The 230686-nt window shown below is 66.3% G+C and carries 211 protein-coding genes, 5 tRNA genes and 12 pseudogenes (2 of these 228 cut by a window edge); 114 read left to right on the top strand and 114 right to left on the bottom strand.

The genetic code is table 11. The features are described from left to right. On the bottom strand, nucleotides 1–584 hold the 5' portion of the coding sequence (locus EET10_RS25475; RefSeq protein WP_122502590.1) for a Zn-ribbon domain-containing OB-fold protein. Its footprint begins 430 nt before the window's first position; only the first 584 of its 1014 coding nucleotides appear in the window; it begins with the start codon at nucleotides 582–584; the stop codon falls past the left edge of the window. A 46-nt stretch (nucleotides 585–630) separates the two neighbouring features. Here EET10_RS25475 and EET10_RS25470 point away from each other — a divergent pair, with 46 nt between their 5' ends. Beyond that, the gene (locus EET10_RS25470) at nucleotides 631–1662 is read left to right on the top strand and encodes an LLM class F420-dependent oxidoreductase (RefSeq protein ID WP_063466872.1); all 1032 of its coding nucleotides are present in this window, start codon (nucleotides 631–633) and stop codon (nucleotides 1660–1662) included. Nucleotides 1663–1713: 51 nt separating this feature from the next. On the opposite strand, the gene EET10_RS25465 is transcribed toward EET10_RS25470, so the two are convergent. Beyond that, complete coding sequence (locus EET10_RS25465; RefSeq protein ID WP_063466871.1) at nucleotides 1714–2433, bottom strand: acetoacetate decarboxylase family protein; 720 nt, start codon at nucleotides 2431–2433, stop codon at nucleotides 1714–1716. A gap of 28 nt (nucleotides 2434–2461) precedes the next feature. Between EET10_RS25465 and EET10_RS25460 the strand changes: the two genes are divergently transcribed. After that, a complete protein-coding gene (locus tag EET10_RS25460) occupies nucleotides 2462–3667 on the top strand; it encodes a cytochrome P450 (protein ID WP_081260458.1) in 1206 nt (401 codons plus the stop codon). 59 nt (nucleotides 3668–3726) lie between these two features. Here the strand turns inward: EET10_RS25460 and EET10_RS25455 are convergent. Beyond that, a pseudogene (locus tag EET10_RS25455) lies at nucleotides 3727–4563 on the bottom strand (hypothetical protein); the annotation flags it as partial. 97 nt (nucleotides 4564–4660) lie between these two features. Further along, a complete protein-coding gene (locus tag EET10_RS25450; RefSeq protein WP_122502589.1) occupies nucleotides 4661–5473 on the bottom strand; it encodes a crotonase/enoyl-CoA hydratase family protein in 813 nt (270 codons plus the stop codon). Between the two features lie 22 nt (nucleotides 5474–5495). Between EET10_RS25450 and EET10_RS25445 the strand changes: the two genes are divergently transcribed. Then, on the top strand, nucleotides 5496–7184 hold the full coding sequence (locus EET10_RS25445; RefSeq protein WP_063466867.1) for an acyl-CoA synthetase: 1689 nt from the start codon (nucleotides 5496–5498) through the stop codon (nucleotides 7182–7184). A 290-nt stretch (nucleotides 7185–7474) separates the two neighbouring features. Here the strand turns inward: EET10_RS25445 and EET10_RS29835 are convergent, their stop codons facing one another. Both EET10_RS29835 and EET10_RS30325 read right to left on the bottom strand, forming a co-directional pair. Next, on the bottom strand, nucleotides 7475–7738 hold the full coding sequence (locus tag EET10_RS29835) for a hypothetical protein (RefSeq protein WP_167480224.1): 264 nt from the start codon (nucleotides 7736–7738) through the stop codon (nucleotides 7475–7477). Nucleotides 7739–7774: 36 nt separating this feature from the next. Continuing rightward, on the bottom strand, nucleotides 7775–8161 hold the full coding sequence (locus EET10_RS30325) for a hypothetical protein (protein ID WP_218028490.1): 387 nt from the start codon (nucleotides 8159–8161) through the stop codon (nucleotides 7775–7777). Between the two features lie 84 nt (nucleotides 8162–8245). Here EET10_RS30325 and EET10_RS25435 point away from each other — a divergent pair, with 84 nt between their 5' ends. Together EET10_RS25435 and EET10_RS25430 are read left to right on the top strand one after the other, a co-directional pair. Further along, nucleotides 8246–9094 carry an amidohydrolase family protein gene (locus tag EET10_RS25435; protein ID WP_122502588.1) on the top strand — a complete coding sequence of 283 codons (849 nt, stop codon included), beginning with the start codon at nucleotides 8246–8248 and terminating at the stop codon, nucleotides 9092–9094. After that, entirely contained in the window at nucleotides 9091–10638 is a 1548-nt protein-coding gene (locus EET10_RS25430) for an acetolactate synthase large subunit (RefSeq protein WP_122502587.1), read from the top strand. Before EET10_RS25435 ends, EET10_RS25430 begins: the two co-directional genes overlap by 4 nt. A 24-nt stretch (nucleotides 10639–10662) precedes the next feature. Here EET10_RS25430 and EET10_RS25425 read toward each other — a convergent pair whose 3' ends face one another. The 4 genes from EET10_RS25425 to EET10_RS25410 all read right to left on the bottom strand — a co-directional run bounded on the left by EET10_RS25425 (nucleotide 10663) and on the right by EET10_RS25410 (nucleotide 15353). Then, a complete protein-coding gene (locus EET10_RS25425) occupies nucleotides 10663–11373 on the bottom strand; it encodes a serine hydrolase (protein WP_063466862.1) in 711 nt (236 codons plus the stop codon). Nucleotides 11374–11464: 91 nt separating this feature from the next. Continuing rightward, nucleotides 11465–12970, bottom strand: a complete 1506-nt coding sequence (fadD17, locus tag EET10_RS25420; RefSeq protein ID WP_063466861.1) for a long-chain-fatty-acid--CoA ligase FadD17 — start codon at nucleotides 12968–12970, stop codon at nucleotides 11465–11467. A gap of 78 nt (nucleotides 12971–13048) precedes the next feature. Further along, nucleotides 13049–14146 carry an acyl-CoA dehydrogenase family protein gene (locus EET10_RS25415; protein ID WP_063466860.1) on the bottom strand — a complete coding sequence of 366 codons (1098 nt, stop codon included), beginning with the start codon at nucleotides 14144–14146 and terminating at the stop codon, nucleotides 13049–13051. A 16-nt stretch (nucleotides 14147–14162) separates the two neighbouring features. After that, nucleotides 14163–15353 (bottom strand): acyl-CoA dehydrogenase, encoded by a 1191-nt coding sequence (locus tag EET10_RS25410; RefSeq protein ID WP_063466859.1) that lies wholly within the window; start codon nucleotides 15351–15353, stop codon nucleotides 14163–14165. Nucleotides 15354–15612: 259 nt separating this feature from the next. Here EET10_RS25410 and EET10_RS25405 point away from each other — a divergent pair, with 259 nt between their 5' ends. From EET10_RS25405 to usfY, 13 genes are all read left to right on the top strand, one after another. Next, nucleotides 15613–15804, top strand: a complete 192-nt coding sequence (locus EET10_RS25405; RefSeq protein WP_036395462.1) for a ferredoxin — start codon at nucleotides 15613–15615, stop codon at nucleotides 15802–15804. Between the two features lie 43 nt (nucleotides 15805–15847). Beyond that, on the top strand, nucleotides 15848–16822 hold the full coding sequence (locus EET10_RS25400; RefSeq protein ID WP_122502586.1) for a 3-oxoacyl-ACP reductase: 975 nt from the start codon (nucleotides 15848–15850) through the stop codon (nucleotides 16820–16822). 242 nt (nucleotides 16823–17064) lie between these two features. Further along, nucleotides 17065–17829 (top strand): MlaE family ABC transporter permease, encoded by a 765-nt coding sequence (locus EET10_RS25395; protein WP_036406428.1) that lies wholly within the window; start codon nucleotides 17065–17067, stop codon nucleotides 17827–17829. Nucleotides 17830–17863: 34 nt separating this feature from the next. Further along, nucleotides 17864–18706 carry an MlaE family ABC transporter permease gene (locus EET10_RS25390; protein ID WP_036406431.1) on the top strand — a complete coding sequence of 281 codons (843 nt, stop codon included), beginning with the start codon at nucleotides 17864–17866 and terminating at the stop codon, nucleotides 18704–18706. A gap of 15 nt (nucleotides 18707–18721) precedes the next feature. Then, the gene (locus EET10_RS25385) at nucleotides 18722–19924 is read left to right on the top strand and encodes a virulence factor Mce family protein (RefSeq protein WP_036406433.1); all 1203 of its coding nucleotides are present in this window, start codon (nucleotides 18722–18724) and stop codon (nucleotides 19922–19924) included. Continuing rightward, nucleotides 19924–20976, top strand: a complete 1053-nt coding sequence (locus tag EET10_RS25380; RefSeq protein ID WP_063466856.1) for an MCE family protein — start codon at nucleotides 19924–19926, stop codon at nucleotides 20974–20976. Before EET10_RS25385 ends, EET10_RS25380 begins: the two co-directional genes overlap by 1 nt. Further along, nucleotides 20966–22039: a virulence factor Mce family protein gene (locus EET10_RS25375; RefSeq protein ID WP_036406436.1), complete on the top strand. Its 1074-nt coding sequence runs from the start codon at nucleotides 20966–20968 to the stop codon at nucleotides 22037–22039. Before EET10_RS25380 ends, EET10_RS25375 begins: the two co-directional genes overlap by 11 nt. Further along, entirely contained in the window at nucleotides 22036–23463 is a 1428-nt protein-coding gene (locus EET10_RS25370; protein WP_063466854.1) for a virulence factor Mce family protein, read from the top strand. The genes EET10_RS25375 and EET10_RS25370 overlap by 4 nt, the downstream gene beginning before the upstream one ends. Next, nucleotides 23463–24623 (top strand): MCE family protein, encoded by a 1161-nt coding sequence (locus EET10_RS25365; RefSeq protein WP_036406438.1) that lies wholly within the window; start codon nucleotides 23463–23465, stop codon nucleotides 24621–24623. The genes EET10_RS25370 and EET10_RS25365 overlap by 1 nt, the downstream gene beginning before the upstream one ends. A gap of 12 nt (nucleotides 24624–24635) precedes the next feature. Further along, entirely contained in the window at nucleotides 24636–26306 is a 1671-nt protein-coding gene (locus tag EET10_RS25360) for a virulence factor Mce family protein (protein ID WP_122502585.1), read from the top strand. After that, complete coding sequence (locus EET10_RS25355; protein ID WP_036406440.1) at nucleotides 26306–27022, top strand: hypothetical protein; 717 nt, start codon at nucleotides 26306–26308, stop codon at nucleotides 27020–27022. The genes EET10_RS25360 and EET10_RS25355 overlap by 1 nt, the downstream gene beginning before the upstream one ends. Then, nucleotides 27022–27522, top strand: coding sequence for a mammalian cell entry protein (locus tag EET10_RS25350; protein ID WP_036406443.1), 501 nt, complete (start codon nucleotides 27022–27024; stop codon nucleotides 27520–27522). Before EET10_RS25355 ends, EET10_RS25350 begins: the two co-directional genes overlap by 1 nt. Nucleotides 27523–27642: 120 nt before the next feature. Further along, nucleotides 27643–27957 carry a protein UsfY gene (usfY, locus tag EET10_RS25345; RefSeq protein WP_036406446.1) on the top strand — a complete coding sequence of 105 codons (315 nt, stop codon included), beginning with the start codon at nucleotides 27643–27645 and terminating at the stop codon, nucleotides 27955–27957. A gap of 87 nt (nucleotides 27958–28044) precedes the next feature. Here usfY and EET10_RS25340 read toward each other — a convergent pair whose 3' ends face one another. The 3 genes from EET10_RS25340 to EET10_RS25330 all read right to left on the bottom strand — a co-directional run bounded on the left by EET10_RS25340 (nucleotide 28045) and on the right by EET10_RS25330 (nucleotide 30590). Further along, a complete protein-coding gene (locus EET10_RS25340) occupies nucleotides 28045–28623 on the bottom strand; it encodes a hypothetical protein (protein WP_036406447.1) in 579 nt (192 codons plus the stop codon). Nucleotides 28624–28754: 131 nt separating this feature from the next. Beyond that, entirely contained in the window at nucleotides 28755–29057 is a 303-nt protein-coding gene (locus tag EET10_RS25335; RefSeq protein WP_036406449.1) for an Rv3488 family transcriptional regulator, read from the bottom strand. A 78-nt stretch (nucleotides 29058–29135) separates the two neighbouring features. Continuing rightward, nucleotides 29136–30590 carry a multicopper oxidase family protein gene (locus tag EET10_RS25330; protein WP_036406451.1) on the bottom strand — a complete coding sequence of 485 codons (1455 nt, stop codon included), beginning with the start codon at nucleotides 30588–30590 and terminating at the stop codon, nucleotides 29136–29138. Nucleotides 30591–30735: 145 nt separating this feature from the next. On the opposite strand from EET10_RS25330, the gene EET10_RS25325 reads away from it, so the two are divergent. Next, nucleotides 30736–31443: an ABC transporter ATP-binding protein gene (locus EET10_RS25325; RefSeq protein WP_051490735.1), complete on the top strand. Its 708-nt coding sequence runs from the start codon at nucleotides 30736–30738 to the stop codon at nucleotides 31441–31443. Beyond that, nucleotides 31440–32222, top strand: a complete 783-nt coding sequence (locus EET10_RS25320) for an ABC transporter permease (protein ID WP_036406456.1) — start codon at nucleotides 31440–31442, stop codon at nucleotides 32220–32222. Before EET10_RS25325 ends, EET10_RS25320 begins: the two co-directional genes overlap by 4 nt. Here the strand turns inward: EET10_RS25320 and EET10_RS25315 are convergent. Further along, on the bottom strand, nucleotides 32219–33709 hold the full coding sequence (locus EET10_RS25315) for an alpha,alpha-trehalose-phosphate synthase (UDP-forming) (protein WP_036406458.1): 1491 nt from the start codon (nucleotides 33707–33709) through the stop codon (nucleotides 32219–32221). The genes EET10_RS25320 and EET10_RS25315 overlap by 4 nt on opposite strands. Further along, a complete protein-coding gene (locus EET10_RS25310) occupies nucleotides 33710–33874 on the bottom strand; it encodes a hypothetical protein (RefSeq protein ID WP_023368290.1) in 165 nt (54 codons plus the stop codon). 219 nt (nucleotides 33875–34093) lie between these two features. Here EET10_RS25310 and EET10_RS25305 point away from each other — a divergent pair, with 219 nt between their 5' ends. The 3 genes from EET10_RS25305 to EET10_RS25295 all read left to right on the top strand — a co-directional run bounded on the left by EET10_RS25305 (nucleotide 34094) and on the right by EET10_RS25295 (nucleotide 36780). Further along, nucleotides 34094–35041, top strand: a complete 948-nt coding sequence (locus tag EET10_RS25305; RefSeq protein ID WP_122502862.1) for an enoyl-CoA hydratase — start codon at nucleotides 34094–34096, stop codon at nucleotides 35039–35041. 112 nt (nucleotides 35042–35153) lie between these two features. Next, nucleotides 35154–35987: an SDR family oxidoreductase gene (locus tag EET10_RS25300; protein ID WP_036406461.1), complete on the top strand. Its 834-nt coding sequence runs from the start codon at nucleotides 35154–35156 to the stop codon at nucleotides 35985–35987. 1 nt (nucleotide 35988) lies between these two features. Then, nucleotides 35989–36780 (top strand): SDR family NAD(P)-dependent oxidoreductase, encoded by a 792-nt coding sequence (locus EET10_RS25295; RefSeq protein ID WP_036406462.1) that lies wholly within the window; start codon nucleotides 35989–35991, stop codon nucleotides 36778–36780. Here the strand turns inward: EET10_RS25295 and EET10_RS25290 are convergent, their stop codons facing one another. After that, nucleotides 36781–38340, bottom strand: coding sequence for an LCP family protein (locus tag EET10_RS25290; RefSeq protein ID WP_036406465.1), 1560 nt, complete (start codon nucleotides 38338–38340; stop codon nucleotides 36781–36783). It abuts the gene before it with no gap. A gap of 269 nt (nucleotides 38341–38609) precedes the next feature. Here EET10_RS25290 and EET10_RS25285 point away from each other — a divergent pair, with 269 nt between their 5' ends. Next, entirely contained in the window at nucleotides 38610–39314 is a 705-nt protein-coding gene (locus EET10_RS25285; RefSeq protein WP_063466895.1) for an LppP/LprE family lipoprotein, read from the top strand. A 54-nt stretch (nucleotides 39315–39368) separates the two neighbouring features. Then, entirely contained in the window at nucleotides 39369–40115 is a 747-nt protein-coding gene (locus EET10_RS25280) for a DUF2510 domain-containing protein (protein ID WP_036406629.1), read from the top strand. Nucleotides 40116–40139: 24 nt separating this feature from the next. Here EET10_RS25280 and EET10_RS25275 read toward each other — a convergent pair whose 3' ends face one another. Together EET10_RS25275 and EET10_RS25270 are read right to left on the bottom strand one after the other, a co-directional pair. After that, a complete protein-coding gene (locus EET10_RS25275; RefSeq protein ID WP_174719753.1) occupies nucleotides 40140–40400 on the bottom strand; it encodes a hypothetical protein in 261 nt (86 codons plus the stop codon). 72 nt (nucleotides 40401–40472) lie between these two features. Then, a complete protein-coding gene (locus EET10_RS25270; RefSeq protein ID WP_036406468.1) occupies nucleotides 40473–40865 on the bottom strand; it encodes an NHL repeat-containing protein in 393 nt (130 codons plus the stop codon). A 21-nt stretch (nucleotides 40866–40886) separates the two neighbouring features. Between EET10_RS25270 and EET10_RS29825 the strand changes: the two genes are divergently transcribed. Then, nucleotides 40887–41036, top strand: coding sequence for a hypothetical protein (locus EET10_RS29825; RefSeq protein WP_167480223.1), 150 nt, complete (start codon nucleotides 40887–40889; stop codon nucleotides 41034–41036). A gap of 53 nt (nucleotides 41037–41089) precedes the next feature. On the opposite strand, the gene EET10_RS25265 is transcribed toward EET10_RS29825, so the two are convergent. Beyond that, nucleotides 41090–42319 (bottom strand): multidrug effflux MFS transporter, encoded by a 1230-nt coding sequence (locus EET10_RS25265; RefSeq protein WP_244602092.1) that lies wholly within the window; start codon nucleotides 42317–42319, stop codon nucleotides 41090–41092. A gap of 85 nt (nucleotides 42320–42404) precedes the next feature. On the opposite strand from EET10_RS25265, the gene EET10_RS25260 reads away from it, so the two are divergent. Then, nucleotides 42405–43094 (top strand): GAP family protein, encoded by a 690-nt coding sequence (locus tag EET10_RS25260; RefSeq protein WP_036406471.1) that lies wholly within the window; start codon nucleotides 42405–42407, stop codon nucleotides 43092–43094. A 7-nt stretch (nucleotides 43095–43101) separates the two neighbouring features. Here EET10_RS25260 and EET10_RS25255 read toward each other — a convergent pair whose 3' ends face one another. Then, nucleotides 43102–46236, bottom strand: a complete 3135-nt coding sequence (locus tag EET10_RS25255) for a patatin-like protein (protein ID WP_099187754.1) — start codon at nucleotides 46234–46236, stop codon at nucleotides 43102–43104. A gap of 97 nt (nucleotides 46237–46333) precedes the next feature. Here EET10_RS25255 and EET10_RS25250 point away from each other — a divergent pair, with 97 nt between their 5' ends. Continuing rightward, nucleotides 46334–47209 (top strand): alpha/beta fold hydrolase, encoded by an 876-nt coding sequence (locus tag EET10_RS25250; protein ID WP_174719718.1) that lies wholly within the window; start codon nucleotides 46334–46336, stop codon nucleotides 47207–47209. A 43-nt stretch (nucleotides 47210–47252) separates the two neighbouring features. On the opposite strand, the gene EET10_RS25245 is transcribed toward EET10_RS25250, so the two are convergent. Together EET10_RS25245 and EET10_RS25240 are read right to left on the bottom strand one after the other, a co-directional pair. Further along, nucleotides 47253–47516: a hypothetical protein gene (locus tag EET10_RS25245; RefSeq protein WP_023368262.1), complete on the bottom strand. Its 264-nt coding sequence runs from the start codon at nucleotides 47514–47516 to the stop codon at nucleotides 47253–47255. A gap of 92 nt (nucleotides 47517–47608) precedes the next feature. After that, nucleotides 47609–47992, bottom strand: a complete 384-nt coding sequence (locus tag EET10_RS25240) for a hypothetical protein (protein WP_036406474.1) — start codon at nucleotides 47990–47992, stop codon at nucleotides 47609–47611. Nucleotides 47993–48200: 208 nt separating this feature from the next. Between EET10_RS25240 and EET10_RS25235 the strand changes: the two genes are divergently transcribed. Then, nucleotides 48201–48617 carry a hypothetical protein gene (locus tag EET10_RS25235; protein ID WP_244602091.1) on the top strand — a complete coding sequence of 139 codons (417 nt, stop codon included), beginning with the start codon at nucleotides 48201–48203 and terminating at the stop codon, nucleotides 48615–48617. 20 nt (nucleotides 48618–48637) lie between these two features. Here EET10_RS25235 and EET10_RS25230 read toward each other — a convergent pair whose 3' ends face one another. Continuing rightward, nucleotides 48638–50299, bottom strand: a complete 1662-nt coding sequence (locus EET10_RS25230) for a DHA2 family efflux MFS transporter permease subunit (RefSeq protein WP_122502860.1) — start codon at nucleotides 50297–50299, stop codon at nucleotides 48638–48640. Nucleotides 50300–50440: 141 nt separating this feature from the next. Here EET10_RS25230 and EET10_RS25225 point away from each other — a divergent pair, with 141 nt between their 5' ends. Further along, nucleotides 50441–51919 (top strand): glutamate-cysteine ligase family protein, encoded by a 1479-nt coding sequence (locus EET10_RS25225; RefSeq protein ID WP_036406477.1) that lies wholly within the window; start codon nucleotides 50441–50443, stop codon nucleotides 51917–51919. A gap of 8 nt (nucleotides 51920–51927) precedes the next feature. Here EET10_RS25225 and EET10_RS25220 read toward each other — a convergent pair whose 3' ends face one another. Further along, on the bottom strand, nucleotides 51928–53424 hold the full coding sequence (locus EET10_RS25220; RefSeq protein WP_036406480.1) for an amidase: 1497 nt from the start codon (nucleotides 53422–53424) through the stop codon (nucleotides 51928–51930). Between the two features lie 248 nt (nucleotides 53425–53672). Between EET10_RS25220 and EET10_RS25215 the strand changes: the two genes are divergently transcribed. Then, nucleotides 53673–55070 (top strand): WS/DGAT/MGAT family O-acyltransferase, encoded by a 1398-nt coding sequence (locus tag EET10_RS25215; RefSeq protein WP_036406483.1) that lies wholly within the window; start codon nucleotides 53673–53675, stop codon nucleotides 55068–55070. Here EET10_RS25215 and EET10_RS25210 read toward each other — a convergent pair. The 3 genes from EET10_RS25210 to EET10_RS25200 are packed head-to-tail and all read right to left on the bottom strand — an operon-like array spanning nucleotide 55021 to nucleotide 58624. Beyond that, nucleotides 55021–56163 carry a glycerate kinase gene (locus EET10_RS25210; protein ID WP_063466849.1) on the bottom strand — a complete coding sequence of 381 codons (1143 nt, stop codon included), beginning with the start codon at nucleotides 56161–56163 and terminating at the stop codon, nucleotides 55021–55023. The two genes, EET10_RS25215 and EET10_RS25210, sit on opposite strands and share 50 nt — an antisense overlap. Then, entirely contained in the window at nucleotides 56141–57490 is a 1350-nt protein-coding gene (locus tag EET10_RS25205) for a cation:dicarboxylate symporter family transporter (RefSeq protein WP_081260450.1), read from the bottom strand. Before EET10_RS25205 ends, EET10_RS25210 begins: the two co-directional genes overlap by 23 nt. A gap of 33 nt (nucleotides 57491–57523) precedes the next feature. Then, the gene (locus tag EET10_RS25200; protein ID WP_036406486.1) at nucleotides 57524–58624 is read right to left on the bottom strand and encodes a tartrate dehydrogenase; all 1101 of its coding nucleotides are present in this window, start codon (nucleotides 58622–58624) and stop codon (nucleotides 57524–57526) included. Between the two features lie 131 nt (nucleotides 58625–58755). Between EET10_RS25200 and EET10_RS25195 the strand changes: the two genes are divergently transcribed. The 5 genes and pseudogenes from EET10_RS25195 to EET10_RS31830 all read left to right on the top strand — a co-directional run bounded on the left by EET10_RS25195 (nucleotide 58756) and on the right by EET10_RS31830 (nucleotide 64681). Beyond that, a complete protein-coding gene (locus EET10_RS25195; protein WP_036406489.1) occupies nucleotides 58756–59661 on the top strand; it encodes a LysR family transcriptional regulator in 906 nt (301 codons plus the stop codon). A 305-nt stretch (nucleotides 59662–59966) separates the two neighbouring features. Next, entirely contained in the window at nucleotides 59967–61115 is a 1149-nt protein-coding gene (locus EET10_RS31840) for a PE family protein (RefSeq protein ID WP_099187751.1), read from the top strand. Between the two features lie 135 nt (nucleotides 61116–61250). Next, a complete protein-coding gene (locus EET10_RS25185; RefSeq protein WP_099187749.1) occupies nucleotides 61251–62945 on the top strand; it encodes a histidine phosphatase family protein in 1695 nt (564 codons plus the stop codon). 378 nt (nucleotides 62946–63323) lie between these two features. Then, nucleotides 63324–63452, top strand: a pseudogene (locus EET10_RS31835) (PE family protein); the annotation flags it as partial. 476 nt (nucleotides 63453–63928) lie between these two features. Further along, nucleotides 63929–64681: a hypothetical protein gene (locus EET10_RS31830; protein ID WP_281280114.1), complete on the top strand. Its 753-nt coding sequence runs from the start codon at nucleotides 63929–63931 to the stop codon at nucleotides 64679–64681. Nucleotides 64682–64959: 278 nt separating this feature from the next. On the opposite strand, the gene EET10_RS25175 is transcribed toward EET10_RS31830, so the two are convergent. Further along, the gene (locus EET10_RS25175) at nucleotides 64960–65799 is read right to left on the bottom strand and encodes a sulfotransferase family protein (RefSeq protein ID WP_051490751.1); all 840 of its coding nucleotides are present in this window, start codon (nucleotides 65797–65799) and stop codon (nucleotides 64960–64962) included. Between the two features lie 660 nt (nucleotides 65800–66459). On the opposite strand from EET10_RS25175, the pseudogene EET10_RS31310 reads away from it, so the two are divergent. Further along, a pseudogene (locus EET10_RS31310) lies at nucleotides 66460–66990 on the top strand (PE family protein); the annotation flags it as partial. 722 nt (nucleotides 66991–67712) lie between these two features. Here the strand turns inward: EET10_RS31310 and EET10_RS25160 are convergent. From EET10_RS25160 to EET10_RS25150, 3 genes and pseudogenes are all read right to left on the bottom strand, one after another. Continuing rightward, nucleotides 67713–68013: pseudogene (locus tag EET10_RS25160) on the bottom strand (helix-turn-helix domain-containing protein); the annotation flags it as partial. A gap of 85 nt (nucleotides 68014–68098) precedes the next feature. Then, nucleotides 68099–68170, bottom strand: a tRNA-Thr gene (locus tag EET10_RS25155). Nucleotides 68171–68197: 27 nt separating this feature from the next. Then, nucleotides 68198–68920, bottom strand: a complete 723-nt coding sequence (locus EET10_RS25150; protein ID WP_036406495.1) for a hypothetical protein — start codon at nucleotides 68918–68920, stop codon at nucleotides 68198–68200. A gap of 161 nt (nucleotides 68921–69081) precedes the next feature. Here EET10_RS25150 and phoP point away from each other — a divergent pair, with 161 nt between their 5' ends. Both phoP and EET10_RS25140 read left to right on the top strand, forming a co-directional pair. Beyond that, nucleotides 69082–69804: a two-component system response regulator PhoP gene (phoP, locus tag EET10_RS25145; RefSeq protein WP_063466390.1), complete on the top strand. Its 723-nt coding sequence runs from the start codon at nucleotides 69082–69084 to the stop codon at nucleotides 69802–69804. A 31-nt stretch (nucleotides 69805–69835) separates the two neighbouring features. Next, nucleotides 69836–71269, top strand: a complete 1434-nt coding sequence (locus EET10_RS25140; RefSeq protein ID WP_063466384.1) for a sensor histidine kinase — start codon at nucleotides 69836–69838, stop codon at nucleotides 71267–71269. Here the strand turns inward: EET10_RS25140 and EET10_RS25135 are convergent. Together EET10_RS25135 and EET10_RS25130 are read right to left on the bottom strand one after the other, a co-directional pair. Continuing rightward, on the bottom strand, nucleotides 71257–71661 hold the full coding sequence (locus tag EET10_RS25135; RefSeq protein ID WP_036406500.1) for an HIT family protein: 405 nt from the start codon (nucleotides 71659–71661) through the stop codon (nucleotides 71257–71259). The two genes, EET10_RS25140 and EET10_RS25135, sit on opposite strands and share 13 nt — an antisense overlap. Before the next feature lie 36 nt (nucleotides 71662–71697). Further along, the gene (locus tag EET10_RS25130; RefSeq protein WP_051490739.1) at nucleotides 71698–73086 is read right to left on the bottom strand and encodes a PE-PPE domain-containing protein; all 1389 of its coding nucleotides are present in this window, start codon (nucleotides 73084–73086) and stop codon (nucleotides 71698–71700) included. A gap of 355 nt (nucleotides 73087–73441) precedes the next feature. Between EET10_RS25130 and EET10_RS25125 the strand changes: the two genes are divergently transcribed. After that, nucleotides 73442–74896 (top strand): hypothetical protein, encoded by a 1455-nt coding sequence (locus tag EET10_RS25125; RefSeq protein WP_036406503.1) that lies wholly within the window; start codon nucleotides 73442–73444, stop codon nucleotides 74894–74896. Between the two features lie 5 nt (nucleotides 74897–74901). On the opposite strand, the gene EET10_RS25120 is transcribed toward EET10_RS25125, so the two are convergent. From EET10_RS25120 to EET10_RS25085, 8 genes are all read right to left on the bottom strand, one after another. Further along, nucleotides 74902–75321, bottom strand: coding sequence for a ketosteroid isomerase family protein (locus EET10_RS25120; RefSeq protein WP_036406506.1), 420 nt, complete (start codon nucleotides 75319–75321; stop codon nucleotides 74902–74904). Continuing rightward, nucleotides 75318–76445 (bottom strand): NDMA-dependent alcohol dehydrogenase, encoded by a 1128-nt coding sequence (locus EET10_RS25115; RefSeq protein ID WP_036406508.1) that lies wholly within the window; start codon nucleotides 76443–76445, stop codon nucleotides 75318–75320. Before EET10_RS25115 ends, EET10_RS25120 begins: the two co-directional genes overlap by 4 nt. Before the next feature lie 150 nt (nucleotides 76446–76595). Then, complete coding sequence (locus EET10_RS25110; protein WP_036406643.1) at nucleotides 76596–77141, bottom strand: nuclear transport factor 2-like protein; 546 nt, start codon at nucleotides 77139–77141, stop codon at nucleotides 76596–76598. Nucleotides 77142–77157: 16 nt separating this feature from the next. After that, nucleotides 77158–77361 carry a ferredoxin gene (locus tag EET10_RS25105; protein ID WP_036406511.1) on the bottom strand — a complete coding sequence of 68 codons (204 nt, stop codon included), beginning with the start codon at nucleotides 77359–77361 and terminating at the stop codon, nucleotides 77158–77160. A 2-nt stretch (nucleotides 77362–77363) separates the two neighbouring features. Then, nucleotides 77364–78716 carry a cytochrome P450 gene (locus EET10_RS25100; protein ID WP_082276585.1) on the bottom strand — a complete coding sequence of 451 codons (1353 nt, stop codon included), beginning with the start codon at nucleotides 78714–78716 and terminating at the stop codon, nucleotides 77364–77366. Then, complete coding sequence (locus EET10_RS25095) at nucleotides 78713–79555, bottom strand: SDR family oxidoreductase (protein WP_063466387.1); 843 nt, start codon at nucleotides 79553–79555, stop codon at nucleotides 78713–78715. The genes EET10_RS25100 and EET10_RS25095 overlap by 4 nt, the downstream gene beginning before the upstream one ends. After that, complete coding sequence (locus tag EET10_RS25090; RefSeq protein ID WP_063466388.1) at nucleotides 79556–80773, bottom strand: cytochrome P450; 1218 nt, start codon at nucleotides 80771–80773, stop codon at nucleotides 79556–79558. After that, on the bottom strand, nucleotides 80770–81396 hold the full coding sequence (locus EET10_RS25085) for a TetR/AcrR family transcriptional regulator (RefSeq protein WP_036406519.1): 627 nt from the start codon (nucleotides 81394–81396) through the stop codon (nucleotides 80770–80772). The genes EET10_RS25090 and EET10_RS25085 overlap by 4 nt, the downstream gene beginning before the upstream one ends. A 219-nt stretch (nucleotides 81397–81615) precedes the next feature. Here EET10_RS25085 and EET10_RS25080 point away from each other — a divergent pair, with 219 nt between their 5' ends. From EET10_RS25080 to EET10_RS25060, 5 genes are all read left to right on the top strand, one after another. After that, nucleotides 81616–83085 (top strand): aldehyde dehydrogenase, encoded by a 1470-nt coding sequence (locus EET10_RS25080; RefSeq protein ID WP_036406522.1) that lies wholly within the window; start codon nucleotides 81616–81618, stop codon nucleotides 83083–83085. Nucleotides 83086–83093: 8 nt separating this feature from the next. Then, entirely contained in the window at nucleotides 83094–83846 is a 753-nt protein-coding gene (locus EET10_RS25075) for an SDR family oxidoreductase (RefSeq protein ID WP_036406524.1), read from the top strand. After that, nucleotides 83843–84715, top strand: a complete 873-nt coding sequence (locus tag EET10_RS25070) for an NAD(P)-dependent oxidoreductase (RefSeq protein WP_036406526.1) — start codon at nucleotides 83843–83845, stop codon at nucleotides 84713–84715. Before EET10_RS25075 ends, EET10_RS25070 begins: the two co-directional genes overlap by 4 nt. Continuing rightward, nucleotides 84715–85152: a carboxymuconolactone decarboxylase family protein gene (locus EET10_RS25065; RefSeq protein WP_036406529.1), complete on the top strand. Its 438-nt coding sequence runs from the start codon at nucleotides 84715–84717 to the stop codon at nucleotides 85150–85152. Before EET10_RS25070 ends, EET10_RS25065 begins: the two co-directional genes overlap by 1 nt. A gap of 114 nt (nucleotides 85153–85266) precedes the next feature. Continuing rightward, complete coding sequence (locus EET10_RS25060; RefSeq protein ID WP_122502583.1) at nucleotides 85267–86631, top strand: HNH endonuclease signature motif containing protein; 1365 nt, start codon at nucleotides 85267–85269, stop codon at nucleotides 86629–86631. A 136-nt stretch (nucleotides 86632–86767) separates the two neighbouring features. Here EET10_RS25060 and EET10_RS25055 read toward each other — a convergent pair whose 3' ends face one another. Next, complete coding sequence (locus EET10_RS25055; RefSeq protein WP_167480221.1) at nucleotides 86768–87784, bottom strand: helix-turn-helix transcriptional regulator; 1017 nt, start codon at nucleotides 87782–87784, stop codon at nucleotides 86768–86770. A 359-nt stretch (nucleotides 87785–88143) separates the two neighbouring features. Between EET10_RS25055 and EET10_RS25050 the strand changes: the two genes are divergently transcribed. Next, nucleotides 88144–89940: an IS1634 family transposase gene (locus EET10_RS25050; RefSeq protein WP_425461697.1), complete on the top strand. Its 1797-nt coding sequence runs from the start codon at nucleotides 88144–88146 to the stop codon at nucleotides 89938–89940. Between the two features lie 79 nt (nucleotides 89941–90019). Here the strand turns inward: EET10_RS25050 and EET10_RS31300 are convergent. Then, nucleotides 90020–90896: pseudogene (locus tag EET10_RS31300) on the bottom strand (ATP-binding protein); the annotation flags it as partial. Between EET10_RS31300 and EET10_RS25040 the strand changes: the two are divergent. Both EET10_RS25040 and purD read left to right on the top strand, forming a co-directional pair. Then, a complete protein-coding gene (locus EET10_RS25040) occupies nucleotides 90880–91185 on the top strand; it encodes a serine hydrolase family protein (protein WP_342774172.1) in 306 nt (101 codons plus the stop codon). The pseudogene EET10_RS31300 and the gene EET10_RS25040 sit on opposite strands and share 17 nt — an antisense overlap. Before the next feature lie 87 nt (nucleotides 91186–91272). After that, the gene (purD, locus tag EET10_RS25035; protein ID WP_036406534.1) at nucleotides 91273–92541 is read left to right on the top strand and encodes a phosphoribosylamine--glycine ligase; all 1269 of its coding nucleotides are present in this window, start codon (nucleotides 91273–91275) and stop codon (nucleotides 92539–92541) included. Nucleotides 92542–92635: 94 nt separating this feature from the next. On the opposite strand, the gene EET10_RS25030 is transcribed toward purD, so the two are convergent. The 3 genes from EET10_RS25030 to EET10_RS25020 form a co-directional block, all read right to left on the bottom strand. Continuing rightward, on the bottom strand, nucleotides 92636–94210 hold the full coding sequence (locus EET10_RS25030) for a serine/threonine-protein kinase (RefSeq protein ID WP_218028488.1): 1575 nt from the start codon (nucleotides 94208–94210) through the stop codon (nucleotides 92636–92638). 172 nt (nucleotides 94211–94382) lie between these two features. Beyond that, nucleotides 94383–95921, bottom strand: a complete 1539-nt coding sequence (locus EET10_RS25025; protein WP_051490743.1) for a gamma-glutamyltransferase family protein — start codon at nucleotides 95919–95921, stop codon at nucleotides 94383–94385. A gap of 80 nt (nucleotides 95922–96001) precedes the next feature. Next, nucleotides 96002–96913, bottom strand: a complete 912-nt coding sequence (locus EET10_RS25020; RefSeq protein ID WP_036406538.1) for an alpha/beta hydrolase-fold protein — start codon at nucleotides 96911–96913, stop codon at nucleotides 96002–96004. A gap of 55 nt (nucleotides 96914–96968) precedes the next feature. On the opposite strand from EET10_RS25020, the gene EET10_RS25015 reads away from it, so the two are divergent. After that, a complete protein-coding gene (locus EET10_RS25015; RefSeq protein WP_099187747.1) occupies nucleotides 96969–97592 on the top strand; it encodes a TetR/AcrR family transcriptional regulator in 624 nt (207 codons plus the stop codon). 3 nt (nucleotides 97593–97595) lie between these two features. Here the strand turns inward: EET10_RS25015 and EET10_RS25010 are convergent. Beyond that, nucleotides 97596–98324, bottom strand: a pseudogene (locus tag EET10_RS25010) (DUF429 domain-containing protein); the annotation flags it as partial. A gap of 145 nt (nucleotides 98325–98469) precedes the next feature. Between EET10_RS25010 and purB the strand changes: the two are divergent. Genes purB through EET10_RS24995 form a run of 3 tightly spaced genes read left to right on the top strand, consistent with a single transcriptional unit; the run spans nucleotide 98470 to nucleotide 102136 of the window. Beyond that, nucleotides 98470–99885, top strand: coding sequence for an adenylosuccinate lyase (gene purB / locus EET10_RS25005; RefSeq protein WP_036406646.1), 1416 nt, complete (start codon nucleotides 98470–98472; stop codon nucleotides 99883–99885). Further along, complete coding sequence (locus tag EET10_RS25000; RefSeq protein ID WP_036406543.1) at nucleotides 99882–101150, top strand: cytochrome P450; 1269 nt, start codon at nucleotides 99882–99884, stop codon at nucleotides 101148–101150. The genes purB and EET10_RS25000 overlap by 4 nt, the downstream gene beginning before the upstream one ends. Beyond that, complete coding sequence (locus EET10_RS24995; protein ID WP_036406546.1) at nucleotides 101147–102136, top strand: tellurite resistance/C4-dicarboxylate transporter family protein; 990 nt, start codon at nucleotides 101147–101149, stop codon at nucleotides 102134–102136. The genes EET10_RS25000 and EET10_RS24995 overlap by 4 nt, the downstream gene beginning before the upstream one ends. Here EET10_RS24995 and EET10_RS24990 read toward each other — a convergent pair. Next, nucleotides 102133–102753 (bottom strand): hypothetical protein, encoded by a 621-nt coding sequence (locus tag EET10_RS24990; RefSeq protein ID WP_036406548.1) that lies wholly within the window; start codon nucleotides 102751–102753, stop codon nucleotides 102133–102135. The genes EET10_RS24995 and EET10_RS24990 overlap by 4 nt on opposite strands. 55 nt (nucleotides 102754–102808) lie before the next feature. On the opposite strand from EET10_RS24990, the gene EET10_RS24985 reads away from it, so the two are divergent. From EET10_RS24985 to EET10_RS24970, 4 genes are all read left to right on the top strand, one after another. Next, entirely contained in the window at nucleotides 102809–103702 is an 894-nt protein-coding gene (locus tag EET10_RS24985) for a phosphoribosylaminoimidazolesuccinocarboxamide synthase (protein ID WP_036406648.1), read from the top strand. Further along, nucleotides 103699–105810, top strand: coding sequence for a S9 family peptidase (locus EET10_RS24980; RefSeq protein ID WP_036406650.1), 2112 nt, complete (start codon nucleotides 103699–103701; stop codon nucleotides 105808–105810). Before EET10_RS24985 ends, EET10_RS24980 begins: the two co-directional genes overlap by 4 nt. Before the next feature lie 311 nt (nucleotides 105811–106121). After that, nucleotides 106122–107015, top strand: a complete 894-nt coding sequence (locus EET10_RS24975; RefSeq protein ID WP_063468631.1) for an FkbM family methyltransferase — start codon at nucleotides 106122–106124, stop codon at nucleotides 107013–107015. 501 nt (nucleotides 107016–107516) lie between these two features. Further along, complete coding sequence (locus tag EET10_RS24970) at nucleotides 107517–108680, top strand: SagB/ThcOx family dehydrogenase (protein WP_036406553.1); 1164 nt, start codon at nucleotides 107517–107519, stop codon at nucleotides 108678–108680. A 91-nt stretch (nucleotides 108681–108771) separates the two neighbouring features. Here the strand turns inward: EET10_RS24970 and EET10_RS24965 are convergent, their stop codons facing one another. Continuing rightward, the gene (locus EET10_RS24965; RefSeq protein ID WP_099187745.1) at nucleotides 108772–110400 is read right to left on the bottom strand and encodes a DHA2 family efflux MFS transporter permease subunit; all 1629 of its coding nucleotides are present in this window, start codon (nucleotides 110398–110400) and stop codon (nucleotides 108772–108774) included. A 158-nt stretch (nucleotides 110401–110558) separates the two neighbouring features. On the opposite strand from EET10_RS24965, the gene EET10_RS24960 reads away from it, so the two are divergent. Continuing rightward, a complete protein-coding gene (locus tag EET10_RS24960) occupies nucleotides 110559–111263 on the top strand; it encodes a DUF2334 domain-containing protein (RefSeq protein ID WP_036406556.1) in 705 nt (234 codons plus the stop codon). A 35-nt stretch (nucleotides 111264–111298) separates the two neighbouring features. Beyond that, nucleotides 111299–113005 carry an FAD-binding dehydrogenase gene (locus EET10_RS24955; RefSeq protein WP_099187743.1) on the top strand — a complete coding sequence of 569 codons (1707 nt, stop codon included), beginning with the start codon at nucleotides 111299–111301 and terminating at the stop codon, nucleotides 113003–113005. A gap of 64 nt (nucleotides 113006–113069) precedes the next feature. Here the strand turns inward: EET10_RS24955 and EET10_RS24950 are convergent, their stop codons facing one another. Then, nucleotides 113070–113708: an MBL fold metallo-hydrolase gene (locus EET10_RS24950; RefSeq protein WP_036406653.1), complete on the bottom strand. Its 639-nt coding sequence runs from the start codon at nucleotides 113706–113708 to the stop codon at nucleotides 113070–113072. 265 nt (nucleotides 113709–113973) lie between these two features. Here EET10_RS24950 and EET10_RS24945 point away from each other — a divergent pair, with 265 nt between their 5' ends. Both EET10_RS24945 and EET10_RS24940 read left to right on the top strand, forming a co-directional pair. Beyond that, nucleotides 113974–114726, top strand: coding sequence for an LLM class flavin-dependent oxidoreductase (locus tag EET10_RS24945; RefSeq protein WP_063466392.1), 753 nt, complete (start codon nucleotides 113974–113976; stop codon nucleotides 114724–114726). Between the two features lie 293 nt (nucleotides 114727–115019). Beyond that, the gene (locus EET10_RS24940; protein ID WP_167480220.1) at nucleotides 115020–115517 is read left to right on the top strand and encodes a 6-pyruvoyl trahydropterin synthase family protein; all 498 of its coding nucleotides are present in this window, start codon (nucleotides 115020–115022) and stop codon (nucleotides 115515–115517) included. A gap of 226 nt (nucleotides 115518–115743) precedes the next feature. On the opposite strand, the gene EET10_RS24935 is transcribed toward EET10_RS24940, so the two are convergent. Further along, nucleotides 115744–116085 (bottom strand): hypothetical protein, encoded by a 342-nt coding sequence (locus tag EET10_RS24935; protein WP_051490745.1) that lies wholly within the window; start codon nucleotides 116083–116085, stop codon nucleotides 115744–115746. 131 nt (nucleotides 116086–116216) lie between these two features. On the opposite strand from EET10_RS24935, the gene EET10_RS31290 reads away from it, so the two are divergent. The 5 genes from EET10_RS31290 (at nucleotide 116217) to purQ (ending at nucleotide 119154) form a co-directional block, all read left to right on the top strand. Continuing rightward, a complete protein-coding gene (locus EET10_RS31290; RefSeq protein WP_036406568.1) occupies nucleotides 116217–116579 on the top strand; it encodes a hypothetical protein in 363 nt (120 codons plus the stop codon). Nucleotides 116580–117193: 614 nt separating this feature from the next. Next, nucleotides 117194–117634 (top strand): 6-pyruvoyl trahydropterin synthase family protein, encoded by a 441-nt coding sequence (locus EET10_RS24925; RefSeq protein ID WP_036406570.1) that lies wholly within the window; start codon nucleotides 117194–117196, stop codon nucleotides 117632–117634. 36 nt (nucleotides 117635–117670) lie between these two features. Beyond that, nucleotides 117671–118162 (top strand): 6-pyruvoyl trahydropterin synthase family protein, encoded by a 492-nt coding sequence (locus tag EET10_RS24920; RefSeq protein WP_036406573.1) that lies wholly within the window; start codon nucleotides 117671–117673, stop codon nucleotides 118160–118162. Nucleotides 118163–118243: 81 nt separating this feature from the next. Continuing rightward, a complete protein-coding gene (purS, locus tag EET10_RS24915; RefSeq protein ID WP_036406575.1) occupies nucleotides 118244–118483 on the top strand; it encodes a phosphoribosylformylglycinamidine synthase subunit PurS in 240 nt (79 codons plus the stop codon). Further along, on the top strand, nucleotides 118480–119154 hold the full coding sequence (gene purQ / locus EET10_RS24910; protein ID WP_036406578.1) for a phosphoribosylformylglycinamidine synthase subunit PurQ: 675 nt from the start codon (nucleotides 118480–118482) through the stop codon (nucleotides 119152–119154). The genes purS and purQ overlap by 4 nt, the downstream gene beginning before the upstream one ends. Before the next feature lie 346 nt (nucleotides 119155–119500). On the opposite strand, the pseudogene EET10_RS31285 reads toward purQ, so the two are convergent. The 4 genes and pseudogenes from EET10_RS31285 to EET10_RS24885 form a co-directional block, all read right to left on the bottom strand. After that, nucleotides 119501–119751, bottom strand: a pseudogene (locus EET10_RS31285) (HNH endonuclease); the annotation flags it as partial. Between the two features lie 463 nt (nucleotides 119752–120214). Then, a complete protein-coding gene (locus EET10_RS24900) occupies nucleotides 120215–121009 on the bottom strand; it encodes an ABC transporter substrate-binding protein (protein ID WP_082273327.1) in 795 nt (264 codons plus the stop codon). Between the two features lie 373 nt (nucleotides 121010–121382). Continuing rightward, entirely contained in the window at nucleotides 121383–121592 is a 210-nt protein-coding gene (locus EET10_RS24890) for a hypothetical protein (RefSeq protein WP_036406583.1), read from the bottom strand. A gap of 224 nt (nucleotides 121593–121816) precedes the next feature. After that, complete coding sequence (locus EET10_RS24885) at nucleotides 121817–122299, bottom strand: hypothetical protein (protein ID WP_122502858.1); 483 nt, start codon at nucleotides 122297–122299, stop codon at nucleotides 121817–121819. A gap of 135 nt (nucleotides 122300–122434) precedes the next feature. On the opposite strand from EET10_RS24885, the pseudogene EET10_RS32065 reads away from it, so the two are divergent. Next, nucleotides 122435–123713: pseudogene (locus tag EET10_RS32065) on the top strand (TfuA-like protein); the annotation flags it as partial. A 198-nt stretch (nucleotides 123714–123911) separates the two neighbouring features. Continuing rightward, complete coding sequence (locus EET10_RS31825; RefSeq protein WP_276861913.1) at nucleotides 123912–124040, top strand: hypothetical protein; 129 nt, start codon at nucleotides 123912–123914, stop codon at nucleotides 124038–124040. A 52-nt stretch (nucleotides 124041–124092) separates the two neighbouring features. Here EET10_RS31825 and EET10_RS24870 read toward each other — a convergent pair whose 3' ends face one another. From EET10_RS24870 to EET10_RS24860, 3 genes are read right to left on the bottom strand one after another with little or no spacing between them, the layout of a single operon-like run. Beyond that, nucleotides 124093–124818, bottom strand: a complete 726-nt coding sequence (locus tag EET10_RS24870; RefSeq protein ID WP_036406588.1) for a transglutaminase-like domain-containing protein — start codon at nucleotides 124816–124818, stop codon at nucleotides 124093–124095. After that, complete coding sequence (locus EET10_RS24865) at nucleotides 124815–125840, bottom strand: TIGR03560 family F420-dependent LLM class oxidoreductase (RefSeq protein ID WP_423793610.1); 1026 nt, start codon at nucleotides 125838–125840, stop codon at nucleotides 124815–124817. Before EET10_RS24865 ends, EET10_RS24870 begins: the two co-directional genes overlap by 4 nt. Then, a complete protein-coding gene (locus EET10_RS24860; protein WP_036406593.1) occupies nucleotides 125837–126646 on the bottom strand; it encodes an Rv0792c family HTH-type transcriptional regulator in 810 nt (269 codons plus the stop codon). Before EET10_RS24860 ends, EET10_RS24865 begins: the two co-directional genes overlap by 4 nt. A gap of 71 nt (nucleotides 126647–126717) precedes the next feature. Here EET10_RS24860 and EET10_RS24855 point away from each other — a divergent pair, with 71 nt between their 5' ends. Further along, nucleotides 126718–127044, top strand: coding sequence for a putative quinol monooxygenase (locus EET10_RS24855; protein ID WP_036406596.1), 327 nt, complete (start codon nucleotides 126718–126720; stop codon nucleotides 127042–127044). Here EET10_RS24855 and EET10_RS24850 read toward each other — a convergent pair. Then, complete coding sequence (locus tag EET10_RS24850) at nucleotides 127021–127482, bottom strand: cupin domain-containing protein (protein ID WP_036406599.1); 462 nt, start codon at nucleotides 127480–127482, stop codon at nucleotides 127021–127023. The two genes, EET10_RS24855 and EET10_RS24850, sit on opposite strands and share 24 nt — an antisense overlap. Further along, entirely contained in the window at nucleotides 127476–127610 is a 135-nt protein-coding gene (locus tag EET10_RS31820; RefSeq protein WP_276861910.1) for a hypothetical protein, read from the bottom strand. Before EET10_RS31820 ends, EET10_RS24850 begins: the two co-directional genes overlap by 7 nt. 171 nt (nucleotides 127611–127781) lie before the next feature. Between EET10_RS31820 and EET10_RS24845 the strand changes: the two genes are divergently transcribed. Further along, entirely contained in the window at nucleotides 127782–129653 is a 1872-nt protein-coding gene (locus tag EET10_RS24845) for a PPE family protein (protein WP_099188545.1), read from the top strand. Between the two features lie 40 nt (nucleotides 129654–129693). On the opposite strand, the gene EET10_RS24840 is transcribed toward EET10_RS24845, so the two are convergent. Then, nucleotides 129694–130197 (bottom strand): MarR family winged helix-turn-helix transcriptional regulator, encoded by a 504-nt coding sequence (locus EET10_RS24840; RefSeq protein ID WP_244187704.1) that lies wholly within the window; start codon nucleotides 130195–130197, stop codon nucleotides 129694–129696. Between the two features lie 380 nt (nucleotides 130198–130577). On the opposite strand from EET10_RS24840, the gene EET10_RS24835 reads away from it, so the two are divergent. From EET10_RS24835 to EET10_RS24825, 3 genes are read left to right on the top strand one after another with little or no spacing between them, the layout of a single operon-like run. Then, nucleotides 130578–131099 (top strand): nuclear transport factor 2 family protein, encoded by a 522-nt coding sequence (locus tag EET10_RS24835; protein WP_082273328.1) that lies wholly within the window; start codon nucleotides 130578–130580, stop codon nucleotides 131097–131099. Between the two features lie 45 nt (nucleotides 131100–131144). Then, nucleotides 131145–132041, top strand: a complete 897-nt coding sequence (locus tag EET10_RS24830) for an enoyl-CoA hydratase/isomerase family protein (protein WP_036406658.1) — start codon at nucleotides 131145–131147, stop codon at nucleotides 132039–132041. Beyond that, on the top strand, nucleotides 132022–133446 hold the full coding sequence (locus tag EET10_RS24825) for an amidase (RefSeq protein WP_036406605.1): 1425 nt from the start codon (nucleotides 132022–132024) through the stop codon (nucleotides 133444–133446). The genes EET10_RS24830 and EET10_RS24825 overlap by 20 nt, the downstream gene beginning before the upstream one ends. Before the next feature lie 17 nt (nucleotides 133447–133463). Here EET10_RS24825 and EET10_RS24820 read toward each other — a convergent pair whose 3' ends face one another. Further along, nucleotides 133464–134270 carry a family 1 encapsulin nanocompartment shell protein gene (locus tag EET10_RS24820; RefSeq protein WP_063466284.1) on the bottom strand — a complete coding sequence of 269 codons (807 nt, stop codon included), beginning with the start codon at nucleotides 134268–134270 and terminating at the stop codon, nucleotides 133464–133466. Next, a complete protein-coding gene (locus tag EET10_RS24815; RefSeq protein WP_174719715.1) occupies nucleotides 134267–135328 on the bottom strand; it encodes a Dyp-type peroxidase in 1062 nt (353 codons plus the stop codon). The genes EET10_RS24820 and EET10_RS24815 overlap by 4 nt, the downstream gene beginning before the upstream one ends. 10 nt (nucleotides 135329–135338) lie before the next feature. Here EET10_RS24815 and EET10_RS24810 point away from each other — a divergent pair, with 10 nt between their 5' ends. The 5 genes and pseudogenes from EET10_RS24810 (at nucleotide 135339) to cpdA (ending at nucleotide 141035) form a co-directional block, all read left to right on the top strand. Then, nucleotides 135339–136625 (top strand): M18 family aminopeptidase, encoded by a 1287-nt coding sequence (locus EET10_RS24810; protein ID WP_122502856.1) that lies wholly within the window; start codon nucleotides 135339–135341, stop codon nucleotides 136623–136625. Nucleotides 136626–136636: 11 nt separating this feature from the next. Beyond that, nucleotides 136637–136984, top strand: coding sequence for a VOC family protein (locus tag EET10_RS24805; protein ID WP_036406610.1), 348 nt, complete (start codon nucleotides 136637–136639; stop codon nucleotides 136982–136984). A gap of 124 nt (nucleotides 136985–137108) precedes the next feature. Next, complete coding sequence (gene purL, locus EET10_RS24800; RefSeq protein WP_099188541.1) at nucleotides 137109–139385, top strand: phosphoribosylformylglycinamidine synthase subunit PurL; 2277 nt, start codon at nucleotides 137109–137111, stop codon at nucleotides 139383–139385. Beyond that, nucleotides 139373–140008: pseudogene (locus EET10_RS24795) on the top strand (Rv0804 family intramembrane glutamic endopeptidase); the annotation flags it as partial. The gene purL and the pseudogene EET10_RS24795, both read left to right, overlap by 13 nt. A gap of 70 nt (nucleotides 140009–140078) precedes the next feature. Continuing rightward, complete coding sequence (cpdA, locus tag EET10_RS24790) at nucleotides 140079–141035, top strand: 3',5'-cyclic adenosine monophosphate phosphodiesterase CpdA (protein ID WP_036406614.1); 957 nt, start codon at nucleotides 140079–140081, stop codon at nucleotides 141033–141035. Here the strand turns inward: cpdA and EET10_RS24785 are convergent. The 3 genes from EET10_RS24785 to EET10_RS24775 all read right to left on the bottom strand — a co-directional run bounded on the left by EET10_RS24785 (nucleotide 140980) and on the right by EET10_RS24775 (nucleotide 145274). After that, entirely contained in the window at nucleotides 140980–142578 is a 1599-nt protein-coding gene (locus EET10_RS24785) for a stealth family protein (RefSeq protein WP_036406616.1), read from the bottom strand. The genes cpdA and EET10_RS24785 overlap by 56 nt on opposite strands. Nucleotides 142579–142788: 210 nt before the next feature. Next, complete coding sequence (locus EET10_RS24780) at nucleotides 142789–144051, bottom strand: haloacid dehalogenase-like hydrolase (RefSeq protein ID WP_243410757.1); 1263 nt, start codon at nucleotides 144049–144051, stop codon at nucleotides 142789–142791. Between the two features lie 20 nt (nucleotides 144052–144071). Beyond that, nucleotides 144072–145274, bottom strand: coding sequence for an MCE family protein (locus EET10_RS24775; RefSeq protein ID WP_063466281.1), 1203 nt, complete (start codon nucleotides 145272–145274; stop codon nucleotides 144072–144074). A 19-nt stretch (nucleotides 145275–145293) separates the two neighbouring features. On the opposite strand from EET10_RS24775, the gene EET10_RS24770 reads away from it, so the two are divergent. The 3 genes from EET10_RS24770 (at nucleotide 145294) to purM (ending at nucleotide 148558) form a co-directional block, all read left to right on the top strand. Next, entirely contained in the window at nucleotides 145294–145686 is a 393-nt protein-coding gene (locus tag EET10_RS24770) for a sterol carrier family protein (RefSeq protein WP_122502580.1), read from the top strand. 142 nt (nucleotides 145687–145828) lie between these two features. Next, nucleotides 145829–147358 (top strand): amidophosphoribosyltransferase, encoded by a 1530-nt coding sequence (purF, locus tag EET10_RS24765; protein ID WP_063466279.1) that lies wholly within the window; start codon nucleotides 145829–145831, stop codon nucleotides 147356–147358. A 96-nt stretch (nucleotides 147359–147454) separates the two neighbouring features. After that, the gene (gene purM, locus EET10_RS24760; RefSeq protein ID WP_051490825.1) at nucleotides 147455–148558 is read left to right on the top strand and encodes a phosphoribosylformylglycinamidine cyclo-ligase; all 1104 of its coding nucleotides are present in this window, start codon (nucleotides 147455–147457) and stop codon (nucleotides 148556–148558) included. Nucleotides 148559–148672: 114 nt separating this feature from the next. Here purM and EET10_RS24755 read toward each other — a convergent pair whose 3' ends face one another. From EET10_RS24755 to ygfZ, 3 genes are all read right to left on the bottom strand, one after another. Then, on the bottom strand, nucleotides 148673–150493 hold the full coding sequence (locus tag EET10_RS24755) for a PE family protein (protein ID WP_122502579.1): 1821 nt from the start codon (nucleotides 150491–150493) through the stop codon (nucleotides 148673–148675). A gap of 412 nt (nucleotides 150494–150905) precedes the next feature. Further along, the gene (locus EET10_RS24750; protein ID WP_036407722.1) at nucleotides 150906–151088 is read right to left on the bottom strand and encodes a DUF3073 domain-containing protein; all 183 of its coding nucleotides are present in this window, start codon (nucleotides 151086–151088) and stop codon (nucleotides 150906–150908) included. Between the two features lie 156 nt (nucleotides 151089–151244). After that, nucleotides 151245–152336, bottom strand: coding sequence for a CAF17-like 4Fe-4S cluster assembly/insertion protein YgfZ (gene ygfZ, locus EET10_RS24745; protein WP_063467787.1), 1092 nt, complete (start codon nucleotides 152334–152336; stop codon nucleotides 151245–151247). A 100-nt stretch (nucleotides 152337–152436) separates the two neighbouring features. On the opposite strand from ygfZ, the gene EET10_RS24740 reads away from it, so the two are divergent. Beyond that, the gene (locus tag EET10_RS24740) at nucleotides 152437–153351 is read left to right on the top strand and encodes an aminodeoxychorismate lyase (protein WP_063467786.1); all 915 of its coding nucleotides are present in this window, start codon (nucleotides 152437–152439) and stop codon (nucleotides 153349–153351) included. A gap of 242 nt (nucleotides 153352–153593) precedes the next feature. Here the strand turns inward: EET10_RS24740 and EET10_RS24735 are convergent, their stop codons facing one another. The 8 genes from EET10_RS24735 to lmeA all read right to left on the bottom strand — a co-directional run bounded on the left by EET10_RS24735 (nucleotide 153594) and on the right by lmeA (nucleotide 161298). After that, a complete protein-coding gene (locus EET10_RS24735; protein ID WP_036407708.1) occupies nucleotides 153594–155099 on the bottom strand; it encodes a sensor domain-containing protein in 1506 nt (501 codons plus the stop codon). Between the two features lie 140 nt (nucleotides 155100–155239). After that, nucleotides 155240–157618 (bottom strand): hypothetical protein, encoded by a 2379-nt coding sequence (locus EET10_RS24730; protein WP_051490824.1) that lies wholly within the window; start codon nucleotides 157616–157618, stop codon nucleotides 155240–155242. A 120-nt stretch (nucleotides 157619–157738) separates the two neighbouring features. Next, the gene (locus EET10_RS24725) at nucleotides 157739–158416 is read right to left on the bottom strand and encodes a heme-binding beta-barrel domain-containing protein (protein ID WP_036407705.1); all 678 of its coding nucleotides are present in this window, start codon (nucleotides 158414–158416) and stop codon (nucleotides 157739–157741) included. Between the two features lie 131 nt (nucleotides 158417–158547). Beyond that, a complete protein-coding gene (locus EET10_RS24720; RefSeq protein ID WP_023367979.1) occupies nucleotides 158548–158850 on the bottom strand; it encodes a DUF1416 domain-containing protein in 303 nt (100 codons plus the stop codon). 1 nt (nucleotide 158851) lies between these two features. Next, nucleotides 158852–159694 (bottom strand): sulfurtransferase, encoded by an 843-nt coding sequence (locus EET10_RS24715; protein WP_036407699.1) that lies wholly within the window; start codon nucleotides 159692–159694, stop codon nucleotides 158852–158854. A 37-nt stretch (nucleotides 159695–159731) separates the two neighbouring features. Beyond that, complete coding sequence (locus tag EET10_RS24710; RefSeq protein WP_036407696.1) at nucleotides 159732–160199, bottom strand: DUF4395 domain-containing protein; 468 nt, start codon at nucleotides 160197–160199, stop codon at nucleotides 159732–159734. Nucleotides 160200–160304: 105 nt separating this feature from the next. Then, nucleotides 160305–160400, bottom strand: coding sequence for a putative leader peptide (locus EET10_RS32520; protein ID WP_368027683.1), 96 nt, complete (start codon nucleotides 160398–160400; stop codon nucleotides 160305–160307). Between the two features lie 97 nt (nucleotides 160401–160497). Then, nucleotides 160498–161298, bottom strand: coding sequence for a mannan chain length control protein LmeA (gene lmeA, locus EET10_RS24700; protein WP_036407694.1), 801 nt, complete (start codon nucleotides 161296–161298; stop codon nucleotides 160498–160500). 1058 nt (nucleotides 161299–162356) lie between these two features. On the opposite strand from lmeA, the gene EET10_RS24695 reads away from it, so the two are divergent. The 6 genes from EET10_RS24695 (at nucleotide 162357) to pstB (ending at nucleotide 168100) form a co-directional block, all read left to right on the top strand. Beyond that, complete coding sequence (locus EET10_RS24695) at nucleotides 162357–163121, top strand: winged helix-turn-helix transcriptional regulator (protein WP_036407691.1); 765 nt, start codon at nucleotides 162357–162359, stop codon at nucleotides 163119–163121. Beyond that, complete coding sequence (gene mshD, locus EET10_RS24690; RefSeq protein ID WP_036407689.1) at nucleotides 163118–164062, top strand: mycothiol synthase; 945 nt, start codon at nucleotides 163118–163120, stop codon at nucleotides 164060–164062. The genes EET10_RS24695 and mshD overlap by 4 nt, the downstream gene beginning before the upstream one ends. Before the next feature lie 113 nt (nucleotides 164063–164175). Next, the gene (gene pstS / locus EET10_RS24685) at nucleotides 164176–165300 is read left to right on the top strand and encodes a phosphate ABC transporter substrate-binding protein PstS (protein ID WP_036407687.1); all 1125 of its coding nucleotides are present in this window, start codon (nucleotides 164176–164178) and stop codon (nucleotides 165298–165300) included. A gap of 73 nt (nucleotides 165301–165373) precedes the next feature. Next, the gene (gene pstC / locus EET10_RS24680) at nucleotides 165374–166399 is read left to right on the top strand and encodes a phosphate ABC transporter permease subunit PstC (protein WP_122502578.1); all 1026 of its coding nucleotides are present in this window, start codon (nucleotides 165374–165376) and stop codon (nucleotides 166397–166399) included. Continuing rightward, nucleotides 166396–167310: a phosphate ABC transporter permease PstA gene (gene pstA / locus EET10_RS24675; RefSeq protein WP_036407680.1), complete on the top strand. Its 915-nt coding sequence runs from the start codon at nucleotides 166396–166398 to the stop codon at nucleotides 167308–167310. Before pstC ends, pstA begins: the two co-directional genes overlap by 4 nt. 13 nt (nucleotides 167311–167323) lie before the next feature. Further along, nucleotides 167324–168100 carry a phosphate ABC transporter ATP-binding protein PstB gene (pstB, locus tag EET10_RS24670; RefSeq protein ID WP_036407678.1) on the top strand — a complete coding sequence of 259 codons (777 nt, stop codon included), beginning with the start codon at nucleotides 167324–167326 and terminating at the stop codon, nucleotides 168098–168100. 10 nt (nucleotides 168101–168110) lie between these two features. Here the strand turns inward: pstB and phoU are convergent, their stop codons facing one another. The 5 genes from phoU to EET10_RS24645 all read right to left on the bottom strand — a co-directional run bounded on the left by phoU (nucleotide 168111) and on the right by EET10_RS24645 (nucleotide 174131). Continuing rightward, nucleotides 168111–168779 (bottom strand): phosphate signaling complex protein PhoU, encoded by a 669-nt coding sequence (gene phoU, locus EET10_RS24665; RefSeq protein WP_023367957.1) that lies wholly within the window; start codon nucleotides 168777–168779, stop codon nucleotides 168111–168113. A 44-nt stretch (nucleotides 168780–168823) separates the two neighbouring features. Further along, the gene (locus EET10_RS24660; RefSeq protein ID WP_425461715.1) at nucleotides 168824–170893 is read right to left on the bottom strand and encodes an LCP family protein; all 2070 of its coding nucleotides are present in this window, start codon (nucleotides 170891–170893) and stop codon (nucleotides 168824–168826) included. A 273-nt stretch (nucleotides 170894–171166) separates the two neighbouring features. Beyond that, nucleotides 171167–172357 carry a tRNA dihydrouridine synthase DusB gene (dusB, locus tag EET10_RS24655; protein ID WP_036407677.1) on the bottom strand — a complete coding sequence of 397 codons (1191 nt, stop codon included), beginning with the start codon at nucleotides 172355–172357 and terminating at the stop codon, nucleotides 171167–171169. Between the two features lie 6 nt (nucleotides 172358–172363). Beyond that, nucleotides 172364–173380: an acyl-ACP desaturase gene (locus EET10_RS24650; protein ID WP_036407675.1), complete on the bottom strand. Its 1017-nt coding sequence runs from the start codon at nucleotides 173378–173380 to the stop codon at nucleotides 172364–172366. Between the two features lie 109 nt (nucleotides 173381–173489). Continuing rightward, nucleotides 173490–174131 carry a TetR/AcrR family transcriptional regulator gene (locus EET10_RS24645; protein WP_036407670.1) on the bottom strand — a complete coding sequence of 214 codons (642 nt, stop codon included), beginning with the start codon at nucleotides 174129–174131 and terminating at the stop codon, nucleotides 173490–173492. A gap of 75 nt (nucleotides 174132–174206) precedes the next feature. Here EET10_RS24645 and EET10_RS24640 point away from each other — a divergent pair, with 75 nt between their 5' ends. Continuing rightward, entirely contained in the window at nucleotides 174207–175265 is a 1059-nt protein-coding gene (locus tag EET10_RS24640) for an oxygenase MpaB family protein (protein WP_122502576.1), read from the top strand. Nucleotides 175266–175274: 9 nt separating this feature from the next. Here the strand turns inward: EET10_RS24640 and EET10_RS24635 are convergent, their stop codons facing one another. Genes EET10_RS24635 through EET10_RS24625 form a run of 3 tightly spaced genes read right to left on the bottom strand, consistent with a single transcriptional unit; the run spans nucleotide 175275 to nucleotide 176494 of the window. Then, on the bottom strand, nucleotides 175275–175496 hold the full coding sequence (locus tag EET10_RS24635; RefSeq protein ID WP_036407668.1) for a hypothetical protein: 222 nt from the start codon (nucleotides 175494–175496) through the stop codon (nucleotides 175275–175277). A gap of 59 nt (nucleotides 175497–175555) precedes the next feature. After that, the gene (locus EET10_RS24630; RefSeq protein ID WP_081260694.1) at nucleotides 175556–175936 is read right to left on the bottom strand and encodes an ArsR/SmtB family transcription factor; all 381 of its coding nucleotides are present in this window, start codon (nucleotides 175934–175936) and stop codon (nucleotides 175556–175558) included. A 30-nt stretch (nucleotides 175937–175966) separates the two neighbouring features. Beyond that, nucleotides 175967–176494 carry a nucleoside deaminase gene (locus EET10_RS24625; RefSeq protein ID WP_167480219.1) on the bottom strand — a complete coding sequence of 176 codons (528 nt, stop codon included), beginning with the start codon at nucleotides 176492–176494 and terminating at the stop codon, nucleotides 175967–175969. A gap of 89 nt (nucleotides 176495–176583) precedes the next feature. Here EET10_RS24625 and EET10_RS24620 point away from each other — a divergent pair, with 89 nt between their 5' ends. Further along, nucleotides 176584–177489, top strand: coding sequence for a class I SAM-dependent methyltransferase (locus EET10_RS24620; protein ID WP_036407667.1), 906 nt, complete (start codon nucleotides 176584–176586; stop codon nucleotides 177487–177489). Nucleotides 177490–177524: 35 nt separating this feature from the next. On the opposite strand, the gene EET10_RS24615 is transcribed toward EET10_RS24620, so the two are convergent. Continuing rightward, entirely contained in the window at nucleotides 177525–178340 is an 816-nt protein-coding gene (locus EET10_RS24615; protein ID WP_036407666.1) for a TIGR04255 family protein, read from the bottom strand. A gap of 208 nt (nucleotides 178341–178548) precedes the next feature. Further along, a tRNA-Lys gene (locus tag EET10_RS24610) sits at nucleotides 178549–178621 on the bottom strand. 123 nt (nucleotides 178622–178744) lie between these two features. Here EET10_RS24610 and EET10_RS24605 point away from each other — a divergent pair. From EET10_RS24605 to EET10_RS24595, 3 genes are all read left to right on the top strand, one after another. Continuing rightward, a tRNA-Glu gene (locus EET10_RS24605) sits at nucleotides 178745–178818 on the top strand. A gap of 38 nt (nucleotides 178819–178856) precedes the next feature. Further along, nucleotides 178857–178930 (top strand) — tRNA-Asp (locus tag EET10_RS24600). A 29-nt stretch (nucleotides 178931–178959) separates the two neighbouring features. Further along, nucleotides 178960–179036 (top strand) — tRNA-Phe (locus EET10_RS24595). A 473-nt stretch (nucleotides 179037–179509) separates the two neighbouring features. On the opposite strand, the gene EET10_RS24585 is transcribed toward EET10_RS24595, so the two are convergent. Next, entirely contained in the window at nucleotides 179510–180403 is an 894-nt protein-coding gene (locus EET10_RS24585) for an NHL repeat-containing protein (protein ID WP_246013691.1), read from the bottom strand. Between the two features lie 776 nt (nucleotides 180404–181179). Beyond that, nucleotides 181180–182431 (bottom strand): annotated as a pseudogene (locus tag EET10_RS32515) (ISL3 family transposase). Between EET10_RS32515 and EET10_RS24570 the strand changes: the two are divergent. Further along, nucleotides 182424–183539 carry a YncE family protein gene (locus EET10_RS24570; protein WP_136624763.1) on the top strand — a complete coding sequence of 372 codons (1116 nt, stop codon included), beginning with the start codon at nucleotides 182424–182426 and terminating at the stop codon, nucleotides 183537–183539. The pseudogene EET10_RS32515 and the gene EET10_RS24570 overlap by 8 nt on opposite strands. Before the next feature lie 157 nt (nucleotides 183540–183696). Here the strand turns inward: EET10_RS24570 and EET10_RS24565 are convergent, their stop codons facing one another. Genes EET10_RS24565 through EET10_RS24550 form a run of 4 tightly spaced genes read right to left on the bottom strand, consistent with a single transcriptional unit; the run spans nucleotide 183697 to nucleotide 187940 of the window. Next, on the bottom strand, nucleotides 183697–184974 hold the full coding sequence (locus tag EET10_RS24565) for an amidohydrolase family protein (protein ID WP_174719714.1): 1278 nt from the start codon (nucleotides 184972–184974) through the stop codon (nucleotides 183697–183699). A 13-nt stretch (nucleotides 184975–184987) separates the two neighbouring features. Beyond that, the gene (locus tag EET10_RS24560) at nucleotides 184988–186202 is read right to left on the bottom strand and encodes an amidohydrolase family protein (protein ID WP_036407360.1); all 1215 of its coding nucleotides are present in this window, start codon (nucleotides 186200–186202) and stop codon (nucleotides 184988–184990) included. A gap of 2 nt (nucleotides 186203–186204) precedes the next feature. Then, nucleotides 186205–187005, bottom strand: a complete 801-nt coding sequence (locus EET10_RS24555; protein WP_036407362.1) for an acetoacetate decarboxylase family protein — start codon at nucleotides 187003–187005, stop codon at nucleotides 186205–186207. Continuing rightward, entirely contained in the window at nucleotides 187002–187940 is a 939-nt protein-coding gene (locus EET10_RS24550; protein ID WP_122502855.1) for an SDR family NAD(P)-dependent oxidoreductase, read from the bottom strand. Before EET10_RS24550 ends, EET10_RS24555 begins: the two co-directional genes overlap by 4 nt. Nucleotides 187941–188273: 333 nt before the next feature. Between EET10_RS24550 and EET10_RS24545 the strand changes: the two genes are divergently transcribed. From EET10_RS24545 to fni, 8 genes and pseudogenes are all read left to right on the top strand, one after another. Further along, nucleotides 188274–188531 (top strand): molybdenum cofactor biosynthesis protein MoaE, encoded by a 258-nt coding sequence (locus EET10_RS24545; RefSeq protein WP_081260692.1) that lies wholly within the window; start codon nucleotides 188274–188276, stop codon nucleotides 188529–188531. Between the two features lie 173 nt (nucleotides 188532–188704). After that, nucleotides 188705–188938, top strand: coding sequence for a hypothetical protein (locus tag EET10_RS24540; RefSeq protein ID WP_036407363.1), 234 nt, complete (start codon nucleotides 188705–188707; stop codon nucleotides 188936–188938). Nucleotides 188939–189500: 562 nt separating this feature from the next. After that, nucleotides 189501–190874: a class-II fumarase/aspartase family protein gene (locus EET10_RS24535; RefSeq protein ID WP_136623020.1), complete on the top strand. Its 1374-nt coding sequence runs from the start codon at nucleotides 189501–189503 to the stop codon at nucleotides 190872–190874. Nucleotides 190875–191466: 592 nt separating this feature from the next. Further along, nucleotides 191467–193341 (top strand): PE family protein, encoded by a 1875-nt coding sequence (locus EET10_RS24530; protein WP_122502573.1) that lies wholly within the window; start codon nucleotides 191467–191469, stop codon nucleotides 193339–193341. A 395-nt stretch (nucleotides 193342–193736) separates the two neighbouring features. Next, nucleotides 193737–193874 (top strand): annotated as a pseudogene (locus tag EET10_RS32510) (PE domain-containing protein); the annotation flags it as partial. Between the two features lie 239 nt (nucleotides 193875–194113). Continuing rightward, nucleotides 194114–195031: a hypothetical protein gene (locus tag EET10_RS31260; RefSeq protein WP_246013758.1), complete on the top strand. Its 918-nt coding sequence runs from the start codon at nucleotides 194114–194116 to the stop codon at nucleotides 195029–195031. A gap of 200 nt (nucleotides 195032–195231) precedes the next feature. Beyond that, a complete protein-coding gene (locus EET10_RS24515; protein WP_036407367.1) occupies nucleotides 195232–196203 on the top strand; it encodes a hypothetical protein in 972 nt (323 codons plus the stop codon). 339 nt (nucleotides 196204–196542) lie between these two features. Continuing rightward, nucleotides 196543–197568 carry a type 2 isopentenyl-diphosphate Delta-isomerase gene (gene fni, locus EET10_RS24505; RefSeq protein ID WP_167480271.1) on the top strand — a complete coding sequence of 342 codons (1026 nt, stop codon included), beginning with the start codon at nucleotides 196543–196545 and terminating at the stop codon, nucleotides 197566–197568. Here the strand turns inward: fni and EET10_RS24500 are convergent. From EET10_RS24500 to EET10_RS24460, 10 genes and pseudogenes are all read right to left on the bottom strand, one after another. After that, a complete protein-coding gene (locus tag EET10_RS24500; RefSeq protein ID WP_081260367.1) occupies nucleotides 197528–198160 on the bottom strand; it encodes a MarR family winged helix-turn-helix transcriptional regulator in 633 nt (210 codons plus the stop codon). The genes fni and EET10_RS24500 overlap by 41 nt on opposite strands. A 111-nt stretch (nucleotides 198161–198271) precedes the next feature. After that, entirely contained in the window at nucleotides 198272–200545 is a 2274-nt protein-coding gene (locus EET10_RS24495) for an MMPL family transporter (protein ID WP_122502571.1), read from the bottom strand. Between the two features lie 44 nt (nucleotides 200546–200589). Further along, a complete protein-coding gene (locus tag EET10_RS24490) occupies nucleotides 200590–200901 on the bottom strand; it encodes a lycopene cyclase domain-containing protein (RefSeq protein ID WP_036407373.1) in 312 nt (103 codons plus the stop codon). Next, entirely contained in the window at nucleotides 200898–201221 is a 324-nt protein-coding gene (locus tag EET10_RS24485; protein ID WP_036407375.1) for a lycopene cyclase domain-containing protein, read from the bottom strand. The genes EET10_RS24490 and EET10_RS24485 overlap by 4 nt, the downstream gene beginning before the upstream one ends. Continuing rightward, a complete protein-coding gene (locus tag EET10_RS24480) occupies nucleotides 201218–202180 on the bottom strand; it encodes a phytoene/squalene synthase family protein (RefSeq protein WP_122502570.1) in 963 nt (320 codons plus the stop codon). Before EET10_RS24480 ends, EET10_RS24485 begins: the two co-directional genes overlap by 4 nt. After that, complete coding sequence (crtI, locus tag EET10_RS24475; RefSeq protein ID WP_036407381.1) at nucleotides 202177–203718, bottom strand: phytoene desaturase family protein; 1542 nt, start codon at nucleotides 203716–203718, stop codon at nucleotides 202177–202179. The genes EET10_RS24480 and crtI overlap by 4 nt, the downstream gene beginning before the upstream one ends. Before the next feature lie 13 nt (nucleotides 203719–203731). Further along, nucleotides 203732–204835, bottom strand: coding sequence for a polyprenyl synthetase family protein (locus tag EET10_RS24470; RefSeq protein ID WP_063466599.1), 1104 nt, complete (start codon nucleotides 204833–204835; stop codon nucleotides 203732–203734). Between the two features lie 332 nt (nucleotides 204836–205167). Further along, nucleotides 205168–206187, bottom strand: coding sequence for a glycoside hydrolase family 12 protein (locus EET10_RS32505; RefSeq protein ID WP_276862784.1), 1020 nt, complete (start codon nucleotides 206185–206187; stop codon nucleotides 205168–205170). Nucleotides 206188–206313: 126 nt separating this feature from the next. Further along, nucleotides 206314–206736, bottom strand: a pseudogene (locus EET10_RS31250) (cellulose-binding domain-containing protein); the annotation flags it as partial. A gap of 172 nt (nucleotides 206737–206908) precedes the next feature. Then, nucleotides 206909–208621, bottom strand: coding sequence for a CocE/NonD family hydrolase (locus EET10_RS24460; protein WP_036407383.1), 1713 nt, complete (start codon nucleotides 208619–208621; stop codon nucleotides 206909–206911). Nucleotides 208622–208657: 36 nt separating this feature from the next. Here EET10_RS24460 and EET10_RS24455 point away from each other — a divergent pair, with 36 nt between their 5' ends. After that, complete coding sequence (locus tag EET10_RS24455) at nucleotides 208658–209284, top strand: TetR/AcrR family transcriptional regulator (protein WP_051490800.1); 627 nt, start codon at nucleotides 208658–208660, stop codon at nucleotides 209282–209284. Nucleotides 209285–209290: 6 nt separating this feature from the next. Here the strand turns inward: EET10_RS24455 and EET10_RS24450 are convergent, their stop codons facing one another. Continuing rightward, complete coding sequence (locus EET10_RS24450; protein WP_218028485.1) at nucleotides 209291–213610, bottom strand: AMP-binding protein; 4320 nt, start codon at nucleotides 213608–213610, stop codon at nucleotides 209291–209293. Nucleotides 213611–213825: 215 nt separating this feature from the next. On the opposite strand from EET10_RS24450, the gene EET10_RS29810 reads away from it, so the two are divergent. Further along, nucleotides 213826–214242 carry a hypothetical protein gene (locus EET10_RS29810; protein ID WP_167480099.1) on the top strand — a complete coding sequence of 139 codons (417 nt, stop codon included), beginning with the start codon at nucleotides 213826–213828 and terminating at the stop codon, nucleotides 214240–214242. A gap of 442 nt (nucleotides 214243–214684) precedes the next feature. Here EET10_RS29810 and EET10_RS24445 read toward each other — a convergent pair whose 3' ends face one another. Both EET10_RS24445 and EET10_RS24440 read right to left on the bottom strand, forming a co-directional pair. After that, nucleotides 214685–214888: a hypothetical protein gene (locus EET10_RS24445; protein ID WP_036407388.1), complete on the bottom strand. Its 204-nt coding sequence runs from the start codon at nucleotides 214886–214888 to the stop codon at nucleotides 214685–214687. A gap of 69 nt (nucleotides 214889–214957) precedes the next feature. Beyond that, nucleotides 214958–215494 carry a hypothetical protein gene (locus tag EET10_RS24440; RefSeq protein WP_122502568.1) on the bottom strand — a complete coding sequence of 179 codons (537 nt, stop codon included), beginning with the start codon at nucleotides 215492–215494 and terminating at the stop codon, nucleotides 214958–214960. A 108-nt stretch (nucleotides 215495–215602) separates the two neighbouring features. Between EET10_RS24440 and EET10_RS24435 the strand changes: the two genes are divergently transcribed. Beyond that, on the top strand, nucleotides 215603–215818 hold the full coding sequence (locus EET10_RS24435) for a hypothetical protein (protein WP_036407463.1): 216 nt from the start codon (nucleotides 215603–215605) through the stop codon (nucleotides 215816–215818). A gap of 55 nt (nucleotides 215819–215873) precedes the next feature. After that, nucleotides 215874–216188, top strand: a complete 315-nt coding sequence (locus tag EET10_RS24430; RefSeq protein ID WP_051490802.1) for a hypothetical protein — start codon at nucleotides 215874–215876, stop codon at nucleotides 216186–216188. 135 nt (nucleotides 216189–216323) lie between these two features. Here EET10_RS24430 and EET10_RS24425 read toward each other — a convergent pair whose 3' ends face one another. The 4 genes from EET10_RS24425 to EET10_RS24410 form a co-directional block, all read right to left on the bottom strand. Further along, entirely contained in the window at nucleotides 216324–216857 is a 534-nt protein-coding gene (locus EET10_RS24425; protein ID WP_036407393.1) for a hypothetical protein, read from the bottom strand. A 177-nt stretch (nucleotides 216858–217034) separates the two neighbouring features. Continuing rightward, entirely contained in the window at nucleotides 217035–217229 is a 195-nt protein-coding gene (locus EET10_RS24420; RefSeq protein ID WP_036407395.1) for a hypothetical protein, read from the bottom strand. Between the two features lie 195 nt (nucleotides 217230–217424). Beyond that, a complete protein-coding gene (locus EET10_RS24415) occupies nucleotides 217425–217823 on the bottom strand; it encodes a hypothetical protein (RefSeq protein ID WP_036407398.1) in 399 nt (132 codons plus the stop codon). Beyond that, entirely contained in the window at nucleotides 217820–218626 is an 807-nt protein-coding gene (locus EET10_RS24410; RefSeq protein WP_036407401.1) for a ParA family protein, read from the bottom strand. The genes EET10_RS24415 and EET10_RS24410 overlap by 4 nt, the downstream gene beginning before the upstream one ends. 287 nt (nucleotides 218627–218913) lie before the next feature. Between EET10_RS24410 and EET10_RS24405 the strand changes: the two genes are divergently transcribed. The 9 genes from EET10_RS24405 (at nucleotide 218914) to EET10_RS24360 (ending at nucleotide 226920) form a co-directional block, all read left to right on the top strand. Continuing rightward, nucleotides 218914–219357, top strand: a complete 444-nt coding sequence (locus EET10_RS24405; protein ID WP_036407404.1) for a hypothetical protein — start codon at nucleotides 218914–218916, stop codon at nucleotides 219355–219357. A 188-nt stretch (nucleotides 219358–219545) separates the two neighbouring features. Further along, nucleotides 219546–219956 (top strand): hypothetical protein, encoded by a 411-nt coding sequence (locus EET10_RS24400; RefSeq protein ID WP_136624762.1) that lies wholly within the window; start codon nucleotides 219546–219548, stop codon nucleotides 219954–219956. 232 nt (nucleotides 219957–220188) lie between these two features. Further along, nucleotides 220189–221046 carry an RNA polymerase sigma factor gene (locus tag EET10_RS24395; protein ID WP_036407410.1) on the top strand — a complete coding sequence of 286 codons (858 nt, stop codon included), beginning with the start codon at nucleotides 220189–220191 and terminating at the stop codon, nucleotides 221044–221046. Nucleotides 221047–221294: 248 nt separating this feature from the next. Further along, nucleotides 221295–221504 (top strand): hypothetical protein, encoded by a 210-nt coding sequence (locus EET10_RS24390; RefSeq protein WP_036407412.1) that lies wholly within the window; start codon nucleotides 221295–221297, stop codon nucleotides 221502–221504. A 379-nt stretch (nucleotides 221505–221883) separates the two neighbouring features. Next, complete coding sequence (locus tag EET10_RS24385; protein ID WP_036407469.1) at nucleotides 221884–222459, top strand: recombinase family protein; 576 nt, start codon at nucleotides 221884–221886, stop codon at nucleotides 222457–222459. A gap of 91 nt (nucleotides 222460–222550) precedes the next feature. After that, nucleotides 222551–222841 (top strand): hypothetical protein, encoded by a 291-nt coding sequence (locus EET10_RS24380; RefSeq protein WP_036407413.1) that lies wholly within the window; start codon nucleotides 222551–222553, stop codon nucleotides 222839–222841. A gap of 1684 nt (nucleotides 222842–224525) precedes the next feature. Continuing rightward, nucleotides 224526–225791, top strand: a complete 1266-nt coding sequence (locus EET10_RS29335; RefSeq protein ID WP_136624761.1) for a hypothetical protein — start codon at nucleotides 224526–224528, stop codon at nucleotides 225789–225791. Beyond that, on the top strand, nucleotides 225788–226615 hold the full coding sequence (locus EET10_RS24365) for a hypothetical protein (protein ID WP_023371622.1): 828 nt from the start codon (nucleotides 225788–225790) through the stop codon (nucleotides 226613–226615). The genes EET10_RS29335 and EET10_RS24365 overlap by 4 nt, the downstream gene beginning before the upstream one ends. Before the next feature lie 101 nt (nucleotides 226616–226716). Further along, nucleotides 226717–226920 (top strand): hypothetical protein, encoded by a 204-nt coding sequence (locus EET10_RS24360; RefSeq protein WP_036407423.1) that lies wholly within the window; start codon nucleotides 226717–226719, stop codon nucleotides 226918–226920. Between the two features lie 34 nt (nucleotides 226921–226954). Here EET10_RS24360 and EET10_RS24355 read toward each other — a convergent pair whose 3' ends face one another. From EET10_RS24355 to EET10_RS24340, 4 genes are all read right to left on the bottom strand, one after another. Further along, nucleotides 226955–227374, bottom strand: coding sequence for a hypothetical protein (locus tag EET10_RS24355; protein WP_122502565.1), 420 nt, complete (start codon nucleotides 227372–227374; stop codon nucleotides 226955–226957). A 107-nt stretch (nucleotides 227375–227481) separates the two neighbouring features. Beyond that, nucleotides 227482–229266: an IS1634 family transposase gene (locus tag EET10_RS24350; protein ID WP_425461696.1), complete on the bottom strand. Its 1785-nt coding sequence runs from the start codon at nucleotides 229264–229266 to the stop codon at nucleotides 227482–227484. A gap of 295 nt (nucleotides 229267–229561) precedes the next feature. Continuing rightward, a complete protein-coding gene (locus tag EET10_RS24345; RefSeq protein WP_023371616.1) occupies nucleotides 229562–229828 on the bottom strand; it encodes a hypothetical protein in 267 nt (88 codons plus the stop codon). Continuing rightward, nucleotides 229825–230686 carry the 3' portion of a hypothetical protein gene (locus EET10_RS24340; RefSeq protein WP_246013690.1) on the bottom strand. The gene runs 179 nt beyond the window's last position, so the window shows 862 of its 1041 coding nt (coding positions 180–1041); its start codon lies off the right edge, out of view; it ends in the stop codon at nucleotides 229825–229827. Before EET10_RS24340 ends, EET10_RS24345 begins: the two co-directional genes overlap by 4 nt.

The raw sequence follows: 230686 nt of genomic DNA, 5'->3' as shown, positions 1-230686 counted from the left end.
TCCTCGTGAGATGCGGTGTGCTGAATGGTCATCTCGATCGGGGTGACGATCATGGTGACCGGGTCTTTGTCTTCTTTGTCGGCTTGTGCTTCCGGGACAGGTTCGGGTTCGCCGCCCAGCGCGAAGTAGGCGATATCGGTGATGGCGCCCACGGTCTCGTCGGCCCAGTGCACATGCACCCGGACGCCGGTGCGAATATTGTCGACTTCGACGGCGTCGACGGCGTGCATCAGCAGGGTGTCGGCGCCGTCCAGCTTGATCAGCGCCCAGGCAAATGGGCGGTCCAGCGGCTGGCCCGGCAACGGCTCCGGCTGCCAGGTCCAGGATGCGACGGTGCCGACATCCGACACCGGTACCATCTCGGTCAGCGGTTTGTAGGTCACCGGGTCGTATTCCGCGGGTGGTACGTGCACCCGGCCATCGGATCCGCGAACGCCCAGAATGCGGCGCTCACGCAGTGCGGTGAAGAACTGGCCGAGGGTGGGACCCACCGAACGGGTGTAGTCGAACGACAACGTCAACGGCGCGGAGAGAGGCGGCTCACGATGATCGATCAAGGTCGGGCCGCTCGAGGTGGCTGTCACGCCTTCGAGTAGAACAGGTTCTAACTATGGTCGCAAGGAGGCAGGGATGAAGCTGGGCCTACAGCTAGGGTACTGGGGCGCTCAGCCTCCGGAGAATGCCGCGGAACTCGTCGCCGCGGCCGAGGACGCCGCGTTCGACGCCGTGTTCACCGCCGAGGCGTGGGGCTCCGATGCTTACACCCCGCTGGCCTGGTGGGGTTCGGCCACGCGGCGGCTGCGCCTGGGTACCTCGGTGGTCCAGCTGTCCGCGCGCACTCCGACGGCTTGTGCGATGGCGGCCTTGACGTTGGATCATCTGTCCGGTGGGCGGCACATTCTGGGGCTCGGCGTGTCCGGCCCACAGGTGGTCGAGGGCTGGTACGGCCAGCCGTTCCCCAAGCCGCTGGCGCGCACCCGCGAGTACATCGACATCGTGCGCCAGGTCTGGGCCCGCGAGAAACCGGTGACCAGCGACGGCCCGCACTATCCGCTGCCGCTGACCGGCGCGGGGACCACCGGGTTGGGTAAGGCGTTGAAGCCCATTACCCATCCGCTGCGTGCCGGCATCCCGATCATGCTGGGTGCGGAGGGGCCGAAGAATGTGGCGTTGGCCGCCGAGATCTGCGACGGCTGGCTACCGATTTTCTATTCGCCCCGGATGGCCGGCATGTACAACGAATGGCTCGACGAGGGATTCGCCCAGGCCGGCGCCCGCCGCAGCCGTACGGATTTCGAGATCTGCGCGACGGCGCAGATCGTCGTCACCGAAGACCGCGCGGCGGCGTTCACCGGAATCAAGCCGTTCCTGGCGCTGTACATGGGCGGCATGGGCGCGGAGGACACCAACTTCCACGCCGACGTCTATCGCCGGATGGGTTACGCCGAGATCGTCGACGACGTGACCAAGCTGTTCCGGTCCGGACGCAAGGATGAGGCCGCTGCGGTGATCCCCGACGAGCTCGTCGACGACGCGATGATCGTCGGGAACCTCGACTACGTGCGTAAGCAGATCGCGGCCTGGGAGGCCGCCGGCGTGACCATGATGGTGGTCAGCGCCCGCAGTGTTGAGCAGGTCCGCGACCTCGCCGCGCTGGTTTGACGGCGGTCCTTGCGGGGCGATTAGAACGCGTTCTAGATTGACCGGATGAGTTCAGATGGCGTGCGCGTCGCCGAAGGTCATCTCCACGTTGGCCGCCGACTGCGACAGCAGCGCCCGCTTGGGCAGGCCCAGCGAAGCCAGCTCCTTGGCGTAGGGGTGGTCGCCCAGGTGGAGGCGGGCGCCGCCAAGCCTGGCCCGCAGGCCGGTCATGCGCATCTCCCACGGAATCTCCCGGGTCACCCCGTCGAGGTGCGAATAGGTTTTCAGCGTTTGCGCGCCTCTGGTGGGGAGCGGAAGTCCGTTGCTGAACTCGATACCGGCGATGAGCTGCCCGTCGGCGCTGACGTCGAAGCCGAATCCGGCGCCCTCGCGAACGGTGAAGTCCGCCATGATCTTCGGGAAGCCCCAGATGGTGCGGCCGGCCTCGAGCGTGAACGACTGGTCGACCGGCAGGTGGTGGATGAACGCCGCGGCTCTGCTGAGGGCGCGCGGACCCCTGGCTCGTCGGGCGTGGGAGCCGGGCGGATTGACCATGACCGCGGTGCCGTATTCGTGGTACTGGCCGAGGTCGCCGTCGACGTAGCGCACCAGCATCTGCATCACGATCGCCTTGCCGGGCAGGTACTCGCACACCGTCAGGCCGCTGTAGTCGATGAGGCGCTGTGTCGGCGCGACGGGCACCGAGAACATCGCGGAGTGCATGTCCGCTTTGCGGATTCGGACCGGCATGGTGAGCACCGTGCCGGCGATGGTGTGTTGCGAGACGGCCATGACGCTCACTGTAATGCGGAGGACTGGCATGACTGAAGCCGTTGGTAGGCCTGACGTCGATTTGACCGACGGCACCTTCTACGCCGGCCGTGAGGCACGCGCGGCGTACCGGTGGATGCGGACGCATCAGCCGGTCTTTCGGGACCGCAACGGGCTGGCCGCGGCGTCCACCTACCAGGCGGTGATCGACGCCGAACGACAGCCCGAGCTGTTCTCCAGCGCCGGCGGTATCCGTCCCGACCAGCCGGCCATGCCGATGATGATCGACATGGACGACCCCGCACATCTGCTGCGGCGCAAGCTGGTTAACGCCGGCTTTACCCGCAAGCGGGTGCGCGACCGCGAGGAATCGATTGCGGCGCTGTGCGACACGTTGATCGACGCGGTGTGCGAACGCGGTGAATGCGACTTCGTGCGGGATCTTGCCGCGCCGTTGCCGATGGCGGTGATCGGCGACATGCTCGGGGTGCGCCCGGAGCAGCGCGACATGTTCCTGAAGTGGTCCGACGACCTGGTGACGTTTCTGAGTTCACATGTGTCGCAAGAGGATTTCCAGATCAGCATGGATGCCTTCGCGGCCTACAACGACTTCACCCGCGAGACGATTGCGGCGCGTCGTGCGGAGCCGACCGAGGATCTGGTCGGGGTGCTGGTGCGTTCCGAAGTCGACGGGGAGCGGCTCAGCGACGACGAGCTCGTCATGGAGACGCTGCTGATTCTGATCGGCGGCGACGAAACCACGCGGCACACGTTGAGCGGGGGAACCGAGCAGCTGCTGCGTAACCGGGACCAATGGGACCTGTTGCAGCATGACCCGTCGTTGCTGCCTTCGGCGGTGGAAGAAATGCTGCGCTGGACCTCGCCGGTGAAGAACATGTGCCGAATGCTCACGGCGGATACTGACTTTCATGGCACGGCGTTGCGGGCCGGCGAGAAGATGATGCTGTTGTTTGAGTCGGCGAATTTCGACGAGGCGGTGTTCTCTGAGCCGGAGAAGTTCGACGTCTGCCGAAACCCGAACAGCCACTTGGCATTCGGGTTCGGCACGCATTTCTGTCTGGGCAATCAACTGGCACGCTTGGAGTTATCGTTGATGACGGAGCGGGTGCTGCGGCGGCTGCCCGACCTTCGGCTGGCGTCTTCGGATGCGTTGCCGCTGCGACCGGCGAACTTCGTCAGCGGCTTGGAGTCGATGCCGGTGGTGTTCACGCCTAGTGCGCCGGTTCGGGGCTGATCCCGTTCGCCGAACGTGCAGTCGCTGCGAGATTCTGAGTCATTTTCGCGCTGAGTGCACGTTCGGCGATCCCACGCGGCGGACAGTCGCCAGATGACGCTGCCTTCGGTGTCCTCAGCGGTGACGCGGACGTTGATCCAGCCCAACTCAGCGATGGTCTCGGCGCGTCTGATGTCCTTACTGAACTGCCTTCGGTCGGTGCGATGGTGGTCGCCGTCGTACTCCACCGCGACCTTGATGTGCTGCCAGCCCATGTCGAGAACCGCGACCAGCTGTCCGTATCGGTCGTAAACCGGGATCTGCGTCTGTGGCTTTGGAAAACCGGCCCGGATCAGTATGAGACGCAGCCACGTCTCGCGGGGAGACTCCGCGCCCGGGTCGACCAGATTCAGTGTGGTACGGGCATGTCTGATGCCGCGACGTCCCCGATAACGCTCGGCGAGCAACTCGGCGTCGGGGATCTTGAGTTCGGTTGCGCGACAAAGGGCATCGATGGCAGCGACTGCTTTTCCGACCGGATACCGGCATGAGAGGTCGAGTGCGGTACGGGCTGCTGTGGTGACGGGCATGCCGGCGATGCGTTGGATCTCGTCCTCGGCAACTGCATCCGACCACGTATGTACCCCGGTTGGCGGACGGCGATAGTCGTAGAGCAGTTCGGCTGGGCTCCGATTGTCGATCCACTTGGCGCCGTGCAGCGCCGCCGCGGAATGCCCGGCCACGATCCCGCGGCGCCGCGACCATAGCCAAGCGGCGCGAGCGCGTGTGATGGCATCGAGTTCGGTGCCGGTCGTGACGTAGATGTCCGGATGGATTGCGGTGAATCGGCTGCGCAGGCGGTATGGCGTCAGGATGTGAGCCGCGAGGGCTTCACTGCCAACGAAGGGTTCTTGCATGGCCGCAGTGTGCCGCGGCCTGCCGACACCTTCGCCGAGCGTGTAGTCCTTGCGAGATTCTGGCCGGCTTTTCGCGCTGAGTGCACGTTCGCGAAAACTAGCGGTTCTGGAAGTTGGGTTTGCGTTTCTCGGCGAATGCCTTCGGGCCTTCCTTGGCGTCGTCGGACAGAAAGACCTTGATACCGATCTGGGTGTCGATCTTGAACGCGTCGTTTTCGGCCATGCCTTCGGTCTCGCGGATGGTCCGCAGGATTGCCTGCACGGCGAGCGGGCCGTTGTTCTCGATGGTTTGCGCGAGTTCGAGGGCTTTGGTCAGGGCCTGCCCGTCGGGCACCAGGTGCCCGATCAGGCCCATCTCCTTGGCCTCGGCGGCGGTGATGTGCCGTCCGGTCAGCAGCAGGTCGCAGGCCACGGTGTAGGGGATCTGGCGGGGTAGGCGCACCGCGGAACCGCCCATCGGGTACAGGCTCCACTTGGCCTCGGAGATGCCGAACTTCGCGCTTTGCCCGGCGACCCGGATATCGGTGCCCTGCAAGATCTCGGTGCCACCGGCGATCGCGGGGCCTTCGACGGCGGCGATCAACGGTTTGGTCAGCCTGCGACCTTTCAGCAGGGCGTCGATGCGTGACGGGTCGTAGCTGCCGTCCTTGAACGACTCACCCGGCGGCTTCTTGGTTGCCGCCTTGAGGTCCATCCCGGCGCAGAAGTAGCCACCTGCCCCGGTGAGGATGGCGCATCGGATGTCGGGGTCGTTGTCGACGCGGTCCCAGGCTTCGACCATGATCTGCATCATTTCGCTGCTCAGCGCGTTGCGGGCGTGCGGCCGGTTCATGGTCACGACCAGCGTGTGACCGCGCTGCTCCACCAGCGCGTCAGGACCCGTTTGTTCGTTTGCTGAAGCCTGGGGCACGGTTACCGCCTCTCCGTCGACAATGGGTCCGAGCTTGTCAAGAAATGTAACACGTTCTAGTTTGGGGTCCGTGGCCCTGAATATTGCCGATCTCGCTGAGCACGCCATCGACGCGGTGCCTGACCGGGTAGCGCTCATCTGCGGAGATGAGCAGCTGACCTACGCCCAACTCGAGGAGAAAGCCAACCGCCTGGCGCACTACCTGCTCGATCAGGGAGTGCAGAAGGGCGACAAGGTCGGACTCTACTGCCGCAACCGCAATGAGATCGTCATCGCGATGCTCGGCATCGTGAAGGCCGGCGCCATTCTGGTCAACGTCAACTACCGCTATGTCGAGGGCGAGCTGGGGTACCTCTTCGACAATTCCGACATGGTTGCACTGGTTCACGAACGCCAGTACTCCGACCGGGTCGCCAATGTGCTGCCGGACACCCCCAATGTCAAGACCGTCCTCGTTGTGGAGGACGGTAGCGAGGCTGACTTTGACCGCTACGGGGGAGTGGAGTTCTACGCCGCGTTGGAGCAGGGCTCGCCGCAGCGTGACTTCGGTGAGCGAAGTGCTGACGACATCTACCTGCTGTATACGGGTGGCACCACGGGCTTTCCGAAGGGTGTGATGTGGCGCCACGAAGACATCTACCGCGTGCTGTTCGGCGGAACCGATTTTGCGACAGGAGAATTCGTCAAGGACGAGTACGACCTGGCCAAGGCCGCCGCCGCGAACTCGCCGATGATCCGCTATCCGATTCCGCCGATGATCCACGGCGCCACCCAATCTGCCACTTGGATGTCCATCTTTTCCGGCCAAACTACTGTTCTGGAACCGGAATTCAACGCCGAGGAGGTATGGCGCACGGTCGAGAAGCATAGGGTGAACCTATTGTTCTTCACCGGTGACGCGATGGCCAGGCCGTTGCTGGATGCGCTTGACAGAGAACATGATTACGATCTGTCGTCGCTGTTCCTGCTGGCCAGCACCGCCGCTCTGTTCTCGCCCAGCATCAAGCAGAAACTGCTTGAGCTGCTTCCGAATCGGGTTATCACCGACTCAATTGGGTCGTCGGAGACCGGGTTTGGTGGTACCAGTATTGTCGCTGCCGGCGCTTCGCAGAACGGGGGTCCGCGAGTCACCATCGACCACCGGACGGTGGTCCTCGACGAGGACGGCAACGAAGTGCAGCCCGGCTCCGGGGTGCGTGGCATGATCGCGAAGAAGGGCAACATTCCGGTCGGCTATTACAAGGACGAGAAGAAGACCGCCGAGACGTTCAAGACGATTAACGGTGTGCGGTATGCGATTCCGGGTGACTACGCCATGGTTGAGGCGGACGGAACGGTCACCATGCTGGGCCGCGGCTCAGTGTCGATCAACAGCGGCGGTGAGAAGATCTATCCCGAAGAGGTCGAGGCCGCGTTAAAGGGGCATCCCGACGTCTTCGATGCTCTGGTGGTCGGGGTGCCCGATCCCCGGTACGGCCAGCAGGTGGCGACCGTGGTGCAGGCCCGGCCCGGGTGCCGTCCGTCACTGGCCGAGCTGGACGGCTTCGTCCGCGGTCTTATCGCGGGATACAAAGTGCCGCGCAGCCTTTGGTTCGTCGACGAGGTGAAGCGGTCACCGGCCGGTAAGCCGGATTACCGGTGGGCCAAGGAGCAGACCGAAGCGCGACCCGCCGATGAGGTGCGTGCCAGTCAGGTTGCTACTGGGGCCTGATTTTGGGCTTGGTCGGCGGCGGCTGTGCATAGGCGCTGGGGCGGCTTGCGTCGCGGTAGGTCCGTTTGGCCATGGGCGAAGCCACGTTTCGGCATGGCTGCAGGCGAGGGCCGAACCGCGGGCCGGCCGCTTGGTGGCGCAACCGTGGTCGGGGGTCGACTGCACCGCACGCGCAGGCGATGATGTGACCGACGTTGGGCGGCGGCGCGGCTAACGGTTCACAGCCATGAGGTTGCGGGCCCGCCGCCCGGTTGGCGGTACTCTCACCACGGGCCGCTGATATAGCCGGGTCAGGCAGGGCCTCCGGTGCCACCGGTGCCACCGGTGCCGCCTTTGCCGCCCTTCCTGCCGGTGGTACCGATCGGAGGTAGGCCGGGACCGCCAGCGGTACCTCCGGTGCCGCTGAGGCCGCCGCTGCCGCCGTTGCCCGCGTTGCCGCCGTTGCCGCCGCCGATCCCGAGAGCGCCGGCGCCGCCGGCGCCACCCTTGCCGCCGTGGCCACCCAGGCCACCGGCCGTGGCGCCGGGAACTGTCGCGTTGGCGGCCGTTGCCAATCAGCGGTCTTCCCAAGAACAGCTGGGTTGGCGCATTCACCAGGTTGAGCACGTCCTGCTCGAGGGAACCGCGGGTTCTTGTGGGGTGGCGGCGGGGCCGGTGGCGCCGGCGGAGACGGTGGCGGGTCCGGCGGGTCCGGCGGCCGCGGCGAATGGCTGATCGGCCCGGGCGGCGCGGGTGGCACCGGTGGGGCGGGCGGCAACGGCGGGTTCTTGTGGGGCGGCGGCGGGGCCGGTGGCGCCGGCGGAGACGGTGGCGGCAACGGTGGCGCCGGCGGTGACGGCGCCTGGTTGTGGGGTCGCGGGGGCGCCGGCGGCGTTGGTGGCCACGGTGGCGGTGACGGCGGTGCGGGAGGTCGCGCCGCGCTGCTGTTTGGCGCTGCTGGTGCATTTAGTGCGTGCACGAGGCCGCGAACCGGCCAAGACAGCTCGGTCGGATCGCTGTCGGCGTCAGAATCCACAGGTCCGCACGAAAGAGCCGGCACGGCGTCTACAGTTCGAAGCGCGATGACGATCGATGTGTGGATGCAGCACCCGACGCAGCGGTTCCTGCGCAGCGACATGTTGGCGTCGCTTCGGCGCTGGACCGGTGGGTCCATACCCGATACCGAGATCCCGATCGAGGCAACGCTCGCGGCGATGGACGCCGCCGGCGTTGACGTCGGGCTGCTCAGTGCGTGGCACGGCCCCGGCGGCCAGGATCTGATCTCCAACGACGAGGTCGCCGCATGGGTCGCTGCGCATCCCCACAGGTTTGCCGCTTTGGCGACGGTCGACCTGGACCGTCCCATGGCGGCGGTTCGGGAACTGCGGCGCCGCGTGCGCGACGGGTTCGTCGGCCTGCGGGTGGTGCCCTGGCTTTGGAACGCCCCACCCACCGACCGCCGCTACTACCCGTTGTTCGCCGAATGCGTCGAGTCCGCGGTGCCGTTCTGTACCCAGGTCGGACATACCGGGCCGCTGCGGCCGTCGGAAACCGGACGTCCGATTCCCTACATTGATCAGGTGGCACTGGACTTTCCGGAACTGGTGATCGTGTGCGGGCACGTCGGCTATCCGTGGACCGAGGAAATGGTCGCGGTGGCCCGCAAGCACGAAAACGTCTACATCGACACCTCCGCCTACACCATCAAGCGGCTACCGCCGGAGCTGGTGCGCTTCATGAAAACCGGTACCGGACAACGCAAAGTCTTATTCGGCACCAATTATCCGATGATCGCCCACCAGCACGCCCTGGCGGGTCTCGACGAACTCGGTCTCACCGATGAGGCCCGACGAGACTTCTTGCACCGCAACGCTATACGTGTATTCGGGAAGTTGGTAGGCGGACCGGCAGCAGGAAGGGCAATTCCATGAACGGTGCTCAGGCCCTCATCAGCACTCTGGTCGACGGCGGTGTCGAAGTGTGCTTCGCCAACCCCGGTACGTCGGAGATGCACTTCGTGGCAGCACTCGACTATGTTCCCCAAATGCGCGGTATATTAACGCTTTTCGAAGGCGTGGCCACCGGTGCGGCCGACGGCTACGCCCGCATCGCCGACCGGCCCGCGGCGGTGCTGTTGCACCTTGGTCCCGGGCTGGGCAACGGTCTGGCCAACCTGCACAACGCGCGCCGTGCGTGGGTGCCGATGGTGGTCGTCGTCGGTGACCATGCGACCTATCACAAAAAGTACGACGCTCCACTGGAATCCGACATCGATGCGCTGGCCGGCACGGTATCGGGATGGGTGCGACGGACGCAGACGGCTGGTGACGTGGGAACCGATACCGCCGACGCCGTCGCGGCAAGCCGGCTGGGTCCGCAGATCGCGACGCTGATCCTGCCCGCTGACGCCTCGTGGTCGGAAGGCGCCGCGCCGGCCGCCACCGCGCACGAGCCGCCGGTGCCGGCGGGTGCGGACCTGGAGTCGGTGGCCGGCGTGTTGCGCTCCGGAGAACCCGTGATGTTGCTGATTGGTGGGGACGCCACCCGCGGCCCGGGGTTGGCCGCGGCCGCGCGGATCGCCGACGCCACGGGGGCCCGCTGGCTATGTGAGACGTTTCCGACCCGGCTGGAGCGCGGCGCCGGCGTGCCCGCGGTGGAGCGCCTGGCGTACTTCGCAGAAGCAGCCGCGGCGCAACTGGATGGGGCCAAGCACCTGGTGCTGGCCGGCGCCAAATCACCGGTGTCGTTTTTCGCCTACCCCGGCATGCCAAGCGATCTGGTGCCGGCCGGATGTGCGGTGCACGTGCTCGCCGAGCCAAGCGGAGCGGCGGAGGCGTTGACCGCGCTGGCCGACGAGCTGGCACCCGGCACCAGCGCGCCGGTGGCGGCAGCGTCACGTCCGCAACTTCCCGAGGGGGCGTTGACGTCGGCGACGGCGGCCGACGTGATCGGTGCGCTGATGCCCGATCGGGCGATCGTCGTCGACGAATCCACCACCTCGGGTCTGCTGCTGCCAGCAGCTACCGCCGGGTGCCCGGCCCACGACTGGCTGACGCTGACCGGCGGAGCGATCGGCTACGGCATCCCGGCGGCGGTGGGGGCTGCCGTCGCGGCACCGGACCGTCCGGTGCTGTGCCTGCAAGCCGACGGCTCGGCGATGTACACGATTTCGGGGTTGTGGACCCAGGCGCGGGAAAACCTGGACGTCACCACCGTCATCTACAACAACGGCGCCTACGACATCCTGCGGATCGAGTTGCAGCGCGTCGGCGCCGGGTCCGCTCCCGGTCCCAAGGCGCTGAACCTTCTCGACATCTCGCCTCCCAGAATGGATTTCGTGAAGATGGCTGAGGGAATGGGTGTTTCAGCACGTCGCGTCACCACCTGTGAGGAGCTCGCCGACGCCTTGCGCGCCGCCTTCGCCGAACCCGGACCGCACCTGATCGACGCGGTCGTGCCGTCGCTGCTGGGATAACGCGGCCCCAGCACCGGCGGCTCGTCAGCGCCGGATCAGCTCGGGGACCCGGCCGACGAGCCAGGCCGTCATCTGGTTGAGCGCATCCACCCCGGCCTCGAAAGCCTTCGCCTGGGCCGCCAACGCCACACCGGCATGGCCGGATGCGGTGGGAAAGATTCCGAATTGCCTTACCAGATAATCGCCCTCGCTGCCCGGACCCCAACCACCTTTCGCGGCAGCACCTTTGGCGGCCAACCCCCAACGATGGTCGTCGACGAGACGATGCATCAAGTCGATGACACGGTCGGCGTCGGAAATCCCCGGCAGGGACGCCGCGAATTGTGCTTGCCGGTCCAGCGGCCACTGCGTTTGCCCGAATGCCGTGAAACCCTCTCGCAGCCGACGGGATTCGACTACGGTGCACGTATCGCCGGCTTCTCGGAGTACGTCTTGCACCTGCCGCGCCGCGTCAGCGGGATCTCCCAGTTGCGACCATAGCGCTTCCGCGGCGATATTGTCCGATTCGGTGATCGCCTTGACCGTCAAGTCTTTTGCGCGGCCACGGTCACGACGCAGCGCAGCGATCGCCAACGGCACCTTGATCGTTGACCAAGCAACACCGGACGACCACCGGCCCACCACAGATGCCCCGGGTTGTCCCGGTGCGGCGACGGCCAGGCCAATGACCGCCGGCACTGCGGCAGCGAGCTCTGCAAAGCTCTCTTCGAGTGACGTATGCGGTTCGCCAGTCATCTGCACCTTGGTCGACGGGCATAATCGCCTGACACGAGTACCGATCCTGGCCGGCCGGTACCAACACCAAGCGGTGCCTCGGCGAAATCCGCTATCGCGGTATCGGCCACACCGGATCACCGCAGTCGACACCGTCGGCCGAAAGTTGGCGCTTGAGCACCTTGAAGGTCATGGTGCGGGGCAGCGTCGCGCTCACCCGGACGTATGACGGCCACTGCTTGGGCCCCAGGTCGGGCTGTCCGGCCAGAAAAGCCCGGAACGAGTCGACGTCGAAGTCGACCCCGGACGCCATCACCACCGCCGCCATCACCTGGTCACCCACCACCGGATCGGGTACCGGATAAACCGCTACCTCGGCAACTCCGGGGTAGCGCTGCAGCACCCGTTCGATCGGTGCCGTACCGAGATTCTCTCCGTCGACGCGCATCCAATCACCCAGCCGCCCCGCGAAATAGGCATAGCCGGCCGCGTCGCGGTAAGCCAGGTCGCCGCTGTGATAGACGCCGCCGGCCATGCGCTCGGCGGAGGCGGCGTCGTCGTTGTAGTAGCCCTCGAAGCGACCGGGCCCGGCGATGTTGACCAACTCGCCCATGACGCCCGGTGGGCACTGTTCGCCGGTCTCGGGGTCGACGATCTGAATACCCTCCGGCAGCGGTCCGAGCGCACCGGCCGGAGTGTCGGGCGTGCGACTGATCGCCACGCCGCCCTCGGTCGAACCGAACCCGTCGATGACCACACAGCCGAACCGGCGCCCGAACCGCTCGACGTCACCGGGCACACCTTCGTTGCCGTACACCGCCCGCAGCGGGTTGTCGGCGTCGTCGGGCTGCTCGGGTGTCGCAAGCACGTACGACAACGGTTTGCCGACGTAGTTGGCGTAGGTGGCGCCGTAGCGGCGCACGTCTGCCAGGAACCCGGAGGCAGAAAACTTACGACGCAACGCCATTGACCCTTGGCATGCCAGCGCCACCGCCCATCCGACCAGGACCGCGTTGGAATGGAACAACGGCATCGACACGTAGCAGACGTCATCGCGGCCCAGGCCGAAGCGCTGGGTCATGGTCACGCCGGCGATCGCCACCTTGCTGTGACTGCACTTCACCGCCTTCGGGTCACCGCTGGTGCCCGAGGTGTAGATCAACATGAAAGTGTCTGCGGGTGAGGAGGATTGGAAACACACGCCGGCGTCGTGTTGAGCCGCGACCTCGTCGGCCCATCCGGCGGAATCCACGTTGACATGGTCCAGATCCCCCAGCGACGCAGCAGATTCCGAGTCGGCAAGCACCAGCTGACAGTCGGCGTGCCGGATGTCGCGGGCCAGTGCCGCGCCGCGGCGCACCGGATTGAGACCCACTGGAACGATGCCCGACATCCCGGCCGCCACCAACATCGCCGAGAAGAATGGGGTGTTCTGCAGCAGCACCCCGACATGCGGCGGACTCCCGGGATCCAGACGATCACGCAACGCCGCCGCGATAGCGGCTCCGTGCCGTAGGTGATCACGCCAACTGGTGAAAGAGTCCTCGAAATACACGCCCCGGTCCGCGATTTCGGCCAACGGCACTAGCAGTTGGGTGACGGTCGGATCAGTGCTCAATGCTTCGGACTTCTCGTCTCGAGCGTGACGCCGCAGTCACGTTCGCATCCCACCGCGACGCTACAGTCACGCAAGCCACTAGGCCGGGGTCTCTGCCAGCTCACGCCCGATCTGGCGCAGCTGCCTGGTGGCACCGCCCAGGGCGAACTCGGTCTCCTTGGCTGCCAGAAAGTATCGATGCACCGGGTGATCGGTGTCGACGCCGACACCGCCATGCACGTGCACGATCGTGTGCGCCACCCGATGCCCGGCGTCGGCGGCCCAGAACGCGGCCGAGGCCACCTCGAGCTCGGCCGGCAGATCTTCGGCGACCTTCCAGGCCGCCTGGGTCAGCGTCAGCCGCAGCCCCTTGACGTCGATGTAACCGTCGGCCAGCCGTTGCCCCACCGCCTGGAAGCTGCCGATCGGGCGGTCGAATTGCTCTCGGGTACGGGCGTACTCGGCCGTCATCCGCAATCCGCGCTCCAAGACGCCGAGCTGGAATGCGCTGCGGCCCAAGGAATATATCGTGCGCAGCCAGGCGACCACGGTACTGCCGCCAACCCGGCGCGAGCCGTCCACCGCAACACCATCCAGGGTCAGATGCCCGATGCTGCCCAGGCCGGTGGTGTGCAGAGCTGTCACGCGCACCCCCGGGTCATCGGCGGCGACAAGGAAAACCTCGGTGCCGGAATCGGTTTCGGTGGGAACCAGAAAGGCGTCCGCGACCGGGCCGTAGCCCACCTGGGTGCGCGTGCCGCTAAGCCGATAGCCCTCGGCGGCGCCAACGGCCTGCACCGGGCCCTCGCCCATTTCACCGTCTAGCGCGACGGTCAAGATCTTCGATCCGCTGACCGCCGGCACCCCCCAGCCCTGCTGCAGTTCCTCGGGGCCGAACCGGGCCAGCGCACCGGCGGCCAGCACCACCGACTCGAGATAGGGCACCGCGGCCAGCTGGTGACCCAGCGCGACCAGCACCGCAATCTGCTCGAGCACCCCGAATCCGTCGCCACCCAGCGACGTCGCCGCCGCGCTGGTCAGGATGTCGGCGCCGGCCAGCTTGTCCCAAAGCTCGCGGTCGAACCGTTGCTCCAGTGCGTCCAGCTGCCGCTGATGCTGTGGGGTGCACACCGCGTCGACGATGGTGTCCACTAGACCGCCAAGATCGGCCGCGGCCTCGGTTGTCGAGAAATCCATTGCTGCTCCAGTCCTTTCAGCGGCTGGCCCGGGGCAGGCCCAGCGCCACCATGCCGATGATGTCGCGCTGCACTTCGTTGGTACCGCCACCGAAGGTCAGAATCAGGCACGCCCGGTGCATCCGCTCCACCCGGCCGCGCAGCAATACGCCCGGCGAATCCTGGCGCAGCGTGGCCGCGGTACCCAGCACCTCCATCAGCAGCCGGTAGGCCTCGGTGGCCAGCTCGGTCCCGAACACCTTGGCGGCCGAGGCATCGGCCGGAGACGGCGCCTCGTCCTGCGATGACGCGAGCTCCCAGTTGATCAACTTCAGCACCTCGGCTTTGGCGTGCACCCGGGCCAGGTTGAGCTGCACCCATTCCGAGTCGATGAGCCGCGCTCCGCTGGAATCCTTGGTGTTCTGCGCCCATTCACGAACCTCGCGCAGGCACAGGAAGATCGGCGCCGGCGACACCAGCGCGACCCGCTCGTGATTGAGCTGGTTGGTCACCAGCTTCCAGCCGCCGTTCTCCTCGCCGACTCGGTTGGTCACCGGCACCCGCACATCGGAGTAATAGGTGGCGCTGGTGTCGGGGCCGGCCATGGTGTGCACCGGCGTCCAGGAGAACCCGTCGGCGGTTGTCGGCACGATCAGCACCGAGATGCCCCGGTGCTTCTTGGTCCCCAAAGAATCGGTGTTGGTGCGCACCGCCAGCCAGACGTAGTCGGCGTACTGGATCAGGCTGGTCCACATCTTCTGTCCGTTGATCACGTAGTCGTCGCCGTCGCGGACGGCGGTGGTGCGCAGGTTCGCCAGGTCGGTGCCGGCGCCCGGCTCGGAGTAGCCGATCGAGAAATGCAGATCCCCCGCAGCAATTCGCGGCAGGAAGAACTTCTTCTGCTCGTCGGTGCCGTAGGCCATGATGGTCGGCGCGACGCTGTTGATCGTCAGGAACGGCACCGGTGCACCTGCCAGCGCCGCCTCGTCGGCGAAAATCAGCGAGTCCATCGGCGAGCGGTCCTGGCCGCCGTACTCCTTGGGCCAGTTCAGGGTGAGCCAGCCGTCCTTGCCCATCTGCGCGACCGTCTCCCGGTACACATTGCCGAGGCCGATTTCGCCCCCGATCGAGCTCAGCGCCTCGCGCCGCTCCGGCGTCATCAAGGTGGTGAAGTACGACCGCAGTTCGCGGCGCAGGTCTTCCTGCTCAGGTGTGTAACTGATGCGCATTCCTGCCGCCTCCGGTCAAACGTCGTGCACATAGTGCCGTCACTGGCCGCCGAAACGGCCGCCGAAACGGCCGCCGAAACGGCCGCCTGAACGAGCGCCTGAACGAGCGCCTGAACGAAGGCGAACGGCTACCCATCCGTTCTCCCGGTTGTAACACGTTCTAGTCTGGGAATCCAGCGACCGTTTCGTCAGAGGCGCCACAGCCCTATGGTGGTGCTACGGAGTGATCAGGTAAAGCGCCAGCTTCAGGGAGGATGCCGTGCGGGTAAAGGTGGACCGTGACCGGTGCGAAGGTAACGCGGTGTGCTTGGGAATTGCACCGGATATCTTCGACCTGGACGACGAGGACTATGCCGTCGTGAAGCTTGACCCCATTCCGCCGGACCGAGAGGCCCTGGCCGAGCAGGCGATCGCCGAATGTCCGCGGGCGGCCCTGCTCCGCGAGGACTAGGCCCCAGAACAACCCGAACAACCCGAACTAGAGGTATTCATAATTGACTAGGGCCAATGGCCCGGCTTCTGCTGCGACCCCCGCAAGGTCCGCATCGTCGCCGGGCAGCAGCACGAACGCGACCGATCTGTCCGGGAAGGTCGCGGTGGTCACCGGCGCGGCCGCGGGACTGGGCCGCGCCGAGGCGGTGGGGCTGGCCAGGCTCGGCGGTGTCGTCGTCGTCAACGACATCGGCGCCGCCCTGCACAACTCGGATGTCATCGACGAGATCAACGCAATCGGCGCCAAAGCGGTCGCGGTCGCCGGCGACATCAGCCAACGCGCAACGGCCGACGAACTCGTCGCAACCGCCGACGGGCTGGGCGGGCTGGACATCGTGGTCAACAACGCCGGTATCACCCGCGACCGGATGTTGTTCAACATGTCCGACGAGGACTGGGACCAGGTCATCGCGGTACACCTACGCGGCCATTTCCTGCTCACCCGTAACGCGGCCACCTACTGGCGCGCGAAAGCCAAAGACACCGCGGACGGCTCGGTGTATGCCCGGCTGGTCAACACCTCCTCGGAGGCGGGGCTGGTCGGTCCCGCAGGGCAGGCCAACTACGGAGCGGCCAAGGCGGGCATCACCGCGCTCACCCTGTCGGCGGCGCGGGCGCTGGGACGCTACGGCGTGCGCGCCAACGCAATCTGCCCGCGGGCCCGCACCGCGATGACCGCCGAGGTCTTCGGCGCCGAGCCCGAAATCGCAGAAGGTGAAATCGACCCGTTGTCACCGGAACACGTGGTCAGCCTGGTCCAGTTTCTGGCGTCGCCGGCGGCCGCGGAGGTCAACGGGCAACTGTTCATCGTCTACGGCCCGCAGGTGACGCTGGTGGCCGCGCCGACGGTCGAGCAGCGCTTCAGCGCGGACGGCCAGGCGTGGGAGCCCGCGCAGCTGAGTGACACACTGCGGGATTACTTTGCTGGCCGGGCTCCGGACCGCAATTTTTCGGCTACCGGTCTGATGGCACAGTAGGGACCCGACGACGACCGGGGGGCTTGTCGGGCCCTGCTTCAGCAGTTAGAACCTGTGTCAGAACGACCGCACGAGAAAGGGTTTAACCAGCCAAATTAACGCAGGTTATGCAAAGTACTGTTCATTGACACGGCGAAGTCGTTCTGGGTTAATATGAGCCGGCTCGCCAGGAGCCGCATCTGGCCCCCGCTCGGGCTCAGGGGACACATCGGCTTCGCCGCCTAGCAGACGGGGGAACCAAGTTGATTCAACAGCTTGCGGTTCCGGCCCGGGCCGTCGGCGGGTTCTTCGAAATGTCGATCGATACCGCACGTGCTGCTTTCCGGCGTCCGTTTCAGTTGCGCGAGTTCCTCGATCAGACCTGGATGGTTGCCCGGGTATCACTGGTCCCCACCCTGCTGGTCTCCATCCCGTTCACGGTCCTGGTCGCCTTTACCCTCAACATCCTGCTGCGTGAAATCGGTGCGGCCGACCTCTCCGGCGCCGGAACGGCATTCGGCACCATCACCCAGCTGGGCCCGGTGGTGACCGTGCTGGTGGTGGCCGGCGCCGGCGCCACCGCAATCTGCGCCGACCTGGGCGCCCGCACCATCCGCGAAGAGATCGACGCGATGCGGGTACTGGGTATCGACCCGATCCAACGCCTGGTCGTGCCAAGGGTTTTGGCGTCGACGCTGGTCGCGTTGCTGCTCAACGGATTGGTGTGCGCCATCGGTTTGTCCGGTGGCTATGTGTTCTCCGTCTTCCTGCAGGGGGTCAACCCCGGTGCCTTCATCAACGGGCTGACCGTGCTGACCGGCCTTCGGGAGTTGATCCTGGCCGAAGTCAAAGCGCTGCTGTTCGGCGTGATGGCCGGGCTGGTCGGCTGTTACCGTGGCCTGACCGTCAAGGGCGGGCCCAAGGGCGTCGGCAACGCGGTCAACGAAACCGTCGTCTACGCGTTCATCTGCCTGTTCGTGATCAACGTGGTGATGACGGCCATCGGCGTACGAATCTCGGCGAAGTAACACATGAAGGAAAGCAAGCGATGGTGATGAAGCGATGAGCTATGACGTCACTATCCGCTTCCGCCGATTCATGTCCCGACTGCAGGAGCCGGTGGACAGTTTCGGCGAGCAGGCGCTGTTCTACGGCGAAACCGTGCGCTACGTCCCCAACGCCATCACCCGCTATCGCAAAGAGACCATCCGGCTGGTCGCCGAGATGACCCTGGGCGCGGGCGCGCTGGTCATGATCGGCGGCACGGTCGGCGTGGCGGCCTTCCTGACCCTGGCCTCCGGTGGCGTCATCGCGGTGCAGGGCTACTCGTCGCTGGGCAACATCGGGATCGAGGCGCTCACCGGATTCCTCTCGGCGTTTTTGAACGTGCGCGTCGTCGCACCGGTGATCGCCGGCATCGCCCTGGCGGCCACCATCGGCGCCGGCGCCACCGCCCAGCTGGGCGCGATGCGGGTGTCGGAGGAGATCGACGCGGTCGAATGCATGGCCGTCCACTCGGTCTCGTACCTGGTGTCGACCCGGTTGATCGCCGGTCTGGTCGCCATCATTCCGCTGTATTCGCTGTCGGTGCTGGCCGCGTTCTTCGCCGCCCGCTTCACCACGGTGTTCATCAACGGGCAGTCCAAAGGCCTTTACGACCACTACTTCAACACCTTCCTGATCCCGTCCGACCTGCTGTGGTCGTTCCTGCAGGCGATCGTGATGTCGATCGCGGTGATGCTGGTGCATACCTATTACGGCTACAACGCCAGCGGCGGTTCGGTCGGCGTCGGCATCGCCGTAGGTCAGGCCGTTCGGACTTCGCTGATCGTGGTGGTGGTCATCACGTTGTTCATCTCGCTCGCCGTCTACGGCGCGTCCGGCAACTTCAACCTCTCTGGATAAGGACTCGATAGGACCATGGCGGGCGGATCGCGACGCACCAGCGTGCGGGTGGCGGCAGCGCTGCTGGCCGGCCTGATGGTGGGGTCGGCCGTCCTGACCTACCTGTCCTATACCGCGGCCTTCACCTCGACCGACACCGTCATCGTGTCCGCGCCGCGGGCCGGGCTGGTGATGGAGAAGGGCGCCAAGGTCAAGTTCCGCGGTGTCCAGGTCGGCACCGTCGAGGACATCACCTATAGCGGTGACCAGGCACGGCTGCGGCTGGCCATCAGAAGCGGCGAGATGCATTTCATCCCGTCCAACGCGACGGTCCGCATCGCCGGCAATACCATCTTCGGGGCCAAGTCAGTGGAGTTCGAACCGCCCAAGACGGCGCCGTCGCCCACGTCGCTGCGCCCCAACGCGCATGTCGAGGCACCCCAGGTGCAGCTGGAGGTCAACACGCTGTTCCAGTCGCTCATCGACCTGCTGCACAAAATCGACCCGGTCGAATTGAACGGAACGCTCAGCGCGCTGTCCGAAGGCCTGCGCGGCCACGGCGACGATCTCGGCGCGCTGTTGTCGGGGCTGAATACGCTGACGCGCCAAGCGAATCCGAAGCTGCCCACCCTGCAGGAGGATTTCCGCAAGGCGGGCATCGTGACCAACGTCTACGCCGACGCCGCGCCCGACCTCAACACCGTGTTCGACAGCCTGCCCACCATCAACAAGACACTGGTGGACAAGCAGAAGGACCTGAACACCACGCTGCTGGCCACCATCGGCCTGGCCAACAACGCCTACGAGACGCTGGAGCCCGCCGAGCAGAACTTCATCGATGCCATCAACCGGTTGCGGGCCCCGCTGAAGGTGGCCGCCGACTACTCGCCGGAATTCGGCTGCCTGTTCAAAGGAATCGGTCGCGGTATCAAGGAATTCGCGCCGTTGATCGGGGTCCGCAAGGCGGGCCTGTTCACCTCGTCGAACTTCGTGCTGGGCGCGCCGGCCTACACCTACCCGGAGAGCCTGCCGATCGTCAACGCCTCCGGCGGGCCGAACTGCCGCGGTTTGCCCGACATCCCGACCAAACAGAACGGCGGGTCGTTCTACCGCGCGCCGTTCCTGGTCACCGACAACGCCAACATTCCATACGAGCCGTTCACCGAGGTGCAGGTTGACGCGCCGTCGACCTTGCAGTTCTTGTTCCACGGCGCCTTCGCCGAACGGGACGACTTCTGATGGCCGGCGGGGGCGTGCCGTCGCATCGCTCGATGGTGATCAAGGTCAGCATCTTCGCACTGGCGATGTTGCTGGTGGCCGCGGCGCTGGTGGTGGTGTTCGGCGACTTCCGGTTCGGCCCCGAAGCCAGCTACCACGCCACCTTCACCAACGCGTCCCGGTTGAAGGCTGGCCAGAAGGTGCGCATCGCCGGCATACCGGTCGGGGCGGTCTCGGGGGTCGCGCTGAACCCGGACAACACCGTCGACGTGACGTTCGGAGTCGACAAGCGCTACACGCTGTACTCGTCCACGCGTGCGATGGTCCGGTACGAAAACCTGGTCGGCGACCGGTACCTGGAGATCACCTCCGGGCCCGGGGAGCTGCGCAAGCTGCCGCCGGGCGGCACCATCAACGCCCAGCACACTCAGCCGGCGCTGGACCTCGATGCGCTGCTGGGGGGACTGAAGCCGGTGCTCAAGGGCCTCGACGCGGACAAGGTCAACACGATCACCAGCGCGGTCATCGAGTTGCTGCAAGGCCAGGGCGGCGCATTGTCGGACGTGCTCGCCGAAACCAGCGCCTTTTCGACGGCCCTGGGCCAACGCGACCAGCTGATCGGTGACGCGATCACCAACCTCAACGCGGTGCTGGCCACCGTCGACCAGAAGAGCGCGCAATTCTCCGCCAGTGTCGACCAGCTGCAACAGCTGATCACCGGGCTGGCCGACAACAAGGACGCGGTTGCCGGCGCGATCCCGCCGCTGGCCTCGACGACAACCGATCTCACCGACCTGCTGAGAAATTCGCGTCGGCCGTTGCAGGGCATCCTGGAAAACACCCGGCCGTTGGCCACCGAGCTCGACGAACGCAAGGCCGAGATCAACAACGACATCGAACAGCTGGGCGAGGACTACCTGCGGTTGGCGGCACTCGGCTCCTACGGGGCGTTCTTCAACATCTACTTCTGCACCGTGACGATCAAGATCAACGGTCCGGCCGGCAGCGACATCCTGATCCCGATGGGCGGTCAGCCGGATCCCAGCAAGGGAAGGTGCGCCTTTGCCAAGTAAGAAGCCAGGCAGTAAACGCGATCGCGACCCGCTGCGCACCGGCATCTTCGGCGTGGTGCTGGTGGTCTGCGTCGTGCTGATCGCATTCGGCTACGCCGGGCTGCCCTTCATTCCTCAGGGCAAGACCTACGACGCCTACTTCACCGATGCGGGCGGCATCACGCCCGGTAACGCCGTCTACGTCTCGGGCTTCAAGGTGGGCAAGGTCTCGGAGGTGAGCCTGGCCGGTGACAGCGCCAAGATCACCTTCAGCGTGGACCGCAAAGTCGTCGTCGGCGACCAGTCGCTGGCCGCGATCCGGACCGACACCATCCTCGGCGAGCGGTCCATCGCAGTCACCCCTGCCGGCAGCGGGCATGCCACCACGATTCCGTTGAACCGCACCACCACGCCCTACACACTCAACGGCGCCCTCGAGGAGCTGGGCCGCAACGCCAACGACCTGAACAAGCCGCAGTTCGAGCAGGCCTTGAAGGTGCTCACCGAGACGCTGCATGACGCCACACCGCAGCTGCGCGGTGCGCTGGACGGCGTGACGTCGCTGTCGCGCACCCTGAACAGTCGCGACGAAGCGCTGCAGGGTCTGCTGGCGCACGCCAAGACGGTAACCGGGGTGTTGTCGCAGCGCGCCGCGCAGGTCAACAAGCTGATCGAGGACGGCAACCAGTTGTTCGCCGCGCTCGACGAGCGCCGTGCCGCGCTGGGCGCGCTCATCTCCGGCATCGACGACGTCTCGGCGCAGATTTCCGGCTTCGTCGCCGACAACCGCCGAGAGTTCGGCCCGGCCCTCTCCAAGCTCAACCAGGTGCTGAGCAACCTCAACGAGCGCCGCGACTACATCACCGAAGCCCTCAAGCGGCTGCCGGCCTACGCGACCACGCTGGGCGAGGTCGTCGGATCCGGACCGGGATTCAACGTCAACGTCTTCAGCGCGATTCCGGCGCCGCTGATGGCCATGGTGTTCGACATGGTCTACCAGCCCGGCAAACTGCCGGACAGCTTCGCCGACTATCTGCGCGGGCTCATCCAGGAACGCTGGATCATCAGGCCGAAGTCACCATGACGACCGCCATACAACGACGTTTCGGCCGCCGGGGCGTGCGCACCGTCACCATCATCGCGTTGGTCGCGGTGCTGGTGGGCGGTGTCTACGTGCTGGCTTCGGTGGGCGGCAACGGCCGCAAGATCGTCGCGTACTTCACCTCCGCCGTCGGGCTCTACCCCGGCGACGAGGTCCGCATCCTCGGGGTTCCGGTCGGTACCGTGGACGCGATCGAGCCGCGGCCGTCCGACGTCAAGATCACCATGTCGGTGTCCGAGGACGTCAAGGTTCCCCGCGACGCCCAGGCCGTCATCATGTCGCCAAACCTGGTGGCGGCGAGGTTCATTCAGCTCACTCCCGCCTACACCGGCGGCGCGGTGCTGCCCGACGGCGCCAGCATCGAGCTGTCCCGCACCGCGGTCCCGGTGGAGTGGGACGAGGTCAAGGAGGCGCTGACGCAACTGTCGGTCACGCTCAGTCCGGCCGCGGGGGAACTGCAGGGCCCACTGGGAGCAGCGATCAACCAGGCCGCCGACACCCTCGACGGCAACGGCGACTCGTTCCACAAGGCGCTGCAGGAACTCTCGCAAGTCGCCGGGCGCCTGGGGGATTCGCGCAGCGACATTTTCAGCACCGTCAAGAACCTGCAGGTACTGGTCGACGCGCTGTCGCAGAGCAACGAGCAGATCGTTCAGTTCGCCGGGCACGTGGCCTCGGTGTCGCAGGTGCTCGCCGACAGCTCACGCAACCTGGACCACACCCTGGGCACGCTCAACCAGGCGCTCTCCGATATCCGGGGCTTTCTGCACGAGAACAACTCGACGCTGATCGAAACGGTCAGCCAGCTGGGCGACCTTACCCAGACCTTGAGCAACCAGAGCGACAACCTCGAACAGGTGTTGCACGTGGCGGGTCCCGGTATCGCCAACTTCTACAACATCTACGACCCCGCGCAGGGCACCCTGAACGGTCTGCTGTCGATACCCAACTTCGCCAACCCCGTGCAATTCATCTGCGGCGGCTCGTTCGACACCCCTGCGGGAACGTCGGGACCCGACTACTACCGGCGCGCCGAACTGTGCCGTGAGCGCTTGGGACCGGTGCTGCGCCGGCTCACGGCGAACTACCCGCCGATCATGTTCCACCCGCTCAACACGATCACGGCCTACAAGGGCCAGGTCATCTACGACACCCCGGCCACCCAGGCCAAGGCCGAGACGCCGGTTCCGGAGTTGACCTGGATTCCGGCCAAGCCGACGACTCAGCCTGCGCCGGGCAACAGCACCGACCTGCAGAGCCTGCTGGTTCCCCAAGCGCCGGGCCCCCCGCCCGGTTTCGGCCCGCTGCCGGGGCCGCCGCCCAGCGCCGCTGCCGGTCCGCAGCCTGCTCCGGCGGGCTCCCCGGCGCCGACGGCACCGCTGCCTGCCGAGCAGGGGGCCGGCTGATGAAGCGAATCATGTTGCGGGCCAGCGCTTTTGCTGCGGGCAGCACGCTGCTTGCGGGTTGTCAGTTCGGCGGGCTGAACTCGCTGCCGTTGCCCGGGACCGCCGGCCACGGCGACGGCGCATTCACGATCACCGCCGAGATGCCCGACGTGGCGACGCTGCCGCAGAACTCGCCGGTGATGGTCGACGACGTCACTGTGGGCAGTGTCGCCGGCATCGACGCCATGCAGCGGCCCGACGGATCCTTTTATGCCGCGGTGACATTGGCCATGGACAAGCAAGTGGTGCTGCCGTGCAACTCGACCGCCACGGTCGCCCAGACGTCGCTGCTGGGCTCGATGCACGTCGACCTGGTGCGTCCGGCAGACAATCCGACCGGCAGGCTGGGCGACCGGAACTGCCGGTCCATCCCGGAGTCCCGCACGGGCCGCGCGCCTACCACTGAGGAGGTGTTCGCCGCACTCGGGGTGGTGGTCAACAAGGGCAATGTCGGTGCGCTGGAGGAGATCACCGACGAGACCTATCAAGCCGTGGCGGGCCGGCAGGGTCAGTTCAAAGACCTGATCCCCAGGCTCGCGGAGTTGACGGCCGGACTCAACAAGCAGGTCAACGACATCATCAACGCGGTCGACGGGCTGAACAGATTCGCCGGCATCCTGGCCCGGGACAAGGACAACCTGGGTCGGGCGCTGGACACCTTGCCCGACGCGCTTCGGGTGCTCAACAAGAACCGCGCCAGCATCGTCGAGGCGTTCGCCGCGCTGAAAAAGCTGGCCATGGTCACCTCGCACGTGCTGTCCAAGACCAAGACCGACTTCGCCGCAGACTTGAAAGACCTGTACTCGGTCGTGAAGGCGATCAACGACAACCGTAAGGAATTCGTCACCTCGCAGCAGCTGCTGCTGACCTTCCCGTTCCCCAACTTCGGCATCAAACAGGCGGTGCGCGGGGACTATCTCAACGTGTTCACCACGTTCGACCTGACCCTGCGGCGTATCGGCGAGACGTTCTTCACCACGTCGTATGCACTCGACCCGAACATGGCGCACATGGACGAGGTCGTCAACCCGCCCGACTTCCTGACCGGGGAATTGGCCAACCTGTCCGGACAGGCGGCCGACCCGTTCAAGATTCCGCCCGGTACGGCTTCGGGTCAGTAAGGGTATGCGGAGATGATCGACAGACTCACCAGGATCCAGCTGGCCATCTTCGGGGTGATCACCGTCATCACCCTGGTGGTGATGGCGGTCTTCTACCTGCGGTTGCCGGCCACGTTCGGCCTCGGTACCTACGGTGTCAGCGCCGATTTCGTCGCCGGCGGCGGTTTGTACAAGAACGCCAACGTCACCTACCGCGGCGTGGAAGTGGGGCGGGTGGAGTCGGTCGAGCTGAATCCATCCGGCGTCACCGCCGAAATGCGGCTGAACAGCGGCACTCCGATTCCGTCGAACGTCACCGCCACCGTGAAGAGCGTGTCGGCCATCGGCGAGCAGTACGTCGACCTGGTGCCGCCCGCCAATCCGTCGCCGGCCAAGCTGCGCAACGGATCCAAGATCGAGCGCAAGAACACCCGGATCGGCCAGGACGTCGCCGATCTGCTGCACAAGGCCGAGGTGCTGGTCAACAGTCTCGGCGATACGCGGCTGCGGGAATTGCTGCACGAGGCGTTCACCGCCACCAACGGCACCGGTCCGGAGCTGGCCCGGCTGGTGGAATCGGCGCGGTTGCTGGTGGATGAGGCCAATACCAACTACCCGCAGGTCTCGCAGCTGATCGATCAGGCCGGTCCGTTCCTGCAGGCTCAAGTCCGTGCCGGCGCTGACATCAAGTCCCTGGCTGACGGGCTGGCGCGGTTCACCGCCGAGCTCCGTGCGGCCGATCCGCGGCTGCGCGACACCCTGGCCACCGCTCCGGACGCGATCGACGAGGCCAACACGGCATTCTCCGGTATCCGGCCCTCCTTCCCGGCGCTGGCGGCCAGCCTGGCCAACCTCGGCCGGGTGGGCGTGATCTATCACAAGTCGATCGAGCAGCTGCTGGTGGTGCTGCCGGCGCTGTTCGCCGCGCTCACCACCGCGGCCGGCGGGGTGCCCCAGGACGAGGGCGCCAAGCTGGACTTCAAGATCGACCTCAACGACCCGCCGCCATGCAACGTCGGCTTCATTCCGCCGCCGCTGATCCGCTCGCCCGCCGACGAGGGACTGCGGGAAATCCCGACGGACATGTACTGCAAGACCGCCCAGAACGACCCCAGCACGGTTCGCGGTGCCCGGAACTACCCGTGCCAGGAGTTTCCCGGCAAGCGGGCACCGACGATCCAGTTGTGCCGGGATCCGAAGGGCTACGTGCCGCTGGGCCGCAACCCGTGGCGCGGTCCGCCGGTGCCGTACGACACACCGGTAACCAACGGACTGAACGTCTTGCCGCCCAACAAGTTTCCCTACATTCCGCCGGACGCCGATCCGGACCCGGGCACGCCGATCGCCGGGCCGCCACCACCGGGTGTGGTCCCCGGTCCCGGACCGGCGCCGCACCAGCCGGCGCAGCCGGCGCCGCCGCCCAACGACAACGGCCCGCCGCCGCCCTTCACGTCGTGGATGCCGCCGGATTACCCGCCGCAGCCGCCGCTGCTCCCGTACCCGAAGACGCTGCCGCCGCCGCCCCCGCCGGTGGGCACCGGACCGGAACCGCAAGCCAGCGGCCAGGCTTACACCACCTACGACCAGACGACCGGCGTCTTCAAAGACCCGGCCGGCGGCACTGGTATCTTCGCGCCTGGCGTCAACGGCGCGTCCAGCGCAGAGAATTGGGTGGACCTCATGCTTGCTCCGAAGGCCATGTAGTGGCACCACAGCAGCCGGGTGCGCAACGGGTGCGCCGGCGGGCGTCTCGGGCGGCGGGTCCGGCCAAAGCCGTATCGAGCCAGCGGGACACCGCCGAAGCCACCGTCACCGTGGCGTCCACGCCCGAGCCGAAGCCACCGGCCAAACCGGCCACGCCGGCCAAGGCCCGGTCGGCCCTCCGGCCGCCGCCCCGGCGGCGGGCGCGGGGCAGGCTGGTGGCCTGGATCTCGCTGGTCGCCGCCGTAGTGGTCATCGCCGCGCTGAGCTGGGGGGTGCTGGCCCTCGTTGGCCAGCACCGGGACGCCGACGCCGAGCAGGCCCGCGAACGACGCTTCGTCGACACCGCCACGCAGCTGGTGGTCAATATGTTCAGCTATACGCCGAACACTATCGACGAGGCCGTCAACCGATTCGTCAACAGCACCAGCGGTCCGCTGCGCGGGATGCTCAGCGCCAACAACAACGTCGACAACCTCAAAGGCCTGTTCCGCGCCACCAACGCCACGTCCGAGGCCGTTATCAACGGTGCCGCCCTGGAAGGCATCGACACCGTCAGCGACAACGCCTCGGTGCTGGTTTCGGTACGGGTGACCGTTGCCGACATCGACGGCGTCAACAAGCCGTCGATGCCCTACCGGTTACGGGTCATCGTGCACGAGGACGAGACCGGACGGATGACCGGCTACGACCTGAAGTATCCCGACGGGGGCAACTGATGCGACTGCGGCGCGTGTGGCCTGCGCTGGGTGCCGTTGCCGGCGTCCTGCTGGTCGCCGCGATCGTGGGGCTGGCCGCGGCCGGCGGGTGGTTCTACTGGGACCGGGTGGAGACCAGCGGCGCGCGGACCGCGCGGGCGGAGTTGCCGAAGGTGGCCGCCGACCAGATACCGAAAGTGTTCGCCTACGACTACCAGACGGTCGAACGCAGCCTCAACGACGCTTATCCGTTGTTGACGCCCGACTATCGCCAGGAGTTCAAGCGCAGCGCCAACGCCCAGATCATCCCGGAGGCCAAAAAGCGCGAGGTGGTGGTGCAGGCCAATGTCGTCGGCGTGGGAGTCATGTCGGCGCAACGAAATTCGGCGTCGGTGATGGTGTATATGAACCGCACCGTGACCGACAAGTCGCGCCAGCCGCTCTACGACGGCAGCCGGCTGCGGGTGGACTACAAACGGATCGACGGCAAGTGGCTGATCGCCTACATCACGCCGATCTGAGCCCAGTCCCGAGCGATCGAGGCCGGAGCCGACGCAGCTGCGCGACCCGGAAAATTAACTGTGACCCGGCACACAATCTGGGCGTACTCTAGAGGCGTCTCTTGGAGAAGGGAGACGTCAATGAAGGGTGCATATCGCGATCCGGTGGAACACTCCCGGACCACCCAACCGCATGCCGGTGAATCGTTTATCGACACGCTGTGGCTTCCGGGGTTGTTTCTCATCGTGCTCGGCGTGATCGGCCTGGCCGGGATTGTGGCGTCCCTGGCCTACAACCATCGCGAGCTGCTACTGACGCTGGGCTCAGCCGCGGCGGGTCTGCTGATCGCCGGTGGGTTGTTGATCATGGCCGAACATCACCGGGTGCAACGCGTGGAACGTCGGTGGCTGGCTGAACACCCGGACTACTGGCGTCAGCAACACCACCCCGTTTAGCTCCGGGTAGTGCGCTCGGGCGCCCGTCGAAAGTCGACGCGCGCATTGTCGATGGCACGCGCCCGCAGCTCAGGTGCTCCGTCGCCGTCAGTAGCAGATGGCAATTTGGTTGCAGCGCAACGGGTACCGTTCGATCGGGCTGGGCGGCGGCCCCACCAGCTGGAGAGAGAACGGTTCCTTTTTCATGTCCGGCGCCAGACCACAGACCGCGCCATGCAAGGTGGTGTGCGTGCCGCTCATGTTCTCGTCGCTGAACGCATAGGTTTCGGTCGACGGCGCGGTGCTGCCGTCGGGGCACAACACACCCTCTGCCTGATTCACCTGGAAGGTCCACAGAACACTGGTCAGCCGAGCCCTGGCGCTGAAGTTCTGCAGCTTGTCGGCGCGGGTGATCTGCTGGGGCGTCGTGCTCGCGATATTGAGCGCACACTGGAACGCCCACGTGACCGGGTCGGAGTAGTCGTTCATATTGCGCGTTCCGGACGGCTGGTCGCACAGCGCGGTGATGGTCCAGGTAACCCCGGAAACGCCGGCCTCGCTGAAGGAATAGGCGCCGTCCGGCGGTGGCGCGACGGCATGGGCCGGTTCGCCTGATTCCAGCGCGGTCGCCAGTGCGACGGCCGAGACGATGCCCGCGCCGGCGGCCAGTCCGTGACGGATCTTCACGTCGGTACTCCTTGATCTTCTTCGCTGCCTACCGCGCTGCGGCGCTGCATCGAGTATCACAGCGTTTCGGTGGGAACACCATGGCGTCTCGGCGCGGGCCGGACTCCGGCCGGCACGGTAGCTCAGGCCTGTCAAGCCTCCGTGCCGAGGACTTCGCGGGCCAGTTCTCGAAGCGCACGGCGATCGTCGGCCAACGCCGCGCGGCCGGCCGCGGTAGCCCGGTAGACGCGGCGAGCCCGGCCTGCCACCACCTGTTGCTTCGACACCAGCAGACCGGCGGCCTCCAGCCGGTGCAGGGTCGGATACAGCGTGCCGGGGCTCACCTGATATCCGTGGCGACTCAGTTCCCCGGTCAGCCACGCGCCATGGACTTCTCCCTCGACGGCGTGATGCAGGATGTGCAGGCGCAGCGCGGCCCGCTGAAATTCCCGCATGGACAACCCCTTTCGGGACAACCCGTTCCGGATCAGTGACGAAACCGATATCGGGTTCCGATTCTACGGTGTGCAGCTCTAGGAGCAGCGCAGCAGCGTCATGAAACCGAAGTCCATGTGTATTTGTTGGTGGCAGTGCAACAGCGACAGCCCCGGTTGGTCGGCGGTGAAGTCGACCTCCATGATCTGGTAGCCACCCAGCATCGCGACATCCTTGCGCACACCGGCCGTGGGTGTGCCTGCGACATGGGTGATTTCGAAGGTATGCCGATGCAGATGCATCGGGTGAATGTCGTCGGTGGCGTTGCGGAACCGCAGCCGGTAGCGCCGGCCGTTGACGATGTCGAGGACCGGCTGCTTGGTGTCCATGGCGTACGGGGCGCCGTTGACAGTCCAGATGTTGAACCCGTCGCGGGCGGCATTGCGCTTCTCGATGAGCAGGTCGATCACCTGGTCGGGGGCCGGGGCAGTGCCGCCGCTGCCGAATACCCGGTAGTCCCAGGCAAACTCGGGCGGTGGAGCCCACTGCGGGTCGCCGGTGCGCCCGGCGTACTCGATGACGGTGCCCATGCCCGTTTGACGGTCCTCGTCGGAGAGGTCGCCGAGGATCCATACGCCGGGGTGGTTCATCTCCACGATCGCGGAGATGCGTTCGGCGGCGCCCAGCCACAACACCGGAACCGCAACGGGTTTGGGCACCGGGTTGCCGTCCAGGGCCACCACGGTGAAGACGTGTCCGGGCAGGGCCAGGCTGCGGTTCTCGGTGGCGCTGCCGTTGAGGACATGAAGCATGACACGCTCACCGGTCTTGACCCGGATCGGTTCGCCGTGGCCCAGGGTGCGGCCGTTGACGGTGAAGACCTCGTAGCCCACTTCGTAGCCGTGCGGCAGACCGGCTGCCAGTGCGGCGTTCATCGCTTGCTCGCCTAGGCTTTTCATCTCGGCGACCGCGTCGCCGGCCAGGAAGCCGCCGGGCATGTCACCGCCCTGGCTCAGGCTGGGCTCGAACTCCTTGAGCGTCAGGAACACTTCGCGGTCGTAGGCGCCCGGCTCATGCTTGGGCTCGATGTAGACGGCGCCGACCAAGCCACCGTATTGCCCGCCCGTCAGGTCGGCACCCGGGTTGAGGTGGGTGTGGTAGAAGCGGAACCCCGCCGGGCCGGGCACCAACGAGATCCGCCGCATTCCGTGGGCCGCGATGAACGGGGTGCCCTCCTCGGCCGAGCCGTCGACCTCGACCGGCAGGTGCTGGCCGTGCCAGTGCAGCTGCTGTGGGGTGCCGGTGTCGTTGTGGACGTCGACGGTGATCTGCTTGCCTTCGGTAAACCTCAGCAGCGGCCCCGGGAATTGGCCGTTGTAGGTGGTGGTCGACACGATTTTGCCGGGGGCGACTTCCACCTGGCTGTGGCCGATGCGCAGCGTGTAGTCGGCCTTGCCGGGCGGCAGGCTATGCGAGCAGCCGGTCACCAGGCCGGTGGCGGTGAGCATGCCCAGGCCGCTCCACGTGAGAAAGCCGCGTCGATCAACCGGCATTGACCAGCCCTGTGACCAGACAGACGAACCCGCCACTGCCAACTCGGACTCCGATATCGTGTTCCGATAGTCTTCTGGGTGAGCGTACCGCAGCAGTTGTTGGCGACCGACCCCCGGGCAGATCGAGGCTTGGCAGGATTGAGCAGTGGATTCAGCAGTGGATGCCGTTTCGGTGTTCGAATTCGCCGACGTTGTCGTCGAACGTGACCGGGTGCGAGCGTTGAACCTGTTCACCGCCGCCATTCCTCGGCGCGGGGTGACGGCGGTGTTCGGCCCGTCGGGATCGGGCAAGTCGACCATGCTGCGGTTGTGCAATCGACTGGAGGTGCCGACGAGCGGACGAGTGTTGTTCTGCGACAAGGATATTGCCGAGACCGACCCATTGTGGCTGCGGCGCCGGGTGGGCATGTGCTTCCAGCGTCCGACGCCGTTTCCGGGCACCGTGGCCGACAACCTGCGGGCCGCCGAGCCGACTGCGTCGAAGGCGCAGATGACCGACACGCTGGCCCGCGTGGCGCTCACCGGGTCATGGTTGGACCGCGACGCGACCGCGCTGTCGGGCGGGGAAGCGCAGCGCATGTGCCTGGCCCGCACCCTGATGGCCCGCCCGCAGGTGCTGCTGCTCGACGAACCGACCTCGGCCGTCGACGCCGACGCGGCAGGCGTGATCGAGCGCGCGGTGCGCCGGCTGGCCGACGACGGGATTCCCGCCCTGTGGGTCACCCACGACCCGGCGCAGGCCGAGCGGGCCGCCGACCGGATACTGCACATCGAACGGGGACGCTGCGTGGGACTCGTCGAGGTCGCGTCCAAACCGGGCAACGAACAGGCCAACGATCGGGTCCAGCCGTGAGCAGCCAGGTGGGCTGGATCGGGCTGGCGACGTCGCTGGCCCTGGTGGTGTTCGCCGCGGCGATCTCGCTGTGGCAGCGGCTGGGCCTGGAAAGACAGGTACTGTGGGCGGCCACCCGCGCGCTGGTCCAGTTGCTGCTCGTCGGGGGCGCGCTGACGCTGCTCTTCGCGCCCGGCCGGGCGTTGTGGTGGTCATGCGCATGGACCGCGGGCATGATCGCCTACGCCGGCGATGTCGCCCGCCGGCGGGCTCCCGAGGTGCCGCGGCTGGCGCCGCTGGCCATCACGGCGTTCGCCGCGGCGGCCGCGATCACCCTGGGCGTGATATTCGGAATGCGGGTGTTCCCACTGCAGGCCCGGACCCTGGTGCCGATTGCCGGAATGATGATCGGCAACTCGATGACGGCCATGGTGCTGGTGGCCCGGCGCCTGGTCGACGAGCTGCGCGACAAACGTGACGAGGTCGAAGCCCGGCTCGCCCTGGGGCAGCCGTCGCGCCAGGCCGCGGCCCCCTATCTGCGGATCGCGCTGCGCTCGGCGATATCGCCGCAGATCGAGACCACCAAAGCCACCGGACTGGTGTTCCTGCCGGGCGCCATGACCGGACTGATCCTCGCCGGCGTGCCGCCGGTGCAGGCGGTGCTGGTGCAGGCGGTCGTGATGTTCCTCATCCTCGGCTCGGTCGCGACCACCACCGTCGTCGTCGCGCTGGGGCTGGTCCGCCTGGTGTTCACCCGGGACCACCGGCTACTGCCGCTGCGTTCGCGGCCCCAGCGCTAGCTCGCGTCCCTCGGGCGCGCCTCGGCGAGTGCGTCGAGGAACGAGCGGGCCCAGCGATCCACGTCATGGGCCAGCACCTGGCGTCGCAGCGCGCGCATCCGGCGCCGGCCCTCCTCGTCGGGCTGGTTGAGCGCGGCCTCGATCGCGTCCTTGAGCCCTTCGAGGTCATGGGGATTGACCAGGTATGCCTGTCGCAGTTCGGCGGCGGCTCCGGTGAACTCACTGAGCACCAAGGCGCCGCCGAGATCACTGCGGCACGCGACATACTCCTTGGCCACCAGGTTCATCCCGTCCCGCAGCGGGGTGACCAGCATGACGTCGCTGGCCACGAAATAGGCGATGAGCTCGTCGCGCGGAACCGGACGGTGCAGGTAATGGACGACCGGATGACCGACCTCCGCGTACTCGCCGTTGATGTGGCCGACCTGACGCTCGATGTCGTTGCGCAGTATCTGGTAACTCTCCACCCGCTCCCGGCTGGGGGTCGCCAGCTGGATCAACACGGTGTCGTCGCGCTTGGCGCGGCCCTCGGCCAGCAGCTCGTAGAACGCCTTGAGCCGTACGTCGATGCCCTTGGTGTAGTCCAGCCGGTCGACGCCGAGCAGGATCTTGCGGGGATTGCCAAGCTCGGCGCGGATCTCGCGGGCGCGGCGCTTGATGTTGCGATCGCGCGCCTTGTGGTCGAGCGCGCCGGAATCGATGGAGATGGGGAAGGCGCCCACGCGAATAGTGCGCGACCCGAGCTGGACCGCGCCGAACCGCGACCGCACCCCGACGGCTCCCCGCGACGTTTCGGCGTCGAGCAGCTGCCTGGCCAGAAAGAGGAAATTCTGGGCGTCGCCGACCAGGTGGAACCCCACCAGGTCGGCACCCAGCAGGCCCTCGATGATCTCGGTGCGCCAGGGCAGCTGCATGAACAGCTCCACCGGCGGGAAGGGGATATGCAAGAAGAAGCCGATGGTCAGGTCGGGACGCATGGTGCGCAGCATCTTCGGGACCAGTTGCAGCTGGTAGTCCTGAACCCACACGGTTCCGCCGCGGGCCGCCGCGCGTGCGGTGGCTTCGGCGAACCGGCGGTTGACGTCGACATAGCGCTCCCACCACTGGCGGTGGTAGCGCGGCTTGACGATGACGTCGTGGTAGAGGGGCCACAGCGTGGCGTTGGAAAACCCCTCATAATACTCCGCGACGTCGTCGGTGGACAGCCGTACCGGATGAAGCCGCAGTTCGTCCTGGACGATGGGCTCGTCTACCACGTCGACATCGGCTTCAGCAACGCCGGGCCAGCCGACCCAGGCGCCGCGCCGGCGCCGCAGTAGCGGCTCGAGGGCGGTGACCAGCCCTCCGGGGCTGCGCTTCCAGGCGGTGGAGCCGTCGGGAAGCCGCTCCTGGTCGACGGGCAGTCGGTTGGCGACGACTACGAAGTCCGAGTCGCCGAAGACTTCCGTGGTTGTGGGCTCCGTGGACCGCGGTCGCCTGGAAGCCATTTAGCTCTCGAGCTTCGCCGGCCCAATACCGAGCATGGACAAGAAAATGCGGCACTCATCGGCGTCGTTGGCGTACGCGGCGACGACCCTCCTGGCCTGGCTCGCGGTGCTGTCGGCCACCGGTTCCACGTCGCCGATATCGCCATGGTCAGTTTTGGTTGGCATTACACCACTGTAAGCGAAGCTAAATCCGGCACGCAGCCGCGGCGGCGCGTCCGGCGCCGGTTCTGCGGCAAGACCTCGAGGGACCGCTGCCGCAGCAAACTTTTCCCAGCGCCGGTCAGCGCGTCGGCGGCCCGGCCCGCGACCCTCTTACAGAGTCACCGTAATCTGTAAAGTCGATACCAGCCCCGGACGACCCGCGAGACAAGGTAGGTGGGCGCGATGACTCTCTCGGACAACCTAGATAGCCAGGCAGATACCCGCGCCGACGGCGCCAAACCCGCCGAGCTGGTGGCCTACGAAACCCTCGACGACGGGCGGATCGCGCGGATCTGGCTCAACCGGCCGGAGGCCCACAACGCGCAGAATCGCACGCTGCTGGTTCAACTCGACGAGGCGTTCTGCCGGGCCGAGGCCGACGACGACGTGCGGGTGGTGATCCTTGCCGCGCGGGGAAAGAACTTTTCCGCCGGGCACGACCTCGGGTCGGAGGAGGCGATGCTGGAGCGCAAGCCCGGGCCGGCGCAGCATCCGACTTTCCGCTCGCACGGCGCCACCCGCGACGCCGTCATGGAAAAGTTGTACCTGCAGGAGTGGCACTTCTACTTCCAGAACACCTGCCGCTGGCGCGATTTGCGCAAGATCACCATCGCCCAGGTTCAGGGCAACGCGATCTCGGCTGGGCTGATGCTGATCTGGGCATGCGATCTGATCGTCGCCGCCGACAATGCCAAGTTCAGCGATGTGGTGGCGGTGCGGCTGGGCATGCCGGGTGTCGAATACTACGCGCACCCTTGGGAATTCGGGCCGCGCAAGGCCAAAGAGCTGCTGTTGACCGGTGATTCGCTGGATGCCGACGAGGCCTACCGCCTCGGCATGGTGTCGAAGGTCTTTCCGGCCGCCGAACTCGAGGACAAGACGCTGGAGTTCGCGCGGCGCATCGCCGAGCGTCCCACCATGGCGGCGTTGCTGGTCAAGGACTCGGTCAACGCCGCCTCCGACGCCATGGGCTTCACCGAGGCGCTGCGGCACGCGTTTCACGTCCACGAGTTGGGGCATGCGCACTGGGCCGCCCACAACCAGAACAGGTACCCGGTTGGCCTGCCGCCCGACGTCGAAGACTGGCGTACGGCCAAGCCGACCCGGGTGGCGCGCCGCGATACGCCGTAGCGCCGGGCTGAGCCGACGGAACCGGTTGTCCACACCGGGGACCGATTCCCGCGCCGGCAGCCGCATGGTTCGATGACGAGAACCTGTTTCAGCTTCACCGTGAGGGGCTCGGATGCAGCTTTCCTTTCACGACCGGACCTACCTGGTCACCGGCGGCGGCAGTGGAATCGGCAAGGGGGTGGCCGCCGGTCTGGTGGCCGCGGGGGCGTCGGTCATGATCGTCGGCCGCAACCCCGACCGGCTGGCGGGCACCGTCAACGAACTCGAAGCGCTGAAGGCCCGTGGCGGTGCCATCCGCTACGAGCCCGCAGACGTCACCAACGAGGAGGAGACCGCCCGTGCGGTCCACGCGGTAACGGCCTGGCACGGTCAGCTGCACGGTGTGGTGCATTGCGCGGGCGGGTCGGAGACCATCGGACCGATCACCCAGATCGACTCGGCGGCGTGGCGTCGGACCGTCGACCTCAACGTCAACGGCACCATGTACGTCCTCAAGCACGCCGCGCGCGAGATGGTGCGCGGCGGCGGCGGGTCCTTCGTCGGCATCTCGTCGATCGCGGCCAGCAACACCCATCGCTGGTTTGGCGCCTACGGGGTGACCAAGTCGGCCGTCGACCACCTGATGCAGTTGGCGGCCGACGAGCTCGGCCCGTCGTGGGTACGGGTCAACAGCATCCGCCCGGGCCTGATCCGCACCGAACTCGTCGCGCCGGTCACCGAATCGCCGGAATTGAGCCGCGACTACGCGATCTGCACGCCGCTGCCGCGGGTCGGCGAGGTCGAGGACGTCGCCAACCTGGCGATGTTTCTGCTCAGCGACGCCGCCGGCTTCATCACCGGGCAGGTCATCAACGTCGACGGCGGCCACATGTTGCGACGAGGCCCCGACTTCTCGGCGATGCTGGAACCGGTGTTCGGCCGCGACGGGCTACGCGGAGTGGTCTGACATGAAGCGCCTCCACGGTCAGCGGATCCTGGTCACCGGCGCCGCGTCGGGCATCGGCCAGGCCACCGCACTGCGGCTGCTGGACGAGGACGCCGTGGTGGTTGGCGCCGACATCGCGGCCGACGGCTTGGCCACGACGGCGGCCCGCGCCGCCGAGGCCGGGACCGGTGGCAGGTTCACCACATGCGAAATGAACGTCGCCGACGAGCGGTCGGTGATCGAAGGGGTACGCCGCGCCGTCGACACTCTGGGCGGCCTGGACTCACTGGTCAACGCCGCCGGCATGCTGCGCGCCGCGCACACCCACCAGACCGGCATCGCGCAGTGGAATCAGATCATCGCGGTCAACCTGACCGGCACCTTCCTGGTGGTCCGGGAAGCCCTTCCGGCGCTGCTGGCCAACCAGCGCAGCACGATAGTGAATTTCAGCTCGACCTCGGCGTCGTTTGCCCACCCGTACATGGCCGCCTACGCCGCGAGTAAAGGCGGCGTGCAGGCCTTCACGCATTCCCTGGCACTCGAGTATGCGAAGCGCGGTCTGCGTGCGGTGTGCGTGGCGCCGGGCAGCATCAAGTCGGGCATCACCGATGCCACCGGCGGTTACATTCCGCCAGACGCCGACTGGTCGCTGTTCACCCGGCTGCTGCCGGTTCTGCCCACCACCGAGACATCCAGTGGCACCGGAATGGCCGATCCGTCGGCGGTCGCCGGCGTCATCGCCATGCTGGTGTCGAGGGACGGTGCGTTCATCACCGGCACCGAAATCCGCATCGACGGGGGAACGCACGCCTAACTAGTTCACGCAGGGAACTCCGCCGCCGTCGATCGGCTTTCCATGATCGGGCGTCGGATATGTGCTGGTAGTACCGCCGCTGTAATACGTGTTGTACTTGTTCCCGGTCGATGTCCCGGTCGATGTGGTGGTCGTGCTCATTTCTTGAGATTCGTCGAGGGCCGGCATCGCGAAGTCGGTATCCACGGTCAGCTGGATGTGTCCGGGCGCCAGGCTGGGGTCCGCTTTCAACGTGTCGACGCCGAGCAGGCTGGCCAGATTCTGCGCGTCGGTTTGGGCGCCGGTGCCATATTTGATGGTGCTGGTCGAGGGATCGCCGGCCTGGCGGTCCCGGACCTGGCCGGCGGTGTAGCCGCGCTTTCGCAGCGCGCTGGACACCTGGCTGGCCATGCCGCCGATGCTGCCGGCATTGACCACGTCGACGACGGTGGACGGGTCCGGCTTCGCGGCGGGGGTCGTGGTTGTCGCCGCCGCGGAACCGGTGCCGATCGCCGCGGCTACCTCGGCCTTGATCGCGGCCGGGTCGATGATGTTGACGTCCTGGCCGTCGATGTTGTCATAACGCACCACGGGCAGGGTCCGAAACTCGACGTTCCCGCCCGCCAGTTCGCCCATACGGCGGAACAGGTCCTCATCCCAGCCGGCCGACAACACGACGTCTTTACGGGCTACGGCCATCAGGCTGTCGAGGCGGTCCAGATTGGTGAAGGTGCCAGAATCCTGCAGATCGTGCATCACCGACGACAGGAACGCCTGCTGCCGGTGGGTCCGGTCCAGGTCCCCGTTGTCCAGACCGTGACGCTGCCGCACGAACGCCAGCGCCTGGGTCGCGTCGAGTCGCTGGCGTCCGGCCGGAAAGTCGGCGCCCGAATATGAGTCGTACACGGCGTGGTTCAGACACACCTCGACGCCGCCCAGTGTCTCGGCCAGATCGTAGAAACCGGCCAGATTGACCTCGGCGAAGTAGTCGATCGGAACGCCGGTCAGACTGCGCACCGCCCGCAGGGTCGCGGCGCGGCCGGCCTCGCGGCCCCGGGTCTCCAGCTCTCGCTGGGAGCTCACCCCTTGGTTGGCCAACTGCTGAGCGACGTACTGCTTGGTGAGCCCGTACGCTTCCTTGATCTTGATGTGGTTGTAGCCCGGAACGCCGGTGAAGGGCACCCAGTCGTCACGGGGGATCGAGAAGGCGACGACCTTTCCGTCGGCGCCGACGTGCACGAGGATCAGGGTGTTGGTGTTGTAGCCCCCCTGGTCGGAATCACCGGCGTGCAGGTGTTTGAGGATCGACCACGGCAGGTCGTTGCCCTCCTGGTCTTTACGGGAGTCCAGCCCGATCAGCAGGATGTTCATGTTGTTGCCGGTGGACCGCGGGTCCTCGGCGGTCAGGGCCTGGGAAATCGTGATGCCGCTCAGTGCGCCGTGAGCCACCCAATATCCGGCCCCGGTCATGCCCAGGGCCACCACGGAGACCAGGGTCATGAAACTTCGCGACAGCCGTCGGCGCAACGGCGACGGCTTACGGACAGCGCGACGGCGGTGGCGTCCGCCCGAACGACCCATCACCAGCCTCGACCCGTCACCGGTTCACCGGCCGGCACCGGGCCGGCGGTTTGCGGGGACGTCGCTTGCTGCATGCCGTCTAGTATGCGGCAGATTGCTGCGCAGCCCCCACTCCAGATGCGCGGATGTGGGCAGATTCACCCGCTGAGCAGCAGGTACTCCGCGGCCGGTTCATTTCCCCTACCTGCACCTTCTGGCTACAATTCGCCAAGCTCGGAAGTACCGGGGTGGCGTCTGTCGCCCAACAGGGAGGGATGTCGGGCACGAACATGGCATCGGGCGATATCGACCCAAACTGGCCCCCGCCGGCCTACGAGCCGTCCGACGATGTCGATACGACTCCACCGACCGCACCGTCGGGGCCGTCCCGGTCCGCGCGTACCAGTTGGCTGGTGGCGGCGCTGCTGGCTGTCCTCGCTGTCGTAGCGCTCGTCGTCGTGGCTGTCGTGGTGTTCTCGGGCAAGCAGCGGCCCGCCGGTTCACCGGCGGCGCCCACGACCGTCCCATCGAACCCGCCGTCTACGGCGTCTACGGCGTCTACGGCGTCTACGGCGCCCGCGGGCCCGTGCGGGCCGGATGAGGCAACCGCGGTGTCCGCGGCTCTTGCCCAGCTCCCCGCGGACAAGAAGACCGGCAAAGCGTGGAATCCCACCCCGCAGTTCAGCGACTACGATCCATGCGCGGACCTGTCGGCGGTGGTGGTGACGGTGGTGGATGCCACCCGCAGCTCACCGGACCAGGCGCTGATGTTTCACCGCGGGGCGTTCGTCGGCACTGCCACACCGGTGGCGTATCCGTTCACCGAATTGGAGGTTCCGGCCTCCACCGACGACCTGGTCGTCCTCACGTATCGGAGCAGACAAAGCTGTGACGCCTGTGATGACGGCACGCTGACCACCGTCGGGTTTCAGTGGCAAGGCGACCACGTCCAAATGCTCGATCCGCCCCCGGAGTCGTTGGACTCGCCGCCGTGATCCGGCGCGCCCGGCCGAGCCCTCACCGACCCCGACGTTGAATGGAGCGTGACCGTGCCGACTTCACCGCCGGCAGGATGGTATTTCAACCCCGACGGTTCGGGCGGACAGCGATTTTGGGACGGTCAGCACTGGACCAAGCATTGCCGAGCGGACCGCTCGAGGGCACGCTCACCGTTTCGTTCCGTTGCCAACGGGGTGCGCCGGGGCTGGTCGGGGATGCCGGCGGCACTGCGGCTGCTACTTCCCATCGCCTTGGTGCTGATGTCGGTCGGAATCGGATTTGCCTTCTGGGTGAAATCACCCCGCGACGACTGGGCGCGCCTTCCGAAGCGGCTCAACTGCCAGCTGCAAGACGGACCGAAGCCGCCCGACAACCTCACCGTGGTGTCGGTGGATGTCGGCCATCCCCGAAGCGGCGTGTTGCAGCTGGTGGTTCGATTCGCGCAGCCGTTGCCGCAGTCGCCGGCGGGTAACCACTCGTCGGGCTTTGTGGGTTACGTCCTGACGTACAGTGTCGCCAACAACGGCAAGAAGTTCGTCGAACTCGGCCCGGAACAGGACACCGACGACCTAGCCATCGTCCGCACGCAGGGCCCCGCCAGCACTGATGCGTCGATGCGGCCGGACCGGGACACCAATGCCCGCAGGATCACCCCCGACACCATGCAGATCAATCTCGAACTGAAGCGGCTCGGGGTCGAAAATCAGCCGGTGATTCCCGAGCTCACCGTCGACTCTCAGTTCAACACGCCGTCTACCACAACCGTGCAGTATGCGCCGCAAGTCTGCCGGGGCTAGCGAAACTCTTTATGCGCCTTGCGCTTACGAGATTTCCTCGCCCGACGTGTAATACCAGCGGATGTTGGTGCCGGTGATCATTTCCAGGAGAAATACCCCCAGTGGTTCGACCTCGTAGTAGTAGTGAACGTTGCCGTTCGCGTCCATTGTGCTGGCGCAGCTGCGGCTCGGTGTCCCGCACCGTTGCTTGATCGGCATGGCTAGCGCGGCGATCAGCAGCACGACCGAAAACCACACCCCAAGCGGGACTCTTCTCAATGCGAACCTCGTCTGCGAAGAAAGCATCACTGCAGGCAGTGTATGCGGCTCGCGGAACGTGTTGGCCCGCATCGGGCAACCGAAATCCGGACCAATCGGTTAGCGCGCGGGTAGTTTGAGCACCCGGTTGTTATTGCTGTCGACGACGTAGACGTTGCCGCCGGTATCGACCGCCAGACCCGCGGGATCCTCCGCGCCGGTGTCGGCCAGCTTCGACTGGCTGGTGGCGCCGGCGGGCAGGGTGAGCACCTCGCCACGGGCGTCGGAGACATACACGGTGCCGGTGCTGTCGACCGCCAGGGATTGGGGACGGTTGAGTCCGGCGAACGGCAGCTCGGTCTCGGCGAACGAACTGGACGCCAGCTGCACCACCCGATTGTTGTAGTAGTCGCCGACGTAAACGGCGCCACCGGGGCCGACCGCGACCGGGGTGGGGCCGTTGAGCCCGGTGAACGGCAGCACCACCGGTGCTGGCGCCAGCGGCTCGGACATCAGCCCGGCTTGCGAGACGGTGTGGGCAGTCGGGTTGCGCGCGATCGCGCCGACCCCCAGGACGGCGATGACCAGGGCGGCGGCCGCACCGCCGAGGGCAGCCTTCGCGGCAATCTGCTGCTGCCGCCGAGTTCGGCGCCGGTCGCGGTCGGCAAGAAGCCGCAGTCCTGACCAGGATCAGGACGGTCAGGCGCCCCGGACGGATGGCCGGTCACCGGCGGTCGTCAATGTGCCGGTTGCCGGACTCGTTCGTACCTGGCCATGGCCCAGGCGAGCAACACGAATGCTGTTGCGCCGCATGCCGCGAACAACAGCCCCAGCGGTGTCTGGGTGCGCTCGTGGAATGCGCCGACAGCTGCCATGGCGGCGCTGACCACGAGATAACCGATACCGCTCACCAGACCGCCGATCAATCCGAGATTCCGGACGAACAGGCCCATCGCCAGGCCGTACATCTGCGGGCAGAGCACCCCGCACCCGGACAATGCCAGACAGGAGCCGATCGTGAGTGCCCACGCGTCGTTTCCGATCAGCAGGCCCGACCCGACCAGCACCGCGGTGCCGATGCCGAAGACCGCCAGTGCGCCCATCGCCAGCCGACGCGCCGAGAGGCGAACGGCCAGTATCCCGCAAGCCAGTTCGCCGCACAGATTCGCCACCCCGACGATCAGCGCCATCAAGCCGTATGCCGCCGGGGAGAAACCCAGGTTCCCCTGGTACAGGAAGGGCCCGGCCACTCCGAAGGCGAGCTGCGCCGAGGCCATCAATCCGAAAACCAGCACGAAGCTGCAAAACACCCGATGCCGCAGCGCGGTAGCCAGAACCCGCGCGGTCGCCCGCGGGTGGATCGGTGAACGTTTCTGCCGCGCAAGCGTTTCGGGCAATAGCGGCACGACGACCACCGCGGCGAGTGCGGCCAACACCGCGATCGAGGCGAACACCAGCCGCCAGTCGAGAAACTGGACCAGCACCCCGCCAGCCGCGGGCGCCAGCACCGGCGCCAGCCCCCATGCGACGCCGAGCAGCCCCGACACCGACGTCAATCGCCGGCCGCGGAAGCAATCAGCGGCGATGGCGTAGGGCACCACCATGCAGGCCGACGCGGCCGCGCCCTCGACGAAGCGCGCCGCGAGAAGCACCGGCACGCTGCCGGCCACCGCGCACAGCGCACTGGTCGCGACCATGATGCCCAGGCAGGTCAGCAGGACCGGTTTGCGGCCCCGGGCGTCCGCGACGACTCCGACGGGCACGAACGCCAAACTCATCCCGAGGAGGTAGGCCGCCACGGTGTGTTGCATCGCCGTCGGCGACGCATGCAGATCGACGACCATCTGTGGCAGCGCGGGGGTGTACAGGTCCAGCGGGATCTGGCTCAGCGGCACGACGAACATCAGGATCGCAACGAGATACCGTGGCGGCGACGCGGGCCCACGTTCGGGATACGCGTCCCACACAACGCCGGATCATAGACCGGATCATCGCTCGTCATGGCGAATCGCTTGGAGATCGAACCCCGGGGCGCATTGGGGTGGCCGGTCGATGCGAAGATTTCAGCCCGTGACAGCAAATTGGGGTGCGGTGCTAGCCAGTCTGGTTCCGCTCGCGCTCGTGATCGCGGTTTCGCCGTTGACGGTCATCCCGGCGGTCCTGGTCCTACACGCGCCGCGGCCGCGGCCGACGGGCCTGGCATTCCTGAGTGGCTGGCTGCTGGGGCTGGCCGCGGTGACCGCCATCTTCGTAGCGGGGTCGGGCCTGCTCGGCGGCCTGCACCGGACGCCGCCGGCCTGGGCCTCCTGGTTGCGGGTGGTCCTTGGTTCGGCGCTGATCTTGTTCGGCGGCTACCGTTGGCTGACCCGCCATGGACACGCGGAATCGCCGCGCTGGATGCGGTCGTTCTCGACGATTACTCCGCGGCGCGCCGGCATTACCGCGGCGGTGCTGGTGGTGCTACGACCCGAGGTTCTGATCATTTGCCTGGCCGGCGGATTGGCTATCGGCACCAGTGCGCTCGGCGTCGCCGGTAAGTGGATATGCGCCGCGATCTTCGTCACCCTCGCCGGGAGTACGGTCGCCTTGCCGATAGTGGGTTATCTGAGTGCCGCTGATCGCCTCGACGAGCCGCTGACCCGGCTCAAAGAATGGATGGCCAAGAACCACGCCGCGATGCTCGCGGTGGTCTTGGTCTTGATCGGAGTGATGGTGCTCTACAACGGGATCCGTGCGCTATAAGGTGGTTTCACCGGCGTCCGGGCTTGGCGGCCGCGATGACCGTGATGCCCAGCGCGACCGCGCCCACGGCGATCAGCGGCCGCCACCACTGTTCGCCGAGCCAGTAGATGTTGGCGCCCAGCAGCCCGGGATGGTCCGCGTCGCCGAACAGCCAGCTACGTGCGACGGGCGTTGCCAGCGAAAGGACCGCGCCGGCCAGAGTGACCGATAGCAGCGCAAAGAGCGACCTGCTGGAGAACTGCCAGGTCCCCAGGACGATCAGGTAACTGCCGGTTCCGGCCATGATCAGGCCGGTAACGCCGAGCACCGTTGCCGACTGAATGGCGGTGGCAACACCCAGGATCAGCAGCATTACGCCGACCAGGATCGTGGTCCGGGCAATGCCTTTGGTCAACGACACGACCCGGTATCCACCGAGCGCCAGCGTTCGCAGTGTGACCACGGACGGTTTGAAAGCACTGGGTAGCAACCGAATTGAGCCCGCCGCCGCGGATGCGGTCGCGACGGCCTTCGCAAGGGTTTGCGCCATCAGCGGCGAGCGCTTGTCGCTGGCGAACGTTTCGCCCGCGACGGGGTTCTCGTTCAGCAGAGCATATTTGGCGTCCCCCGGGGTCGCGGCCAACACCTTCTTGGCCCAGCTGCGCGACGTTGTCGGGCTCCAATCCGGCCGCTGTCCCGGTTGCGGGTCGATCACCGTGTTGGCCAGTGTGTCCAGCTCCTCATCGAGGATTCGTTGGTGCCACGCCTGCGCCAGCCACAGCGCGGTCAGCGGAATGCTCGTCGGCAACGGCATCGTCGGGTCGTCCAGAAATGCCAGCTCGTCGAGCACCATGGTTTCGGTCAGTAGCTGCTCGGGGCCGCCACCAAAGGTTGGCAGCCGGTAGCCCGAACGCGGAAACTCAGGTGCGCCTAGGGCTTTGAGTTGGCGCAGAAACCACTGCGCCCGGCTCTCTGGTCCGGGTGTGCCAACTCGGGTCTGCGCAATCCAATGCACACGTCGTGGGTTCAGCAGGACATGGACGAGCCAGCCGGCTGCGTCCAGCCGTCCCCACATCCAGTCATTGATTCGCCAGGACCGCTTGTAGAAGGCGCCGAACTGATGGAACTGCATACCGGTGAGTTTCTGCTGGGCACTCCGGCAGTCGGGCGCAAGCAGACTGCGGGTATCGGCACTCACCTGTACGAGCTCCACCGGCTGCTCGATGCCCGAATCTGCCGGCAGCATGGCCCGCTGCGTCGCGGCCAGATCGAACAATTTCGTCGCGATCGCCGCGGGGTCGTCGCCGGCCCCCAGGTAGTCCAGGTAGGTATCGAGCGCACTGGGACCAACGCGATCATGTGACGGCAACCCGCCTCGCTCGGCGCCGGCGGCCGCTGCGGCGTTGGCGCACAACCGCTTTAGCGTGTCATAGCCGTTGACCAACGCGTCGCCGAGCCGGTCCCAGGCGTCCTGTCGCACCGCTAACTGTTGGAGATAGCCGTCGGCGATCAAGGCGGCGGCATCCTTGAGCGACCCTTCGCGGATGGACGTGTTCTCGCATACCGCGCGCACAAGATCACCCAGGTCGACCGCGGTGGGCGACGGGCCGGCGGCATGGACGGCGGCCGTGAGCGCCGCCAATTCGGCGATATCGGCGTCCGACTTCGCCAGGTGGTATGCCGCCTGGGCGACGGCGAGCGCACTGCCTTTGGCAAGCTCGTATGCCGGCTGGCCATACCGGGCGAGCTCGGCGGTGCTCTCGGGCAGCGGCTGGTGGGGCGGTTGCGACCAACAACTCAGTAGCGCCTCGGTGATGTGTTGGCGACACGCCTTCTCGGTGTCGACTGCCGCCAGTTCGGGTTCCCAGTTCTTGGGAACCCGTTCGGCGTCAGTGCTCGACGCCGGTAGCCAGCTGCCGAGCTGGCGGAACAGCGCATCGGTCAGCTCGCGCGCATGTTGTTGTGCCTCACGTGACTGGTAGTCGGTCAGCAGCGGCGGTGTCAGTAGCCGAGAACCGTGCGGCAGCGTCGCGGCCAGCTCGGCCAGGCGCAGTTTCGCGTCGATCCGCGCTGCCGTGCGGTCCTGATGGCCGCGTATCGCTCGCAGGTCGGTCGCGATGGACTGAGTGGTGATCGCCCCCAGATCCCGCAGCAGGCTGGCGAGCAGCCCGAGCCGCTCGTCGGCGCTGTCCGGTGCCGCCTGTTGCATCAGGTTCGGTGGGGGTCCGGACGACGGCACGACGAACAGAAGCACCCGGCGCACCGGACGCCGGGCGGGGCGGTCGCAGATGCGCTTGAGTAACACGTCGATGGGCCGATTGTCGAGCAGGCTGCCGTCGGCGACCCAGTGCGGACGGGTGATATTGGCGTACGGCGCCATCGGTGGTCGAGCCGGGACAGCGCCCTGCGCGGGGGTCCCCTTCATGAAGGGCACGAACGAGGGCTCGAACGCGAGGGGAAACGAGGCCGAGCTGCGCGCAGCCAGCGCCAGAGCCGAGGCGATCCCCTTGTCCGTCAGGTCTGCCTCGGTGAAGGTGAACAGGCCACGCCGGTTGACGTATTGGACGCGAGTGCCGAACGAGTCGGTGAAGCTACTCGCCTCTCCGGACAGCAGGGTTGTCGTGATGTACAAGGTGGTGGACGGGATCCGGATACCGCCGGGAAACTCCGCAGGCGGGAACGGACCGATCTCGAGTCTGGGCAGCTGGGTCGCCAGCGTGGCGAACAGCTTCTCGTCGCCGTACAGCAGGGACGGTGTGAATTCGTCTCGCGGGTCTCGTAACAGGTCGGTCAGGGACCCGAGATCGAGCCACAGGTCGCGCAGCCCGCCGAGATCAGCCCCCGAGATGCGCGACGACGCAAGCAAAGCCGCGTTGATGCCGCCCCCGCTTGTCCCGGACAGGATGTCGATGTCGACGATCATGTCGAGCAGGTCGATGAGTTGGGCATAAAGCCGCAGGGATGCCGTCGACTCGGTGGTGAGCCGGCTGTTCGTCGGGAAGGTCCCGCCCGCCCTGCGCCATTGTGAGGCTTGCGCGAGCAGGTTGAGCTCACGTGCGACGCCGGCGATCCAGACCGCGAGACTGACCCCGCCCGTCATCATCGTGGCGAGTCGGAGTTCCAGCGTCAGCTGGGTCACCGGTGTCGGCTTTTCGAATGCCATCGCGCACCCTTCGATGTCGGGGGCCGGCTGACCGAGCCGAGTCCCGGGGCCTAGATTAGCCAGCCGGGGCCGCGTCAGAGCGTCTTAACATCAGCTGATGACGACTGCACCGGAATCGTTTTCGATCCAGGGGCCGGGCGGTGTGCGCATCGTCGCCGACCGATTGGGTGATCCGCGGGCGCGCGCCGTGGTGTTCCTGCACGGCGGCGGGCAGACCCGTCGCTCCTGGGCCCGGGCGGCTGCCGCCGTGGCCGACCGGGGCTGGCAAGCCGTCACCGTCGACTTGCGGGGCCACGGCGAATCGGACTGGTCCAGCGACGGCGACTATCGCGTGGTGAGCTTCGCCGGCGATGTCCGGGAGCTACTGCGCGGCCTGCCCCCGCGCCCGGTGCTGGTGGGTGCCTCGCTGGGCGGGTTCACCGCGATGCTGCTGGCCGGCGAGCTCGCGCCGGGCATCGCCGGCGCGGTGGTGCTGGTGGACATCGTGCCGAACATGGACCCGTCCGGGGCGAATCGGGTGCACGCGTTCATGGCCAACCGGGTGGAATCGGGGTTCGGCTCACTCGACGAAGTCGCTGACATGATCGCCGAGTACAACCCGCATCGCCCGCGACCGTCCGATCTGGAAGGTCTGACCAGCAACCTCCGCCGCCGCGGCGATCGCTGGTATTGGCACTGGGACCCGCAATTCATCAGCGGCACCGCGGCGTTTCCCCCGATCGAGGTCACCGAGGCCGACCGCCTGTACGCCGCGGTCGAGGCGATCCTGGATGGCGGCGTACCCATGCTGCTCATCCGCGGCCAGATGAGCGACCTGGTCAGTCAGGAGTGCGCTGACGAATTTCTGGCACGCTTTCCGCAGGTGGAATTCACCGACGTCCGTGGTGCGGGGCACATGGTGGCCGGAGACCGCAACGACGTCTTCGCCGACGCTGTTCTGGACTTCCTGGCCCGCCGGGTCGACGACGCGTGACCCCGGTTGCGGCGCGGCCACGCGTCGGCGTACGGCCGACCGGTCAGCGCTCGAGCGCCCGGGTGAGCAGATTCTTGATCTCGGCGGTGGACGTTTCCAGCGAACGGATGCGTTGGTTGGAGTCGTCGGCGGTGGCTCTCATCTCACCGGCGTAACCCCGAAGCACGTCGGCAAGCAGTTGCTGCGTTTCGCCGAAGGCCTTGATGGCCTCGACCATCGAACGGTAATCGGCCTGCGATCTCTCTACCGCCGCGACGCGCGCTTTCAGATTTGCCAGGACGCCGTCGAGATCCTCTGGTGTGGCCACGTCGGCATCGTAAGGGTTGTGCCGATTGATCGTCGGAATTTCCTCGTCGGCCGGGTCGGCGGTGCCGAGATCCGCGGCCGGCGGCGCGGGCGTCAGGAGGCCATTCCGGCATCGACCAGGCTTTGCACACCGCTGGCGCAGCCACGCAGGAAGTCGGCGCCATTGACCCCAGCGACGGCCTGCACCGAGGCCAGTTCCCTGGCGCAGACCTTGTGCACCTGGCTCGAGATGACGATCGCGTCGTCCGGAAAGCCCATGGCGCGCATCCTGCTGACCGTGAAGTGGCCATCCTCGACCGCCTTGGTGTAGCCCAGCTGGTAGGACGGGCCGGTTTCGGCGACATCGGCGAAGGCAGGCGCGGAGGCCAGCAGGGCTGCTCCGGCGATGACGACAATGGCCAGCCGAGACAGCCGCCCGGCGGTGCGGCGCCGCGGTGCCGGCAGGGGGTGGTTCTTGATAGCTGCGTCGTTCGCCATGGCGTTACCCCGATCTGGTCAGTGAGGATCTCGTTTCGTGTGACGGGCCTCCGTGCCGTCTCAGTACCTCACAAGGGGTACAGTACGTCATGCGTTTCAAAAATGGAATAGTCTCCCGAAAAAAGAATCGTTAGGGTCGTCTAGCTGGGGTAGGTTCCAATACCGCGTCAGGATTGACGCTTCCCGGAACCGGCACTACGTTGGTGGGATGCCAAGACTTAACCGAGCGGGTAAGGACCTTGGCCGCGTGCTGGAGTGGCTGCTCAACCGCGACGTTCCGGACAGCGAAATCGGTTCCGCGCTCAAACTGCCCAAAGCCACCTACTCCCGGCGCAAGGAGGCCGACGACTTCCCCGACTTTGCCGAGCTCATCGCGGTCGGCGAGTACTTCGATCTGTCGCCGCGGGTGCTGCAGATCGCGTTCGGCTGGCGCGGCGAGGACGAGCTGATCCTGCTCGACATCGACGAGATGCGCCAGTACATGGAGCAGGCCGGTGTCGCGCTGTTCGGCAACGAGCGGGTTCGCCGCTATATCGAGCAACGCGAGGGCGCCGACTACCCGTTGGCCGCGGCAATCCTGAAGATGGGCGCCAAGGATGCGAGTCCGGCCACCGATGGCAACTGACCCGATACCGCCGGCGGGTGCTACGAATCCGCCTCGATCAACTGCACCCGGGGCGTGGCCCGTGTCGGCAGAAACGACGCCGGAATAGCGATCATCGCGGTCAAGACCATGGCGACTCCGAACACCCCGGTGTAGGAGAGCGCCAGGTCGTCAGCGAGGTGTTCGGCGAAGTCGGGGGCGCGCACCTGTGACGGCAGCCCGGTCAGGTCGGTGGAAAAGCCTCGCCTGGCCGCCCGTTCCCGGATCGAATCGGCTTGTCTGGCCGCAGCGATGGCGGCGCTGCCATTGAAGCTGCTGGTGAGGATTACCGACATCAAGGCCGTGCCGACGGACGCGGCGACGTTGTGGTTGACGTTGAACAGCGTCGAACCGTGGGCTACTTCGCTGGAATCGAGCGTGTGCACGGCTGCCCAAGTCACCGGAACCATCAAACAGGCGGTGCCCAGGCCGAACAGGCCGAGCCCCCCCAGCAGCACGGTGAGGTCGATGCCCTGGTGGCGGATGGCGTAAACAAACATGCCCATGCCGACGACGGTCACCGCTATGCCGACCAACACCACGTTGCGCGGTCCCCGGGTTTCCATCAGCCGTCCGACGATCGGCATCACCGTGGCAGCGGCCACGGTCTGCGGGATGAGCAGCAGTCCCGACTGCATCGGGGTCTTGCCGAGGACCTGCTGGAAGTACGCCGGAAACAGTAGGCAGCTGCCGAAAAACGTGATGGCGAACAGGAACCGGGTCGCGTTGGCGGCCGCGACCGACCGATTCTTGAGCAGCCGCAGATCGATCAGCGCGTAGTCGCTCCGGCGCAGCGCGTGGTTGGCGAAAGCGCCGATCAGCAGCACACCGATGGTGGCCGGTGCCCAGACATACGGGTCGGCGAAGGTTCCGCGCCCGGGCAGCTGTGACACCCCGTAGAGCAGCAGCACCAGCCCCGGTGACAGCAGCGCCATGCCGACCACGTCCAGGGACTCCGCGGGCAGCGAATCATCTTGGGGCAGCGTCAATCCCGCCAGCAGCAGGGTCAGCACTCCGATCGGGAGATTGATCAGGAAGATCCACTGCCAGCCGAATGAGTCGATCAGCCAGCCGCCGAGAATGGGTCCGACGATAGGGGCCAACAAGACGGTGATCATGCTGATCGTCATCACCCGGCCCAACCGCGCCGGACCCGCCGCGCGCGCCAGGATGATCAGCTGCAGCGGTAACAGCATCCCGCCGCCAAAACCCTGCACCGCCCGAAAGGCCACCAGCAGCGCGATATTCGACGCCAGCGCGCACAGCAATGATCCCGCGGTGAACATCAGCACCGAGGCCATCAGGAGCCGCTTGGTGCCCAGCCGATTGGCCAACCACCCGGTCAGCGGGATCACCGCGGCCAGTGCCAAGGTATAGCCGGTCGATGCCCAGGCCACCACGGCCTGGGTCGACGAGAACTCCTCGATGAACGTCCGCTGCGCCACATTGACGACCGTGGTGTCCAGCGTGACCATCAGCGGAAGCATCATGCACGTCACGGTGATCAGCAAAAGCTTGGAATCCAGCCGGCAGTCCGCTCTGGGATCCGGCGCGGCGGGGCCGTCGGCTGTCCGGGCATCATCGTCCAGACGCTGTTGGCTTCTGGCATGAGTGCTGGCTACGGTCGTCGGCGCGCGCGGTGGCCGACCCGCCTGGCGGCGCATCGTGTCACTGTATCTCCTGAAATGGCTGCGTAAGGCCATCTTTCCAAGGATCTGCCACGGATTGACCAGCACGCGCGCCATGCCCGGAGAAGGCATGCTGTAGTTGCGGTGGCATCCAGCCGTGCCGCGAGGAGGTGTGCCGTGGGTGACCGCGTCGATGCTTCCGGCCTCGTCGTCGGCCGCGAACGCGAGGTGCGGCACCGGCTGGGGCGATGCGTTGCCGCGTTACACCGCATGGTCGACGACGGCTGGTTCACCGGCCACCAGGATTCCATCGGTATGGAAGTGGAACTGGATCTGGTGGACCCGTTGGGCCGGCCGCGGCTGGTCAACGACGCGGTCCTGGCCCGCCTCGGCCGCGCGGACATGCAGCACGAGCTCGGCCAGTTCAACGTCGAGCTGAACCTGGCGCCCCGCCGGCTACACGGCAGCGTGCTGCGCGACAGCGAACGCGACCTCGCCGAGGTCCTCGACGGGTGCCGGGCACGCATCGAGCGGCTGGGTGCCCGGCTGCTCGCGGTCGGCATGTTGCCGACACTGAGCGCCGAGCAGCTCACCGTCGAGCGCATCTCGCACAACCCGCGCTACGAGTTGCTGACCAGCCGGATGTCCGCCGCTCGCCGCCGACCATTCCTGGTGCGCATCGTCGACGGCTGCGAGGCGGTGGAGTTCACCACCGATTCGGTGGCACCTGATGCGGCCACCACCAGCCTGCAACTGCACCTGCGGGTAGCGCCGGACCGGTTCGCCGCTTACTACAACGCCGCCCAGGCTATCGCGGGGGCGCAGGTGGCGGTGGCGGCCAACTCGCCGTACCTGCTCGGTCGCCAGGCATGGCAGGAGACCCGTATCACGCTGCTCGAACAGCTGCTCGACACCCGTCGCCGCGACGAGGTACGCGCCGGCGCACCGGCGCGGGTCCGGCTCGGTGACCGCTGGATCGAGGACCCCGTCGAGCTGTTCGACGACCTCGTCCGGTTGTTTCCGCCGCTGTTTCCGATGCTGGAGGCCCAGGACCCCGATGCCGCCCTGCAGGCCGGTGACGCGCCCACCCTGCGGGAGCTTCGGCTGCACAACGGCACGGTGTGGCGCTGGAACCGTCCGGTCTACGACGTCCAGGCCGGGCAACCGCAATTGCGCATCGAAAACCGGGTGCTGCCAAGCGGTCCGACCGCCGTGGACATGGTCGCTAACGCCGCCTTCTATTACGGCCTGGTCCGGTCGATCGCCGACAGCACCGACAGCGATGCCGCGCCGTGGCGGCAGCTGCCGTTCGCGGCCGCCGAGCAGAACCTGCATCGCGGGGCCCGTGACGGGCTGGCGGCGCGGCTGCATTGGCAGGGGGCCGAGCAGCCGGTCGAGCGGCTCGTCGGTGAGTGGCTGCTACCGGCCGCCGCAGCCGGGCTGGATGCCTGGGGCGTCGATGCGGCTGACCGCGACCGCTACCTGGGTGTCGTCGAGGCGCGGGTGCGGACCGGGCAGACCGGAGCGGCCTGGCAGACCGGGGTGGTGCGCCGCCTCGAGGACCGCGGGATGCCGCGCATCCCGGCGCTGCACGAGATGACCCGGCGTTATGCCGAGAACGCGCACACCGGCGCTCCGGTGCACGAATGGCCTTGAGCGGGAACCTAACTCGCTGCCACCGCGGTCGCCGGATGCCGCTGCGCCCAGGGGCGGGCTTCTTCGAGTTGTGCGGCCAGCTGCAACAGGTCACCGTCGGCGCCCAGCCGTCCGACAAACTGCACCCCCAGGGGCAGCCCGTCGTCGGTCCAGTGCAACGGCACACTGATCGCCGGACGCCCGGTCAGATTGGCCAGTTGCGTGTAAGGCACCCAGCCCAGGCTCTCCTGAATCAGCTGATCCAGAATTCCGCTGAGCGCCAACACTTTTCCGGCATGCAGCTTGCTCAGCACCCGGGCCACCGTCTGCAGGCGGGGTGACGTCGCCGTCGCGCCGACCGCAAGGGGTGGCGTGGCAAGGGTCGGGGTCAGAAAGTAGTCGTAGCTCTCGTGGAACGTGGTCAGGGATTGGATGTAGTTGTTGATGTTCTCCAGCGCCTGCATCGGCGCCAGCACACCGGCGGATCGCGCGAGCTCACACATGCCCAGCGTGTCGGCCTCGAAGTCGCTGTCTCGGGCGCCGATTCGCGCTTTGATATCGGCGACATGGCGGTAGAGCTGAGCGAACCAGATGGTGAGAAAATCACGCGCCAGGGCGGCGTCGTCGTAGGGCGGCTTGACTTCCTCGACCCGGTGACCGAGGTCCTGCAGCAGCTGGGCCGCGCCGTCGACCGCGGCGACGGCCTCCCGGTGAGGGCTGGGGTTGATCGCCGACGACGTCGAGAAGCCGATCATAAGGACGCCCGGACGGTTCTTGATGTGCTCGGTGAACGGGACGTCGGGGAGCCGGACCTGGTAGCCGGCGCGGGGATTGGGTCCGACGATCGCGTCGTAGAGTCCGGCGCTGTCCCGCACGGTGCGTGACACGACGCCCTGGACGGCCATGCCGAACATCGGCTCGCCGGTCTGCGGACCGTAGGGGGACAGCCCGCGGCTCGGTTTGAGGCCGACGAGCCCGTTGCAGGCGGCCGGGATGCGGATCGACCCGCCGCCGTCGTTGGCCCCGGCTGCCGGCACGATCCCGGCGGCGACCGCAGCTCCCGATCCGCCCGACGAGCCGCCCGGCGTGTGCTGCAGGTTCCACGGGTTGCGAGCCGGACCCCAGTACTCGGGCTCGGTCACGCCCTTGGCCCCGAACTCCGGGGTGTTGGTCTTGCCGAAGATCACCAGGCCGGCGTCCAGGAACCGCTGAGTGATCAAGGCGTGCCGGTCGGCCACGTCGTTGGCCAGCGACCGGGATCCGGACGAGGTGGGAAAGCCCCGATATTCCTGGTCGAGGTCCTTGATCAGAAACGGCACACCGGCGAATCTGCCGTGCAACCGTGGGTCGGCCGCTTGCCGGTCGGCGACCTCGTCGAGGCGACAAACGATCGCGTTCAACCGCGGATTGACCGCATCGGCACGCTGGCGCGCCAGGGCGAGAAGTTCGGCCGGGGTGACCTGTTTGCGTTCGACAAGCTCGGCCAGAGCCGTCGCATCCAGGGATAGGTACTCGTCAAGCTGCATTGGCCGATCCTACGAGCCGGGCCGGACCGCTGCCGCGCCGTGCGGCTCGAAGCCCATGCCCGCCGCAAGACAACCATCGACGGTCTGCCGAGGTGTCACGGCATGTTCGGCGCGTCAGGTTTACGCGCCGCCAAAACGGGTACCCCCGTCGGGCGCACTATGCCCGGAATCGGTAGCCGGCGGTGGATCGGGCGGTGGATAGCTCTGATACCCGAAACGAGTCAGGGGAGACCTCAGGGGAGACCATTGTGGAAAGACTGAGCGGGCTGGACGCCAGTTTCCTGTACCTGGAAACCTTCACGCAGCCGTTGCATGTGTGTTCTCTGCTGGAACTGGACACTTCGACCATGCCGGGCGGTTACACGTTCGACCGGCTGCGCGACGCGTTGGGGATGCGGATCAAGGCGATACCGCAATTCCGTGAGAAGTTGGCCGACAGCCGGCTGAATCTGGACCACCCGGTATGGGTGGAGGACAGCGCCTTCGATCTCGACCACCATCTGCACTGCATCGGCGTGCCGGCCCCGGGCGGGCGGCCGGAGGTGGCCGAGATCTGCGCACAAATCGCCGCGGTGCCCTTGGACCGCGACCACCCGTTGTGGGAGATGTGGGTCATTGAGGGCCTCGCCGGCATGCCCGCATCCGCCGGTGGCCCAGTGGCGGTGCTGACCAAGGTGCATCACGCCGCGGTGGACGGTGTCATGGGCGCCGACCTGCTGTCACAGCTGTGCAGTACCGAACCGGACGCGCCACCGCCAGATGCGGTGGCCGGCCCCGGTGGTGCCCATTGGCTGCAGATTGCCGCGAGCGGGCTGGTGGGCTTTGCCGCCCGGTCGTGGCGGCTTGTCAACGTGGTGTCGCTGACGGGTGCCTCGCTCGTCGAGACGGCCCGCCGAGCACGCAGCGGCCGAAGCATGGCACGTCCGTTCGCCGCGCCGCCGACGGCGTTCAATGCCGCCGTTACCGCCCAGCGCAACATCGCGTATACGCAGCTGGAGCTCTCCGACATCAAGAAGGTCAAAGACCGGTTCGGCGTCAAGGTCAACGACGTGGTCATGGCGCTGTGCGCGGGGGTGCTACGGCGCTGGTTGTCCGACCGCGGCGAACTGCCGAGCAAACCGCTGGTGGCGATGGTTCCGGTGTCGGTGCGCGACACCTCCGGTCGGCCCGGTCACAACCAGGTCTCGGGGATGTTCTCGCGGTTGGAGACCCATATCTCCGATCCGGGCAGACGGTTACAGGCCATCGCGCAGGCGAATTCGCGTGCCAAGGACCATAGTTCGGCGATCGGAGCCACCCTGCTGCAGGACTGGGCGCAGTTTGCCGACTCGACACTGTTCGGTACCGCGATGCGGCTTTTCGCCAAGACCCCGCTGACGCATACACCGGTGCACAACGTGATCGTCTCCAATGTCGCCGGTCCTCAGGTCACGTTGTATTTCCTGGGCGCAAGGCTGACCGCGATCTATCCGCTTGGACCCATCTTTCACGGCTGCGGGCTCAACATCACCGTCATGTCGCTCAACGGCAAACTCGATCTCGGCATCATTTCCTGCCCGAAGCTGCTGCCCGATCTGGCGGTCCTCGCCGACGACTTCACTGTCGAGTTGCAAGAACTGCTCGCCGCTTCACCGCCCGGCACGTGAGGTGAACTCCGATGTCGACGCCGATGTGGTAGAGCAATTCGGCGGTGAGTACAGGGTCGTGTCTGGTGTCGGCGGCGGTCCGCTCAGCGACGGTAAAGATGTCGGTGAAAATTCCAGAGCTGGAATCTATTTCGGTTCGGCCCGCCACGGCGATGACCGGCGTGGGAGCGGCGCGCTGCGCGACGACGGCAGGTAGCTTTCCCTGCAGGGTTTGGCGATCCAGGCACCCCTCACCGGTGATGACGACCTCGACGTCGGGCAGGCGCTGCTGAAAACCCAGCAGGTCGAGAAAGTAGTCGGCGCCGGAAACGATTCGGGCACCCAGGCACAGCGCCGCAAAGCCGCATCCACCGGCTGCACCAGCACCGGGTAGTTGAGCCAAGGCCGTGGCGTCGGGGCAGGCCGATCGTTGCAGCGCGGAAACGAGGCCCGTCAGACCCGCTTCCAGGCGATCGACGTCGGTGACGGCGGCCCCCTTCTGCGGAGCGAAAAGTGCTGCGGCACCGTCGGGCCCGGTCAGCGGACTGGTCACATCGCTGGCCACGATCAGTTCGACCCCGCTCAGGTCGACGGCGCGTGAGGCGTCCACCCGACGGATTCGGTTGAGCGCGTGGGCCTCCGGTCTAATTGGTTGGCCACCGCTGTCGTGGAAGGTGTAGCCCAGCGCGGCGAGCAAACCGGCGCCTCCGTCGGTGCTGGCGCTGCCGCCGAGCGCGAGGACAATGCGGCGCACACCCAGGCCCACGGCGTGCCGGATCGCTTCGCCAAATCCGTAGCTCGAGGCGGTCATCGGGGCCAGTACATTGCACGGCAGCGTGGATAATCCGCAGGTGTTGGCCACTTCCACGACGGCGGTTTCGGCGTCGACGGCGATGGTGGCGGTATGCGGCCTACCCAGTGCGTCGGCGACGGTGCACGGGTGTGGCCGCATCCCGGCGGCCACTGCGGCGGCGACGCTGCCGTCGCCGCCATCGGCCAACGGCAGGGTCACGGTGTGCACGCCGGTTGCGGCCAGGCCGTGGGCGAGGTTGTCGGCGACCTCGGTGGCCGACAGGCTGCCCTTGAACTTGTCAGGTGCGACGAGTGCCCGCATGGTGCGCTCCAGTTGCGACCAGTGCCGGTGTGGCGGCCTCGGCGCCAATCTCTGGCAGACGAATGCGCCTGCCGGCAAGCACCTTTCGGGCGTGATCCAGATCGAGTTCGCCGTTCCACCGGGCCACGAACAGGGTGGCCACCGCGTTACCGATGAAGTTGACCAGAGCTCGGCATTCGGCCATGAACTTGTCGATCCCGAAGATCAGCATGATCCCGGCGGCCGGAATGTGACCGACGGTGCTCAGCGTCGCGGTCAGCGCGATGAACCCGCCCCCGGACGTTCCGGCCGCACCCTTGGACGTCAGCAACATGACTGCGAGCAACCCGATTTGAGCACCGACGCTCAGGTGGGTGTTGGTCGCCTGGGCGATGTAGACCGCGGCCAGGGACAGATAGATCGCCGCGCCGTCGAGGTTGAACGCGTAACCGGTCGGCACGATCAGCCGCACGGTGGCCGTGCTGACCCCGGCGTGTTCGAGCTTGCGCATCAACCCCGGCAGCGCGGGCTCCGGGCTGGAGGTACCCAGGACCAGCAGCAACTCCGCACGCAGGTAGCCCAGCAGGTGAAAGATGTTGAGCCGCAGGTACGCCATCACCGAACCGAGCACGACCACCACGAACAGCGCCGACGTGACGTAGAACAGCAGGATCAGGCCGGCGAGGCTGGTGAGCATGTGGACGCCGTATCCGCCGGTCGCAACGGCCATTGCCCCGAATGCCCCGAGCGGCGCCAGCTTCATGAGGTAGGACAACACCTTGAAGACGACTGCGGTCAGGCGGTTGACCGCGTCGAGCACCGGGCCGCCGATCTGGCCGACCGCGTTGAGCGCCACCCCGAAAAGCACGGCGAGAAAGATGATTTGCAGGACGTCACCGTCGACGAACGGGCCCAGCACGCTGCTGGGAACGAGGTGGGTCAGCAACTCCCACCCGTGCTTGCCTCCGGTGGTAGGTTTCGGCCCCGAGTAGACGGCGGGAATCTTGCCCGGGTCGGCGTTGACGCCGTCGCCGAGCCGGAACACGTTGATCGCCACCAGCCCGGTGACCATCGCGACGATCGTCCCGGCCTGGAAGTAGGTCAGCGCTTTCACACCGGTCAGGCCGACCTTACGAAGGTCCGCGACGCTGGCGATGCCTCCGACGATGGTGAGGAACACGATGGGCCCGATCAGCATTTTCATCGCGGTGACGAACGTGGCGCCGAGCGGTTCCATCGCCACCCCGGCGGCCGGCGCGATCCAGCCCACCATGATGCCCGCCGCGATGGCGACCAGCACCCAGAAATACAGCTGCCGGTACCACCGCGTGTTCCCGGGTGCGGGCATGACATGACTTCCCGTGTCCATCGGCGGTGCGGGTCAGGCCGCGCTGCGGAGAGAAGTCAGTGCCGCGATCACCGCGTCGGTCATCTCGTCGGTGGTGGCCGTGCCGCCGATGTCGCGGGTCAATACGCGGCTGCCGGTGGCGATTTCGATCGCTGATTCGACGCGCCGAGCCACGTGGTGCAGCCCGAAGTGATCGAGCATCAGCGCGGCGCTGGCGATCGCGCCGATGGGGTTGCTGATCCCGTGCCCGGCGATGTCGGGTGCCGAACCGTGGACGGGTTCGAACATGCTGGGAAAGCGCCGTTCGGGGTTGAGGTTGGCGCTGGCGGCCACGCCCAGGCTGCCCGCCAGCGCCGAGCCAAGATCCGACAGGATGTCGGCGTTGAGGTTGGACGCCACGACCACCGACAGGTCTTCGGGGTGCAGAACGAACTTGGCGCTCATCGCGTCCACCAGCACGCTCTCGTGCGCCACGTCGGGATAGTCCTGGGCGACCCGGGCAAAGACCTCGTCCCACAACACCATTCCGTACTGCTGGGCGTTGGACTTGGTGACGCTGGAGACCTTTTTCACGCGCCGGGTGCGGGCCAGATCGAACGCGAACCGGATGATGCGCTCGCAGCCCTTGTCGGTGAACAAGGCGGTTTGCAAGGCCACCTCGTTGCCGGGCCCACGACCGCTGAGATTGCGTCCACCCAGTCCCGCATACTCGCCTTCGCTGTTTTCCCGGACGACCACCCAGTCCAGCTCGTGGTCGTCGGCGTTACGCAGCGGTGAGACCACGCCGGGCAGGAACTTGACCGGCCGGACGTTGGCCCACTGGTCGAAATTCTGGGTGATGTTCAGCCGCAGTCCCCACAGGCTGATGTGGTCGGGCACGCTGGGCCAGCCGACCGCACCGAAGTAGATGGCGTCGAACGCCCGCAGGGTCTCCAGCCCGTCGGCGGCCATCATCCGCCCGGTCCACTCGTAATGCTCGCAGCCCCAGGGAAACTCGGTCCACTCGAACGCGAACCGCCCCGACTGGGCTGCCACTGTGTCCAGAACCCGCCGGCCCGCGGCGACGACTTCCTGGCCGACGCCGTCGCCGGGAATCGCTGCGATTTTGAAAACCTGCCGTGTCTGCCCTGTCATGGGACGCCTCCATTGCTGACTCTGTAGTTCCTGCACAGTCCATTAGCGGGGCGCACCCGGGCCGGCGTCCAAGACCAAGATGCGATCCGCGGTATAGGCTTCGCCTATCGAAGCTGATCAGAGGAATAGCCATGGATGTCAGGCAGCTCAAGTTCTTCCTGGCGGTCGTCGACTATGGCGGCTTTGGCAAGGCGGCCGAACAGTTGATGATCGCCCAGCCGTCGCTGTCGCAGGCGATCGCCGGCTTCGAACGTGAGCTGGGCATGCCGCTGTTTCACCGGGTCGGGCGCGGGGTGGTGCTCTCCGACGCCGGTAAGGCGTTGGTGGGTCCGGCCCGGGTGGTACTCCGCGATATCGACGAGGCAACAGCCGTCATGCGGGAGCTGAAGGGCCTGCGTGGTGGTCGGGTCGATCTGATCACCATGCCGTCGCCGGGAATGGAACCGCTGACAACGATTTTGGCCGTTTTTGCCGGCGCCCATCCGGAAGTCGCCGTCAACGTCGAGGCCGGCTTTACTCCGCAAGAGATTCTGGACAGCGTGCGCAGCGGCGCAACCGAGATCGGGGTGCTGGGATCGGCCGAACCCACGCGCGCTTCCGATCTCGACGTCGTCGCGCTGGAACGTCAAGCGCTGGTGCTGATTTCGCGTCTCGATGATGACGGGCCGACGGGCCCGACCGTGCGGCGCGAAGACTTGGCTGGGTGCCGGCTGATCGTGTCCCAGCGTGGCTCGTTGATGCGTGCGCTCGTCGACGACGTCCTGGCCGAAGGCATCCCGGCCACCATCGTCGCCGAGGTTGCCCACCGCACTTCCATGCTGCCGATGGTGCTCAACGGGATAGGCCGGGCGGTCATGCCATCGTCGTGGACACGAGTGGCGCAGCGCGCCGGCGCGCGGGTGCAGCGCATCGTTCCGGAGACCTACCTTTACGTGGCAGCCGTCAGCCGTCGCAGCCACCTGACCGCCGGCGCCACCGCGCTGATGGTCACGGCGCGCCGCTACAGCGAGCTGGCGCCGGAGCCGACGAAGTTCTAGACGGTGAACCTTGACGCCGCGCCGGATCGGCCGGCGATCTATCTGACCGGACGTCGCTCCGCTACCCCTCCAACGACATCAAATGCTTTGACGCCCTGAGGTTTTCGATCCTCGCCCGGATGACCGGCGGTCACACCGCAGGCACCGCTGGAGCCCAACGATCGGTCCGCGCACTCATGAGCACTACGGCCTGTTCAACAAAGGTACAATTCCCCTATCGGAATGGGCATCGCGCCAACGAAACTGTACGTCGCTCGAGAAACGCAAGACCAGCGTCACCGGCCGCAGGCCAGTGGAGGTGTCAGATGTCGTTTGTGATCACGGCCCCACAGACCATGGCGGCGGCAGCAACAGATCTCGCGGACATCAGCTCGACGATCAGTTCGGCCAACGCAGCGGCGGCGGCGCCCACGACGGGTTTGGTGGCTGCGGGCGCCGACGAGGTGTCGGCGGCGATCTCCGGATTGTTCAACGCGTACGCCCGGGAATTTCAAGCCCTGAGCGCCCAGGCCGCGACGTTCCATGAGCAGTTGGTGAGCTTGTTGAATGGCGGCGCGGCAGCATATCTCGGCGCCGAGATCGCCAACGCCGAGCAGGCGTTGATCAGCGTGGTTAATGTGCCCGCGCAGACCTTGCTGGGACACCCGTTGATCCCCACCGGCGGCCCCTCGGCGTTCGGACAGGGTGCCGGTGCGATCATGGCCGCCGGACGGAGTGCGGTCGATGCGGCTGCCGGGGCAACCGCGGCGCTGGCAGCGGAGGCGACTCCGGGTATTGCCGGCCCGTACCAGGACCTCATTACGACTACATCCGCCAACCTGCAAAGCCTCGGCAGCACCTGGGCTACCAACCCGGCGCCGTTCTTGCGTCAGATCGTGGCCAACCAGATGGCCTACGGTCAGACCATCGCTACGTCGCTGCAGAACGCGGCCCAACACCTCGGTACCGCGCTGTCTGACCCGTCGGCGCTGAATCATGTTGTGACAGACCTATTCCCGATCGCTGCCATTCCCGCGCAGATCCAGCAGAACGTCGTCAATATCGGGACCACACTCACGAAGGTGGCGCCGGCGGCGGCCCTCGCGGCGTTAGGTCCCCCGCTCAGCACCCTCGGGGGATTCGGGACCGCCGTGGCGGCCTTTACCGGCGCGGTGCAGACCGGAGATGTCGCGGGAGCGTTAGGAGCGCTGATCGATGCTCCTGCGTTCGTCGCCAACGGCTTCCTCAACGGCGAACTGACCCTACCCTTGTTCCTACCGCTTGGCTTGGGACTGGTGGTGCTGGATATCCCCTTTGACGGGATTCTTGTCCCGGAACACGCCATGACAGGGACTCTGGTGTGGTTCTTGCCGCCGTTCGTGGACGATATCTCCGGTCCGCCCGTCAGCGGCATTCTTCCCACCCTGATGAACGTTGTGCCGCAGCAACTCGCGCTGGCGATCACCCCGGCGTAGTCGTCCTGACGCGGCCAGCCGCGGCGGGCCCCGCCGGCATGCGAGCAACAGCACCGATGCATTTTGTCGATACCCACCTGTTTTCCGGTGCCGGACTCCATGATGACTAGTACGCGTTAGCACGAGGGGTAGGCAATGTCATTTGTGCTGGTGGGGCCGGAGGCATTAGCGACGGCTGCGGCGGAGGTAGCCCAGATCGGTTCGGCCGTCAGTGTCGGCAACCTGGCGGCAGTCATTCCGACGACCGAAGTCGCGGCAGCGGCCGCCGACGAGGTGTCGGCGGCCATTGCGGCGCTGTTCGGCGCGCACGCCCAGGAATACCAGGCGGTGGCGGCGCAGGCAGCGGCGTTTCACGAGCAGTTCATGGCCACCTTGAGCGCGGCGGCGGCATCGTATGCGAGCGCCGAGGCCACCGTCGCGGCCGCTCTTGCATCCGCTGTTTCCGACGGATTCCAGACGGGGGTCTACGGCCCGATCCGCACGGCCGGCCAAACATGGATCACCAGCCCGTTCGGCCAGGTGCTCGACCCGGTCATCAATGCGCCCACCCAGCTGCTGCTGGGGCGTGACCTGATCGGCAACGGAACTGCCGGAACGGCGGCAAATCCCACCGGCGGCGCCGGCGGGGTGCTATTCGGCGACGGCGGGGCCGGCTATACGCCCACCGGTGGTCCCGGAGCTGTGGCCGGCGGTAGAGGCGGGAACGCCGGATTCATCGGCAACGGCGGCCCCGGGGGCGACGGCTTTGGCGGCGGGCCAGGGGGCATGGGCGGCACCGGCGGAGTGCTGATGGGCAACGGCGGCATCGGCGGCACCGGCGGTGTCGGCGGTGCGGGCGGCCAGGCCTTATTGTTCGGCACCGGCGGCCTCGGCGCGACCGGTGCTCCAACTGGCCGTGGCGGGTTGATCATCGGCGAGCCGGTCAACGTCTTCAACTGGCTCAACCCGCCCAGCGGCAACGAGCAGTCGATCGTCATCGACTTCGTGCGGCACGGGCAGACCACAGCCAATGTGGCCGGCTTGATGGACACGGCGATCCCGGGGGCCAATCTCACCGCGGTGGGCCAGCAACAGGCAGTAGACATTGCCAACATACTTGCGCCGCAGGGCCCCTTCGCCGGGCTGTTCGACTCGCAATTGGTCCGCACGCAGCAGACCGCCGCGCCGTTGGCCACCCTCCTCGGGATGACCCCCCTGGACTTGCCGGGGCTCAACGAGATCAACGCCGGCATTTTCGAAGACTTTCCGCAGATAAGTCCCGCGGGCCTGCTCTATCTCGTCGGCCCGATGGCGTGGACGTTCGGATTCCCCATCGTGCCAATGCTGAACCCGGGCTCCATCGACTTCAACGGCGTGGTCTTCGGCCACACCTTCAACGGCGCGGTGCAAACGATGTACGACACCGCGATGGCGAACCCGGTGCCAGCAGCGGACGGCAAGGTCACCGTGGTCTCCTACTCGAGCGCATTCACCATCGGCGTCGGGACGATGATGGGCGTCAACAACCCGAATCCGCTGCTCATCCTCACCCACCCGCTTCCCAACACCGGCGTCGTCGTGGTGGAGGGCAATCCCACCGGGGGCTGGACGATGGTCAGCTGGGACGGAATACCCGTCGCACCTGCGTCATTGCCGACCGAGCTGTTCGTCGACGTGCGTAACCTCATCACCGCGCCGCAGATTGCCGCTTTCGACATCGGCTGGTCGCTGTTCACCGGCGATCCGGCGACGATCGTGAACGCGGTCCGGACGGGGATCGACGAGGTCGGCACGGCGGTGGTCCAGTTCCCCATCGCGGTGGCCACCGACCTGATCGACGCCGTGTGCTGATCCGGCCCTGCTCCATGGCTGGAGCCATCTGGTCGTCTGGGCTGTGTTGGAGCGCTTGGGATTGGTGAGGGGCTCACTCCGTCGCGATTCTGTTGGGGCGCCTGGCTTCGCGGTGTTTGCCGCGGGTCATTTGTTGGCCTTACGAGGTGTGACTTAAGTCCCCAAATCACGGGCCTTACGTCATAGATCGCAAAGGTGCGGCGATGCTTCGAGCGGGCGGGCGTAGCGTCTCGAAACAGTCTTAAGGGTCCTACTCGGACTTGGGTCACCCGCTCGTGATGTGGTTAGCATGTCATCTTTCTTGTTCGCCGCGCCCGACGAGTTGGTGGCAGCGTCTTCCAGCTTGACCAGTCTGGGTCGTCGATCAGCGAGGCCCGTGTGGCGGCGGCGGGCTCGACGACGTCGATTGCGGCGGCTGAGGATGAAGTGTCGGCGGCGGTCGCGAAGTTGTTTGGTGGTTACGCCCAGCAGTTTCAGGCGCTGAGCGCGCAGGCGTCGCTGTTTCATGACCAGTTCGTGCAGGCGCTGAATGGCGGTGGGTTCTTGTATGCGGCCACTGAGGCCGCCAGCGCGTCGCCGCTGCAAGCGGCCGCGTCTGCGGCCGCGGGGGTGCAAGACGCCATCAATACGCCGGTCCAGCAGCTCACCGGACGCCCGCTGTTTGGGCCGGGCACCAACGGGGCGCCGGGCACTGGGCAGGCCGGTGGGCCCGGTGGATGGTTGTGGGGCAATGGCGGCGACGGCGGGTCGGGCACGCCGGGTACGGCCACCAGCCCCGCCGGTGGCAGTGGTGGGGCCGGTGGATCGGCGTTCCTGTTCGGAACCGGCGGTCACGGCGGGTCCGGCGGGACCGCCTCTGCGGGCAGCGGCGCGGCTGGCGGTACCGGAGGGAACGGTGGTGCCGGTGGGCTGATCTTCGGCGGTGGCGGGGCCGGTGGTGTCGGTGGACTGGTGCGGCCGGTTCAGCCACCGCGGCGGCCGGCATGGGTGGTCGCGGCGGTGCCGGCGGTGGCGGCTACCTCTCTGCCAACGGTGCAGGCAGCTCCGCCAGCGGCACCGCTATCGGCACCGCTATCGGCGGCGTCGGGGGCGCGGGCACCGCCGGCGGCCTCGGCGGCGTCGGAGGCGGCGGGCGGATCGGCGCTTATAGCGGCGGCACCGCCACTGGCACGGTCACCGGCGGCGTCGGGGGGGCTGGCACCACCGGCGGCTACGGCGGCTACGGAAGGTACGCCCTGATCAGAAGTTATAGCGGCGGCACTGTCACTGGCGGCACGGCCACCGCCGGCGTCGGGGGCGCGGGCACCGCCGGCGGCCGCGGCGGCTACGGAGGCAGCGCCAACGTCTTCGCTAACGGCGCGGGCAGCTCCATCACTGCTGGCTCCGCGACCGGCGGGGTCGGTGGGGCCGGCAGCGGCGGCGGCATCGGCGGCGGGGGCAACTCCGCCCGCATCAACGCCATCGCAGGCGGCACCGTCACCAGCAGCGCCACCACCGGCGGGAACGGCGGTGACGGCATCACCGACGGCATTGGCGGCACCGGCGGGGAATCCGTCTTCACCGCAAACACCGGCGGCACCATCACCACCAGCACCGGCACCGGCGGCGATGGCGGTAGCGGCACCGGCGCAGGCAACACCGGCGGCAACGGCGGGGCCGCCGACCTTACAGTTCCCCCTCCCGCTGTCGTGACGGGAGCGGTCGTTATCGGTACGCCCGGCGCGAATGTGCCGTGACAGTTCGCCGCTGATCGAAACGCCAGCCGCGACCCGGTCGAAAGACAATGCCGCGGTTGCCGTCATACCGTGCTGCGACTGCCTGGTCGAGGCACCAGGCTGCCGCTGCATCCGCGCAGTCGCTCGCACCGGCGCACCTGGCGCGACTGGGCATTCCGCATCGCCTAACCAGCCCCACATGGGCTCGGGGACTGTCCCAGTCCGTTCAACGCATGCTCGGTACTCGAATCGCGCGCCACACGCGACGCCGCTGTTCGCTCTTTAAGAGAGAACAAACCTCATACGACCGTCAGCCCGGCGGGAATCCCCTCCGGGTCGCGCCAGAAGGTGTCGTGGATGAAGCGGTTGAACAGATCCGGCGGTAGCAACGTGTCGCGCGGTTCGGCCGTGACCGTGGGGCGCACGGTGTGCAGTCCCGGTGTCCCGGCGCGCTCGTCGAACTCGGTGACGTCGTACTCGACGTGGCTGAAGTCGTGGTCGAACACCGGCTCACCGAGAAACGAGTAGACGGCCTGCATCGCCTTGGCCGGGTCGGTGCTCAGGGTTTCGTACTGCAGCAAGAGAAGTCGATCCCGCTGCGCGCCGTAGCAGGCTTGCTTGAGGGCATCGTAGGGACCGCCGACCATGCCATCGGGCGCCACCACTTGTTGGGCGCGGCTATAGACCGTGCCGCCGGCGCTGTAATTGAAGATCGACGACGGGCTAAAGACGTTGCGCTGAATCAACCGCTCGATGCTGTCCACCACCCACTGCAGTTCACGCACGCAGGCAATCACTTTCGCCTCGGGAAACAGCCGCGCAATCGCCGGCATCCACGCACACCAGCCGCGGTTGGTATCAAAGATCACCTGGGCGGTGGAGTCCGCATAGAAATCATCAAACAACCCGCGCAGGATGCGCTCGCGCTTGGCGTCGTCGATGAACACCGAAAACTCGTTGCGCCCGCTCATTTCGTCGAGCAGGGCGCCGAACAGGCCGGCCAGCGGACCCGACATTCCCGCCTGGAACCGCGGGTTTTGTCGCAGCAACGCGGCTAGCAACGTCGAACCCGAACGCGGCAGACCCGAGATGAAATGAATGGCTACCACGGCACACCCCTGACCTACCTTCCGCACCATGAAATGCCCTGCGGACGTCACCCCCGTGTGGTGCCGTCATGCTAACCGATCGCACATTCCTTTATCGGCTGATCGCGCGCCCCGTGCTTTTGTTCCGATGCCGCAGTACAAGGACGGCCCAGCCGGCCGCTCGGCCAGCGACGCGAGCCGCGAAAAGACTCGGCGGATGTCCTGGCCCCGGTGCGCGTCGGCTCCGACCGGGACATAAGCCATCAGCACGTCAACGAGAAGTAGCGCGGCGTCCGTTATGGAAGCGGGCCAAGTGGCCGTTGCCGGCCACCGCACAAACGCCATCCGATCGCGTGGAGCCCCTGCCAGGATTGAACTGTTGAACCGATCCTGGTCATGATGTCGAACCGGCCGCCAGGCTGCTGAATGACATCGATTGTCATTTCTTGAGATTGCCCCGGTTTGTGCTCAGATGTGCCCACAAGGTGCCCAGCCAGCTCTGGGCTGGACAGCATGATCTGCACGTCCAACCGGGCAAACGGAGACACGTTGAGATCGGACCGCCACGCGGGCATTTTGATGATCCAGGCGAAATCGGGATTCCGCACCCATACGGCGATATGATTCGCTCCTGCCCAAGGGTCGACGATGACCCGGGCATCTCCCGGGTTGTCCTGGCTTATTGGGTCATGACCCAGTGGGAGGTGTCCGATGTCGTTTGTGATCGCGGTGCCGGAGTTGATGGCGGCAGTGGCCACGGATTTGGCGGGTATCGGTTCGACCATCGGGGCGGCCAACGCCGCGGCGGCGGGCAACATCGGGGTGGTGCTGGCCGCGGGCGCTGATGAGGTGTCGGCGGCGGTGGCGGCCGTGTTCGGCGCCCACGCCCAGTCCTATCGGGCGGTGAGTGCGCAGGCTGCGGTGTTTCATGACCAGTTTGTGCAGGCTTTGGCGGCGGGCGCGGGGTCCTATGCCAGCGCCGAAGCCGCCAGCGCCGCGTCGATAACCAGTCCGCTACTCAACGCAATTAACGCGCCCTTCCTGGCGGCTACCGGGCGACCGCTGATCGGCAATGGCGCCAACGCGGCGGCGGGGTCCGGGGCCGCGGGCGGGGCCGGCGGGTGGTTGTACGGCAATGGTGGCGCGGGCGGGTCCGGGGCGGTTGGCGGTGCCGGGGGAGCCGCCGGGCTGTTCGGCAACGGCGGCGCCGGGGGCGCCGCCACCGTCGGAGGCGGGGCCGGCGGTGCGGGCGGGGCCGGCGGGTTGTTGTTCGGCACCGGCGGCGCCGGCGGCACGGGCGCCAGCAACGCTAAGGGCGGGGCTGGCGGGGCTGGCGGGGTCGGCGGGCTGTTCGGCACGGGCGGGCCCGGCGGGGCCGGGGGGCTCAGCATCTTGGCCGGCGGCACCGGCGGGGCCGGCGGGGCCGGTGGCGCCGGCTTGCTGTTGGGCACCGGCGGCACCGGTGGGGCCGGCGGCAGCCAAACTGCGGGCGGCGCAGGCGGGGTCGGCGGTGCCGGTGGCAACGCCGGCATCCTCTTCGGCTCCGGCGGCGCCGGCGGGGCCGGCGGGTTCGGCAGCGGCCTCGGGGCCGTCGGCGGGGCCGGCGGGGCCGGCGGCAGCGCCGGCATGCTCTCCGGCGATGGCGGGGCCGGCGGCACGGGCGGGTTCGGCCCCGCAACCGGCGGGGTCGGGGGCACCGGCGGCAAGGCCGGGCTGTTCGGCGACGGCGGTGGCGGCGGTGCCGGCGGGGAAAGCTTTGGGACCGGCGGTACCGGCGGGGACGGCGGCGACGGCGTGCTGATCGGCAACGGCGGTAACGGCGGTAAGGGCGGGACTGGCTTCATTCCGGGCACCGGTGGCACGGGTGGCGCCGGGGGGCTGCTGTTCGGCCTGGACGGGTTGACCTAGCCGGCAAGCCGCGGCCACTCATTTCTTTCACGACGTCCACCGGGCCTGCGGTGGCGGCGCCACCACTCCATCGGGGCACCGCGTTCCCGGCGTTTCCAGTTCCGCGAACGCCGATCTTGCAGACTGGGGTCGGTCACCCTGCCCGGACCAGAGCGCGATGCGCCGCGGATTCGGACGGCACCGAAACTCCATCTCCAACACCGCCGGCATCTGATGCCTACCCGACACTGGCCGATGTGATCGGTCCACCAAGCCCTCTCGGCCCGCAGCCTCATACCCGGCCAACCCGGCGTGCAGCGTTTGCCGCGACACCCCCGTCTTCTCGGCCGCCTGACCAATCGACAACCCATCGACAATAACGGGAGGGTCAAAGCATCAACCGGAACATCTGTCAGGTATCACCCGAAACACTGTCAGGCATCAGCCGACGTCACAAGAGTTGAGCCCCCTGTCAGGATTGAACTGACGACCGCTCGCTTACAAGGCGAGTGCTCTACCACTGAGCTAAGGAGGCCTGGTTAACCGGTGCCAGCCTAACGGGTCAGTGCTCGCTGTCGATGATGCGTTGCGAGCGCACCGGCCGCGACGACGAGCGGGGCCGGCGGCCCGGCAGTGGGATGCGCTCGGCGATGTTGCTGAGCGGGTTGACGACCATGGTGAGCGCGATGACGGCGTCCTGCAGGGTGGCGATCGCGGGCTCGAGCGCCTCCATCCCGGGCGCCAGCCGCGCCAGGGTGTCGGCCACGTCGGCAAGCTGTTCGAGCGGTCCGTTCTTCGACGTCAGCTTGTCGATCAGGCCGCCCTTGGCGAGTAGCCGGTCGGCCAACCCGTCCTCGGAAAGCACCCGCTCGACCAGGCCGTCTTCGGCGAGTATCTGGTCGGCCAGCCCGCCCGGTTGCAGCGCGCGCTGCATCGCGCCTCCCTCGGCGGTGAGGCGATCCAGCAATCCGCCGGGCGCGGTCAGCAGGTCTACCACCCCACCCGGGCGCAGCATTCGGTCCATGGGCCCGTCGGGTGCGATCGCGCGTCCCAGCGGTGCGTCTTCGTCCAGGAGCTTGGCCAGCCGGTTGGCCCGCACGATCGCCTCTTCGATCCCCAGCACGCTGGCCATGGCGTTGGACCCGGCATCGCCACCGGTCTCACCGAGCGCCTGCTTGGCCAGCCCGACTGCTGCGCCGGCCAGGTTGAGGCTGGTTTCGGCGGCGGCGAGACCAGCACGGGCCGGCAGGGTAGCGATGGCCACCAGGGTGTTGCCGAGATTCATCCTGCGAGTGTATTCGCGACGCGACCAAATAATTGCGCATGGGTTCAAGCCGATCAGCCGATTCCTGGCAGACTATTATCAGTCGACTGCCAACGAGCTCTCAGGAAGTACTCAATGAACGTGAAGCTACTACTCAACTACGCGCTGCAGGAATGGTTGTCATGACCGCAGTGAACCCGGGCGATGCCAGCACACCGGAAGCTCGCATCCTCGTCGTCGACGACGAGGCCAACATTGTCGAACTGCTTTCGGTGAGCCTGAAGTTCCAGGGATTCGAGGTCCATACGGCCAGCAACGGAGTCCAGGCGTTGGACCGGGCCAGGGAAGCCCGCCCGGACGCGGTGATCCTCGACGTGATGATGCCCGGCATGGACGGCTTCGGGGTGCTGCGTCGGCTGCGGGCCGACGGCATCGATGCCCCGGCGTTGTTCCTGACCGCCCGAGACTCCCTGCAGGACAAGATCGCCGGTCTGACTCTGGGCGGCGACGACTATGTGACCAAGCCGTTCAGCCTGGAGGAGGTGGTGGCCCGGCTGCGGGTCATTCTGCGCCGCGCCGGCAAGGGCAGCGCCGAACCGCGCAATTCCCGCCTGACGTTCGCCGATATCGAGCTCGACGAGGAAACACACGAGGTGTGGAAGGCCGGCCAGCCGGTGTCGCTTTCGCCCACCGAGTTCACCTTGCTGCGTTACTTCGTGATCAACGCCGGCACGGTGTTGAGCAAGCCGAAAATCCTCGACCACGTCTGGCGCTACGACTTCGGCGGCGACGTCAACGTTGTCGAGTCCTATGTCTCGTACCTGCGCCGCAAGATCGACACCGGCGAGAAGCGGCTGCTGCACACCTTGCGCGGGGTGGGCTACGTATTGCGGGAGCCGCGATGAGCGCGCTCCGTTGCTCGGCTAGGTAGGGAGTATGGCCACGCACCGTCGACGCGGAATACCGCTGCGGGTCAGCCTGGTTGCGGCCACCCTGGTTCTGGTGCTGTGCGGTCTGCTGGCTTCGGGCGTGGCGGTCACCTCGATCCTGCGGCACAGCCTGATCAGCCGGATCGACTCGACGCTGCTGGACGCCTCGCGCACCTGGGCGCAGTCCCCGTGGAAGCATTCGATGTCCAACGGGGAAGGGCCCGATCCCGCCCGGCCGCCGTCGAAGTTCTACGTGCGCGGCATCAGTCCCGACGGCCACACCGTGACGGCCATCAACGACCGCAATGCCGAGCCGGCGTTGCCGCCCGGCAACGACGTCGGCCCGGATCCGACGACCCTGCATTCGGTGAACGGCTCGGACATCGAATGGCGCGCGGTCTCGGTGCACGGCACCCATGGCGGCCTGACCACGGTGGCCATCGATCTGTCCGACGTCCAGCACACGGTTCGATCACTGGTCTGGTTGCAGATCGGCATCGGGGCTGCCGTACTGGTTGTCGTCGGTATAGCCGGCTATGCGGTGGTGCGCCGTAGCCTGCGGCCGCTGGCCGAAGTGGAACAGACCGCCGCAGCGATCGCCTCCGGACAGCTGGATCGCCGTGTCCCCGAGCGCGATCCCCGCACCGAGGTGGGCCGACTTTCGCTGGCGCTCAACGGGATGCTGTCCCAGATCCAACAGGCGGTAGCGGACTCCGAATCTTCTGCCGAGAAGGCCCGCGGGTCCGAGGATCGGATGCGCCGATTCATCACCGACGCCAGCCACGAACTACGCACGCCGCTGACCACGATTCGCGGCTTCGCCGAGCTGTACCGCCAGGGTGCCGCCCGCGACGTCTCCATGCTGCTGTCTCGGATCGAGAGCGAAGCCAGCAGGATGGGCCTGCTGGTGGACGACCTGCTGATGTTGGCCCGCCTGGACGTCCAGCGGCCGCTGGAACATCACCAGGTGGACTTGCTGGCGCTGGCCAGCGACGCGGTGCACGACGCGCAGGCGATCGACCCCGAGCGCACGATCACCCTGGAATTCCTGGAAGGCCCCGGCACTCCCGAGGTACTCGGCGACGACGCCCGGCTGCGCCAGGTGCTGAGCAACCTCGTCGCGAATGCGTTGCAGCACACCCCGGCAAGCGCCGACATCACCGTACGCGTCGGCACCGAGGGTGCCGATGCGGTGCTCGAGGTTGCCGACCAGGGGCCGGGCATGAGCCAGGAGGACGCGTCGCGGGTGTTCGAACGCTTCTACCGCACCGACTCGTCGCGGGCACGAGCCAGCGGCGGCACCGGCCTGGGACTGTCGATTGTCGACTCCTTGGTCAGAGCTCACGGCGGTGCCGTCGGCGTGACGACCGCGCCGGGGGAGGGGTGCTGTTTTCGCGTCACCCTGCCGCGGGTCAGCAAGGTCGCGGCTCAGGTCAGTTGAGCCAGTGCCGCCTTGATCTTGGCCTGCGCTTGGTCGAGCGATTCCGGCGACGGGTTGCGGTCGACGTTGGCGAAGCCGAAGTCACGCAGGCTGCGGGTGGGGAACACGTGGATGTGCAGATGCGGAACCTCGAGTCCGGCGATGATCACGCCGGCCCGTTCGGCGTGGAACGCCTTGCAGACGGCCTTGCCGATCAGCTGACTGACCCGCATAACGCGGGCGAACACCGCGCTGTCCACGTCCTGCCACTGGTCGATCTCGGCGCGGGGCACCACCAGTGTGTGGCCTTGGGTCATCGGTTCGATCGTCAGGAACGCGACGACGTCGTCGTCCTCGTAGACGAAACGGCCAGGTAGTTCGCGGTTGATGATCTTGGTGAAGATCGACGCCATTCGTCAAGCATAGGTGGGCGCATCGGCGGCCCGGTGTCACCCGAAGAGGTTGGGCGCGAACCCGAAAAGCCCACGCGCTACGGAGCCCACCACATCCGCGGCGGTCGGCAGGCCGACAACTGACCCGTGTGAGAAGTACGGCCCGGCGTTAGGTGTCAGAGACGAGTAGCCGTCGTTGACAATCGGCTGCAGAACCGAGTTGAGGTTGTCGACGATTGGTTGTGGAACACCGATCTCCGTGAGCGGCAACAACATTGGCAGCGTCGACGAGGGGATCATGTACGTGGTAACGGTGCCTCCCAAGGAGGTGGTCGCACTGGACACCTGCACCGCGTCCGACAGCGAGGCCAGTGATGCCGTGTTGTGGAAGTAGGCCGCCCCGAACAGCGAATTCAGCGCTGCCGGCAGATTCCAGGGTCGGTCCGGCGGATTGCCCCAGAAGTCGTACTGGCCGTACACCACGCTGACGTCGTACTGGGTGTTCGGTAGGCCCTGCACCGTGTAGTCGATCAACGGCACGGTCAGTCCATTCGGTAGATAGATGTTCGCCAGGCCGAGCTCGGGGCTGGAGAACATGGCGAACTGCAGAGCATGAGGCGGCGGAGCGCTCGGGTTCGCTGCCAGATAAGCCAATTCGCGGTTGACGACGATGGTTCCCTCCGACAGCCCGGCAATGCGCACCGGTGAGCCGTTACCGTTGCCAAACGCATTCATGATCTGGTCATTGAGCGCTCGCTGTCCCATGGCGACGGCGTCGTTGGTGCCGGGAGCGGCCAGGCTACCGCTGAGGATGCCAATGCTGGCCGGGTAGTTGACAAGTTGAGCGGTAGTGCCGGGGAACCAGTTCTGCCCGATGGCATGGTTGAGTAAGTCGTACCCCTGCAGGATCGATACCGAACTTGGCCCCGGGACACCGCCCTGAAGCAGTACCTGCCCGAGATAGGGCAGCGTGGTGATGAAGTTCGGGTAGTACAGCGGCCCTGCGCCGGGGATCGTGATCCTCGTGCCGGCCGCCGGGGTGGCAATCGGGGCAAGACCGGCAGCGCCACCCACAGCCAGCGCGGTACCGGCGTTGCCGAGCGGCTGGCGACCCAACAGTGCCTGGGCCGACGCGTTGACCGCGTTCCGCAGAGTTCCCTCGGCGTTGGCGATCTCGGTGGTCGCATACGAGCTCGCGGTTGCGGCCATGGTGCGCACGAACCGCTCATGCAGCTGCGCCGCTTGTGCGATGGCCGCCTGGCATTCCAGGCCGTGTGCGCCGAACAACGCCGCAATGCGGGTAGAGACCTCGTCGGCGGCCGCGGCCAGCAACGACGTGGTGGAGTTGGCTGCTGCCGCGTTCGCCGCGTTGACCGCCGACCCGATGTCGGCCACATCGCCGGCAGCAGTGACCAGCAATTCAGGAGTCGCCACGACATACGACACTGCTGCCTCCTGGCGGGGCGCACACGGGGCGGACATCAACGCCGTGTTTGCCTCCAGCGCGATCGGTGGCTGTGAGGGTACTCGCCGCTCGCCCCCTAGGCGGGGCTTTTCGTGGGCCTGGGGTGTCGACGGCTTTCTGTCAGGCGACCTGGTTACGGTTCGTCTTCGTCGTGGTGGAGCAGTTCTTCGGGGCGGTGCGTGGTGGTGGTGCGTGGTGGTGGTGCGGAGTTGGCCGCGGTCGAGGTGGGCCCCGAGGGGATCCAATCTCGAATCGAAATCGTTAGCGGACTGTTGCCGTGTCGTCGTCCGCGATCGCCAGAATCCTCGGTAACCCAATGCACGGGAGGGGACCTTGGTGCGGTTTCCCGCGGCAATGTTGGCCGTTCCTACGGCATTCCTGGCCGCGTGCGTTATTTCCGTTGTGCCCGCGGTTATTTCGTCAACGTTTCCCGGTGCGGCGCGGGCGGCCGCCGTGTTCGGCCCGCTGGCGCCGCCGAATCCGTTCATGGCGCCGAACGGGTTGGCGTCCATGCACAACGACGCCGCGTCGGCCGACGCGGGACCGCTACCCGGACCCGGCGCCCGGCCGGCGGCGATCTTGGCGTACCCGCTGGTGGCCGCGTGCCCGACCATCACCCAGGGAACCGACGGCCTGGTGCTGGCCCTGTGCACGTCCGATATCACCCAGGCCCCGGTAGTTCACCTGATCGATCCCAACGGGATTGTGCCGCGGGTCATTCCGCTGGCCAGCCTGGACGTCGCCAAGGGCGGCCTGCTCGGTGGCGTCTATGCGTACCTGGACAACAACAACCAGCTGGTGATGATCGACGGCACCAACCACCTACTACGCATCGCACATGTCAAGGACGCCAGGGGCTGCTGGCAGCTAACTGTCACCGAGTCCACCGACGTGTCCAGCGCAATTCCGCCAGGAGACCAATCCGTCGGTCTAGTCCCCGATTACCTCGGCAACGTCTGGTTTGCCACCGGCACCGGCGTGGTGGGGGTCGCAAAAACAGGCGGGGGCGTCGCCAGCGTGCAATTACCCGCCGGCGAGCAAGTAGCGAACAGCATCTCCGCGGCCCCGACCAACCGCGTCGCGGTCGCCACCACGTTCGCTCTCTATGAACTCAACCTGGACGGGATGGGCAACCCGCAGATCCTGTGGCGCCAAGCGTACGACCGCGGAGCGGCCCGCAAACCCGGACAGCTGAGCTGGGGAACCGGTTCCACCCCAACGTATTTCGGCCCAACCGGCGCCGACTACCTGACCATCGTCGACAACGCCGATCCGCTGGTCCATGCGCTGGTCTACCAATCCGGAACCGGCACGCTGTTGTGCGAGCAACCGGTGCTGACTCAAGGAGGCCCGGGCAGCGAGAACTCTCCCATCGGTGTCGGGAATTCGATGTTCATCGCCAGCACCTACGGCTACCCCTATCCGGCGGTTCCGGCGGGCGCCGGTCCGGCAGTCCCGCCGACAGCGCCGTTCGTCGGCGGGATGACCAGGGTGGACGTCGAGCCCACCGGATGTCGGACGGTGTGGGACAGCCGAACTCGCAGCGCCGCATTGCCGCATCTATCCACCGCCGACAGCCTGATCTACACCATCACCCGGATCGGATTCGACAACACCACACCACTGGATGTTTTCGCGTTCGCCGTCATCGACCCTGACAACGGGAGAGTGCTTCTGCAGCAACCGAAGTCGGCTACAATCCTCAGCGACCCGATTCAAACCGCCTCCATGGTGTTGATGGGTAACAAGATCATGCAAGGCAACATCACCGGAATCGGCCGGATCGGCTGATACGCCTATTCCTCTTTGCCGAACGTCATCATGTCGAGGTTCCAGTAGCCGCGCATGTTGGTGATCAGCCCTTCGTCGTTGACACGATAGGTGAAAACACCACGGACCTCGCTGGTGAAGCCGCCCGGAAACCTGCTGCGCAACACCAGGATATGGGCGATCTCGTTGGGCGAACTCGACGGGAACGTCTCCTCGCAGGTGACCGTCAACTGATTGGCCGCGATGTTGGTGTCGTAGAAAGCGGCTATGCCGTCTTTGCCGCGCACCCCGGTGCCGTCCGGATTCGTGACGGACTTGCCGATCGGGTCTTCGATCACCGCGTCATCGGCCATCAAGGCGAGCCAACCCTGCCGATCGTGGGCTTGCACGCAGCGCCACGACGACTGTGACGCCGTCAGCGCCGGAGATTGGGCCGTCTGGGTCATCGATCGGCGTCCGTGAATCGGATGACACCGCGAATGTTCTTGCCGTCCAACATGTCCTGGTAGCCGTCGTTGATCTGCTCCAGCCGGTACTGACGGGTGATCATGTCGTCCAGGTTCAGCTTCCCGGCCCGATACATCGACAACAGCTGCGGGATGTCGTACTGCGGGTTGCCGCCGCCGAAGATGGTGCCCTGCAGGTTCTTCTGCATCAAGGTCAACATCGCCAGGTTCAGCGTCACATTGGTGTCCAGCAGGCTGCCGATCGCGGTGAGGACGCAGGTGCCGCCCTTGGCGGTGATGGTCAGGTAGCTGTCGATGTCTGCGCCTTGCAGTTCGCCGACGGTGATGATCGCCTTCTTGGCCATCAGACCGTAGGTGACCTCGGCGATGCCCAGCAGCGCGGCATTCATGTCGGGATAGACGTGGGTGGCGCCGAACTTCAGCGCCTGGTCGCGCTTCCACTCCACCGGCTCGACGGCGAAGATGTAGCGCGCGCCGGCGGCCACCGCGCCCTGCAGCGCGGCCATCCCGACGCCGCCGAGACCGACGATGGCGACGTCGTCACCGGGGCGGATGTCGGCGGTGCGCACCGCCGACCCGTAGCCGGTGGTGACGCCGCAGCCGACCAGACAGGCGACCTCGAACGGGATCGACGGGTCGATCTTCACCACCGAACTGCGATGCACCACCATGTACGGCGAGAACGTCCCCAGCAGCGTCATCGGGTAGACGTTTTGGCCGCGGGCCTGGATGCGGAAGGTGCCGTCGCTCACCGCTGCGCCGGCCAGCAGCCCGGCTCCCAGATCGCAAAGATTGCGCAGGCCGGCCTGACAGGTGGGGCATTTTCCGCACGATGGGATGAACGACAGCACCACGTGGTCACCCGGGGCGATGTCGTCCACGCCCGGTCCGACTTCGGTGACGATTCCGGCGCCCTCGTGTCCGCCCAGCACCGGGAAACCCGCCATCGGAATACCACCGGTGACCAGGTGGTTGTCGGAGCGGCACATGCCCGCCGCTTCCATCTGGATCTTGACCTCGTCCTTGACGGGGTCACCGATTTCGATCTCCTCGACCGACCATGGTTGGTTGAACTCCCAGATCAGAGCGCCTTTTGTCTTCACGGTAGACATGACCCCATTTCGCCATTGAATTGAGACTGCCCGGCCCATCGTGCCGAGCAAGGGTGGTGACGAGTACCACAGGGCACCCCCTGCGGCGCCAGCATAGCGCGCGTAACAAAACAAATGCTTGGTTGGGTCACGGCGGGCGGCTCACCACAGCGGTACCGGGGCTTGGCCCAGCGGGTAATAGCCAGGCAACTTCTCGCCCGAGATGCCCCGTTCGATCCGTTTGCGCATACCCTCCGACAGCTTCCCGTTCTTCATCAACTGCAGATAGAGCGCGGAGACGTGCCCGAAGTCGAAGAAATCGCGCTGCCACTCGATGAGCTTGTCCGCGTTGAGCCGAAACCAGCTGCCGCCGATGCCGTAGATCTCCTGCCGGCCGCCGTCGGCGTCGACGACGACCTGCTTCCAGAAGCCGACGATCTCCCCCTGGCGGTCGTCGATGACGACCTTCTGGTAGGGATACTGCCAATCCTGCAGTCCCTGCATCTCCAGGCCGAGCGCGATATCGCGGATCTCGTCGATCCCGACGCACATCACGTCTTCCTTGGGTCCGATATTCCAGCCGTAGGTGGCATCGGCAGCGTAGAAGTCGGCCAGCGGTGTCCAGTCGCCCGCCTGTTCGCAGTCCTTGTTGGCCTGCAGCCAGGACTGCACCCACTCGTCGAGTTCGGCACGTTCGAAAGACACCATCGTCATCAGCCTTCTCTTAGTCCTGTTCTTTGATGAAAAGTGCTTGGGTGGGGCATGATCGAACCGCGCGCTCGATTTCCGGGCGCGCCTCCTCGGGCGGCTCGGCGTCGACGATCTCGACCCTGCCCCGCTTGGGCACCCGGAAATAATCGGGCGCCTCCAGTTCGCACATCGCGTGGCCCTGACACAAGTCTAGGTCCGCCTCGATCCGGTAGCCCATCGTCAACCCCTGCGGCAGCGGTAGCGCACGGTGGCCGGCCGAGCCAACTGCACCACCATCTTGGAGTGGTCGTTGCGGTAGCTGTCGGGCGGCTGCGCCATCTCGAACTCGTACTCGCGCAACAACACCGAGAAAATCGCCTTGATCTGCATGGTGGCGAACGCCGCGCCCACACATCGATGCCGGCCGGCGCCGAACGGAATCCACGTCCAGCGGTTGATCAAATCCTCTTGGCGTGGCTCGTCGTAACGCTGCGGCACGAATGCGTCGGGATCGGGGAAGTCTTCGGGTATCCGGTTGGAGATCGCCGGCGAGGCCGCCACCAGTTCGCCTTCGTGAATCGGGTAGCCCTCGACCTCGAACTCGCCCTTGGCCACCCGCATCAGAATGATCAGCGGCGGGTGTAGCCGCAGCGTCTCCTTGAGTACGTTCTCCAGATGCGGAATCTGGCGCAGCGCATGAAAACTCACCGGCTGCCCGTCGGCATAGAGTTCGTCGAGCTCGGCGATCACCTCGGCGTACACGTCGGGGTGGCGCAGCAGTTCGATCAGCGTCCACGCCGAGGTACCCGAACTGGTGTGGTGCCCGGCGAACATCAACGAGATGAACATGCCGGTGATCTCGTCGGCGGAGAACCGCGGGTGGCCGGCCTCGTCGCGGATCGACACCAGCACATCGAGCATGTCGCGGTCGCGTTTGTCGGTGGGCGGGATGGCGATTCGTTGATGCATGATCTCCTGAACCAACGCCACCAATCCTTGTCGGGCTTCGTCGCGTCTGCGGAAGCTGTCGATCGGCAGATACGGGTCGACGTAGCACAGCGGGTCGGTGCCGCGCTCGAGTTCGTGGTAGAAGTGTGCGAATCTTGAGTCGAGCTGGTTGCGGAACTTGGTGCCGATCAGGCACGAGGTGGAGGTGTAGATGGTCAGCTCGGCGAAGAAGTCCAGCAGGTCGATTTCGCCTTGCTCGCCCCAGTTTTCGATCATCCGGTGCACTTCGCGTTCGATTGTCGTGGCGTGGCCCTTCATGTGCTCACCGCGCAGCGCCGAATTGTGCAGCATCTCCTTGCGGCGCTCGGGGCTGGCGTCGAACACCACACCCTTGCCGAAGATCGGCGTCATGAACGGATAGGCCTGGGCCTGGTCCAGCTCTTCGTCGGAGGACCGGAAGAAGAACTCGTTGGCCTTGGCGCCGGAGAGCAGGACGACGTGCTTGTCCGCCAGCTGGAACCACCCCACGTCGCCGCACTCGTCGCGCACCCGCTGCATCAGGCCGATCGGGTCGGTGCGGAACTCTTCGAGATGTCCGTGTTCGTCCTGTCCGCCGGACACTCGCGGCACGATGGCTGTGATCATGAATCGAGCTTTCCCTCGTCGACGAACGCTTTTTCATCGACCCTGAGCTGGTGCCGGTCTGTGGCGTCGGCCAGCGGCGCTTCGGGCTGCAGCTCCATGTTCACCACAAAGCCGCCCCGGGGTGTCTCCGCGACGAACGTGATGGCCCGGGCGATATCGGATGCCCGCAGGAAGTAGTTGTGCCGCGCCTGACCCCATTTGGCCCAGTCCTGCAGGGCCGGTCCGATCGACTCGACGGGCAGGCTCCAGCCCATCCCGGTCTTCGTCGGGCCCGGGTGCACGATCGACGCGCGCACCCCGGTGCCCTCGAGCTCCATCTGCAGGTTGGTCACCATCGCCACCAGCCCGGCCTTGGCCGCCCCGTAGGCGCCCATGTGCGGACGCTGGCGCAACGCCACATCGGAGCCGACGAAGATCAAGTCACCGCGCTGGCGTTCCAGCATGCCCGGCAGCACCGCCGTGGCCAGCCGGTTGGCCCCGATCAGGTGAATCTGGACCTGCGACTCGAAGGTCTCGGTGTCGGTTTCGTGGAGTCTGCCGAAGTAGGTGTCGCCGGCACCGGCGACCAGAACCTCGATGTCGCCGAGTTGTTCGGTCGCGTGGCACACGAAGCCCGTGACCGAGTCGGGATCGGTGACGTCGAGGGGCAGCGCCACCGCCTCGCCCCCGTCGGCTTGGATCTTCTCGGCGATCTCCTGGCATTTGTCCACGCGCCGCGCACCCAGCGCAACCGGAAACCCATGGGCGGCAAGCTCTATCGCGGTGGCCGCGCCGATGCCCGAGGACGCGCCGGCAACAATCGCCGGCCTGCGGTCCGGGTGTGGTGGAAAGCGTGGCATTCAGCGGACCTCCACGGCTATGGGCAGCGCGGCGAACCCGCGGACATTGCTGGAGTGGACGCGCACGGCATTGGCCTCGTCGACTTCGTATCCGCGGATCCGTTTGAACAGCTCGGTGAGTGCCACCCGGGCCTCCATCCTGGCCAGATGTGCCCCCAGACAGAAGTGCGCTCCGCTGCCGAAACTCAGTAGCCTGGACCCGATTTCCCGGCCGATCAGATACTCGTCGGGCCGGTCGAACACCCGTTCGTCGCGATGCGCCGACCCGGGCAGCAGTAACACGACGTCGCCCTCGGGAATCCTGGTGTCGTAGAGCGTGAGCTCGCCCACGACGGTGCGGGCCAGGATCTGGCTGGACGTGTCGTAGCGCAGGGTTTCCTCGACCCACAGCGGCACGCGCGACAGGTCCGCGTAGACCGGCGCCAGCTGGTCGGGGTTCCTGTGGCCCCAATATGCGGCATTGGCAAGGAGTTTGGTGGTCGTCTCGTTGCCGGCGATCACCATCAGGAACATGAACCCGAGGATTTCCTCGTCGGTGAGCCGGTCGCCGTCGATCTCGGCGGCGAGCAGCGCCGAGGTCAGGTCGTCGGCCGGTGTCGCGCGACGCTCGGCGATCATCTGCTGGTAATAAAGGATCAAGTTGATCGACGCCTCGATCGCCGAAGCCGGCACGTCGGTCACGCCGTCCTCGCGGTGCATGACGCCGTCGGCCATGGCCCTGATTCGGTCGCGATCGGCGACCGGCACCCCCATCAGCTCGGAGATCACATCCATCGGCAGCTTGCCGGCGAATTCGGCGACGTAGTCGACGGTTCCGGAATCGGCTTTGTCCAGCACGGTGTCCAGATGTTGCACGGCCAACTCGGTCACCCGCGGCTCCAATTCCCGAATCCGCCGCGGCGTGAATCCCTTTGACACCAGCGTGCGCAACCGCAGATGCGCGGGGTCGTCCATCGCCAGAAACGACATCGTCTTGGCGGCATGCGGGCCGCGGGACACCGGATCCAGCGATACGCCGTCGCGGTTGGACAGCGTGGTGCTGTTGCGGAAACCCTGATGCACGTCCCGGTGCCGCGACAACGCCCAGAAGCCGAGTTCTGCGTTGTGGTACAGCGGGGCCTCGTCACGCAGCCGCCGGTAGTACGGGTACGGGTCCTCGTGGAAGTCGTAGTCGTAAGGATCCAGGACCACGCCGGACTTGCCGGTATGAACGGTCATGCGTCACCGGCCTTCTCGGCGCCCGCCAGGATCAGCCGCACCGCATCGGCCAAGCGGTCGGCGATCTCGTGATAGGTGAACTCGCCGCTGCCGGCTTGCACCAGCGCCCCGAAGAACGCCATCTGCAAGGCGGATACGGTGGTGGGCTCGGCGCCGGGTCCGATGGCCGACGCGATACGCCGGTGGATCTCGGCGCCGATTCGCTCGCGGGCCGCGCGCACCGCCGGGTCCGCGCCACCGCCGAGCAGCGCGGCGGTGCACGCGGCACCGACCTCGGGTTCGTCGGCGACTACCAGGGCCAGGTGGCGCAGCGCCTGGTCCACCCGGACGGGCATGGGGACGTTGACGTCGGTGAAGTAGGGGACTTGCCGGACCAGGTCGAGGTAGACCTCGGCGATCAGGTGATTTTTCGACGAGAAGTACGTGTAGGCGGTGGCCGGAGCCACCTTGGCGCGGGCAGCCACCATGCGCACCGTCAGATCGGTGTAGGAGTTCTCCCGCAAGGTCTGCATGCCGGCTGCCAGGACCTTGCGGAAGGTCTCTGCCTGGCGCCGGTTGCGTGGCCGGTCGTCGACTCCCTGCACGGCCCGGTCCGGGACCGCCACCAGTGCATCGCTGGACACCTGTCCAAGCTAGCGGATAGTTGTGGCGCTGGGCAACCATGCTGGCTGAAAATGCAGTTCATGCAGGTATTGAGGCCGACGCCAAGCCGGCCCTCGGTGTCGGCCCTTGCACCGCTACACCAGGCGACGCTATGGTTCGAAGCAAGGATATCGGACAGTTGTCCACCCCAGTTGTCCTCCCGGGTGGATGTCGTCATCAACGAATGGTGGGAGCGCTAGATGGCCTTGTTGGCCGACGGAGTCAGCTCGTTGTTCATCGACGGGAAGCTGTCGGAAGGCAGTGCCGGCACCTTCCCGACGGTCAATCCGGCCACCGAGGAAGTGCTGGGCGTCGCCGCCGCCGCGGACGCGGCAGACATGGGACGTGCCATCGAAGCCGCGCGGCGGGCCTTCGACGACACCGACTGGTCGCGCAACGCCGAGTTGCGGGTGCGGTGCGTGCGTCAGCTGCGCGACGCGATGCGCGAGCACATCGAAGAGTTACGACAACTGACCATCTCCGAAGTCGGTGCGCCGCGGATGCTCACCGCCGCCGCTCAGCTGGAAGGCCCGGTCAACGACCTGGCGTTCGCCGCCGACACCGCCGAGTCCTATTCCTGGCACCAGGATCTCGGTCAGGCGGCACCGCTGGGCATCCCGACCCGGCGCACCTTGGCGCGGGAGGCCGTGGGCGTCGTCGGGGCCATCACACCATGGAACTTCCCTCACCAGATCAACCTGGCCAAGCTGGGGCCGGCGCTGGCCGCGGGCAACACCGTCGTACTCAAACCTGCACCGGACACACCGTGGTGTGGGGCCGTGCTCGGCGAGATCATCGCCAACCACACCGACTTTCCGCCCGGAGTGGTCAACATCGTCACCTCCAGCGACCACGGCCTGGGCGCGCTGCTTGCCAAAGACCCTCGGGTAGACATGATTTCGTTCACCGGCTCCACCGCAACCGGGCGCAGCGTGATGGCCGACGCGGCGGCCACGATCAAGAAGGTATTCCTGGAACTGGGCGGTAAGTCGGCGTTTGTCGTGCTCGACGACGCCGATTTGGCTGGGGCGTGCGCGGTTTCGGCGTTCACCGCCGCCGTGCATGCGGGGCAGGGGTGTGCGATCACCACCAGGCTGGTGGTACCGCGGGCGCACTACGACGACGCCGTCGCCATCGCATCGGGAACCATGTCGTCGATCAAGCCGGGTGACCCCGAGGACCCGGGAACCGTGTGCGGACCCTTGATTTCGGCGCGTCAACGCGATCGGGTGCAGGGCTACCTGGCGTTAGCAATCGCCGAAGGCGGGACGTTCGCCTGCGGCGGAGGACGGCCGGCCTGCCGGGATGTCGGATATTTCATCGAGCCGACCGTCATTGCGGGCCTGACCAATAACGCCCGGCCCGCGCGGGAGGAGATCTTCGGGCCGGTGCTGACGGTGATCGCCCACGATGGCGACGACGACGCCGTACGGATCGCCAACGACTCGCCCTACGGCTTGTCGGGCACGGTGTTCGGCGCCGACCCGGACCGGGCGGCCGGGATTGCCGCGCGGCTGCGGGTAGGCACCGTGAACGTCAACGGCGGCGTGTGGTATTCGGCCGACGCGCCGTTCGGCGGCTACAAGCAGTCCGGCAACGGGCGCGAGATGGGGCTGCTCGGGTTCGAGGAATACTTGGAAGCCAAACTCATTGCCACGGCAACCAATTAGGAGACGGTGTGGCTCAATTCGACGACAAGGTGGCCATTGTCACCGGGGCTGGGCAAGGTATCGGCCGGGCCTACGCCGAAGCGCTGGCACGCGAAGGCACGTCCGTGGTGGTCGCCGACATCAACGCCGGCGCTGCCGAGGCGGTCGCCAAGCAGATCGCTGCCGACGGGGGCACCGCAATCCCCGTGGCCGTTGATGTTTCGGATGAACAATCAGCCAAGGCCATGGCCCAGCGCACCGTCGGCGAATTCGGCGGCATCGATTACCTGGTGAACAACGCCGCGATCTACGGCGGCATGAAGCTCGACCTGCTGCTGACCGTGCCGTGGGATTACTACCGGAAGTTCATGAGCGTCAACCACGACGGTGCCTTGGTGTGCACCCGCGCGGTATACAGGCACATGGTTAAAAGGGGCGGCGGCGCCATCGTCAACCAGTCGTCCACCGCGGCATGGCTGTACTCGAACTTCTACGGCTTGGCCAAGGTCGGGGTCAACGGGCTCACGCAACAGCTTGCTCGGGAGCTGGGCGGAATGAAGATCCGGATCAACGCGATCGCGCCCGGGCCCATCGACACCGAGGCCACCCGAACCGTGACGCCCGGTGAGCTGGTCAAGGACATGGTCAAGCAAATTCCGTTGTCTCGCATGGGAACTCCCGAGGATCTGGTGGGAATGTGCCTGTTCCTGCTCAGCGACCAGGCGTCCTGGATCACCGGACAGATCTTCAATGTCGATGGCGGGCAGGTCATCCGATCATGACTGCGATACCGCGCCTCGGATACATCGGTCTGGGCAACCAGGGTGCACCAATGGCCAAGCGCTACCTCGACTGGCCGGGCGGTCTGACGGTCTTCGATGTACGGGCCGAAGCCATGGAGCCGTTCGTCGAGGGTGGCGCCACAGCGGCGGCGAGCGTCGCCGAGGTTGCCGGCGCCGACATCATCAGCGTCACGGTGCTCGACGACACTCAGGTGCGCAACGTGATCACCGGCAACGACGGGCTGGCAGTGAATGCCAAGCCCGGCACCATCATTGCGATTCATTCCACCATCAGCGACAGCACCGCCGTCGAGTTGGCGAAAGAGCTCGAGCCACGGGGCATCTACGTTGTGGATGCCCCGGTCAGCGGCGGTCCGGGGGCGGCTGCCGAGGGCAAATTGGCCACCATGGTGGGCGCCGACGACGAGACCTTCCGGCGGGTCGAGGAGCCTTTCCGGCGGTGGGCATCGCTGGTGATCCACGCCGGCGAACCGGGGGCAGGGACGCGGATGAAGCTGGCCCGCAACATGCTGACGTTCGTGTCCTACGCGGCGGCTGCCGAGGCCGAGAAGCTTTCCGAAGCAAGCGGTTTGAGCCTGCGGGCGCTTGCCAAAGTGGTGCGCCACAGCGATGCCCTCACCGGCGGCCCCGGCGCCATCATGTTCCGGGAGACGACCGCCCCGATGAAGTCCGACGACCCGCTGCGTCCGCTGTTGGAGCACACCCGGGCACTGGGGGAAAAGGACCTGAGCCTGGCACTGGCGTTGGGGGAGTCGGTATCGGTTGAATTGCCGTTGGCCAAGCTGGCATTGGAACGGTTGGCCGCCGGCCTCGGGGTGCCGCACCCCGATCTAGCTGAGGAGTCGTGATGGACGAGCTGCGCCGCAAGGGCCTGGACAAGATGAACGAGGTCTACGGCTGGGAGATGCCCAACGTCGAGGGTGACGCGTACTTCGACCTCACCGTCGATCACCTGTTCGGCACTATCTGGACCCGGCCAGAATTGTCGATGCGCGACAAGCGGATCATGACGCTGACCGCGGTGACCGCGATCGGGAATCGCGACCTGGCCGAAATCCAGATCAACGCCGCGCTGCTCAACGGAGAGCTCACCGAGACCGAACTGAAGGAGATGGCCGTCTTCCTCACTCACTATCTCGGGTTCCCGCTGGGCTCTGCGCTCAATGGGGCGGTCGACACCGTCGTGGCAAGGCGCAAGAAGGCCGCGGCCAAGGGCGCCGACGAGGACAAGAAGGCCAACGTCGACGCGGCGTTAAGGATGCACTCGGGTAAGGCCGCGGACTAGGGCGTACGCGCTCGATGATGTTGCCGCTGTGGTCCTGTAATCCCTTGTGTCACTGTGGTTTCAGCAGTCACAACGCGGCCGTTCTTGTCGGTGGCTTTTCGTAGAATTTCAGGCATGGGTGCGGGCACGCGTGAAGACATTGTCGAGGTCTTCAACGCGCTGGATTCAGATCTGGATCGTTTGTGCGAGTTGTCTTTTGACGTGCTCACCACCCCGGAACGGTTGCGGGCCTTGGAGCGCTTGGAAGGCGTGGCACGACGGCTGCGGACACCCCAACACGCGCTGATCAATCAGCTCGGCGCGCAGGCCGGCGAGGAAGAACTGGGCGCCAAACTGCTTTCGGCGCTGGCCGATCGGTTGCGTATCACCAAGGCCGAGGCGGGCCGGCGAATCGACGAGGCAGCTGATCTTGGTCAACGGCGGGCGCTGACCGGTGAGCCGTTGGCGCCGCAGTTGACCGCGACCGCGGCCGCTCAACGCGACGGGCTCGTCGGTGACGGGCATGTGCGGGTGATCCGCAGCTTCTTCGCCCACCTGCCCGCCGAGGTGGACCTGGGTACCCGGGAAGCCGCCGAAGCCGACCTGGCCCGCAAAGCCTGCGGGTATCGCCCCGACGAGTTGGCCACATACGCCCAGCGGATCATGGACTGGCTCAACCCCGACGGGGAATTTCGCGACCAGGAGCGGGCCCGCAAGCGCGGGATCATGCTGGGCAAGCAGGAATTCGACGGGATGTCGCGCATCAGCGGCATGCTGACCCCGGAGTTGCGCGCGGCCGTGGAGGCCGTGTTGGCCAAGCTGGCCGCCCCCGGTGCCTGCAACCCCGACGACCAGACCCCCGTCGTGGATGAGACGCCCGATGAGGATGCGGTGCGCCGTGACACGCGCAGTCAGGCGCAACGCAACCATGACGGCTTCCTCGCCGGACTGCGTGCGCTGTTGGCGTCGGGGGAGTTGGGCCAACACAACGGGCTTCCGGTGTCGATCGTGGTGACCACCACCCTCCAAGACCTCGAGGCCGCCGCCGGGAAGGGCCTGACCGGCGGGGGCACCCTGGTACCCATGTCGGATGTGATCCGCTGGGCCGGCCACGCGCACCACTATTTGGCCATTTTTGATCGCGGCAAGGCCCTGGCGCTGTATCACACCAAACGGCTGGCTTCCCCGGGGCAGCGAATCATGTTGTACGCCAGGGATCGTGGATGCACGAAACCGGGCTGTGATGCGCCTGCCTATCACAGCCAAGTCCACCACGTCCAAGGCTGGGCCACGACCCGCCGCACCGACATCGATCAGCTGACCCTGGCCTGCGGAGTCGACAACCGACTCGTCGAAAAAGGCTGGATCACCCGCAAAAACGCCCACGGCGACACCGAGTGGATCCCACCACCACACCTGGACCATGGACAACCGAGAACGAATAGCTTTCATCACCCGGAGAGACTGCTGGCGCCCGATGATGACGAGGAAGCTTATTGACGTCAGCAAAGCAGAGGCGTTGCTACAGAGGGCCACCCGGATAACCACGAGGGCTATCGGACGGATGACCCACTACGGGTGAACTCTCAGGGGCACATGACGCTGATCGGCGGGCATTGCCTGATCGCTTGGATCGTCAGGCGTGCCGTGATGCCTCTTGGGCGAGTTGCACTCTCGAGGTGAGCCCCAGCTTCGCGTAGACGTTATTCAGGTGCGCCTGCACGGTGCGCGCGGAAACGAAGAGACGGCTCGCAATGTCCTTGTTGGGCAACCCTTCACTGACAAGGCGCACCACGTCGAACTCTGCGGGGGTGAGCGAAGCCCAGCCCGTTGATGGGCGTTTGCGTTGGCCGCGGCCGCGTTGAGCATAGGCAATCGCTTCGTCGGTGGAAAGCGCCGACCCTTCGGACCATGCATCTTCAAATGCGTTGTGGTCCTGGGTCTCACGCAGCATAGCCACCGACGTGTCGTGGACGGCGTCGTAGATCTTGAAGTGGACTTGACCGGTGCGGCTGCGAAGTGCATGCGCGGCTCCGAAGAGCCGGGCCGCTTCGGGGTTATTGCCGGCGTCCGCGGCAAGTGCGGCGATGCACTCGAGCGCGTCGGGCACGATGAGGTACCCCTTGAGGTCCGCTGCGCGCGCGAGCGCGTCGTAAGCGTCGCGCTCGGCCTGGTCTCGATCGTTGTGGGCGATCGCAACGCGCGCCCGGGTGACCAGCGCCATCGCCAGATGCTGGCCCGGAGCCACCGAGACCGCGTCGTCGGCCCAGTGTCGAGCCGTCTGCAGATCTCCGCGTGCGAGCGCAACTTGTGCCCATGGGATGACGTTGACGACCGCCAGCTCGGGCTGGGCATTCATGAGTTTCCATGCCGCATCCCCGGCCTGCGCAACTGCCGCCACGTCCCCTGCGGCAAGGCTGGCGGCGGCCAGCGAGGCATAGGCAAAGCCCAGATTGAACTCGCCGAGTTCCGCGTCGGCTGGCACGGCCGCGGTGGCGGCGGCCCTGGCCTCGTTCGCGTCGCCGGCATAGGCCAGCAGGTGGCCCAGATTCAACAGGCTCGACATCCGGCAGAGTTCGTCGTGCGCCGCCTCGGATTCGGCCACCAAATCCCGCAATTGGGCGACAGCTTCGGCAAGATCGGCTTGCCACATCCGCGCCAAAGCCACGCACCAGCGGCACATGCGCGAGTTGAACTCGTCGCCGATCGCATCGGCGACATCGCGCCCTCTTCGCCCGCGACGCGGGTCGCAGTTGGGTCGCCAGCACCGGTGATCGCAGCAAACGCCTGCCAGCCGAGAATTTGGCTCAGCCGCCAGTCATCACCGAGCGCGCGGGCGAGGTCGAGCGCCTCGTCGAAGTACGGGCGGGCTGCCTCGGCGTCATAGACCGAAGTTGCGACGGTTTTGACTGGGGATTAGTGGTTTGAACTGACATTATGGGTGCTGTTGTGTGCTCATATGTAGTCACGAATAGATGCGTGTTGTTGCTATCATTTCAACGGAATCAGGCTATGATTCTTGGTGTGCCACGCAATACTGGCAAAGCTCACGTAGTCAGAGTTAAGAAGACTCACGTGGATAAGCACGGCCACGAGCGCGTCTATGAGTCTGTGCTGTTGCGCCGCACCTACCGGGACGGGGCCAAGGTGCGCAACCAGACCGTGGCCAACCTGTCGATGCTGCCGCCGCAGGCCGTCGATGCGATCGAGGCGACGCTGAAGGGCCACACGCTGGTGCCGGCCGGCTCGGAGTTCAGCAAGTCCCGGTCGCTGCCGCATGGGGACGTGGCGGCGGTGGCCGCGATGGCGCGCAAGCTCGAGCTGGCCGCACTGCTGGGCCCGCCGTGCCGAGCCCGCGATATCGTGCTCGCCTTGATCATCTCGCGGGTGGTGCGGCCCACCTCGAAGCTGTCCACCCTGTCGTGGTGGCCCAACACCACCCTCGGCGTGGATTTCGGGGTGGCCGAGGCCTCCACCGACGAGATCTACGCCGGGATGGACTGGCTGGCCGACCGGCAGGACAAGATCGAAAAGAAGCTGGCGGCAAAGCATTTAAACGAGTCGGTGAACCCGGGCCGGATGGCGTTGTTTGACCTGACTTCCTCGTGGGTGACCGGCCGATGCTGCCAGCTGGCCGCGCGCGGCTACTCCCGCGACGGCAAGAAGGGCTGCCAGCAGATCGAATACGGGGTGCTCACCGACCCTGAGGGCCGCCCGGTCGCGGTGCGCGTGTTGTCCGGTGCCACCGCCGACCCGACCGCGTTCACCCAGATCGTGCAGGTGATCAAAGACAAGCTCGCCATCCAACAGCTGGTGCTGGTCGGCGATCGCGGCATGATCACCACCGCCCGCATCGACGCGCTGCGCGAACTCAACGACAACCCCGACACCCCAACCGCCTTCGATTGGATCACCGCGCTACGTGCACCCGCGATCGCCAAACTCGCCCGCGACGACGGGCCGCTGCAGATGAGCCTGTTCGATACCCAAGACCTCGCCGAGATCACCCACCCCGACTACCCCGGCGAACGGCTGATCGCCTGCCGCAACCCCACCCTGGCCGCCGAACGTGCCCGCAAACGCCACGACCTGCTGGCTGCCACCGAGAAACAACTGGCCCACATCGCCCAACGCGTCACCAAAGCCACCCTGTCCGGCGCCGACAAGATCGGCATCGCAGTCGGCAAGGTCAGCGGAAAATTCAAGGTGGGCAAGCTCTTCCACCTCACGATCACCGACACCGAATTCACCTACCACCGCGACCAGGCCGCCATCGACGCCCAAGCTGCCCTCGACGGCATCTACGTGCTGCGCACCAGCGTCAACACCAAGGTCCTCGACCCCGCCGCCGTGGTGCAGGGTTACAAAAACCTCGCCAACATCGAACGCGACTTTCGCATCATCAAGACCGACGACCTCGACCTACGCCCCATCCACCACCGCCTCGAGGACCGCGTCAAAGCCCACGTGCTGATCTGCATGCTGGCCTGCTACCTCATCTGGCACCTGCGCAAGGCCTGGGCGCCACTGACATTCACCGACGAAACACCACCGCATCGGGACAACCCCGTCGCCCCCGCGCAGCGTTCCCCAGCCGCACACGCCAAAGCCTCCACCAAACACGACGCGGCCGGCAACCCAGTACGAAACTTCCGCGACCTGCTCAATCACCTGGCCACCCTCACCCGCGACCGGATCCGCTACCACCACACCAACATCGAAATCGACAAACTCACCGAGGCCACCCCCACCCAGCGCCGCGCCTTCGACCTCATCGACGCCCCGATCCCAGTCACCATCACCGCGTAGCCAGAACCACCACCCACCCAAACCAGCCAATACCCAGGTCAACCCAGGAATTCAGCCAGTTCAATAGCCTTAACTTCGGATAGACGGCGAGGCCGCCGCAGGCGGTGAGGGCTCGTACCAGCAGGGCCTTGTCGTCGAGTTCACGAGCGATAGCAAGAGCTTGCCGGGCCTCGTCGATGTTCTCGTGGATGCTTTGCGTTGCCTCGAGTGCGGCCTTGTCGGCGAGCGCCCGGGCGCGAACTGCGGGCGACACTTCCACGTCGTGGACCTTGGCATCGCAGAGCGCGGCATCGAGCCAGGCAGTGCCTTCCTGTATGCGCCCCCGCATCAGCCACAACGGCTGCAACGTCGAGGCGAGCCGCAGTGCGGTTGTGATTTCCCCGTTTTCGCGGCAACCACGCGAACGCTGCCCGAAGGTTGTCCATCTCGATTTCGGCCTGCTCGACCAGGCGCTGATGACCGGTGCGCCCGGGGCTGTCGAGCTGGGCGGCCACCGTGGCGTAGTGGTCGCGGCGGCCGTCGCGCACCGCGTCGGCCTCCCCGGACTCGCCGAGTTTTTCCAGTGCGTACTGGCGAACCGTCTCCAGCATTCGGTATCGCGTTCCGAAGTGGCTGTCTTCAGCTACGACAAGTGATTTGTCGATGAGCAACGCGAGCTGATCGAGGGTCTGATAGCGCTCGACGTCGCTGTCGGCACCCACTGCCTGCGCCGCATCCAGGTCAAAGCCCCCCATGAACACGGCCGCCCGGCGGAACAACACCCGTTAGGGCTCGGTCAGCAGCGCATGGGACCAGTCGACCGACGCGCGCAGCGTCTGTTGGCGGCGCACGGCGGTTCGCGCGCCGCCGGTCAGCAATCGGAAACGGATGTGCAGGCTGTCGAGGATCTGCGCCAGTGACAAAGCTCGGACCCGCGCTGCCGCAAGCTCGATCGCCGGGGTGCGCCTGCTGAGCCGAGACACCGTCGACTTGATCTTCTGCGAGCAGGTCAACGGCATCGACCTGGTGCTGGCCATGCCAACGCGGTGGGGTATCGGCTTCGCGCCGCCTCACCCGGAGGCGGCGCCTGACATCCCCGATGAAAGGATCTGTTACTGGGGTGGTTGGGGCGGCTCCACGGTGGTCATGAATCCCCACTGCCGCACCACCTTTGCCTATGTGATGAACAAGATGGGACAGGTCACCTCGGCTGGGACCGACCGCACCCGCCGATACACCCAGCTGATCTACCAGGCCCTCCGCTAAGCCGCACCGGTCTGAGTCCCGGCTGGCGAAGAAGAGCCGACGGGTCGGTGGCCTGGGCCGGGACCTGCGCGGTTACGCTGACCTCTCGTGCGCGTCCTGGTAATCGGCTCCGGTGCCCGTGAACATGCCCTGCTCTTGGCGCTGGCCAGGGATCCGCAGGTCACGCACCTCATCGTGGCCCCCGGCAACGCCGGAACCGCGCGTCTGGCCGAACAGCACAACGTCGACATCACCTCCGGCGAGGACGTCGTCGCCCTGGCCCGTCGGGTCGAGGCCGACCTCGTGGTTATCGGTCCGGAGCTGCCGCTGGTGCTCGGGGTGGCCGACGCCGTGCGCGCCGCCGGCATCGTCTGCTTCGGGCCCGGCAAGGACGCCGCCCGCATCGAAGGGTCCAAGGCATTCGCCAAAGACGTCATGGCCGCGGCCGGTGTGCGCACTGCCGCGAGCGAAATCATCGACAACCCAGCGCATTTGGATGCCGCCCTGGATCGGTTCGGCCCACCCGCAGGCGACCCGGCGTGGGTGGTCAAAGATGACCATCTGGCCGCCGGCAAGGGCGTGGTGGTCACGGCAGAGCGCGCTGTCGCCCGGGCCCATGCCGCGGGACTGCTCGAGGCCGGGCATCCGGTGCTGCTGGAGTCTTATCTCGACGGCCCGGAGGTGTCGCTGTTCTGTGTGGTCGACGGCGAGACCGTGGTGCCGCTGCTGCCCGCGCAGGACTTCAAGCGGGTCGGCGAAGGCGACACCGGACCCAACACCGGCGGTATGGGCGCGTACGCGCCGCTACCGTGGCTGCCCGATGAGACCTACCGGGAGATAGTGGGTCAGATCGTAGAACCCGTTGCGGGTGAACTCGTTCGGCGCGGCAGCCCGTTCTGCGGCTTGCTGTATGCCGGTCTGGCGATCACCGCGAAGGGTCCCGCGGTGGTCGAATTCAACTGTCGTTTCGGCGATCCCGAGACCCAGGCGGTGCTGGCGCTGCTCGTGTCGCCCCTGGGGCAGTTGCTGTACACGGCGGGTACCGGAAAATTGGCGGAGTTCGGCGAATTGCGCTGGCGAGACGGCGCCGCCGTGGCGGTGGTGCTCGCGGCCGAAAACTACCCCGGGCGGCCCCGGGTGGGTGATGTCGTCGTCGGTTCCGAAGCCGAAGGGGTGCTGCACGCCGGGACAACCCGACGCGAGGACGGCACCGTCGTGTCATCCGGCGGCCGGGTGCTGTCGGTGGTGGGCACCGGCGCGGACCTGTCAGCGGCGCGGGCGCACGCATACCACATCCTCGGTTCAATTCGGTTAGCCGGCAGCCATTTCCGGAGCGACATCGGCTTGCGTGCCGCAGAGCGAAAGATCAGCGTCTAGCCACCGGGACCGACACGCAAGACCGGCGCGGTCGTTGACCGGTTCGAAGTACGTCTGGCCCGGTTGTGATGGCAACAAGTGGAGGCGCTTTCCGCTACCCCCGGTGTTGCGGACAGAAGGCGGTGATCGCCGCGTTGACGCCGGCGGCAGCCTGTGCGGGAGAGATTCCGGTGTTGTTCACGGTGGCGGCGGCGGCATCATCGGGGCTTGCCCCGTTTTGAAGGTCGGTGCACACGCCACGGCCGGTGGCGGCGGCAGTCGCGGGGTCGGTAACGATGACACCCGGAATCTGTGACACGAGACCGAGGAAGGTCTGTTCGGGGTCGGGTGTCGGTTGCTGCGGGACCGGTGCCGGCCGTCGGGGCGCCGGCGCGGCCGCGGGGGATGCCGGGGTCGGAATGTCCCTGCGCGTTGGCACCGTTGGCGGCTGCGCCACTGCGGGTGGCGGCACGTACTGCGCCACCTGCCGAGGCGGCGCCACCGCCGGTGGCGGCGGGTACTCCTCCACCACCTGCCGAGGCGGCGCCGCCGAGGGTGACGGCGGGTACTCCGCCGGCTGGCGAGGCGACGCCAAAGTCGGCGATGCGGCCGGCGGGCCCGGTGTCGAATCGGTGTCGAACGAGTAGCCACTGGCCCCGACGGCGGTGACCGCGACAACCGATGATGCGGCGGCGAAGAGCCGCCACCGGCTACGTCGTTGCCGTTTGCCGGCGTCAGCCGCGACGGCCATGTTCTTGAGTGGCCTGCTCGCCAAGGGTCGCGGCATGGTCGAAGCCGACGCTATCGGATGTTCGACGCGACGGGCTGCGTGTGCGAACGCGTCGGCGAAATCAGTGCAGCAGGCGAAGCGATCGGCAGGGTCCTTTGCGAGCGCTACCGCAAGCACCGGGTCGAAGGCCGCGAGCAGCGGGTGGATCTGCGCTAGTGCCGGAGGCGGGGTGGTCAGGTGGCGGCTGATTACCACCGCCGGGTTGGTGTGCGGGAACAGTGGCGATCCGGTCAGCAGATGGTAGGCGGTAGCCGCTAGCGCGTACTGATCGGCACGTCCGTCAATCGGCTCGCCCGTCAGCTGTTCGGGCGCCGCGTAGGGAAACGTGCCGATGGTCATGTTCGTCGCGGTCAGACCGCTGGTCTCACCGATGTTGCGGGCGATTCCGAAGTCGCCCAAAAGGATTCGCTGGGCGGCAGCCTCCGGTTCGGCGAGCAGGATATTCGCGGGACTGACATCACGGTGCATTACCTTATGGTGCTGATGCGCGTAGTCGAGTGCGCTCGCGATCGCCGAGATTATCGTGGCCACTTGATCTGCCGGCATTCCGGCCGGAAAGCGGTTGCGCAACAGGCTCGCTGCATCGGTTCCGTCGACGAAGTCCATCGAGATCCATAGCTTCCCGGCGAACTCGCCTCGGTCGTTGACCCGCACGATGTTCGGATGCCACAGCGCGGAGGCTACGTCAGCCTCTCTGATGAATCGCCGGCGATAGTCGGCGTCCGCGGATACCTCGATGCCCAATATCTTGAGCGCTTCGCGGCGCGGCAGCCGTGGGTGCTGGGCAAGGTAGACCTCACCCATTCCCCCGGAGCCCAGCAAACGTACAATCGTGTATCCGGCAAAAATCTCACCGGCTTTCAACCCGATGCCCGGGCTTTGATGACTTAACCCAATCATCGCACCGTCCATTACCGGAATGCCGAGTACATTCTCAGCGCAGTTTGCGATTAGCTGGGACTGATATTACCCAGTGCTTTACCTGTAAGCCACCTTGGATTTTCTATGAGTTTACCTCTAGTTCATCTTTGGTCTACGAGAAGGGGACCGGCACTCCGGTGCAGATCACGGGTCAGAACGCCACAGCCTGACCGTCGCGGCGCGGGTCACTGGCCGCGACATAACCGTCATCGAGACGCCAGATCGCCTGGCAGCTGCCGAACTGGTTGTAGTCGTCCACCGTGACCAGTTCATGGCCGCGCCTGTGTAGGTCGTCGAGTGTTGCCGGTGGAAAGCCGTTTTCGCAGCAGACCTGCAGTCCCTGCACCCACCGGAATCGGGGGCCGTCGCAGGCCGTCTGGGGGTTCTGACCGTAGTCGGCGATGCGGACCAGCACCTGCACGTGGCCCTGTGGTTGCATCTGGCCACCCATCACGCCGAAGCTCAGCACCGGCGCGCCGTCCTTGGTCACGAACCCCGGAATGATGGTGTGGAAGGGCCGCTTGCCGGGCCCGACCTGGTTCGGGTGACCTTGCGTCGCAACGAAACCCGAGCCGCGATTCTGCAGTGAGATGCCGGTTCCCGGCACCACCACGCCGGATCCGAAGCCCAGGTAGTTCGATTGGATCATCGACACCATCATCCCGGAGGCATCTGCCGCGGTGAGATACACGGTTCCGCCCCTTGGGCTTCCAGCAGACGCGGGCTTGGCGTGTTTGGGATCGATCACCGCGGCGCGCCCCCGCAGGTACTGTTCGTCGAGCAGGTGCTTGGGAAGCAGCGGCATGTGGTCGATATCGGCGACATACGCCTGCGCATCGGCGACTGCGAGCTTGAGCGCCTCGATCTGCAGATGCACGCTGTCCGCGGAATCGACTGGCAGCGCGGCCATGTCGAACTGCTCGAGGATCCCGAGCGCGATCAGGGCGACGATGCCCTGGCCGTTGGGCGGTAGCTCGTGAATGGTGTACCCGCGGTATGTTCCAGTGATGGTGCCCACCCAGTCGCTGCGATGGGCGGCCAGGTCGCTGACTCGCATCGCAGCGCCGTTGGCTGTGGCGTGCGCTTCCAGCTTTTCGGCCAGCTCTCCCCGGTAGAACGCCTCACCATGGCTGGCGGCGATCTTCTCCAGGGTGTCTGCGTGGTCGGGAAACCTGAACAGCTCACCGGGTTTTGGTGCGCGGCCACCGGGCAGGAACGCCTCGGCGAACCCGGGCTGCGACGCGAACAGGGGTACCTGAGCCTCCCATTGCCCGGCGACGATCGGTGACACCGGAAAGCCCTTGCGGCCGTAGGAGATAGCCGGCTCAAAAAGTCGTTCGAACGGCAGCTGGCCGAACTCGTCGTGCAGCTCGGTCCACGCCGACACGGCGCCCGGCACCGTCACCGAATTCCAGCCGAGCGCGGGAACGCCGTTGCCGCCGAAGTATTCCGGCGTCCACGCCGCAGGTGAGCGTCCGGAGGCATTCAATCCGTGTAGCCGCGTGCCGTCCCAGACGATGGCGAACGCATCGGAGCCGATGCCGTTGGACACCGGTTCCACCAGTGTCAGGCTGATGGCGGTGGCGATGGCCGCGTCTACCGCGTTCCCCCCTTCGGCGAGCATCCGCAGGCCGGCCTGGGCGGCGAGCGGCTGTGAGGTGGCGACGACGTTTCGGCCGAGGATCGGCATTCGCGGCCAGGCGTAGGGAAAACTCCAACCGAAAGGCCCTCCAGGCGGATTCACCGGACGATACTCGCATGCCCGGGCGCTCAGGCCGTCAGCAGCGGTGCCATCCAGGTCAACTCGGCGGGCAGCTGCGAGCTCCAAAACCCGCCGTTATGCCCGCCGGGGGAGAACCCGCCCGCGGGCGGGTTCGGCAGTTGAGCGATGAACTGTTTGGTCGCCGAATAAAAGGGGTCGCTGTCGCCGCAATCCACCCGGATCGGAATGGAACCCAGCGCGGGCATGCCGAACACCGAGTTCGCCGCAAAGTCGTCGGCTCCGTCGAACGCGCCTGGTGCGGCCGCGCCGGGCGACAGCCACAGCGCCGGGCTCACCGCGCAGATCGCCGCGGTCCGGGCCGGTCCGAGCCGGCCGCCGAGCAGCAACGCCCCGTAGCCCCCCATCGACCAGCCCAGAAACGCCACCCGCGAGGTATCCAGGTTCTGGGTGTCCAGCAGCGGGATGAGCTCACTGAGCACCATGGCCCCGGAATCCTCGCCGGAAGCCCGTTTGTGCCAGTAACTGCCGCCGCCGTCGACGGCGACCACAGCAAACGGCGGCAGCCCGGCGTTGACGGCTTGAGCCAGGCCCTGTTCGACGCCGCCGGCCATCACGGTGGCCGCGTCGCTGCCCTTGCCGTGCAGCGCGATCACCGGCCGCAGCGGCTTGGTCTGGCCGGGCGGACGGGCGATGGCCCAGTTGGTCGATATTCCCCCCCGCGCCGCCGATACGAACGAGCCGGTGGTCATCGTCGGCGCGGCCTGAGCCGGTGGCGGTGGTTCGAGCGGTCGTGTCGGCGCCAACGGAACGTTTGTGCCAATCGCCGGCGGCGGTGTGGCATGCGAAGTCCGTGGCTGGAGCAGCATGTCGAGTGCGAATACGCCGCCTGCGCCAAGGGTCGCGCTGGCGCCAAGGCCGAGCACGGCGCGGCGACTTAAGTCCGGCATGCGGGCCATCATGCCATGGCCGTTTAGCGAAAATGGCAATGCAGTACCAATTCCACTGGCAGCATGGGTGGGCGTGACGGCAGCTGTTACTCCAAAAGGAGAACGTCGGCGATATGCGTTGGTCAGCGCCGCTGCCGAGCTGCTTGGCGAGGGTGGATTCGAAGCAGTGCGTCACCGGGCCGTCGCCCGGCGTGCCGGACTGCCGTTGGCCTCTACCACTTACTACTTTTCGTCCCTCGATGATCTGATCGCCCGCGCGGTAGAACACATCGGGATGATCGAGGTGGCGCAGTTACGGGCCCGGGTCAACGCGCTGCCGCGGCGGCGCCGGGGACCCGAGACCACCGGTGAAGTGCTGGTCGACCTCCTTGTGGGGGACGTGGACGGCCCGGGGCTCGCCGAACAGCTGATATCGCGATACGAGCGGCATATCGCCTGTACCCGCCTGCCCGCGTTGCGGGAAAGCATGCGCCGCAACCTACGCCAGCGTGCCGAGGCGGTTGCCGAGGCGATCGAGCGATCCGGCCGGTCCGTGCGCATCGAACTGGTGTGCACCCTGATCTGCGCGGTCGACGGTTCGGTGGTCTCCGCGCTGGTCGAGGGGCGCGACGCGCGCGGCGCCGCGCTGGCAACCGTGGTCGATCTCATCGAGGTGCTTGCGCCGGTCGACCAACGGCCGATCCGGGTGTAGCGCCGCGGGCAACGTCGGCGTGACGATGTAGCCGGTCGCGAAGTCTCCGTAGACGGTGATGCCGGACGGGCGGCGTTCGGCGTACAGCGCGACGTATGCGCAGACGACGGCGTCGATCGGGTCTTCGGCGCGGCGCAGATCGCACTTGCGCCCGGCGGCCTGCACCTGCCGGCGCAACGTGAGCCAGTCGCCATGGCCGGTCACGCGCAGCGGCGTTGGCGTCTGTTCCAGTGCCTCGATGCCGTCCATCAACCGCAGCAACTCCGATTTGAGCCCTTCGACACCGCGGCCGGGCTTGGCCTTGTATTTCAGCGTGCGGGACAGCCGGAACAGCGCCACCGTCGCCGCATGGGGGTAGACCTCGATGGCCCGCCGGGCAGCCGCCGAGAAGGGATCCATATTCAGGTCCAGCGCACCGGCCAGCCGCGCCGCGCGCGGGCCGTCGGCGAACTCGGGTTTGCCGGTGTTCGCCGGATGCGCACCCGCCTCGAATGCGCGGAAGTCGCGGTTGAGTGCGGTTTCGGCCGGCCGTTGACCGGACGGGTTGGTCACCACCAGCGGCGCGTCGAACGCGACCCGGCAGGAGCCGGTCGTGAACGGCTGCAACGCCGCCAGCACCGCGGCGTCGTCGCGGACGGCGCCGACGTGCACCAGAACACCGTCGCCGTCGAGTACTGCCACACCGGTCGGATTGCGAGGGCCCCAGGCCAGATCGACGCCGGCGAAGTACATTCGCCAAGGGTACGGCCGACGGGAGTCCGCGATCTGGCCGCGTCCGCCACAGTGCTCCTGCCGGGAAGGGTGCGCGCGGTGCCCACCTAATCGGTTCTGATCGGCGCGACAACTGCCCGGGTTGCAGACCGTAAGCTGTGTCTTCGTGGGCATTCCGAACGTGCTGGCCTCCCGGTACGCCAGCGCCGAGATGGTCGCGATCTGGTCGCCGCAAGCCAAGGTGGTCGCCGAGCGGCGGCTATGGCTGGCGGTGCTGCGGGCGCAAGCCGAACTGGGAGTGGCGGTTCCCGGGGAGGCGATCGCCGACTACGAGCGGGTGCTCGACGACGTGGACCTGGACTCGATCGCGGCCCGGGAGCGGGTGCTGCGCCACGACGTCAAGGCCCGCATCGAGGAATTCAATGACCGCGCCGGTCACCAGCATGTGCACAAGGGGATGACCAGCCGGGATCTGACCGAGAACGTCGAACAGCTGCAGATCCGGCAATCGCTGGAGTTGGTTTTCTCTCACGGCGTGGCAGTGGTGGCCCGGCTGGCCGAACGGGCGGTGGCCTACCGCGACCTGCTGATGACCGGGCGCAGCCACAACGTCGCCGCCCAGGCCACCACCTTGGGCAAGCGTTTCGCCTCGGCGGCGCAGGAAACGCTGATCGCGTTGACCAGGCTGCGAGAACTGATCGACCGCTACCCGCTGCGGGGCATCAAGGGCCCGATGGGCACCGCGCAGGACATGCTCGACCTGCTGGGCGGGGATCCGGCCAAGCTGGCCCGACTGGAACGCCGCATCGCTGACTTCCTGGGTTTCTCAACCGTTTTGACCAGTGTCGGGCAGGTGTATCCGCGCTCGTTGGACCACGACGTGGTGTCCGCGCTGGTGCAGCTCGGTGCGGGTCCGTCGTCGCTGGCGCACACCATCCGGCTGATGGCCGGGCACGAGCTGGTCACCGAGGGTTTCGCGCCGGGACAGGTCGGCTCGTCGGCGATGCCGCACAAGATGAACACCCGCAGTTGCGAACGGGTCAACGGGTTGCAGGTGGTGCTGCGCGGGTACGCGTCGATGGCCGCGGAACTGGCCGGAGCGCAGTGGAACGAAGGCGACGTCTTCTGCTCGGTGGTACGCCGAGTTGCCTTGCCGGACAGCTTTTTTGCCATCGACGGACAACTGGAGACATTTCTGACGGTGCTCGACGAATTCGGCGCCTACCCGCGGGTGATCCAGCGGGAGCTGGATCGCTACCTGCCGTTCCTGGCCACCACCAAGGTCTTGATGGCGGCGGTGCGCGCGGGTGTTGGCCGCGAGAGCGCGCACCACGTGATCCGTGAACACGCGGTGGCCACCGCGCTGGCCATGCGCGAGGGCGCCGAGCCCGACCTGCTGGACCGGTTGGCCGCCGATCCGCGGCTGCCCCTGGACCGGGCGGCGCTGGCCGCCGCCCTGGCCGACCGCAAGGCGTTCACCGGAGCCGCCGCCGACCAGGTCGACGAGGTGGCCGCGATGGTAGCCGAGTTGGTAGGCCGCTACCCGGAAGCCGCTAAGTACACACCAGGAGCAATCCTATGACTCTCGCGGGCGCGCTCTCGAGCATCGACTTCACCGACCTGGACAACTTCGCCAACGGATTCCCGCACGACCTCTTCGCCGTACACCGCCGGGAAGCGCCGGTGTACTGGCACCAGCCGACCGACAACACCCCGGACGGTGAAGGCTTCTGGTCGGTCGCCACGTATCCGGAAACGCTTGCGGTGCTGAAGGATCCGGAGACCTACTCGTCGGTGACCGGTGGGGAGCGACCGTTCGGCGGCACGCTGCTGCAGGACTTGGCCATCGCCGGCCAGGTGCTCAACATGATGGACGATCCGCGGCACGCCCAGATTCGCCGGCTCGTCAGCTCGGGGCTGACGCCGCGGATGATCCGCCGCGTCGAGGACGATCTGCGGGCCCGGGCGCGCCGGCTGCTGGACGCGGTGCAGCCGGGCGAGCCGGTCGATTTCCTGGTCGACATCGCCGCCGAACTGCCGATGCAGATGATCTGCATTCTGCTGGGAGTTCCTGAATCCGAACGACATTGGCTGTTCGAGGCGATCGAGCCGCAGTTCGACTTCGGCGGCTCCCGCAAGGCGTCCCTGTCGCAGCTGTCGCCGCAGTCGGCCGCGGACGAAACCGCGCAGGCGGGGTCTCGGATGTACGCCTACGGCCAGCAGTTGATCGCATCGAAACGCGCCAACCCCACCGACGACATGCTGTCTGTCGTCGCTAACGCGATGCTCGACGAGCAAGATGCGCCGGCTCTTTCGGATCTGGAGCTGTATCTGTTCTTCAGCCTGTTGTTCAGCGCCGGCGCGGAGACGACACGCAACGCGGTGGGCGGTGGGCTGCTGGCGCTGGCCGAGCACCCCGAGCAATTGCGGGCGTTGCGTAACGATCTCGATATGTTGCCGACGGCGGTCGAGGAGATGGTTCGCTGGACGTCGCCGTCGCCGTCCAAGCGGCGCACCGCGACCCGAGATGCCACCCTGGGCGGACAGTCGATCCGGGCGGGGCAGAAGGTGCAGATCTGGGAGGGTTCGGCCAACCGCGACGCCGCCGTGTTCGACCACGCCGACGAATTCGACATCACCCGAAAGCCCAATCCGCACTTAGGGTTCGGCCAAGGTGTGCACTACTGTCTGGGAGCCAATCTGGCTCGGCTGGAGTTACGGGTGCTGTTCGAGGAACTGCTCTCGCGGTTCGCCGACGTGCGCGTGGTGCAGCCGGTCGAGTGGACTCGTAGCAACCGGCACACCGGCATCCGCCACCTGGTCGTGGAACTACGTGAGGGGCGGTGACACTTCGGCTCGCCGATGCCGAGCCGTCACCCGATGTCTTCGCCGCGGTGATGGCGACCGGCATCGTGTCCATCGCCGCTGAGAAGCACCACTATCGTCTGATCAGCGAGACCATGGGCGTTCTGGCGTCGCTTGGTTTGGTGTTCCTGATCGCCCTGGTGATCCTCACCCGCCGGTTTCGCGTCTGGGACCTGCGCGATCCTGACCTCACGCTGCGGCTGTTCACCTTCGTCGCCGCGTGTGCGGTGCTGGACAGCCGGCTGATGGCCAACGTCGCGGTGGTGCTGACCCTCGGTGTGGCCGCGTCGTCGTCGTGGCTGGTGCTGGTCGTCCTCGCGGCCCGCAACATCACGGCGCGGCCGTGGACGCGGCTGCGCGACCGGGCGCACGGTGCCTGGGAGCTGGCCAGCGTCGGCACCTCGGGCCTGGCGATCGTGGCCGCCAAGGTGGCCCGATCAACCGGCGAGCCCGGCTGGCTCGGCATCGCCGTGCCCATCTGGGTGGTGGCGCTGGGCATCTACGGGTTGATGACGTGGCTGATCGTGTGGCGGGCGGTGGCCGAGCGACGAGACCGGGACAACTTCGAGCCCGACAGCTGGATCCTCATGGGCGGCTTGGCCATAGCGACGTTGGCCGGCGACAACATCCACCGGGTGGCGCCGGCCTGGCTGGCCCGGCCGGTGTGCATCGTGACCGTGGTGACCTGGGTGGCCGCCACCCTGTGGATACCTCCGCTGGTGTACTTCGGCCTGCGCCGCATCAGCCAGGGGCCCGAAGCGCTGCGCTTCGCCGGGGTGTGGTGGGCGTTCGTGTTTCCCCTGGGTATGTACTCGGTGGCCACCGAGGCCATGGCGGCCGAGCTGGGCCGGCGATCGCTGAGCACCGTTTCGCTGGTGTTCTGCTGGATCGCCGTGACGGCATGGGTGATCGTGGCCGTCGCGGGCCTGCTGCGACTGCGGCGCGCCGTGGCGAGCAACCGTGATTAGTGTCCCCGGAGTCGCACGCCCGCCGCTCGCAGCTCGAGTGCGGCCAGGCCCCGGATGGTGGCGGGATCCTCACGGCGCCAACCGCCGACCGGATCGGCGCTGACGGCCGCCAGTTTGGCCGGCGACCGGTTGGCCAGCGCCCGCAGCGCCAGCAGCTGCTGACCTGCTGCGGTGGCAGCCAGGGTCGTCACGGTCCACTTGCGGCGGAAGAACCGCAGCCGCAAGAACAGCCACGGCATGGCCACGGCGAGGATCGGCGTCGCGGCGACCGCCAGTGCCAGCAACACGGCCAGCCAGCTCGCGGTGGTGTCCAGGCTGTGGCCGGCGCCGGCGATGTCGAGCGCGGCCTCGCTGGCAGCCGTGATGGGCAAGCTGACCGCATCACCCACCAGCGGGATGTGCTGAGCTCCATGACCCGCCGACGCCAAGTTGCCGGCAATGCCCTGGGAGCCGCTCTCGATTTGGCGGCCCGCCTCGGCGATCGTCGAGATGGCGCTGTGGACGGCCAGACCGACCAGCACCCAGACCGTCGTCCACGCGGCAACGGTGATATCGCTGAACAGCTGAATGGCCAGCCGGACGGGTCCGGTCGAGTAGGGCAAAAACCGTGATCGCATAGCACTGATACCAGCACAGTGCGCGGTCCGACCCCACCGATAGGCTGGCCCGATGGTGCGTCCTGCATTGTCCGACTACCAGCATCTGGCCAGCGGCAAGGTGAGGGAGATCTACCGCGTCGACGACGGCCACCTGCTGCTGGTCGCCACCGACCGGATATCGGCGTACGACTACGTCCTGGACAGCACGATCCCGGACAAGGGCCGCATCTTGACCGCCATGAGCGTGTTCTTCTTCGGCCTGGTCGATACCCCCAACCATCTGGCCGGGCCGCCCGACGATCCGCGCATCCCCGATGAGGTGCTGGGCCGCGCGCTGGTGGTGCGCCGACTGGAGATGCTTCCGGTGGAGTGCGTGGCGCGCGGCTATCTGACCGGCTCGGGCCTGCTCGACTACCAGGCAACCGGAAAGGTCTGCGGGATCGCCCTGCCACCGGGTTTGGTCGAGGCCAGCAAGTTCGGTGCGCCGCTGTTCACCCCGGCGACCAAAGCGGCGCTGGGCGACCACGATGAGAACATCTCATTTGCCCGGGTGATCGAGATGGTAGGCGGGGTGCGCGCCACCCAGCTGCGCGACCGTACTCTGCAGATCTACGTTCAGGCCGCCGACCACGCCCTGAGAAAGGGGATCATCATCGCCGACACCAAGTTCGAGTTCGGTATCGATCCAGACGGCAACCTGTTACTGGCCGACGAGATATTCACCCCCGACTCGTCGCGGTACTGGCCGGCCGACGAATACCGGCCCGGCGTGGTGCAGACCAGCTTCGACAAGCAGTTCGTGCGCAACTGGCTGACCAGCCCGCAGTCCGGCTGGGACCGCGGTGGCGACCGGTCGCCGCCGCCGCTGCCCACCGCCATCATCGAGGCCACGCGGGAACGCTACATCGAAGCCTACGAACGTATTTCGGGTCTGTGGTTCGGCGACTGGATCGGGCCGAGCGCATGACGGACCACGCCGCGCCGCCGTTGGCCAAGCGAGTGGAGACGCGACGGGAGCACCACGGTGACGTCTTCGTCGATCCCTATGAATGGCTGCGCGAAAAGGACGATCCCGAGGTGATCGCCTACCTGGAGGCGGAGAACGCCTATACCGACCAAGCGACCGCTCATCTGGAACCGTTGCGGCGCAAGATCTTCGACGAGATCAAGGCGCGTACCAAGGAAACAGACTTGTCGGTGCCGACCCGGCGCGGCAACTGGTGGTACTACGCTCGTACCTTCGAGGGTAAGCAATACGGCGTCCACTGTCGTTGTCCGGTTACCGATCCCGGCGACTGGGACCCGCCACGGTTCGACGAGAGCACCGAGATACCCGGTGAGCAGGTGCTGCTCGACGAGAACACCGAGGCCGAAGGGCACGACTTCTTCGCGCTGGGCGCGTTGAGCGTGAGCCTGGACGACAATGTCCTTGCCTACTCCGTCGACGTTGTCGGTGACGAGCGATACACGTTGCAGTTCAGGGATTTACGCACTGGCCAGCGATATCCCGACGAGATCGTCGGCATCGGCCCCGGAGCGACCTGGGCTGCTGACCACCGCACCGTCTACTACACCACCGTGGACGACGCGTGGCGCCCGGACACGGTATGGCGCTACCGGCTCGGGCCGGGTGCCGCATCCGAGCAGGTCTACCACGAGGCCGACGAACGGTTTTGGCTCGCGGTGGGACGCACCCGCAGCAACGCCTATATCGTCATCGCGGCGGGCTCGTCGGTCACCTCCGAGATCCGCTACGCGGACTCGGCCGACCCGGCGGCGCAGTTCGCCATCGTGCTGCCGCGCCGCGACGGCGTCGAGTACTCCGTCGAGCACGCGATCATCGGCGGACAAGACCGCTTTCTCATCCTGCACAACGACGGTGCGGTGAACTTCACCTTGGTGGAAGCCCCGGTCGAGGATCCGGGCCGGCAACGCACGCTGATTGGGCACCGCGAGGACGCCCGGCTCGACGGCGTGGATGCCTTCGCCGGCCACGTGGTGGTCAGCTACCGGCGTGACGCGTTGCCCCGGATCCAGTTGTGGCCGTTCGGCCCCGAGGGGGAATACGGCGAACCGGAGGAGATCGCCTTCGATTCCGAGCTGATGGCGGCCGGGCTGGGTCCCAATCCCAACTGGGACTCGCCCAAGCTGCGCGTCGGCGCGGGATCTTTCATCACTCCGGTGCGGATCTACGACATCGATCTGGTCAGCGGCGAGCGCACCCTGCTCAAAGAGCAGCCGGTCCTGGGCGGCTACCGTCGCGAGGACTACGTGGAACGCCGCGATTGGGCTCACAGGGACGACGGCACCCGCATCCCGATTTCGATCGTGTATCGGACCGACATCGAATTCCCTGCGCCCGCAGTCATCTACGGCTACGGTGCGTACGAGATGTGCGAAGATCCGCAGTTTTCCATCGCCCGGCTGTCGCTGCTGGACCGGGGAATGGTGTTCGCCATCGCGCATGTTCGCGGCGGCGGCGAGATGGGCCGCCTGTGGTACGAGCACGGCAAGATGCTTCACAAGAAGAACACCTTTACCGACTTCGTCGCGGCGGCAGAGCATCTGGTGGAGTCGGGGCTGACCCGGCCAGAGCAACTGGTGGCCCTGGGCGGCAGTGCGGGCGGTTTGTTGGTGGGCGCGGTGGCCAATATGGCGCCGGAACTCTTCGCCGGAATCCTGGCGCAGGTGCCCTTCGTCGATCCGCTGACCACCATCCTCGATCCGTCGTTGCCGCTGACCGTCACCGAGTGGGACGAGTGGGGAAACCCGCTCAACGACAGCGATGTGTACGCGTACATGAAGTCGTACTCACCGTATGAAAACGTGGCAGCCAAACGGTACCCGGCCATCCTGGCGATGACATCGCTCAACGACACCCGGGTCTACTACGTGGAGCCGGCCAAATGGGTTGCCGCGCTTCGGCACGCCAACACCGACGGCAAGCCGGTCCTGTTGAAGACGCAGATGAACGCCGGGCACGCCGGGATAAGCGGGCGATACGAACGCTGGAAGGAGACCGCTTTCCAGTACGCCTGGCTGTTGGCTGCCGCCGGGTGTGCCAGCGACCACTGACACGGGCCGCGAGCGTGACGCTGCAGTCACATTCGGACCCGAACGTGACTGCAGCGTCACGGCGGCGAACCCGCGACGGCATCCGGTGGCAGCACTGCGTTGTTCAACCGGAATGCCCGAAGCCGGCTCATACTCGGTCTCGGTGGCTGCCTTAGTCGGAAAGTTCTGGCCGACGTTGTCGCCGGGGTGGTCGATCGTCTGCGTCCCCAGTGCCGTTCAACATCGGTCAGCAGCTGATCCGCTCGGAGTGAGTGTCATGGACTACAAGCATGGCAGCGGTATGATCTGCCGGTGAATCCGACCGGAAAACGATGACCTACCGCCTGCGGCTTCGGCAACTCGTACAACGTCTTTCGCATCGCAAGGTTTGCCACTGGTTCGGCGGTCGCACAGTCATGCGCGACGTGCAGGGTGTGCCGCTCGCGATGCCACGATCGCACCGGCTTCCGGACCACGTTCGCCTGTTCCCCAGTTATGGTCAGAACCTCGTGGATCTGGCGGTCTGCCTCGGCGAGATCGACAAGCCTCTCGGCGTCATCGACGTCGGGGCGAATATCGGTGACTCCGCGGTACAGATCCTTGCGAAAGTTGACGCCCGCGTGCTCTGTGTCGAGGCAGACCACGAGTACCTGCCGTACCTGACGCGCAATGTCGGGTCGGACGACCGCTGCGTGATCGAATTCGGGCTTCTAGTCACCGATACGGGCGAGGCCTCTGGTCTAGGCGCGGTCCGCAAGGGCGGCACGACCCGCTTCGTCCAGGGCGGCGCACCCGTGGCGGCTGCCGCACTGACCGTGGCCGAACTGCCGATCCGTCACCCGGAATTGCCGCCAATCCGGCTTGTCAAATCGGACACAGACGGCCACGACACGACACTGATCCCGGCGCTCGCGCGGACATACTCAAGTTCTCGTCCGGTGCTGTTCTTCGAATATGATCACTACCTCTCCCGCATGGCTGGCGTAGCGGACCCGACCGCTGTTTGGGGGAAGCTCAAGGACGCCGGCTACTTGTTTGTTGGCATATGGGACGATTTCGGCAAGCCGATTCAGGTCGTGTCGATCGATGAGGTGCCAACTATCGCCTCGGTAATGGACAAGCCGGTTTCTGACCGCGGATACCACTACTGGGATGTCGCGGTCGTGCACGCCGACGACAACGCGGGCAGGGCCGCAGTGGACCGGCTCTTCGCTGCGGGCCGCTGAGATGCAGGCGCTGAATGGATCTCGATCAGCGACCCGACCTGCTCGTGATCCGAGCCTGAGCTAGACGACAAGTCAAGGTCACCGAGCCCACGTCCAGATGAAGGTCACCTTCGCCCCGAACAACCAAACCGGCCGACCGCACAGCGTCGTCACCCGACATGTTGACTGCCTTTCCGCGGTTGCGGTGCCGCCGATACCGAGATCAGCGTAACTAGCAGCAGGTCACCAGTATCGTGTCAGGCGGCACACATGAAACCCGGGTATAAAGGCTTTTCAGCTAATGCGGCATTGCCAAGCACGTTCAACAGAAGGAGGTGAAGTCAAGATGCGTAAGTTTACGCTTAAGCCTGTTGCGTTGACCCGGACAGACAGGACCAGCGCGACCCCATTCTGGTACCCCGAGAGATAGGCTCCGGGAGGCTGTTGATGGATCCAGTCGGAGGTCGGTTCATGAGCACTCACCGAAGGTGGATCTGGGTCGAGACCAGGAGCAAATGATCGATGCGGCTGAGGCGGCGGCGATGTCTAGTCTGTTATTGGCATGCCGGCGCCTTTGTCGTGCATGGCTACCCGCGCCTGTCACCTCTTGAGCTGCACCCGGTTGCCGTCGAGATGCTCGCGGCCTTCGACGACTGGATTGAACTCGACAGGGCCATGGAAGACCTCGTGGGCTTCGACCGAGCATCTATCGAAGAAGCTGTGGCGGTATTGCGTGAGAACAGCCTCTTGCTGCAGGAGGGAAGCGATGAGGCCAACGAAGACGAGAAGATCTTCGATCAGTGGGGTCCCTGGGCGCCCGAGGCGTCGCTATTTCACTACGCCACCCAAGACGAGCACTACGTCCGAGTCGATCTGGCCTTCGATTCTTTGGAGTCCACGGCAAACGACGCGAACGAAGTGGTACCTGACGATGGCATCAAACGTCGGGTGCACACCCTGTTCACCACGTACCCCGAGGCAGATCGGTTGTTGCTGCCCCGCGGGTCTACCCGGTTATCGGAGCCATTCGACCAGGTTTTGCACCGCAGGCGGACACACCGCGATTTCACCGACCAGCCAGTGTCCTTGGAAACGTTCTCGGCGCTGTTGGCAATGGTATTCGGGCCGGTCGATTTTATCGATTCCGGCCGCAGCGCATTGCTGCGACGCACCAGCGCATCCGGCGGTAGCCGCCAGGAAATCGATGCCTGTGTCGGTGTTCTCAACGTCGAGGGCGTGCCGCCAGGTACCTACCACTACAACTGTCTCGAGCATTCGCTGGAACTGCTTGGCGAAGGGCTGACCCGCGACCAGGTAGTCGAGCTGTGCGGCAGGCAGGAATGGGCAGGCGCGACCGCGTTTATCGTGGTCCTCTGCGCGACGATCGACCGCATGCTCAGCAAATACCGCACCCCGCGCGCGTATCGGATATGTCTGCTCAATGCCGGACACTTGGGCCAGACGTTCGCGCTTGCCGCCACGGCCCTTGGCTTAGGTCCATTCCAGACCGCGGCCTTCCACGACTCGACCGTCGCCGAATTCTGTGGACTGGACAACATCGGACGCACGCCGTTGTACATTCTCGCGGCGGGCCACCCCAACAACGACCCGATCACGCCCCCGTTGGCGGGCCTGGACACCTTCCGTCGAACGTCCCTTTACACACAACAACGCGGCTCGGCCTAGTTCGACGATCTCCAGGCGGGTGTGGCCGTAAACCCACCTGGACCAGCGCCACCAGTCGGCTGGCCAACTTAGCTGAACGGGTCCGGCGTCCTCAAACGCGCGCCGCGCCGGCCGGCGTCTTGGGCAGGAACGCCGCGGGGATCAGTGTCGACACCACCAGCACGACCGCGATCACGAACACCACCGTGTAGGCGTGCGAAAGGTCGTGCAACACCCGGCTTGCGAAGTCGGGGGCAAGGGCCTGCTGCGGTATCGCCGACGGGTCAACCGCAGTCTGCGGCAGGGGGCCATGTCTGTCCGCCTGCTGCTGCAGGGCAGCGATTTTGTTTGCCGCACCGATGTTTTCGCTGCGATTGAACTGATTGGTGAGGATCATCGACATCAGCGCGGTTCCTATGGACCCGCCGACCTGCTGGGTGACGCTGATCAGGGCCGACCCTCGCGCGATCTCGCGCGGTGCCAGTGCCTGGACCGCGGCGCCCGACAGCGGCATCATCGTGGCGCCCGTCCCCATGCCCAACACCAACAGGCCGGCCAGCAGCGTCGGTAGATAGTCCGCCTGCCTGGCCACGCCGAAAGTGAAGATGCCCAGGCCGGCGGCGATCAGTGTGAGGCCCACGAGCACGCTCTTGCCCGGCCCCCGCCTGTCCATGAAAGCGCCGGCGAACGGCATGGTCAGCATTGCGCCCAGCCCGTTGGGAATCAGGTGCACCCCGGACTGCAGCGGGGTTTGCCGCAGAACCTGCTGAAGATAGCTCGGCAGCAGCAGCGCCGCACCGAAATAGGCGACGGCGAATGTCACGAAGGTCAGATTGGCTTGAGCGAACACCGGGTTCTTGAACAACCGCAGATCCAGCAGCGGGTGATCAGCGCGGTGCCACGCATGCCACCCGAACAGGCCAACCAGCGTCAGGCCGATGATCACCGGCACGGCCACGTAGCGGTCGGTCACGCTGCCGCGTCCCGGGATGGACGACACCCCGAACAGGAACGTCGCCAGGCCGGGCGCCAGCAACAGCACCCCGACAAGGTCGAAGCTCTCCGCCGGTGCGGGCTGGTCTTTGGGGAACATGAGTGCCGCCAGGCTGAACGCGATCAGCCCGATCGGCAGGTTGACCAGGAATATCCATGGCCAGCTGAAGGCACCGATGAGCCAGCCGCCCAGGATCGGCCCGCCGATCGGGCCGAGCAGCATCGGGATGCCCAGCACCGCCATCATGCGTCCCAGTCGCTTGGGGCCGGCCACCCTGGTCAGGATGGTGAATCCCAGCGGCATCAACATGCCACCGCCGATACCCTGAACCGCCCGGAAAGCGATGAGCGCCAGAATGTTTGGCGCCAACGCACACAGCAGTGAGCCGAGCGTGAACGCCAGGATGGAGCCCATCCAGAGTCGCTTGGTGCCGAACCGGTCGGCTGCCCAGCCTGCCAGCGGGATCACCGTCGCCAGCGCCAGCGTGTAGCCGGTCATGGTCCAGCCGACCACGGCCTGGGTGGAGTCGAACTCGGCGATGAAGGTGCGCTGCGCGACGCTGACGATGGTGGCGTCCAGGATCGTCATTACCGAGGCCAGCACGCAGACCCCGGCAACCCGGAAAACCCGCGCATCGAGCCGGTCGGGGTAGACGTGTTCGCCGGGGCTGTGCTGCCCCGTGGCAGTTGTGGGCAGCGCGGCGTCGGCCGGTGCGGAACGCGCCTTGTCCATGGCGCTGCTGAGCATATCGACACGTGTCACCGCTACCGCTGTCGGGACCGGGTCGGCACCCGGTGGGCGGCCCCGCCGCGGGGCGGATATCCGCACGTCAGAGGCACTGGATAGACGCCTGTTGGCTGCGTGTACTTCACCGTCCGGAAACCTGGCCTCGGCAAACTGAACGTGTGTCTGGGAAACTGATCGTCTCGGTCTCGGGGATAGGTGAGCGCACCCTGGCCGGCGTCGAGGCATTCTGCGCGGAGATGGATGCCCGATCGGTGCCGGTGTCGCTGCTGGTTGCTCCGCGGCTCAAGGGTGACTACCGCCTCGACCGGGACCCCCGCACCGTCGAGTGGCTGGCGGCCCGGCGTGCCGGCGGCGACGCCCTGGTACTGCATGGCTACGACGAAGCGGCCACCAAGAAACGGCGCGGCGAATTTGCGACGCTGCTTGCGCACGAGGCCAACCTGCGGGTAATGGCCGCCGACCGGGTGCTCGAGCACCTGGGGCTGCGTAGCCGGCTGTTCGCGGCGCCCGGCTGGGTGGTGTCCCCGGGCGTCGTGAAGGCCTTGCCGGGAAACGGGTTTCGTTTACTTGCGGATTATCACGGGATTACCGACTTGGTGCGCAAGACCACGGTGCGTGCCCGGATACTGGGCATCGGTGAGAGCTTCCTGACTGAGCCGTGGTGGTGCCGGATGGTGGTGTTGTCGGCCGAACGCATCGCGCGGCGCGGCGGCGTGGTGCGCGTCGCCGTTTCGGCCCGGCAATTGTCCAAGTCCGGTCCGCGCCAGGCCATGTTGGATGCCATCGACCTGTCGATGATGCACGGCTGCACACCGACGGTGTACCAATGGCGGCCCACTAGGGCTGTGCTCGACGCCGCCTAGCTGACGCCCGGCCGCATGGTCAGCCGCCGTGAGCGGTGGCACTACCCTGTACCGACATGAGTGAAGCTTCAGTAGGTTCGGGATCCGTGTCGGAGGGGTTTACGGCTGACGCGATCATCGTCGGAGCGGGTTTGGCCGGCCTGGTCGCCGCCTGCGAGCTGGCGGACCGCGGCCTGCATGTGCTGATCGTCGATCAGGAGAACAGCGCCAACCTGGGTGGGCAGGCGTTCTGGTCGTTCGGCGGCCTGTTTTTCGTCGACAGCCCGGAGCAGCGCCGGCTGGGCATCCGCGACAGCCATGAGCTCGCATTACAGGATTGGCTGGGGACGGCCGCTTTCGATCGGCCCGAAGACCATTGGCCGCAACAATGGGCCCATGCCTACGTCGATTTCGCGGCCGGGGAGAAGCGTAGCTGGCTGCGGGCCCGCGGACTGAAGATCTTCCCGCTGGTGGGCTGGGCCGAGCGTGGGGGTTACGACGCGCAGGGTCACGGCAACTCGGTCCCGCGGTTTCACATCACCTGGGGAACCGGACCGGCCCTGGTCGAGATCTTCGCCCGTCAACTGCGGGACCGCCCGAACGTGCGCTTCGCACACCGGCACCAGGTTGACCGGCTGATCGTCGAAGGTGACGCGGTGACGGGCGTCCGGGGCACCGTGTTGGAGCCGTCGGAAGAACCGCGCGGCGCGCCGTCGTCACGAAAAGCGTTGGCTAAGTTCGAAATCCGCGCGCCAGCGGTGATCGTGGCCAGTGGTGGCATCGGCGGCAATCACGATCTGGTGCGCAAGAATTGGCCGAAGCGGATGGGCCGCGTCCCCAAGCAGCTGCTCAGCGGGGTGCCGGCGCACGTCGACGGCCGGATGATCGGCATCGCCCAAAAGGCCGGAGCGCGGGTGATCAACCCGGACCGGATGTGGCACTACACCGAGGGCATCACGAACTACGACCCGATTTGGCCGGACCACGGCATCCGGATCATTCCCGGCCCGTCCTCGCTGTGGCTGGATGCGGCGGGAAATCGGTTGCCGGTGCCGTTGTATCCCGGTTTCGACACGCTCGGCACCCTCGAGCACATCACCCAGTCCGGCTACGACTACACCTGGTTTGTGTTGAACGCCAAGATCATCGAGAAGGAATTTGCCCTGTCCGGTCAGGAGCAGAACCCCGACCTGACCGGGCAAAGCGTACGTCAGCTGCTGCGGTCACGGGTCCGGTCCGGACCGCCGGAACCGGTGCAGGCGTTCATCGACAAGGGCGTGGATTTCGTCAGCGCCGATTCGTTGCCTGAGTTGGTGGCCGCGATGAACGAGTTGCCCGAGGTCGATCCGCTGGACTACGAGACCGTGGAAGCCGCGGTCACGGCACGCGATCGTGAGGTGGCCAACAAGTTCACCAAAGACGGCCAGATCACCGCGATTCGCGCAGCCCGCAGCTACTGGGGCGACCGGTTGGGGCGGGTGGTGGCGCCGCACCGGTTGACCGATCCCAAGGCAGGCCCGTTGATTGCGGTCAAGCTGCACATCCTGACCCGAAAGACCTTGGGCGGCATCGAAACCGACTTGGACGCGCGGGTCCTCAAGTCCGACGGCACCCCACTGACCGGGCTGTATGCGGCCGGCGAGGCCGCGGGATTCGGCGGGGGCGGCGTACACGGTTACCGGGCGCTGGAGGGCACCTTCCTGGGGGGTTGCATTTTCTCCGGCAGGGCCGCCGGTCGCGGAGTTGCCGAGGACATCACGTAGCGGGCGAGCAGACGCAAAAGCCCCCGCACCCCCGGCGTGTCGGCGGCTTTTGTGTCTGCTCGCCCTAGAAGGCGACCGCGCTTTCCTCGGGCAGCACCTGGAAATCGGCGTCGGTCAGCTCGGTGAGGCGGCCGTAGTAGATGCTGCGTGCCTCGGGAGCGATGATCCCTTGGTGGATCGGCACCGCGTGAGCCGGCGCGACCGCGCGCAGATAGTCCACAGCTTCGGAGATCTTCATCCACGGCGCGGCGGCCGGAGTCGCCAAGACGTCCACCGGCTCCTCGGGGACGAACAGCGCGTCACCGGGGTGCATCAGCCTGGCGCGATGCTCGCCGTCGTCGACCAGATACGAAATGTTGTCAACCACGGGAATTTCCGGGTGGATCACCGCGTGCCGTCCGCCAATGGCCCGGATGGTCAGCCCGCCTACCGACAGATGGTCGCCGACGTGCACCGCCCGGCACGGCGCGCCCAGCTGCGCGGCGGTTTGCGGATCGGCGTAGAGCGCCGCATCCGGATTGCCCTCGAGCAGCGCCGGCAGCCGCGCGGCATCGACGTGATCCGGATGCTGATGGGTGATCAGGATTGCCGCCAGGCCGGTGATCCCCTCGAAGCCGTGCGCGAAGGTGCCGGGATCAAAAAGCACACTGGTGCGGCCGAACTCGGCGAGCAGGCAGGAATGCCCGAAATGCGTCAGTTGCATGTCCACGATTGTGCCCCGGTGCGCTCCGTACCGATGCGTGTCCCCCGGGGATGTTCGCATCGCAGCCGGACGGGCACGGCCAGAGGTGCCCAGTCCACACTCGCCTCGGTGCCCACGTGACGAGCTGCAGCTTGGCGGTCGCCGAGGATCACCACGCGGCGGTACTTCCGGGCAGCCGCGAACTCAAAGGTGGGCGCGGCGCCGGAATTCGGCCTGGCGCAATTAGTTTGCTGCATGCGGATCCGGCACACGGTAGGGTCGGCTCATGTTGAGACTCGACGTTGTCTACAGTGCTGCGACGCACACCTGGCCGGAGCTACGAGACAACGTGCTGCGGGCCGAAGCGGAAGGGTATGGCACTGCGTGGGTTTATGACCACATGTCGGGCGCGGTGCTATCGAGTCCCCGAATGCTGGAATGCTTCTCGCTGGCCGGTGCCTTGGCTGCAGCCACTTCCGCGATAGGCATCGGCACCCTGGTGGTGAATGCCGCCAACCGGCCGGCGGGGGTGACGGTCGCTGCGGCAGCCTCACTGCAAGAGATCAGCGGCGGACGGTTCATGTTCGGCCTTGGCGCCGGTGCCGCCCCGGGTAGCCCCTGGGCGGTTGAGCATGAGCTGCTCGACTTCCCGCTGCATCATTCGATGCGGGAGCGGCACGATCGCCTTCGCGACGTGCTGGATCTTTGCGACGTCCTGTGGGACCCGCATCGAGCCGACAAGTGGGCAGGTTTTCCGTTGCCGTCGCCCCCCCCGCCGGTGCTGCTCGGAGTCAATAGCGTCGCCCTGGCCTCGATAGCCGGTGCGCGATGCGACGGCGTAAATGTACGCCTTGATCACCCGCGGATCGGTCAGTTCTTCGACGCGGCGCGTCGGGCCCGGGCGGCGTCCGCCCATGCCGGTGCGCCCTTCGACATCAGCGCCACCACGCCGATGAGCGAAGCCGCCGTCGATCCCGACGGGCAGGCCCAACGCCGGCTGGCAGAGCTGGGGGGCCACCGGCTCATCCTGGTCTCCTGAACGGAATTGGCTCTTGCTTATCGGGGCGCTGCCGCGCCTCGTAACGCTTGGCCCGATTAGGACGGGCCTTGGTCCCGTATCGACGTGCATCTAGTATCACTTCGTTGATTTCGACCGCGCCATCGAAAGAATCGTCCAAGCGTATCGATGATCGGAGGTGACTGGCGTATTAATTCGCTTACTGCACGTTGAGGCATGCCAGACGTTATTCGCATCGACGTACCGGACCCCCTCGATTGAATCAAACTAGTTGCGCCCCTGTGCGTCACATGGAAGGAATCAGTGAGCAAGTCATGCCGTACACCATCAAACAAACATTCCGGGTTGAAATAGGCCACCGCACCTGGAGCCATCACATGCCCACCAGTAGAGGTGGCAGCGAGTTTTACACACCGGATTTGATAGCCAATAAATGTGCAAACCTTCACGGCCACACGATCTTTGTTTCCGTAACTCTGGTCGGGGACAGCCTTGACGAGCAGTATTTCCTCTTGGATACCGACCTGCTGGAACAGGCATTCCGGCCGATCCTGGACGAGTTCGACTTCGCTTTCGTGGTCGACCGGCACGACCCGCTCTATGAGGACATCGCCGCGGTGGTGCGCAAGGGGGGGCTCAAGCTATGCACGGTGGATTTTTCGCCCACATTCGAAGGTCTGGTGCGGCACTTTTACGACCGCCTGCAGGCGGTGATCGCGGAAAAAGGGTTGGCCGACCAGCTCCGAATCAAGGAAATGAAGGTGCTCGGCGAACTGACCGTGGAGGCCACCTACAGCGGCGAAGGCGAATAGGCCTGCGCATCCGGGGCGGCATCGGCGCGGAGGCAAACACGGCCGGGCGCGAACACCCGGCGGTAATCGTCGCTGACGTGAGAGCCCCCGTCGGACAAGAGGTTTCACCAATAGCGTGAAATCAGTCTGGCGGCGGGAATCCCGGCGCGCAGATGTTTATCGGCCGGGTATCCCCGGTGTCGCCGCGGTGTGCGGCAGCATCAGGCCGAATGCGAGTCCATCCGCTCTACGGTGCGCTGCTCTGCAACACGCCGGAGAGTTGGGCACCGAAGTTGCCGATGCGGGAGATCGCGGCCTGCGCGAACAGGTTCAGGTTGCTGGCGTTGTAGAGGCCTGAGATGGAGTTGCCCAGGTTGGCCCGGCCCGATTGCAGATTGCCGCAGTTCTGGAAGCCCGAGTTGCCTTGGCCACCGGCGTTCAATAGACCCGAAGTGTCGGGGCCGAGGTTGCCGATGCCGGACAGGGCGCCGTCGGGCGCCGACATCGGGCGGATAGGCGGCTTGTGGTCTGCAGCCGCGGCTTCGACCACTGCAGTGCTGAGTGCGGCCGGCGACCAGGTTTCGGCCATTGCCGTTCTGTTTTCCCAGCACAGCCAGGGCTATCAGGAATTGGCGAAACAGGTCGCCGCGTTCATCACGAGTTTGCGCAAGCCCTCAGCACCGGTGCCGGCTCACATGCCGCCGCGGGGGCCGCCAACGCGTGCCGCTGCAGACGCTGTTGTCTCGCCCGGATATCGGCAACGGCGCCAACGCCACCACGCCGGGTGGCAACGGCGGCAACGCCAGCGGCGGCGGCCAGCCCGGCTCGCGCGGGGCGCCCGGCGGCGGCACCGGCGGGGCGGACGGTATCGGCGCCGACGGTGTCAACAGCACCATCACACCGAACTCGTTCGCGACGCCGAACCCGGCCCATTCAAGTGCCGGCGGCACCGTTGGGGGCCCCGGCGATCCTGGCAACAGCGGCGTGACCACCACCACCCCAACAGTTAACGTCCTGGGTGGCGCACCCGGCGCGCTGGCGGGACAGGAACCAACAACTCCGGCAACGGCGGCGCCATGGTAGGCGCCGGGGTACCGGGGGCAACAGTGGGACGGGCGGCCCGGGCGGAGTCGGCGGGAGTAATCCCGGCCAATCCGGCGCCGGCGGCGTCGCGTGAGGGTCAGCCACGAGCGCTCGCATCATGGCCGGGGGGCACGGCGGTCCAGGGCTCGACTTGAGGCCGCTGCTGTCGACGGCGGCTGGACCCAAGTTGTGCCCAGTGTTGCGCTGTGCCACGACACAACCGTCGACCAGCACCGTCACGACCGACTCCGACGACCGGGAATCGACAGTAATAGCTTGGCAGACCGGCGGCATAGTTATGCCCCGACCCCAAATCAAGATCAAACATTCAACGGGGCACGCCACTCACGTCTATCGGTGGATTGCAGCTAAACCCAAATCAAGATCAAAAATTTTAACGGTGCATACCCCGTGGATCCACCGTGGATTCAGGCTAAACCACCAAGTCGAGGAATCACACGATGGCCTCCTACGCCACGCCGATGGATGTGACCGAAGGTCTTGGCCTTGCCCGGAAGTGGATCTAATATTCACTCCGTGACGCTGACGGGAGGTCGTTTCACAGCTCGACAATCCTAGCTACGTCTTAGCTTGCCCTCCGGAGGTGTCGAACCATGGGCCATACGATCGAGAAGACTTTTAGGTTCGATGCGGGTCATCGGTCTCTGGGCTTCAACTACAAAAAAGAAGAGACCATCCACGGCCATACCTGGCAGCTAAGACTGATCCTTGAATATGGCGACCAGCTAGATGATATGAAGACCGTTTTCGATACCAATGAGCTGGCCGTCATAGTCGAGCCGATAATAAGCGATCTAGACCATTCCTTCATTATCTGGGACCAAGACCCGATATATGACGAGTTCCTCAAGGTCTGTGAGCTGGCGGACGTTGCGGACAAGGTGTATACGGTCGACTTCAACCCCACCATCGAGGGGCTCGTCGAGCACATCTATGAAAGGGTGAACAGCCAACTCAGGCTTTCGGGCTGCGTCTTGAGGCGGGTGGAACTCCAATGCGCGTCGACTCTCAAAGCCAGCTACGGACTCAATTAGTCAAGTCGTGCGTCGATCACAGCTAGGGAGTAGGCCATGCCGTATACGATCAAACAAACCATCCGTCTGGAAATGGGTCACCGCACCTGGACCCACGACATGCGCACCAGCAGAGGCGGTAGTGAGCTTTACACTCCCGAATTAGTGGCCAACAAATGTGCCAACCTGCACGGACATACGATCTTTGTCTCGGTGACCCTCAGCGGAGACAGTCTTGACGAGCAATACTTCCTCCTGGACACCGATCTACTCGAGAATGCCTTCCGGCCGATCCTCGACGAGGTCGACCACGCGTTCGTGGTGGACAGGAAGGACCCGCTGTACGAGGACATCGCCGCGGTGGCCCGCAAAGGCGGGCTCAAATTATGCACGGTGGACTTTTCGCCCACCTTCGAAGCGCTGGTACGGCACTTCTACGATCGCCTGCAATCAGTCATTCAGGAAAAGGGGTTGGCCGACCAGCTCCGAATCAAAGAAATGAAGGTCCTCGGCGAGCAGACGGTCGAGGCCACGTACTGCGGGGAATAGCCTCAGCGCGCCTGGGACGCGGCGCGGCAGCTGCCGCCGGTAGAGTTGGGCCCGAGCAATCGGATCTGAGGAGGAGCGCCGGTGGCGCGGGTGGTCGTGCATGTCATGCCCAAGGCGGAGATTCTCGATCCGCAGGGTCAGGCAATCGTTGGCGCGTTGGGCCGGCTCGGTCATGCCGGAATCTCGGATGTGCGACAGGGCAAGAGGTTTGAGCTCGAGGTCGACGATTCCGTCGACGACTCCACGCTGGCCGAAATCGCCGAGTCGCTGCTGGCGAACACGGTAATCGAGGACTGGACGATCAGCCGGGACCCGCAGTGACAGCTCGCATCGGGGTTATCACGTTTCCGGGCACGCTCGACGACGTGGACGCTGCGCGCGCGGTACGGCTGGTGGGCGCCGAGGCGGTGAGTCTCTGGCACGCGGACGCCGACCTCCAGGGAGTCGACGCGGTCGTGGTTCCCGGTGGCTTCTCCTACGGCGATTATCTTCGCGCGGGTGCGATCGCCAGTTTCGCACCGGTGATGGGCGAAGTGGTGGCCGCTGCCGCTGGCGGTATGCCGGTTCTGGGTATTTGCAACGGATTTCAGGTGCTTTGTGAGGCCGGGCTGCTGCCCGGCGCCCTCACTCGCAATGTGGGTTTGCATTTCGTCTGTCGTGACGTGTGGCTGCGGGTCGCGTCGACGTCGACGGCCTGGACATCGCGTTTCGAACCGGGCGTCGACGTGCTGGTGCCGCTGAAATCCGGCGAGGGCCGTTATGTGGCACCCGAAGCGGTGCTGGACGAATTGGAAGGCGAGGGACGGGTGGTGTTTCGGTACCACGACAACGTCAACGGCTCACTGCGCGACATTGCCGGCATCAGCTCGGCCAACGGTCGGGTGGTCGGGTTGATGCCCCATCCCGAACACGCGATCGAGGCGTTGACCGGTCCGTCCGACGACGGTCTGGGCCTGTTCTATTCGGTTCTGGACGCGGTGCTGGTGGCCTGACGCTGACGCTGAGATGTTGGCGCGCACATGACACCCGAACCTGTTGTCGTGCATAGTGCTCCGGTCAAGCGACACATGTCGGCCGAAATCGGGCACGCACTGCGGTATTCCCGACTTGGCTCATACTCACGTTGGTGCGCACGTCTGCGGGATGTTGATGAGGGCCTGGTTATCGGGTCGGCGCCGGTGCGGCCTGGTTTAGCCGGCCTTCATTACCAAAGATCCGATAGCGGCGGGTAACACAAGCGAAATTCTCGGTGCGCCAAGCTGTTTAAGCTTCGATACGATGCTGCTGACCAACCTGGTTGGTTGTCGGTGGTGGTGGGGGGTGAAATGATTCGTACCATCACCAGTCGGGGCGCTCGCCGGTGGGCCCGGGGCACGGCGCGACGGCAGGGGGAAGGTTGGGCGCACGCGCGAGCGATCCTGCGCGCAGCGGTCGTCCGGTGTTGTCGGTGACGGTGAGATCGACTGCGGGTCCGGCGATGGTGATGACGCCCCGGTCATGACGCCACGGTGGCGATACGGGTACAGCAGCACCAGGTTGGCCAACTCGGTGGCACCGCTGTCTTTCCAGTGCCGGATGTGGTGTGCGGGCACCGCTGCAAATACCGCAATCCCCGGATCGTCGGCCAAGGCCGGTCATACGACACATGCCGGCCGAAACCGAGCACGCACTGCGGTATTGGGTCGCCCGCGCGGCCGCGACCTCGACGCCAGCGCGGAGAACGCCCGAGTGGACATCGCGCTGAGGTCGGTCTCGGCAACGCGGCCGCAGTTGTAGAAGCCAGGCGGCACCCGTTTGCCCAAATGGTTGCACCCGAAGCGGCGCGTGCGTCAAGCCCCGGGGCAAGAGATAGCGCGCCACCGGATTTGCGTCAGCGCAGGCGTACTACCCGGCTCAGGCGACGATAAGCACTACTCCGGTTCTTGGTCCAGTGGTCTCCAATGGTCGTGGTACGGCCACTGCTATACACGTTGCGTTCGGATAGCCGGCCCTGGTAGCAAATGCAAGGCGGCGCTTCTGATTTGCCCTGGCCGTCCGGTACGGTGGCCATCGCTAAGCTTGGTACGCATTGGGATTGCCGAGCCATCGCTGCCGGAGTCGTGGCAGGGTGCCGTTCGCCTCTAGCGTGGCCTGTGCGGCGGTGATCCGCTCAAGAAGGTCGTGGTCTGTCTTAGGGACCGCGATCGCGATCTTTTCTACCGATATGCCCGTGCGCTGGACGACCTCCACGCCTTGCACCGGCTTGACCAACTCGGTCAGCACCGGCGCCAGCTTCATGAAGGCGTCGCAGCCGCCTGTGGTCAAGTCGGTTATCGCTGAACGGACAGCGCCGTAGTCGTAGACCCGTACGGCGCCGGCTCGGCCTTCGGCGACCAGGCGATTCGCGATTGGCTGGCTGGTGTTGCCCTGCTGGACGCCGATTGTCAGTCCAGACAGGTCGTCAATGGAGTGCACGCTGGGCAGCCGGGCGGTGTCGACGGCCAGTGATTGCCCCGAGATCAGGTATGGCGCAACGAATGCCGCTTGCTTCTCACGTTCGGGTGTCACGGTGGTTCCGGCTGCGACGCAGTCGTAGTCACCGCTGTTGAGCGCGCCGAAGATGCCGTTGAAATCGGCGCCGTCGTAGCGAATGAAGCTGACCTCAGTGCCGAGGGCTCCGGCAATCTCGGTCATCAGGTCGATGTCGAAACCGCCACCTGTAGGCATGCCGTTGAAGGGCGGATCAGGAAAAGCCGCTCCCACTCGTAGGACCCGCTTATCGTCGGGCGGCCTGCCCGAGACGTCGCATGCCGCTAATCCGACGGCAGCCGTGACGGCCACCACCAGCTGTCGCCTTCGTATCGACATCAATGCATCTCCATACCCGTAACGACTTTGACTCGCGACCGTGGCTGCACCGGCAGCTCCGTATCGGTCGACAACCTTGGCTTGCAGGATACGTCGTGTTCATGCCGGAACCCGATCTCTGTGCCTCCACATGGATCGCGGTGCTGCTGACCGGGTGGTCGACCTCATCGCTGTGGTTGGTTGGCGGCGCTAACCACACCATCCACCGTGCGATGGTCACCGGCCGATTGGCAACGCCGTGAGTCGGATATTGAAATCGGCAAGAGCTGCGACCTTTTCGTCGACGCGACCGACGGCAGCGCCAGCGCGCCAAGTCCAGGCGCGTTGGGCGACCGCGATTCCGTGGGTTCTTGGCGCACCGGCGCGTGTCTGTTCACCAGAACCCGGCGCGCTGGCCACCGCATGAGCCATTGCACACCGACTCGCTGCCGAGGTACCCGAATGCCAGGCCGGTATCGGCGTTGCCGCCGGAATAGTCCTGGCCGGCATCGCAGGTGCTTACCTCACACGATTCGAACAAACCGTCATCGGCGAGCCAGTCAACTTCGCTGCTTGCCTGTGGAATTGGCAAAATCGCAGCCACGGCATCCTTGCTTCAGCCCAAACCGCGCGGGCCGGTGACGCCTACGAACAGACAATGTGGGGGGCTGGGCAGGCAAGTAGTGCTGCGCGGCTATGGCAAGCGGACCAGACTGGCCAGTCCAAGACAGGTGCCGCATGGTGTGGATAACAGCGCAACATGGGCGAGGCGACCGAAGATGGACGAATCATCGCCATAATTAACAAGTTCCAGCGACCCGCGAGCCCTCACCCGGCATCGAGCAGCAATGGCGCTGTGGGTTGGGGCAGCCCGGCAACCGGGGTCAACTCGCCGAACAGATCCACCGCGGCGTCCAAGGCGCGGTCGACGGTATCTGCGAACTCGTTGAACCGGACGAGACCTGGAATCCATTGGGAATTGCAGGCGGTGACGCCGACGCGCTGTGGATCGGAAGACCCGTGCATGATTGCGGTCAATGCGTGATTCCGGGTGTTCCACAGGTCTGCGAACCGCACCAGCTGGGCCCGGTCCGCGGCGGGGAAAAAGTATGCGGGAGTGACCCGGATGGTGAACACGTCCGGATGCTCGAGCGAGATCTCCAGGTGGACGTGCAATCTTCGCGGGTAAGCGTTTGCGACGAAGAAGAACTCACCGTCATGCCGGCCGCGGAAGTACCGTTTTCCGCGGCTGCACAGATAGCGTTCGATCAAGTTCGTGGACAGTGGCTCACCCAGCGGCGACGACGTCATGATGCCCATGTTGAGGCGGCTTGCTGCGGAAATCCTTTGAATCAGGGATGGCGGTTGCGAAGAATCAGTTGAGAATTCGCTGAGCGGCGCGGGTACCGCTCGCCTGCGGACCCCACCAGCCGACGGTAAGGCACTTTGACTCTGATCGCCGACGGGATCCGGGTTGTTGGATCTTCCAGCATGGGGGCGTTGCGCGCTGCCGAGCTGCATCCCCTTGGTATGGAGGGCTACGGCTGGGTCTTCGAGAGTTATCGAAATGGCCTGTTGGAGGCAGACGACGAGGTGGCCATGGTGCACGGAGATCCCGAAGACGGTTACCCCGTCTTTGTTGATGCGCTGGTCAATATCCGTCAAACCGTCGCTGTGGCAGTCGAATCCGGTGCGATGGCCAGGTCGGTAGCTACCCAGCTCATCGAAACGGCTCGCGGTACACCATTCACCATGCGCACCTAGGACCACCTGCTCGGCGCCGTCGGAGCCCCAGACTGCCGAAAGTTGGCAAGGCAGCTGAGGTCGATGCGAGTCGACATCAAACATGCTGACGCGGTCCTCGCGCTGAAGAAAATCGCCCGGGGGCCGCAGGATTACGCGGTTCAGTCGGGGGTGCGCCCCACGATCTGATCTAAGCGGTGGCAACGGCGATGGGCACCGCCGGTACCTGTGGCCGTACCGGGCGCAACCGGCGGCAAGTCCGTCGTGGACGTCCTCGACGTGGACGTGCTATCCCTGTTGTGCGTGTGCGCGACAGACCGGTGGGTATACCTGCCCGCATTGGAACAAGTCGCTGCGTGGTACTGGACATTGATGCACCCCGAGGATCTCGGTAGCGTACGTGAGCGCGCTGCGAAGGCTATCGCCGAATTGGAGCCGAAAGTCACGTACGGCACCTACCAACGTGCGCTGGAGTTTGTGGCGCACCGCCATGCTTTGGCCACCGGCGTCGTGGACGAGACCGGCTTTCCCAAATCGGTGAGTGAACATTGGCTCACCGCCGGGGAATATGAAGCCTTGGGCGACGACCAGATTGCAGTCGCGGCACGGATAACCACCCGCACACTGCTTTTCACCCGGTCACCGCCGGCCGTGCAGCATTTCCTCGAGCTGCTGCGCGACGATCCGAGACTGCCCGAGTGGCGGAACGCGGTGGCCTGCTGCATTGGCCAAGCGTGACGAATTAGCCCGCCAAAGACCACATCTGAATCTGAACCGGCCTGATCCCAGCCAACTCAAGCGCCTTTTCGGCAGTCGATGGGGTAGACCGGTGGATCGCATCGAAATGGCCCGGCGCGGCCTCATGACCGAAGACGCTTTCTATTCCGCCGCCTCCCTATTCGCTGTAGCGGCCGCCGACGACCAGTTACCGAACATTGACGTCGGCACGCTCGGTCCACATCCAGTCACCTCAGCTGACTGAGCCAGTCCACGCCGGCGATGCGCGGGTCACCCGGGGGATAAGGGACCAGCCGGCAGATCATTCGGGCTCAGCATGGCTATTTCGCGCGCTGCAACTTCCAGTCCTGCCTCGCGGTAGTCGTCGTAACCGGTGTCGTTGATGTCGCGTACCCTCACGCACTGGATCGAGCACCGAATCGTTTGGACCATAAGGAAATTCGTGCGAACTGTACGACGCTACCGCACCATCACCATCCAAGCCGGACAACACACCATCGCCGCCGCCGACTCCATCCCTGACGACCTCGCCCAAGCCCTAGCCGAAATCCACGCCAGCGGTGCGCACTAGTTCGATAAATACCGGGTTAGACAATCACCCCTTGACGTGTGATGAGTGCGGGTCAGGGACCGGCTCCTTGCCGGCGCGCCACCGCCTCCCGGCGAGGGCCGGCCCACAGTTCGTCGTCGTCGGCGACTCGAGCGTGAATGTCGCTGGACTCCAAGGCATTCAGCACCGCGCGTGCCACCAGTGCGTACCATAGGGCGACGTCGCCCGGGTAGTCGGCGTAGCTGCCGTTTTCCTGCAGGACGGGGCCCTCAACCGTCGGAATGTCGGTGACGCCGTCGAACTCGCGCCGGTAGGGTTTGCCCAGCCGCGCCGCCGTCGTCGCGTCGATGGTGGCGTCTAGCTTGACCCATCGGTTGCCCAGGTAGGCCTCGCCGAGAGAGTGCCACGGCAACGGCCTGCCGGATTTGCCTCCCCACAGGGCACGGACCTCCGGGGAGAGAAACTCCTTGTCCGGGGAGCTCAACGTCTGGAAGGCGACGCGGGCCGGCACGCCCACCGCTCGGCATAGGGCGACGAACATGCTCGCCTTTCCCATGCAGAAGGCGACACCGTGCCGGAGTGCGTCGCTGGCCCGGTGTTCGCCCCGGGCGAGGTAGCGGAATGCGGCAAGGATGTCATAGGGCAGATCACGCACGTAGTGATAGATGCGTCCGACCCGCTCGACATCGGATGTGGCACCGTGCACCAGCGCTGCAGCCGTCGCCCGGACCAGCGGATGGCGGGCGTCGACGTAGTCGGTCGGCGCCAGATACGGGTCCAGATCCCCGGCACGAGTCATGACGCCGTGACCCGGGACTTGAGCAACGGAATGATGTCGCGACCGATGACGTGCAGATGGTCGGACTCCACCACCCGCGGAACCGTGAACAGGAAGTGGGTGACCCCACAATCCTGGTAGTCACGGATGCGCTCCGCGCAGCGATCCGGGTGCCCGACGATGAGGCCGGACTCGGGAATGGAGGAGAACTCCAAGCGAATTCGCGCTTCGTCCGCCGCCGAATCGGTCGGTGCCAGCAGCACGGTCACCGACCGCTGCAGTGTGCCCGGGTCACGGCCGGCCGACTCGCAGGCCCGTGCCAGGAACTCCCGGCGTCGGGCCACCTGCTGTGGCGACCACCACCGCACGTTGAGACCCTGCGCCAGCTTGGCCGCGATGCGGTGCACGCGGTCTCCTTCGCCCCCGATCCAGAGCGGTGGGTGGGGCCGTTGGAGGGGAGGCGGATCGCAGATCGCGCCGTTCAGCGTGTAGAACCTGCCGGCAAAGGTGGGGTTCGGCTCGGTCCAGACCGTCCGGATCACCTCCAGGGCTTCGGCCAATGCGGAGACTCGCTCGCCCACCGGCGGAAACGAAATGCCATAGGCCTCGAACTCGCGCTGAAACCAGCCTGCGCCCAACCCCAGATCGAGGCGTCCCTCGGAGATCACGTCCAGAGTGGCGGCCATTTTGGCCAGCACCGAGGGATGGCGATACGAGTTGCACAGCACACTGGTGCCCAGGCGCAGCCGGGTGGTATCGCGAGCCAGCGCCGTCAACGCCGTCCAGCATTCCAGCAGGGGCAGCGATGTGGGCCGTGCGTCCTGGCGGGTTTTACTGGATTGGCCGGCGATGCCGGCGTCTTTGACGTAGTCGTCCGGGCTGACCGTCAGGAAATGATCGCAGAGCCAGATGGAGTCGAATCCGTAGTGCTCTGCGGCTCGCGAGACGGTAACCATATCGGGGTATCTGCTGACCGCCAGCCCGTTGACCGTCAGCGCAAGGACAAGTCCGAAGTGGGGGTCATCGGATCCGGCGATGTTCATGTGAATTCCGACCTTTCGATAATTCCGGCGCCCGCCTCGGGCAGCGTTCGCGGCAGTGTGACGGAGAACTTGTACCGATCGGGGCGGTAGTGGAACACCACCACCTCGAGCGCTTTGCCGTCTTCGCGGTAGCTGGTGCGGTCGAGCACCAGCACCGGTGCGCCCGCCGGCAGCTCCAACGCCGCGGCGACTTCGGCGGATGCGCCGGCCGCCGATATGTCGTGGGTGGCCTTGGCAATCCGGATGCCCAGTCGTTGCTCCCACATCGTGTACGTGGTTTCGGTATCGAGGGCACCGGATAGCAGTGGTTCCACAGCATCGCCCACACCCGGCGGTAGGTAGGCGGTGACCAGCGCCAAGGGTTCGCCGCCCGCGCTGAAGCGCCGGCGGATACACAAGACCTCCGGCAAGGTCAGTGCCGCGGCGATCGGTTGCGGTGGCGCGCACACGCTGTGGGACAACACCTCCACTCGCGGGGCGACACCGGAGCTCAGCAGCACCTCGGTGATCGTGCGCACCCCCGAACCGAGTTCTTGCCTGACCGGATCGGCGACGAAGGTGCCCAGTCCCTGCCGACGCACCAGCCACCCCTGACGTTCGAGGATCCCCACCGCGGACCGCACCGTCACCCGGCTCAGCCCCGACTTGTCGATCAGCTCCCGCTCGCTGGGCAGCCGCCCACCGCTGGGCAGCCGTTGTTTGACGATCTGCGTCTTGAGTGCCTCGGCAAGCTGAGTGCTCGCCGGCACGCTGCCGCGCGATATCCGGAACTCGGCGGCATCCAGATCAAGCTTGACACTCGTCATAGGACGTATTAAAACGTCTTAGAACGTCGGCCGTCAAGGGCCGGCGGCACACCTGCCCGGAAGGTCGTCACATGTCGTCGTCAATCGCGGTCATCGCCCGGTTCACCCCGCGCCCGGAATCGATGGATGCGCTGCGTGTCCTGCTCGCCGGGATGATCGCGCCGACCCGCGCCGAAGGCGGGTGCCGTACCTATGACCTCTACGAAAGCGCCGACGGCGCCGAGCTGGTGTTGTTCGAGCGTTATCGCGACCGCAGCGCACTCGACGAGCACCGGGGCTCCGCCCATTACCGCAGTTACCGCGAACGGCTGCCCGCCCTGCTGAGCGAGCCGATCGCGGTTACCGTGCTCAGCCCGCTAGACGAGGCAGCCGGATCAGAGCGGATAAAGCCCCGGTAGGTTGACCACGATCGGCTCCTGGGTGCTGCGCGCGATGACCACCTCCGCGGGCGTGGTCGGGTCGGGGTTCTCTTCCCGATGCGGCAGATACGGCGGGATAAAGATGTAGTCACCGGGCTGGGTCGAGATGCGCACTTCCTGGACGCCGTCGTGAAACACGAACTCTGGATGGCCACTTCGTACATAGATTGCGGTTTCGGAGTCGCCGTGATGGTGGTTGGCCGACGCCGTTCCGGGCGAGACGTGCGTCTCGCCCATCCACAACTTCTCGGCGCCGACGGAACGTCCGCTGAGCGCGGCGAATCGCCGCATTCCCTCCGATTGTGCTGTGTCGGAACTGATTTCGGATGATCTGACGTGGTGTACCCGGTTGCGCGCGGCCACGCCCGGCGTTGCGTCGCTGTGAAATTCCGGATGAAATGCGTCCGAGGTCACCATGAGTACTCCCTGGCCAGTTCATGTCCGGCCACCGCGACGCGCAGTTCCGGCACACTGCAGCGGCCCGCCGCGTCCTGCCCGGCCGGGCGGGCGCCGAGCACGACGTCGCCGTAGGAATCGTCGAGCAACTCCCAGTCCTTTCGCCGGCCTTGGTGTCGACGTTACGCCTCCGGCAACCACACTCGTCGCGAATTGACGCCAGATCACCACGCCGGCAACAGGTTTGCAGATTTGCTGATTATCGCCGCCCGGCGAGACTAGATTTGGTGGATCCGCTCCTGGCGAGTAGAGGAGTCATGATGCCGCCAAATTTCGCGTTGTTGCCGCCGGAAGTCAATTCGGCACTGATGTTCGCCGGCGCTGGCCCGGCGCCGTTGCTGACGGCCGCCGGCGCCTGGGATGCGCTGGCCGAGGAGTTGAGCCTGTCGGCGGCCTCATTTTCCGCGGTGACGGCGGGCCTGACCGCCGCATCGTGGCAGGGTCCGGCAGCGGCGACGATGGCGGCCGCGGCCGCCCCGTATGCGGCGTGGCTTGACGCAACAGCGGCGCAGGCCGCCGGTGTGGCAGGCGGGGCCCGAGCAGTCGCCGGGGTGTTCGAGGCGGCGCAGGCCGCCATCGTCCACCCCGTAGCGGTGGCGGCCAATCGCTCTCGGTTGGTGTCGCTGGTGTTGTCGAACCTGTTCGGGCAGAACTTCCCGGCGATTGCGGCCTTCGAAGGCGCCTATGAGGAGATGTGGGCCCAGGATGTGGGCGTGATGGCCGGCTACCACGCCGGTGCCTCGGCGGCGGCAGCGCAGCTGACGTCCTGGCAGCAATCGCTGTTCAACGCGCTCGGCATCTCCGGCCCACAGAACATCGGCGTGGGCAACAACGGCAGCGGCAACGTGGGCAACGGAAACCACGGTGACGACAACGTGGGCAATGGAAACATCGGCAATTCCAATGTGGGCAGCGGCAATACCGGCAGCTCCAATCTCGGCAGTGGAAATAGCGGCAGTTCCAACCTGGGCGGCGGCAATCGCGGCGACAGCAACGTGGGCGGCGGCAACTCGGGCACCAGTAACGTCGGCGGGGGCAATAACGGCAGCCAGAACGTCGGCTTCGGCAACGACGGCAAAGGCAATGTCGGCGGCGGTAACAAGGGCGACGGCAACGTCGGCTTCGGCAACGTGGGCCCGACCAACACTCCCGCCCAGAACAACATCGGCAGTGCAAACACCGGCAGCTTCAACCGGGGCTCGGGAAACACCGGGGATTCCAACTGGGGCTTCGGCAACACCGGCAACGGCAACATCGGCTTCGGCAACACCGGCAACGGCAACATCGGCTTTGGGCTCACCGGCAACAATCAGGTCGGAATAGGTGGCCTGAACACGGGCAGCGGCAACATCGGCTTCGGCAATTCGGGAACCGGAAACATCGGCTTTTTCAACTCCGGCACCAACAACGTCGGCATCTTCAATTCCGGCTTTGCCAACACCGGTTTCGAAGTCTCGGGGACCAACAACACCGGATTCCAAACGACGGGCGGCACCGTCACCGGTTTCTGGAATACCGGCCTGCAAGCCACCGGCTTCGGTAACACCTCCGGCGAAACCACGGGTGCGTTCAACTCCGGCCGGTATACCACGGGTTTCTTCAACTCGGCGAACGAGAACACCGGTCTGTTCAACTCAGGTCAGGGGAACACCGGCTTCTTCAATTCGGGTGAGCGCAATACCGGCGTCTTCAATGCCGGCGCCACAAACACCGGGTTCGGCAATTCGGGCAGTATCAACACCGGTGGCTTCAATTCAGGCAACTTGAACACGGCTATCGGGCAGGTGGGCGACGGGCCCGGCCAGAGTTCCGGCTTCGGAAATCTGGGCACCGGCACCTCGGGCTTTTTCAACCAGGGCGACGATAGCTCAGGCTTCACCAACGCCGGGGAGAAGTCGTCTGGCGGGCGTAACTTAGGGCCGTTAGGTTCCGGCTTCAACAACTTCGGCTTCGGCGGCTCGGGCTTCTATAACTCAAGCGATAGAGGTTCAGGCTTCTTCAATGGCGTCAACAATGGCGTGGGATTCCAGAACTCGGGCTTCTTCAACATCGGTATCCGCAACTCGGGCGTCGGAAACATCAGTGAATTCCCCGGCACCGATAGCGGGCACTCGGGCTTCTTCCACCGCTGAGCCGCCTATCGGCGCGGATCTCGTCCCGGGCGAGCAGGAGCTAATACCAGCCCGGCTCTTTGACCGGGAACATGCCGGGGTCGAAATCCAGCTTCGATCTGGCGACTGCGCCGAGTTCGCCCAGCAGCCTGATCAGTTCGTCGCGGCCGTCGTCACCGAGGCGCTTGCGGATCGCCCGGTCTAGGGCAGCCGCTTTGCGCAGGCGCGCAGTGACGTACTCGATGGCCTTCGGTGCCAGCTCGACAACCTTCTCGCGCTGGTCGGTGGTCGACGGAGTGACGTGCACGTAGCCACGGCGGCGCAAGTCGGCGACGACCTTGCTGGCTGCCTGGCGACTGACGCTGAATTGCCGTCCCATCTGGGAGATCGTCATGGGCTCCGGCTGCGAATACAGGGCGAAGACGTAGATCATCGGGAACTGTAGATCCGGGAAACCCGCGGCTTCCATCTCGACATCAATTCGCCGGGAATAGCTCCACCAGGCAATCCGCAGTGCAAGGCCGAGTTCTGTCTGCGGTGCTCGGGTGCTGGGTCTGGCCGCCACGATCGACAGCATAGGCGATGGGCTTGACCGACGGCCGTCGTCACACGCGCTGGAGCCACTGCGGCGGCCGAGACGTGGCCGGGCGACGCGACGGCGGCCAACGCACCGCGGCCTCTCCGCGATTTCACCGTAACGATTCTGTCAATCGTGATTGACACCATGGCAAGCGCAGTCATAACATCATATTGTCAACTGCTGAAGACAAATTGCGGGCGAGCCGCCCGGAGCCGGCGGGTCGCCACACTGACGCGGTGGCACGCGCCGGTGGCCGTTGCCGACCACCAACTAGGCCCTGCGTCACCCAGGGGGCTTCACCACTTGTCCGCAGAGCCCGCGTCGAGTAAGCCGGGCTCGCAAAATTCGAAAGGGAAGGTCGATCGATGTTGACAGAACAATCCATGGCGGTCGCAGATGTCGGGGGCGTGAACTTCGACGCCGCAGATCGACTGGCAATCATCAACTTGTTCGGCGCTTACGCCTACGCCTACGACCAAGACAGGCTCGAGGATTTTCGTGCCTTGTTCACCGATTCGCCCGAACTTGTCTTGCTGCACGACAACCGCGAGCTTACGGCGGACATCGATACCGTGATGCGGTTGCTCTCGGTGCGGAAATCGGGTTTCAGGGCCGACGGAAACAAACGGCGTCACGCCCTGAACTCGTTGTGGTTCACCGGCCAAAGCGCCGATGAAGCTACCGGGCACTGCTACGTCCAAGTATTCTCAATCCGGCAAGGCGGTTCGCCGGTCGCCGACCTCACCGGCTGTTACGACTTCACCGTGGTCAAACAGCAGGGCGTGTGGAGGATCAGTCGATGGGTAGTGACCGCCGACCAGACCGAAACCGGACTCCCGAGCGACGCCGGCTCGGCAACTGCGAGCACGGTGTCGTCAGTCGCTTAGCCGGCGGGGGGCTGCGGGGTCCGCAACGGCAGCGAGAGGATGCGCATGGCCCCCACCGAGGAAATCGTCACGTCCGGCATCACGTCCGGCGAAGATCTCGAAGGCGTGATAAGCCGCATCATTCGCAGTGAACCGCCCGCCGCGGAGGTCATCGATCGCGTAGCCGTGCAGATCCACCGAAGCGTCGTGGTGACCACCTTGTGTAATCCGTTGGCGCACAACGCATTGAACCTGGCGGCCTGGCGCCGGCTGAAGCTGCTGTTCGACGACTTGGCGGGCGAATCGGACCTGCGGGCGGTGGTTATTCGCGGTGCGGGCGATGCGGCGTTCGCCGCGGGCGCCGATATCAGCGAGTTTCCCCGCACCCGGATGACCGCCGTGGACGCGGCGACCTACAACGAGAGCGTCGCGGCCTGCCTACGGGCCGTGACCGCAATACCGGTTCCGGTCATCGGCGCGGTCCGCGGACTTGCCGTCGGTGGCGGGTGCGAACTGCTCGCCGCCTGCGATGTCCGTATCGCGGCCGACGACGCACGCTTTGGCATCCCGATCGGCAAGCTCGGCGTCACCCTCGGCCTCACCGAGTCCGATACCGTTGCGGGCCTTATCGGTCCGGCGGCCCTGAAGTATCTGCTGTTCAGCGGAGAACTGGTGGACGTCGAGCAGGCCGCGCGGTGGGGGTTGGTGCAGAAGGTCGTCGCAGCAGATGAATTGCCGGACGCGACAGCCAAACTGGTCGGTCAGATCTGCCGGCAGTCGGCGGTGACCATGCGCGCGACGAAGGTGGTCGCCAATATGCACGGCCGGGCGCTGACCGCAGCCGATACCGATGCCCTGATCCGATTCGGTGTAGAAGCCTACGAAGGAGCGGATGTCCGAGAAGGGGTGGCCGCCTTCAGCCAGCGGCGATCGCCGAGATTCGTTGACAGCCAGGAGATCTGAGGTTTCAGCGCAACTGGACGACGAGATCTGGAAGCGTGAACTGACCGAGGTCGCCTCGCTGATTCGCACTCGGCAGATCAGTTCGGCGGAACTGACCCACGCGACGCTGCACCGAATCGACAAGCTCGATGGGGGGCTGAAAAGCCACGCGTTCGTCATGACGGACTCCGCGGTCGAGGCCGCTCGCGCTGCCGACGCTGAACTCGCCCGGGGGCACTGGCGCGGAGTCCTGCATGGTGTGCCCATCGGTGTGAAAGATCTCTGCTACACCGCCGATGCCCCCACGGGCGCAGGCACCGTCATCCATCGCGAGTTCCGGTCGTCGTATGACGCCACTGTCGTGGCAAGGTTGCGCGCTGCCGGTGCCGTGATCACCGGCAAGCTGGCCATGACCGAGGGGGCATATCTCGCATACCATCCGAGCCTTCCGGCGCCGGTCAATCCGTGGGACCCTGCGACCTGGGCAGGCGTGTCGTCGAGTGGCTGCGCCGTGGCCACCGCAGCGGGGCTGTGCTTCGGTTCGATCGGTTCGGACACCGGGGGATCGATCAGGTTTCCGACGAGCATGTGCGGGGTCACCGGGATCAAACCAACCTGGGGCCGGGTGAGTCGGCATGGAATCGTCGAGCTGGCAGCAAGTTTCGACCACGTCGGACCTATCGCCAGAAGCGCTGTGGATGCGGCGGTCCTGCTGAGCGCCATTGCCGGATTCGACGTCGGCGACCCGACGTCATCGCGAACGCCCGTGCCCGACTATGCGGCTGACCTCGCGCTGAGCCGGGTCCCCCGAGCCGGTGTGGACCGGTCGCAACTGTCCGGTTTCGATGACGACACCACATCCATGATGGCCCAGGTCGTCTCGACACTGGAAGGAATTGGTTGGCCGGTCGTCGAGGTCACGCTGCCCGCGCTGGATCGGATGGTCGACGTGTTCGCCACGATGCGCGGGGTCGAGACGGCGATCGCGCATGCCGAGACCTATCCGGCACGTGCCGACGAGTACGGACCGGTGCTGCGCGGGCTTCTCGACAACGCACGGAAGCTGAGTGCCGTTGAGTACCAAGGGCTGATCACCCGGCGGCAGGAGTGCACCGAAGCGCTGCAGCGGGTGTTTACCGACGTGGATCTGGTGTTGCTGCCCAGCGCCGGTCTGGCGTCGCCGACGGTGGCCGGCATGCGGATGCTGGGTGTGGATTCGGTGCTGTCCGCCGCGTTGGCAGGACCGACTGCCCCGCTCAATGTCACTGGTAACCCGGCGATATGCCTGCCGGCGGGAGTCACGTCGCGCGGCACGCCGCTGGGGGTGCAGTTCGTCGGCCGTCATTTCGCCGAGCAGTTCCTGGTCCAATGCGGGCATGCGTTTCAGCAGGCCACCAGGTTCCACCGGCGCCGGCCGCAGCTGTGAATCCGATGCGGCCGGTATTAATCCGAGGGCGGGCTGAGCGCGACCGAAGCCTCGGCGGTGTAGCACAGGAAGGTCAGGGTCTCCTGCAGATAGAGCTGCACGGTGTCGGCGTCGTGACTGGTATAGCCGATCGCGACATCGGTGCCCAGCTGCAGGTCGAAGTCACCCCCGCGGGTGGTCAGCACGAAAGCGCCGTCGATGGCCGGCGCCCAGATGATGTCGCCGTCGACCAGCCGGTTCAGGTGCTCGCGGATGGGGTAGCCGTGCTCGGTGGTTTCGCTGACCTTGGTGTAGACGTCGGCGGCGAGCAGCACCGAATACGGCCCGTCGACGCCGGCCAGGCGCAGTTCGGTCAGCGCCTGCGAGATGACATCCGGGATTTCGCGTGGGTCTTCGGGCAATGTCAGCGGCCGGTTCGAGCTGGCGCTGCGGATGCCCTCGATGGACGCGGCCGCGTAGCCCTCGAAGATGGTGCGGTCCTCGACGAAGGCCAGCTTCTTGGCGGCCGCCTTCACCGGATCCCAGTCCGAGTCCTGTGAACCGCGCTCGACGTCGTCGATCTCGTTGCGCGACAAGGCGAATGGTACCCGTAGCCGCACCAGGGGCTTGCTGGCGCGCAGGTGGGCGATGACGCCGTCGGTGGGCGCGGAGATGTCGATCAGCCGACCGGTGCTGACCGCGGCGGCGACCGGTCCGCCCGGACCGCTGACGTCGACCACCCGGCGCCCGGCGATATGCCGCTTGAACGTCCGCGTGGCCTCCAATTCGATTTCGGCCCAAGCGGCTTCGGTGACCGGAGCCAGTTCGCGGTACAGATTGTTCATCGGGAGGTTCCTTTCAGGCTGCCGATCGAGAGTGAACCGTCGTCGGGGGCCGGCACCGCCGCCGGAGCGGGCGCCGGTGATTGGGGCAGCGGCGGTGGATCGTCGAGGAAGTCGACGGTGGGGGAGAAGAACAGCCCGCCGGTGACCGCGGTGGAGAAATCCAGAATGCGGTCGGTGTTGCCGGGGGGATCGCCGAGAAACATGTTGTGCAGCATCTGCTCGGTGACCTCGGGGGCGCGTGAATAACCGATGAAGTAGGTGCCGTACTCGCTCGTGCCGACCTTGCCGAACGGCATGTTGTGCCGCACGATCTTCAACTCGGTGCCGTCGTCGTCGGTGATGACGTTGAGCGCGATGTGCGAATTGGCCGGCTTCACGTCGTCACCGAGTTCGATGTCTTCCAGCTTGGTGCGCCCGATCACCTGCTCCTGCTCGGTGACCGACAGCGAGTCCCACGACCTCATGTCGTGGACATACTTCTGCACGTGCACATAGCAGCCGCCGGCGAACTCCGGGTCCTCGTCGCCGACGGCGGTTGCGCTGACAGCGATTGGACCACTTGGGTTTTCGGTGCCGTCGACGAAACCCAACAGGTCGCGATTGTCGAAGAAGCGGAATCCGTGCACCTCGTCGACAACGGTGACCGCGCCGGCCATCGCGCTGAGAATGCGCCCGGCCAATTCGAAGCACACATCCATGGTTTCGGCGCGAATGTGAAACAGCAGATCCCCCGGGGTGGCCGGCGCGGTGTGCCGCGGCCCGTGCAGCGCGACGAACGGATGCAGTTTCGCCGGCCGCGGGCCGGAAAACAACCGGTCCCACGCGTGCGAGCCGATCGAGGTCACCGCCGACAGATTCTTGCCCGGGTCGCGAAACCCTATCGCGCGCACCAATCCCGAGATGTCGGCCAACCCGTCATGCACGGCCGTCTCACCGCCGTCGTCGATGATGGCCACGAGAAAAATCGCTGCCGGCGTCAGCGGCGCGAGGATGGGTTGTGGCTGAACCGGTGGCACTCTGCCGACCCTAGCGTGAACCACCTGGTCCCCGACAGCCATGATGGTGTGCATGTCCGGCGGGCCCACACCCACAGCCAGTGCGCGAGGCCTCTGCGAGTTCATCGACGCCTCGCCGTCGCCGTTTCACGTGTGCGCCACCGCGGCCCGGCGGTTGCTGGACGCCGGATACACCGAACTCAGCGAAACCGACCGCTGGCCGCAGCAGCCGGGCCGTTACTTCACTGTGCGGGCCGGCTCGCTGGTCGCTTGGAACAGTCAGCTCGCCACCGGCGCCCCCGCCCCGTTCCGGATCGTCGGCGCGCATACCGACAGCCCCAATTTGCGGGTCAAGCAGCACCCGGACCGGCTGGTTGCCGGCTGGCAGGTGGTGGCGCTGGAGCCCTACGGGGGCGCGTGGCTCAACTCCTGGCTGGACCGCGACCTGGGCGTCAGCGGGCGGCTGTCGATACGGGACGGCTCGGCGGTGCGGCACCGGCTGGTCCGCATCGACGAGCCGATCCTGCGGGTGCCGCAGCTGGCCATCCACTTGGCCGAGGACCGCAAGTCGGTGACGCTGGATCCCCAACGGCATGTCAACGCGGTCTGGGGCGTCGGCGACGCGGCCGGTCCCTTCATCGGCTATGTCGCGCGGCATGCCGGAGTGCCCGAGGCCGACGTGCTGGCCGCGGATCTGATGACGCATGACCTGACACCGGCGGCGCTGATCGGGTCTGACGGGTGCCTGCTGAGCGCGCCTCGACTGGACAACCAAGCCAGTTGCTATGCCGGGCTGGAAGCGTTGCTTTCCGCCCGACCGCGCGATGTGCTGCCGGTTTTGGTGATGTTCGACCACGAGGAGGTCGGCTCGTCCTCGGACCGCGGCGCGCAGTCAAACCTGCTGGGTACCGTGCTGGAACGGATCGTGTTGGCCGCCGGCGGCAACCGGGAGGACTTGCTGCGGCAGCTGCCGGTGTCGCTGCTGGCCTCGGCCGACATGGCCCATGCCACCCACCCCAATTACCCCGATCGGCACGAGCCGGGCCACCCCATCGAAGTCAACGCCGGGCCGGTGCTCAAGGTGCACCCGAATCTGCGATACGCCACCGACGGGCGTACCGCCGCGGCGTTCGCGATGGCCTGCCGGCAGGCCGGGGTGCCGCTGCAGCGGTATGAGCACCGTGCCGACCTGCCGTGCGGGTCGACCATCGGGCCGCTGGCGTCGGCCCGTACCGGCATCCCCACCGTCGACGTGGGTGCAGCCCAGCTTGCGATGCATTCGGCACGGGAGCTGATGGGCGCCGGCGATGTGGCGGCCTATTCCGCAGCCTTGCAAGCATTTCTGTCGCCCGGGGCATAGGGTCTTGAGGTATGGCGCTCAGCGTGGAGATGGTCACGTTCGACTGCAACGACCCGGCGAAACTGGCCGGCTGGTGGGCCGAGCAGTTCGGCGGGACGACACGCGAGCTGTTGCCGGGCGAATTCATCGTGGTGACTCGCGCCCACGGGCCGCGGCTCGGGTTTCAGAAGGTGCCCGATCGCACGCCCGGAAAGAACCGGGTGCATCTGGATTTCACCGCCGAGGATGTGGAGGCCGAAGTGGCGCGGTTGACGGCCGCCGGTGCCGCCGAGGTGGAGCGGCACCAGTTCGGCGCGAACTTCCGCTGGGTGGTGCTGGCCGACCCGGAGAGCAACCTGTTCTGTGTGGCGGGGCAGTGACCCGGGCGCCTCGCCGAGCGTGACCTGGCTTTGAGAATCCGGCGAAAATCGCGCGCTGACGTCACGCTCGGCGACAAAGACGGCCCGACCTAGACTGTCTGGCGTGACGAGCGCGCAGATCCACGTGATTGACACCGTCGAACATGCCGCCACCACCCCCGACCAACCGCAACCCTTCCACGAGCTGGGCCTCAAAGACGACGAGTACCAGCGGATCCGTGAGATCCTCGGCCGCCGGCCCACCGACACCGAGCTGGCCATGTACTCGGTGATGTGGAGCGAACACTGCTCGTACAAGTCGTCCAAGGTGCACCTGCGCTACTTCGGCGAGACGACCACCGACGAGATGCGCGCCGGGATGCTGGCCGGCATCGGTGAGAACGCCGGCGTGGTCGACATCGGCGACGGCTGGGCCGTCACCTTCAAAGTGGAATCGCACAACCACCCGTCCTACGTCGAGCCCTACCAGGGCGCGGCCACCGGGGTCGGCGGCATCGTGCGCGACATCATGGCCATGGGCGCGCGTCCGGTCGCGGTGATGGACCAGTTACGGTTCGGGGCGGCCGATGCCCCCGATACCCGCCGCGTCGTCGACGGCGTGGTCCGCGGTATCGGCGGCTACGGCAACTCGCTGGGCCTGCCGAACATCGGCGGCGAGACCGTCTTCGACCCGTGCTATGCCGGAAATCCGTTGGTGAACGCGTTGTGCGTCGGCGTTTTACGCCAGGAGGACCTGCATCTCGCATTCGCCTCCGGCGCCGGCAACAAGATCATCCTGTTCGGCGCGCGCACCGGGCTCGACGGCATCGGCGGGGTCTCGGTGCTGGCATCCGACACCTTCAGTGCTGATAGCACCGACGGCGCCGCCCGTAAGAAGCTGCCCTCGGTGCAAGTGGGCGACCCGTTCACGGAGAAGGTGCTCATCGAGTGCTGCCTCGAGCTGTACGCGGGCGGGCTGGTAATCGGCATCCAGGACCTTGGCGGAGCCGGGCTGGCTTGTGCCACTTCGGAATTGGCTTCTGCCGGGGACGGTGGTATGACGATCCGGCTCGATGCCGTCCCGCTGCGCGCCAAGGACATGACGTCCGCCGAGGTGCTCTGCAGCGAGTCGCAGGAACGCATGTGCGCGGTGGTCGCCCCGGAGAACGTGGACGCCTTCATGGCGGTGTGCCGCAAGTGGGAGGTGCTGGCCACCGTGATCGGCGAAGTCACCGATGGTGACCGGTTGCGGATCAGCTGGCGCGGCGAGACCGTCGTCGACGTGCCGCCCCGCACGGTGGCCCACGAGGGGCCCGTGTACCACCGCCCGGTCGCCCGTCCCGAATCGCAGGACGCCCTCAATGCCGACACCTCGGCCAAGCTGCCGCGCCCCGTCACCGGCGCCGAGCTGCGCGCGACTTTGCTTGCGCTGCTGGGCAGTCCGCATCTGTGCAGCCGGGCGTTCATCACCGAACAGTACGACCGATACGTGCGCGGCAACACCGTGCTGGCCGAGCACGCCGACGGCGGCGTGGTGCGCATCGACGAGTCGACCGGCCGTGGCATCGCGGTCTCGACCGACGCGTCGGGGCGCTACACCATGCTGGACCCCTACGCCGGCGCCCAACTCGCGCTGGCCGAGGCGTACCGTAACGTCGCCGTCACCGGCGCCACGCCCGTTGCGGTGACCGACTGCCTCAACTTCGGCTCGCCCGAGGATCCCGGCGTGATGTGGCAGTTCGCCCGGGCGGTCCGTGGACTGGCCGATGGCTGTGCGGCCCTGGGCATTCCGGTGACCGGCGGCAATGTCAGCTTCTACAACCAAACCGGGTCCACAGCGATCATGCCCACGCCGGTGGTCGGGGTGCTCGGTGTCTTGGACGACGTAAGTCGGCGCCTTCCCACCGCGCTCGGCCGTGAGCCCGGTGAAACGCTGATGCTGCTGGGCGACACCCGCGACGAGTTCGACGGATCGGTCTGGGCCCAGGTGACCGCCGACCATCTGGGAGGACTGCCGCCCAGAGTCGACCTGCCTCGCGAGCGGCTGCTGGCCGAGGTGCTGCGCTCGGCCTCGCGCGACGACCTGGTGTCCGCGGCGCACGACCTGTCCGAAGGCGGGCTGGCCCTGGCCGTCGTCGAAGCAGCGCTGGCGGGTGAAACCGGTTGCCGCATCGTGCTTCCCGAAGGTGCCGATCCTTTCGTGATGCTGTTCTCCGAGTCGGCGGGCCGGGCATTGGTCGCGGTGCCGCGCACCGAAGAGAGCCGGTTCCGGGCGATGTGCGAGGCCCGCGGCCTGCCCGCGGTTCGAATCGGTGTCGTCGACCAGGCCTCGGATGTCATCGAGTTCCACGGACTGTTCACGGTGTCGGTGGCCGAACTGCGCCAGACATCCGAGGCGGTGCTGCCGCGATTCTTCGGGTAAGTCGTTTTCGCGCAGTGTCTTTGGCCGCCGGCCTGGTCGGCTGGAGCTTTGTGGCTCCCCGGCTGCCCGCTGCGTGGCGGATACCGCTGCAGGCCGGGCTGGGCTGGTTGCTGGTGTGGCTGACCCGGGCGCCACTGGGTATTCGTCCGCCGCGGTTGTGGGCGGGGTTGCGGCTGGGCTCGACGGCCGCGGCAGCAGCGACGACCGCGATCGCGGCGACGACACCGGTGCCCGTGGTGCGCTTGTCGATGTCCGAACGCGAGCTGCCGTCGTCGGTGCCGGGCTGGCTGGTACTGCACATACCCATCGGCACGGTGTGGGCCGAGGAGGCCGCGTTTCGGGCGGCGCTGGCCACCGCCGGGACTCAGGCATTCGGCCCGGCGGGTGGGCGGCTGCTGCAGGCCGGCGCCTTCGGTCTTTCCCACATTGCCGATGCGCGCGCGACGGGTGCGCCGCTGATGCCCACGGTGCTGGTCACCGGCCTGGCGGGGTGGGTGTTTGGATGGCTGGCAGATCGTTGCGGCAGCCTGGTGGCGCCGATCCTGACGCATCTGGCGATCAACGAGGCCGGCGCGGTTGCGGCGCTGACCGTCCAGCGGCGCGGCCTGCGAGCGCTGCGAGCACGTTGGCACGCCGTTATACTTGACGGGCTGTTTCCCAGCGATCACCAGACCGAGAGGGTTGGCACCTCAGGTGCACAGACTTAGGGCCGCGGAGCATCCGCGGCCGGAATACGTTCTCCTACATATCAGCGACACGCATCTCGTCGGCGGGGATGGTCCGCTGTACGGCGCGGTGGATGCTGACGGCCGGCTGGGTGAGCTGCTCGGCCAGCTGACCCACTCCGGAATGTGTCCCGATGCCATCGTCTTTACCGGCGACTTGGCCGACACCGGCGAGGCGCAGGCGTATCGCAAGCTGCGAGCCGTGGTGGAACCGTTCGCGGCCGAGCTTGGCGCCGAACTCATCTGGGTGATGGGCAACCACGACGACCGGGCAGCGCTGCGCAGCTTCCTGCTCGACGAGGCACCGTCGATGGCACCGCTGGACCGGGTGCACATGATCGACGGCCTGCGGATCATCACCGTGGACACCTCGGTACCCGGCTACCATCACGGCGAACTGCGACGCTCCCAATTGAGCTGGCTAGCCACGCAATTGGCGACACCGGCACCGCACGGCACCATCTTGGCGCTGCACCATCCGCCGATCCCCAGTGTCTTGGACCTTGCGGTGACGGTGGAACTCCGGGACCAGGCTGCCCTGGGCCGGGTGCTCGAGGGCAGCGATGTTCGGTCCATTCTGGCTGGGCACCTGCACTACTCGACGAACGCCACCTTCGTCGGGATCCCGGTGTCGGTGGCATCGGCCACCTGCTACACCCAAGACCTCACTGTTGCCACCGGGGGAACCCGCGGCAGGGACGGCGCGCAGGGATGCAACCTGGTGCACGTCTACCAAGACACCGTGGTGCATTCGGTGATCCCGCTCGGTAGCGGAAAAACCGTGGGCACCTTTGTCTCTCCCGCCCAGGCGAAACGTCAGATCGCCGAAAGCGGGATGTTCATCGAGCCGTCACGGCGCGATTCGCTGTTCAGCCAGCCTCCAATGGTGCTGACGCCAGCGGCGCGGCCGGGGCCGGCCCGCTGACGTCCGCGGCGACCTTCTCCCACGGCGCGGGGATCGGAAAGTACCGCTCCAAGAAACTGACCACTCGTTGTGCTCGCTCGGCCGGGTCGACTTCGGGGAAGCTGCCGTCGTTCAGGCAGAAGAAGTGGTACTGGCGGTGCTTCCGTAATTCCTCCAGCAGGTCCAGGCCCGCATGGGTGGTGGTGTCGACGTAGCGGACCTTGGCATTCTCCTGTTGGACGGCACGGCCGGTCATCAGCGCGTAGTAGTGGTACAGCGAGTTGGTTACCGAGATGTCGGTGGCCGACCGGAACGCGCTGGCCCGGGTGCACGCGAATTCCTCCGGGAATTCCTGCTCCATCTCGATGAGCACGCTTTTGCGCAGCGGGACCGCGGTGTGCTCGAGATGGCGCGTGATCAGGTGCCCGAACCGCTCGAACAGCAGCCGCCGGTTGACTCGGGCCGCATTCTCGTGACCACTGCGGGCCGGATCGTTGGTGCCCAGCCCTATCCGGGTCTTGGCCTCGATGAACTTCGTGACGCCGCCGGGGGAGAAGAACATGCTGGCCTTGACCCGCCGCCCGAAGAACATGTCGTCGTTGGAATACAGGAAATGCTCGCTCAGCCCCGGGATGTGGTGCAGCTGGCTCTCCACCGCATGCGAATTGTAGGTAGGCAATGCGGCACGATCCGAAAAGTGGTCCTCGGCTCGAACGATGGTGATTTTCGGATGGTCAGCTAACCACCGCGGCGGGGCTGAATCGGTCGCAATGAAGATGCGACGGATCCACGGGGCAAACATGTTCACCGACCGCAGCGCGTATTTCAGCTCATCAATTTGCCTGATCCGCGCTTCGGCGTCGTCGCCTTCGCCCACCACGTACTGCGACAGTTGCGCGGCACGCCGCGCCCGGAACACCGGGTCGCTGCCGTCGACCCAGGAGAACACCAGATCGATGTCGAATGTCACGTCGCTGGCATGGGGGGTGAACATTCCCTCCAGCGTCGGCCACTTGTACCCGTACAACTTGACAGTCGCCGCGACCAGCTCACTGCGGGGCAACACTTTGCGGGTGAGTGAGTTCTCCACCGGACAACGGATCACCGCCTCCTCGAAAACCCAGAATTGAAGCTCAACTCCGAATGCCGGACCATACCGAAATCCGCCCGGCGCAATCCGTTGCCGATACAGCCTGAGGATTCGCGGATCACCCATTGCGGAAAGTCGGCCATTGGCCAGCAACACCGCAGGAATGCCCTTCTGATCGATTGTCTTGGCGTACATCGGCTCGGTGATGCACGCCGCGGCAAGGGCATGCTCGACCGCGGGACGCAGTCGGATGTCGACGGCCAGAATCGGCCGGTTCTGGTGGCAGCGGACCAGCAGAAACGGAATATCGGCCCGGTTCAATGCCTTTCGCAGGAAAACCAGATCCTCGAGCTGTGCCTCGTGCGGGGTGAGGCTGGATTCCAGGCGGGCGATTTTGCCTCGCCGGGTGACGATGATGGGAGCCAGGCTACGCTCGGCGGGCCGGCTGCCATCGCGTGAAGTGAATTCGGGCATGGGAACACCGCCTTAGGTATCGGTGATTGGGGCAGGGAGAGGATCTCACACTTTGTGCGCTGGTGCACGGTGAGCGTTCTCGCTGCTGTCGAAGCGCGTTGAGTGCGAGGTGGTCTAAGTCTACAGCGCTTGTGGGACAGCCGATTTCGCACCGCCGGGCTACGCGCTGGCAACCTGCTTGTTGCGACTGCGTATCACCGAGTTCAGCTTTCAGTGGACCCGATCCTGCTGGTCGGGAACGACGGTGCCGTCGGCTTGGCGAAGCGGCGCCTGGCCGCCGCCGGGCTCATCGAAGCCCTGGGTTGCGCACGGGTAGGGCGGGCTCACCGGCGGGGGATTGATAAAGACCGGGTTGACCATCCATTTGCCGTCGGCGTTGGCGTACGCCCAGCACATCAACTCGATCTGGTTGCGATTCAGGACGAGGCGCAGCGCGGTCGCGTCCGTGACGAACGTCACGTCTCCGTCGGAGTCGCCTGCGGCGAACACCTGCCGACGCTGCACCGGAGACTGCTGGAAGGCAGATGCGCCCTGGGCACCGAACAGTTGCTCGTTGACCCGGCACCGCTTGCCCTCGTTGAAGGGCATCGACGGTTCGCCGCCGCACAACCCAAGGCGGGGCGTCAGGACGTCTCCGTCATGGTCTGTGCGTACGCCCAGCACGTGGTCAGCCGGGATGCCGATGTCGGCCGCCCACACCCGGACCACCGGCTCAGCCGACGCGGAGATGATCCGCACGTCGAACCCGTTGGCTTGCAGCGTGCCGACGAGGTCTCGCATCTGTGTGTAGTAGCGCACCCAACCGGTCTGTCGGGTACTTCCCACGGTCTGCTCGGATCCCTCTTTGGCGTCGAGGTTCTGCTTCCTGGCCGCGGTGGCGAATTCGGCGATCTCCCCATCGGTCCAGCCGGCGAGCAACTGGGCCGCCCAGGCGTCGCCGGGTTGTATGCGGCGGCGGTTGTAACCGGTGAACGCGGATGCCCCCGAACGGGTTTCGTGCCCGGCATAAACGGCCACCAGCTCATCAGCGCAGCTGGTGTTGGAGCCGGTGGGCAGCGGTTGTCCCGGACCCGCGAGGCCACCGCAAGCGGCGGCCAACGCCGCTGCCGCTTCAGTGGTGAGGTATGCGCTGGTGGTGGACCAGTTCCCGCCGGCAGGCTGACGCACTTTGGAGTTGTTGATCATCCAATAGAACGTCGCGCTCCCGACGTCGTTGAGGACCATGGTGTTGTCCCAGTCGAACAACGCCAGGGGGGCACCGGCGCTGGCCGATTCGGACTTGCCGCAACTGCCCAGCCGGTTGATCATCGCGTCGATGCGCTGGCGGTTGTCGCCATACCAACCCGGGTCGGCGGCCAGGGTTCGGCAGTTACGCGGGCTCGCATCGGGATGCTCGCCGGCATGGTGGCACCCGGTGAGCACGAGCACCGGCGTGCTCGCAGCGGCGAGCAGCCGCAACGGCCACCGCGTCATGGAGTGTTCCTGTCGATCTCTCAAGGGTTGATGGTGTACTCGCCGAACTGGCGTCCCCAGACATATTCGGTGAACATCGGCTGGCCGAGTTCGACATGGTTGTAGGGCGCCACGCTGGCACCGACGTCCATCACCAGAAACGGGGCGGGCCACAGGTCGTGGGTGATCGGTTGCCAGCACCCGGGTTTCCCGCCGGGTCCTCCCCGGGCGTTGACCCGTGGCAGGTTCTCCGGATAGATGTAGGGGCTCGGTGCGCCGGTGATGCTGCCGGACGCGGCCCCCAGCGAGTAGCCGGTGAAGCCGAGGGCAGCGCGGATTTTGGGCCCGACTTCGTGGTAGTTGCGGAGGGTACAGAAGATTTCGGGGCTGTACTCGTCGAGCAGTTGGCTAGGGACAACCAGATCGGCGGCCCCCCGGGCCAGGTATGGCCCGCCGCGACCGAACACGTCAGAACCGTTGTTGCCCAACCCAACCGCCGCCAGCAATGCCGCATCAAGATCGACCTGCCCGTGGTTCATGGTTCGCGCGGTGGTGACTGCCTGGTCCAGCGCGGTCCACAAGTCCGGCGCCGCGTCGGCGTAGACGTCGCCCAGGGCCGCCAGGCCCTTTATCTCGGCCCGCACCCTGGACAGCCGCGGGTTCACGTCGTCGAGGATGGTGCTGCCGTTGACCAGTGCGGCGCCGAACTTGTCCCCCAGACCGCTCAGGGCCTGAGCGGCCGCGCCCAGCGTCAGGTTGAGCTTGACCGGATCGACCTTTTCGGCAATGGCCGTCAGCGTCTGGAACAGCGTGTTGAATTCCGTCGTCACCGCCGTTGCGTTGATCACCATGGATGGGGTGATGTGCTGTGGGTCAGCGTTTTTCGGTGACGTCAGCGACACGTACTTGTTGCCGAAGACCGTCGTCGCCTTGATCTCGCCGCCCACATTGGCCGGAATCGAGGCGATGTACTTCGGATCGACATCCAGCACCAGCTTGGCCGCCGGAACGCCGTCTCGCGTGACCTCCGAAATGCTGGCCACCCGCCCGATCTGCACACCGTTGTAGGTGACTTTGGCGCCTGGGTCGGTCACCAGACCCGCACGCGGAGCAAGCATCGTCAACGTGGTCTTCGGGATGAACGCCCCGCGAAACTGGGCGTAGAGCCCGGCGCCGACGAGCGCCAACACCATCAGCCCCAGCAGACCGACGATCTTGTACGGTGGCCGCGTTCGCGGATCCATGATTCTGAGACCCTAGAGCATGGCCACCCGCGGTAAAGCCGATCCGGCTAAGACTCGGCAGGCTGTGTTGGCCGTTGCGGACTGGCTGCGCGACGAGACGCGTCCGGCACCCGACCGGGATGAGCTGGCGGCGGCGGTTCGCCTCACCGCGCGCACCCTGTCCGCACTGGCTCCCGGCGCCAGCGTCGAGGTCCGGATCCCGCCGTTCGCGGCGGTGCAATGTGTTTCCGGGCCCAAACACACCCGCGGCACGCCGCCCAACGTCGTGGAGACACATCCGCGCACCTGGCTGCTGCTGGCCACCGGGCTATTGACCGTCGAGGACGCGGCTGCCGGCGGAGCGCTGATCCTGTCCGGTTCGCGGGCGCGCGAGATCGCCTCGTGGCTGCCGGTGGTGAAGCTGTCGGGCTGACTATCGGCGGCATCACGCCGCTGCGCCGGCGTACCGGCAAGGCTTGCGGTCCCCGGACACGCCATGTCTATTCGGCGACATGCCCGAGTTACCCGTAGACTTCCTATACGTCACCATTCGCGCCCCAGGGAGTCGCCTAACCGTGACCGTCCAGCAGCCCGAGCAAGACCTGAACTCGCCCCGTGAAGAGTGTGGTGTATTCGGGGTTTGGGCCCCGGGGGAAGATGTCGCCAAGCTGACCTACTACGGCCTGTACGCGTTGCAGCATCGCGGTCAGGAGGCCGCGGGGATCGCGGTAGCCGATGGCTCGCAAGTGCTGGTCTTCAAGGACCTCGGCCTGGTCAGCCAGGTATTCGACGAGCAGACTTTGGCGGCCATGCAGGGCCACGTCGCTATCGGGCACTGCCGCTACTCCACCACGGGCGACACGACCTGGGAAAACGCCCAACCGGTGTTCCGTAATACCGCCGCCGGGACCGGGGTCGCCCTGGGACACAACGGGAACCTGGTCAATACCGCCGCCCTTGCCGCCCGCGCCCGCGAAGCGGGATTGATCGGTGGCCGCTGCTGCCCCGCTCCGGCGACCACCGACTCCGACATCCTGGGGGCGCTGCTGGCCCACGGCTCGGCCGATTCCACCCTCGAACAGGCGGCGCTCGAACTCCTGCCGACCGTGCGCGGCGCGTTCTGTCTGACGTTCATGGACGAGAACACGCTGTATGCCTGCCGAGACCCGCACGGGGTGCGGCCGCTATCGCTTGGGCGGCTGGACCGCGGCTGGGTGGTGGCCTCGGAAACTGCTGCGCTCGACATCGTCGGCGCGTCCTTCGTGCGCGACATCGAACCGGGCGAATTGCTGGCGATCGACGCCGACGGCGTGCGGTCCACCCGCTTCGCCAACCCCACGCCGAAGGGCTGCATCTTCGAATACGTCTACCTGGCTCGTCCCGACAGCACGCTGGCCGGCCGGTCGGTGCACGCCACCCGACTGGAGATCGGTCGTCGGCTGGCCCGCGAATGCCCGGTCGACGCCGACCTGGTCATCGGGGTGCCGGAATCAGGCACACCCGCCGCCGTCGGATACGCCCAAGAGTCCGGCATCCCGTACGGGCAGGGGCTGATGAAGAACGCCTACGTCGGGCGCACCTTCATCCAGCCGTCGCAGACCATTCGCCAGCTCGGCATCCGGCTGAAGCTCAACCCGCTCAAAGAGGTGATCCGCGGCAAGCGGCTCATTGTCGTCGACGACTCGATCGTGCGAGGCAACACCCAGCGCGCGCTGGTGCGCATGCTGCGGGAGGCCGGAGCGGTGGAAGTGCACGTGCGTATCGCCTCGCCGCCGGTGAAGTGGCCGTGTTTCTACGGAATCGACTTCCCGTCACCGGCCGAGCTGATCGCCAACGCCGTGGAGGCCGAGGCCGAGATGCTCGAAGCGGTCCGGCATGCCATCAACGCCGACACGCTCGGATACATTTCGCTGCGTAGCCTGATCGCCGCGACCGAGCAACCTGCGTCCCGGCTGTGCACCGCTTGTTTCGACGGCGTCTACCCCATCGAACTGCCCAGCGAGAGCGCGCTGGGCAAAAACGTCATCGAGCAGATGCTCACCAACGCTGCTCGTGGAGCCGGCCTGGGTGACCTTGCTGTCGACGAAGTTCCGATCGGTCGCTGACCCACGCAGCCCCATAACCGATCCCGAGAGGCGGTCGGCCCGAGAGCGCCGGTCGCCGATACCGGTGATGCGCGCGGCCCGGTAGCCTTTATCGCGATGACGGAACCGCCACAAAGTCCGGAAAGCTCCCCAACAGGCCTGACTAACCACGGCATCACCTACGCCTCGGCAGGGGTGGACATTGACGCAGGTGACCGCGCCGTCGAGATGTTCAAGCCGCTGGCAACGAAAGCCACCAGGCCCGAGGTGCGCGGCGGACTGGGCGGTTTCGCCGGGTTGTTCGCGCTGCGCGGCGGCTACCGCGAACCGGTGCTGGCCGCCTCCACCGACGGTGTCGGCACCAAGCTGGCGGTTGCTCAGGCAATGGACAAACACGACACCGTTGGCCTCGACCTGGTCGCGATGGTGGTCGATGACCTGGTGGTGTGTGGTGCCGAGCCGCTGTTTCTCCAGGACTACATAGCCGTCGGTCGCACGGTTCCGGAACGGGTGAGCGCGATCGTCAGCGGCATCGCGGAGGGCTGCGTGCGCGCGGGCTGCGCACTGCTGGGCGGCGAGACCGCTGAACATCCCGGCCTGATGGAACCCGACCACTACGACATCTCGGCCACCGGCGTCGGCGTGGTGGAGGCCGACGATGTGCTGGGACCCGAGCGGGTAAGACCCGGCGACGTCATCATCGCGATGGGCTCGTCGGGTCTGCATTCCAACGGATACTCGCTGGCCCGCGCGGTTCTGTTGGAGATAGACCGGATGAACCTCGCCGGTTACGTGGAGGAGTTCGGTCGGACTCTGGGCGAAGAATTGCTGGAGCCCACCCTGATTTACGCCAAGGACTGTCTGGCGCTCGCGGCCGAAACGCACGTTCGCACGTTCTGCCACGTCACCGGCGGCGGGCTGGCCGGCAACCTGGAACGGGTCATTCCGCACGGTCTGGTCGCTGAAGTAGACCGAGGCACGTGGACACCCGCACCGGTGTTCGCCATGATCGCCCAGCGTGGCCGGGTAGTGCGGCAAGAGATGGAAAAGACGTTCAACATGGGCATCGGCATGGTCGCCATCGTCGCGCCCGAAGACACCGACCGGGCATTGGCCATACTGACCGCACGGCACCTGAGCTGCTGGGTTTTGGGAACCGTGCGCAAAGGCGGAAAAGACGGTCCACGTGCCACGCTGGTCGGGCAGCACCCGAGATTTTAGACGGCGGCCCTCGGCCGCGGACAGCACGAAGGTCCCTTCTGGGATGGTGCAGGCCTGCCCAGAGCAACGCGGCGTGAAGATCCGCGGACTGCGCTCGGCTCGGGCGACAGTGCCCTAACCGGAGGCCCCATTGAGCCCGGCAGCGCCTGGGTCGCCGCTGTGTCCGGGCGCGCCCGCATCGCCGGCCGCAGCCGATCCGCCTGTCCCACTCGCGCCGCCTGTCCCGCCGGCGCCGCCCGCGCCGCCGGCGCCGCCCGCGCCGCCCGCCCCGCCTACTCCGCCTGCGCCGGAGCTGCCTGAGCGACCGAACAGCCCGCCTGCGCCAGCTGCTCCACCGGCACCGCCATTGCCGCCGCCGCCGCCATCGCCGCCGTCGCCGCCTGCCCCGCCGTCCCCGCCGGCACCGCCGGTAGACCCGGATCCACCATTGCCGCCGGTGCCGCCGACGGCGCCGGGCGCACCGTTGCCGCCGTTAGCGCCGCCGCCGCCGGAGCCGCCGTCACCGCCGACACCGAACAAGAGGCCGCCCCGACCGCCGGCGCCACCGTGCCCGCCACCGCCACCGCCTTGGCCGGCCACTCCGGCACCACCGATGCCGCCAGCACCACCGCCGCCTCCAGTACCGCCAACAGTGCCGTTTCCGCCGTTTCCGCCGTGGCCACCCGGCGCGCCGATACCGCCAACGCCGCCAGCACCGCCGCCGCCACCGCCGCCGCCGTCGCCGTTGCCGCCATTGCCGCCGTGTCCGCCGGGCGCGCCGGCACCACCAGCACCACCGACTCCACCGCCGCCACCACCACCTGCGCTGGTCGACGATCCGAACCCGCCGGCACCGCCGCCGACGCCACCGCCGTTGCCACCGGAACCGCGCGGGCCGCCGGCACCGCCGTCGACCCCGCCACCTGGGCTACCGGCGACGGCCGAACCGCCGTTACCGCCGGTGCTGCCGATTCCCCCGCCGCCTCCGCCACCAGCACCAGAGCCGGAGCCGGAGTCGCCGGTGCCGCCGGTGCCGCCGGTGCCGCCGGGTGCCCCGAGGCCGCCCGCCCCACCAGCACCACCACCACCGCCACCGTTAGCCCCGGGGGCGGTGCTGTCGGTGCCGCCGCTGCCGCCGGTGCCCCCCGCTTGCCCGGTGACTGTGCCGTCGGCGCCGGGCCCGCCTCCGGCATGTGCGCCGGCGTCGGTACCGTGAGCCGCCGGCGTGGTGGGCGTGGCGAGGCCGGGATTGACCCCGTGCGCGCCGAGTGCCCCGGCTCCACCGCGTCCGCCGGCTCCGCCGACGCCGAACAACCCGGCATCACCGCCGGCCCCGCCGCTGCCCCCCATGCCCACCGCCGCGGCTGCGGCGCCGCCGGACCCACCGACACCGCCATTGCCGTACAGCCAGCCTCCCGCACCGCCGGCGCCGCCGGCGGCACCGGCCCCACCGGCACCCCCAGCGCCTCCATTGCCGATCAGCCCTGCGGCTCCACCGGCACCACCGGCGACCCCCGCAGTCGCGCTGGCACCCCCATTGCCGCCGTTGCCGAACAGCAAGCCCCCTGGCGCACCGGGTTGACCCGGCGCGCCCGGTGTTCCATCACCAATGAGCGGACGCCCGAGCAACGCGCGCGTCGGGGCGTTGACCGCATCGAGTATCAGCTGCTGCACATTGACCGCTTCAGCACCGGCATACCCATTGCCTGCGGCCATCAGCGCCTGCACAAACTGCTGTTCAAAGACTGCAGCCTGGGCGCTGAGCACCTGATAAGCCTGCCCGTGGCTGGCAAACAGCGCCGCCACGGCCACCGACACCTCGTCGTCCGCAGCAGCCACCAACGTTGTGGTCGCCCCCGCCACGGCTGCATCCGCAGCATCAACCGCCGAGCCCACCCGGGCCAACGCCGCCGCTGCCTCTCGCATCCACACCGGTTGGGCCACCACAAACGACATCGCACGCCTCCATTCGCCGGGCACCACGCCGGAATCAGACGTCCCGAGTATGACAGCACGTACTCACCGCCAATCCCTTATTTCGCGGCAAGAGTGGACTGCAGCCGGCGATATCCGTTGATGCGCGCGGGCTGCTCAAGATGATCGAGCCGGTTCTTATCGGTTGGGACACAACCGGACAACGTTCGACCGAGAGGCCAACGCCCGGACTTACCGGAGGGCCGAAAGCAACACGACACGCACCCGCGGCCTACCCGCACAATCCCGTTGACGTGGATCGGCCCACCGATGACTCGCCGGCAAACGCGGCTCTATCGCCAGGTATTCAAAGACGTATGTGTGAGATGAGCCCCACCAGCCCGACGGCCGCACGGCCGCAGCACGGGTGAAAACCGGGGACCCGGGTGCGCCGCTAGCGGCGCCAGCTCTCATCCTCGTCCCACGAGTTTTCGACGTCGTCGTCTACGTGGTCGGATGCATCGGCACTTGCTCCCGACAGCTCACGCTGAAGCCGCTGGAAGTCGGTCTGCGGGGAGCTGTATTTAAGTTCTCGAGCAACCTTGGTCTGCTTTGCCTTAGCCCGGCCGCGGCCCATGGGGGGACCCCCTCGCGAAATAACGGAGCGGCCTAGAGTAGGCGGCTCCGATCTCTTAGTGTCGTTATTGTCCTGCCGACAGCTTACCGTGCCCATGCGTGGGCGTGGGCACACCCTGCCACCCAAGTCCCGACAGCATGGCGGACGTCACACGTTTCACCGAACACCGCGTCGCAATCGCTCGACGGCCAGCCGTCCGGCGCCGATTTCGTCGGCAGGAGGCAAGGACTCGGCGTCGATTACCGCGGCGATATCGGCATCGGGGCCGGTAGTCAGCTCGATATCGGCGGGCAGCCCCCGCTTGACCAAAGCCAACGCCACCGGGCCCAGGTCGACGTGCTCGACCACCGTTCCGACGCGTCCGACAGCGCGACCGCCCGCCGTAACCGCATCGCCGGTGGACGGCCGATCCCCCGAGCCGTCCAGATGCAACAGCACCAGCATCCGCGGCGGTTTGCCGAGGTTGTGCACCCGGGCGACGGTTTCTTGTCCGCGGTAGCAGCCCTTGTCGAGGTGCACAGCCCCTAGCCCGGGGCCCCCGATCCAGCCCACTTCATGGGGAATGGTGCGTTCGTCGGTGTCGACGCCCAGCCGGGGGCGTCTGGCCGCTACCCGAAGTGCCTCGTAGGTCCACACCCCGGCCGGTCGGACACCGGCATACGTCAAGCGGTGCTGCCAGTCGGCGCAGTCGGCGCGCGGCACCAGCAGGTCCAGATCGATGCGCCCGGCGGGAGCCGGCATCCGGCGCAAAAATCCGCCGCCGTCGACCGGCGCCGCGGCCAGGTCGGCCGGCAATGCGTCCAGGCCCAACACGTCCAGTACCGTCCGGTCGGACAACCGCGGGCCCAGCAGCGACAGCACCGCCAGGTCGGCGGCATCGAGGGTGACGTCGGCCCAGAACACCATCTTTCGCAGGTAACTCAGCAACGGCTCGCCGCGCCACGGTTCGGTGTCGAGGTAGGTGGTGCCACCCAACTCGGTCTGGATCCAGTGATCTTCCACCCGGCCTTGTCCGTCCAGGCTGAGATTCTCGGTGCTGGCGCCCTCGGGCAGCTCGCTGACATGCTGCGTGGAAATGCTGTGCAGCCAGCTCTGGCGGTCCTTGCCGGTCAAGGCGATGACGGCGCGATGGGAGCGATCGACGAATACGGCATCGGTCTCGGCCGCACGCTGTTCGCCCAACGGATCACCGTAATGCCAGATCGCGCCGGCGTCGGGTCCTGGATTCGGGGCGGGGACTGCGGTCACACATCGACTCTACGGAAGGACTCTACGGGCACTCGAGTCGCTAATCTCCGGACCGAGCGGGCATCAAACCCACGGGAGTGGGCCACTAGGCTCCTGGGGCATGGCCGGGCATCTCGGCGTTGTCGTCACGCTCGATGGTGAAATCCTCACACCGGAGACGCCGTTGTTGCGGGCCGACGATCTGGCCGCGGTGCGGGGTGACGGCGTTTTCGAGACGCTGCTGGTGCGCGATGGCGCGGCGTGTCTAGTGGAAGCGCATCTGCAGCGGCTGACCCATTCGGCCCGACTGATGGATTTGCCCGAACCGGACCTCGCCGACTGGAGGCATGCCATCAACCTGGCCACGCAGCGGTGGGTTGCCGGCACCGGCGACGAGGGTGCGATGCGGCTGATCTACAGCCGCGGCCCGGAGAGCGGTCCGCCGCTCGCCGAAGGTGCGCCCGCGGCACCGACGGCCTACGTGATGGTCAACCCCGTCCCCGACCGGGTCGGCGCGGTCCGGCATTCCGGCGTCGCGGCGATCACCCTGGACCGCGGACTGCCGGCCGCCGGCGCCGACACAATGCCCTGGCTCATGGCCGGCGCCAAGACGCTGTCCTACGCGGTCAACATGGCCGCCTTGCGGCACGCCGCCAGGCAGGGCGCCGGCGACGTCATCTTCGTCAGCTCCGACGGCTACGTCCTCGAAGGACCCCGCTCCACGGTGATCATCGCTACCGACGATGATGGCATGGCCGGCGGTAACCCCTGCCTGCTCACGCCGCCGCCGTGGTATCCGATCCTGCGCGGCACCACCCAGCAAGCCCTCTTCCACGTGGCCCGGGCCAGCGGCTACGACTGCGACTACCGGGCCTTGCGAGTATTCGATCTGGTTGCCGCTCAAGGGGTTTGGCTGGTGTCGAGCATGACTCTGGCGGCTCGCGTGCACACCCTCAACGGCCGACGACTACCCCCCGCCCGAATCGCCGCCGCATTCGCCGAATTGGTCGATGCGGCCATCGTCAGCGACCGCTGAAGACGCCAATTCTGTTGTCGGCAGCTCGAAGTGAGGGTACGGTCAGCCGTACACAGGAAAGGAGGTGGTCCGCGAAATTGATAGCTTCATGGACATGTGAGGTGGCTGCGCGCTAGCTGCAATGGCTCGGAAGAGCCGGCGTTCAACGCACGCTGGCGAATCCCACGTAGCCACCCGGCCCCCGAGCTTCCGATCTGTCCAACCGGAAATGCGCTCGGGGGCCGCTCCATATCCAGCCGGTGTTATTTCGCCGCTTTGGCGCTCATCTGTTCTGCGATCTGGCCGGCTCCGTCAGCGATGTCCGTACCGCAGGCCTCCACCTCGATGACCACATCGGAGACCGCCCTCAGCACGTGCTGGCAGGCCTTGCCGCTGCCGTCGGTCTCAGTGCGTACCTGGGCGATCTTGGGGGAAGCCCCGGTCACATCCCCGAAGGTCCATTCGCTGGTTTTGGTCGAACTGGTGAACTTGACGGTCTGGTTAGCGCAGGCCGCCCATTTGTCTGCGGACGCCTGGACGAACGCCCGAGCCTTCTCGGCCGACGGGAAGACAGCGGCGGCTTCGATCACTCGGTGCGCCGGGTTCTCGCCTTGGGTGTGCAGGACCTGGCTGCGCACCTCGCTAGGGGAATGAGTCCGATACACCGACTCCTGGAGGGGTTCGTAGGCCGCCAGGCATGCCGGCTCGGAGAGCGTCCCCTGCGGGGTGCGCAGTTGGTCGCCGTGTGCAGAGACCAACATGTTCTGGTCTCCGAGAATCTGTCCGACTTCTGCGGCGCCGAGCAGCATCGGTTCGATGCGGGATGAGGCCGCCGGAGCCGCCGGAGCCGTGGAGCCGCCCGGCTTGGCCGCCGGCTTACGACCGCCTCCCTGGGTGGCGAACACCGCGATCAGCGCGACGGCGACGACGACGGCCACGACGGCACCGCCGATGACGAGCAGCCGCTTGTTCGACTGCCCGGTGGCGCCGCTGGGCGCGACCGGCGCCGGTGCCGGCCGAGACGGGGTGCTGGACGCCGCCTCGGCTGCCGGAGCCGGACTCGGTAGCGGTGTGGCTTGCGGTGCCGACGCTGCGCCGGCCGGGCCCGCTTCGACGGCGCCGATTTCGGCGAGCACATTGTCGATTTCGGTGCGGGTGCGGTACGTGACGTCGTGTCGCATGCGCAGCATGCGCAGCAGCTGCGCGATGTCGCTGCGAGCGCTCGGATCGTCGCCGTCCTCGTCTAGCCCGGATCGAAGCTCCACCAGCATCTGGAGTTGTTGCTGGGGGCTGAGCTCCTTTTCGGCCAGGGTGTCGCCGAGCCGCATCAGGTAGCCGAACGGTACGGGCGGTTCCTCGGGCAGCGGCGACGGCAGCGGCGGGACCTTGTCACGCAGCGCGTGGATCGCCGTGACCAATTGGATGCCGGCGTCAACGGTCGGGTTCTGGTAGTTGATGATCTGCAACGTCGAGACCGGATTTACCCGCACACTGTCGACCGGCCCGACCTGTACCGGAAGGATCGGCCGTTGCAGGGCTTGCGCGTAGCGCAATTCGGCCTGGCTGGGTTTGGACTGCAGCCAGTGATTCGACAGCGCGACGATGAAGACGTCAGACGCGCGAATCTGCTCCAGGATCTTGTTCCACCAAGCGTCGCCGCCACCCAGCTCTTGATCGAACCACACTTGCTGCTGGGCACGCCGAAGCGCGGCCGTCAGGGCTTCCAGCGACGACCGGTCTTGGCTTGAGTAGCTGATAAATATGGCCATAGCAGTCTCCGATTGAGGGGGCGCGGGGAGCTAACACGGCGAATCCGTCAAGCGACGGTAGCGCATGGCATTGAGCACAGCAATCTGGCTTTGGCAAACGTGCGCTGCATCATGACGCCGGTTGGCGCCGATGCGTCCTTCTATCTACCATCCGGTCCGTCGTGGGCGTCCTCATCCGCCGGGGGACGAAGTTCGACATAGCGGCGGGCGAACTCGTCTCCAGGAACTGGCCATTGCTCGCCGTCACTGCCGCGTACCACCCAGTCTCCGTCCGCGGCGGTCGTCGGCCCTTCCAGGGTGTTGATCGTCTCGCCCGCGTGCGCGGGCCGACCCTGCACCTGCCCCTTTCTGCGCCATTGCCCGTCGCCGACATCCTCATAGGTGGCCCGGAAGATGTCGTCGCGCACGGACCAGGTCTTTCCGTCGGCTTCGACGGCCCAATCTCCCGCGGCTGCGCGCATGGTCTGTCCCGAATCCGACCTCCAGGTCCACGGGCTGCTCCGCTGCTCAGCGGTGACCGTCCCGACACGAGTGAAGGACCGCCACAGCGGGCGCGACCGGTAGCCCAGCTGGCGCAGGCTCCACAGGGTGGCCGCCAGGCTGCGCACCGCGGCGTTGAGCAGGTCGGGATTGCATTCCACCTCCGACCAGTCGACCAGCTTGTCGTGGATTCGGCGGGAATCGTCGCGGGGGGTTCCGTACTTCCAGCCATTGCGACGGTAGTAGCGACACCAGTCCTCGTGTTCTGCCTTGGCCATGCTCAGCGCCGAATGGCGGTCGAAGCCCATCAGGGCGAGCTGTTCCAGCGGCGGCAGATCGGCCATGTCCCGGCCGGACAGCTGAGCCGGGGGGCTGCCCCAGGTGTTCCAGGTATGTCCGGCGATCCGTTCGACCATCCATAGCGCGTTGCGCACCTGGCGCCGGTTCGATCCGCGATAGAACTCGTCCAGTTGGGCCCACGGCATGGCCGCCGGGGATCTGGGCGCGCTCGGGTCGATGGTGGCGACATAGCGCTCGTGGATCAGCCTGGCTGCTCGTTCCCAGGCATCCTGTACCTGGCCCTGGCGGGTGTCCAGTGCCAGGCTGTAGGTCTGCAGCAGGCCGACGATCTGCGAGGAATCGTCGGTGCCCCGGGCATTGGGGTCCCAAGCGTAGACGGGCATCGCGGGCACGCGCGCGCCCAGCCTGGTGCCGGTGGCCGCGGAATGGGTGTCGACCAGAATCACCGCGCAGGTTGCCGGGTCGGCGTCACCGATCAGCCGCAGCAGAGTCGGGACCGTCGGCGCCTCGGGCACCGCGTCGATCGTCGGGCCCTCGGACAAGAAGCCGGCCTGCTGGCGGTAGAACTGATGGTCCTTGAGGTAGTCCTCGGCGTCCCGTTCCACCAGCGTGAGCGCCGGCAGGGGTGCCACGCCGGGCGGCGTGTAGAAGTCGCGTTCGAGGGCGCGGCGGGTCAGGTCGGCGCACAGCGCCAACGTCAATTGCGAAGTGCCGCAGACAAATACGCGTTGAATGTTGGGCGTCGCGATAACGCCGTCGAGTAGTCGGCCGGCGGTGACTTCGTACCGGCCGACCACGTCGGCGGCCCATCTGGTGTCGGAGCCACCGAACTGCTGGGCCCGCCACGCCTCGGCCAGCCACGGGTCGTCGATGCGAACGATGAGCGGCAACCGCTGCCTGTCGCCGATCTCGGCGAGCCGGCGACCAATCAGGTCCAGCCACGTCAGGTTGGTCGCCGGATCGGGCGACATCAGATAGAGCCGCCCGAGATGTCGCCACAGTCGCAGCGACACCAGGGTGGACGGGGCGTTGAGGTCGACCAGCACCACCCGGGCGCTCAGCCTGCGGACCCGCTGCACCCGGTCGTCGCCGGCGTTGGTGATCACCACCAGGGTGCTGCGCCGGTCCAGCGTCCGCGCGATTGCGCTGACCATCGATTCGGTGTCGTCGTCGACACCGACGATGGCGGTGACCGAGTCGGCGAGGTTGGCCCGCAGCCGGTCCACCTGGGAGCGGAAGACGCCGACGACGACGCCGCCCAACCCGGTGAAGATCGCCGACAGCGCCGCGATGCGGGCCAGTTCCAGGCCGACGGGGGTGGGGTTGGGGCAGGTGCGCCCGCTGAGCGAGGTGTCCCCGGTGCTGCCTTTGACCAGCTGGGCGGTCCACATCAGCGGGGTGAAGAAGGCCGGATGGTTGGCGTCGTGACAACCCCAGTACGAACTGAGGCCCAACACGGCGCTCATCGTGATGAGCAATGCGATCACGGTGAACGAAACACCCACCAGCCGGTGGCTGGAGTTTCCCCGGAAGTTCAGCACCGAGACCGCGATCAAAACCGCCACCACGACCGCGATGGTCGCCATCGATCCCGGACGGCCGAACCAGCTCAGCCACGTCGGCAGCAGATCGAGAATGGCTGGTTGCAGGGCTACCGCGGCGAGATAGGCGATCAACAGCACCCCGATGACCGACACCACCCAGCGAGCCACCGGTGAGGGTGTCCTGCTGCGCGCCATCCGCCGGCTCCTTTCGTTCGTGCATCGGCTGTTCGGTCGTCGAACAGTACACGCAGAACCGGAGGCCGAAGGCAACAAATGAGCCGGTTAGCTTCGGCGGGTCGGGCCGGGGGCCAACTCTTAGCCGACGAATCTGGACAGGCGCGCCGACAGATGCGGCACCAACCCGCCGTCGGCGTCCACCCGCTCCTCGACATAGGCCAGGTCGCCGCCCTCGACGATGCCGTAGAGCCGCTTGGCCCCGCCGACCAGCACGCCGGAGCGGCTCCGGGCCAACGCGTCGGTCACCAACTCCCAGGACGACTGGGTGCGCGGACGGCCGTAGAACAACTCGACATAACCAGCGGAGTGGGCCAGCAGCAGCTCGATCGCCTGCGACTCGCTCGGGTCGTCGGGATCGCTGACGAAACGCCAGAAACCCGTCTCGCGTAAACCCGGTTCGTGGTATTCACCGGTGTCGGTGAGACGCCACGACCGGGCTTCCCAATTCAAATAGTCGCCGCCGTCGTGCGACACCACGATCTGCTGGCCGAAGCGGTAGTCGCCGTCGTGTCCGCGGCCCTCGCCTTCCCCGCGCCACACACCGACCAGCGGCAGCAGTGCCAGCAGTGCGTCGTGCAGGCTGGCGCCTTGGCGCAGGTTCGCGGTGTCAGCGGGTAGCGGCAGGTCATCGAAGGCGGGAATGTTGCGGGCCGCGGTGAGCTTGGCGCGTTCGGCGGCTTGAAAAATTCCAGCGACGCCACGGTCGCCGGAGCCCGCAACTGCGCCCGGCCCGTTATGGCCGTCGTCGGAGGTCACGACTCGTCGGTGATCAGCCGATACAGCGCGTACAGCGCGAACCAGGAGATAACCACTGTCGCCAGGATCAGCATGATCTCGAAGAACAGCACCACGTGGATGAGTCTATCCGGGATCAGCCTGGCCGGCCGTCAGGCGATCTTGACGTCGACCTCGTGAATGCCCGCGCCCGACGGTCTGACCACCGCGTCACCGTTGCCGACTTTCGACAACGCGCGCACCGTCCAGGAGCCCGGCGCGGCGAAGAACCGGAAGTCACCGGTGGCCGACGCGACCACCTCCGCGGTGAACTCGTCGGACGAGTCCAGCAGTCGGACGAAGGCGCCGCCCACGGCTTGGCCGTCGCGGTCCACGACGCGACCGGTGATCACTGTTTCCTTTTCCAGGTCGACACTGGCAGGCAGCGTCAGTCCTTGCTTCGGCGCAGTGCACATATCAGTTTCCCAACTCGATCGGGGCGCCCACCAGGGAGCCGTATTCCGTCCAACTACCGTCGTAGTTCTTGACGTTCTTGTGCCCGAGCAGTTCGTGCAAGACGAACCAGGTATGCGAGGACCGCTCCCCGATTCGGCAGTACGCGATGGTTTCTTTCGCGCCGTCCAGGCCGGCGTCGGCGTACAACCGGGCCAGCTGCTCGTCGGACTTGAAGGTGCCGTCCTCGTTGGCGGTCTTGCTCCACGGCACGTTGATCGCCCCGGGAATATGGCCGGGCCGCTGGCTCTGTTCCTGCGGCAAATGCGCCGGCGCCAGGATCTTCCCGGAGAATTCGTCGGGGGATCGCACGTCGACCAGGTTCTTGGCGCCGATGGCCGCGATCACCTCGTCGCGAAATGCGCGGATGGCGTTGTCCGCCGGGGCCGCGCTGTAGGAGGTCGCGGGCCTGGTGACGGTGTCGGTGGACAGCGGGCGGCCGTCGAGTTCCCACTTCTTGCGGCCGCCGTCGAGGAGCTTGACCTTCTCGTGGCCGTACAACTTGAAATACCAGTAGGCGTAGGCGGCGAACCAGTTGTTGTTGCCACCGTAGAGGATCACGGTGTCGTCGTTGGCGATGCCGCGGTCGCTGAGCAATTTCGAGAATTGCTGGGCATCGACGAAGTCGCGCTTGACGGGGTCCTGCAGGTCGGTGCGCCAGTCCAGCTTGATGGCGCCGGGGATGTGGCCGTCGTCGTATACGCTGGTGTCCTCGTCGACTTCGACGAAGACGATGTTGGCGGCTTCCGGATTGCTGAGATTGCTCTCAGCCCAGTCGGCAGAGACCAGGACGTCGGAGCGTGCCATGGTGGGGTCCTTTCGATTTGCGTCAGATAAACAGCAGTTAGGCGGGAACGGTGCCGCGCCGTTGGCGGGCCAGCAGCGGGTAAAGCTGGCAGCCCAGGCAGCTGCCGAAGGCCGCGTTCAGGAAGGCGGCCGCCAGCGCGAACGAAGTCGCAACGACGCCCACCACGACAGGGCCGACAGCGAAGCCGGTGATGCCGCAAAGCGCGAACACAAGTCCGACCAGCTGGGCAAACTTCAGCGGTGGCGCGGCTTCTCGTTCTCGCACCGGTCCCAGGCGGGGCAACACGAACGTCGAGAACAGCAACCCATAGGGGTGCCGGCGAGGCCCGAATGCGGCGCCGACAGCGAACACGACGGCCTGGATGCTCAAGGTGACTGCGGCAGCTGCCGGGCTGAAGGCGGAAATGATCAGCACGAGCCCCAGGACCCCCGTCGTCAGCCACGCGGCGAATCGCGGCCCGCGGACGTCCACGCCCACTCGGGCGGGGGTGGTATGACTCGACACGAATTACTCCTAGATACGCCGATTGCGCGGAAACGGAAAAGGTGGGAGATACGCCGCGGTGGGTCTCCGAGGCTGCGCCGAGCGCTGCGCGGACGACGCGGCTACTCAGCAGCTACAGCAACAGCAACAGCAACAGCCCGTGATGCGGCACAGATCAACTGCGCGTCGCTGGGTGAGCTTGAGCTCGAGGCGGGCTGACACGTCGGTCAGCTTACCCAATGACGTAGTGATCAAGCCAACAGTGTCGTCGGGGCCCGGGCTGCCGGCGTTGAACTGCCGTGGGGCGTCGATTCGGTGGTCATGACTGCCTGAATCCGGTGAGCGCAACGGTCACGTCGTAAGTGATGCCTTCGATGATGACGTCCGACCCGCGTGCGCCCACGGTAGTCGGTGCCACCCCGAACGGCAGCTTCTGGTTGGGCAGCCTGCTACCGAAGGCGTGCAGCACCGCCTCCCGCTTGTCGTCCGGAACGGGCTGGTCCGCGGTGTCGGGGCCGGTCACCACCCGTGTCGGCGTGATCACCAAGGTGTCGCGGCTGTGGGGATCGATGGACAGATCCACCGCGACGCTGACCCGACGATCGAAGTTGGCTGACTTCGGTGTTCCGCTGAAAACGAGCCCATGACTGCCCGATATCCCCGATTCGGTGGTGCCGCCGGTGGCATCGTTGCTCTCCTGGGGAGGCGCCTGCACCATCAGATCGGCCATTCCCAGATAACGGCCCAGGTGCATGGAGTCGATGATGATGCGGCTTTCCAGCTCGTGCACCGACAACCTCGCCTCGGGCTGGATCAACCAGGACGCGTGAGACAGGTCGATGGAGTGCATGGTGGCTTCGAGCGTGGCTGTGCCCACTGTCGAGTGGTCGATGGCGTAGGCCTTGATCTCCAGCTCGTCGTACCGATCTCGCATCGCCTGTGGGATGAACGGAAAGCCGAGGATGGCGACGAAGGGATCAGAGCTCAGGTTGGCAGCCTTGCGCACGCTCGTCGAGAGCCGATATTCGGCGTAAATGCTGGCGCCGAAGTCGACGCCGACAGCGCCGAGGACGACGACGGCCACGGCGGCGACGCCGATCAGCACCTTGCGCATCCGCATATTGTGGCCTATCGCCCCGGCGTTATCGCTGGCCGAGGCCCCCGGGCGTCGCCGTCCACGGCTTTCATGGCCGCATCTGAATCTTGACCCGCTGGCGGCAGGCCCGAAGCTGCGGTTGAAGCCGGCTGCAGCGCCGGGGTTTCAGGTGCCGCCGGCACAGCGGTCACATGTGCCTCCGGATCCGCCGGTACCCAATGTGCCCGGCTTGGAGCGACGACCGCCGCGCTCGGCTGCCCAGCCGTTGTCGCTGAGAGCGTTGAGGGCGCTACACCCCGGCGTGAAGAGAGGGAGGCCGTGGGCTGGTGCGGTTGGGTCGACGGCTGGCGGCGTCGAGTGTGCGCTGGCGGCGTCGAGCGTGCGCTGATGGCGTCGAGCGTGCGCTGATGGCGTCGAGTGTGCGCTGATGGCGTCGAGCGTGCGCTGATGGCGTCGAGTGTGCGCTGATGGCGTCGAGTGTGCGCTGGCGGCGTCGAGTGTGCGCTGGCGGCGTCGAGTGTGCGCTGGCGGCGTCGACTGTGTCGCCAGGGCGGCCGATCGTGCGCGGACCCGCCCTACATGCACAGTCAAAGCCGTCGCCGCACACTCGATATGGCGGCATGGCCGCCGATTCAGTGAGTACGTGAGGTATCTCCCGAACGCCTGCCATCACAAGAGGTTCGAGCGAAGGTGCGGTATCGGCGTGCCGAAAATAGGGCCAGGGTGTCCGTGGGTGTCCACGGTGCTGGTCAACGATCGAATTTTCTCGTGACCTGGGCACAACGCAGATCCCCCGCGCCCGCTGGGGCAGATGGGGCGAATGTGACATGACGCGGCGCCCGGTGCCAATTTCGCAGGCCGCGTCGTCGGATTTGCCCGACTCCTCGGCAGGCAGTGCCCGCCCCGGCGTTATCGCTGGCCGAGGCTCGGCCTTGAGTTGCCCGGGCTCCTCGGCAGGCAGTGCCTGCATCGTCACCGGGCCAAAGACCAGGTGGCAGGTTATCGTTAGACGATCTGGCCGCTAAAGTTCACCGGTTGCGCTGAATCTGGGAGATGCCTTCCCCCGACGCTGGAGGGGATCGTTGGAATTACTACTACTGACCTCGGAGCTGTATCCCGACCCAGTCCTGCCGTCGCTGTCGCTGCTTCCTCATAACGTGCGGACGGCTCCGCCGGAGGCTTCGTCGCTTCTGGAGGCCGGTAACGCGGATGCGGTGCTTGTCGACGCGCGCAACGACCTGTCGGCCGCGCGCGGTCTGTGCCGTCTGCTGAGCACCGCGGGCCGGTCCGCGCCGGTAGTGGCCGTGGTGACCGAGGGCGGGCTGGTGGCAGTCAGCGCTGACTGGGGGCTGGACGAGATCCTGCTGCCCAGTACCGGGCCGGCCGAGATCGACGCCCGACTGCGCCTGGTGGTCGGCCGGCGAGGCGGTCTGTCCGACCAGGAAGGCGTCGGCAAGGTCAGCCTGGGGGAGCTGGTGATCGATGAGGGAACCTACACCGCGCGACTGCGCGGCCGACCGCTCGACCTCACCTACAAGGAATTCGAACTGCTGAAATACCTCGCCCAACATGCCGGACGGGTCTTCACGCGTGCGCAGCTACTCCACGAGGTATGGGGATACGACTTCTTCGGCGGCACCCGCACGGTCGATGTGCACGTTCGGCGATTGCGCGCCAAACTCGGCCCCGAGCACGAAGCCCTGATCGGTACCGTCCGCAACGTCGGTTACAAGGCGGTGCGGCCCGCGCGGGGTCGAACCGCAGTCGCCGAGCCCGACGACGAAGGATCGGGGCCCGACTCCCCAGATTTCCAGGACCCACTGGCCGACCCGCTGCGCAGTCAGTGACGCCGGGCGAGTGGCGCTCGGCGCTGACCGCACATCAGCAGCAGCAAGTACGCGAAATAATTTCGGCGGCAACGGAATTCGACGGTGTGGCCCCGGTGGGCGAGCAGGTACTGCGAGAATTGGGGCAGCGGCGCACCCACCATCTGGTGGCCACTGATTCTCGAGCGGGCAACGCGATCGTCGGCTATCTCAACCTCAGCCCGGCTCGCGGTGCCGATTCCCCGATGGCCGAGTTGGTCGTGCACCCGCAAGCCCGGCGCCGCGGTGTCGGCACCGCCCTGGTGCGCGCCGCGCTGACACAGAGTCATGGGAGAAACCAGTTCTGGGCGCACGGCACCCTGGAAGCCGCCCGGGCCACGGCCGCCGCGCTGGGTCTGGCCCCGGTGCGCGAACTGGTGCAGATGCGCCGCTCGTTGCGCGATATTCCCGAACCGACCATCCCCGACGGGCTGCGGATCCGCAGCTACGCCGGCCCGACCGATGACGCCGAGCTGCTTCGGGTCAACAACGCCGCGTTCTCATATCACCCGGAACAAGGTGGCTGGACCCAACTACAACTGGCCGAGCGGCGCGGCGAACCCTGGTTTGATCCGGCGGGCCTCTTCCTGGCGTTCGACGCTTCCCCGGGCCACGAGGCCAAGCTGCTGGGTTTTCACTGGACCAAGATTCACCACGACCAGCCTGGCCTCGGCGAGGTCTACGTTCTCGGCGTCGATCCGGCAGCGCAAGGGCGTGGACTCGGCAAGACGCTGACGTTGATCGGTCTCAGCTCGTTGGCGCGGCGGCTGGCCGGCGTGACCCCTGCCGAGGAACCCACGGTGATGCTGTATGTGGAGTCGGACAACGTCGCGGCCATGCGGACCTATCACAGCCTGGGATTTGTCACCTATAGCGTCGACACGGCCTACGCGCTGGCCGGCTCAGATCCGGCACTCGGCTGACGATGGCCAACCGGCAAGTTCCGGTACGACGCATAGTTAATGGTTGACTTGGCAATTCGTCCTGAAGACGGCCGTGCAGCGCCGCAATCGTATGCATTCAGGGAGCGAGATCGATGAGGCTCGACACGGTGGGCAGGGCATTCGCGGCGGCGGTGGCGATGATCATCGCTTGCGGTGGGGCCCTCACCGCATGCGGTAGCGATCAAAACCTCGGTGGTTCCTCGGCGCATGGCTCCGAAGCGCCGCAGGCAAAGGCCGACTGCAGCGGCCGAGATGCGCTGACGGCCGAGGGATCGACTGCCCAGCAGAATGCCATGGCGTTGTTCAACCAGGTATGGGGCCAGGCGTGTCCGGGCAAGAAAGTGTCCTACAACCCGACCGGGTCAGGTGCTGGTCGCGAGCAGTTCATCACCGGTCATGTCGACTTCGCGGGATCGGACTCGCCCCTGGTCGCCGAACAGCTCGGTCCGGCGGCCAACCGCTGCAAAGGAAATCCGGCCTGGGACCTGCCGCTGGTATTCGGGCCAATTGCGTTGGTGTACAACCTCGCTGACGTAAAGACCCTGGTCCTAGACGCCGATGCGATGGCCAAGATCTTCAGCGGCTCCATTCGGGTGTGGAACGACCCGATCCTTGCGGCCCTCAATCCTGGTGTGGCACTTCCTCATACCAAAATCGTCCCGGTGTACCGGAAGGATTCGTCGGGAACCACCGACAACTTTCAGAAGTATCTGACTGCGGCCGCGCCACAAAGCTGGAGCCGAGGTGTCGGCGGCGAGTTTCACGGCGGTGTCGGGGAAGGCGTCGAAAGGTCGGCCGGTGTGATCCAAGCCGTACAGGTCACGCCAGGTTCGATCGGTTATGTCGAGAAAGGTTTCGCTGACCGAGCCGGTATGCCGTTCGCCCAGATTGACAACGGCAACAGCGTCGTACCGCTCACCGAGGAAACGGCTCGCAAGGCAATCGACTCCGTCACGTTTGCGGCCAACGGAAACGACCTCGTTCTGGAGCTCAATTCGATCTTCGCCATCCAGGACCCGGGTGCCTACCCCTTGGTACTGGCGACCTACGAGATTGTGTGCTCGAAGGGATACCCGCCCGACATCGGTGCCGCGGTGAAGGCGTTTCTCACCACTGCGGTCACCAACGGTCAGGCCGGCCTTCCGTCGGCCGGCTACGTTCCGGTGCCAGATAAAGTGAAAGAACGCCTGGTCGCGGCCATAAACGCCCTGCAGTGACTGCTTGACCACGGACGACGCTGATGGAAGACGAGCCAACAAGCACCGCAGTGACAGGATCGACGGGATCGCAGTGACATTGCCAAACCCAGCCGAGGGGGGTGCGATCGTCGCTGCGCCTTTTCCGGAGCCGCCGGCAACCTCCGTCAACCCTTGGGGCAACGGCAAACCGAGTCTGGGGGACCGGCTGTTTCGCCGGCTATCGCAGGGTTCCGGCGTCTTGATCATCGTTGTGATCGCCGCGATCGGCGCGTTTCTGCTGTGGCGTGCGATACCGGCACTGGCACGCAACAAAGAAAACTTCTTGACCTACGGCGGAACCTGGAAGACCGCCGACCCCTCGGCGATGCACTTCGGAATCCTCGATCTGTTGCGAGTGACCACGTTCGTATCGCTGTTCGCACTGGTGCTGGCCATGCCCGTCGCGCTGGGTGTCGCTATCTTCCTGACGCAGTATGTGCCGCGACGGTCCGCCACGCCGCTGGCCCACCTGATCGATCTGCTGGCCGCGGTGCCGTCGATCATCTACGGCGTGTGGGGTTTGCACGTGCTGGCGCCACGCCTGCGACCCGTCGCGACCTGGCTCAACCACACCCTGGGTCACTGTTTCCTGTTCGCCGGCGGCAATGCGTCAATCGGGAGTGGGGGCAACGTCTTCACCGGTGGCATTGTCCTGGCGGTGATGATCCTGCCGATCATCACCGCGGTCACGCGCGAAGTGTTCACCCAGACCCCGCACGGCCAGATCGAGGCGGCACTGGCGCTCGGCGCCACCCGATGGGAGGTCGTCACGACAACCGTGTTGCCGTTCGGACGGTCCGGATATATCAGCGGCGCGATGTTGGGCCTGGGACGGGCGCTCGGGGAAACGGTCGCGCTGTTGATCATCCTGCACGGCACCCAGCAAGCCTTCGGCTGGTCGCTGTTCGATGGTGGCTCGACTTTCGCGACCAAGATCGCCGCCGCCGCATCGGGCCTCGGCAATCCCTACCAAGCCGGTGCCTACCTGGCCGCCGGACTGATGCTCTACCTGCTTACCTTCGTGGTCAACGCGGCGGCACGCACGGCCCTGGCCGGAGCGGGAAAGGCCACCCGATGACCTCGATGCTGGACCGGCCCGTCAAAGCGCCCGCACTGCCCGCGCTAGGCCGGCGCCGTCGAGTCACCAACAACGTGGCCGCCGCGCTGGTGACGCTGTCGATGGCGATCGCGTTGACACCCCTGGCTTGGGTCCTATGCTCGGTGCTGGTCAACGGCCTCCGGACGGTCATGTCGAGCACCTGGTGGACGCATTCACAGGCCGGGATGACGTCGTTGAAAGCCGGCGGTGGCGCCTACCACGCGATCGTCGGCACGGTGTTGCAGGGTCTGGTGTGTGCGGCGATATCCATCCCGATCGGCGTCCTGGTGGCCATCTATCTCGTCGAATACGGTGGCGCCAGCGCGCTGCGCAGGCTGGTCTCCTTCATGGTGGACATCCTGACCGGCGTGCCGTCCATCGTGGCGGCCCTGTTCATCTATGCGCTGTGGGTCGCGGTCCTGGGCTTCCCGCGCTCGCAGCTCGCGGTCTCGCTGGCGCTGGTGTTGTTGATGCTGCCGGTGATCGTGCGGTCGACCGAAGAGATGCTGCGCATCGTCCCGGTAGATCTGCGTGAGGCCAGTTATGCGCTGGGAGCGCCCAAGTGGAAGACCATCGCCAAGATCGTGATCCCGACCGGGTTGTCCGGCATCGTGACCGGCATCCTGCTGGCCTTGGCCAGGGTGATGGGGGAGACGGCGCCGCTGCTGATCCTGGTCGGTTATGCACAGGCAATGAACTTCGACATATTCAGCGGGTTCATGGGGTCGCTGCCGGGCATGATGTATGACCAGGCGACCACGGGCGCCGGCGTCAGCCCGGTCCCCACAGAGCGGCTGTGGGGCGCCGCGCTGACGCTGATGTTGCTGATCGCGATGATCAATATCGGCGCCAGGGTGGTCGCCGCCATCCTCGTCCCCAGGAAGTCGTAGGCAGGAGCACTCAGTGGCCAAGCGGTTGGACCTCAAGGACGTCAACATCTACTACGGGTCGTTTCAGGCCGTCGCCGATGTGTCCTTGTCGATTCTGCCTCGCAGCGTGACGGCATTCATCGGCCCGTCGGGGTGCGGCAAGACCACAGTGCTGCGCACGCTGAACCGGATGCATGAAGTGGTCCCCGGCGGGCGCGTCGAAGGCACCGTGCTGCTCGACGACGAAAACATCTACGGGCCAGGCATCGACCCGGTCGGGGTGCGGCGGGCAATCGGGATGGTTTTCCAGCGGCCCAACCCGTTCCCCGCGATGTCGATTCGTGACAACGTGGTTGCCGGCCTGAAGTTGCAAGGCCTGCGCAACCGCAAGGTGCTCGACGAAACCGCTGAATATTCGCTGCGCGGCGCCAACCTATGGGATGAGGTCAAAGACAGGCTGGATAAACCCGGCGGCGGGTTATCCGGCGGGCAGCAACAGCGGTTGTGTATCGCGCGGGCCATCGCGGTCCAGCCCGACGTGTTACTGATGGATGAGCCGTGCTCGGCGCTGGATCCCATCTCCACGATGGCGATCGAAGACCTGATCAGTGAATTGAAGCAGGATTACACGATCGTCATCGTCACGCACAACATGCAGCAGGCCGCCCGGGTGAGCGATCAGACGGCGTTCTTCAATCTGGAGGCCGTCGGCAAGCCGGGCCGCCTGATAGAAATCGACGACACCGAGAAGATCTTCTCCAACCCGAGCCAGAAATCCACCGAGGACTACATCTCCGGCCGCTTCGGCTAGCGCGGTCGAATTAGCGAGAGTGTGGCGTCGTTTCGTCTTCGGGAAACCTCCCGGTCGCCTGGAAGATCACGCGTCGCGCCACTTCGACGGCATGGTCGGCGAAGCGTTCGTAGAACCGGCCCAGCAACGTCACGTCGACCGCCGCCGCCACGCCGTGCTTCCATTCCCGGTCCATCAGCACGCTGAACAAATGCCGGTGCAGATCGTCCATCGCGTCGTCTTCTTCGCGGATCCGGGCCGCTTTCTCCGGGTCGCGGGACAACACGACCTCTTGCGCGCTGTTGCCCAATTCGACTGCCACTCTGCCCATTTCGGCAAAATACCCTTTGACCTCTTCGGGTAACGCATGCTGCGGATGCCGCCGGCGGGCAATTTTGGCGACGTGCAGGGCAAGTGCGCCCATCCGGTCAATATCGGCCACCATCTGGATCGCGCTCACGATCGCCCGGAGATCACCGGCGACCGGGGCCTGCAGGGCCAGCAGCACGAACGCGCTTTCCTCGGCCCGGGCGCTCAGCGTTGCGATCTTTTCGTGGTCGGAGATCACCTGTTCGGCCAACACCAGATCGGCCTGCAGCAAGGCTTGGGTCGCCCGCTCCATAGCGATGCCTGCCAGCCCGCACATCTCACCGAGCCGCTCGGACAGTTCCGAGAGTTGCTCGTGGTAAGCGGTTCGCATGTGATAAAGCCTACGTTCTCGACGCCGGATACGCCGTGAAGCGCTTACTCGCAGGTGGTGTCGGCAGCGTTGGTGACCGTCAGATCTTCGGGCAGCTTGGTCGGCGGGGTGCTGGAATTGCGGCTGATCTGCATGCTGACCGACGAGCCGCTGGGCGGCGGGGTGGTCACCGAACTGAAATCCGGGCCGAGGACTACCTGAACCACGTGTCCGATCCCGGTGACCCGCTCGACTTTCGAATTGCCGAACGCCGCGGCCACGGTTGCCGCGGCCTGCTCATTGCCCGGGGAAAAGAACACCGTGGTGGCCTTCAACGAATTCGGGTAGTCGTCCGGGGTCATCACGTTGAAGCCGTTTCGCTTGAGCTGGTCGGCGGCGGTGGTCGCCAGACCGGCGGTGCTGGTCCCGTTGGAGACCTGCACCGTGATTTCCCGCGGCGACGTGGTGATCACCTGTTCGCGCTGGACTTCGCCGGTGCCGTTCGGCGGGGGCGCCTTCTTCGTTGTGGCCGGCGTCGTCGTCGGCGAGTTCCCCAGCGTCTGCGCGTTGTGGTCGTTTTCCAGCGGCAGCGGATCGTCGTTGATGATGGCGGCGAACAGCGCTTTCATGTCGGCCGTCCGGGGCGGCTCGTCGCCATTCTGGTCCGTCACGCCGGTCGGCACGGTCACGAACGTGACGTGGCCGGCTGCCATATGCTGCAACGACTGGCCCAGCTGTACCAGGTCTTTGGTCTTGACGTTATCGACGTAGCTGTTGCCGATGAACATGTTGACGACGTTGTTGAGCTTGTTGAGGTTCATCAACGTGTCCTCGGAGATCAGCGAACGCAGTAGCGACGACAAGAACAATTGTTGACGTTTGATGCGACCGTAGTCGCCGTTGCTCTCGGTGGTGACCTGGCGGGCTCGCACATAGTTCAAGGCGGTCGGCCCGTCAATGACCTGACGTCCGGCGTGTTCGAGCACCGTGCCCAATTCGTAGTCGCGCAGCGCGGTGGTGCTGCACACCTCGACGCCGCCGAGGGCTTCGACCATTCGCCCGAAACCGACGAAGTCGATTGCGATGAAGCGGTTGATGCTCAGGCCGGACAGCTTCTGGATGACCTTCACCAGGCACTTCGGGCCGCCGAAAGAAAACGCCGAGTTCAGCTTCGTCTCGGTGTAGACCATCCGGGGGCCCCACGTCCCCTTCTTGTCGTCGTAGATGGGCCCGTACTTGCCGGTGTCGGGGTTCCACGCCTCGCACTGGATGGGGGTGATCGCCAGGTCGCGGGGGAACGACACCGCCACCACCCGCTTCCGGCTCGCCGGGATGTTGACTAGCATCACGGTGTCCGACCGGGCACCGCCGGCGTCCTCGGTGTCACCGGCGCCGATCTCGGAATTCGCGCCGGCGCGCGAGTCCATTCCGACGATCAGGAAGTTTTCGTCGCCGTACTGCCCGTTGGGGTCGACGATGTCGCCGGAATTCGGGTCGAGCGCGCTCACCGTGTTCAGCTGCTCGTTTTTGGATGCGCTCCACTGCCACGCCCCGCCGGTCAGGACCAGCGCCAGCACGGCGAACATGGCCGCCAGTGACCGCCCGGCCAGCAGCATCGGCCGCCGGCGCGAACGCGGTTTCTTCGTCTGGTTCTCCCGGCTCTTCGGGGTCTTTGAGCGCTTGACGACAGGTGTCCGCGCCGCCGCGGCCGACTCGCCCTCGGGCGGCTCGGCTGCGGCGGTTTCCGCTGCCAAGCCGACCGACCCGAGGTCGGGCAGCTCGGAGAGAAGTTCTGATGAGTAGGCCGGAGTGGCGATGACTTGGGTGTCCAGTTGGTCCGCGTCGTCGTCGGCGACCTCCACGTCCATCACGTCCATCTGGGATGGTTGCGGTGAGTCCGCGACGGGATCGGGGTCCGGCGCGCTGTGGCGATGAGCAGGACCGGCGGGGGCAGGTGCGCCGAGTTTGGCGATCAGGTCGGCGACGCTGACTCCGCCGTTGACGTGACAGCGGACCGGTGCCGGCGCTGCGGCCGGGTCCGCTGCCGTGTGATCCGGGATGCGGTGTTCGGCCACGGCGCCGGACGACACCCCCGACCAGCGGAGCAAGCTGTCCTCGGGCGGCGGAGCGAACAACCGCTCCCACGGCGCGGCGCCTGGCGTCGCCGGCGGGTTTAGGGTGACCCGCTGGGCATCATCGCGGGAGCCGGACACGCGCCGAAGGTCAGGAGTGGCGTCTTTGTCGCCGTCACTCATGTCCTATCGGCCTCCGAAAGATATGATCCGGACATCAGCTGTTGTCCGTGCGCACACGTCAGCGCAGCGCCGAGCCGATCGGCGCCGCGCCATGCATAAAGCCCACATCGTACTGACTTGTGGTCGCAGACGCGATCTCGGAAGAGTTTCGGTTCAACCACCAGAATGCATGACGTCGGCTCCGTCGGGCACCCGGCAGTCGTCGGCGTCGTCCAGCCAACCGTCGGGAAGTGCGACCCGCGCGGGTGAACCCTGCCGGCCGCGGGGGCCGTTGCCGGCACTTGGGAACGCGACGCCGCCGTCCAACCGATTCAGCAGGTCGTCGAGCTCGCTCAACGTTTTGACCAGCGCTAACGCTCGCCGGACGTCGGATCCGGCCGGGAACCCATGCAGGTACCAGGCGATGTGCTTGCGGATATCGCGCATGCCCTTGTCCTCGCCGAAGTGTGCCGCCAGTAGGGCACCGTGCCGGCGGATGACGTCGGCGACCTCACCGAGTGTGGGCGGGGTGGGAGCCGGGCGGCCGGTAAAGGCGGCCGACAACTCGGCGAACAGCCAGGGCCGGCCCAGGCAACCCCGGCCGATGACGACGCCGTCGCAGCCAGTGGTGGCCATCATGGCCAGCGCATCGCTGGCGTCGTAGATGTCGCCGTTGCCCAGCACCGGAATGGACGTGACCTGCTGCTTGAGCCGGGCGATCTGATCCCAGTCGGCGGTGCCGGAGTACCGTTGCGCGGCCGTCCGGGCGTGCAGAGCGACCGCGGCGGCACCCTCGGCCTCCGCGATGCGGCCGGCGTCCAGATGGGTGTGGTGAGCGTCGTCGATGCCGATGCGGAACTTCACCGTCACCGGTATCGCGGTGTGTTCGGTGGCACGCACCGCCGCGGCGACGATCCGGCCGAACAGCCGTCGCTTGAACGGCAGAGCCGCCCCACCGCCGCGCTTGGTCACCTTGGGCACCGGGCAACCGAAATTCATGTCGATGTGGTCGGCCAGGCCTTCGTCGGCGATCATCCGCGCGGCCGCGTAGGTGGTGTCCGGGTCGACGGTGTAGAGCTGCAGCGAGCGGGGCGATTCGTCCGGGGCAAACGTCGTCATGTGCATGGTGACCGGATGCCGCTCGACCAGCGCGCGGGCGGTCACCATTTCGCAGACGTAGAGTCCGCTGACCGTGCCGACCTTCGCCTGTTCTCGTGGCGATCGCAAGGGCGCCGAAGCCGGACGCAGCGGGTTGCCACGCATCGAACCGAAGTCACGGCACAGGGTGCGGAACGCGACGTTCGTCACACCGGCCATCGGTGCCAGCACAACCGGGCTGGCAAGCTCGATTGAGCCGATACGCAACGGCCACTACCGTCCGGTCATCCTCAGCGTGCCCTTGGTGGTGAGCACCTTCCTGGCGGTGATGCGTTCATCCATGCGGGCCTGGCGCGCGAGGTAGCGCTGCTTGGACGCCTCGAACTTGTCGCACTCCGCCTCGAGTTCTTCCATCAGCTCGCCGAGGTCGTCGCGCATCCGGGCGGCCTCGCCGGTGAAGTCCTCCCGCTCGAAGATGCGCCACTTCTTCAGCACCGGCTTGACCACCTCGTCGAGGTGAATGCGAATGTCATAGACGCCGCCGACGGCGATGATGACCGCCTTGCGGCGGAACTCGGGCACCAGGAAGCCCGGCATTTTGAAGTGGCGAAGAATCAGGTGCAGCGACTTCATCGCCTGGTTGGGCGCCAGGTCAAACGCAGCCTCGCTGACGTCGCGGTAGAAGATCATGTGCAGGTTCTCATCGGCGGAGATCCTGGCCATCAGCTGGTCGGCCACCGGGTCGTTGCAGGCCTTACCGGTGTTGCGGTGCGAAACCCGGGTTGCCAGCTCCTGGAAACTCACGTAGATGACGGAGTCGGTGACGCTCTCCGCGAAATACTCGCCCTGGTGGTTCTGGCCCGGGCTGAAGCCCCGGTTGACCACCTCAAGGCGAAGCTTCTCCAGCTCCACGGGGTCGACAGATCGGGTCACCACCAGGTAGTCGCGCAGGGCGATGCCGTGCCGGTTCTCCTCGGCGGTCCAGCGGTTGACCCACTGTCCCCAGGCGCCGTCCATGCCCATGTTCATTGCGATCTCGCGGTGGTAGGACGGCAGATTGTCCTCGGTGACCAGGTTCTGAACCATAGCCACCTGCGCGACGTCGGAAAGCTTGCTCTGTTCGGGGTCCCAGTCCTGGCCGCCGAGGGCGTAGAAGTTCTTCCCGTCCGACCACGGAATGTAGTCGTGCGGGTTCCAGTTCTTGTGCATGCTGATGTGCCGGTTGAGGTACTGCTCGACGACCGGTTCGAGTTCGTGCAGCAGCTGTAAGTCGGTCAGCTGGGCTGACATAGTCCCTCCGGTTATCTGTGTCGATGGGTTGCAGTCAATATATCTGTGTCGACCAGTATCAACAAGTTTGCCCGCCGCGCGGTGAGTCACGATTGCAACCGTGGCAACGTCAGTCGCGAGGCCGCGTCGCGGTGGGGTGCCAGGCTTCGTGGCCGGGTCGGTGCGGCACATGGCTGGCCGCCGCATTGAGCAGCATGTCGACGCAGTAGTCGATGAATTGCTGGCGTGTGGCTCCTAGTTGACCATTCAGGTACGCGGTAAACAGGCCGGTCAGAGCGCCGATCAAGCTGGTGGCGACCAGTTTCTGCACAACCGGATCGACAATGCGGGAGAGCTTTCGCTGCAGCAGCTCGATGAAATTGGGCATCCACTCCGCGCCGGACCGGGTCAATACCGGTTCCACCGTCGGCGCCAACAGCAGCACCCGCCCGCGTACCGGATCATCGACCATCAGGGCGACGAATCGTTCCACGGCTTCCCGGGCGGTATGGGCCGACATGAGTGTGGCCATGGCCCGGGTGCAGACGTCGTCGTACACCGCGCGCACGAAGTGTTCACGGTCGGTGAAGCTTTCATAGAAGTAGCGCTCGGTCAGCGCCGCCTTGCGGCAGACCGCGCGTACCGTCAGTGCCGGCCCGTCCTTTTCGCCGAGCAGCTGCACGCCGGCGGCGATGAGATCTTCCCGACGTACGGCGTGGCGATCTTCCAGCGGGACGCCGGTCCAGCGGCCTCGTTTTTGACCGGCCTGCACTTCGCTCCTAAACTTCAAGTGACAACGCGTGTAGTCAGAATTGCTCACGTCGCCCTAACTACCCGGAAAGCACCAGTGACTCAAGATACGTCTGCTTCGTGCCCGCTGACCAGCGCCAAGGTGCAATCCTCGGCGGGTGGCGCCGCTGCCGCGGCCCTTGCGGCGCCGACCGACTCGGTCGCCGGCGGTTGCCCGGTTTCGCCGCTGGGTTACGACGCGCCACCAGTGCCGCTCGGCCCGGATTCGCTGACCTGGCGATACTTCGGCGACTGGCGCGGCATGCTGCAGGGTCCCTGGGCGGGGTCCATGCAGAACATGCATCCCCAGCTCGGGGCGGCGGTCGAGGAGCACTCGACGTTCTTTCGGGAGCGCTGGCCGCGGCTGTTGCGGTCGCTGTATCCGATCGGCGGCGTGGTTTTCGACGGCGACCGGGCTCCGGTCACCGGCGCGGAGGTGCGCGACTACCACGTGGACATCAAGGGCGTCGACGCTGCGGGGCGCCGCTACCACGCATTGAACCCGGACGTCTTCTACTGGGCGCATGCCACGTTCTTCGTCGGGACCCTGCACGTCGCCGAGCGGTTCTGCGGTGGCCTGACCGAGGCGCAGAAGCGTCAGCTCTTCGACGAACACGTCCAGTGGTATCGGATGTACGGCATGAGCATGCGGCCCGTGCCGGCATCCTGGGAGGAATTTCAGGTCTACTGGGACCACATGTGTCGCAACGTGCTGGAGAACAACTTTGCGGCGCGGGCCGTGCTGGATTTGACCGATTTGCCCAAACCTCCCTTCGCCCAATGGATTCCGGACAGGTTGTGGGCCCTGCAGCGTAGGCTGTTGGCGCCGTTCTTCGTCTGGCTCACGGTCGGCCTGTACGACCCGGCGGTGCGCGAACTGATGGGTTACCAGTGGTCGCGCCGAGACGAATGGCTATACCGCCGCTTCGGCGAACTTGTCCGTCTGGTCTTCGCCGCCGTGCCGCGCCGGTACCGGAAGCACCCGCGGGCGCGGGCCGGCTGGGACCGGGTCAGCGGGCGGATCCCGGCCGACACCCCGCTGGTGCAGACTCCGGCGCGCAACCTGCCGCCCCTGGATGAGCGCGACAACCCCGCGCACTACTGCCCGAAGGTCTGAACCCTCGACTCAGCTGTGCGCGTGGCTGTGCACCTCTTCAAAGCCTTCAAGGTCTTCGAGACCGCGCTGATGCACGTGCTCATGGGTGTGCTGGGTCCCGTCGTCGTGTGAGTGCGGGTGCTCGTGGGCGACGTGTTCGTGCTCATGGCTGGTGTGCGCGTGGCTGTGGGTCATGTCGCCGTGCTGGTGGTCGTGCGCGTGCGGCGCGTCATGGGTGTGGGTGGCTACCATGATCGTTACCTCCTCATTGTGACTCAATGTGAAATATGTTGTGGTGCTGGTGGATCCGGTTATCCAGCGTCTGGTGTTGCCGCGACTGCCTGCAGTCCGTCGCCGCGGTGGTGGCGGGGCACGCCGGGACCGGCGTGCTCGGCGTTGAAGACGGCGTCGATAACGAGTTGGCGCACGTGGTCGTTTTCCAGGCTGTAGAAGATCGTCGTACCGTCGCGGCGGGTGCGCACCAAGCGCGCCATCCGCAGCTTGGCCAGATGCTGGGACACCGACGGCGCCGGCTTGCGTACATGTTCGGCCAGCTCGTTGACCGACATCTCCGTAGTTGCCAGGGACCACAGAATTTGTACGCGGGTGGCGTCGGCGAGCATCCGGAACACCTCGACCACGAGGCCGGCCTGGTCGTCGGGCAACCTCGTTGGTCTGTTACTTGCGTGCATACGCAGATAGTAGTGCAAGTGGGTGTGCTGTCAACAGGCGTCCAGGTCGGCGCCGGTCTGACCGGCCGGAACCGCGGTGGCCGTGCGTCGTCCGCCGTTGCGTTCCTGCCAGAAGCGGTAGACATCGACGGCGGCGGGGCGCGGCTCGTACCGCATTGGCAGGCGCCGATCCCGCCAGTCCTTGGCGAATTCCTCATAGAAGGTGGCAAGTTCGAAGTATTTGCGGTCGTCGACGTAATGCGGCTCGTAGGCGTCGCGCGTCGTCAGAAATACCACTTCGTCGGGCGAGCAGTAGTACAGCGATCCGAGGCACATGGGGCACGGGTGCGCCAACACGTAAATAGTGGTACCCACCAGGTGCTCGGTACCCAGCCTGGTGCAGGCCTCGCGGATGGCAAGGATCTCAGCGTGCGCGGTGGGATCGTTGGTCTGCGCGACCTTGTTGGCGCTTTCGGCAAGGATCTCGCCGTCTTTGACGATGACCGTCGCAAAGGGGCGGCCGCCCTCGGCGACGTTCTGGTGAGCGAGATCGATGGTGCGCTGGGCGAAGTCGATCATGGTTGGTCAGAGTAGCCCGGCAGGCGCGATCGGGCCTGTGATAGTAACTAGATTATCTATCTTTTTCTGGTTCGACGAAGGGAACCGCCATGGTGCGCACCGATCGTGATCGCTGGGATCTTGCGACGAGCGTCGGCGCGACCGCAACCATGGTGGCCGCTCAGCGCGCGCTGGCTGCGAGCCGCGAGTTTGCCCTGATTGATGACCCATTCGCCGCGCCATTGGTGCGGGCGGTCGGCATGGACGTCTATACCCGGATGGTGGACGGGCAGATTCCGGTGCAGGAGGGTTCCGAGTTCGACCCGGAGCGGGTGGCCCGCGGGATGGCCTGCCGGACCAGGTTCTACGACCGGTTCTTCCTCGAGGCCGCGCGCAGCGGCGTCGGCCAGGTGGTCATCCTGGCGTCCGGCCTGGATGCCCGCGCCTACCGACTGCCGTGGCCCAAGGGCACCGTCGTCTACGAAGTCGACATGCCAGAGGTGATCGCGTTCAAGACGTCAACGCTGAGCGGTCTCGGCGCCGAGCCCACCGCCCGGCGTCGCACCGTGGCGGTCGATTTGCGCGACGACTGGGCCGCCGCGGTGCAGGCGGCGGGCTTCGACGGGCAGGTCCCCTCGGCGTGGAGTGCCGAAGGGTTGCTGGTCTACCTGCCCGAGGACGCGCAGGACGCCCTGTTCGACAACATCACCGTGTTGAGCGCCCCCGGCAGTCGGCTGGCGTTCGAATTCGTGCCCGACACCGCGATTTTCGCCGACGAGCGGTGGCGCTCCCATCACGACCGGATGAGCGAACTCGGGTTCGACATCGACTTCAACGACCTGGTGTATCACGGCGAACGCAGCCATATCATCGAGCATCTATCTGGCCAGGGCTGGCAGACGTCGTCGCACACCGTCAAGGAACTCCACCAAGCCAATGGCTTCGAATATCCCGACGACGAACTCGCGACCGCGTTCGCCGACGTGACCTACACCAGTGCGGTGCTCGGGCGGTGAAGTAGTCGGCCCTCGCCCGACTGATTTATTGGCGTTTATTGGCGAAGCAGCTCGTCTTTGAGGCGGGCGGTGATCAGGTCCTGGAACACCTCGCGGGCGGGACCGTACAAGTCGGTCAAGGTGGACACGAGCGCGTCCCGGTTGTATTCCGGAATGGATCCCCCCACCGGAGTCCAGAAGCTGTCGATATCCATGAGGAAGAACGGGCCGGCCTGCGGTGGCGTGATGCGGCGCAGATGGTAGCTCTGATCCAGCGCTTGGCCCACCCCGGGCCCGTACCGCAAGATCAGCGACTTGCCCGGTTGGGGTTCCCGGTAGACCGCGGCGCCCTGCCACTCGGTCAGCGACAGGCCGCCCGGAGCGATGCGGTAGGGCCCGAGCAGCTGCTCGTCGATCCAGTTGCCCCAATTGACCCGGCCGTCGACCCCCACCGGGACCCGGATCTCGAGGACGTATCGCAGACCGATGCGCTCTACTCCGACGATCGACGAAACCTGCGCGCGGGCATCGGCGACCCGTAACACGAGGTCGCAAAAGGTCTCGAAGTCGCGGTAAGCGCTGGTTTCGACGACGATGGCCTGGTTCTTGAGCGAGGCCGAAACGGTGTTGTCCCGGTTGCCGTAGCGAACGAAGCGGTCCGCAACGGGGGTCGGGGCGGCGCCGGGTGCCGTCACTCCCCAACTCACATCCTGCGCCTGGCGCTCGATCGGCAAGTCGTTGATGAGAAGGTGTTTGAGTTCCCGGCTGGTTGATTCGGTGAGGGAATCCGTTGCCGGGTGCCGGATTTCCATCGTCACCAGGGCGACGGGCGCGTTGGGTTGGATTCCATCCTGACTCATTTCGGGAAGCATAGCCGCAGCATAGCCAAGCGGTGCAGGGCTTCAAACGCCGGCCGACCGTGTGCGTCCTGGCCGGCGCGGCGTGGTTGCCGGGAGGCGGTCGATCGGTGCGATCATGGGCCCCCGTTGAGCCGCGCACGGTGGCGGTGTCAACGGTCGTTTGGGGGCGACCATCCGGAGCGCGGCCGGCATCGGCGGCGGGCGAATTCGTGGTTCTCGGTGCCCCCACCAGGACTCGAACCTGGGACCTGCGGATTAAAAGTCCGTAGCTCTACCAACTGAGCTATAGGGGCGCGGAGTCCCAGGATACTGCGTGCCCAGGCGAAGCTCGTTTGAGGATTGGGCCCGGGTTGACCTAAGCTGACGTGGCTCCCAACGATGACCGCGTTGCGAGTGCCCCGGAGAGATTCGGTTCTGCCCCCTTCGTCTAGACGGCCTAGGACGCCGCCCTTTCAAGGCGGTAACGCGGGTTCGAATCCCGTAGGGGGTACCCTGCGATGCGGGTATCGCGGAGCAGTAGCACAGCATGGCCCTGTGGCGCAGTTGGTTAGCGCGCCGCCCTGTCACGGCGGAGGTCGCGGGTTCGAGTCCCGTCAGGGTCGCCGATGCGGCCAGGCACATGCTGCCTTCCGGCCAGGTAGCTCAGTCGGTATGAGCGTCCGCCTGAAAAGCGGAAGGTCGGCGGTTCGATCCCGCCCCTGGCCACCAGGTTTGACCTGCACGGACGCGGTGAAGGCATGCTATGGATAGTCGACAGCTAGTCCTGCATAACGAATTCCATGCGAACAGTGCCAGGCACAACCACCTCGATCGACCGGAAGGTGCCCGACGACGGCAGTACGGCTTACGGGGACCGCGTTTTCGAGGTCGTCGACCGTCTCGCCGGTCCGCGTGCGGACGGTCAACGGAGATGTGGCCGGAGATCACTCCCGGAATGCGAGGATGAGTTCAGACGGTCTTCGAGTTCTTCTGCTCTGCATGTCTTTACGAGTGACACGCTCCGAGGTTGACAAGCCGCAGGCCTTCGCCACTCGCGGCCGAGATCACGCCCAGAGCATCCACCTGACTCGCCGCGCGGGGTTCCCAAAGTAGCGTTCGTGGCAGCTCGGGGCCGCCCGAGATCGCACAGAACAACCGTCGAAGCGCAACTCAGTTCAATGACGGCAAAGAAGCGCTGAACCTCACCGTGACCCCGCCGTCGGCTTGACCACCCGATTGTTGCGGGCGTCGGCGACGTACACGCTGCCCGCGCGGTCGACGGCGATCCCGGTTGTTTGGTTGAGGCCATGGAACCGCAATTCGGTCTGGGTGTTGGATCCGGCCGCCAGCTTCACCACCCGATCGCCCATGTCGGTGACGTAGACGTTGCCCGCGTCGTCCACCGCCACGCCGTCGGGGCCGATGAGGCCCCTGAACGGCAGCACCGTCTGAGCGCTGGATCCCGCCGCCAGCGTCACCACCCGATCGCGGAGTTCGTCGGCGACGTACACGGTGCCCGCGCCATCCACGGCCACCCCGTCGGGGTGTCTGAGGCCACGGAACCGCAATCGGGTCTGGGTGCTGGATCCTGCCGCCACTGTCATCACCCGATCGCGGAGGCTGTCGACGACGTACACGGTGCCCGCGCCGTCCACCGCCACCCCGGTGGGGTTTCTGAGGTCGGTGAACGGCAACACGGTCTGACTGCTGGATCCGGCCGCCAGCTTCACCACCCGACTGTTGTCGGTGTCGGTGACGTACACGGTGCCCGCGCCATCCACGGCCACTTGGTTGGGGTGTTTGAGGCCCGTGAACGGCAGCACGGTCTGGGTGGAGGATCCCGCCGGCAACATCACCACCCGATCGTTGTCCCAGTCGACGACGTACACGGTGCCCGCGCGGTCCACCGCCACCCCGGTGGGGTATTTGAGGCCCGTGAATGGCAGCACCGACTGTGCCCCCGACGAAGGCTCGATGGTGCGGAGGATCAACGTGGTGACCGCAGCAGCGATGACGGCGACGGTCAACAGAACGGCAGGGACCCAGAGACTCTTGCGCCGCCACCGCCGGCGGGGGGCACCCGTCTCGTTCTCCACCACGATCCTTCCGACACCGAGTTGGCAACCACGGATAACGCGACCATAAGCTCAGTCCACTCCGCCCGCAGGATGTTGGCAGAGTCCCATTTAGCACCAGCGTGCGACCAAATCACTGTGTAGCGATGGCCTTAAACCTGAAGTTGGCAATCTGAAGTCCGCCCCGGGTGTTGTATTCGGCGATTCTTCCAAACGGAGCTATGAGACCCTCATATCTCGTCCTTTTCGAGACGGCGTTCAGTTCTGCTCGCGTCTGGTCGACTTTGCCGCATGCGCCGGTTGTTTGGTAGCTGGGACGATCCACTGGGGCTGGCCCGTGACGGTGGGTGCGTTGTGTAATACACGCGCCCACTGACAACCCTGGCGGAATCCGACATCACGGCCGGCGCCGATGCTCCTCATCGACCGGGAGAGTCAACGATAATCCCTACGGCGATGTGATGTTTCGCGTTCGAAACGAGTGGGGGGCTGATGACCACACCACCACTGCCGCCTGGATGGTATCCGGATGAGGGTGGAGGCGGGGGCAGCGCTACTGGGACGGCACCTTTTGGACGGAATCCCGTATCAATCCGCCTGCCAGTCCACCAGCGGCCCTTGCAGTCACACCGGTATCCGGCATTCGGTCGGCGATCTCGCCCCTGCGTTGGATTTTCTGGGGTGCGCTGATCTGTCTCGTTGACCTCACCTACAGCCAGACGGTGAATGGCGTCGGATGGAGGTTTGATTTCGCCAACGATGCGGTGGGATCTACTGACGTTTCCGTGGGCTGGATTTCATGCGGCGCGGCCGGGTAGTTGTGGGCAGAGTCCGCCGCGGGTGAGCATGGCCATGCCGATAAGCGCATCGGGACTGTGAAAACCATAGGCGCGCTTGGTCAATGCGCGCAGGTGAGTGTTGGTGGCCTCGGACTTCGCGTTCGACAGGCCGTGGTCGAGGGTGTTGTGGATCAGGTCGCGGTAGCGGCGGATGCTGCGGGCCAGCGCGACGAACTCGGGTATGCGCGAGTACGACGCCCACGACAGCCACCCGGCCAGCAGTTGGCGCCCGTGGGCGCCTTTGACCCGAAACACCTCCCGGAGTTGCTCTTTGAGCAGATACGCCCGATACAGGGTGGCGTTTGGTGTCGGCGATCGCAGCGAGGCTGGTGCGCTGCTCGCCGGTCAGGTCGGGCGGGTTCTTGCGGGTCGCTCACATAGCGTGCCGATCGGTGATCCCGGCGCGGGTCATGGTGCGCACCCGCACCTTGTCCAGTGCCTTCATCGCCCAGGCCACGACATGAAAGGCGTCCAGGCAGATCAGCGCCTGCGGCGCGCGTGCACGCACCAGGGCGTGGATCCACTCCGCGCCGTCGCAGCTGACGTCGGTCAACAGCGTCGCCCGCTCGGCGCCCAGCTCGTCGAAGAACCGGCCGAGCGTGTCCTGGTTGCGGCCCTCGTCGGCCCACACCAGTCGGCCGGTCGTGTGGTCAACCACGCACGTCAAGTAGCGATGTCCCTTGCGGTATGCGATCTCGTCGATGCCGATCCGGGTCAGCCCTGCGAGCAGGTCGTTGGTGTCGCGGCCGTCGGCAACCACCCTGGTCACGATCGCCGCCGCGGTGCGCCAGGCGATCCGCAACAGCACCGTCAACACGCTCAGCGCGGCGTGGGCGGCCAGCCATGCGCAGGTGTCCTCGAACAGCCAGGTGTGCTTGGCGCCCGGCCGCGCCCACGGCACATGCGCGACAACGACACCGTGCTCGGGGCAGCGGACCCGCGGCACCGGCGCCTCCAGGTAGGTCTTCATCGTGCCAACGTCCAGAGTCCGCCACCGACGCAACCCATCCCCGGCGTCGTAACTAGGTCGAATAGCCCGACAACGCGAGCACCGACCGGCCTGCACCGCCTTCGGTCGGACCCGGAACACCAGCACCTCCTCGGTGACCGTCTCCTTGCCCTTCTGCCTGCTCTCGACCTCCACCGTCACGTCCTCGACCACCAGATCCGGCCCGCCCACGGCCTCACCGAATATCCTGTTCTTGCGCAGCGCCGTACACCCCTTCTCACGGATTGAACCTTCAGCAGTCCAAAACGTAAGCAGGACACGGCGTTGCGCCCAAATTTCCAGGTCGCGGAACCCACGGCTATGTCACAAGAGCCAGAACGTTGATGATCCTGTGGGGGACATCCCGACTGGCCAAGATTCGGGTCCACGATCGATACCGATCTGTCCTGCGGTTCGTGTGATCACGGCGGTTTTTTCACTGGTGGATGCGATCCATGGCCATTTCATGTACGAAACTCCGCCGCCGGTCGCCCTTCTTTTCTCGGTAGTGGGTGTCGCGGCGATGATCGCCACTGTGGTGTTTTGTGTGGCGATGCGCTGGCTGAGCGAAGCGGCGGGTCTTCAGCGATCGGCGAAGAGCTGGAAAATTACCACTTTGCTGTTCGCGATCGTTTATCTGATTCCGGTTGGATTGCTTTCCGGCGCCGCAGCGATTGCGATTGCGTTGGGATCGCCTTTCCACATCGATTTGGGGCCTGCCAGTCTGCTGCTCGCGCCGGTGTTCGGCGTCTCACTGATTCACTTTTTCGTCTCCACCTCGCGGATGAAGGCTGATGCCGAATCGCCGGCGCCCGACCGTTCCCGCACCCGCCACAGGCCAGTCACGAACCCAGCCGAACCACAAAACGCGCGCTTCTGCCGGTGCTGGCCGTCGCGGGCGTGGTCGGCGGTCGTGGGTCTGTTTGCTCTGCTCTTTCACCGGTCCCAGCCGACAAAGCCACTGCCTACCGTGGACGTCGACAACGGCCTGTACGCGGCGGCGGTTGATCCGGGCACCCACACGGTCTACGTCGTGAACACGGAGGACAACACCGTGTTGGTGATCGACGGGAAGACGCGAACCGTCACCGCCACCGTGTTCGTCGGCGATTATCCGAACAGCGTGGCGGTGGATCCGACCACCCACACCGTCTACGTCACCAATCTTCACGACGACACGGTGTCGGTGATCGACGGGTCGACGCACGCGGTCACCGCCATCGTCGACGTCGGCAAGCACCCGGTCGCGGTGGCGGTGGACCCGGGCACCCACACCGTCTACGTCGCCAAAAACAGCGATGACACGGTGTCGGTGATCGAACGTCCATAGGGTTCAGCACCGCTCACCCCTGGCGAACTCCATACAGGGTCGACTCCGATGCGCTGGCCGCCGCAGATCGCATCACGCGTGATTCTGGTGACGGTTTGGGGCGGGCGTCGGGAATCTGCTGGCCGGGGCGGAGTGGGCCCTCGCCGCCTTGCCGCCCTCAGCTCTCCACAAGCTCGGGCAACGGCTCCGCACCGGTCAGCCAGTGGCGTCCGGCCTGCCGGGCCGCCTCCCACTTGGGGACGCTCACCGCATCGTCCTGTCCCAGGTCCTCGGGCGTCGGGCCGATGCGCGCGGCCAGGGCGGCCAGCGCGCCCAGGTCGAAGTTGTACACCTCCGCTGCCGTCAGGCCCAGGATCTGCCGGGTCTCGGCCACGGGAATGTCCCAGAACGAGCGTTTCAGCCAGTCGCGGGTGTGCGGCCAGGTCCCTTCGGGATGGGGAAAATCGTTGCCCCACAGCATGTTTGAGACTCCGATCTCGTGGCGCCGCGCCAATTCCCGGCGCTCGGTGGTGGTTGCCCCGATAAAGCAATTCCGGTCGAAGTACGCCGAGGGCGGCATCGTCAGATCGCCCTCCATCCGCCGGCTCATCTTCTTGGCCGAGTGCTCACGCAGGTATCGCGTGTCCATCAGCCAGAGCAGGTCGCTGGCCCAAAACGCGCCGCACTCGGTGGCTCCCCAGCGCAGCCGGGGGAAGCGTTCGAAAACCCCGGACCACAAGGCGAACCACAGCGGCCGGACCCCCCACCAGCGCACCTCGGTGACATAGATACCCAGGTGCTCGCCGTAGTCCTCCTGCGGGGCGGCGCCGACGTGGGTGTGTACCGGCATCTGCAGGTCCTGGCAGGCGGCCCAGACCTTGTCGTAGCGCCGGTCGTGGTAGGGCGGGTAGCCGGCCCAGCGCGCCGGGATCATGATCCCGCCCCGCAGCCCGGACTCAGCGGCCCGGGTGATTTCGGCCACCGCCGTATCGATGTCCGCCAGTATCGGTACGACCGCCACCCCGGCCCGCCGCTCAGGGCTGTGGCTGCACAGCTCGGCCAACCAGCGGTTGTGGGCCCTCGCCCCGGCCATCGCCCGGCCCGGGTCGAGATCGCCCGACTGGGCCAGGCCGGCGCCGAACGGGGCCCCGGCGACCCCGCTCACGGCGTCGGCGTCGGGGAAGATGACCTCGCCGACCACCCCGTCGCCGTCGAGTTCTTTGTCACGCAAACCTACGTCCCACCCGCCGGCGATGCCGTCGCCATGCTCGGAGAACCACGCTTGCGCGAACTGCTCGTCGATCAATCCGCCGACCTGCGCCGCGGCCGCCTTCTCGACCAGGAAGGCCTCGAAGTCCTCGCGGTATTCCGGGTCGATGTACTCGCGGTAACGCTCGGTCGGCAACTCGGCGTGACAGTCCGCGGAGATGATGACGTAAGGGTCCAGAGGCTGCACAGTATTCCTTTCGTTACCAGGCACGGATGGGGTCGGGCTCGAAGGCGGTGCTGCTCGCGTCGGCGGGCACGGCCGCCAGCGGCTCGGCGACTTCGGCCACGGTCGGGCCGATTCGGTCGGCCAGCGGTGCGAGGGCCTCGAGGTCGAAGCGGTAGACGGCGGCCGCGTTCCCGCCCACCATGGCCGCCACCTCCTCGGCCGGGACGTCGCTGAAGGTGTGGCGCAGCGCCTCGCGGCTGTAGGGAGCGGTCCCCTCCAAGTGCGGGTAGTCGCTTGCCCACATGATCCGGTCGACGCCGATTCGGTGGCGCTGGGCACACTCCACCGGGCGCAGGAAGCTGGCACCGGCGTAACACTGGCGGGCCCAGTACTGGCTCGGTTTCAACGGCAGCGATCCCGCGGTGGGGCCGGCGAAGCGGGCGATCGCCGAGTTCGCTCGCCCGAAACGCGCGGCCGCCACGTCGAGCGAATCGAGGGTCGCCGATATCCATCCGGTGCTCTGCTCGGTGAAGACCACGGTGAGGTCCGGATGGCGATCGAGTGCGCCGCTGAAGATCAGGTGCCACAGCGCCCGGTGCGACCACCAGTGTGTCTCGTACACCCACACCGCGAACGAGCTACCCCACCCGTCGGTCGGGGTCGGTCCGGCGTTGCCGCCGTGGTGGTTGACCACCACGGCCGACTCCTCGCAGGCCGCCCAGAGCGGCTCCCAGTGCTCGGCATAAAGCGCGGGAATGCCCGTACCCGGGGCGACCCCGGGCAGCAGCACACCGCCGCGCAGCCCCAGCTTGGCGATCTGGGCCACCTCGGCGACGGCCTCGTCGAGGTCCCCGAGCAGGATCTGGCCCACTCCGGCGCGCCGCTCGGGTGACAGGGAGCAGAAGTCGGCCAGCCAGCGATTGTGCGCGCGCAGGCCGGCCCAGCGCAGTTCGAGTTCCCGGGCGGTCTGCGGTGGCGGGGCGGCCAGACTGCCCTGGGGAAAGAACGGCGGCACCGTATTGGGAAAAAGGACTTCCCCCGCAATGCCGTCCTCATCCAGTTCACGGTTACGCAGATCGCTGTTCCAGTTGCGCTCGGCGTCGGGCTCGGTGAGGTCGCCGAACGGGTTCACGAACGTCGGCGCCCAGCCGTCGAATTCGTCCCGGTATCGCGGATCGAGGTACTCGCGGTAGTCGAGCAGGTCGGCGCCGGCGTGGCAGTCGGCCGAAATGACGGTGTACCGGTCCATGGCTAGACCCGGGCCGGTTCGACGGCCGGGGACGCCGATGGGATCGGGTCGTCGTAGCGCTGGTGCACATAGGGCAGCAGCCACTCCGGTGGCACCCGCTCGGCGATCCTTGCCACCTGGACGGTGCGCCGGCGGCACCAGGTGATCGACCTGATCTCGCGGATCACGATGTCGGCCACCGGGTCCAGCGGCGACTCACCCAACTCGAGGGTGCCGTCGATATTGTCCAGCAGCTCGTAATGCCGGTGGTACTCGCCGTAGACCAGGTGAGGGTCGGTGATGCCGTTGCCGTCCGGGGAACGCAGGAATTTGAAGTAGAACTCGGTGTCGACCTGGTCGTCCGGCAATTCCGCCGGGCCGGTGACCCGGCCTTTCAGCGTGATGAGCCGATACCCCATCCGCTCCACGGTTGCGGTGATGCGGTCCCCGTCGCGCTGCACCTCGATGTGGCCCAGTTTCTTGGGCTCGCCGAATGTTTCGCGCCCGCCCGTGACCGATTGCTCGGTCGACTGGGGCATCAACAGGGGGTAGTCGCCCCGAAGTTCGCCATGGCGGGCGGTCACCGAAAACACCGCCGACCCGAACGGCGGCCTGCCCTCCATCCGGACCCGCTGAAGCTGGACCCGCACCAGCGGTTCGTCCGCCGGCTCCAACGGCTTGGGCAGCACGGCCGCGACAATCTCCGGATCGGTGAGGTAGGTGACGGTCACCGCCTCGGTGGCGATGGGCGCCTTGGTGACGTCGATCTCGTGGTCGACCTGCGCCCGGGGTGGGCGGGGACCATATCGGACTGCGGTGCTCAACGCTGCGCTCCTTCGTTTTCTTGTTCCGTCCCGGCATGCCGGCTGAGGACGTCGACCAGGTAGTCGGGGTTGGTGCGGGCAACGATCGATGCCGCTTTGCGGGTCACGACCTCGTCGGCGGATGTGGGTGGACCCATCACCCAGAAGCGGTCCGCCCTGATCCCCTCAACCAGCTGGTCCGCGACAGTCTCGAGCGGGGTGAACTCGACGCGCCGGCCGCCGGCCTGGAAGCGACCTACCACCGCCGCCAGAGTCGGCTCGGGTGTGCGACGTTGCTGGGTTGCGGTGTAGCGTTCCGGCCGGTGCCGCCAGGACTCCCAGATCCCGGTGTTCAAGAAACCGCTGGGAAAAAGGACATGCGCCCGCACCTGCGTCCCGGTCATCTCCAGGTGTGTGTAGAGGCTCTCGGTCAGGCAGAGCACCGCGGCTTTGGTCATCGGGTAGACGGCGTTGGCCGGGCCGCCCAGGGCGCCCCGGGCGATCGGCGCGAACCCGCCGTTGCCCGAACAGGTGTTGACGACGTGTCCCTCGCCCTGCTCGAGCAGGATCGGCACGAAGGCCTTGATGCCGTGGACGATGCCCAGCACATTGACGTCGATGCCCCAGCGCCAGTCGGCTAGGTCGTGCTCCCACATGTAGCCCTCGGAGACCCCGCCGGTGCCGGCGTTGTTGCACACCACATGCACCGCGCCGAAGTGGCGGAGCGTCTGCCTGGCCAGCGACTCGACCGAGGAATAGTCGGTGACGTCGGTGACCACCCCGGCCACGTCGATGCCCTCGGCCGCGAGTTCGCGGGTCGCCGCGTCCAAAGGCTTGGCGAGGACGTCGGCCAGCACCACCCTCATGCCCTCCTGGCCGAAACGCCTGCCCATGGCCCGGCCGATGCCTCCGGCTCCGCCGGTGACGACCGCCACCTTGCCCTGAAGGTCCCTCATCGCGGTCACCGTCACATGGTGGCGCATATCGCCCCAATCCGTCGCGTAATTCGCCCACAATCGTGAGCGGCCGGCTTGTTGGCTGCCGCTGGCGCATCAATCCCCAGGGATGCGACGCGCCGGCGGGGACCGGCGCGACCATGGGCCGCATGACCTACGACTCACCAACCTGATCGTTTTAACGTGACGCTTCACCACGGTGGTTGGCCGGCGGTGTGCGGCCATTGCGGCGGCGAGGGGTTGAGGACGGTTGATGCCAGCGGACGTCAAAGGTAGTGGCGGGGCGAATGTCGCCGGCGACATCCGCCGCCGGCCGGATGGGGTGACCGCCGTCTGTGCCGACGTCGTGTTAGGCCGCCTCGCAGGCGATGTGGCGCACGCGCATCGGGGGTTCGTGGGATCGTGGCGGGTCATCGGGCCGGTCGGCTGGATGTCGGCGAGGTGGCGTTGTGTGTCGTGGTGGCCGCCGAGCACCGCCATCAGGCGTTCGATGCGTGCAGCGCGCTGGTTGAGGCGGTCAAACGTGATTTGCCGGTGTGGAAGCTTCAAGTCTTCACCGACGGCGAACGGCAGTGGGTCGGTGCGCCATGACAGCGATAAGCCTTGGCGCGCCATGCATTACGATGCGGCCAACCTACGACCGTCCGGACAGCCCGTACTTGATCGACAGATTCGGACGGCGAGCCGTGGACCTGCGTCATCGATCAGACGCCGTTGGACGCCCAGCATGACTGGGATCGCCGAAACCAACCGACCTGCGATCGATGCTGCGCGCCGGAACCTCCGACGACGAGATCGCCCGATGCTGGCGAAACGCCATGTGGGCCAAAGCTCCCGGACACGCGAGCATCGCGATCAGCGAGCGTCACGGTGCGCGGATGGCAGACCTGTTGCAGCGCTGCAGTTTTCTTCCTGATGAAGCGGCGGCGACTTCTGAGCGGTGCGCGGTCACGCACCTGTCGACCGACGATGTTCTGCCGCCGTTCGCCCGGGGCTGAATGTGCGAAACATATTCGCACAACAATACTCAAGGATTAATCGACCAAACAATCACGCGGCGTTGGCGTCCAGGGGCATTCGACCCGCGGGCAGTTGTCACGGCTGAGCAGATCATTGTGTTGTTGGAGGCGGCCGCTGGGTGGCCACCTGGGGAAGGCGCCAGCCGGTTCATTTCTTTGTGGGAATCCGCGGGGGGTGCGACGTTCGTTGCGCTGGCCGGGCTGCTCAAGCCGGGCAACAGCTATGCCCTGGCCGCCAGCGCGCTGACCTTGGTGTGCCGACCAGGGAGACGGCGACCGGACTGCTGTCTACGCGGCGCTGGATGCCGGTGCGGTCATCGCCCAGCTGAGCATCGATGCTCAGTCATGATCGCTCGGCGTTCACCCGATGGCCGGCTTCGAGGTTGGGGCTGCCGACTAGCTCCTGGGCCATGCCATTCCGCTCGCGACGCCATCCGAGCCCACAACCTCACTGACTTTTCATTTGCGCGGCGCGCATTTCGGTTCCCGAGATACTGTGAGGCCGCCCGCGACTCCCATACCTCGGCGCTCAGGAGTGACCGTGATTCCATCGACGGCGCTGTGTGCGCTGGACAGCGCAGTGCTCGGCGGCTTGCACACCACCGACGAGCTGCGAGCGATCCTCGGCGAGCGAGGGTTGCTGGCCCGTTTCCTGCAGGTGGAGGCGGAGCTTGCGGCGGCACAAGCCGACCTGGACATGATCCCGGCCGAGGTCGCACCGGCGCTGCGCGCCGTCACGCCCGAGCACCTCGACATCGCGCGCCTCGCGGATCGCACGGCGGCGGCCGGGTATCCGATCGTCGGCCTCGTCGAACAACTTGCCGCGATAGTGCCCGACGGTCTCGGCCAATACGCCCACTGGGGGGCCACCACCCAAGACATCATGGACACCGCTGCGGTCCTGCAGATCGTCGCGGCACTCGACGTCATCGAGCGGGATCTCCTACAAACGTTGACCGCGCTGACGACGCTGGAAACCCGGCATGGCGGCGAGTTGATGGTCGGTCGCAGCCAACTGCAGCACGCCCTGCCGATCACCTTCGGGTACCGCGTGGCGTGCTGGACCGCGCCGCTGCTGCGCCATCTGGACCGGCTTGCCGAGCTGCGGCCCCGGGTCGCGGTGGTTCAACTCGGCGGTGCCGTCGGCAGTCTCGCCTCCATGGCGCCGCACGGCCTGGACATTCGTCGCGAGCTAGCCCGTCGTCTCGGCTTGGCAGCACCGTCAATCAGCTGGCACGCCACCCGTGATCGCTTCGTCGAGGTCGTCGCCTGGGCCGCACAGGTGGCGGCCTCGCTGGGCAAGATCGGGCTCGACATCGTCGTGGGTTCCCAGACCGAGCTCGCCGAGCTGAGCGAGCCCAGCGCACCCGGCCGCGGCGTCAGCAGCACCATGCCACAGAAACGCAATCCCATCGGCTCACAACAGCTCATCCGAGCCGCGCGGCTGACCCGCTCCTACCTGGACCTTGCACTCGACGGCGCCGTGGCCGACTGTGAACGGGCCACGGCCGTGTGGTCGCTCGAGTGGCACACGGTGGCCCCAGCGCTGGCCGTCTGCGGCGGCGCCGTTCGCACCGCGGCCGACGTGCTCGCCGGGCTGCACGTGGACTCCGCGGCAATGGCGGCCAATCTCGACCGGACCCACGGGATGATCATGGCCGAATCGGTGATGATGCGGTTGGCGCCGGTCCTCGGCCGCCAGGCCGCCCACGACCAGTTGGAAACGCTGGTCACCGCCTCCATCGAGAGTGGCGAGTCGTTCGCCAACCTTGTTGCGCGCCGCGACCCCAAGCTGGCCGACGCCGTAACGCCGGCCGCCTATCTCGGGCACGTCGACGAACAAACCGTGGCCGTCATGTCCGAGGCGGCCGCGCGAGTAGGCGGACAGACATCGTTGCAGGGCACCGCGACATGACCCGATCGCCGTGCGGAATTTGTCCGCGACGAGAGTCCCGATGGTTGAGTAGCCAGGTTTGCGTCAGTCATTGACACCGGCGGTGATCGCGGCGTCGGGTGCCGGTGGGGACGGGCCGGGCATATGCCGTGCCGTTTTGGGCAGTGCCCGGTTGGTCAGCACGCGCAGCAGGATGTGGTAGCGCCCCAGCAATTGTTCCCGACACCGATCTCAGCGGCCACGTGAGCCACGGGCCGGCCGGTCTCCATTACCGGGCGCGCCCTGCTCCCGAAACTCCGGGGTGTGTTTGCGACGCGTGCCCGACATACGGACATCCTTCCTGCACGACCAGCAGTCCCATCACTCCGGTGTTCACCATCGGGGGTCAACCCCACACAACGGTCACGCGTTCGAACAGACTCTTACACCAAACTTGCCTCCCGGCTTGGCCCACCAGTGCATTTCACGATTGACGAACGATTGCCGAAAGTCCGCGTGGGCATCATTGATCACGCAAACGCTGTGCTCGCCGTAAACGGTCCGTAAACGGTCAGCGTCCTGAGTTCCTGGCGCGTCTCGGATTCCGCCCTACTACTTCTACTTAGGTCTCCATATGTCGTTCTTGATCACAACGCCGGAACTACTGACAGCAGCGGGGGAGGAGTTAGCGGGAATTGGCGCGGCGGTCGAATCCGCCAATGTGGTCGCAGCCGCGGCGACAACGCGCATAGCCGCAGCGGGCGCCGACGAGGTCTCGAGGGCTGTTGCGGCGCTCTTCGCCGCGCATGCCCAGTCATATCAATCGGTTAGCACCCGAGCGGCGGCCTTTCACGACCGATTCGTCAGCAACCTCTTCGCCAGTACCGAGTCATATGTCGCCACTGAAGCTCATAGCGCACTGCAGAATTTGCTCAATGTGGTCAATGCACCCACCCAAGCGTTGTTGGGGCGCCCTCTTGTAGGTGACGGCGTAAACGGTGCCTCGGGTACCGGGCAAGACGGTGGGCCCGGAGGAATCTTGATCGGCAACGGCGGGTCCGGCGGGTCCGGCGCCCCAGGCAAACCCGGAGGCAACGGGGGGTCCGCCGGGCTGATCGGTCACGGCGGCAACGGCGGCGTCGGTGGGAACTCATCGACTGGCGGGGGTGGCGCCGGCGGCCATGGCGGCAACGGCGGGCTGCTGTACGGAAACGGCGGATCAGGCGGCGCCGGCGGGGCAGGTGGCCTTGGCGCCTTCGCCGGCGGGTCCGGCGGAAATGGCGGTAACGCTGGGCTGTTCGGCGATGGGGGGGCTGGCGGGCCCGGCGGCATTGGAGGTACCGGAGCCGCCGGGGTCGACCCGCCGCGTGACCCTCCGCCGAAAGCCCCAGACGGCATCACCAATCCTCTCTACGGCACCGGATTCGACGGGAGCGCCGGCTTGAACGGCACCGCGGAAGGACAGGCCGGCGGGGAAGGCGGCACGGGCGGCGACGGCGGAACAATACTTAACGGACCGAGAAGCACAGGTGGAGCGGGTGGCGACGGCGGGCCCGGCGGCACTGGTCATGACGGTGGTGTCCCCGGCGGCCGTGGCGGCGCCGGCGGCGCCGCCGGCGCCGGCGGTCAGGGCGGGCTGCTCATCGGCAACGGCGGCAGCGGCGGCAGCGGCGGCGCCGGCGGCAGCGGTGGCACCGGCGCTTCCGGCGGCGCCGGCGGCAGCGGCGGCATCGGTGGTAACGGCGGCCGAGGTGAAAACACGGGTTTCGGCGGTGATGGCGGCGATGGAGGTAGAGCTGGCATGGGCGCCCCCGGCGGAGCGGGCGGTGCCGGGGGTGCTGGCGGCGCCGGCGGCCATGCGGGGCTCATCGGCAACGGCGGCACTGGGGGCATCGCCGGCGCCGGCGGTGCCGGCGGTGCCGGCGGCACCGGCGGCGCGGGCGGTGGCGGAAGTATCGGGGGCCGCAGCCCCCATGCCGAATATTTTGGTGGCGACGGCGGTGATGGTGGGCGCGGTGGCACAGGTGGTACGGGCGGGGCCGGCGGCAGCGCCGGCGCCGGCGGCGACGGCGGCAGCGGAGGAAAGGGCGGGCTGCTCATCGGAAATGGCGGCCACGGGGGTAGCGGCGGCGCCGGAGCAGGCGGTGGCGGGGGCCGAGGCGGCGACGGCGGAGGCGGCGGAGGCGGCGGCGCGGGCGGCAGCTCTGACAATCATGGTCCAGGACGAGCTGGTACAGGCGGTGACGGCGGTGACGGCGGCAAAGGGGGAAACGGCGGTGATGGCGGGGCCGGCGGACACGGTGGCGCAGGTGGCACCGCCGGGATGTTTGGCCACCTCGGTCGTCCCGGCGACGGCGGAGTGGGTGGCGCCGGGGGCTTCGGCGCCGGCGGGATAGGCGGTCTACCCGGACAAGGCGGTCTTGACGGCAGCGGCGGACATGGCGCAGCCGGCCACCTGGGATCCCCGGGCAAAGACGGTACACCTGGGCGACCCGGACAACCCGGCTGATAGGGCCAACGCACGAAAGCGTGGCGGTGTGAAATGCCGAATCGATCCTCGCAGCCTGACGGCTTACTATGCGCTACCGAAGCCGAGACAACGTCGGCGGCTATCCGTCAATTGACATCGCGCCCTGCGCTCCCAACCCGTCTCGAAAAGAGAAAGCCGCCTCACGGTGCTGTGCGAGTGCCGTCACCCAGGCTCAGTGCGGTAGGCAAGTCGGCAGGGCACTATGAAAGCTCTAGCGACCCTTTGTCGCTGGAGAAGATGCCGGCACTTCGGTGTCGTTACCCACTTCCACGGGCCCCGGAGTTGAGCAACACCGGCCAGGCCAATCCCTGGACCGCTCCACTTACCCCAGCTTCGCACTACCAATCGTTCAAGAAAGCCAGACGGGCACCGCGATGTCGTATGTGATCGCAACAGCGGAGCTATTGGCGGCGGCGGCAGCGGATGTGATGGGCATCGGCTCGTCGTCGGATGCCGCAAACAGCGTTGCGGCCGTGCCGATTACCAGGGTGTTAGCCGCCGCTGGAGATGAGGTGTCAGCGGCGATCGCTGCGCTAACGGCAACGGCGGGGCCGGCGGCGCCGGCGGCAACGCCGGAGCACCAGGAAATGGCGGTATCGGCGGAATCGGCAACGCCACCACTGACGGCGGAACCGGCGGCAACGGTGGCGATCTTGGCGGCTTTGGCATCGGCGGCACCGGCGGAGCCGGAGGCAACTCCGCACTCGGCGGTGGGGCCGGCGGCGACGGCGGGTCTGGCGGCAAGAGCGGTTTGCTTGCCGGTACCGGCGGTGTCGGCGGTGAAGGCGGCAAGGCCACCGGTACTGGCAGCGGCGGTAGCGGCTGCACCGGCGGGGCCAGCCAACACGAAGGACCCGGTGACGCGATCGGCGGCATCGGCGGTAAGGGCGGCATCGGATACTCGGCCGGCGGAAACGGCGGCACCGGCGGTGCAGCGATCAACAACGGAACCGGAGACGCAATCGGAGGCGCCGGAGGGGCCGGCGGCATCGCCCAGATGAGCGGGGGAAGCAGCGGAAACGGCGGGGACGGCGGGATCGCGATCAACAACGGAAGTGGAAACGCCATTGGCGGCGCCGGAGCGAACGGCACCAGCGGCGGCAACAGGGCCGCCGGTGGGAACGGAGGATCCGGCGGCAGCGGAGCCATCACTCAGGTCGCGGCAACGGGCACCGCGGCTGGAGGCAACGGGGGGGCGGGCGGCACTGGTGCCGTGGGTGGCGGGCACGGCGGAATCGGCGGCTCTGCCAGCAGCGCTTCCGCGACCGGGGACGCAATCGGCGGTACCGGGGGCGACGGTGGCCGCGGCTTCGGCATCGGCAAAGGCGGTTTCGGCGGCAGCGGCGGCAGTGCGGGCCTCACCAACGCCGGCGCTGCCGGCAGCGCGACCGGCGGCAAAGGCGGGGCTGGGGGCAACGGCACCATCGGTGGGGCGGGTGGGAGGGGCGGTGATGGCTCCACGACTGGCACCGGCTTCGGCATCGGCGGCACTGGCGGCGACGGCGGGGACAGCTTTACACCCTTGGCCACCGGTGGCAACGGTGGCAACGGTGGCGATGCGCACGCGCCTGATCCGGACAATGCCACGGTCGGCGCCGGCGGCGCCGGCGGAGGGGGCGGCACCGGAGGTTCCCCTGGCGCAACCGGGAGCAAGGGAACGGTCTTCTGATCGATCATCCGGCCATGTGCCGTCCGTAGCTACCGACCCCGCCGCGTCGCGCCTACGCGCATCATGGTGTGACTTCAAGAAGTACGAAAAGACGGGGTTCGCCACCCCCTCGGGCAAGGTGGAGATTGGGCGCGGCTCGGCACGGACCCGGATGCGACGACGGCGGGCGCAGTTGGTTATTGCCGAATACTGTCAAAGCCATGGTTTCGGCTGCCGCCGGCGCCCTCACATCCCTCGTCAATGCGAGCGCCATGCTGCTGGTGCCCGCGATGATGGGATTCTCCACGGTACTGTGCCTGGCGCGAAAACCGAGCCCGCTGACGGTGGTTGCCATCCACGAGTACCTGGGACGCGCCAGGATTTTCGATCGCATCTGGCTGCTCGCCGCATTGGGGTGGATCGGTTGGGCCGCCGTGCAGGGCGGCGCGCCGGGTTGGACGGTCGCGGCCGGAGCCGTCGCGCTGGTGTTGTCAGGCTTCCACTATTGGCTGACGGGATCGCTGCGCGGGACGCTTGCGCCGTTGGTCGGGGCGATTCTGCGCGCTGGGCCGGTGACCGCAATGAGTGAGGACGGGCTGCTTGTTGCTCGTCGGCGGACCCGAGAAGACATTCCCGTCCTACCGATCGATTGGGCTGTCCGAACACTCGCGTTCGTGCTGCTGGCGGATATCGGGCTCTTCGTCAGCGTCGCGCTGGTCGCGGATCCGTCGTCATTCGGCCGGGCCGTTCTGGTCGGCGGCTTCTGGCTCTCGCTCGGTGTGATCGGGATCGACTTGGCACAGGACGTGTGGCCCGGCACGACCTCGGCGGCCCGCCTCGCCGAGTGCTCCCGCTACTACGTTCAGATGTTCGAGCAGTGGAAGAACATCGGAGTGCTCGTCGGCTTTGGCACCGTGTTGATCGGCGCACCAATCGCCTGGGCAATCGGGCGTGCTGGTGCCCCCGTGCTCGCGTTTCCGCTGTGGACGGGGGCCTGCATCGTCGTCGCTATCGCCTTCAACAAGGTGTTGCACCGCATTGGATGGAGCCGAAGCCGGGTGCCGTTGCCGGTGTCGGTGAACGAATACAGCGCGACAGATCCACTGTGGGCGCACTCCTTCACTGTGATTCACGTCGTGATGGCCGTCGCGCTGCTGGCCGGTCTCGTCGCGCTGCACCCGGTTTACGCATAGGTTCGAGCGCCCGATGGCTGGCAGCCATTTTGCGACCGGGCTGCCGGCCGCGACCGGTGATATTGACGATGTAGTTGCGAAGGTCTCGGGCCAGGAGACCCGGCACTCCAGCGGTCATCCCATGGTCGCCGATCACCGACCAGCAATACTCCTCGACGGCGGCGAAGCCTGCGATGCCTTGATCGCTACGAGCGATCGCTAAAGCTTCGCGAGCTTAATACTTCAATCTCTTAATAAAAATTGTGGACCGCTAGGCTACGCTGGGACGGCACCCGATACGTCGACGAGGATCGCGATGACAACATCTGTCGGTGGCCCGTGACGACCGATCCGGCCGAAATGGGGCGTCGCAAACGGCGCCACATCGATGTGTGCCTGCACGGCGACGTCAACTTCGCCGGCGTAACGACCGGACTGGAGCGTTATCGCTTGCCGTTCAACGCCCTGACCCAAACCAGCCTCCACGACATTGACATGTCGGCCGACTTCTTCGGGGCGCGCCTGCGTGCGCCGATCTTGATCGGTGCGATGACCGGCGGGGCCGAACTGTCGGCGACAATCAACCGCAATTTGGCGACCGCCGCGCAGCGGCTTGGTCTGGGGATGATGCTCGGATCGCAGCGGATCATGCTGGACAGGTCGCGGGGGGAGCGGGCCGCGGCCAGTTTCGAAGTGCGTGACGTGGCCCCGGACGTGTTGCTGATCGGCAATATCGGCCTGGCGCAGCTGACGAAAGCCGCCGTGCCCGACATCAGCAACGCCCTGGACCGGGTGGGAGCCAATGCCCTTGCGGTGCACGCTAACTCGTTACAAGAGGCCATCCAGGGCAACGGGGACACCGACTTCACCGGATCGCTGCAACGGCTATGCGATGTCGCCGGCGCGCTGGACTGCCCGTTACTGCTCAAGGAAGTGGGCCATGGTATCGGCGCTCGGGCGGTCGCGCTGTTGACCCAGCTGCCCGGCGGTTTGCCGGTGTCGGGTATCGACGTGGCCGGCGCCGGGGGCACCTCGTGGTCGAGAGTCGAGCAGCTGGTTCGCTACGGCGAACTGCGCTACCCGGACTTGGCCGACTGGGGCATCCCGACAGCCCAGGCGATCGTCGAGGTGCGCCAAGTTTTACCGACGATTCCGCTTGTCGGCTCCGGCGGTATCCGCACCGGGATGGACGCGGCCAAAGCGATCGCCCTGGGTGCGGACGTGGTTGCGATGGCTCGTCCGCTGCTGGCTCCCGCGATTGAGTCCGCGAATGCCGTCGAGGACCGGCTGCAACGGTTCATCGAGGAGCTTCGCATCTGCCTGCACTGCTGTGGCGCAACGGATCTCAATGCGCTGCGCGCCGTCGGCGTGATTCCGATCCGGTAGCCGGCCCCGGCTCGGTCGTTGCGGGTTTCGACGGCGGTTTTCGTCGCCTGCCGGGTGCCGCCTTCGAAGATTCCTCGGTCCGCGCCGACGACGCCGGAGGCGGGTAGAGCTCGCTTTCAAATGCGGACATCCCCGCGATCATCGCCGTGAATACCTTGTGGGCACTGCGCAGATCCCGGTCAGGCAGCTCAGCCAGGGACGCGCGGATATGTTCGCCTAGTGGCCTGAAGAACTCGTGCGCCAATTCCATGCTGCCGTCCTGCAGCCGCAGCAGGGACCTGCGGCGGTCCTCGACATCCGGTTCACGGCGGATGTGTCCTGCGTCGATCATGCGATCGGCAAGATAGGTGATGGCCGCCGCCGACACGTCCAAGCGCTGGCTGAGCTGGGCCGGTGTCAACGGTGTGCCCGCGGTCTCGGCCACCATGAGATGCAGCAGGGCGTGAAAGTCGCCGTGGCTCAAATCGTTCTGCCGGGCATAGTAACGGCCGACCCGGTCGGAATGAGCGGTGATCGTCCGGAGGTCGGCCGACAGCAGACTCTCCAGCTCAGCCCGAGTCGGCTGTCGTTTCGCAGCGACGCGCTTGGTCACTTGCCTGCATCCTTCATGGCGATAAGGCGATAGCTTAGCCCGTGCTCCTTTCACGCGGTCCTCGACGCGGTCCTTAATACTCTTAACAGTGCCGCGGCGGAAACGTGGTACCTAGCCGTTGGCCGTGCGGGCGGCGCCCACGGCTTGACCGGCTTGACCGGCTTGACCGGCTTCACCGGCTTCACCGGCGAAGATGCGACGGTGAATACCGGCCAGCGGTTGCGGCGCCCACCAGTTCAGCCTGCCGAACACATGCATGAACGCCGGCACCAGCAGCGCCCGAACCAGGGTCGCGTCGACCAGCACCGCGATCGTCAGCCCGACTCCGAACATGCGCATGAAGGATACGTCGGCGGATATCAGCGCCGCAAAAGAGATCGACATCAACAGCGCGGCGGCGGTGATCACCCTTCCGGTGTGGGCCAGACCCAACGCGATGCTTTCGTCGTTGTCGGCGCGTGTCCGGGGTGACCGCAGCCAGTATTCGCGAATGCGGGCCAACAGGAAGACCTCGTAATCCATCGACAATCCGGATGCGATGCAGAACATCAGCACCGGAATGTTGGCGACCAGCGTACCCGTCGGTGTGGTGCCCAGTGCGCCCAGATGCCCGTCTTGAAAGATCCATACCAGCGCGCCGAAAGCCGCTGTGAGGGAGAGCATGTTGAGCAGCACCGCCTTGATCGGCAGTGCCAGACTGCCGGTCATCAGGAATAGCAGCACCACTGTGACCGCGGCGATGAAACCGAATACCACCGGCAATCGTGACGTGATCCCGGTGACGCAGTCGCGATTCATCTGGGCGATTCCCGTCATCTGGCCCTCGTGACCGCCCGGCAGCGCGACGGCATGCAAACGGTCCAACTGAGTCTCTGACACCTGCGTGTACAGCGGTGCGGTGCTGTCCACGGTCAGGTAGGCGCTGCCGTCGGCCATTGCGGCCGGCGCCGACGGCGGCCCGGTGAGCCGGCCGGCCACGAACGTGCCCGTCGGCGCGGACACCGCCGCCACATCGGGCACCCGGGACAGTTGTGCGGCGTACTCATCGAGGTCTGGCTGTGTCAGGCCGGCGGTGTCGGGGATGACGATCGTCACTTTGGTTGCGGAGTTGGACGTGAAGTCGCTGCGGATCCGATCGCTGACCATCCGCGCCGAGGCCGACGAGGGCAGCACCCGGTCGTCGGGGTAACCCCATTTGATGCCGAGGAACGGTATTCCCAACGCGATCAATAGCGCAATGATGGCCAGGCCCACCGGAATAGCGTGGCGCATAACAAATTTGGCCGTGCGGTACCAGAAACTCTGCGCTATGGGCTGCGGTGTCGGTTCGGGACGGCCCGATAACCGCCGGCCCAGCTGCCGTACGTCAAGCACATCGAGCCGGTCACCCAGTAGCACAAGCACGGTCGGCGCCACCACCACGGCCGCCAACGCGGAAAAGATCACGACCGCGATGCCGGCATAGGCAAAGGACCGCAGGAAATACATGGGAAAAGCCACCATGGCGACCAGCGACAGAGCGACGGTCATCGCGGAAAACAGCACGGTGCGCCCGGCCGTCGTCATGGTGCATATCAAGGCGTCGTCACGGTCCCGTCCGTCGGCGAGCTCATCGCGGTAGCGGCTGACGATCAACAAGGTGTAGTCGATCGCCAAGGCCATCCCCAGCGCGACCGTCACGTTCAGCGCAAAGATCGACACGTCGGTGACCAGGGCAATCCCACGTAGCACCGCGAGTGAACCCAGGATCGCGAAGCCGCCTACGGCTACCGGCAAAGCCGCGGCCAGTAACCCGCCGAATACCCAGACCAGCGCGACGAAACTCACCGGTATCGCGATGAATTCCATTCGCAGCAAGTCTTTTTGAGTCTGCTGATTGACCTGTGCGTAGACCATCGCCGCGCCGCCGGCCAGTACTGTGACGCCGTCGCGGTGCTGCGCGAGCCGATCTGCCAGGGCCTCGGCGTGCGCCGGAGCGCTGCTTTCAGTTCCCTTGAGCGCGGCCAGGATTATCGCGGACTTGCCGTCGGTGCTGACCATCCCAGGCGCCGGCCGCGGCGTGTCCCAGGGGGATGCGACCTGAGCAACGAACGGTGACTCGGCAAGCTGTCGTGCGATATCCGTTCCTACGACCCGCGCCGGGCCGTCTTGCACGCCGCGGTCCGAGCTCACCAGCAGCACCATCTCCATGTCGCCACGGTGGAACGTGTCGGCCAGTACGGCTGCGGCGCGAGCGGATTCGGATGCCGGATCCACGAACCCGCCGGGGGCCAGACTGGTCGCGGCGGGAATGCCGAAGATGGCGGCGCCGGCCATCACCAGGATCGCGGCCGCGATGATCCGTCGCGGTGCCGCGATAGCGATGCGCGCCATTCCCGACAGCATGTGAGGCCTCCTCCGGCTCGATCCGCGATTAGCCGGCGCCGGCCTCATCGGCGCACATTCCGGCGCTCCCACAGCAGCAGGGCGGCGGTGACCATCGCAAAGCCGAACAGGAAATCCTCGATCGGGATATCGAGCGGGAACCGCAGGCCGGTCGTTTGGTGTTCGTCATAGCTGACGATCGGCGAGCTGAGTTTGGTCAGCCAGCCGTCGACCGGGATCTGAAATCCCAGCACGATCAGCATCGATACCCAGTACGCCGGGCGCCGAAACACGCCGGTGCGCAAGAGCTTCAGCTCCAGTGCGCTGACGGCCACCACGGCCAGCACGGCCGGCAGCGTATATCCCAGCCCGGTCATCGGCGGCTGCGCCGATCAAGAATCGTGCTGACCGCGTTGTAGGTCAGCAGTGCGCAGATCGGGATCACCACAAAGAACAGCACTTCTTCTACCGGCACCCGAAACGGAACCGCCAGGCCGCTGATATAGCGCGCGTCGTAGGTCCATATTCCGGCGGCGACGGCTACCTCATCCCAGAGGAGGAACACCGCCGCAACCGGCAGCACCGCTTTCAGCAGCCGCAGCGGCTGCCGGTAGACGCCGTTGCCGAAAAACTCCAGCGGTGCGGTGATTGCCAGGCAGGCGGCCAAGACCAGCAGGTATTGCCAGTGATCGCTCATGCGGCACCCGGCTCGGCCGGATCGTAAGCAACGGGGGCACTGTTGCGGGCCAGCCAGGCTTGGATCAATCCGGCTCCGGCGACCCGTAGCCGTCGTGCCTGCCCGACGGCGGCGCGGTGACTGAACACCTCGAAATCGTCGTCTTCGATGCGATCCAGAATTTCGGAATACAGCGTCAAAGCGGTTGCCACACAGGGCCGGGAGCGAGGCGCCAGCATGGCGATCCCGTCAGCGGCGAACCGATAGGTGTTCCTGGTGATCGCGTGCTGAGCCGCCAACGCGTTACGTACCCGATTGTCGGTGCACCGATTCCGGTGGCACCACATCAACAGATCCCGGTCGACGCCATCGCCGGCGAGCTCGTCCGCGGGGAGGTAGACCCGGTTTCTGGTCAAGTCTTCGTCGACGTCCCGGATGAAGTTGGTCAGCTGGAAAGCGCGCCCGAGGGCGGCGGCGTACGGGGCTGCCTCCGCAACCGGCACGACCGTGCCCAAGATCGGAAGTACCTGCAGCCCAATCGCTTCCGCTGAGCCGCGCATGTAGCCGTTGAGCGCGTCGCGGTTGGGGTAGTCGGTGACCGTGAGGTCCATTCGCATCGATGCCAGAAAATCTTCGAACAGCTCGGCATTGATGTGGTACCGGCGTGCGGTATGGCGCGCGGCTACCAGTACCGGGTGGTCGGTCAGGGCGGCGCCGGCGAAAAACCGATCGAAAAGTTCTTGCAGCCGCTGGGCGCGAACGTTCATGCCCAGACCGGGATCAAGCGTGTCCAGAATGTCGTCGGCATGACGGGCGAAACCGTACAGTGCGTGCACCGGCGGTCGTTGGTCCGGCGCCAATAGCCGGGTGGCGAGGAAGAAGGTGCGCCCGTGGGCGGCATTGATCCGCCGACAACGGCGATACGCCGCACGCACCCGCGGATCGTGGATGTCGGCGGCGTCTAATTCGTTGCCAATCATGATATCTGGGCTTTCACATCGACTTTCATGTCAAAGTTGCGTGCTTGTCGGCGCACGGCGCCGGTGATGCGATCGGCGGCCAGCCGCCCGGAGATGAGCGTGGTGGGCACACCGACGCCGGGAATGGTCGACGACCCCGCCAGCACGGCATTGTCGACGCCGCGGACCATGTTTGCCGGCCGGAACGGCCCCGTCTGGCCAAACGTGTGCGCCAGCGCGAACGGTGTGCCTGCCGCCATGCCCTGACGCGCCCAATCCAGCGGGGTGACAACGTCGAGCACGTCGGCACCGTGGCGAAGCTGCGGCAGCAGCCGGTCGGCGACGGTGTCGATGATCGATTCCGCGTAGGCGTTGCCGGCGGTGGGCCAGTCGACCCCACCGGCGGCCAAGTTGGGTGCCGGTGCGAGCAGGTAGAAAAGGTCGCGGCCGGCGGGGGCCAGCGTCGGATCGCTCGCTGTGGGCCGGGTGACCAGTAGCGACGGGTCCCGCATCAGCCGGCCGTCACGAACGATGTCGGTAAAGGTCTGCTCCCAGGCTGCCCCGAAAAGGATCGTGTGATGAGCTATCGGGTGATCCGCCGACGAGACGCTGCGGCAGCCGGCGTGGACGACGACGGCCGACGGCGAGGCCCGCAACGCACGGACGCGACGCGGTGTGCGCCCCAATAGTCGGTACGTCGTGGGTAGTTCGGTGGTGAGCACGACGGCGTCGCAGGGGATGCGCTGTCCCCCGTCGGTGCGCACGGCGGTGATGCGGTTGCCGCTGCGTTCGAGTTCGGTGACGCTGCAACGGTAATGAAACTGCACGCCGGCGCAGGTTCCGGCGGCCGCCAGCGCATCGGGTAGTGCTCGGACGCCGCCGCGGGGGAAGAACACACCCGACACGGTGTCCATGTATGCGATCACGGCATACGCCGCCAAGGCATCGCGTGGGGCCACACCGGCGTACAGCGATTGGAAGGTGAAGATCCGTCGCAGCCGGGGGTCGCTGAGGTGGCGCCCGACCATGGCGTCCCAGTTGCGGAATCCGCCTATGACGGCCAGCCGCGCCAGCTGTGGTGTGAGCAGCGACAGTGGCGAGTCGAAATTGGCGCCGATGAACCTGTCCATTTCGGTGCGGTACAGCCGCGTCAGCCACTCGCGCAACCGGCGGTATCCGGCGGCCTGCCGACTGCCGGCAAACGTCTGGATGGCTGATGCCATCCGGTCGGCGTCGCAATGCACGTCGAGAGAGCTGCCGTCGGCGAACACCGCGTGGTATGCCGGGTCGACCGGAAGCAGTTCCACACGGTCAGAGCTGGTTTCGCCTATGGCGGCGAATACGTCGTCGATGATGTCGGGCATGGTGAGCACCGTTGGGCCGGTGTCGATTTGGTAGCCGCCGATGTCGAGTCGTCCCGCGCGTCCGCCCGGCCAGGGTTCGCGCTCGACCACCGTGACACTGCGGCCGCGGCCGGCCAGATGCAGTGCGGTGGACAGCCCCGCCAATCCCGCACCGATCACCACCACGTGGTCGGTGCGTCCCTGGATGGTCCGCATTACCGGGCTCCTCTCACGCGGTGCGCTCCACGCAAGCCTCCGCCAAGTTGGCCAGCGCCGTGCGCGTGGCGTAGTCGATCACGACGTGGTCCAGCACATTTCGGGCACGCTCAACGCGGCGCCTGATCATGCCCTCGATGCGCTGTGCCGCACCCGTCGCGATGATTACCGCCCGGAAGCGATCCAGCGCTGCATCGTCGAGGTGATCGGCCCGCACCAGTTCGGCAAGCTCCCGGCGTGCCGACTGGTCGGCCATCTCATAGGTGGCCACCACCACGCTGATGGCTTTGCGGTCGAGCAGGTCCCCGCCGTTGGGCTTGCCCGTGGTCGCCGGCGGGCCGAACACGCCCAGCAGGTCGTCGCGCAACTGGAAGGCTTCGCCGACATCGGCACCGTAGAGCCCGAGCTGAGTCAATGTGCGATCGTCGCAGTCGGCCATGGCCGCGCCCATTTCCAGCGGCCGGCGCACCGTGTAGTTGCCCGACTTGCGCCGCGCGATGTCGAGGACGGTCCGCAGCGACGGCTGGTCGCGGATATCGTTGGCCAGGTCTGCGAATTGGCCTACCGCCAGCTCGATGCGCATCGCGTCGTATCGCGGCCACAGTTGCTGCAGCCGGCGGGCTTCAAGACCGCTCTCGCGCAGCATCTGTTCGGCCCAGATGAGGCACACGTCGCCCAGCAGGATGGCCGCCGACTCACCGAATCGCCCTGCCGGGCCCGACAATCCACGTCGTCGATACCACTCGGCCAGCTGGACGTGCACGGCCGGGTTGCCGCGCCGCTGTGACGATCGGTCCATCACATCGTCCTGCAGGAGCGCAAACGCATGCAGCAACTCCAAGCTCGCCGCGGCCGACAGGGCCGGGTGGCTCGGCGCGGCGCCGCACAGCCAGCCCAGGTACATGAAGGTGGACCGCAGGCATTTGCCGCTTGAGACAAACGTCAACAACATTTCGCCCGCGGCCGCCGAAGCTGCCTCGTCGAGCTGGGATGCAGTGCGCGCCGCGACGAACTCGCCGACAGTGGCCAGGACCGCCTGCCGAAACTGAGATTGCCAAGCAGGGAAATCAACAGCGGGTGATCTGTGGCCGACCGTCACCGGCGACGAGTCGGTCATAGCCGCTGGCGCCGTGGGCAGCTGGGCCGTCGGCGGCTGGCGCGAAAAGCTAGCACACACCGGCTCATGCCTCCCTGTTCGTCGGGTAGCGAAACGGTCTGCACCACGTTGAGAGTGGCTGCGACGCTAGTGGCAGCTTAGGGGAGAACGAGACAATTCGCTTAACAAACTTAAAAATTAATTATATGAAGTGGATATGAAGCTCCGAGTGCCGTCCGGAGAAGGCGCATACAGGCATACCGGGAGTCCGCCGGACTGTTTGGTTCCGGACGTCCTGTCGAGGCACGTGGTGGTGCCGGATATGCCCGAGCTGGAACGCTAGTGCAGCCCGCTCAGTTGACGGTGGCCGAGAACGAATCGACGGCAAGGCCGACGCCGCCGTTCCACGGCTCGAAGCCGGCCTGAATGCTGGTGAGGTACCAGGAATTGGTTATCGCGCCCCGGTTGCGGACATCGCTGACGAAATCCAGCACGCTGAAGCTCCAGGAGTTGATCGGCGCCGGCGCGAGATAGGAGATGACATTGTTACTGCCGTTGCTGCCTTGCCAGACGTCCCAATTGCGGCCGCCGACGGTGGCGGTGCCGACTTTCGCGCCGACCGGTTGGATGGAGCCCTGGCGGTTGAACCAGATCATGATCTCCATCTGGTTGACGCCGTCCTTTTTCGGTGTCGGATCCAGCCAGATGTCGTACGCCGCATCATAAGTGCCACTGGTGTAGCTGTAACTGATGCTGCTGTTAGCACTGGTGAGCTGGCTCAGCTGGGCCGGCAGCCTGCTGCCCGGGGAGCAATTGCTGTAATGGCAGCCAAGGTAGACCGACGGGTATGACAGCGGGGCGCCGTTGGTGGGGGCCGAGCCGTCCGCTTTGGTGATGGCGAACCCGGTCGCAGTGACGTTGATGCACTGCGCGGCGCTGGTGCCCCACCGATTGTTCTGAACGACGTAGGCGCCTCCGATCGTCGTCGTTCCGAACTGATCGCAAATCTGGGTACCGCTGGTGGTCGTGCTCGTGGTTGTCGCCGGCGTCGTGGACTGGCTGGTTGACACCGATCCGCCGGTGCAGGACTGGCCGTTGAGCAGACAATTCGCCGGTGGCGCATACGCGCCCGTCTGCGCGGCCTGGAAGCCGACGGTGACCGAATTGCCCGGAGCGATGGTGCTGTTGTAAGACTCGGGAGTCAGGACGTAATGCGTACCGGATTGGGCAAGTTTGCTGCTCCACGCATTGGTGATGGATTCTCCTGCGGGCAAGTCGAATTCGAGTTTCCAACCCTTCAGCTGTGCGGAGCCGGGATTGGCGATGTTGTAGTTGGCGACGAAGCCGGTATTCCACTGTGAGGTCACCGACAAGGTCGCGGTCGCCGCGCCAGGGGTGGCGGATCCGGTCGTCGAAGTCGCGGTCGTGGGTGTCGTGGTGGTGGTCGTGGTGGTGGTCGTAGTGGGAGTCGTAGTCGTGGTGCCCGGGGTCGATCCGCTGGTGCAGGGTTGTCCATTGACCAGACAATTCGCCGGTGGCGAATAGGCGCCGGTCAGCGCGGCCTGGAAGCCGATGCTGATGGAGCCGCCGGGCGCAATCGTTCGGTTGTAATCTTCGGGGGTCAGGACGAAGTGCGTTCCGGACTGCGCCAGCTTGCTACTCCACACATTCGTGATCGATTCATCTGCGGGCAAATCGAATTCGACCTTCCAGTCGGTCAGCTGAGCAGAGCCCGAGTTCACTATCTTGTAGTTGGCCACAAAGCCGGTGTTCCACTGCGAGGTCACCGCCAATGTCGCGGTCACCGCGGCCGCGTGAGCCATCGGAGATGCGAGAATGACGGTTAAAGCAATGACGAATGCCGACACGACAACGTGAAATGCTGGGCGCCAACATCTCTCATACGTATTCGATCCGCGCATCCGGGCAACGTTATAGCCGAGCCAATGGCGATGGTGCTAATCGACTTCTAAAGCTGCCGTATCTTCGCCCAACCGAAACCGTCATGAAATATCCGTGTTTAGCGCTATTGCGCGATACCGCGATCTGCCCGAAATGCCCGCGGCTGAGCGACTCGGCCGCAATATCATTGCGCTAGCCGAGTACCGGGAGCAGAAGCCGCGACGACGAGCGGATGGTGTTCAGGCTGCTGGTACCAACGCTGGCATGCCGGAAACCCATCATGGCGGGCACCGACGGATCTTGGTCGTCGCTGGTGAGCACCAGCTGGATGCGGTGCCCAATCTTGAACCGGCGAGCGTTGGGAACCAATGGGATTCGATACACGACATCGTGTCCTACCGGTATCCCCTGAGCGTTCGTGCAGGGCAACGCCGGCGCCCCGGGCCGGCTCGCCGCCTCGTCCACCGCACGCATGCTCGCGCGCAGCCAGCCGGCCGTCACATCGGTGGTTTGGCCATCGGGCGCCACGTCCTGCAGCGTGGCAATCCACGCGGTGTCGATCGCTGTCGCCGATGCCACCAGCCGTAGTTCGATGTCGCCGACGACATCGAGGTCCTCGCTCAACGGGGTGCCGGTCCAGGTCAGCAACGACGGTGGATCGATGGCGCTCGGCTTGACGCGACCCAATCCCGAACCCAGCACCATGAATTCGCGGCTGCCCGGGTCACCTTCATCCGCGCGCAACGCGCCGTCGGCGCGCAGGGCGAGTTCGCGGTGCGGCGTCGTCGACGGCGGCCATGACTCGGCGGTACACCATTCGTCGGCACCTGGCAGAAAATAGCGGATCGGCGGTCCGTCGAGGATTCCGGTGGCGCGGCCCTTGAGCCAGTGGTCGTACCAGGCAAGCGCTTCGACGTGCAGACTTTCCCATGGCCAGGTCAGGCCGAACTTTCCGAGTAGGCCCATTCGCACACAAGCGTTGTCCGACAATGCGTTCCAGGTGGAAAACGTCGACGAGAGGTGTAGGGGCACATTGTCCCAGTCGCAGCCGAGGTACACCGGGATGTCGATTTCCTTCAGTAGCGGCAACAGGTTTCGCTCCTGCCACCACTGGTCGCGGGTTGGATGCCTGACCGCGGCGTCGAGCCACAGCTCGTCCCACGGATGCGGATTGTGTGGCAGACGGAGGAGTTGGCGCAGCATGGTGAGCGCCGACTCCCCGTTGAGGGTTTCGAACTTCTTATGCACCCGCGGGCTGTTGAGCACCCGGCGAACCAGACCGACGGGCTTGCTGCGCCAGAGCTTGTCGCTGCGCTCGGCCGTCAGGCCGGTCATCGCGAGGAAGGGGGTGACGAACGACGAACTCAGCAGGCCGTGATGGTTGGCTCCCTCGTAGAGGTCGGTGGTGACCGCCAGGGGAAAGATCGCCTTGAGGTGCGGCGGGCGCTCGACGGCGGCTTCGAGTTGGCTCATCGCGAAGTAGCTGATGCCGATCATGCCGACGTTTCCGTCGCACCAGGGTTGTGCGGCAACCCATTCGACAAGGTCGTAGAGGTCTTGGCGCTCCTGTGCGTCGAAGAAGCTGAACGTGCCACCGGACCCGCAGGTGCCGCGGAGGTTGGCGATGACGTGCGCGTAGCCGCGCGAAACCCAGAAGTCGGTCGCGCCCGCCTCGATGAAGCCGGCGGGTGCGCCGAAGTCCTGCATCTGCCGCGGGTAGGGCGAAGCGGCCAGCAGCGCGGGGAAGCGGCCGTCGGAACCGGGCCGGTGCACATCGGCCAGCAACGTGGTGCCGTCGCGGACGGTGATCGTCACGTTGGCGTCGGTGCGGCAGGAGTGCCGCGGCTCGCTGAGGTTGCGGTATTGCCGGCCGGTGGTCTGGGGACCGTTGAGCAACGTGGTCATAGTTTCACGCTACGTTGAAATTAGTCTCAACGCAAGATGAATTTCCGCGGGTATGGTGTGACTGTGGCGACACGATCGGGCACCCCCGGCCCGCGCGACGACCGCGGTGTGCTGGCGGCGCGCATTCTCACCGCGGCCCGCGAAGAATTCGCCGAACACGGCTGGGCCGGCACGGCGATCCGTGCCGTAGCGCGCGCCGCCGACGTCGACCCGGCGCTGATCTACCACTACTTCGGCTCCAAGGAAGGCCTGCTCGACGCGGCGACTGCGCCTCCGCAGAAGTGGCTCGACTCGGTCGCCACGACCTGGGCCACGCCCAAGGCCGAGCTGGGCAGAAAACTGATCCGCAACGTCCTCGACATCTGGACGGATGAGGAGGTCGGTCCCGCCCTGCGCGCGGTGGTGTTGACCGCCGCCCACGAACCCACGACCCGCGAAAAGCTTCGGCTGATCATCGAGCGCGGGCTGATCGGTGAGTCGACGCTCGGCGACGACGAGGGCGAACGGCTGCGTCGCAGTGGGCTGATCGCCAGCCAGCTGATCGGGTTCGCCCTGCTGCGCTACGTCTGGAAAATCGAGCCGATCGCGTCGATGCCCGAAGACGACGCGGTGGCAGCGCTTGCGCCCAACCTGCAGCGCTACGTCGACGGCGACATCACCTGAGCAGAGTCAGGCGAGCGCTCGCGCGCGTCGGCGATCAAGCCGTCGCGCGGGGGGTGCGGCTGTGCGCCGGCCGGCGGCCGCAACCGGGCCCGGCCGGGGTTCCGGGCAGGCCCGGGGAAAGTCGTAGTCGTCGAGGTCGAAGGATGGCGGCGGGAAGTTCCACGGCGGTTGGGCCGAACCTGGCGCCCACTCGATCACGGCTCCGTCGATCCACGCTTGGGCAAGGGTGTGTGGTGAGCTGCCTTCGGCCGGCAACTGGCGTTTCGGCGCCGCATCGGGGACCTGCGTCGCAACGACGGTACGCAGCCAGGCGACGGCGGATTCCGCGTCGGCGGGCACGGTTGCCGCGCGGTATCGCATCGGTGGGCGACCGGCCTGGAGGTGACGTCGCACCTGTGGGTAGTTGTCGGGGTGGGCCGCCAGGTAGTCGGCGATGCGGTGGGCGTCGGCCCGCAGCGCGGTTTCGGTGTGCGCGGAAAGAAGCAGGCACGAAACGGCCGGAGTGGTCGCGGCCGACTCGCAACCCTGTTCCACGATCGCGTGCGCGTTGATGCCGCCGGCGCCGAAGCTGCTGACCGCGGCGACGCGGGCGCGCTGCGCCGGCCACGGCCGGGCTTCGGTGGGAATGTAAAACGGAACCGCGCCGTCACCGATTTCCGGGCTGAGCCGTCGAAAGTTGATGTTCGGCGGAATGACTCCGTTGCGCACCGCCAACGCCGCGCGGATCAACCCGGCCACCCCGGCGGCGACCCCCAAGTGGCCGACCTGGCTCTTGAGCGAGGACAACCCGCACGAGGCAGGTTCGGTGAGCCCGTAGCCCTGCTGCAGCGCGGTCACCTCGACCGGGTCGCCCAGGCGGGTGGCAGTCCCGTGCGCCTCGACATACCCGATTTCGGTAGCGCGGCGCCCACTGCGTCGCAACGCCTGTGCGATCACCGTGCGTTGTCCGGCCACCGACGGGGCCATGAAGCTGTGTTTGCGTGAGCCGTCGTTGTTGATCGCCGACCCGGTGATCACGGCGTGGACGGTGTCACCGTCGCGCTCGGCTTGCGACAGGCGCTTGAGCACCACGACCGCGACTCCGCTGGCGCCCAGCGTGCCCTCCGCGTCGTCGCTGAACGGACGGCAGATGCCGTCGGGCGCCAGGAAGTAGTGCGGCCGATGCCGGTACCCGTCGGTCAGCGCGGTGTCGACGTTTACGCCCGCCACCAGCATCACGTCCGCGTCGTCCTCGCGCAGTAACCCGGCGGCCAGATGCACGGCCACCAGCGAGCTGGCGCACGCCGCCTGGGCGGTGAACACCGGCCCGGTCAACTGCAGGTAGTAGGCCGCCTTGGCGGCCAGGAAATTCTTCTCGTGCAGAATCTCCATGCTGAGGCCGCTGGGCAGTTCGGCGGGATCGGCCTCGCGCATCATCGCCTCGTAGTAGGTGTCATAGCCGCCGGTGGCCACCAGCCCGACGCGGGCAGCCCCGGGCTCGGCGATGCCGGCGTGGGCGAGCGCTGCCGTGCAACTCATCAGCAGATGCCGCTGTTGGGGATCCATCAACCGGGCATGGCGGTGGCTGATCCCGAATCGGTCAGGATCGAACGCCAACATGCCGTCCAACTGGCTTCGGGCGCCGACGAGGCCGTCGGCCGCCTCGAAGTGCTCCACGCCCGACCCGCCCGTTTCGACCAGTTGCCACAACGACGCCAAATCCGCTGCGCCGGGTGCCCGCACCGCCATCCCGACGATCGCGATGGGTTCGGCGACCGGGCCGTCGCGGTGTTCCCCGGCCGCCGGTCGCGGGCCGGGTGCAGGTGCCGCCGAGGCCTGCGACGTCTCCAGATGGCGGCTCAGCTCGCGGATGCTGAGGAACTCGAAGAGGTCGGCCACGGTGAACGGCAACCCGAGCTCGGTGCTGCAGCGCTGCTGAAACCGCATCAGGTCCAAACTGGTGGCGCCGGCGTCGAAGAACTTCTGGTCGGGTCGCAGCGGCTTGCCGGTTGCTGCCAAGAACTCGCCGTAGAGGCGGCTTTCCAGCGCCGACACGTCCCGCCACGCGATAACCGTCGCGAGCTGGCGCCCCGGCACGGTCGCGGCGCCCCGACGGTCGAGCTTTCCGCTCGGGGTGAGCGGCAGCGCGTCCACCCGCCGGAAGTCGGCGATCCGGGCGTGCGCGGGCAACAGCCCGGCGAGGTGCGAGTTCAGCTCGTCGACGCTCGGATCGTCTGTGCCGTGGCATTGCACCAATGCGCGCAGCGACCCGTTGGCCGGGATGACGACGGCTCCCACGATCCGTGGGTGGCGCAGCAGGGCCGCCTCGACCTGGCCCAATTCCAGCCGGTGGCCGCTGATTTTGAGCTGCTGGTCGTCGCGCCCGTCGTAATGGAACAACCCGTTGTGGTCGACGTGGGCGAGGTCGCCGCTGCGGTAGAAAAGTCCCTGCCCGGGCACCGCGGTGAAGCGGGTCCGGTTCAGTTCGGCGTCGCCGAGGTAGCAGGGCGCGGCCATCTGCCCGCCGATGAGCAGCCGGCCGGTGACGCCGGGTGCGACGGGGTCCCCGGTGTCGTCCACGACGCGCAGCACCGCGTTGGCTACCGGCCGGCCGATCGCGGGCCGTTCCGGCCACGTCTCCGGATCCCCGTCCAGCACCAGGGCGCTGACGACGTGTGTTTCGGTGGGGCCGTAGTGGTTGAACAGCCGGGCACCGGGCAGCCGCGCGAACCAGGTGCGGATCGCCGGGGTACAGATCAGCTGCTCTCCGGCGGTGATGACCTCGCGCAGCCGGGAGGGGTATCTGCCCAGCCGGACGCCGTGCTCGGCGAGCAGTTGCAGTGCCACGTACGGCAGGAACAGGCGCTCGGCGCCGGCGGTCTCCAGCTGGTCCAGCAGCTGCGGCAGATCCCGCCGCCACGCCGGGTCCACCAGATGCAGCCGGCCACCCGAACACAGCGTGGTGAAGATTTCCTGGAAGGACACGTCGAAGGACAGCGCGGCGAATTGCTGGGTCACCGCTGCGCCGGCAAGCCCGCCGTGCTCGCTTTGCCAGTGCAGCAGGTTGCACAGCGTGCGGTCGGGCACGTCGACACCCTTGGGGGTGCCGGTGGAACCGGAGGTGAACAGGGTGTACAGCGGCCTGCGGCCGTCATGCGGCGCGGCGGCGAACGGTAAGGCCGGCGCAGCGGGAGCCAGCGTGACGACCAGCCGGGGCACGCCGTCCGGCACGACGGCAGCCACCTCGGCTTCAGCACCTGGCAGCACCAGCACACACAGGGGCTCGGCTTGGCGCAGGATCTGGCCCAGCAACTCGGCGGGATAGGCCGGGTCCAGCGGGACGGCGGTGAAATTGAGCCGAGCCGCGGCCAACAGCGCAACCACATGCTCGGCCGACGGCGGCAGGTAGATCGCCACCCGCGCGGGTGCGGCGGGGTCGGATGGCCGGGGGAGTTGGGCGGCCAACGCGGCGGCCTGGGCGTCGAGTTCGGCGTAGCACAGCGTGCGCTCGCGGGTCGTCACGGCCGGGGCGTGCGGTGTCCGGGCGACCTGACGCGCGAAGCCCTCGGCCACCGTGACGAACGTCGACCGTGGACCGCGACCGTGCCCGGCGACGTCAGCCCGATACGGGGCGGCCAGCTCGGTCAGCGTGCCCGAGCGGTCGCTGGTGAGCAGGTCCACCGCGCGACCGAACAGCTGGGCGGCCGCTTGGATCCGGTCGCCGTCGAATACGTCCTCGGCGTACTCCCAGACGCAGTCGAAGCCGGCTTCGCCTTCCAGCACGAACAGCGTGAGCGGGCATTTGGCCTGGGCGGGCCGCGGCCAGAGGTGACGCACGCCGCAATCCGGCAGGGCAAGGGCGCCGTAGTCGGTGTTCTCCAGCACGAACAGGAACTCCAGCGGCGAACACCCAGCGGGTAGGGGGGTGTCGGTCAGCACGTCGGCCAGCGTCACGTCCTGACGGTTCAGGACCTCCTGGGTCGCGACGGCCTGCCGTTGCAGTTGGGTGCGCAGCTGCGCATCCGGTGCGAGGTCGACGGGCAGCAGCACGGTGTTGGCGAACATCCCGACCGCCGACTCGAACTCGGCCATCGGCCGGCCCGCGACCGGCGTGGCCACGATCGGGCGGGTGCGGCCGGTGACGCCGTAGAGGCTCCACGTGAATGCGGCCAGCAGCAGCTGGAACCGGGTAAGCCCCAGTTCGGCCGCAAGCCGGGCGATGCCGGCGCGCTGCCCGGCGTCCAGCGAGCTGTGGAACAAGCGGGCGTTGCCACCGGCCGGCTCGGCGGGCTGGGCGGGCCACTCGAGCTCGGCGTAGTGGCGGCGCAGTGCGAATCGGTGCGCCACGCCGCGGCCAGGCGCCACCCCTCGGGGTCTGCAGCTGGGCGGCGCGTAGCGACGCCGTGCCGGGCGCCCTTGTGGCGCCCGCGGGTAGTAATCAGTCGTTCTCCAGGTGAGGTGTGAGTGGTTACTGGGGACCGTTCCAGGTGGGGTGACACGGTGTGGATAACCCGAGTGAGCTGGGCGTTGTCGTGCAGTGCCCACACTGAGGCCCAGCCACGGTGGTGATCGCCCATCCGCCAGGACGCCATGCGCTCGGTGTAGGTGCGTTGGCGGCCGCGCAGGACCTCGGTGGCCACGCCGAGCAGGCGCAGGCATTCGCGGGCCCGCTGGATGGTGCGCTCGGTGAAGCCGGTGGCGCGCTGCAACTGTTCGTTGGTGGGGCGCGCGTTGCGCCCGGTGGCCACGTCAGCGGTACGAGCCAACGCGGCCGCGATCACGACCAGCGTTCGCTTGGCGATGCCCCCAGACGTCATCTGCGGTCGGATCTCGGCGTAGCGCAGGTCGTAGGCCACCGCGACAGTCACGTGCGCCCAGTGCGCGCCACCACTCGACCAGCAGGGCGCCCCCGCGTAGGCGTCGTCCTCGAGCTCGAGGTTGACGAACACGCTCGCCGGCGGAAGATCACCATCGCTTAGTCGGCGGCCGCGGCGAAACGCCACTACATCAGCTACCGGCGCGGTACGGATGACACCGCGCCGCCGGCGACCAGCGCTACAGCCGCGATACGTCGGCGGCCGCGACGCCGGCGGCCGCGTGGTGACACACCCTCGATGCGGGAGGGCACACAAGCCCACAGATGGGGTGGACAAAAATGGATCACAGTGCGCCGCGTTATCTGGAACAACGGACAGGTATGCGCTACCGTGAAACGAGTCTGTGGAAGACATCGTTCCTTTTCAGGGGCAACGGGTGCGGACCCGGAACCGAGCGCCAACTCGGTTCGAACCCTCAGACGGAGCCCCGCCTCGGCGGGGCTTTTGTCGTGTCAGCGGGTCAATCCGCACCGGACTATTGAGATGTCACGTCTACCCGGCCAGATAGTCGACCCAAAGACAAAGGGATGCCGGGCTGGGGATCTCACATCGCCAGCGGCAGAACCTCCGTCTTCTGATCGAGTTCGCGGACGAGGTCCTCACGGCCGTACCGATATGCCAGAACATCAGCAACGAGCTGTGAGAGGCTGATGCCTCGCTGAGCGGCCTCGGCTTTCGCCTCGTCATAAACCGCTTCAACTGGGCGACACATGATGAGTTTCCGTTGACCCTTGTGCGGTTGTGCCATATGCCAACCCTCACATAACTATCTGATAGATCGGCCCCGACACGCCGTCTTTGCGTGATGTTTTCGTGATCAGAGCGCGCAGCCCTGACGCTCGCCGTCGAGGAGGTCGCGGAGGTCCGCAGCGAGGTCGGTGATGGCCTCCTGGTCGAGGAAGTCCAGTTCAGTGGCGTCGTAGGTGTGGAAGTAGTCGCCGTGTACCTGATAGCGGCCGGTGGGGAGCAGGGCGACTGCCCAGATCCGGTCGTCGTCGGCGCCCTGGTCGACAAAGCGTGCCGGCCGGACGGTTCGGGCCTGACGGAATGCGTGACTGGCGGCCGCGATGAGTTCGGTGATGTCGGCGATGATCAGCCGTTGCGATCCGGTGAGGCTCCTACCGTGCGGGTCGTAGCCCAGATACCAGTCGGTGCGCTGATACCAGCGGGTGGCCGCGGGACCGTTACAGCGGCATTGTTCGGCCCGCGCCTTGCTGGGACAGCGGTCCAGGACCGCACCGTGGTTGTCCACGACGTTCCACCACCCGTCATCGTGCGAAGGCGTGATCTGCCAAGTTGCCGGCGGGTTGCAAAAGTGCGCCCGGGCAACGTCTTCGAACACGGCAAGACTCATAGCGGCACCCTCCGGACGACTGCGAACACTAGTCAAGACAGCCTTGACTCTAGGTACGCCGGGTGGAGTAGTCAAGGTAGTCTTGACTGGTGTGGTGGAATGGCCTGTGTGGACGAAGACGAGGCGCTGGCCGAGCTAGTGCGTGCGCATGCCGATCTGGCGCGCCTTGACGAGGAAAGCGCTGATGCGCGCGAGCGTCGCCGGCAGGCGGCACGGCGTCTGGTGGAGTCCGGTCGTGGTACGACGTGGATTGCTGCCCAGCTGGGCGTGACCAAGCAGGCCGTGGACGGGTTTTTGCGGTACAAGGAACGCAAGCAGCGGTAGGCCGCCCGGCGGCAAAAGCCGCCGTTATGCGTTGCGGGAGAGCGGGATTGACGACATGGACGAGGATTTGATCCCGATACGGCGGGTCACCGAGATGTTAGGGCGGCATTTGCGGTTGCCGGCGGGCTGGGATGCCGCGGAGCGCCAGGAATTCGTCGACGAGGTGGCCGAGCAGGTTGCGCTGCAAGTGGCTGAACTGGCCGACGAGTGGGCCGATCGGGCGGTTACCGACTGGGGCCGCGAGCACTGGCGACTACCCGACTCGCAAACGCAAAGCGAACTGGTTCGAGAAGCCCGCACAGCGGCGCTGGTGATGGTGCTGTGTGACGTGCTACCCGACGTGCCGGTCGGCGAAATATGCCGAGCGTAAAAAGCCGCCCCGATAAGGCGGTGTGAGCTATCATGGACATGTCTGCGGCACTAGCTGCAGAAAGTGAGCCCGAGACCCGGCCGGACGACCGCGGCGCTCGGGCTTCGCGCATATCTGCGTGGGTTTAGACCTGGTTTAGACCGTCTGCACCGTTATGACGGATCGGATGTGGGATCGCCAGTGCCCGCCCTTGGCCCAACACCAGGCGAAGGCATCTGGAATACCGAGTAGGCGTTCCGTGGCCGCGCGCCGGTGCTCGTAGCGCAAGGTGGCCTCGCGGCCGGCAGCACGCACAGCACGGTAGAGCAGCCGGCGATCGGATTGGACTAGGGTCTCGTCCTGGTCTAGGACGATCAGGGTTTCGACGTCGCTGGTGGCCAAGTCCTCGACCAGTGCAGACAAACATGCGGCCCGGGCAAGCACTTGAGTGCGGTGTCGTCGACCTGCGTCATAGACCGTCGCGTGAAGGTCTGCGGCGGCGAGCACCTTGGCGATGGTCTCTTTCCGACCGTCCGCCTCGTCTTTCATGTGGAGGTGTTGCTGGCCCGGCTTGAGAAGGTCCTGAACGACAGCGCGAGCCGACGTCAGATCCTCTCCCAGCACGACCGCCGCGACCATCAGGTAGTTGCGGTGTTTGGTCTCGTCGACGTAGATATGGCGAGCGGTCACGGCATGCTCCGGGGACCCAAGAGCTTCGCCGCTCTGCGGCCTGCATAGGTCATGCCGGTGGCCCGGCCGGAGCCGCGGAAATGGTGCGCTTCGGTGTACACGCCTAGTCGCATGGCCAGGGACGCTAGCGACAAGGGGGGTGCAACCGCCCCGGTACAACTCGAATTGAGAAGGGTTTTATGACTCGTCGGAGGCGGGTTGCGACCTAAAGGCGGTCTGCAGGGTGGCGAGGTTGGTCTTAAAGTCCTGGTAGGCGGCGCGGCGTTCGTCATCGGTCGCGTAGTCGTCACCGTATCTGTCCAGCCATGCTGCCCAGTGCTCGGCGGAACCCGGTTGCGGCGGCTTGGCGGCCGGCGTCGTGTTCGCGTTCATGATTCCCACGGTATGACTCCCTCCCGACATTTTGCCTTCGCGGCATTCCCTTCCTCGTAGTGGCCGCTCTTGTGCGTGGTGGTGTTGGTTGTCAAGGCTCGACCGTGGTCGACCGCGTAGCGGCGTGGCCTTGACCAGCCAGCACCACCACGTTCGCCACAATTGGCGGCGAGGAAGGCCATGCCACCTTGAGACTCAACTGGGCATGCGGTCGTTGTGGTCTGGTCTGGGGATACCCGCCTTGTCGAGGTAGGTGTTGATGGCTTCGTCGACGGTGTCGGTGATGGCGTATCCGCGGGCCTTGATCCATTCGAGCCGGGCCAGCGTCCCTGAGTGTAGTTGCGTAGCGAACGGGTTTTTCGCCTTGCGCTGTCGGGCTTTCAACCGCACCGGCGGCTCGGGGGCTTCGTTTCCCTGGTCGGGGGTTACCATCGGCGCCGGCGGAACGTCATCATCCTGAAGCGGTGGGCTGACTGGTGCCGGTTCGGGGGGAGCTTCGTCGGCTTTGACTCGTGCGGCCTCGGCGCGGCGCTCCGCGCGAGACAAGGGTCTGGTCGAGCCGATCTCTAGACCGCTGGGCTTCGCTGCGTTCATGCTGCTTGCCGCCTGGCCGCGATGCGTTCGGCGACCTCTCGGTATGCCACGGCGGCCGTACTGGTCGGGGCGTGCACGTGAACGGGCACGCGCTTGCCCTTGGCCTCCACGACTCGCACGGTGTGGGGAATTTCGCCCAGGTATGCCCCGCCGGCGTCCCACTCGCCCCAGTCGGCGCGCAGTTGCTTGCGCACGTCCTTGCTGGCCTTGGGATTGCCGTCGAAATCGGCTAGCAGCACATATCGGATTTGCACGTCTGGATTGAGTGTCTCCTGTACGTCGAGGATCGAGTTGCCCAGTTCGACCAGGCCGTCGACTTCATCGGGCCCGGCCTTGAGGACCGCCAATACGTAGTCGGCGGCGGCGAGCGCCGCCGTCGTTAACTCGCCCAGTGCCGGCGGGCAGTCCATGAGAACGAAGTCGTAGCCCTCAATGTCGTCGAGTTGCCGGGCTAGGCGCAGTTGGCCCCCTGATCCGAGGCCGGTGCGCTCGAGTTCCTTGAGCGCGAGGTGGCCGGGCGCGACATCAATCCCGAACTGGCTCGGCCGGATGACTTTCGCCAGCGGCACGCGCATGGCCCTGTCCGGATGCAACACCTCGTACATAGACGCATCGTCGGCGCCGAGCTCGATGCCGAGTCCTTTGGTGCTGTGGGCTTGCTGATCCATGTCGATCACCAGGACTCGAAGACCTATCGCGGCAAGGTTCGCGGCGAGGTTGATCGTCGTGGTGGTTTTGCCCACGCCGCCCTTTTGCAGCGCCACTGCCACGATTTCACACCGCTCATCTGCGGAAATGTCCATGACGGAGAGCCTACCGCCTTACAAGCAAGCATGTCTACATGCATCATTACATGTAAGTTAGTATGTAAGTAACCATGACAGTATGTGTACTTACATACATGCAGGTAAGCGCTTTTCCGAGGCCCCGCATCAGCCGACCCAATAACTTCTATATACGGCGTCTCAGGTGCGGTGAAACGGAACGCGGCAAGCCCGAAACCTGTTGGAAGCGACCGTCTGAGCCTCTGAATGGGTATGAGACCTTTTCATCCCGTTCCACTCCCGCCGACAGCGCGGATACTTCCAGAGTGGTCTCGGCGGCGGAATACGATGCTCGCGCTGCCGAAGCGCATCATCGGGAGATCATCGCCGAACAGCACGCGGCCGTGCGCCGCGAGCTGGAGAGCCGTATCGCCGAGGGGTACTGGCCCGGCTCCGGGCAGAACATCAACCCACATCACGTCTCCAACACGCTGCGCGGCCTGGTAGAGAGCGGAGAGATGGAATGGGTCACCGGCCCGACCCGCGGCGGCGCGCAGATCGAGACGCTGCAGCCGACCGACCGCGCTGGCCGCGCCGACCGCATCGACCAGGGCTGCCGCACGCAAGCGACTGCTTTACGGCCGGTATCTGGGTTGGGCGTCGGGAACCAAGCGACACCCCAAAGGTTTGATCGGGCCGGCGGGGGAGGCGGCGGTGCGCGCGGGCATCTTGGAGTCCGGGGCGGTGCTGCCGACCGATCCGGGAGCTAGCGCGGTGGTGCGGTTGCTTGGGCTGAGGTTGCCGGGGCCGCTGGACAGCGCGGGAGTCACCGTGCCGATCGGCAATGACGGTGTTCCCGGAGACCCCGTGACGCTGCTGTTCGAGGTGAAAAATATTCGGCAGTGGATTTATCCTTCGGCAACCGAGCCCTACCAATTTGTTGGCCAAAGGCGTCTTGGTGCAACAGGCCCGCCCCGATGCCGCCGTTGTCCCGATCCTGGTGTGCCGCAAGGCGCACGTCACCACGTTCTACATGGCCAAGCAGATGGGCTTCATGGTGATCGATATGGGCCGCCAGTTCATCGGCGCAGTCGAAGAAGAAAAAATGCTGGAGGTCCGCAACGAGCTGTGGTTCACCGACCTCGCGCTCGGTGACGGCCCCAGCCTGCGGGTGCGCGATCGCCTGCGCTCCGCGGTACGGTCCAACTGTGCTGGTGCTGCCGCGATTTGGCGAGATACGGCACTGGATGTGGAACTCAGCCAGGCAATCCTGGCCGCCGCCAAGGCCCGGGACCAGGGCGCGCTCTACCGCGAAGTCCAGCACCTGCGCCAGGCTGCGGCCGATCGAGGGTGGCTGGGCGGCTGGTGATAGCCGGCGCGCCATCGCGGCCGCGCGATACATTCCTGCTGGATGATGGGCGTGGCAGCTGCTCGAACCAGAAGGTGTTCGCCGACGGCCCGGGGCAGTGAGACCGGCTGGAAGGGCCGTCGAAAAATTCTTTCGGGAATTTTCAGGGGTCAGGGCCGCGCCGCGATTTAAGAGGAAGCGACAACCGAAAGCGTTCGGCCGTCTCTTGCTCGCCTCACCGGAGATGTAGCCCATGGATCGACCGGACCGGACCCCCGGCTCCCGCGTGGATCCTGCGCATGTACAACCCGACGACCAGGGCGTAGAACCTGATGAACCGGGAGAACCCGATAACGACGGGGACTATCTCGGCTACGACGGCGACAACGACCAGCTGATCGACGAGTGGCTAGGGGATAAGGAACTCACGGCCGAGCAGGAAAACCTACTGCGCCTCGTAGGCGACGAAGAACTCCTGCTTGAACTGCAATTGCACGGCTTTGCCGGCCGCCCATGGGACCGGTTCGCCCGCGAGATGGCCCGCTACGGGATGGGCGTGATATCGAGCTGGATCCGCCGCTGCGTGATTTACGGAAGGGTGAAAAAGCTGACCGGCTTTGGCCTTGGCCGGCGCGACGGGTGGCCTGACGCTGAACTATGCGACGACCTCGCCACCGACACCGTCGTGGTGGCCTTGGACTATTTCCGGGAACGCGTCTTGCGCGCCGGCCGCTGGGAGGCCAGCCGGGGTGCGAGCTTGGGTACCTTCTTCATCGGCCAGTGCCTCTATCGATTCGCCAACGTCTACACCAAGGCGCTGCGCGCCGAGACCGCTCGTCAAGAGCACCGCGAGATCCCCGATGGCGAGATGCCCGAGGAGTGGTTCGACCCGATTAGGGGAATCGAGGCCGAAGTGGTGGCCCGCCAAGACGTGGCCGACGCCCTGGCCCAGGTCAGCACGGAGCGGGCCCGCCAAGCGCTCGTACTCAAGCACATCGGCGGCTACTCGTACGAAGAAATCGCCGAGCGGCTCGGTATGAGCGATGCCCGCCAAATCGGCAACATGCTCGATTACCAGCGCGCCCAGCGCCGTCAAAGGAGGTCCGGGTGAACGACAGGTCCATCAATCGACTCATCGAACGGTCGTCGTTGGGCACCCGCTCGGCCAAGGCCGCGCGTCGAAGCGTGCCGACAAAAAGGGCCGAGGCAGTCGTGCGGGCCGCAGCAGAGCGCGCCGCGGCGCGGGCAAAACGAACTTCCGCACTAACCGCCATCGATTCAGGGGTGCGCCCTCTCGCTGCATTTAGGAGACCGGTGTCCGGCTCAACCGAACCTGTCGATCAACAAAAGGAGAACATCATGGCCAAAGGCCACCACCGCAGTGCCGTGACCGGCCGCTACGTCAAGGGCTCGACCGCCGCGCGCAACCCGCGCACGACGGTCACCGAAAGCGGCAGCGGCCGCAACACCAGCAACGGAACTCACCATCGCAGTGCCGTGACCGGCCGCTACGTCAAGGGCTCCACGGCCGCCCGCCACCCGAACACCACCACGACCGAGCGCGGCTGACCTCGGTGCAGCGGGCGATCCCTTGGTGCGAGCCATTTCAACTGCGCACCACGGGAAGTCCGCGAACCGCTCTCGCTTGTGGTGGTGTTGGGCCAGCATCGGCGTTGTGTCGCAATGGTTTTCGCATGCCGCCCGCTGGCCCATGCGTCCGAAGGGTTAACAGCCCAGAGCCATAGGCCTCCGCGGCACTGTCAGCGTTTCGCGCGGCGGACCCGCTGATTAAGAGTCAGCGGTCCCGCGGACACAAGTAGTCAGTGTCCCGATAACGATCGATTTCGAGAACACCGCTGCGATGTCTGGGCGAGGAATGCCGAGCTGCACGATTGGCGTCCCGAAATCGCGTCCCGATTTGTCGGTGGGTTGGTGGATGCTGTGGGACATGGGCGAGCTGTTGGGGTATGCGCGGGTGTCGACCACCGAGCAGAGCGCGCAAGGGCAGCTTGACGCGCTGCACGCGGCCGGCGTCGAGCAGGTCTGGACGGATGTGGCTTCCGGCTTGCGGTCGGATCGGCCAGCGTTGGCCGAACTGGTGACCACCGCGGCGAAAGGCGACACCGTGGTGGTGTCGCGGCTCGATCGGCTCGGCCGGTCGTTACCGGAGCTGCTGGCCTTGGTCGAGGACCTGACGAGTCGCGGTATTGGGTTGCGCTCTCTGGGCGAGCAGATCGACACCACCAGTGCTGCAGGGCGGTTGGTGTTGCATGTCTTCGGCGCGCTCGCCGAATTCGAGCGGGCCCTTATGCATGAGCGAACCATGGCCGGCCTCGCTGCAGCCCGGGCCCGCGGCCGGGTCGGGGGTCGCCCGCAAGCGCTGTCGGGATCCCGGTTGACGCATGCCCGGGAGCTACAAGCACAAGGCATGCCGGTGTGGGAAATCGCGCAGCTGCTCGGCGTCGGACGCTCGACGGCCTACCGGCAACTCAAGGCTGCCGAATCTGTCGCTGTTCAGCGGTAAGGTATCCAAAACGGTTGCGCCACCGGAGAACTGAACAAAAAGAGCAACACAACGCAACTAGTGAACATTCGATAAAGCAGGGAGGGCAGCGATGACGGACGCGATCCACGAGGAGGTCGACGACGTGGCGGCGACTATGAACGCGTGGCGGGCATCTGTCCCGTCCGCAGTGGCGTTCGCGCCGCCGCTGGCGGCCGACGACGCGGCGACTGCGGCCGTCCTCGCGGGCATGGCCGACTGGCCCGTCGAGCACCATGCGATGGGGGAGCACCGGGAGTCCATGGCTACGGCATTACACGCGGCGACAACCGCAACCTCGGTCATCTTGACCAACGCCGACGATGCCGGTGCCGCCGGGATCGCCGCGAGTCAGGCGACGTGATATGTCCACACCGTGGCAGCCGCCGACGTATCCCCCGAATGTTCGCCGACCGTCTGGTGTGCGGCGCGCTGGGTTGATTGCGGCAGTCGTGGTCAGCGTCTTCGGTGCCGGCATCGCTGGCGTGATCGTCGGAGCACACATCAGTTCTGCGCCCGGTGGTCGCGCTGCTGAATCGAGCACTGCCGCGCCTCCGTCACCCTCGCCCGAGCAGATCCGCACCCAAACGATCGACTTGTGTACGCGGTTTGCAGCGGGCTATGCGATGCTGCCGTCGCCGCCCAAAACCGCCGCCGACATTGGTCCGGCAGCAAACTATATAGCTGATGCTTTGCGCGACAACGGATTTGCAGACCATGCTATACGGACGGCAATAGGTGACTCATTGCGGTTGTATCGCGACCGTGCGGCCATGGTTAGCCGTGAGTCAGCACAGGGTGCGATACAGCTCCCGAACAGTTGGACGCCTGACGCGGCGAACGCGGCGGACGACCGCGTGTGGTCGTTATGCCATCAGTACCAGGGGTGATCGATGGATGCGAATGGGATCGGATCTGAGAGCGTGCTGGCCGTGACAATCAAAGCCGGCCGATTCCCGAGTTCCTCGACGCTCACCGCACTGGAGTCGTCCGGTGGAGCGCTAGCGGAGCAGCGCCGACTCCTGGGTGCGGCATTAGATCGACACTCCCACTTTCGTCAGCGGCTGCAATCGGCGCTGCAGGGCCAGGCCGGCGATGCGGCCCTGGCGGCGCACGACGGCAACCGAAAGTTGTGGGAAGCACACGAGGACCTGTACGGGCCCGCCGCCGACGCGGTGACGAACGCGGTCGGAGAGCTGCGGCGCCTGCAGACGATGCTGCAGGACCTAATCGACGACAAGGAACCGGCGTTCCAGGCGGCACTCGACCGCGGCGATCATGTTGCGGCGCAATCAATTTTGGCGGCCGCTGCAGGCGAGGCGGACACCATCGTCGACGAGCACGCGGCCAACGCCGAGGGCCATATTAAGGCAGTGAACTTTGAAGCACCGCTACCTCTTGGCCCCGCGCCATCCGAAGGCCCAAAACCCAAGCCGCCAGGCGGAAAACAGAAGCACGACAAATGGTCCGGGTCATCCCAGCCGGCCGAGGGAAGTTCGGCTAAGTGGTCCGAGGACGGCGATGCTGGTTTGGATGGCGCCGCAGCGGAAGGCAACGGCGGTGACCAACACGATAAATGGGCCTTGACGGGGCCTGATCCCAGTCCGCTGACGCAAAGCGGTAAGTGGGGTCCGAGTCCGAATGGCCCCGGCATGACCCCGCCTTTACCTGCATCACCGCTTGGTTCCGGTGGTGGCTCAGGCGGTGGTGGGGGTCGTATGCTGAGCTTGGGATCCGGTTCTCCATCGTTGGCATCTGGTTTTCCGTCGCAGCTGGGTTCGGGGACCGTGCCGGCCTCGGCGGCTCCCTCTGCAGGAGCTGTCTCGCCGGCGTCGGCGGCACCCCTCGCCAACTCTGGATCGAGTTTCCAATCGGGCCTGGCATCGGGTATGGGCGCTACGAGTGGAATGACAGCCTCGGCGACCCCTCCGGCGCAACCGCAACAGCCCATGGCATCAACCCAGCCGCCGGTGGCCGCGCCGAGTGCGGCAGGTCCGGGGATGGGTCCGGCGGGCGTCGGACCAGGATCGGGTTGGACCGCCCAACCCGTGGATTCAGCCGGTGTATCAGGCGGCCACGGCGCGGGCAGCGCACCGATCGCCGGTGGTGGAGGGATGATGCCCCCGCCTGGGATGACCGCATCGCCGTTGGCGCCCTACAGCCCGCCGGGTGCGGGAGCCGCTGGTGCCGGCAGCGGTGTACCGAGCTCGCCGACGTCGCCGGCGGGTGGCAGTAGCACGGCCGGGGCAGGCGCCGGCGGCGGTTCCGGCCCCACCGGTGGTGGCCCCGGTGCGCCGCCCATGCTGACAGGTAATCCGGGTTCGTCGGGCGCGATGTCAGCACTTGCCGGTTCGTCGAGTGATGTCAATCCGGATTTGGTGACCGCACAACGGATTTTGGGTGAGCTGGCGCATGGTAGCGAGGCATCGAAGATGCTGGTGTTGTGGGCGGTGGTGGTGCTCAGATCCCCGGTCGGTACGCACATTGCGGTGGCCAACAACGTTGGCGGCGGCGCCTATCTGCCCACGACGGTGTATTTGCCGAGCACGGTGCGCCTGGCGGTTAGTGACCCCGCGCTGCCGCTCGGCTGGGCTGATGTGTGGATGGGCTGTCAGTTCCCGTCGAAAATAGTCGCCGACTACGCCGACCGCTTGACTAAAGTCGTTGCAGACGCATCCGTTTCAGCTCTGGCTACCACGGAGATGTGGACCGACCCGCCACATGACTTTGCCGGTGATTTCGCCGCGATAGATCACCGTGATGCGCTGCGGCTCGTAAATGGGGCGCCGAAATTGGATGCGGCCCACCAGCATCGGCTCGCCGTGATCGACCCGGGGCTATACCAGCGGGTCAACGGTCTGGATCGCGGGGGCAACATATCGGCGTGGGCGGCGGCGACCTTGACGCGCATCGTGTTTGAGGAGGCGATGAAGCCTGATGATACTGGTGCGCCGCTGGTGGAACAGGCTGACGGGCAGATGCTGGAGGCGGTCAGCGGCGGGGCCGCCACGGCGACGATGTGGGGCGCCTACGATCGGGCGGCCGCCCAGCGCCACGGGGGCGCCGCGATGTGGCCCGACCAGCACGCCCCCCGCGACAACTACGATTCGGACGTGACCCGGGCCATCACCCTTTGGTACACCCATTATTACCGGATGGGGCGGATGATCGAGCTGATCCAATGTTGGAAAGCCGAACCGCCGCGGTTGGCTGAAATCGCCTATTGCGGGATCAAAGCCGGCTTCGGAGCCACGGTCGTGACGACGATCGCCGCCATGGAGCAGCACCTCGCCCAAGAGCGGCGACGGCCGTGAGTGATGCGGGATTCGTCGCTCCCGGTGGCGATCCGTTGGCGCCGTTATCGCGGTTGTCGGAGCTGCCGCCGTTGGGACCTCGCGAGTCTCGGCCGCAGTTGCCGGATCTGCCGGCCGAGCCCGTGGGCTGGAACCGGCGGGCGTGCAGGGAGCGGGCGGCCGCGCGCGACGCGACGGCTGACCGGCTGCTCGTAGCCACAACATTACGTCTGGTGTTGGGCCAGGCCCGGCTTGGCTCGCTGCCCGCGAATTGGCGGGAGCGCGGCCTGCGCGACGCGCTGACATCGGGCCGTGACCGCCGAATCTGGGTGTGGTGGAAGGTACTTGCGGGCGGTCCTCGGGTGTGGGAGCCGGGCGCCGCCGAGGCGCTGGGTCTGCCGTGGGGTGCCGTGCTGGGTGCCTGGCGGGCGGACACGCTGATGTGGCTGCGCGAAACCCAAGTAGCTGATCGGTCGTCGGTGTCGCGGTGGGCCGGATTTCAGGTGGTCGATGCAACCGACGACGAGTGGGAATCGTTGCTGGACAGAGCACACTCGGGGCGCTGGCCAGAGCGCGGTACCGACGTTAAAGGGCCCTGGAATGTGGGCTTTTCCGCGCATATGCTGCGGCAGGAGCTCGACGACTGCGCGTTGCGTTATGACGCGGGGTGTGCGGCGGGTGGCGATGACGTGGATTGGGTGGGGCGGCATCGGGATCGGGTGCGGCGGTGGCGGTTCGCGGGTGACCGGGCCGATGAACTGGCCCGTATCGAGCGCCTGGCTCGCGAGGCCGACGCCGGCCGGCCACCTTATCCCTTGCCGTCCTACTGGCTGCTCTCCCGATGAGGGAGGACGGAAACCATCTGGTGCGCAATAGGATTCGCAATGACGTCGTAGATAGCATCGAGGTCTGCTCATATGAAGACGCGGCCTCTTTAGCGAGCCGCATGCTCAATGCACGGCCTGCAGGTAGCGATGAACTGTGGCTGGCGGGCCTGCTGGCGGTCGACGGGCTCGCGGCATTGCTGTTCGCGGGGTCGCCCCGCGGCAATGGTGCGGGGATGAGATGGGTGCGGTCAGTGGCCGCACTACTGTGCGACCCGCAATACGATGTGAGCCAGGCGATTCGGCAGGCCGTGGATGGTGGTTAGGTTAGGGTTAGGGGCCGGCCCCCGCGCATCGACGTTAATCGGCTTGGAGCGACTGGATGTAGGCTGGCCAGCCTTCGGTGATGGTCTGAGTTAGCGCGAGCCGGGTGGTGTTGCGGTCGGCTTCTGTGAGCTGTTCTCGGCCGTCGGGGTAATGGATGACCATGCCTTCACGGGAGGCGTCGCAGACAATGCAGTACGAGCGACGGTCAAGTGCCAGATAGATCCCGGGTAAGACTTCGGTGATGTCGTAAAGGGCCTGATCAAAGTCGATTCCGTGCGATGCCCACGTGTGTCCGAAGTGGTCGAGCCAGCGAGTCAGCTCAGCGAGGAATACAACACGGTGTTGGCCGTGGCTCGCGAAGTAGCGTGCGACGTCAAATACCTGGCGCGTCGGCGTACTGAGCAGCTGAACTTGGAAGGCGTCCGGGGCAACGGCGACAGCGGATTCGGCCACGCTCGGCTGATCGTCTGGCCAGGCTAAGCCGAAGTTAAGGCTATTGAACTGGCTGAATTCCTGGGTTGACCTGGGTATTGGCTGGTTTGGGTGGGTGGTGGTTCTGGCTACGCGGTGATGGTGACTGGGATCGGGGCGTCGATGAGGTCGAAGGCGCGGCGCTGGGTGGGGGTGGCCTCGGTGAGTTTGTCGATTTCGATGTTGGTGTGGTGGTAGCGGATCCGGTCGCGGGTGAGGGTGGCCAGGTGATTGAGCAGGTCGCGGAAGTTTCGTACTGGGTTGCCGGCCGCGTCGTGTTTGGTGGAGGCTTTGGCGTGTGCGGCTGGGGAACGCTGCGCGGGGGCGACGGGGTTGTCCCGATGCGGTGGTGTTTCGTCGGTGAATGTCAGTGGCGCCCAGGCCTTGCGCAGGTGCCAGATGAGGTAGCAGGCCAGCATGCAGATCAGCACGTGGGCTTTGACGCGGTCCTCGAGGCGGTGGTGGATGGGGCGTAGGTCGAGGTCGTCGGTCTTGATGATGCGAAAGTCGCGTTCGATGTTGGCGAGGTTTTTGTAACCCTGCACCACGGCGGCGGGGTCGAGGACCTTGGTGTTGACGCTGGTGCGCAGCACGTAGATGCCGTCGAGGGCAGCTTGGGCGTCGATGGCGGCCTGGTCGCGGTGGTAGGTGAATTCGGTGTCGGTGATCGTGAGGTGGAAGAGCTTGCCCACCTTGAATTTTCCGCTGACCTTGCCGACTGCGATGCCGATCTTGTTGGCGCCGGACAGGGTGGCTTTGGTGACGCGTTGGGCGATGTGGGCCAGTTGTTTCTCGGTGGCAGCCAGCAGGTCGTGGCGTTTGCGGGCACGTTCGGCGGCCAGGGTGGGGTTGCGGCAGGCGATCAGCCGTTCGCCGGGGTAGTCGGGGTGGGTGATCTCGGCGAGGTCTTGGGTATCGAACAGGCTCATCTGCAGCGGCCCGTCGTCGCGGGCGAGTTTGGCGATCGCGGGTGCACGTAGCGCGGTGATCCAATCGAAGGCGGTTGGGGTGTCGGGGTTGTCGTTGAGTTCGCGCAGCGCGTCGATGCGGGCGGTGGTGATCATGCCGCGATCGCCGACCAGCACCAGCTGTTGGATGGCGAGCTTGTCTTTGATCACCTGCACGATCTGGGTGAACGCGGTCGGGTCGGCGGTGGCACCGGACAACACGCGCACCGCGACCGGGCGGCCCTCAGGGTCGGTGAGCACCCCGTATTCGATCTGCTGGCAGCCCTTCTTGCCGTCGCGGGAGTAGCCGCGCGCGGCCAGCTGGCAGCATCGGCCGGTCACCCACGAGGAAGTCAGGTCAAACAACGCCATCCGGCCCGGGTTCACCGACTCGTTTAAATGCTTTGCCGCCAGCTTCTTTTCGATCTTGTCCTGCCGGTCGGCCAGCCAGTCCATCCCGGCGTAGATCTCGTCGGTGGAGGCCTCGGCCACCCCGAAATCCACGCCGAGGGTGGTGTTGGGCCACCACGACAGGGTGGACAGCTTCGAGGTGGGCCGCACCACCCGCGAGATGATCAAGGCGAGCACGATATCGCGGGCTCGGCACGGCGGGCCCAGCAGTGCGGCCAGCTCGAGCTTGCGCGCCATCGCGGCCACCGCCGCCACGTCCCCATGCGGCAGCGACCGGGACTTGCTGAACTCCGAGCCGGCCGGCACCAGCGTGTGGCCCTTCAGCGTCGCCTCGATCGCATCGACGGCCTGCGGCGGCAGCATCGACAGGTTGGCCACGGTCTGGTTGCGCACCTTGGCCCCGTCCCGGTAGGTGCGGCGCAACAGCACAGACTCATAGACGCGCTCGTGGCCGTGCTTATCCACGTGAGTCTTCTTAACTCTGACTACGTGAGCTTTGCCAGTATTGCGTGGCACACCAAGAATAATAGCCTGATTCCGTTGAAATGATAGCAACGACACGCATCTATTCGTGACTACATATGAGCACACAACAGCACCCATAATGTCAGTTCAAACCACTAATCCCCAGTCAAAACCGTCGCAACTTCGGGCTAAGCCGGCGACCAGCCAGAAGGAGGGTTGCAGCACTGACGGAGCCAGAGTCGTCATGCATGTGAGCATGACAGCGCCCACCGACATTGATGGTGTTCAAGCGGATGGGTTGATGATGAGCTGGCCCGTCCGCTGTCGGTGTGACTCTCCCACTGACCTACATGCCCTTCTTCGTTCGCCCACTTCGCCCGCGTTCAGCTCTGCGGTGGTTGAAGACCGTCATCGGAACGAACATTGCTACCAGCAAGAACGCCGAGACGATAGTCATGTTGGTCTGGCCGGTGACCACCAGACCCGCGATCAGCACTAACGTGACAGCACCGGCCACGAGGTACGACGCCACGCGGTAGTGCGGGCGCCAGGCGCCCCACAGCGCCAGCACAAACGCGCCAGACAGAATCGCGGCCTCCAGTACGTCCGTCACTTGCTCCCCGTTAGGCATCGCAGCAGATTCGTGCCCGCTATGACCGTGCCGACACCACCGGCGCCAGCGACAGCGAGCCCGACCCCGGTCTCTGCGGCCAGCAGGCCGGAGCCGGTAACGATCACACCGCTGGCGAACTGGCTGGTGCGTTCGATCCAATCTCTTGTGGTGCAATGGGTGCGGGCGTACTCGATGTCCGTCACATGCGCCTGCAGATCCGCAACCTGACCGCGTAACCACGCGGTCCTGGGATCGTTTTCGGGAAGTGACTGCACGAACCGCTGCATATTCTCTACAAGACCCTGGCCGGTCAAACTAGCTGGATTACTGCCGAGCAGCATCTGCTGCAGCTTCGGACTCAGGCCAGTGCCCGGCGGCGGTGTTCCATCGGGAGTGTCCCACGGTGCAAATGGTGGTGGGTTGGTGCCAGCGGCGTTGTCTTGTGTGAAGTCGACGAGTTGGACCCCGTTGTGCTTGTTGTCTCCGATGATCGTGTCGTCGGCGTTGATCGGTTCCCCGAACGCCTGGGGTCCGATCCCGGCCATCGTGGCGGTCACCTTCTGGGCAACGTCGGTGTCCGCAGTGACCAGTTTCGCCGCCCGCAACCTGATGTCTTCGGCGAACGCCTGTGCCTGCGCCTGGCGGTCGGCCAGCTCGACTGGGTTGGCGGTGGTGTGGGTGTCGTAGACGGACATGTCCTCACTCACGCTGAACCCGGCTTCTTCGGCGTCTTGCACCTTGTATTTCAGCCGGTTGCGGGCATCGAGGATTTGCGATGCCCCGCTGCGGGCTTCCTTGCACGCCTGTTGCGTCACCTGGTCGTATACGTTTGCGGCTATGGTTTTGTCGGCGCCGGTT

It is taken from the genome of Mycobacterium pseudokansasii (genome assembly GCF_900566075.1).
In the GTDB taxonomy this organism is placed as follows: domain Bacteria; phylum Actinomycetota; class Actinomycetes; order Mycobacteriales; family Mycobacteriaceae; genus Mycobacterium; species Mycobacterium pseudokansasii.
Note: the sequence above shows the minus strand (reverse complement) of the source record. Positions and strands in the feature narration are given on the sequence as shown.

Bases quoted from the DNA above. Each gene is read 5' to 3' on its own strand.
- EET10_RS25470 (WP_063466872.1), top strand. From the start codon at position 631: ATGAAGCTGGGCCTACAGCTAGGGTACTGGGGCGCTCAGCCTCCGGAG.
- EET10_RS25465 (WP_063466871.1), bottom strand. From the start codon at position 2,433: ATGGCCGTCTCGCAACACACCATCGCCGGCACGGTGCTCACCATGCCG.
- EET10_RS25460 (WP_081260458.1), top strand. From the start codon at position 2,462: ATGACTGAAGCCGTTGGTAGGCCTGACGTCGATTTGACCGACGGCACC.
- EET10_RS25445 (WP_063466867.1), top strand. From the start codon at position 5,496: ATGGGTCCGAGCTTGTCAAGAAATGTAACACGTTCTAGTTTGGGGTCC.
- EET10_RS25435 (WP_122502588.1), top strand. From the start codon at position 8,246: ATGACGATCGATGTGTGGATGCAGCACCCGACGCAGCGGTTCCTGCGC.
- EET10_RS25430 (WP_122502587.1), top strand. From the start codon at position 9,091: ATGAACGGTGCTCAGGCCCTCATCAGCACTCTGGTCGACGGCGGTGTC.
- EET10_RS25425 (WP_063466862.1), bottom strand. From the start codon at position 11,373: ATGACTGGCGAACCGCATACGTCACTCGAAGAGAGCTTTGCAGAGCTC.
- EET10_RS25415 (WP_063466860.1), bottom strand. From the start codon at position 14,146: ATGGATTTCTCGACAACCGAGGCCGCGGCCGATCTTGGCGGTCTAGTG.
- EET10_RS25410 (WP_063466859.1), bottom strand. From the start codon at position 15,353: ATGCGCATCAGTTACACACCTGAGCAGGAAGACCTGCGCCGCGAACTG.
- EET10_RS25390 (WP_036406431.1), top strand. From the start codon at position 17,864: ATGAGCTATGACGTCACTATCCGCTTCCGCCGATTCATGTCCCGACTG.
- EET10_RS25385 (WP_036406433.1), top strand. From the start codon at position 18,722: ATGGCGGGCGGATCGCGACGCACCAGCGTGCGGGTGGCGGCAGCGCTG.
- EET10_RS25380 (WP_063466856.1), top strand. From the start codon at position 19,924: ATGGCCGGCGGGGGCGTGCCGTCGCATCGCTCGATGGTGATCAAGGTC.
- EET10_RS25370 (WP_063466854.1), top strand. From the start codon at position 22,036: ATGACGACCGCCATACAACGACGTTTCGGCCGCCGGGGCGTGCGCACC.
- EET10_RS25365 (WP_036406438.1), top strand. From the start codon at position 23,463: ATGAAGCGAATCATGTTGCGGGCCAGCGCTTTTGCTGCGGGCAGCACG.
- EET10_RS25360 (WP_122502585.1), top strand. From the start codon at position 24,636: ATGATCGACAGACTCACCAGGATCCAGCTGGCCATCTTCGGGGTGATC.
- EET10_RS25350 (WP_036406443.1), top strand. From the start codon at position 27,022: ATGCGACTGCGGCGCGTGTGGCCTGCGCTGGGTGCCGTTGCCGGCGTC.
- usfY (WP_036406446.1), top strand. From the start codon at position 27,643: ATGAAGGGTGCATATCGCGATCCGGTGGAACACTCCCGGACCACCCAA.
- EET10_RS25335 (WP_036406449.1), bottom strand. From the start codon at position 29,057: ATGCGGGAATTTCAGCGGGCCGCGCTGCGCCTGCACATCCTGCATCAC.
- EET10_RS25330 (WP_036406451.1), bottom strand. From the start codon at position 30,590: ATGCCGGTTGATCGACGCGGCTTTCTCACGTGGAGCGGCCTGGGCATG.
- EET10_RS25315 (WP_036406458.1), bottom strand. From the start codon at position 33,709: ATGGCTTCCAGGCGACCGCGGTCCACGGAGCCCACAACCACGGAAGTC.
- EET10_RS25310 (WP_023368290.1), bottom strand. From the start codon at position 33,874: ATGCCAACCAAAACTGACCATGGCGATATCGGCGACGTGGAACCGGTG.
- EET10_RS25305 (WP_122502862.1), top strand. From the start codon at position 34,094: ATGACTCTCTCGGACAACCTAGATAGCCAGGCAGATACCCGCGCCGAC.
- EET10_RS25300 (WP_036406461.1), top strand. From the start codon at position 35,154: ATGCAGCTTTCCTTTCACGACCGGACCTACCTGGTCACCGGCGGCGGC.
- EET10_RS25295 (WP_036406462.1), top strand. From the start codon at position 35,989: ATGAAGCGCCTCCACGGTCAGCGGATCCTGGTCACCGGCGCCGCGTCG.
- EET10_RS25290 (WP_036406465.1), bottom strand. From the start codon at position 38,340: ATGGGTCGTTCGGGCGGACGCCACCGCCGTCGCGCTGTCCGTAAGCCG.
- EET10_RS25285 (WP_063466895.1), top strand. From the start codon at position 38,610: ATGGCATCGGGCGATATCGACCCAAACTGGCCCCCGCCGGCCTACGAG.
- EET10_RS25275 (WP_174719753.1), bottom strand. From the start codon at position 40,400: ATGCTTTCTTCGCAGACGAGGTTCGCATTGAGAAGAGTCCCGCTTGGG.
- EET10_RS25270 (WP_036406468.1), bottom strand. From the start codon at position 40,865: ATGTCCGAGCCGCTGGCGCCAGCACCGGTGGTGCTGCCGTTCACCGGG.
- EET10_RS25260 (WP_036406471.1), top strand. From the start codon at position 42,405: ATGCGAAGATTTCAGCCCGTGACAGCAAATTGGGGTGCGGTGCTAGCC.
- EET10_RS25255 (WP_099187754.1), bottom strand. From the start codon at position 46,236: ATGGCATTCGAAAAGCCGACACCGGTGACCCAGCTGACGCTGGAACTC.
- EET10_RS25250 (WP_174719718.1), top strand. From the start codon at position 46,334: ATGACGACTGCACCGGAATCGTTTTCGATCCAGGGGCCGGGCGGTGTG.
- EET10_RS25240 (WP_036406474.1), bottom strand. From the start codon at position 47,992: ATGGCGAACGACGCAGCTATCAAGAACCACCCCCTGCCGGCACCGCGG.
- EET10_RS25235 (WP_244602091.1), top strand. From the start codon at position 48,201: ATGCCAAGACTTAACCGAGCGGGTAAGGACCTTGGCCGCGTGCTGGAG.
- EET10_RS25230 (WP_122502860.1), bottom strand. From the start codon at position 50,299: ATGCGCCGCCAGGCGGGTCGGCCACCGCGCGCGCCGACGACCGTAGCC.
- EET10_RS25220 (WP_036406480.1), bottom strand. From the start codon at position 53,424: ATGCAGCTTGACGAGTACCTATCCCTGGATGCGACGGCTCTGGCCGAG.
- EET10_RS25210 (WP_063466849.1), bottom strand. From the start codon at position 56,163: ATGCGGGCACTCGTCGCACCTGACAAGTTCAAGGGCAGCCTGTCGGCC.
- EET10_RS25205 (WP_081260450.1), bottom strand. From the start codon at position 57,490: ATGCCCGCACCCGGGAACACGCGGTGGTACCGGCAGCTGTATTTCTGG.
- EET10_RS25200 (WP_036406486.1), bottom strand. From the start codon at position 58,624: ATGACAGGGCAGACACGGCAGGTTTTCAAAATCGCAGCGATTCCCGGC.
- EET10_RS25195 (WP_036406489.1), top strand. From the start codon at position 58,756: ATGGATGTCAGGCAGCTCAAGTTCTTCCTGGCGGTCGTCGACTATGGC.
- EET10_RS31840 (WP_099187751.1), top strand. From the start codon at position 59,967: ATGTCGTTTGTGATCACGGCCCCACAGACCATGGCGGCGGCAGCAACA.
- EET10_RS25185 (WP_099187749.1), top strand. From the start codon at position 61,251: ATGTCATTTGTGCTGGTGGGGCCGGAGGCATTAGCGACGGCTGCGGCG.
- EET10_RS31830 (WP_281280114.1), top strand. From the start codon at position 63,929: ATGGGTGGTCGCGGCGGTGCCGGCGGTGGCGGCTACCTCTCTGCCAAC.
- EET10_RS25175 (WP_051490751.1), bottom strand. From the start codon at position 65,799: ATGGTGCGGAAGGTAGGTCAGGGGTGTGCCGTGGTAGCCATTCATTTC.
- EET10_RS25150 (WP_036406495.1), bottom strand. From the start codon at position 68,920: ATGAATCTCGGCAACACCCTGGTGGCCATCGCTACCCTGCCGGCCCGT.
- phoP (WP_063466390.1), top strand. From the start codon at position 69,082: ATGACCGCAGTGAACCCGGGCGATGCCAGCACACCGGAAGCTCGCATC.
- EET10_RS25140 (WP_063466384.1), top strand. From the start codon at position 69,836: ATGGCCACGCACCGTCGACGCGGAATACCGCTGCGGGTCAGCCTGGTT.
- EET10_RS25135 (WP_036406500.1), bottom strand. From the start codon at position 71,661: ATGGCGTCGATCTTCACCAAGATCATCAACCGCGAACTACCTGGCCGT.
- EET10_RS25120 (WP_036406506.1), bottom strand. From the start codon at position 75,321: ATGACCCAGACGGCCCAATCTCCGGCGCTGACGGCGTCACAGTCGTCG.
- EET10_RS25110 (WP_036406643.1), bottom strand. From the start codon at position 77,141: ATGGTGTCTTTCGAACGTGCCGAACTCGACGAGTGGGTGCAGTCCTGG.
- EET10_RS25105 (WP_036406511.1), bottom strand. From the start codon at position 77,361: ATGGGCTACCGGATCGAGGCGGACCTAGACTTGTGTCAGGGCCACGCG.
- EET10_RS25100 (WP_082276585.1), bottom strand. From the start codon at position 78,716: ATGATCACAGCCATCGTGCCGCGAGTGTCCGGCGGACAGGACGAACAC.
- EET10_RS25095 (WP_063466387.1), bottom strand. From the start codon at position 79,555: ATGCCACGCTTTCCACCACACCCGGACCGCAGGCCGGCGATTGTTGCC.
- EET10_RS25090 (WP_063466388.1), bottom strand. From the start codon at position 80,773: ATGACCGTTCATACCGGCAAGTCCGGCGTGGTCCTGGATCCTTACGAC.
- EET10_RS25080 (WP_036406522.1), top strand. From the start codon at position 81,616: ATGGCCTTGTTGGCCGACGGAGTCAGCTCGTTGTTCATCGACGGGAAG.
- EET10_RS25070 (WP_036406526.1), top strand. From the start codon at position 83,843: ATGACTGCGATACCGCGCCTCGGATACATCGGTCTGGGCAACCAGGGT.
- EET10_RS25065 (WP_036406529.1), top strand. From the start codon at position 84,715: ATGGACGAGCTGCGCCGCAAGGGCCTGGACAAGATGAACGAGGTCTAC.
- EET10_RS25060 (WP_122502583.1), top strand. From the start codon at position 85,267: ATGGGTGCGGGCACGCGTGAAGACATTGTCGAGGTCTTCAACGCGCTG.
- EET10_RS25055 (WP_167480221.1), bottom strand. From the start codon at position 87,784: ATGTGGCAAGCCGATCTTGCCGAAGCTGTCGCCCAATTGCGGGATTTG.
- EET10_RS25050 (WP_425461697.1), top strand. From the start codon at position 88,144: ATGATTCTTGGTGTGCCACGCAATACTGGCAAAGCTCACGTAGTCAGA.
- EET10_RS25030 (WP_218028488.1), bottom strand. From the start codon at position 94,210: ATGATTGGGTTAAGTCATCAAAGCCCGGGCATCGGGTTGAAAGCCGGT.
- EET10_RS25025 (WP_051490743.1), bottom strand. From the start codon at position 95,921: ATGCCGATCCTCGGCCGAAACGTCGTCGCCACCTCACAGCCGCTCGCC.
- EET10_RS25020 (WP_036406538.1), bottom strand. From the start codon at position 96,913: ATGATGGCCCGCATGCCGGACTTAAGTCGCCGCGCCGTGCTCGGCCTT.
- EET10_RS25000 (WP_036406543.1), top strand. From the start codon at position 99,882: ATGACTCTCGCGGGCGCGCTCTCGAGCATCGACTTCACCGACCTGGAC.
- EET10_RS24990 (WP_036406548.1), bottom strand. From the start codon at position 102,753: ATGCGATCACGGTTTTTGCCCTACTCGACCGGACCCGTCCGGCTGGCC.
- EET10_RS24980 (WP_036406650.1), top strand. From the start codon at position 103,699: ATGACGGACCACGCCGCGCCGCCGTTGGCCAAGCGAGTGGAGACGCGA.
- EET10_RS24975 (WP_063468631.1), top strand. From the start codon at position 106,122: ATGACCTACCGCCTGCGGCTTCGGCAACTCGTACAACGTCTTTCGCAT.
- EET10_RS24970 (WP_036406553.1), top strand. From the start codon at position 107,517: ATGCGGCTGAGGCGGCGGCGATGTCTAGTCTGTTATTGGCATGCCGGC.
- EET10_RS24965 (WP_099187745.1), bottom strand. From the start codon at position 110,400: ATGCTCAGCAGCGCCATGGACAAGGCGCGTTCCGCACCGGCCGACGCC.
- EET10_RS24950 (WP_036406653.1), bottom strand. From the start codon at position 113,708: ATGCAACTGACGCATTTCGGGCATTCCTGCCTGCTCGCCGAGTTCGGC.
- EET10_RS24945 (WP_063466392.1), top strand. From the start codon at position 113,974: ATGTTGAGACTCGACGTTGTCTACAGTGCTGCGACGCACACCTGGCCG.
- EET10_RS24940 (WP_167480220.1), top strand. From the start codon at position 115,020: ATGCCGTACACCATCAAACAAACATTCCGGGTTGAAATAGGCCACCGC.
- EET10_RS24935 (WP_051490745.1), bottom strand. From the start codon at position 116,085: ATGGCCGAAACCTGGTCGCCGGCCGCACTCAGCACTGCAGTGGTCGAA.
- EET10_RS24925 (WP_036406570.1), top strand. From the start codon at position 117,194: ATGGGCCATACGATCGAGAAGACTTTTAGGTTCGATGCGGGTCATCGG.
- EET10_RS24920 (WP_036406573.1), top strand. From the start codon at position 117,671: ATGCCGTATACGATCAAACAAACCATCCGTCTGGAAATGGGTCACCGC.
- EET10_RS24900 (WP_082273327.1), bottom strand. From the start codon at position 121,009: ATGTCGATACGAAGGCGACAGCTGGTGGTGGCCGTCACGGCTGCCGTC.
- EET10_RS24885 (WP_122502858.1), bottom strand. From the start codon at position 122,299: ATGACGTCGTCGCCGCTGGGTGAGCCACTGTCCACGAACTTGATCGAA.
- EET10_RS24870 (WP_036406588.1), bottom strand. From the start codon at position 124,818: ATGACTCGTGCCGGGGATCTGGACCCGTATCTGGCGCCGACCGACTAC.
- EET10_RS24865 (WP_423793610.1), bottom strand. From the start codon at position 125,840: ATGAACATCGCCGGATCCGATGACCCCCACTTCGGACTTGTCCTTGCG.
- EET10_RS24860 (WP_036406593.1), bottom strand. From the start codon at position 126,646: ATGACGAGTGTCAAGCTTGATCTGGATGCCGCCGAGTTCCGGATATCG.
- EET10_RS24855 (WP_036406596.1), top strand. From the start codon at position 126,718: ATGTCGTCGTCAATCGCGGTCATCGCCCGGTTCACCCCGCGCCCGGAA.
- EET10_RS24850 (WP_036406599.1), bottom strand. From the start codon at position 127,482: ATGGTGACCTCGGACGCATTTCATCCGGAATTTCACAGCGACGCAACG.
- EET10_RS24845 (WP_099188545.1), top strand. From the start codon at position 127,782: ATGCCGCCAAATTTCGCGTTGTTGCCGCCGGAAGTCAATTCGGCACTG.
- EET10_RS24835 (WP_082273328.1), top strand. From the start codon at position 130,578: ATGTTGACAGAACAATCCATGGCGGTCGCAGATGTCGGGGGCGTGAAC.
- EET10_RS24830 (WP_036406658.1), top strand. From the start codon at position 131,145: ATGGCCCCCACCGAGGAAATCGTCACGTCCGGCATCACGTCCGGCGAA.
- EET10_RS24820 (WP_063466284.1), bottom strand. From the start codon at position 134,270: ATGAACAATCTGTACCGCGAACTGGCTCCGGTCACCGAAGCCGCTTGG.
- EET10_RS24815 (WP_174719715.1), bottom strand. From the start codon at position 135,328: ATGGCTGTCGGGGACCAGGTGGTTCACGCTAGGGTCGGCAGAGTGCCA.
- EET10_RS24810 (WP_122502856.1), top strand. From the start codon at position 135,339: ATGTCCGGCGGGCCCACACCCACAGCCAGTGCGCGAGGCCTCTGCGAG.
- EET10_RS24805 (WP_036406610.1), top strand. From the start codon at position 136,637: ATGGCGCTCAGCGTGGAGATGGTCACGTTCGACTGCAACGACCCGGCG.
- EET10_RS24785 (WP_036406616.1), bottom strand. From the start codon at position 142,578: ATGCCCGAATTCACTTCACGCGATGGCAGCCGGCCCGCCGAGCGTAGC.
- EET10_RS24780 (WP_243410757.1), bottom strand. From the start codon at position 144,051: ATGACGCGGTGGCCGTTGCGGCTGCTCGCCGCTGCGAGCACGCCGGTG.
- EET10_RS24775 (WP_063466281.1), bottom strand. From the start codon at position 145,274: ATGGATCCGCGAACGCGGCCACCGTACAAGATCGTCGGTCTGCTGGGG.
- EET10_RS24770 (WP_122502580.1), top strand. From the start codon at position 145,294: ATGGCCACCCGCGGTAAAGCCGATCCGGCTAAGACTCGGCAGGCTGTG.
- purM (WP_051490825.1), top strand. From the start codon at position 147,455: ATGACGGAACCGCCACAAAGTCCGGAAAGCTCCCCAACAGGCCTGACT.
- EET10_RS24755 (WP_122502579.1), bottom strand. From the start codon at position 150,493: ATGTCGTTTGTGGTGGCCCAACCGGTGTGGATGCGAGAGGCAGCGGCG.
- EET10_RS24750 (WP_036407722.1), bottom strand. From the start codon at position 151,088: ATGGGCCGCGGCCGGGCTAAGGCAAAGCAGACCAAGGTTGCTCGAGAA.
- EET10_RS24740 (WP_063467786.1), top strand. From the start codon at position 152,437: ATGGCCGGGCATCTCGGCGTTGTCGTCACGCTCGATGGTGAAATCCTC.
- EET10_RS24735 (WP_036407708.1), bottom strand. From the start codon at position 155,099: ATGGCCATATTTATCAGCTACTCAAGCCAAGACCGGTCGTCGCTGGAA.
- EET10_RS24730 (WP_051490824.1), bottom strand. From the start codon at position 157,618: ATGGCGCGCAGCAGGACACCCTCACCGGTGGCTCGCTGGGTGGTGTCG.
- EET10_RS24720 (WP_023367979.1), bottom strand. From the start codon at position 158,850: ATGTGCACTGCGCCGAAGCAAGGACTGACGCTGCCTGCCAGTGTCGAC.
- EET10_RS24715 (WP_036407699.1), bottom strand. From the start codon at position 159,694: ATGGCACGCTCCGACGTCCTGGTCTCTGCCGACTGGGCTGAGAGCAAT.
- lmeA (WP_036407694.1), bottom strand. From the start codon at position 161,298: ATGCGGATGCGCAAGGTGCTGATCGGCGTCGCCGCCGTGGCCGTCGTC.
- pstS (WP_036407687.1), top strand. From the start codon at position 164,176: ATGAGGCTCGACACGGTGGGCAGGGCATTCGCGGCGGCGGTGGCGATG.
- pstA (WP_036407680.1), top strand. From the start codon at position 166,396: ATGACCTCGATGCTGGACCGGCCCGTCAAAGCGCCCGCACTGCCCGCG.
- phoU (WP_023367957.1), bottom strand. From the start codon at position 168,779: ATGCGAACCGCTTACCACGAGCAACTCTCGGAACTGTCCGAGCGGCTC.
- EET10_RS24650 (WP_036407675.1), bottom strand. From the start codon at position 173,380: ATGTCAGCCCAGCTGACCGACTTACAGCTGCTGCACGAACTCGAACCG.
- EET10_RS24635 (WP_036407668.1), bottom strand. From the start codon at position 175,496: ATGGTAGCCACCCACACCCATGACGCGCCGCACGCGCACGACCACCAG.
- EET10_RS24630 (WP_081260694.1), bottom strand. From the start codon at position 175,936: ATGCACGCAAGTAACAGACCAACGAGGTTGCCCGACGACCAGGCCGGC.
- EET10_RS24625 (WP_167480219.1), bottom strand. From the start codon at position 176,494: ATGATCGACTTCGCCCAGCGCACCATCGATCTCGCTCACCAGAACGTC.
- EET10_RS24620 (WP_036407667.1), top strand. From the start codon at position 176,584: ATGGTGCGCACCGATCGTGATCGCTGGGATCTTGCGACGAGCGTCGGC.
- EET10_RS24615 (WP_036407666.1), bottom strand. From the start codon at position 178,340: ATGCTTCCCGAAATGAGTCAGGATGGAATCCAACCCAACGCGCCCGTC.
- EET10_RS24560 (WP_036407360.1), bottom strand. From the start codon at position 186,202: ATGGACCGGTACACCGTCATTTCGGCCGACTGCCACGCCGGCGCCGAC.
- EET10_RS24550 (WP_122502855.1), bottom strand. From the start codon at position 187,940: ATGAGGGACCTTCAGGGCAAGGTGGCGGTCGTCACCGGCGGAGCCGGA.
- EET10_RS24540 (WP_036407363.1), top strand. From the start codon at position 188,705: ATGCTGCGCGCCGGAACCTCCGACGACGAGATCGCCCGATGCTGGCGA.
- EET10_RS24530 (WP_122502573.1), top strand. From the start codon at position 191,467: ATGTCGTTCTTGATCACAACGCCGGAACTACTGACAGCAGCGGGGGAG.
- EET10_RS24515 (WP_036407367.1), top strand. From the start codon at position 195,232: ATGGTTTCGGCTGCCGCCGGCGCCCTCACATCCCTCGTCAATGCGAGC.
- fni (WP_167480271.1), top strand. From the start codon at position 196,543: ATGGGGCGTCGCAAACGGCGCCACATCGATGTGTGCCTGCACGGCGAC.
- EET10_RS24495 (WP_122502571.1), bottom strand. From the start codon at position 200,545: ATGCTGTCGGGAATGGCGCGCATCGCTATCGCGGCACCGCGACGGATC.
- EET10_RS24490 (WP_036407373.1), bottom strand. From the start codon at position 200,901: ATGACCGGGCTGGGATATACGCTGCCGGCCGTGCTGGCCGTGGTGGCC.
- EET10_RS24485 (WP_036407375.1), bottom strand. From the start codon at position 201,221: ATGAGCGATCACTGGCAATACCTGCTGGTCTTGGCCGCCTGCCTGGCA.
- EET10_RS24480 (WP_122502570.1), bottom strand. From the start codon at position 202,180: ATGATTGGCAACGAATTAGACGCCGCCGACATCCACGATCCGCGGGTG.
- crtI (WP_036407381.1), bottom strand. From the start codon at position 203,718: ATGCGGACCATCCAGGGACGCACCGACCACGTGGTGGTGATCGGTGCG.
- EET10_RS24470 (WP_063466599.1), bottom strand. From the start codon at position 204,835: ATGACCGACTCGTCGCCGGTGACGGTCGGCCACAGATCACCCGCTGTT.
- EET10_RS24460 (WP_036407383.1), bottom strand. From the start codon at position 208,621: ATGACCACGTTGCTCAACGGTCCCCAGACCACCGGCCGGCAATACCGC.
- EET10_RS24455 (WP_051490800.1), top strand. From the start codon at position 208,658: ATGAATTTCCGCGGGTATGGTGTGACTGTGGCGACACGATCGGGCACC.
- EET10_RS24445 (WP_036407388.1), bottom strand. From the start codon at position 214,888: ATGGCACAACCGCACAAGGGTCAACGGAAACTCATCATGTGTCGCCCA.
- EET10_RS24440 (WP_122502568.1), bottom strand. From the start codon at position 215,494: ATGAGTCTTGCCGTGTTCGAAGACGTTGCCCGGGCGCACTTTTGCAAC.
- EET10_RS24430 (WP_051490802.1), top strand. From the start codon at position 215,874: ATGGACGAGGATTTGATCCCGATACGGCGGGTCACCGAGATGTTAGGG.
- EET10_RS24420 (WP_036407395.1), bottom strand. From the start codon at position 217,229: ATGAACGCGAACACGACGCCGGCCGCCAAGCCGCCGCAACCGGGTTCC.
- EET10_RS24415 (WP_036407398.1), bottom strand. From the start codon at position 217,823: ATGAACGCAGCGAAGCCCAGCGGTCTAGAGATCGGCTCGACCAGACCC.
- EET10_RS24410 (WP_036407401.1), bottom strand. From the start codon at position 218,626: ATGGACATTTCCGCAGATGAGCGGTGTGAAATCGTGGCAGTGGCGCTG.
- EET10_RS24395 (WP_036407410.1), top strand. From the start codon at position 220,189: ATGGATCGACCGGACCGGACCCCCGGCTCCCGCGTGGATCCTGCGCAT.
- EET10_RS24390 (WP_036407412.1), top strand. From the start codon at position 221,295: ATGGCCAAAGGCCACCACCGCAGTGCCGTGACCGGCCGCTACGTCAAG.
- EET10_RS24385 (WP_036407469.1), top strand. From the start codon at position 221,884: ATGGGCGAGCTGTTGGGGTATGCGCGGGTGTCGACCACCGAGCAGAGC.
- EET10_RS24380 (WP_036407413.1), top strand. From the start codon at position 222,551: ATGACGGACGCGATCCACGAGGAGGTCGACGACGTGGCGGCGACTATG.
- EET10_RS24360 (WP_036407423.1), top strand. From the start codon at position 226,717: ATGCTCAATGCACGGCCTGCAGGTAGCGATGAACTGTGGCTGGCGGGC.